The following is a 227,559-nucleotide window of genomic DNA, read 5'->3' on the forward strand; positions in this document are numbered from 1 at the left end:
CGGCCCCGCGGGGGGGGGGGGGGGGGGGGGGGGGGGGGGGGGGGGGGGGGGGGGGGGGCGGGGGGGGGGGGGGGGGGGGGGGCGGCCCCCCGCGGGGGGGCCCCCCCCCCCCACCGCGTCAACCCCCGGCGGGCGCCTCGACCGGATCGCGGAGTATCCGCTCGTGCGTGCCGCGCAGGAGGTCACCTGGTTCGACACCCAACTCGCGCACGAGATGATGCCGGGTGTCGTGGAACACCTTCAGCGCGTCCGCTCGCCTCTGTGACCCGATGAGTGAACGGGGGGCCCTGCCACAGTTCCAGAGCTTATTCCAGCAGCGCACTCGCGTTTACTGCGTCCGCATTCCGGGCGCTTTCGGTGAGGCGACGGAAGCGATAGAGGTCAACCTGCTCCTTATCGACCCTGATCGCATATCCCTGTGGGCTCGTTTCTATTTTCGCACCGGAAGCTGACGTCAGTAGGCGTCTCAGCGCGGATACGTATCCCTGTATGGCGTTGCGTGCGCTCCCCGTGGGGTATTCACCCCACACGATATGCATCATCCTTTCCATGGATACTATTCGGTTCTCCCCGAGTACCGCTGAATTTTACCTCAGTCGGCTGTCGCTGAGGCAGTCATGCTGCTGTCTCCGTGGATCTGCTAATGCTGCTGCACGGAGTTGCGGCAGGAAATCAGAACGAGAGGCTGTATGTAGCCATTTTGCGTGCAATCACCAGTTCAGGTTTATATGTGGCAGTAAAAATGGGGATGTCGCCATGCGGTAGTGCATTCAACAGTCGTTCAGTGGATTTTCAGTGTGAGCGCGAACAGCGGTCGACGGCCCCAGTGAGCCTCTTCGGCGCGGGCGTACCGTCCGCAGTGGCCGACGAGGAACTCGACCTGGCTTTCCCGGTGGGCACCTCGGGGAAAGGGCTGACCGAATCCCCGACGGTGGTGAACGGAGAGGCGGCCGCTTCTGCAGACGGCATCGCCGCGATCCTCTACGGCAACGCCGACGAGGGCAGCGGGCGCGGCAATCTGCTGTGCACTGGTTCCATTATCGCCGAACGCTGACGGCGAAGCACTGCTTCTCCTCCACGGGCATCGGCCAGGACGCCTCCAAGATCCAGGTCCGGGTCAAGAGCACGCAGTTCAATGACGGCGGCGGAGTCATTCAGGTCGATGACATCAAGCTGCGGGGCGAACACGACATTGCCCCGCTCCATCTGACGCGCGAGGCGAACGCGGAGCATGTCCGTCTGGCGAGCGCCAGCCCGGTCGAAGGCGGCACCAACTACATCTTCGGACGGGGCTCACAAAGCAAGATAGGCGGCGCGGCCTCGAAGAGCCTGAAGCCGGCGACGATCAAGGTGAGCGACATCAACAGCAGGGATGTCCTGGGCGTGGGCCGCGGCATCCTCAGCTCCAAGGGCAACGGCATGGCCTGCTCCGGTGACTCCGGAGGTCCCCAGTTCAAGCTGGTCGACGGCAAGCGGTACCAGGTGGGTGTGACCTCAGGCGTCTACTACAGCAACAGCGACAACGTCTGCGTCGGCCCGATGTTGGCCGCTACCGTCCCCACCAGTCTCGACTGGATCAGGGGCGTCGCCGGTCTCTGATTCCTCCCCGCCGGACTCTCGCCCCCGGTGCGCCTGTCCGCCGTTTGATACGGAGCGCGCCACCGGTCAGGATGCGCGTAAGTTGCGGAGTGAGTTCGGACGCGAGGGGAAGAGCGCAGGTGGCAGCAGTGAGGCAGGCCGTGGGCGAGGCCCGCAGGATCGTCGTCAAGGTCGGTTCCTCGTCGCTGACCACCGCGGCCGGGGGCCTGGACGCCGACCGGGTCGACGCGCTCGTCGACGTCCTGGCGAAGGTGCGCGGCGGCGGGGAGCGGGAGATCGTCCTCGTCTCCTCCGGCGCCATCGCCGCCGGACTCGCCCCGCTCGGGCTGCGCCGCCGCCCCCGGGACCTGGCCCGCCAGCAGGCCGCCGCCAGCGTCGGCCAGGGCCTGCTGGTCGCCCGCTACACCGCCTCCTTCGCCCGCTACGGCGTCCGCGTCGGCCAGATCCTCCTCACCTCCGACGACATGAGCCGCCGCGCCCACCACCGCAACGCCTCGCGCACCCTGGACGCACTGCTCGCGATGGGCGCCTTCCCGATCGTCAACGAGAACGACACCGTCGCCACCGACGAGATCCGCTTCGGCGACAACGACCGGCTCGCCGCCCTCGTCGCCCACCTCGTCCACGCCGACCTGCTGGTCCTCCTCTCCGACGTGGACGGCGTGTACGACGGCGACCCGGCCCGGCCCGGCACCTCCCGGATCGCCGAGGTCCGCCGGCCCGCCGACCTGGCCGGCGTCGAGATCGGCAGCGCCGGCAAGGCGGGCGTCGGCACCGGCGGCATGGCCACCAAGGTCGAGGCGGCCCGGATCGCCGCCGCCGCCGGCATCCCGGTGGTGCTGACCAGCGCGGTGCACGCCGCCGACGCGCTCAGCGGCCAGGACACCGGCACCTGGTTCCACCCCACCGGCAAGCGCTCCGCCGACCGCCTGCTCTGGCTCCAGCACGCCTCCACCCCGCAGGGCGCGCTCACCCTGGACGACGGGGCGGTACGGGCCGTGGTCGAGCGCCGCAAGTCCCTGCTGCCGGCCGGGATCGCCGCCGTCGAGGGCGAGTTCGGCGCGGGCGACCCGGTCGAACTGCGGGACGGCGAGGGGCGCGCGGTGGCCCGGGGCCTGGTCACCTTCGACGCCAAGGAGATCCCCCGGCTCATCGGCCGCTCCACCCGGGAACTGGCCCGCGAACTCGGACCCGCGTACGAACGCGAGGTCGTACACAGGGACGATCTGGTGATCCTGCACCCGTAATGGGCGGAATCGTCCCCGCACCGGTGGTGGACGTTCCGCAAAACCGCCCCGCGACGCGTTGTGGCCTGCTCAACTTTTCCCAGAGACCAGCCCCGGCCGATCAGCGGGGCCGTCAGCGTGCGAGAAGGAGGCCGTCGTGAGACGAGTGCGCCCGGGGGCGGCGGCGTCCCGCGGCGGTCCAGGCTCCCGCGGTGCTACCGGCTCCCGTGGCGGTACCGGCTCCCGCGCGCCCGAGGAACGCGCCCTGACCAGCGTCGCCGCCGGGGACCGCTACCGCGGCGAGGACCCCCGGGACACCCCCCGCCTGTGGCACGTCACCCTCAGCGTCTCCGGCGCCCGGACCCCGCTGCCCGAGGTGCGGCGCGCCCTTGAGCAGCTCGCCCACGACCACCCCTTCCTGCTGACCAGCAGATACGCCGACGACCACGCCGAGATCCGGTACTGGGAGGAGGCCCGCGACCTGCACGACGCCGCGGCGGTCGCCCTGCGCCTGTGGGGCGAGCACCGGCAGACCGCGGGCCTGCCGCCCTGGGAGATCGTCGGCCTGGAGGTCATCGACCGCGCCACCTACCACCAGCGCATCGCCGCCGGTTACGGCCCGGCCCCGGCGACCCCGGTCGGCGTCCACCCGTTCTGACCCGCCGGCCGGGGTGTCTCGGGGTGTGGAACACGCTCCGGACGCCGCCGCCCGGCGCACTACCCTTCCCCCATGACCACGCTCTCGCCGTACGACTCGATGACCCCGGTCACCCGCGCCGCCTACCGGGCCAAGGCCGCCGCCGCCGACCTCGCGCCGCTGCCGCGGGCCGCGAAGGACGACGCGCTGCTCGCCGTCGCCGACGCGCTGGAGGTCCGTACCAGCGAGATCGTCGAGGCCAACGCGGCGGACGTGGCCAGGGCCCGCGAGGCCGGGACCGCCGAGGCCATCATCGACCGGCTGACCCTCACCCCGGAGCGGGTGCGGACCATCGCCTGCGACGTACGGGACGTCGTGGCGCTGCCCGACCCGGTCGGCGAGGTGGTCCGCGGCAACACCCTCCCCAACGGCATCGACCTGCGCCAGGTCCGCGTCCCGCTCGGCGTGGTCGGCATCATCTACGAGGGCCGGCCCAACGTCACCGTGGACGCCGCCGCCCTCTGCCTGAAGTCCGGCAACGCGGTCCTGCTGCGCGGCTCCTCCTCCGCGTACGCCTCCAACACCGCCCTGGTCCGGGTGATCCGCGACGCGGTCGGCGGCGCCGGACTGCCCGCCGACGCCGTCCAGGCGGTCCCCGGCGAGAACCGCGACAGCGTCCGCGAGCTGATGCGCGCCCGCGGCCTGGTCGACGTCCTCATCCCGCGCGGCGGCGCCTCCCTGATCAACACGGTCGTCCAGGAGTCCACCGTCCCCGTCATCGAGACCGGCACCGGCAACTGCCACGTCTACGTCGACGCCGCCGCCGACCTCGACATGGCCGTCGACATCCTGGTCAACAGCAAGGCCCAGCGGGTCGGCGTCTGCAACGCCGCCGAGACCCTCCTGGTCCACCAGGACATCGCCGCCGACTTCCTGCCCCGCGCCCTCGACGCCCTCGCCGACGCCGGGGTCACCGTGCACGCCGACGAGCGGGTGATGGCGTACGCCAAGGACTCCAGGGCCGCTGTCGTCGAGGCCACCCCGGAGGACTGGGAGACCGAGTACCTCTCCTACGACATCGCCGCCGCCGTCGTCGACTCCCTCGACAGGGCCGTGGAGCACATCCGGCTGTGGACCTCCGGCCACACCGAGGCCATCGTCACCACCTCGCAGCAGGCCGCCCGCCGCTTCACCCAGTTGGTCGACTCCACCACCGTCGCCGTGAACGCCTCCACCCGGTTCACCGACGGCGGCCAGTTCGGCTTCGGCGCCGAGATCGGCATCTCCACCCAGAAGCTGCACGCCCGCGGCCCGATGGGCCTGCCGGAGCTGACCAGCACCAAGTACATCGTCACCGGCGACGGCCACGTACGGCGCTGATCCCCCCCGCGCACCTGTCTCACCCAGCGGATCAATTTCCGTACGGTCTGCCCAAAATGACCCCCCAGGTCTACTCTGGAGCCGTGCCGGAGGACGTGGGGGGCACGCCGTTCCCGGACGGCTGGGAGCCCGACGACGACCACGACCGCGGGGTGTCGGACGAAGAGTTCGCCTCCGTGGTCTTCGACGAGGAGTTCGTGCGGGCGGCCCCGGTGCACGAGCCGACCGCCGTCGAGCGCCTCCTGGCCGCCGCCGAGGCCAGGGCCGAAGCCTTCGAGGCCGAGGCCCGCCGCTCCCGCCCCCGCTACGACGACGGGTACGGCGGCTACGGCCGCGACCTGGGCCACGACGACCCCGACGAGGACGTCGACCTGCTCGACCGCCCCTACGGCGCCCCCGGCACCTACGGCAGACAGGCCCGCTGGCACCGCCCCGTCGCCTGGCTGCTCGCCCTCGTCATGGGCGTCGGCATGGTCGCGCTGGCCTTCGCCGCCGTCTACCGGGGCGCCTCCTCCGACGGCGACCGCGAGCAGGCCCCGCCGCCCGCCTCCACCCGACCCGAGCGGGGCGGCACCGAACCCGAGGGCGCGGCCAGCCCCTCCGCCTCCGCCGACCACTCCGCACCCCCCGTCCCGGTGATTCCGCGCACTCCCTGAACGGCTCCCGGGCGGCCGCTTCCCCGCCCGGTCCCGGCCCTGCCGGGAATCCGCCGGAAGTTGGCGCGTACCAGGGCGTTTATCCGGGCGTCCCGCGACCTACCCTTGAAGACATGGGAGGGCCTTCAGACCCGCCTGAGGGGACACCCGAGGGCGCCCCCGGAGGCGGTGAGGACGAGTACCGATCCGTCGTCTTCGACGAGTCGTTCGTCCGCGCTGCCCAGCTCCAGGAGTTCTCCGCCGACGAGCGCATCACCGAGCACGCGCCCGCCGTGCGCCGCCGCGCGCCCCTGCACCGGGGACTGTCCCGGCAGGCCCTGATCCTGGTCGTGCTGATCGCCCTCGCCTTCGGCACCGCGATCTACATGGGCGTCCGGCACCCGTACCAGAACCCGGCCGCCGGGCAGTCCGACGAACCGCTGCGGATGACCGTCGTCCCGCTGGCGCCGCAGGGCCGGGTGCCCGGCGCCGCCGACGCCGACGAGCTGTACGCGCACAGTCCCGCCGCCCAGTTCCGCGTGGGCGCCGAGGGGGTGCCGCTGCCGTCCGCGCGCAGCACCGCGCACTTCTCGGACGAGCAGGTCATGAACGCCCTGATCACCGCCAAGAACTACGTCGTCCGCTCCGCCCTGGACCCGGAGGTGCTGACCGGGGGAGCGGTCCGCTCGGTGCGGATACTCCTCGACCCCGACCAGCTCGACCAGTTCGACGAGAGCTTCGACCGGCCCGCCGCCGACGGACGGCACGCGGCCACCGGCTGGCTGGTGCGCTTCGACCCGGCCCGCACCGAACTGGCCGACGACCAGGTCCGCGCCCAGGGCTCGCTGCACGCCGTGGAGAGCGACGCCTCCACCCTGGAGGTCACCGCCGACCACACCTTCGTCTATCCGCTGCGGCCCGCCGGCGACGACCGGGCCGAGGTCTCCCTGTTCACCGTCCGGCGCGAGCTGCACTTCCGCTTCGACCGGGACGACCTGCGGCTGCACCAGGCCCGGCTCACCGTCTCCTACGTCCAGGCCGGGCCGCTGTCCTGCGCCGAGGACTCCGCGAGCCGGCTGCGCCCGCTGCTGGCCGGCCAGACCGCCAAGCGGGGCGGCCCGGCCGGCACCGACCCGTACACCACGGACGGCGCGACCGCCCTGTGCGGCTCGCTGGCGGAGCGGGCGCAGCCGAGGGTGTAGCCAGGGCAAGGGGTGCTCGGCCGGCCGCCGTGCGCCCGGAGGTCAGCCGCGCGGTGGCCGCGGCGCGTCCGGACCGCCGGTCCCGTCGCCCGGACCGCCGGTCCCGCCGCCCGGACCGCCGGTCCCGTCGCCGCCGTCCGCCCCGTCCGGCCCGGCCGAGCGGCCCTCGGAGCCGCCGGTGTCCTTCGGCGGCCTGGGCTGGGTGGCGGTGAAGCCGCCGAAGCCGCGCCGCACCCGGTCGCCGAGGTCCCCGGCCCCGCCGGCTATGTCGTTCACCAGCTTCATCAGCGGGTCCTTCGAACCGCGGACGTTGCTCGCGTAGCTGGAGGCCGACTCGCGGAAGGAGTCGCGGACCGAGGTGTCCTTGTCCTCCGCGCGCCGCGGGTAGTGCCCGTCCATGATCCGCTGGTAGTCCCGGGACGCCTGCCACTTCTTCAGCTCGGCGGCCCGGACGGTGGTGAAGGGGTGGGAGCGCGGCAGCACGTTGAGGATCTTCAGCACGGAGTCGCGCAGGTCGCCGCCGGCCTCGTACTCCTCGGCCTGCTCCAGGAAGGCGTCCACGTTCATCTCGTGCAGGTGGTTGCCGCCGGCGATCTTCATCAGGCCGCGCATGGAGGCCCGCAGGTCCTGGCCGACCAGCAGTCCCGCGCGGTCGGCGGACAGCTCCGACTTGCGGAACCACTCGCGCAGCGCGGTCACGATCGCCATGACCGCCAGGTTGCCCAGCGGAATCCAGGCGACCCGGACGGCGAGCGAGGTCAGGAAGAGCAGGACGGTCCGGTAGACCGCGTGACCGGACAGCGCGTGCCCGACCTCGTGCCCGATGACCGCCCGCATCTCCTCCTCGTCGAGCAGCTCCACCAGACCCGTGGTGACGACGATGATCGGCTCGTCCAGGCCGATGCACATCGCGTTGGGCTGCGGGTCCTGGTTGACGTACATCGGGGGGACCTTCTCCAGGTCCAGGATGTAGCAGGCGTCGCGCAGCATGTCGTTCAGATGGGCGAACTGCCGGTCCGAGACGCGCACCGAGTCGGACAGGAACAGCAGCCGCAGGCTCCGCTCCGGCAGCAGGCCGCTGAGGGCCTTGAACACCGTGTCGAAACCGCTCAGCTTGCGCAGGGCCACCAGGGCGCTGCGGTCGGCCGGATGCTCGTACGCACGCGAGGAGATCCCGGAGAAGCGCCTGCGCTGCCTGCCGGGCACCTGCTCGTGCCCGTTGTGCTCGTGCCCTTCGGACATGTCTTCCCCCATGTGCGTGTCGATGGCCCGCTGTGAACCCTGTGCGGGTCTTTGTCCGTCCTTGGCGCCCCCGAGGCACCGCCCAGCCTAGGCCGAGATACCGTGGACGGGCAGTACAGCGAAGGAGTCCACGACATGGCGCACGTCCCCCACCCCGCCTGGCTCGCCGAGGCCGCGACCGCCGCCGGGCAGCCGGGCTCGGGCAACCTGCTGCGGATCGTCCTGATCGTGATGGTGCTGGGCTCCGTGCTGACCGCGTGGTTCCTGCTGCGGGGCTACAAGCGGAAGGACGACTGAGGCCGGCGGAAGGTTCCCCGGGACGCCGGGGGCGTCCCCAACGGCGGAGTCGGCGTGATCACCCCAGGGGCGCCCGCATACCATGAGCCGACGTCTTTATCCCGCCCACACCTGATAGGTCCCTGCCGATGATGAGCATCCACAGCACCGCTGCCCAGTTGGTCACCCTCGCCGCCGAGGGCGAGGGGCACGGGGGCAACCATCAGAGCCTGAGCCCCTTCCTGACCGGCGGCGGCGCCCTCGTCATCCTGCTGCTCCTGCTGTGGGTCACCACGCGTTTCAACCGCGACCGCTGACCCGCGCCCGGCGCCCGCGCGGGCGCCGCAGGGGGGAACTGGCGGCCGAGGCTCGCACGCCGGGCCGGTAGGGTCTGCACGCATGGGAGAGCAGGACATGCCTACCGGCCCGGCGCACGACGCGGAAGACGGCACGGTGGGCGGCGCAGCACACCGCCCGGCCCCCGGCCGGGCCACCGGCCCCGGCAGCGGCCGGCGCCGCCTCGGCGTCATGGGCGGCACCTTCGACCCGATCCACCACGGGCACCTGGTGGCGGCCAGCGAGGTCGCCGCGCAGTTCCACCTCGACGAGGTGGTCTTCGTGCCCACCGGGCAGCCCTGGCAGAAGAGCGACCGCGAGGTCTCCGCGGCCGAGGACCGCTATCTGATGACGGTCGTGGCCACCGTCGAGAACCCGCAGTTCTCGGTCAGCCGCATCGACATCGACCGCGGCGGCCCCACCTACACCGTGGACACCCTGCGCGACCTGCGCGCCCTCAACCCGGACACGGACCTGTTCTTCATCACCGGCGCCGACGCGCTCGCCCAGATCCTCACCTGGCGCGACAGTGAGGAACTCTTCTCCCTGGCACACTTCATCGGAGTCACCCGGCCCGGCCACACGCTGACGGACGCGGGACTGCCCAAGGGCGGCGTCTCGCTCGTCGAGGTCCCCGCCCTCGCCATCTCCTCCACCGATTGCCGTGCGAGAGTCGCCAAGGGCGACCCCGTCTGGTATCTGGTGCCGGACGGAGTCGTGCGCTACATCGACAAGCGCCAGTTGTACCGCGGCGACTGAGCCGAGAGGGGCCCCCACCGGTGAACGACCAGTACGACGCGGGATACGGCAGCGGTCAGGACGGCCCGTACGGCGCGGGACAGGGCAGCGGCCATGACGGCCGGTACGACGCGGGGTACGGCAGCGGTCCCGACGGCCCGTACGAACTCGTCGGCTACGACGAGTACGGCCGGCCCGTCTACGGCCGGCCCCCGGCGCAGCCCGCCGTCCCGCAGCAGCCGTACGACCCGTACGCGCAGCAGCAGTACCGACAGCAGCAGCAACAGCACCAACAGGGCTACGGCTACGACCCGTACGCCCAGCAGCAGCCCTACGACCCCTACGGCACCCCGGACACGGGACAGCAGCCGCCGGTCCCCGCCCAGGACGCCTACGGCTACGACCCGTACGCCCAGGCGGCGCCCGAGCCGGCGGTCCACGACGACCCCTACGGCCGGGCGGGGGCCGCCGCGCAGCCCGCGGTGGCCGAGCAGACCGCCCGCATCCCGCAGCAGGCGGGTCCGCCCGAGGAACCGCGGGAAGCGGCCGAACCGGACTACCGCACCGAGCAGTTCGCCTTCGTCGAGGAGCCGGACGGCGACTCGGAGGACGTCATCGACTGGATGAAGTTCACCGAGAACCGCACCGAGCGCCGCGAGGAGGCCCGGCGCCGCGCACGGGCGCGTGCCGTCGCCCTCGGCGTCGTCCTCGCCCTGGTGGCGGTCGGCGGGATCGGCTACCTCTGGTACGCCGGAAAGCTCCCCGGCCTGTCCTCGTCCGACTCCGCGACGGGTGGTACGGCGGCGGCGGGCGCCCAGAAACGCGATGTGATCGCCGTCCACCTGCACGACACCGACGGCGGCGAGACCTCCACGGCCCTGCTGGTGGACAACACCACCACCGAGCGGGGCACCACCGTGCTGGTGCCCAACGCCCTCGCGCTGACCGGCGACGACGGCAGCGCCACCACGCTGGCCAAGTCGGTCGACGCCGGCCCGGACGCCACCCAGGCCGCGCTGGACTCCGCCCTCGGCACCGACATCGAGGGCACCTGGCGGCTGGACACGCCGTACCTGCAGAACCTCGTCGACCTGGTCGGCAACATCGACGTCGACACCGACGCCGACGTGCCCGACCCCGGCGCCAAGGGCAAGGACCCCGCCACCCTCGTCCACCGGGGCGAGGACCAGACCCTCAGCGGCAAGATGGCCGTCGCCTACGCCACCCACCAGGGCCCCGGCGAGGCGCAGGACGCCCAGCTCAAGCGGTTCGGTCAGGTCATGCAGGCGGTGCTGCGCAAGCTCTCCTCCGACCCGGGGGCCGCGACGACCACCGTCCAGACGCTGGGCATGATCCTGGACCCGCCGCTGACCGACAAGGACCTCGGCGCCTTCCTCGCCGGGCTCGCCGACCGCGCCAAGGGCGGCGACTACACGACGACCCTGCTGCCCGTCCAGGACGACGGCACGCTCAGCGCCGAGACCGCCGACAACGTCGTCAAGGACGTCCTGGGCGGCACCGCCAAGAGCCCCGACGAGGACGCGGCGGTCAGCGTCTCGGTGCGCAACGCCACCGGTGACAAGGGCGACACCGCCAAGGCCCGGGTCGTCCTGCTCAACGGCGGCTTCACCTTCCTGGAGGGCGGCACCGCCTCCGCCACCGAGGCCACCTCCGAGGTGCGCTACGCGGACGCCGCCGACAAGGAGCAGGCCACCGAGGTCGCCAAGACCCTCGGCCTGCCCGCCGGCGCGGTCGCCAAGGGCGAGGTGCCCGCCAACGCGCGGGTGTCGGTCGTCCTCGGCCAGGACTACCGGCCGTCCTCGTGACCGTGCGTGATCATCTGAGGCGAGGTCGGCGGTCATGAGACCCTGGTGTCAAGTGACCGCCGACCGAAAGCCACGTAGTGACCGCGACCGACCGCTCCCTTGAACTGATCACCACCGCAGCCCAGGCCGCTGCCGACAAGCTCGCGCACGACATCATCGCCTACGACGTCAGCGACGTGCTGTCGATCACGGACGCCTTCCTGCTGGCCTCCGCCCCCAACGACCGCCAGGTCAAGTCGATCGTCGACGAGATCGAGGAACGGCTCAGCAAGGAGCTGGGCGCCAAGCCGGTGCGCCGCGAGGGCGACCGGGAGGCCCGCTGGGTCCTCCTCGACTACGTCGACATCGTCGTACACGTCCAGCACAGCGAGGAGCGCGTCTTCTACGCCCTGGAGCGGCTGTGGAAGGACTGCCCCGAGCTGGACCTGCCGGCCGACGCCAAGGCCACCCGCGGCAAGGGCGAGGAGCACGCCCGCGCCCGCGCCGCCGAGGAGTCCGGGGAGCCGGGCGGGGAGTGGCGATGAGCGCGACCGGTGAGGTGACCTCCGGCCGGGCCGGCCGGGGCCGCCGCATCATCCTCTGGCGGCACGGCCAGACCGCCTGGAACGTGGAGCGCCGCTTCCAGGGCACCACGGACGTCGGGCTGACCGGGACCGGCGTGGCCCAGGCCCGCCGGGCGGCCCGGCTGCTGGCGGCCTGCGAGCCCGACGCGATCGTCGCCTCCGACCTCTCCCGGGCCGCGGACACCGCGGCCGAGCTGGCCGCCCTCACCGGCCTGGAGGTGGCCCTCGACGAGGGCCTGCGGGAGACCTACGCGGGCGTCTGGCAGGGCCTGACGCACGAGGAGATCATCGCCCGGTACGGCGCGGAGTACGCCGCCTGGAAGCGCGGCGAGTCCGTCCGCCGGGGCGGTGGCGAACTGGAGACCGAGGTCGCCGACCGCGCCGCCCCCGTGGTGCTCCGGCACGTGGAGAAGCTCCCCGAGGACGGCACGCTCGTCGTGGTCAGCCACGGCGGCACCATCCGCACCACCATCGGGCGCCTTCTCGGCCTGGAGTCCGGCCACTGGGAGAGCCTGGGCGGCCTGACCAACTGCTGCTGGTCCGTCCTCGGCCAGGGCGCCCGCGGCTGGCGCCTGCTGGAGCACAACGCCGGCACCCTGCCGGAGCCGGTGCTCGGCGACGACGACTGAGACACCTGCCGGGACCCGGATTTCACTTTCCGGCAGGTCGCAGGCTAAAGTTCTTCTTGTTCGCCCCGCCGAGCGGGAAGAACACCGGCCCAGGGGCTATAGCTCAGTTGGTAGAGCGCCTGCATGGCATGCAGGAGGTCAGGAGTTCAATTCTCCTTAGCTCCACTTGGTTCCACGGATGAATCCCGTCCCCTTAGGGGGGCGGGATTTTTTCGTCGGCCACCGATCGAGCGGCCACCGATCGAGCGGCCACCGATCGAGCGATCGCCGCCCCGGCGGCGTATACCTCCGCGGAGGTCCGCCGGAACGCCGTGTCCGGACTGGTACTGAGGCGTCGCTGACCGTGTCGGTCCGGTCGTGGCAGAATCAAATGGCCGGAAGGGGGCGCGGCCCGACGGGAGGGAGTGGCGATGCCTGCGAGCATCCGCGAGGAGGTCGACGGCCTCCGCCGAGCGTTGTCGACACGGAACACTGCCACCCGTCTCCACTGCCCTTCCTGCGGTTCCGCGCACGTCGCCCAGGTCCTCGGGGACAACGGCGGCATCTCGTACGTGTGCACCGCCTGCGGCCATGGCTGGAGCTGATGCATGGGCGCGCACAGGCGGAAGTGCGACTGGTGCGGGAGCGGCACCCCGATCGTCCGGGACATGGAACCGATCAACCCCGAGTACCAGTACTGGTGCGAGGAGTGCGCGCGGGCGCTGATCATAAAAGGCGACCCGATCGAGACGTACCGCGAACTCGAGGGCGAGCCGATCTACGGCCGGCTGCTGGAGGAGCACTGCACGCTCAAGAGGTTCTACTCCTTCGTCACCGCGTGATCCACGGAGCTGAACAAAAGGGCAAATCGGGCAGAGCGGAAACGATTTGGTGTTGGGCCCGGGGGACCGTGTAAAGTTGGCGTCGCCGCCGGGGAAACCGGCGGAAGCACCATAAGGGGCTATAGCTCAGTTGGTAGAGCGCCTGCATGGCATGCAGGAGGTCAGGAGTTCAATTCTCCTTAGCTCCACAAGAAGAAAGATCCCCCGGTCCGCAGGGACCGGGGGATCTTCTCGTTTCCACGGCGGGCTTCCGTCCGCCGCCGCGCCGCCGCCCGGGACGCCCCTCGGGGACCCGGCCCCCTCGGACAGCGGCAGCACGCCCCGTACTGGAGTTATCGGGCCGTTATCGCACGGCCTCGTACCGCCGTCCGGATTCCCGTGGCAGCGCGTCGCGGCCCGCCAGGCGGCTGCGGTACCCTGACGCCATGCGTGCCGTACGCCTTCTGCTTAGCGAGCCGCGCTGATCAGTACCGACCACCGGCGCTCCGGTAGGTCGGCATCGGCGCGGCGTCCCCTCCTGTGCGAGGGGATTTTTCATTTCCGTCCCGGACGGCCGTCCTGGACGAAAGTCGCAGCCGCAGGCGAAGACGATCGATGGAGCTTTGAGGATCATGAGCGAGACGAACCCCGCTGCCACCGCCGAGGTGGCCGCGCCGCACCGCTACACGGCCGCCCTGGCGGCCGAGGTCGAGGCACGCTGGCAGGACTTCTGGGACGCCGAGGGCACCTACGCGGCACCGAACCCGAGCGGTGACCTGGCGGGCGACCCGGAGACGGTCGCCAAGCCCAAGAAGTTCATCATGGACATGTTCCCGTACCCGTCCGGCGCGGGCCTGCACGTCGGCCACCCCCTGGGGTACATCGCGACCGACGTCTTCGCCCGCTTCCAGCGGATGACCGGCCACAACGTCCTGCACACCCTGGGCTTCGACGCCTTCGGCCTGCCCGCCGAGCAGTACGCCGTGCAGACCGGCACGCACCCGCGCGTGTCGACCGAGGCCAACATCAAGAACATGCAGAGCCAACTGCGCCGGCTGGGCCTGGGCCACGACAAGCGCCGGTCGTTCGCCACGATCGACCCGCACTACTACAAGTGGACCCAGTGGATCTTCCTGCAGATCTTCAACTCCTGGTACGACGACGAGGCGCGCAGGGCCCGCCCGATCGCCGAGCTGGTCGCCCAGTTCGAGGCCGGTGAGCGGGAGGTCCCCGGCGGCCGCGCCTGGAACGAGCTGACCGACGCCGAGCGCGCCGACGTCCTGGGCGAGTACCGCCTGGCCTACGCCTCCGACGCGCCCGTCAACTGGTGCCCCGGCCTGGGCACCGTGCTGGCCAACGAGGAGGTCACCGCCGACGGCCGCTCCGAGCGCGGCAACTTCCCGGTGTTCAAGGCCAAGCTGCGCCAGTGGAACATGCGGATCACCGCCTACGCGGACCGCCTGCTGGAGGACCTGGAGGAGCTGGACTGGCCCGAAGCCATCAAGCTGCAGCAGCGCAACTGGATCGGCCGCAGCGAGGGCGCCCGCGTCGACTTCCCCGTCGACGGCGACCACATCACGATCTTCACCACCCGCCAGGACACCCTGTTCGGCGCCACCTACATGGTGCTGGCCCCCGAACACCCCCTGGTGGAGAAGTTCACGCCGGCCGCCTGGCCCGAGGGCACCCGCGAGGCGTGGACCGGCGGGCACGCCACCCCCGCCGACGCCGTCGCCGCCTACCGCGCGCAGGCCGCCGCGAAGTCCGACGTCGAGCGGCAGGCCGAGGCCAAGGACAAGACCGGTGTCTTCACCGGCGTGTACGCGACCAACCCGGCCAACGGCGAGAAGATCCCGGTCTTCATCGCCGACTACGTCCTGATGGGCTACGGCACCGGCGCGATCATGGCCGTCCCCGCCCACGACACCCGGGACTTCGCCTTCGCCCGCGCCTTCGAGCTGCCGGTGCGCTGCGTCGTCGAGCCCACCGACGGCCGCGGCACCGACACCACCGCCTGGGACGACGCCTTCGTCTCGTACGACGCGAAGATCGTCAACTCCGCCGGCGCGGACGTCTCCCTGGACGGTCTGGGCGTCATCGAGGCCAAGGCGCGCATCACCGAGTGGCTGGCCGCCCGGGGCATCGGCGAGGGCACCGTCAACTTCCGGTTGCGGGACTGGCTGTTCAGCCGCCAGCGCTACTGGGGCGAGCCCTTCCCGATCGTCTACGACGAGGAGGGCATCGCCCACCCGCTGCCCGAGTCGATGCTGCCGCTGGAGCTGCCCGAGGTCGAGGACTACAGCCCCCGCACCTTCGACCCGGACGACGCCGACACCCAGCCCGAGACCCCGCTGTCGCGCAACGAGGACTGGGTCCACGTCACCCTGGACCTGGGCGACGGCCGCGGCCCGCGCCGGTTCCGCCGCGAGACCAACACCATGCCCAACTGGGCCGGTTCCTGCTGGTACGAACTGCGCTACCTGGACCCGCACAACTCCGAGAAGCTGGTCGACCCGGAGATCGAGCGGTACTGGATGGGCCCGCGCGAGGGCCAGCCGCACGGCGGCGTCGACCTGTACGTCGGCGGCGCCGAACACGCCGTGCTGCACCTGCTGTACGCCCGCTTCTGGTCCAAGGTGCTGTACGACCTGGGGCACATCTCCTCGGCCGAGCCGTTCCACAAGCTGTACAACCAGGGCATGATCCAGGCGTACGTCTACCGGGACGCGCGTGGGATCGCGGTGCCGGCCACCGAGGTGGAGGAGCGCGACGGCGCCTACTACTACCAGGGCGAGCAGGTCTCCAGGCTGCTGGGCAAGATGGGCAAGTCCCTGAAGAACGCGGTCACCCCGGACGAGATCTGCGCCGAGTACGGCGCCGACACGCTGCGCCTGTACGAGATGGCGATGGGCCCGCTGGACGTCTCCCGGCCGTGGGACACCCGCGCGGTGGTGGGCCAGTTCCGGCTGCTGCAGCGGCTGTGGCGCAACGTCGTGGACGAGAGCACCGGCGAGGTCACCGTCGTCGACGCCGAGCCGGACGAGGAGACGCTGCGGGCGCTGCACAAGGCGATCGACGGCGTGCGCGGCGACCTGGAGGGCATGCGGTTCAACACCGCCATCGCCAAGGTCACCGAGCTGAACAACCACCTGACCAAGACCGGCGGCCCGGTCTCCCGGACGGTCGCCGAGTCCCTGGTGCTGATGGTGGCGCCGCTGGCCCCGCACATCGCCGAGGAGCTGTGGCGCAAGCTGGGCCACCCCGACTCGGTCGTCCACCAGGACTTCCCGGTCGCCGACCCGGCCTACGTCGTGGACGACACCGTCACCTGTGTGGTGCAGGTCAAGGGCAAGGTCAAGGCCCGCCTGGAGGTCTCCCCGGCCATCTCCGCCGAGGAACTGGAGAAGGTCGCGCTGGCCGACGAGAAGGTCGTGGCCGCGCTGGACGGGGCCGGAATCCGCAAGGTCGTCGTGCGCGCGCCGAAGCTGGTGAACATCGTGCCTGCGTAGCCGCCCGCGTCTCGGGGTGGTCCCCTACGGGCAGGTTCGGGGTTCTGACGGAACTCCGGACCTGCCCGCTGCGTTTACGGTGGAAGAGTGGCGCGGTGGGCAGCGCGCCATGTCCGCAGGGCCCGAGGAGGAACACGTGGAAACAGCGCTCGCAGTCGTCGCCCTCCTCTTCGTGCTGATGGTCCTCCTCGGCGCCTACGCCACGGTGAAGGCCGTCGGCGCCGCCAAGCGGGGCGTGGACCGCGGCATCACCCAGGCCCGCCGCACGGTCGAGGAGCACACCCTGCGGGCCAAGTCCCTCGTCCAGGTCGGCCCGGCGGGCGAACTCGCCCAGCTCCGGCTGACCCTGCGCTCCTCGATGCGGGCCACCCAGGACGCGCTGCACGCGGGCGCGTCCGACGACGCGTCCCTCAAGGAGTCCCTCGCCCTCTTCGAGCGGCTCAGCGCCCACGGCCACGAACTCGACGGCGAGCTGCGGCGCCTGGAGTCCGAGCCCGACCGCGCCACGCTCGCCGAGCGCCTCCCCGGGCTGCGGGAGCGCACCGAGCGCATCACCCAGGCGGCGGACTCCCTGCGCTGGGCGGCCCGCGACCGGGCCCGCCGGTTCGCGGACGACGACCTGGACACCCTGAGCGCGCAGATCGACCTAGAGGCGGGCGCCCTGCGGCACTGGACCCGGACGGAGCCCTCCTCGACGCAGCCCCCGTGGCCCGAGGCCCCGGCCGCCGACGACCAGCCGGCCGCGCGGCCGGCCCCCGCCGAGGAGCCGGCGCCGCCCGCCCTCGACCGGTCCCGTCCGCGCCCGGTCCACCCCTGGCAGAAGAAGGCCCGGCCGGAGAGCACGACCTGAGCGCGCGGGTGACGCGCGGGTGACGTGCGCGTGCCCCACCGGTGGCCGGGGCCGGACTGCCGCGCGGCCACTACGGCAGGTAACCTCCAGCTCATGTCCCGCCATGTCGCGATCGTCACCGATTCAACGGCCTACCTGCCGGCCCGGACGATGGAGCGCCACGGCATCACCGCGGTACCGCTGACCGTCGTCCTCGGCGACCGGGCCCTGGAAGAGGGCACCGAGATCTCGACCCGTTCGCTGGCCCAGGCCCTGCAGAAGCGGCGCCCGGTCACCACCTCCCGGCCCAGCCCCGAGCTGTTCGCCCGGACCTACCGCGAGATCGCCGGGACCGGCGCCACCGGCATCGTCTCCCTCCACCTCTCCGCCGAACTCTCCGGCACGTACGACGCGGCGGTCCTCGCGGCCCGCGAGGCACCGGTCCCGGTACGGGTCGTGGACACCGGCATGATCGCGATGGCCCTCGGCTTCTGCGCGCTGTCCGCGGCCGAGGCGGCGGAGGGCGGCGGCACCGTGGACGAGGCCGTCACCGCGGCGGAGAAACGGGCCGCGGGCACCTCCGCCTACTTCTACGTCGACACCCTCGACTACCTGCGGCGCGGCGGCCGGATCGGGGCCGCGCAGGCGCTGCTCGGCTCCGCGCTCGCGGTGAAGCCCCTGCTGCAACTGGGCGGCGGCCGGATCGAACCCCTGGAGAAGGTGCGTACCGCCTCCAAGGCGATCGCCCGCCTGGAGGAGATCGTCGCCGACCGGGCGGGCGGCGCGCAGGTCGACATCGCCGTCCACCATCTCGCCGCCCCGGAACGGGCGTCGGCCCTCGCGGACCGGCTGCGCACCCGCCTGTCCGGGCTGGCCGACCTGCATGTGAGCGAGGTGGGGGCGGTGATCGGGGCGCACACGGGGCCCGGGTTGCTGGGGGTCGTGGTTTCGCCTCGGTGAGCTGAGGGCCGGCTCCGGCTTCCGCCAAGGCTGGTCGCTCGTACGGGTGATGGAGTTTTCCACAACCGGCTGGTGATCCCCGGAAATCGACCATGATCATCGCGATAGTGCCGAGGTGTCGGATTCTCGCCGCATGGCACTTCGATCACGTTCACGCATGTCGGCCGCGACCAGCGGTCCCGGCCGCGCCCCCGCTTCCGACGGCCGGGTCCGGCATCGCCGTGCACCCCGTGCGCGCGGCCCGGTACGGCACGGCCGGCACCCGTCGGCTCAGGAACTGCGGCGCCGGGCGGAGACGCTGTTCGCGCGGCACGACGAGCGCGCCGAACTGCCGGGGGAGTGGCAGGAGTCGGGAAAGGGACCGCCGGGGCGGGCGGAGCCCGTCGACGTGGGGGACGAGGGCCCCGGTGGCGGGGCGGCGGTCGCCGGGACGGGTGCCGAGGCGGCTGTCCATGCGACTGTCGGGGGCGGTTCCCGGCGGGAGCGGCTCCGGCTCGCGCTGCGGGAGCGGATGCCGGTGTGGTTGCAGACGCGGTGCGGTCTGGAGCGGCGCGGTGTGCTGGCGCTGACCGTCGTGCTGGTCGCCGCCGCCGGGCTCGCGGCGCAGCACTTCTGGACCGGCCGCACCGAGACCGTGCGCCCGCCCGAAGTGGTGGGGACGGCGGCCTATGGAGGAGAGGAGGGGGGAGGGAAGGCGGCGAGCACGAAGGCCGTGGGCCCAGGTGGGCCGGGGGCCACGGCCAGCCCCGGTGCTCCCGGTGCTCCCGGTGCTTCCGGCGCCTCCGGTGCTCCCGGTGGTGAGATCGTCGTCGATGTCAGCGGCAAGGTGCGGGAGCCGGGGGTCCACCGGTTGCCGGCCGGTTCACGGGTCGAGGACGCGTTGCGCGCGGCCGGTGGTGTCCGTCCGGGTACGAACACCGACTCGCTGAACCGGGCCCGGTTCCTCGTGGACGGCGAGCAGGTGAGCGTCGGCACGGCCGTCGCGGGTGCGGGTGCGGGTACGGGTGCCGGCGGAGGCGCCGGCCCGGCCGGTGGCGCGACGGGGGCGGCACCGGGGGCGGCGCCCGCGGCTCCCCTCTCCCTGAACACGGCGACCGTCGAACAGCTCGACACCCTGCCGGGAGTCGGCCCGGTGCTCGCCGGACACATCGTCAGCTACCGCACCGAGCACGGCGGCTTCCGCTCGGTGGACGAACTGCGCGAGGTCGACGGCATCGGTGAGCGGCGCTTCGCCGACCTGCGCGACCTGGTCCGGCCATGAGCCGCCCGCCCGCAGCGTCCCCGGCGCGGGAGCGGTCGGCCGTACACGCCGCCTCCGGGAAACGGCTCGGCGCCTCCCGCCCCCGGCAGGAGGGCCCGCCGGACCTGCGGCTGGTACCGCCGGCCCTGGCGGCCTGGGCGACGGCGGCCCTGCTGCTGGGCCGGTCGCCCGGCTGGGCGGTCGGCGCGGTGGCGGGCTGCGCGGCCGTGGGCGGTGTGCTCGGCACGGTGTGGTGGTGGAGGGGACGCGGGACGGGAGGTGCCGGAGCGGCGGTCCGGCGGGTGGGGGAGGGGCACCGGCCCGCGCTCGCCGCCCTGTTGCTGTGTGCCGCCGCGTCCGCCGCGTCGGCCGGGCTGCACGGCGCGGACCTGCACCGGGGGCCGGTGCCGGAGCTGGCGGGGCGGCACGCCACCGTCACCGCCGAGGTGGAGCTGACCTCCGACCCGCGGTTCACCCGCCCCCGGGTCCGCGGCGACCGAGCGGCCCCGCCCGCCGTACTGATCGACGCCGAGGTCCGGCGCGTGGAGCGGACGGACGGGACGGCGGTGGCGACCCGGACACCGGTGCTGATGATCGTCGACGCGGGCGCCCCGCCGCCGGGGCCGACGGCCGGCCGGACCCGTGCCTCGCCGTGGCTCGGCCTGCTGCCCGGCACCAGGCTGCGGATCACCGCGCGGTCGGCGCCCCCGGCGGTGGACGGCGACCGGATCGCGGCCGTGCTGCGGGTCCGGGGCGGTCGGGAACCGCAGGTCGTGGCCGGACCGTCGGGAGCGCAGCGCCTCGCGGGCCGGCTGCGCGCCGGGCTGCGGCAGGCCACCGACGGCCTGTCCACGGACGCCAGGGCGCTGCTGCCGGGGCTGGTCGTCGGGGACACGGCACGCGTCACCCCCGAACTGGACGAGGCGTTCAAGGAGACCGACCTCGCGCACACGCTGGCCGTGAGCGGGGCCAACTTCACGATCCTGCTGGCCCTGCTGCTGGGTCCGCCCGGACTGGCCCAGTACAGCGAGCGCCGGGGACTGGCCCCCCGGCTCGGCATCTCGCTGCGGACCACCGCGCTGCTCGGCGGTGCGCTCGCGCTCGGGTTCGTGATCGTGTGCCGGCCGGACCCGAGTGTGCTGCGGGCGGCGGCCTGCGGCTGCGTCGCGCTGCTCGCCCTGGCCACCGGGCGCCGCCGGTCCCTGCTCCCGGCGCTCGCGACGGCGGTGCTGCTGCTGGTGCTCCACGACCCCCGGCTCGCCCGGAGTTACGGCTTCCTGCTCTCCGTGCTGGCCACCGGGGCCCTGCTCACGCTGGCCCCGCGCTGGAGTGCCGCGCTGCGCGGGCGGGGGGTGCCGCCCCGGCTCGCCGAGGCGCTGGCCGCCGCTGCCGCCGCGCAGGCGCTGTGCGCGCCGGTCGTCGCCGTGCTGTCGGCGCGGGTGAGCCTGGTGGCGGTGCCGTGCAACCTGCTGGCGGAGTTCGCGATCGCGCCGGCCACGGTCCTCGGCTTCGGGGCGCTGGCGACCGCGCCGCTGGCGATGCCGGTGGCGAAGGCGCTGGCGTGGTGCGCGAGTTGGCCAGTGGAGTGGCTGGCCTCGGTGGCCCGGACGGGGGCGGGGCTGCCGGGCGCGGGGGTGGACTGGCCCGGAGGCTGGGCGGGGGCGGCGCTGCTGGCGTTGCTGACGGCGAGCGTGCTGTTCGCGGGCCGGCGGTTGCTGCGGCATCCGTGGTGGTGCGGGGTCTGCGCGGTGCTGCTGGCGCTGGCGGTGGTGCGGCCGGCGCCGCTGACCCGGGTGCTCACCGCCTGGCCGCCACCGGACTGGCGGCTCGCCATGTGCGACGTGGGGCAGGGCGACGCGATGGTCCTGGCGGCCGGTCCGGGCACGGGCGTGGTGGTGGACGCCGGACCCGACCCGGCGCTCGTCGACCGCTGCCTGCGCTCCCTCGGCGTCACCCGTGTCCCGCTCGTCGTGCTCACCCACTTCCACGCCGACCATGTGACCGGCCTGCCCGGGGTGCTGCGGGGACGCGCGGTGGGCGGGATCGAGACGACCGCCTTCGAGGAACCCCCGGACCAGGTGGCGTCGGTGCGCCGACAGGCGGCGGCGCACCGGGTCCCGGTACGGCACGCCGTCGCCGGGGAGCAGCGGCGGTCCGGGACGCTGTCCTGGCAGGTCCTCTGGCCGCCACCGGCCCCGGGACCCGGCGGCGACGCACCGGCCCCGGAGGGGCCCAACGACGCCAGCGTCACCCTGCTGGTCAGGACGGCCGGGTTGCGGCTGCTGCTCCTCGGCGACCTGGAACCACCGGCCCAGCGGGCGCTGGCCCGCTCACCGGCGGCCCCGGCGCTGAAGGAGGTGGACGTCCTGAAGGTGGCCCATCACGGCTCGGCGTACCAGGACCCCGGGCTGCTGCGGGCGGCGGCCCCACGGGTGGCGCTCGTCTCGGCCGGCGAGGACAACCCGTACGGCCATCCGGCGCCCGGCACGCTGGCGGCGCTGCGCGCCCGGGGTACGACGGTGCTGCGGACGGATCGGGACGGGGCCCTGGCGGTCGCGGGCACGGGGGAGAAGCTGCGGGTGACGAGCGAGTGAAAGCGCGGAGTACGCGACGGGGGACGTGAATTCGGTTCACAGGGTGTCATCCGGCCGGCCCGGGTCCACGGCCGGTTCAACTCCTTCGCGGGCGCGGTCCGGGTCGCCGAGGACATGGAACGCTCGGCGATGCACGTGGTGATCGACGCGGCCTCCGCTGACCTCGCGGCCGGTGCCGGACCGCCGGTGTCGGACAATGGCCGGCGTGAGTGATGTGAGACATGTCCTGGTGCTGCCCGACCGGGACGCGGCGGAAGAGGCGGCGGAGGCGCTCGGGGAGCGGTTCGGGACCGACGAGGAGCCGCGGCTGGTCCGGGACGCGCTGGCCGGCGAGGACGACGCCGAGGACGCCCAGTGGCTGGTCGTCCTGCGCGACGAGGGGGAACGGCTGGACCCGGCCGAGCTGGACGAGTTCGCGTCCCGCTGGGACGGCTGGCGCGAGGACCCCTGACCGGGCCCCGGGGCCTCGCCCCGGCCCCCGTTGTCAGTGGTGCGTGCGATGCTGTGTCGTGATGGCCAGGAAGACTGCGAATGACGACCCTCTCGCCCCGGTGACGCTCGCCGTGGGCCAGGAGGACCTCCTGCTCGACCGTGCCGTGCAGGAGGTGGTGGCCGCCGCGAAGGCCGCCGACGCCGACACGGACGTACGCGACCTCGCCCCGGACCAACTGCAGCCCGGCACCCTCGCCGAGCTGACCAGCCCCTCGCTCTTCGCCGAGCGCAAAGTCGTGGTCGTACGCAACGCGCAGGACCTGTCCGCCGACACCGTCAAGGACGTCAAGACCTACCTCGGCTCCCCGGCCGAGGAGATCACCCTCGTGCTGCTGCACGCGGGCGGCGCCAAGGGCAAGGGCCTGCTGGACGCCGCGCGCAAGGCGGGGGCGCGGGAGGTGGCGTGCCCGAAGATGACCAAGCCGGCCGACCGGCTGGCCTTCGTGCGCGCCGAGTTCCGGACCGCGGGGCGTTCGGCCACCCCCGAGGCGTGCCAGGCGCTGGTCGACGCGATCGGCAGCGATCTGCGGGAGCTGGCGTCGGCGGTGTCCCAGTTGATCGCGGACGTGGAGGGGACGATCGACGAGGCGATCGTCGGGCGTTACTACACGGGACGGGCCGAGGCGTCCAGCTTCACGGTCGCGGACCGGGCCGTCGAGGGCCGCGCCGCCGAGGCGCTGGAGGCGCTCAGGTGGTCCCTGTCGACGGGCGTGGCGCCGGTGCTGATCACCAGCGCCCTCGCACAGGGCGTGCGGGCGATCGGGAAGCTGTCCTCCGCCCGCGGCGGCCGGCCCGCCGACCTCGCGCGGGAGCTGGGCATGCCGCCCTGGAAGATCGACCGGGTGCGGCAGCAGATGCGCGGCTGGACACCGGACGGCGTCGCGGTGGCGCTGCGCGCGGTGGCCGAGGCGGACGCCGGGGTGAAGGGCGGCGGCGACGACCCCGAGTACGCCCTGGAGAAGGCCGTGGTCATCATCGCCCGAGCCGCCCGCTCCCGAGGCCGCGCCTAGCCGACACCCCCGGGCCCGCCCGTGCCCCGACGGCTCACGCCCGCCCTTGCCCGGACGACGCGTGCCCGCCCGTGCCCGGACGACCCATGCCCGCCCATGCCCGGGACTTGCCCGGTCGCGGGCCCGGACGACCCATGCCCGCCCGTGCCCCGACGGCTCACGCCCGCCCGTGCCCGCACGACTCACGCCCGCCCGTGCCCGGACGCCCCGTGCCCGGTCGCCCCACATTCGCCCACGCCCGGTCGACCCGCGCCCGGTCGACCCGCGCCCGGACGCCCCACGCCCGGTCGCCCCACGCCCGGTCGCGGCCCGCGTCCGACGCCGAGCCCGACCGCCCGAACGCGGCATGGCCGCCCGCACGCCCCCGCGCACCGCCGCGCACCGCCCCTTCCGTACGCTCCCGCAGACCGAAGACCCCGGCTCCCGTCCGGGGAAGGACGGGAGCCGGGGTCTTCAGGTCAAGCGGGTGCATCCGCGCCCGCGTGGCGAACGCAGGCCGCGCGCGGATGCCGGGGTGCCGGTCGGGAGCGGATGAGAGAGGGCCCGCTCGGGTCCTTCCGGCGGTCGGACCAGATAAGGGGTTCAGCCCTTGAGGGCGGTGACCTTCTGCGCCAGCGCCGACTTCTTGTTGGCGGCCTGGTTCTTGTGGATGACGCCCTTGGAGACGGCCTTGTCGAGCTGACGCGCGGCAGCGCGCTGGTACTCGGTGGCCTTCTCGACGTCACCCGCGGCAGCGGCCTCGCGGGCCTTGCGGATCGCGGTCTTCAGGGAGGACTTGACGGCCTTGTTGCGCAGCCGGGCCTTCTCGTTGGTCTTGATCCGCTTGATCTGGGACTTGATGTTCGCCACGAATGAGCCTTTTCAGGTTCTGGCACGGGGCCGCACGGGTCCCGCACCGGTGAATTTCCAGAGGATGTGCCTCGCGCTGAGAGGGCATGAGACACAGCCCCCCACACTACCAGCGGCCCGTCCGGGGCCCCAAACCGGCCCCCGGCCGCTCCCGCACCCCCCGGTGGTCCCCGCCCGTGGGACCATGGAGGCTGCGTAACGATCCGACCCGAGACCGCAGACACTGCGGACGCCTCAAGAATCAGGACCCTGCGTGCCCGCGATCCCTAGCCATGTGCCCGAGCCGAGCCGTACCGACCCGGCTCTGATCCGCAACTTCTGCATCATCGCGCACATCGACCACGGCAAGTCCACGCTCGCCGACCGGATGCTCCAGTTGACCGGTGTGGTCGAGCAGCGGCAGATGCGCGCCCAGTACCTCGACCGCATGGACATCGAGCGCGAGCGCGGCATCACGATCAAGTCCCAGGCGGTGCGGTTGCCGTGGGCCCCGACCCACGACAAGGGCAACACGCACATCCTCAACATGATCGACACCCCGGGGCACGTCGACTTCACGTACGAGGTGTCGCGGTCGCTCGCCGCCTGCGAGGGCACCATCCTCCTGGTCGACGCCGCCCAGGGCATCGAGGCGCAGACCCTCGCCAACCTCTACCTGGCGATGGAGAACGACCTCACGATCATCCCGGTGCTGAACAAGATCGACCTGCCGGCCGCGCAGCCCGAGAAGTTCGCCGAGGAGCTGGCCAACCTGGTCGGCTGCGACCCCGGCGACGTCCTGAAGGTCTCCGCGAAGACCGGTCTGGGCGTCGAGGCGCTGCTGGACAAGGTGGTCGCCGAGATCCCGGCCCCGGTCGGCGTCAAGGACGCCCCCGCCCGCGCGATGATCTTCGACTCGGTCTACGACTCCTACCGCGGTGTCGTGACGTACGTCCGGGTCATCGACGGCCAGCTCAACAGGCGTGAGCGCATCCGGATGATGTCCACCAACGCGACCCACGAGCTGCTGGAGATCGGCACCAACTCCCCGGAGATGCTGCCCGCCGACGGCCTCGGCGTCGGCGAGGTGGGCTATCTCATCACCGGTGTGAAGGACGTCCGCCAGTCCAAGGTCGGTGACACCGTCACCAGCATGCACAAGGGCGCCACCGAGGCCCTCGGCGGGTACAAGGACCCCAAGCCGATGGTCTTCTCCGGCCTGTATCCGCTGGACGGCTCCGACTACCCCGAGCTGCGCGAGGCGCTGGACAAGCTCCAGCTCAACGACGCGGCCCTGGTCTACGAGCCGGAGACGTCCGCCGCCCTCGGCTTCGGGTTCCGCGTCGGCTTCCTGGGCCTGCTGCACCTGGACGTGATCCGGGAGCGCCTGGAGCGCGAGTTCGGCCTCGACCTGATCGCCACCGCGCCCAACGTGGTCTACCGCGTGACCCTGGAGGACGGCGAGGAGATCACGGTCACCAACCCGAGCGAGTTCCCCGAGGGGAAGATCGCGGAGGTCCACGAGCCGGTCGTGCGGGCCACGATCCTGGCGCCCACCGAGTTCATCGGCGCGATCATGGAGCTGTGCCAGACCCGGCGCGGCACCCTGCTCGGCATGGACTACCTCTCCGAGGACCGGGTCGAGATCCGTTACACCCTCCCGCTCGCGGAGATCGTCTTCGACTTCTTCGACCAGCTCAAGTCCAAGACGCGGGGGTACGCGTCGCTGGACTACGAGCCCACCGGCGAGCAGAGCAGCAGCCTGGTCAAGGTCGACATCCTGCTGCACGGCGACAAGGTGGACGCCTTCTCGGCGATCACCCACAAGGACCAGGCGTACGCGTACGGCGTCCGGCTCGTCGCCAAGCTCAAGGAGCTGATCCCGCGGCAGAACTTCGAGGTGCCGGTCCAGGCCGCCATCGGCTCCCGGGTGATCGCCCGCGAGACCATCCGCGCCATCCGCAAGGACGTCCTCGCCAAGTGCTACGGCGGTGACATCTCCCGTAAGCGCAAGCTGCTGGAGAAGCAGAAGGAAGGCAAGAAGCGGATGAAGATGGTGGGTTCCGTGGAGGTTCCGCAGGAAGCCTTCATCGCCGTCCTCTCCAGCGACGACGGCGCGGCGTCCGGCAAGGCCAAGAAGTAGTCGGGCGAGAACACGAAGTAACCGTGGAAAACGGACACAAGGGGCCCGTCGTGCGAAAGTACGGCGGGCCGCCGTGCGTCCGGCGGGGTGCTTACTGGAGGAAGTGACAGGGCGCGGGCTCTTACGTACCGGCCGGTCGGGCCTTAATCTGATCCCTGCTCGATAGTTACTCGCGAGTTAAACAACGGCCCGCGAGGGAAACCAGCCGCACTGAGCCAGCCGCACCGTCGCGGGCCCGGAGGATGTCGTGAGCGACACACAGACACTGATCGAGAACCGCCCGCCGTCCGTGGCGGGCCTCTTCCTGGAGCGCGTGGCGGCCACGCCGGACGCCGTGGCCTACCGCTACCCCGTCCCCCCGGCCGCCGGTCGGGGGGCGGAGGAGTGGGCGTCGCTGACCTGGGCGCGGGCCGCCGAGCGGGTCTACGCCATCGCGGCCGGCCTGATCGAACTGGGTGTGGCACCGGAGCAGCGGGTGGCGCTGGCCTCCTCGACCCGCATCGAGTGGATTCTGGCCGACCTGGGCATCATGTGCGCGGGTGCCGCCACGACCACCGTCTATCCGCAGACCAACGCGGAGGAGTCGGCGTACATCCTCTCCGACTCCGAGAGCCGGGTGCTGATCGCGGAGAACGCCGAGCAGCTCGCCAAGGCCAGGGAGAAGCGGGCCGAGCTGCCCGACCTCACCCATGTGGTGGTCGTCGACCCGGCCGGCGCCGACACCGGCGAGGACTGGGTGCTGACCCTGGCCGAGCTGGAGAGCCGGGGCGCGGCCAGGCTGGAGAGGGAACCCGGGCTGATCAAGGAGCGGGTCGGGGCGCTCACCAGGGACCAGCTCGCCACCCTCATCTACACCTCCGGCACCACCGGCCGCCCCAAGGGTGTCCGGCTGCCGCACGACTGCTGGTCGTACATGGCACGGGCGATCGCCGCGACCGGGCTGGTGACCAGCGAGGACGTGCAGTACCTCTGGCTGCCGCTCGCGCATGTGTTCGGCAAGGTGCTCACCTCCGGGCAGATCGAGGTCGGCCATGTCACGGCCGTCGACGGCCGCGTCGACAAGATCATCGAAAATCTGCCGGTGGTGCGGCCGACGTACATGGCCGCCGTGCCCCGGATCTTCGAGAAGGTCTACAACGGGGTCGCCGCCAAGGCGAAGGCCGGCGGCGGGGCCAAGTACAAGATCTTCCAGTGGGCCGCCGAGGTGGCCCGCGAGTACGCCCGGGTCACCCAGGACAACTTCCGCCGCACCGGCACCGCCTCCGCCCCCTTCGGCCTGAGGTCCCGGCACGCCGTCGCCGACAAGCTCGTCTACGCCAAGATCCGCGAGGCCTTCGGCGGCAACCTGCGCGCCTGCATCTCCGGCTCGGCCGCCCTCGCGCCCGACATCGGCTACTTCTTCTCCGGCGCCGGCATCCACATCCTGGAGGGCTACGGCCTCACCGAGTCCTCCGCCGCCTCCTTCGTCAACCCGGGCGAGGCGTACCGCACCGGCACGGTCGGCAAGCCGCTGCCCGGCACCGAGGTCCGTATCGCCGACGACGGCGAGATCCTGCTGCGCGGCCCCGGCATCATGCAGGGCTACCACAAGCTGCCCGAGAAGACCGCCGAGGTGCTGGAGCCGGACGGCTGGTTCCACACCGGCGACATCGGCGAACTCTCCCCGGACGGCTATCTGCGGATCACCGACCGCAAGAAGGACCTGATCAAGACCTCCGGCGGCAAGTACATCGCCCCGGCCGAGGTGGAGGGGCAGTTCAAGGCGGTCTGCCCGTACGTCTCCAACATCCTGGTGCACGGCGCCGACCGGAACTTCTGCACCGCCCTGATCGCCCTGGACGAGGCCGCGCTCACCGACTGGGCCGAGGAGAACGGCCTGGGGGGCAGGCCGTACGCGGAGATCGTCGCCGCGCCGGCCACCGTCGAGATGGTGCAGGGCTACGTCGACCAGCTCAACCAGGGCCTCCAGCGCTGGCAGACCATCAAGAAGTTCCGCCTGCTGCCGCGCGACCTCGACATCGAGCACGGCGAGATCACGCCCAGCCTCAAGCTGAAGCGGCCGGTCGTGGAGCGGGAGTACAAGAACCTGATCGAGGAGATGTACGCGGGCGCCCGCGAGGCGTAGCGCACGACCCGGGGCCGGGACACCGGCCCCGGTGACGGCCGGCGTGCGGGACAATGGAGCCCATGCCCTCCGCACTCCCCGACGGCGAGCCCGTCCCCGCCGACGGCGCGCTGCCCGCGTCCGCGCTCACCGGGGCCGCCCACCGCCCCCTCGGCTTCTACCTGCACGTCCCGTACTGCGCCACCCGCTGCGGCTACTGCGACTTCAACACCTACACCGCGACCGAACTGCGCGGCACCGGCGGCGTCCTCGCCTCCCGCGACAACTACGCCGAGACGCTGACCGACGAGATCCGCCTGGCCCGCAAGGTGCTCGGCGACGACCCCCGCGAGGTCCGCACGGTCTTCGTCGGCGGCGGCACGCCCACCCTGCTGGCCGCCGACGACCTGGTACGGATGCTGGGCGCGATCCGCGACGAGTTCGGCCTCGCGGCCGACGCGGAGGTGACCACCGAGGCCAACCCGGAGTCCGTCGACCCCGGGTACCTCGCCACCCTCCGCGCGGGCGGCTTCAACCGCATCTCCTTCGGCATGCAGAGCGCCAGACAGCACGTGCTCAAGGTGCTCGACCGCACCCACACCCCGGGCCGCCCCGAGGCGTGCGTCGCCGAGGCCCGCGCGGCCGGGTTCGAGCACGTCAACCTGGACCTGATCTACGGCACCCCCGGCGAGTCCGACGACGACTGGCGGGCCTCCCTGGACGCCGCGCTCGGCGCCGGACCCGACCACGTCAGCGCGTACGCCCTGATCGTCGAGGAGGGCACCGGGCTGGCCCGCCGCATCCGCCGGGGCGAGATCCCGATGACCGACGACGACGTGCACGCCGACCGGTACCTGATCGCCGAGGAGACCCTCGCGGCGGCCGGATTCGACTGGTACGAGGTGTCCAACTGGGCCACCTCGGACGCGGCCCGCTGCCTGCACAACGAGCTGTACTGGCGCGGCGCCGACTGGTGGGGCGCGGGACCCGGCGCGCACTCCCACGTCGGCGGCGTGCGCTGGTGGAACGCCAAGCACCCCGGCGCGTACGCGGCGGCCCTGGCGGCGGGCCGCTCCCCGGGCGCCGGACGCGAGGTCCTCACCGACGAGGACCGCCGCGTCGAGCGCGTCCTGCTGGAGCTGCGGCTGCGCGAGGGCGTCCCGCTCTCCCTCCTGCACGAGGCCGGCCTCGCCGCCTCCCGCCGGGCGCTGGCGGACGGCCTGCTCCAGCGGGAGCCGTACGGGGACGGCCGGGCGGTGCTGACCCTGCGCGGGCGGCTGCTGGCCGACGCGGTGGTGCGGGACCTGGTGGACTGAGCGTCCGGCGGACGCGCGTCCGGCGGTGCTACGCCGGTGCCGTGACGAAGTCGATCAGTTCCTCGACCCGCCCCAGCAGCTCCGGCTCCAGGTCCTTGTACGACCGCACCCGTCCCAGGATGTGCTGCCAGGCGGCCCCCGTGTTCTCCGGCCAGCCCAGCGCGCGGCACACCCCGGTCTTCCAGTCCTGGCCGCGCGGCACCCGGGGCCAGGCGGCGATGCCCACCGACGACGGCTTCACCGCCTCCCAGACGTCGATGTACGGGTGGCCCACCACCAGGGCGTGTTCGCCGGTCACCGACTCGGCGATCCGCCACTCCTTGGAGCCCGGCACGAGGTGGTCCACCAGGACGCCCAGGCGGGCGTCCGGACCCGGCGCGAAATCGGCGACGATCGACGGCAGGTCGTCCACGCCCTCCAGGTACTCCACGACCACGCCCTCGATCCGCAGGTCGTCGCCCCAGACCCGCTCGACCAGCTCGGCGTCGTGCCGCCCCTCGACGTAGATCCGCCCGGCTCGGGCCACCCGCGCTCGGGCGCCGGGGACGGCGACCGAACCGGAGGCGGTACGGGTGGGGCGTACCGGACCGGCGGCGGGACGGGTCAGCGTCACCGCCCTGCCCTCCAGCAGGAACCCGCGCGGCTCCAGCGGGAACACCCGGCGCTTGCCGAAGCGGTCCTCCAGCGTCACCGTGCCCGCCTCGCAGCCGGCCACCGCGCCGCAGAACCCGGTGCCGGCCTCCTCGACCACCAGGCCGGGTTCGGCCGGAACCTCCGGTACCGGCTGCGGCTTCTTCCACGGCGGGGTCAGATCGGCGGAGTACTGGCGCATTCTCATGACGATACGAGGAGCCGGCGTGCGGCGATCACCGCGACACGCCGTAGCGCGCCGCCAGCGCGTCCCGCTGGGCCCGGACGAACGCCGCGTCCACCACCGCCCCGTGCCCCGGCACGTACACGGCGTCCTCGCCGCCCAGCTCCAGCAGCCTGTCCAGGGCCGCGGGCCAGTGCGCCGGCACCGCGTCCGGGCCGGCCTGCGGCTCCCCGGACTCCTCGACCAGGTCGCCGCAGAACACGACGTCCGGGGTGCCCGGCACCAGCACCACCAGGTCGTGCGGGGTGTGCGCGGGCCCCAGGCCGGCCAGCAGCGCCCGCCGGCCGCCGCCCAGGTCGAGGGCGAGCCGCCCGCGCACCTGGTGCCGGACCCGGACGAGCGCGTCCGCCGCCTCCCGTGCGCGGCGCCGGTCCAGGCCGTTGGCCACCGCGTCCGCGCGCAGCGTCTCCCGGCCCCCGTCCAGTGCCGCGTCCATACCGGCCGCGCCGTACACCGCCACGCCCGCGAACGCCGCGGCGCCGAAGACGTGGTCGAAGTGCGGATGGGTCAGCGCGAGATGCGTCACACCGTGCCCGGCGAGCCGCCCCGCCTCCGAGCGCAGCCCGGCCCCCTCGCCGAGGCTGGACCCGGCGTCGATCAGCAGCGCGGCGCCCGCGCCGACGACGAGCCCCGCCGTGCAGTCCCACACCGGCAGGCGGCGCCGCCCCACCCCGGCGGCCACCCGCTCCCATCCCAGCTCTTCCCAAGTCACCGTCATGGCGGCGACGCTAACCCTGCGCGCCCGCCGGGGACGGCAGCGCGCCCCCGGCCTTGCCGGGGGCGTACCCCACGGCCGTACACTGGCCGGGGAAGTCTGGCACTCGTATGTATGGAGTGCCAGGAGGTGCGAGGCGGACGACTGCTGGAGGTGTGCGCGATGCTCAGTGAACGCAGGCTTCAGGTGCTGCGCGCCATCGTCCAGGACTACGTCGGCACCGAGGAGCCGGTCGGCTCCAAGGCCCTCACCGAGCGGCACAACCTCGGCGTCTCCCCGGCCACCGTGCGCAACGACATGGCGGCCCTGGAGGAGGAGGGGTTCATCGCCCAGCCGCACACCAGCGCCGGGCGCATTCCCACCGACAAGGGCTACCGGCTCTTCGTGGACAAGCTCGCGGGCGTCAAGCCCATGACCCCGCCCGAGCGGCGCGCCATCCAGAACTTCCTGGAGGGCGCCGTCGACCTCGACGACGTGGTGGCCCGCACGGTGCGGCTGCTGGCGCAGCTCACCCGGCAGGTCGCCGTGGTGCAGTATCCGTCGCTGACCCGCTCGACCGTGCGGCACGTGGAGCTGCTCTCGCTCGCGCCGGCCCGGCTGATGCTCGTGCTGATCACGGACACCGGGCGGGTCGAGCAGCGGATGGTCGACTGCCCGGCGCCGTTCGGCGAGACACCGCTGGCGGACCTGCGGGCGCGGCTCAACAGCCGGGTCACGGGCCGCCGTTTCACGGATGTGCCGGGTCTGGTGGAGGATCTCCCCGAGGCGTTCGAGCCGGAGGAGCGGGGTACCGTCTCCACTGTCCTGTCGACCCTCCTGGAGACCCTGGTCGAGGAGAACGAGGAGCGGCTGATGATCGGCGGCACCGCCAATCTGACCCGCTTCGGGCACGACTTCCCCCTCACGATCCGGCCGGTGCTGGAGGCGCTGGAGGAGCAGGTGGTGCTCCTGAAGCTGCTCGGTGAGGCGCAGGACCCGGGCGTGACCGTCCGTATCGGTCATGAGAACGCCCACGAAGGACTCAACTCCACGTCCGTCGTGTCGGTGGGCTACGGTTCGGGCGGCGAGGCGGTTGCCAAGCTCGGCGTGGTCGGACCGACCCGCATGGACTACCCGGGAACGATGGGAGCGGTACGCGCAGTGGCACGGTACGTCGGACAGATCCTGGCGGAGTCGTAAGTGGCCACGGACTACTACGCCGTTCTCGGCGTGCGCCGCGACGCGTCGCAGGAAGAGATCAAGAAGGCGTTCAGGCGGCTCGCACGCGAGCTGCACCCGGACGTCAACCCCGATCCGAAGACCCAGGAGCGGTTCAAGGAGATCAACGCCGCTTACGAGGTGCTGTCGGACCCGCAGAAGAAGCAGGTCTACGACCTCGGCGGCGACCCGCTCTCGCAGTCCGGCGCCGGCGGCCCCGGCGGCTTCGGCGCGGGCGGCTTCGGGAACTTCTCGGACATCATGGACGCGTTCTTCGGCACGGCGTCGCAGCGCGGGCCGCGCTCGCGCACCCGGCGCGGCCAGGACGCGATGATCCGTATCGAGGTGGAGCTGGACGAGGCCGCGTTCGGCACGACCAAGGACATCCAGGTCGACACGGCCGTCGTCTGCAACACCTGCAACGGCGAGGGAGCGGCCCCCGGTACCTCCGCGCAGACCTGCGACATGTGCCGCGGCCGCGGTGAGGTCTCGCAGGTCACCCGGTCCTTCCTGGGCCAGGTCATGACCTCGCGGCCCTGCCCCCAGTGCCAGGGCTTCGGCACCGTGGTGCCGACGCCGTGCCCGGAGTGCGCCGGCGACGGCAGGGTGCGGTCCCGCCGCACGCTGACGGTGAAGATCCCGGCCGGTGTGGACAACGGCACGCGCATCCAGTTGGCGGGCGAGGGCGAGGTCGGCCCCGGCGGCGGTCCCGCCGGCGACCTGTACGTGGAGATCCACGAGCTGCCGCACAGCACCTTCCAGCGCCGCGGCGACGACCTGCACTGCACGGTCACCCTGCCGATGACGGCGGCGGCCCTCGGCACCAAGGTGCCGCTGGAGACCCTCGACGGCGTGGAGGAGGTCGACATCCGGCCGGGCACCCAGTCCGGCCAGTCGATCCCGCTGCACGGCCGGGGCGTCACCCACCTGCGCGGCGGCGGCCGGGGCGACCTGGTCGTCCACGTCGAGGTCCAGACCCCCGGCAAGCTCGACGCCGAGCAGGAACGCCTCCTGCGCGAACTGGCCCAGCTTCGAGGTGAGGAACGCCCGCAGGGCACCTTTCAACCGGGGCAGCAGGGACTCTTCTCCCGGCTGAAGGACGCCTTCAACGGGCGGTGAGGCCGGTGTCCGGGCGAGGACGGTCGGATTCGGACTTGTCATCGAGGACGTGACAACATGCGGTCATGTCCTCCGCGCTGACCGATCTCTTCCCGTACCCGATCGTGCAGGCACCCATGGCGGGCGGCGTCTCGGTGCCGTCGCTCGCCGCCGCTGTCTGCGAGGCGGGCGGGCTCGGGTTCCTGGCCGCCGGGCTGAAGACCGCCGACGGGATGTACCAGGAGATCAAGCAGTTGCGGAGCCTGACGGCCCGCCCCTTCGGCGTCAACCTGTTCCTGCCGCAGCCCGAGACCGCCGACCGGGCCGCCGTCGACGTCTACGCCCACCAGTTGGCCGGCGAGGCCGCCTGGTACGAGACGGAACTCGGCGACCCGGACAGCGGCCGGGACGACGGCTACGAGGCCAAGCTCGCCGTCCTCCTCGACAACCCCGTACCGGTGGTCTCCTTCCACTTCGGCGTCCCCGCCCGCGAGGTGGTCGACGCCCTGCACCGCGTCGGCACGTTCGCCTGGGTCACCGCCACCACCGCCGACGAGGCGCGGGCCGTCCAGGACTGCGGGGCCGACGCGGTGATCGCGCAGGGCGTGGAGGCCGGCGGCCACCAGGGCACCCACCGCGACTTCCCGGAGACCGACGGCACCGGCATCGGACTGCTCTCCCTGCTCGCCCAGGTGCGCGAGGCGGTGAGCCTGCCGGTCGTCGCCGCCGGCGGCCTGATGCGCGGCGGGCAGATCGCCGCGGTCCTCGCGGCCGGCGCGAGCGCGGCCCAGTTGGGCACGGCCTTCCTGGCCACCCCCGAGTCCGGCGCGCCCGATCCGCACAAGCGGGCGCTGACCGACCCGCTGTTCGTCCGCACCGAGCTGACCCGGGCCTTCTCCGGCCGCCCGGCCCGCGGCCTGGTCAACCGCTTCCTGCGCGAGCACGGCCCGTACGCCCCCGCCGCCTACCCGGAGGTCCACCACCTCACCGCGCCGCTGCGCAAGGCGGCGGCGAAGGCGGGCGACGCCCAGGGCCTGGCGCTGTGGGCCGGCCAGGGCCACCGGATGGCGCGCGAACTGCCCGCCGGGCGACTGGTGGAGGTCCTGGCGGGCGAACTCGCCACCGCCGGGACGGCGCTGTCGGCCTACACGACGGGAGGCACCGGCCGATGACCGCCCCGGTGTTCGTGGTCGACGCGCTCGACGTGCTCCCCGGCGGGACGTACGTCCTGACCGGTCCCGAGGGGCGGCACGCCGTCTCCGTGAAGCGGCTGCGGCCCGGCGAGGACGTCGTCCTCACCGACGGGCGCGGACGCTGGGCGGAGGGCGTCGTCCAGGCCGCCGAGGGCAAGGACCGCCTGGTCGTCATGGACCTGGAGTCCGTGTCCGAGGAACCGGCGCCGCAGCCCCGGATCACCGTCGTCCAGGCCCTGCCCAAGGGCGACCGCGGCGAACTCGCCGTGGAGACCATGACCGAGGTCGGCGTCGACGCCGTCGTGCCGTGGGCGGCGTCGAGGTGCATCACGCAGTGGAAGGGCGAGCGGGGACCGAAGGCCCTGGCGAAGTGGCGGGCGACGGCCCGGGAGGCCGGCAAGCAGTCCCGCCGGGTCCGCTTCCCCGAGGTCGCGGACGCGGCCACGACCAAGCGGGTTGCCTCACTTCTGGCCGAGGCCGACTTCGCCGCCGTACTGCACGAGAGCGGCGACACCCCGCTGGCCCGCGCCGAACTGCCCGCCACCGGCCACATCGTGCTCGTCGTCGGACCCGAAGGGGGCGTCTCCCCCGAGGAGTTGGCCCTGTTCGCCGAGGCGGGCGCCCGGCCCTACGTCCTCGGCCCCACCGTCCTGCGCACCTCCACCGCGGGCACCGCGGCGACGGCCCTGCTGCTGGGCCGCACCGGCCGCTGGGGCTGACGCCGCGCCGGTGGTGAAGGGTGGCCGTATGCGCCCTACCGCCGCGGTCGGGTCGGTGGCACGCTGCCTGCCATGGGGCTGTCGAGACGGGTACGACGGGGGCGGCGGGCCGTACTGGTGGCCGGGCTGGTGACGGCGGCCGTCGGCGGGGCCGCCGCCTGTGAGCCGGGCGGACTGAACACGGCGACGGTGGCGTTCACCACCGACCAGACGGTCACCCGCGAGCTGAACCGGCAGAAGGCGGACGTACGGTGGCTGACCTGCACCGCGTCCTACGACGGTGACGGCGCGAGCGCCTCGGCGGACGAGAAGACCGTCGCGGAGGTGAACTGCGAGGGGCAGACCGACGACGGCAAGGACATCACCGTCGACGGTGAGGTCACCCGGGTCGTGGAGGGCGCCTGCGTCCGCGGGCGGATCACCGCGAAGGTGGACGGCAAGGAGTGGTTTCGGGTCGAGGGCCTGGGCAACTGCGACGCCACCCCCACCCCCACCCCGCCCGTGCGCCACGATCCCACGGGCGACGGACCCCGGCCCACCGTCACCGTGACCGTCACCAGGACCGTCTACTGCCAGGAGCGCCCCGACTGCTGGCCCGAGGGCAAGTGATCCAAACCGCTGTCCGTCGCCGCCGTCCCTGCTTAGGGTGAGGGGGTGACACAGTCCGCAGCCCCTGCCTACCTCCGGTTTCCGCACCCGCACGGCGAGTTGGTCGCCTTCACCGCCGAGGACGACGTGTGGCTCGCGCCCCTCGACGGGGGGCGGGCCTGGCGGGTCAGCGCCGACGACACGCCGGTGACCCAGCCGCGCGTCTCGCCCGACGGCACCACCGTCGCCTGGACGTCCACCCGGGACGGCGCCCCCGAGGTGCACATCGCCCCGGTCGAGGGCGGACCCGCCACCCGCCTCACCTACTGGGGCAGCACCAAGACCCAGGTGCGCGGCTGGACCCCGGACGGCCGGGTGCTGGCGATCAGCAGCCACGGCCAGGCGAGCCTGCGCCGCACCTGGGCCCGTGCCGTCCCGCTGGACGGCGGCCCCGCCGAGACCCTGCCGTACGGGCCGGTCGGCGATGTCGCGTTCGGCCCGGCGACCGTGCTGCTGTCCGCGCCGATGGGCCGCGAGGCGGCGTGGTGGAAGCGCTACCGGGGCGGCACGGCGGGGAAGTTGTGGATCGACACGGCCGGCGACGGCGAGTTCGCCCGGCTGCACGCGGACCTCGACGGCAACATCGAGTACCCCCTGTGGGCCGGCGACCGCATCGCGTTCCTCTCCGACCACGAGGGCACCGGCGCGCTGTACTCCTCCCTCGCCGACGGCTCCGACCTGCGCCGGCACACCCCCCTCGGGGGCTTCTACGCCCGGCACGCGGCGACCGACGGCACCCGGGTCGTCTACTCCAGCGCCGGTGAGCTGTGGGTGCTGGACGACCTCGACGGGGCCGAGCCGCGCCGCCTGGAGGTCCGGCTCGGCGGGCCGCGCACCGACCTCCAGCCCTTCCCGGTGAACGCCGCCCGCTGGTTCGGCTCCGCCTCCCCCGACCACACCGGACGCGGCAGCGCCGTCGCCGTGCGCGGCGCCGTGCACTGGGTCACCCACCGCTCCGGCCCCGCCCGCGCCCTCGCCGCGCAGCCCGGCGTCCGGGCCCGGCTGCCGCGCACCTTCCGCGCCGGCGGCGAGGAGTGGGCGGTCTGGGTCACCGACGCCGAGGGCGAGGACGCCCTGGAGTTCGCGCCCGCCACCGGACTGCTGCCCGGCGCCACCCCGCGCCGCCTGGCCACCGGGAAGCTGGGCCGCGTCCTCGGCCTGGCCATGGCCCCCGACGGCAGCCGTGCCGCCGTCGCCGCCCACGACGGCCGGGTCCTGCTGGTCGAGCGGGAGACCGGCGAGGTCCGCGAGGTCGACCGCAGCGAGGACGGCGACGTCTCCGGGCTGGTCTTCTCGCCCGACTCGGCGTGGCTGGCCTGGTCGCACCCCGGCCCCCGCCCGCTGTCCCAGCTCAAGCTCGCCCACACCACCGACCTGTCGGTCACCGAGGCGACCCCGCTGCGCTTCCAGGACTACGCCCCCGCCTTCACCCTCGACGGCAAGCACCTGGCGTTCCTGTCCGCCCGCTCCTTCGACCCGGTCTACGACGAGCACGTCTTCGACCTGGCCTTCGTCGAGGGCGTCCGGCCCTACCTGATCACGCTGGCGGCGACCACGCCCTCGCCGTTCGGCCCGCAGCGGCACGGCCGGCCCTTCGAGACCGCCGACCGCGAGGAGACCCCCGACAGCGAGGGCGCCCCCGCCACCCGCGTCGACCTGGAGGGGCTCGCCGACCGGATCGTGCCGTTCCCCGTCGAGGCCGCCCGCTACACCCACCTCAGGGCCGCCAAGGACGGGGTGCTGTGGCTGCGGCACCCGGTCGCCGGCGTCCTCGGCGCCTCCCGGGCCACCCCGGACGACCCCGACCCCAAGACCGAGCTGGAGCGCTTCGACCTTGTCCAGCAGCGCGTCGAGCACCTCGCCGCCGACGCCGACCACTTCGCCGTCACCGGCGACGGCAGGCGGGTCCTGCTCTGGACCGACGGACGGCTCAAGGTCGTCCCCAGCGACCGGCGCGCCTCGGGCGACGAGGACAGCGACACCAACATCACCGTCGACCTGTCCCGGGTGCGCCGGACCGTCGACCCGGCGGCCGAGTGGCGGCAGATGTACGAGGAGACCGGCCGCGTCATGCGGGACCAGTTCTGGCGGCCGGACATGAGCGGCGTCGACTGGGACGGCGTACTGGACCGCTACCGCCCCGTCCTGGACCGCGTCGCCACCCACGACGACCTGGTGGACCTGCTCTGGGAGGTACAGGGCGAACTCGGCACCTCGCACGCCTACGTCGTCCCGCGCGGCGGCCACGGCGGCGCCGCCCGGCAGGGCCTGCTCGGCGCCGACCTGTCCCGGCACGAGGACGGCACCTGGCGCGTCGACCGGGTCCTGCCCTCGGAGACCTCCGACCCCGACGCCCGCTCCCCGCTCGCCGCGCCCGGCGTCGCCGTCCGCGCCGGGGACGCGATCGTCGCCGTCGGCGGTCAGCCCGTCGACCCGGTCACCGGGCCGGGCCCGCTGCTGGTCGGCACCGCCGGCAAGCCCGTCGAGCTGACCGTCCTGCCGGCCGGCGGCGGCGAGCCCCGGCACGCCGTCGTCGTCCCCGTCGCCGACGAGGAACCCCTGCGCTACCACGCCTGGGTCGCCGACCGGCGGGCCTACGTCCACGAGAGGTCCGGCGGCCGGCTCGGCTACCTCCACGTCCCCGACATGCAGGCCCCCGGCTGGGCGCAGATCCACCGCGACCTGCGGATCGAGGTGGCCCGCGAGGGCCTGGTCGTGGACGTGCGGGAGAACCGGGGCGGCCACACCTCCCAGTTGGTGGTGGAGAAGCTCGCCCGGCGGATCGTCGGCTGGGACCTGCCGCGCGGGATGCGGCCCACCAGCTATCCGCAGGACGCGCCGCGCGGCCCGGTGGTCGCCGTCGCCAACGAGTTCTCCGGCTCCGACGGCGACATCGTCAACGCCGCGATCAAGGCCCTCGGCCTCGGCCCCGTCGTCGGCACCCGCACCTGGGGCGGCGTGGTCGGCATCGACAGCCGCTACCGCCTGGTGGACGGCACCCTGGTCACCCAGCCCAAGTACGCCTTCTGGCTGGAGGGCTACGGCTGGGACGTGGAGAACCACGGAGTGGACCCGGACGTCGAGGTCCCCCACCGCCCCCAGGACCACGCGGCGGGCAGGGACCCCCAACTGGACGAGGCGATCCGCCTGGCCCTGGAAGCACTGGAAACGGCACCCGCGAAAACACCGCCCGCCCTGCCCTCCTGAGGGGCGCGGGGAACTGCGCGATCAACCACGACGCACCCGCACCCGCCGACGATACGATGCCCCCCACGCACCGCCCGCCGCTGAAAGGAGCGCAAGCCTATGGCAGGGGAACCGCAGGACGACTGCCTGTTCTGCAAGATCGTCGCCGGGCACATCCCGGCCACGGTCGTCCGCGAGACGGAGACCACCGTCGCCTTCCGCGACATCAACCCCCAGGCCCCCACCCACGTCCTGGTGATCCCCAAGGCGCACTACCGCGACGCCGCCGCGCTCGCCGCCGGTGCCCCGGAAGTCGCCGCCGACGTGCTCCGCGAGACCCGGGCCGTCGCCGAGGACGAGAAACTCGACAGCTACCGCATCGTCTTCAACACCGGCGCCGGCGCCGGCCAGACCGTCTGGCACACGCACGCCCACGTCATCGGCGGCCGCGGCCTGAACTGGCCCCCCGGCTGAGCCACCGTGTCCGTACGTGAACTGGTCGTCCTCGGCACCGCCAGCCAGGTCCCGACCCGGCACCGCAACCACAACGGCTATCTGCTGCGCTGGGACGGCGAGGGCATCCTGTTCGACCCCGGCGAGGGCACCCAGCGGCAGATGCTGCGCGCCGGGGTCGCCGCCCACGACCTGAACCGGATCTGCGTCACCCACTTCCACGGCGACCACAGCCTGGGCCTGGCCGGGGTGATCCAGCGGATCAACCTCGACCGGGTGCCGCACGAGATCACCGCGCACTACCCGCGCTCCGGCCGGCGCTTCTTCGAACGGCTGCGGTACGCCACCGCCTACCGGGAGACGGTCGCCCTCACCGAGGCCCCGGTCGACACCGACGGGGTGCTGGCCCGCACCCCCGCCTACACCCTGGACGCCCGCCGGCTCGACCACCCGGTGGAGTCCTACGGCTACCGCCTCACCGAGCCCGACGGCCGCCGGATGCTGCCCGAACGGCTGGCCGCGCACGGCATCGCGGGCCCGGACGTGGGCCGGCTCCAGCGGGCGGGCGAACTCGGCGGGGTCACCCTGGACGAGGTGAGCGAGGTGCGGCGCGGCCAGCGGTTCGCGTTCGTCATGGACACCCGGCTGTGCGACGGGGTGTACGCGCTCGCCGAGGGCTGCGACCTGCTGGTCATCGAGTCCACCTTCCTCGACGAGGACGAGGCGCTGGCCGTGGAGCACGGGCACCTCACGGCCGGCCAGGCGGCGCGGGTGGCCCGGGACGCCGGGGTGCGGCACCTGGTGCTCACCCACTTCAGCCAGCGCTACGCCGACCCGGAGGAGTTCGAGCGGCAGGCGCGGGCCGCCGGATACCAGGGGGAGCTGACCGTGGCCCACGATCTGCTCCGGGTACCGATTCCGAAACGTCGGTGAAACCGCCGTACCATTCTCTGATGCCCCTGCCCAAAGCTGAACTGCACCTGCACATCGAAGGCACCCTGGAGCCGGAGCTGGCCTTCGAGCTGGCCGCCCGCAACGGTGTCGTCCTTCCGTACGCCGACACCGACGCCCTGCGTGAGGCGTACCGCTTCGCCGATCTCCAGTCCTTCCTGGACCTGTACTACGCGCTGATGGACGTCCTGCGCACCGAGCGGGACTTCGAGGACCTGGCCAACGCCTACCTCGCCCGCGCCGCCGCGCAGGGCGTGCGGCACGCGGAGATCTTCTTCGACCCGCAGGCCCACCTGGCCCGGGGCGTCGGCATGGGCACGGTCGTCGAGGGGCTGTGGCGGGCACTGGGCAGCAGCGTGGACAACCACGGCGTCTCCACCCGGCTGATCCTGTGCTTCCTGCGCGACGAGTCCGCCGAGTCGGCCCTCGCCACGCTGGACGCGGCGACGCTGTACCTGGACCGGATCACGGGCGTCGGCCTGGACTCCGCCGAGGTCGGGCACCCGCCGGCCAAGTTCCGCGAGGTGTACGGCAAGGCCGCCGCGCTCGGGCTGCGCCGGGTCGCGCACGCCGGCGAGGAGGGCCCGCCGCAGTACATCACCGAGGCGCTGGACGTGCTCGGCGTCGAGCGGATCGACCACGGCCTGCGCTGCGCGGAGGACCCGGAACTGGTCGAGCGGCTGGTGCGCGAGCGGGTCCCGCTGACCCTGTGCCCGCTGTCCAACGTGCGACTGCGCACCGTGGACACCCTCGCCGACCACCCGCTGCCCGCCCTCCTGGACGCGGGCCTGCTCTGCACGGTCAACTCCGACGACCCCGCCTACTTCGGCGGTTACGCCGGTGACAACTTCGACGCCGTGCGCGACACCCTCGGCCTGTCCGAGGAGAAGCTGCGGGACCTGGCCCGCAACTCCTTCCTCGCCTCCTTCCTGGAGGACGACGAGGAACTGCGGGCCCGGTACCTCGCCGAGGTGGAGGCGTACGTCTTCCCGTAGCGCCCGCCGCTACGACGGTCCGGGCTGCCGGGGTCCCGCCGTGCCGTAGGCGCCCCGCACGGGCGCCGGGGCGTCCACCGGGAACTGGACGACCGGCTGCTCCGCGGCGCCCACCTCGGGGACCGCGCCGCTGGGCGTGCCGGTGTGCGCGGCGACCAGGGCGGCCGGGTGTCCGCCCCGGCGGCGCACCGCGCCCGGCAGCAGCGGCCGTCCGCCGGTGTGCAGGGCGACGGCGGTCAGCGGCACCGCGACCAGCAGGAGCCCGGCGCAGAGCACCGTGCCCATGCCCGCGAACCCGGCCTGGGCGCAGAGCACACTGCCGGTCAGCGGGCCCGCCGCCGTGCCCAGCGAGGACGCCGACCCGGCGAGCACCGCCCACCGGCCGCGCGGGTCCAGCGAGGCGGCCAGCCCGATCAGGTACGACAGGACCACCGGGTACACCGTGTTCCAGGCGATCTCCCCGGCGGTGAAGCCCGCGGGCCCGGTCGCGGACGCGGTCACCGCGATGCACCCGGCGATCAGCACCGTCCCGGCGCCGATCGGCACCGCCCGGCCCAGCCTGGACCCGAGCGCCCCGGCGGCCAGCACGCCGACCAGTCCGGCGCCGAGCGCCGCCGCGAGGACCACGCCGAGGGCGGCCTCGCCCAGGCGGGCCTGTTCCAGGCCGATCCGGCCGCTGACGCCCCACAGGGAGTTCTGCGCGAGCGACCAGCACACCATCGCGGCGGCCAGCACCAGCCCGGAGCGGCGGTGCGGGAGCGGCGCCCGGACGGGACCGGCGGTCGTGGCGCGGGCGGCGCCGGGCAGCTTCCCGGTGAGCGGCCACACGGCGAGCGCGGTCAGCGCGATCGCGGCCAGCGGCAGGCCGTGGCCGGGGCCGAGGTGCGGCACGGTCAGGTAGACCGCGCCGGCCAGCGCGGACACCGACAGCAGTCCGAGCGTGGACGCCCGGTGCGGGTCGTGCTCGGCGGCGATCCGGGTGGCGGCGACGGTGGTCGCCGTACCCGAGCCGAAGCCGCCCACCATCGCGCCGGCCAGGACGGCCGGAATCGAGGTGGTGAGGGCGGCGGCGCCGTAGCCGAGGACCGCCAGCGCGAGGCCGAGGCGGGCCAGGGCGCGGGCGCCGAGCCGTTCCACGCGGGAGGCGAGCAGGAAGCCGGCGGTGGCGGAGCTGAGCAGCAGGGCGCTGCCGACGGCTCCGGCCTGGGTGGCGGTCAGACCGAGGCCGGAACCGAGCCGGCCGACGGTGGTGGGGAGCAGGTACGGGGCGAGGTACCCGGCCGTGAAGAGGGCGACGAGGGGCCACGGGGTGGTGCGGGCGAACACGGGCGTTCCCAAGGCATGCGAAAGGAAGCGATCAGTAAGGGGAGGGGGCGCCGACCGTCGACGGACCGGAACGCGCGGGCAATTTGTATCAAGCGCGGGAACGCGCAAGCGAAACCACGAGATGTGATCTACGTCACACTGGTGTTTGCGGGCCCTGGAGGTCGGGTAGCGGAGGGGGCTACCGCCAGTCGACCGAGCCGCTCCCGGCCGGAACGGACGCCTCCGCCTTGGCCCGGATCTCCCGCATCACCGCGACGATCCGCCGCTCGTGCGCGGGCGTCAGCCGGGCCACCGGCACCGAGCAACTGATCGCGTCCTGCGCGGGCTTGTCGTACCGCAGCGCGAAACCGAAGCCGACGATGCCGAGGACGCCCTCCTCGCGGTCGACCGAGTAGCCGCGCCGCCGCACCCCGGCGAGGTCGGCCGCGAGGGACTCCCGGCCGGTGTGGGTGTGCGGGGTGAGCGCCGCGTAGGGGCCCTCGGGCAGCTCCTCCTCGGGCCGCTCGGCCAGCAGCGCCTTGCCGAGCGCGCCCGCGTGGGCCGGGAGCCGCCGGCCCACCCGGCTGATCGTGCGCAGGTACTCGTGCGACTCCCGGGTCGCCAGGTACGCCACGTCCCGGCCGTCCAGCCGCCCCAGGTGGATGGTCTCGCCCAGCGCCTCGGACGCCTCGTCCAGATGGGGCCGCACGATCCGCACCCGCGGGTCGGAGTCGAGGTAGCCGGTGCCGGTGAGCAGGGCGTGCAGGCCGATGCCGTAGAGCGAGCCGGTGACGTCGGTGCGCACCCAGCCCCGGGAGATCAGGGTCTGCAGCAGCGCGTACATCGAGCTGCGCGGCACCTCCAGCGCGTCCGCCAGCTCCTGGAGCCGGGCCGGGCGGTCCCCACGCGTGGCCAGCAGTTCCAGCAGTTCCACCGTGCGCGCCGCCGACTTGACCTCGCGGACGCCGCCTGTCTCCGACATGCGCCGATGGTAAGCCGAGGGGGCCGGGCCATTGACGGACGGTGTTCGCCTATCTAACCTCCATCTCCATACATGGATGACGTCTACATGGGGAGATGACCGGCGTGAGTCCCGATACCGGACCGGACCTGGCAGGAGCCGCGCTGTGAACCTCACCGTCACCGACGTCCGCCTGACGCCGATCCTGATCGCCGACCCGCCGCTGCTCAACACCCAGGGCGTGCACCAGCCGTACACGCCCCGGCTCATCGTGGAGGTCGTCACCGCCGACGGGGTCACCGGCGTCGGCGAGACCTACGGCGACACCAAGTACCTGGAACTGGCCCGGCCGATCGCCGCCCGGCTGCCCGGCCGCCAGGTGTCCGACCTGAACGGCCTGTTCACCCTCGCCGACCAGGTCGCCGTGGCCGCCTCCCGGGTCTCCGGCCAGGTCGACGTGGGCGGGCTGCGCGGCGTGCAGACCGCCGACAAGCTGCGCCTGTCCGTCGTCTCCGGCTTCGAGGTGGCCTGCCTCGACGCCCTCGGCAAGAGCCTCGGCCTGCCCGTGCACGCGCTGCTCGGCGGCAAGGTCCGCGACGCCGTCGAGTACAGCGCCTACCTGTTCTACAAGTGGGCCCGGCACCCCGAGGGCGTCCCGGGCGAACCCGACGACTGGGGCGAAGCCGTCGACCCGGCCGGCGTGGTCGAGCAGGCCCGCCGCTTCACCGAGCGGTACGGCTTCACCTCGTTCAAGCTCAAGGGTGGCGTCTTCCCGCCCGAGCAGGAGACCGCCGCGGTCCGGGCGCTGGCCGAGGCGTTCCCCGGCCGCCCGCTGCGCCTGGACCCCAACGGCGCCTGGTCGGTGCAGACCTCCCTGAGGGTCGCCGCCGAACTCGGCGACGTCCTGGAGTACCTGGAGGACCCCGCGCTCGGCACCCCCGCCATGGCCGAGGTCGCCGCGCGGACCGGAGTGCCGCTGGCCACCAACATGTGCGTGACCACGTTCGCCGAGATCGAGGAGGCGTTCACCCGGGGCGCCGTCCAGGTGGTGCTCAGCGACCATCACTACTGGGGCGGGCTGCGCAACACCCAGCACCTGGCCGCCGTCTGCCGCGCCTTCGGCGTCGGCGTGTCCATGCACTCCAACACCCACCTCGGCATCAGCCTCGCGGCCATGACCCACGTGGCGTCCACCGTCCCCGGCCTGCACCACGCCTGCGACTCCCACTACCCCTGGCAGTCGGAGGACGTCCTCACCGAGCGGCTCGTCTTCGACGGCGGCAAGGTCGCCGTCTCCGACGCCCCCGGCCTCGGCGTCCGCCTCGACCGCGACCGGCTCGCCTTCCTGCACCGCCGCTGGCTCGACGACGACGGCACCTACCGGGACCGCGACGACGCGGCGGCGATGCGCGCGGCCGACCCGTCCTGGACCACACCGGCGGTGCCCCGCTGGTGAACCACCGGGCCCCCGGAGATCCCGGCCGCGCCGGCGCACGGCGGCCGTGATCGCCCCCACCGGCCCCGGCGGCGGCCGGAACGCCGGCGGCGTGGTGCACACTGGCTGGAACCACACCGTGCCGGCTTTGCCAGGGAGCGCACCGTGACAGCGTCCACCGTGTCCGCCGCCGCCGAGGGAGCGCACCGCCACCCGCAGGCCGACCCCCTCGCCGCCCTGCGCGCCCCCGGCGACCCGCCCTGGGACGTCTACCTCACGGGCACCGTCTTCCTCGACATCGTCTTCACCGGCCTGGACTCCGCCCCGGTGCGCGGCACCGAGTCCTGGGCCCGCGGCATGGGGTCCAGCCCGGGGGGCGTCGCCAACATGGCCACCGCCCTGGCCCGCCTCGGCCTGCGCACCTCCCTGGCGGCGGCCTTCGGCGACGACCACTACGGCGACTACTGCCACGATGCCCTCGCCCAGGGCGAGGGCATCGACCTCAGCGCGTCCCGCACGGTGCCCAACTGGCACTCCCCGGTCACCGTCTCCATGGCCTACGAGGGCGAGCGCACCATGGTCTCCCACGGCCACGAGCCCACCCCCGAGGAGCAGCCGGTCCCCGACGACCCCCCACGCGCCCGTGCCGCCATCGCCTCCCTCACCCCCGGCACCCGCGCCCCCTGGGTCGCCCGCGCCGCCGCCCGCGGCACCCGGGTCTTCGCCGACGTCGGCTGGGACGACACCGGCGCCTGGGACCTGGCCGGGCTGCCCGACCTCGCGCACTGCGAGGCGTTCCTGCCCAACGCCGAGGAGGCGATGCGCTACACCGGCACCGACTGCCCGCGCGCCGCCGCCCGCGCCCTCACCGAGTACGTACCGCTCGCCGTGGTCACCCTCGGCGCCGACGGCGCCTACGCCGTGGACCGGCGCACCGGGGAGAGCGCCGAGGTCCCCGCCATCGCCGTCGAGGCCCTGGACCCCACCGGCGCCGGGGACGTCTTCGTCGCCGGGTTCGTCACCGGCACCCTGGCCGGCTGGCCGCTCGCCGACCGGCTCGCCTTCGCCGGACTGACCGCCGCCCTGTCCGTCCAGGAGTTCGGCGGGTCGCTGTCGGCGCCCGGCTGGTCGGAGGTGGCCGCCTGGTGGCGCGAGGTCCAGTCGGTCGAGGACCAGGACCCCGCCGCCCTGCGCCGGTACGCGTTCCTGAACGACCTGGTCCCCGACGAGGCCGTCCGGCCCTGGCCGCTGCGCCGGGCGGTCCCCACGATCGGCTTCCGCCGGTCCGCGTGAGCCCGGCGTACGCCCACGGGAAAAGTCCTACGGGGTTGTCGGTGCCCCGTCGTACCCTGGAAAACGCGAGGCCGCCCTCGGCGCGGCCGTGACGAGGAGGAACCGCAGGCCTTCAGCGCCGGCCCATGACTCACACACCGACAGCTCACACCCCCGCGCAGGGGCAGACGAAAGCCATGTTCACCGTCCCCGCCCAGCACCCCATGGTGACCGTCCTGGGGTCCGGCGACTCCCTGCTGCGCGTGATCGAGACGGCCTTCCCGGCGGCCGACATCCACGTCCGGGGCAATGAGATCAGCGCGACCGGCGACCCGGCGGAGGTCGCCCTCGTCCAGCGCGTGTTCGACGAGATGATGCTCGTGCTCCGCACCGGGCAGCCGATGACGGAGGACGCAGTGGAACGCTCGATCGCCATGCTCAAGGCGAGCGAGAACGGGGAGAGCGACGGCCAGGAGACCCCGGCCCAGGTGCTCACGCAGAACATCCTGTCCTCGCGCGGCCGCACCATCCGCCCCAAGACGCTCAACCAGAAGCGGTACGTCGACGCCATCGACCGGCACACCATCGTCTTCGGCATCGGCCCGGCCGGCACCGGCAAGACCTACCTGGCCATGGCCAAGGCCGTCCAGGCCCTGCAGTCCAAGCAGGTCAACCGCATCATCCTGACCCGCCCCGCGGTCGAGGCCGGCGAGCGCCTCGGCTTCCTGCCGGGCACCCTCTACGAGAAGATCGACCCCTATCTGCGCCCGCTCTACGACGCCCTGCACGACATGCTCGACCCGGACTCCATCCCCCGTCTGATGGCCGCCGGCACGATCGAGGTGGCGCCGCTGGCGTACATGCGCGGCCGGACGCTCAACGACGCCTTCATCATCCTGGACGAGGCGCAGAACACCAGCCCCGAGCAGATGAAGATGTTCCTCACCCGGCTCGGCTTCGACTCGAAGATCGTGATCACCGGTGACGTCACCCAGGTCGACCTGCCGGGCGGCACCAAGTCCGGGCTGCGGCAGGTGCAGGACATCCTGGACGGCGTGGACGACGTGCACTTCTCCCGGCTCTCCTCCCAGGACGTCGTACGGCACAAGCTGGTGGGCCGTATCGTCGACGCCTACGAGAAGTACGACAGCGAGCACGGAACCGAGAACGGCGGGCACAAGAACCACGGCAAGCCGTCCGGCGCCAAGCGACCCCAGGGGAAGTAGACCAGCACCACCATGTCGATCGACGTCAACAACGAGTCCGGAACCGAGGTCGACGAGCAGGCGATCCTCGACATCGCCCGCTACGCGCTCGCGCGGATGCGCATCCACCCGCTCTCCGAACTGTCGGTGATCGTCGTGGACGCCGACGCCATGGAGCAGCTCCACATCCAGTGGATGGACCTCCCGGGCCCCACCGATGTCATGTCCTTCCCGATGGACGAGCTGCGCCCGCCGGCCAAGGACGACGAGGAGCCGCCCCAGGGGCTGCTCGGCGACATCGTGCTCTGCCCCGAGGTGGCGGCCAAGCAGGGCGCCGAGGCCGAGACGAAGCACACCATGGACGAGGAGCTGCAACTGCTCACCGTCCACGGTGTGCTGCACCTGCTCGGCTACGACCACGAGGAGCCGGACGAGAAGGCCGAGATGTTCGGCCTGCAGGCGGCCATCGTGGACAACTGGCGTGCGGAGAGGGGCCTGACCGGCCCGTCCCCGGCCCCGACCGTCTCATGAGCCTGCCCCTCGTCGCCGGTGCCGTCGCCCTGGTCGTCGTCGCCTGGCTCGCCGCCTGCGCGGAGGCCGGCCTCGCCCGGGTCTCCAGCTTCCGCGCCGAGGAGGCCGTCCGCTCCGGGCGGCGCGGCAGCGCCAGACTCGCCAAGGTCGCCGCCGACCCGACGCGCTATCTCAACGTGGCGCTGCTGGTCCGCGTCGCCTGCGAGATGGCCGCCGCCGCCCTGGTCACGTACGCCTGCCTCAACGAGTTCAGCAGCACCACCGAGGCCCTGCTCATCGCCATCGCCGTGATGGTGCTGGTGTCCTACGTCGCCGTGGGGGTCTCCCCGCGCACCATCGGCCGCCAGCACCCGCTGAACACGGCGACGGCGGCGGCGTACGTGCTGGTGCCGCTGGCCCGGATCATGGGCCCGGTGCCGCCCCTGCTGATCCTCATCGGCAACGCGCTCACCCCCGGCAAGGGCTTCCGGCGCGGCCCCTTCGCCTCCGAGGCGGAGCTGCGCGCCCTGGTCGACCTCGCCGAGAAGGAGTCGCTGATCGAGGCCGAGGAGCGCCGCATGGTGCACTCGGTGTTCGAGCTGGGCGACACCCTGGTCCGCGAGGTCATGGTCCCGCGCACCGACCTCGTCGTCATCGAGCGGTACAAGACCATCCGGCAGGCCCTCACCCTCGCCCTGCGCTCCGGCTTCTCCCGCATACCGGTGACCGGCGACAGCGAGGACGACATCGTCGGCATCGTGTACCTCAAGGACCTGGCCCGCAAGACGCACATCAGCCGCGACGCCGAGTCCGAGCTGGTCTCCACGGCGATGCGGCCCGCGTTCTTCGTGCCGGACACCAAGAACGCCGGCGACCTGCTGCGCGAGATGCAGAAGGAACGCAACCACGTCGCCGTCGTCATCGACGAGTACGGCGGCACCGCCGGCATCGTCACCATCGAGGACATCCTGGAGGAGATCGTCGGCGAGATCACCGACGAGTACGACCGGGAACTCCCGCCGGTCCAGGACCTCGGCGAGGACCGCTACCGGGTCACCGCCCGCCTGGACATCGGCGACCTGGGCGAGCTGTACGGCCTGGAGGAGTTCGACGACGAGGACGTGGAGACCGTCGGCGGGCTGCTGGCCAAGGCGCTGGGCCGGGTGCCGATCGCGGGCGCCTCCTCCATGGTCGAGCTGCCCGACGGACGCGGACTGCGGCTGACCGCGGAGGCCGCCGCCGGCCGCCGCAACAAGATCGTGACCGTGCTGGCGGAGCCGGCCGGCAAGGAGGAGGCGGACCCCGAGTGAGCCCCGAGCGACTGCGCGCCCTGTGCCTGTCCTTCGACGCCGCCGTGGAGGATTTCCCGTTCGGCCCGGAGATCTCCGTCTTCAGGGTCCTGGGCAAGATGTTCGCCCTCACCTACCTGGACGCGCGCCCGCTCACCGTCAACCTCAAGTGCGACCCGGACGACGCGGTCCGGCTGCGCCGCGAGCACGAGGGCCTGATCATCCCCGGCTGGCACATGAACAAGCGGCACTGGAACACCGTGACGGTGGACGGCGGGCTCCCGGACCGCCTGGTCCGGGAGCTGGTCGAGGACTCCTACGACCTGGTCGTCGCCGGTCTACCGCGCGCCGACCGCCTCCGCCTCGACCGGCCCTGAGCCCGCCCGCCGGACCCGCAGCCCGAGCCCGACCAGCACGGCCGCCGCCAGCACGATCGCCGCGTCCAGCGCCAGCACCGTACGCACCCCCGAGGCGAGGTCCCCCGCGGTGGTGGCCAGCACGCCCAGCAGCGGGATGCCGACGGTGATGCCGACCTGCTGGGTGGAGGTGACCAGGCCGGTGGCCAGGCCCTGCTCCTCGTCCGGGACACCGGAGGTGACGGTCAGCCCGTAGGAGATGATCGCGCCCAGGTGGCACATGCTGGCCAGCGAGACCGCGGCCGTCGCCAGCCACACCGACCCGCCGCCCTCGCCGAGCCCCAGCAGCGCGGTGCCCAGCAGCCCCTGCCCGGCCAGCGAGCCGACCAGCGTCCGGCGGGCGCCGAACCGGCCGATGACCCGCGGCGCGTACGACCCGGCCAGCACCGACAGCACGCCCTGCACCCCGAAGACCAGGCCGGTCTCGAAGGCGGACAGCCCCAGCACCTCCTGGAGGTACAGGGTGAGCACGAAGACGACCGTCGACATCATCGAGAAGGTGACCAGCCCGCCCAGGTTGCCCCAGGCCACCGTGCGGCGGCGCAGCATCGGCAGCGACACCAGCGGCGTGACGGCCCGGGACTCCACGACCGCGAAGGCGGTGAGCAGCAGCACGCCCGCGACCAGGGCGACGAGGACGTCGGCCCGGCCGAAGCCCTGGTCGGCGGCGGTGGACAGGGCGTAGATCAGCGCCAGCAGACCGCCGGTGACGGTGACCGCGCCGGGCACGTCCAGGCGGGGCCGCTCCGGGGTGCGCGACTCCGGCAGCAGACCGGGCGCGAGCGGCAGCACGATCAGGGCGAACAGGGTCAGCAGGCCCATGGTGGAGCGCCAGCCCAGCAGGTCGGTCAGCACCCCGCCCGCCACCATGCCGACGGTGAAGCCCAGCGACAGCAGCGTCCCCGAGATGCCCAGGGCGCGGTCGCGGGCCGGGCCCTCCGGGAAGGTCGTGGTCAGCAGCGACATCCCGGTCGGCACGATGGCCGCCGCGCCGAGCCCTTGCAGGGCGCGTCCGGCGAGGAAGGACGCCGGGTCCCAGGCGAAGGTCGCCAGCAGCGAGGCCGCGCCGAACAGGGCGAGCCCGGCCAGGAACAGCCTGCGCCGGCCGTAGAGGTCGCCGGTGCGGCCGAACAGCAGCAGGAAGCCGCCGGAGGGCAGCGCGAACGCGGTGACCGCCCACTGGAGGGCGGACCGGCTCATGCCCAGGTCGGCGCCGAGCACCGGCAGCGCGACATTGAGCACGGAGAAGTCGAGCGCGACCATGAACTGGGCCGCGCAGAGCACGAACAGGATCAGCCGGTCGCGCGAAGTCAGCGCGGGAGCGGGCGGCTTCCGTACGGTGGTGGGAGTGGTGTCGATCGCCATGGCAACGAGCCTGAGGCCCGCGGAATAGCCTTGGGGAGCGGGCAGTTGTCCTGGTGGTGCCACCACCAGGCAGCCAGGACTTACAGGGGGAGCGGGTGCCGGAACTCAAGGAGGCCGTCGCGGGGCGGCGGGGTGAGCTGCGGGAATTCCTGATGAGCCGCCGGGCGCGGGTGACACCCGCCGAGGCGGGACTGCCGGAGGGCGGCGGCCGGCGCCGCACGCCGGGCCTGCGCCGCGAGGAGGTCGCCGTCCTCGCCGGGGTGGGCGCCTCCTGGTACCAGTGGCTGGAGCAGGGCCGGGACATCTCCGTCTCGCCGCAGGTCCTGGACGCCGTCGCCCGCGTGCTCAGGCTCAGCAACGCCGAGCGGCGCCATCTGTACGTCCTGGCCGGCCTCAACCCGCCCGCGCCCGAGGTGGAGCCCGCCAAGCGGCACATGTGCGACGGGCTGCGGCGGCTGATCGACACCTGGATGCCGTACCCGGCGCACATCATGGACGCGTACTACGACTGCGTGATGTACAACGACGCCGCGGCGATCGTGCTCGGGATGCGCCCCGGCACCACGCAGAACTGCATCGTGGACTTCTTCACCGACCCGCTGTACCGCTCCCGCGCCAAGAGCTGGGAGCGCAACGCCCGCACGGTCGTCGCCCAGTTCCGGGCCGCCTGCGCGGCCGCCCCCGGCGACGAGGGCTACCGGCAGGTGCTCCGGAAGCTGGAGCGGGAGGCGGGGGAGGAGTTCACCCGGCTGTGGGCCGAGCGGGACATCGAGGACGCCGGACAGATCCGCAAGGAACTGGACCACCCGCTGGTCGGGCTGCTGTGCGTGGAGTCGACCGCGCTGAAGGTGCCCGCCCGCCCGGACCTGACGATCGTGCTGCACACCCCGCTGGACGAGGCCAACACCGCCGCGAAGCTGGAGTGGCTGGCCTCCCCGGAGGGCCGGCGCGGGGCGATGTACCCCGTGGCCGGATAGCGCCCCGGCCGCTTTCGTATGCTCGACCCCATGACCGACAGCAGCGCGCTCGACCCCGAGGACCGCAAGATCGTCACCCTGGCCCGTTCCGCGCGGGCCCGCAACCAGGTGCCCGAGGGGGCCGCCGTCCGCGACGGGACCGGCCGGACGTACGTCGCCGGGACCGTCGCCCTGGACTCGCTGAAGCTCAGCGCGCTGCGGACGGCGGTGGCGATGGCGGTGGCCTCCGGCGCGACCTCGCTGGAGGCGGCGGCCGTGGTGACCGACGCCGGGACCGTCTCCGACGAGGACCGGGCGGCCGTACGGGACCTGGGCGGACCCGCGACGCCGGTGCTGGTGGCCGGCCCCGACGGCGAGGTCCGGGGGACCGTCACCGCGGGCTGACCCGGGCGCCCCGGACCGCCCGCGGACCCGGTCCGGTGGCGGGGACGGCGGGCGTGTGAGGAAGGCGGTACGGCGGTGCTCGCCGGATCAGGGACAATGGGCGCCATGAGCGTTCGCAGTCAGTCATCCGAGCCGTCGGAAACGTCCGAGGCCCCCCACCGGGCCGGCTTCGCCTGTTTCGTGGGCCGCCCCAACGCGGGCAAGTCCACCCTCACGAACGCTCTGGTCGGGCAGAAGGTGGCGATCACCTCCAACCGGCCCCAGACCACCCGGCACACCGTCCGGGGCATCGTGCACCGGCCGGACGCCCAGCTGATCTTGGTCGACACCCCCGGGCTGCACAAGCCGCGCACCCTGCTGGGCGAGCGGCTCAACGACGTGGTCCGCACCACCTGGGCGGAGGTCGACGTGATCGGCTTCTGCCTGCCCGCCAACGAGAAGCTCGGGCCCGGCGACCGGTTCATCGCCAAGGAACTGGCCGCGATCCGCAAGACCCCCAAGGTGGCCATCGTCACCAAGACCGACCTGGTCGACAGCAAGACCCTCGCCGAGCAGTTGATCGCCATCGACCAGCTCGGCACGGAACTGGGCATCGGCTGGGCCGAGATCGTCCCGGTGTCGGCGACGGCCGGGCAGCAGGTGGACCTCCTGGCCGACCTGCTGATCCCGCTGCTCCCGGAGAGCCCTCCCCTCTACCCGGAGGGCGACCTCACCGACGAGCCCGAGCAGGTCATGGTCGCCGAGCTGATCCGGGAGGCCGCGCTGGAGGGCGTACGCGACGAGCTGCCGCACTCCATCGCCGTGGTCGTGGAGGAGATGCTGCCCCGCGAGGACCGCCCCGCCGACAAGCCGCTGCTGGACATCCACGCCAACGTCTTCATCGAGCGCCCCAGCCAGAAGGGCATCATCATCGGCCCCAAGGGCAAGCGCCTGAAGGAGGTCGGCATCCGCTCCCGCAAGCAGATCGAGGCCCTGCTGGGCACGCCGGTCTTCCTCGACCTGCACGTGAAGGTCGCCAAGGACTGGCAGCGGGACCCGAAGCAGCTCAGGAAGCTCGGGTTCTGAGCGCGGCGGAGGTCAGCGGCGCCCGTCCGCCAGCAGCTTCCGGAACCAGTGGTACGACGCCTTCGGGGTCCGCTCCAGCGTCGTGAAGTCCACGTGGACCAGGCCGAAGCGGCGGGCGTACCCCTCGGCCCACTCGAAGTTGTCCAGCAGCGACCACACGAAGTAGCCGCGCACGTCCACCCCGGCCGCGAGGGCGTCGTGCGCGGCCCGGATGTGCGCGTCCAGGTAGGCGATCCGGTCCTGGTCGTCGAGGCCGGGGTACGAGCAGCCGTTCTCGGTGATCAGCACCGGCGGGAGCCGCTCGCCGTACCGGTCCCGCAGGCCGGTGAGCAGCTCGGTGAGGCCCTCGGGGACCACCGGCCAGCCGAAGTCCGTCACCGGCCGGTCCTCGATCTCCCGCACCGAGAAGGGCAGTTCGGCCGGGAGCGGCACCCCGCCGAACTCGCCCGGGGTGCCGCTCGGGGCGCCCACCTTCGCCGGCGCGTAGTAGTTGACGCCGTAGAAGTCCAGCGGCTCGGCGATCACCTTCAGATCGGCCCCGGCGTCGCCCGGCATCAGCTCGCCGATGCCGTCGGGGTAGCGGCCCAGCAGCAGCGGGTCGGCGAACATCCGGTTCAGCAGCACGTCGTAGAAGTCCGCCGCCTCCCGGTCGGCGGGCTCCTCGGAGGCCGGCCAAACCGGGGCGTGCGAGTCGGCGATGCCGATGTCCGGGGCGCCGGCCGCGCGCAGCGCCCGTACCGCCAGGCCGTGCGCGAGGAGTTGGTGGTGGGCCACCGGCAGCGCGTCGAACAGCAGGCGCTCGCCCGGCGCGTGCACGCCCAAGGCGTGGCCCAGCAGGGTGTGCTCCGCCGGTTCGTTCAGCGTGATCCAGGTGCGCACCCGGTCGCCGAGCCGGTCCGCGACCACCGCCACGTACCCGGCGAACCGCTCCGCGGTGTCCCGCTCCCGCCAGTCGAGGCCCAGCGGCAGGTCCCAGTGGAAGAGGGTCGGCACCGGACGCACCCCGGCCGCGCACAGCTCGTCCGTCAGCCGGTCGTAGAAGTCCAGGCCGCCGGGGGAGTTCACCCGGGGCCAGGAGACGGAGAAGCGGTAGGCGTCCACGCCCAGGCCGGCCAGCAGCGCCACGTCCTCGCGGTGGCGGTGGTAGTGGTCGCAGGCCACCGCCGCCGTCGAGCCGTCCCGCACCCGCCCCGGCAGCTCGGTGAACGCGTCCCACACCGACCGCTCGCGCAGCTTTGCCGCGCCCTCGATCTGGTGCGCCGAGGTCGACACGCCCCACAGGAAACCGGCCGGGAAACGGGGCATCGGATCCATCGCCATGCGCGGATCATCCGCACCGCCGGCCGCGCCCGTCAACCGTCAGGAACCCTCCTTCAGCACCCGTGCGACCAGCTCCCGCTGCTCCCCGGTCAGCCGGGGGTCGGCCGCGTACACGGTCCGGCCGTCCACGGTGATCCGGTAGCCGAACCCGTCCGGCACCCCGGCCGGCGGCGTGCTCCGGCCGTCGGCGACCGCCCGCCCGGCCAGGGCGTGCCACTCGGCCGCGTCCGAGCGGCCGGCGGTGTCCACCTCCGCGTGGCGCTCGATGCCCGCGAAGCCTCCTGTGCGCGTCACCTGAATCCGCATGGGACCGTGTCTAGTACGGAACTAGGCGGGGCGCACCCCGACCTGTTCCCACGCCTTGTCCACCGCGTCGAGTTCCGGGCCCGTGCCGTACCGCTCCCGGGCGGCGTCCAGGGTCAGCGCCGCGAAGTCGGCGAACCGGGCCTCCGGGTCCAGCGAGCCGCCGGTCAGCACGTCGTACCAGATCTGCCCGGCCCGCTCCCAGGCGTTGCCGCCGAGCGCGGTGGCGACCAGGTAGAACGCGTGGTTGGGGATGCCGGAGTTGATGTGGACGCCGCCGTTGTCCCGGCCGGTGCGGACGTAGTCGTCCATCGTCGCGGGCTGCGGGTCCTTGCCGAGGACGTCGTCGTCGTACGCCGTGCCCGGGGCCTTCATCGAGCGCAGGGCGACCCCGGTGACGCGCGGGGCGAGCAGGCCGGCGCCGATCAGCCAGTCGGCCTGCTCGGCGGTCTGGCCGAGCGTGTACTGCTTGATCAGCGCGCCGAAGACGTCCGACACCGACTCGTTGAGCGCCCCGGGCTGGCCGAAGTAGGTCAGGTTGGCCGTGTACTGGGTGACGCCGTGGACGAGTTCGTGGCCGATGACGTCCACCGGGATGGTGAAGTCGAGGAAGATCTCGCCGTCGCCGTCGCCGAACACCATCTGCTCGCCGTTCCAGAACGCGTTGTTGTACTCGCGGTCGTAGTGCACGGTGGCGTCCAGCGGCAGCCCGGAGCCGTCGATGGAGTCGCGCCCGTACGCCGTGAGCAGCAGCTCGAAGGTGGCGCCGAGGCCCGCGTAGGCGCGGTTGACGGTGGCGTCCTGGCCGGGGTCCTCGCCCTCGCCGCGCACCTGCGAGCCCGGCAGATCGGTGTCGTGCCGGGCGTCGTAGACCGTGCGCCGGGGCTGGGCGGGCTCGGCGGCGGCGGGGCGGGTGGCCGCCGGGGCGCCCAGCACGGTGGTCATCCGGCGCTGGGTGCGCTCGTAGGCGTCGCGCTGGAGGGTGCGGCGGGCGGGTCCGGCGAGCGCGGGGTCCTCGGCCTGCGCGAGCTTGTCGAGGACGTGCGGTGGGACGATGGTGCAGAAGACGGGCTCGAAGCCCCCGTTGGTCGTCATGACCGGCACCTTTGCACTGTGTGACGTACCTGTCACCACCCGCAACCATGATTGGTGAATTGCCCGGTGAGCGGCGCCTCACCGTCCCCTCGGCGTGGTATGTGGCACTCTTCGCCCGGCTTGTCCCCGGGGTCCCGCATACTGATACGGGACCGCGCGTCCGGCGCGGCTCGGCTAGGCTGCGGAGCACCATGCGTTTCGGGCTGCTTCTCCTTAGCTGCCGCGGCGAGGGCCTGTAGTCGAGGCCGACTCCCTCCCCGCGGAGCTCGGCGTTGCGCGTCGGCCGTCCGTCGGACCCCGCGGTCACCGCGGAACCCCAGAGGAGCCCACGCCACCATGGCCAACCGCCAGCAGCCCAGTTCCATGCCGATCAGCAAGTACCGCGGCTACGAGCAGGTCGGCATCCCCGACCGCACCTGGCCCGACCAGCGCGTCACCGCCGCCCCCCGCTGGCTCTCCACGGACCTGCGCGACGGCAACCAGGCCCTGATCGACCCGATGTCGCCCGCCCGCAAGCGCGCCATGTTCGACCTGCTGGTCAAGATGGGCTACAAGGAGATCGAGGTCGGCTTCCCGGCCTCCGGCCAGACCGACTTCGACTTCATCCGCTCCATCGTCGAGGAGCCGGGCGCCATCCCGGACGACGTCACCATCTCCGTACTGACCCAGGCCCGCGAGGACCTGATCGAGCGCACGGTGGAGTCCCTGAAGGGCGCCAGGCGGGCCACCGTGCACCTGTACAACGCCACCGCGCCGGTCTTCCGCCGCGTGGTCTTCCGCGGCTCGAAGGACGACATCAAGCAGATCGCCGTCGACGGCACCCGCCTGGTGATGGAGTACGCCGAGAAGCTGCTGGGCCCGGAGACCGAGTTCGGCTACCAGTACTCGCCGGAGATCTTCACCGACACCGAGCTGGACTTCGCCCTGGAGGTCTGCGAGGCGGTGATGGACGTCTACCAGCCGGGTCCGGGCCGCGAGATCATCCTCAACCTGCCCGCCACCGTGGAGCGTTCGACGCCCTCCACGCACGCGGACCGCTTCGAGTGGATGCACCGCAACCTCTCCCGCCGCGAGTACGTCTGCCTGTCCGTCCACCCGCACAACGACCGCGGTACGGCGGTGGCGGCGGCCGAGCTGGCGCTGATGGCCGGCGCCGACCGCGTCGAGGGCTGCCTGTTCGGCCAGGGCGAGCGCACCGGCAACGTCGACCTGGTCACCCTGGGCATGAACCTGTTCTCCCAGGGCGTCGACCCGCAGATCGACTTCTCCGACATCGACGAGATCCGCCGTACCTGGGAGTACTGCAACCAGATGGAGGTCCACCCGCGCCACCCGTACGTGGGCGACCTGGTCTACACGTCCTTCTCCGGCTCCCACCAGGACGCCATCAAGAAGGGCTTCGACGCCATGGAGGCCGACGCGGCCGCGAAGGGCGTCACCGTGGACGACCTGGAGTGGGCGGTCCCGTACCTGCCCATCGACCCCAAGGACGTCGGCCGGTCCTACGAGGCGGTCATCCGGGTCAACTCGCAGTCCGGCAAGGGCGGCATCGCCTACGTCCTGAAGAACGACCACAAGCTGGACCTGCCGCGCCGGATGCAGATCGAGTTCTCCAAGCTGATCCAGGCCAAGACCGACGCGGAGGGCGGCGAGATCACGCCGGGCGCGATCTGGTCGGTCTTCCGGGACGAGTACCTGCCCAACCCGGAGAACCCCTGGGGCCGCATCCAGGTCGCCAACGGCCAGACCACGACCGACCGGGACGGCGTGGACACCCTCACCGTCGAGGCCACCGTCGACGGCGTGGAGACCACCCTGGTCGGCACCGGCAACGGTCCGATCTCGGCCTTCTTCCACGCCCTGCAGGGCATCGGCATCGACGTGCGCCTGCTGGACTACCAGGAGCACACCATGAGCGAGGGCGCCTCCGCGCAGGCCGCCTCGTACATCGAGTGCGCCATCGACGGCAAGGTCCTGTGGGGCATCGGGATCGACGCGAACACCACCCGCGCCTCGCTGAAGGCGGTCGTCTCCGCCGTCAACCGCGCGGCCCGCTGACCCGCCCCGCTCCAGACCCGGGCCCCGCCCGCCGGACACCGGCGGGCGGGGCCCGTCGCATACCGGCCAGATCCCGGCGCAGGTCACGGAAAGGTCTCGCCCGGGGTACTGACGCCGCGTCGGTGATGTGGCTAACATCACGCCAGTGCGGCGATGATGCCGCGCGGTTACGGAGGTGCGACGTGCTGCCTGGACGGGGACGAGACGGCCGAGCTGCCCGGCTTCAGCGCATCCTGGGCACCCGTACCGCGTGGACGGCCGTCGGCGACGGCGAGTTCTTCTGCCCGGACTGCGGGGGCGACCGCAACTACCAGCGGCTCACCGGCCGCCGCCGCTTCACCGTGCTCGGCCTGCCCGTGCTGTCGCGCGGCGACTGCGGGCCCGCCGTGGAGTGCGCCGCCTGCCTGCGCCACTACGGCACCGACGTCCTGGACCACCCCACCACCACCCGCTTCGCCGCGATGCTCCGCGACGCCGTGCACACCGTCGCCCTGGCGGTCCTCGCCGCGAGCGGCACCTGCTCCCGGACGGCCCTGCGGACGGCGGCCGGCGCCGTGCGCGCGGCCGGTTACGACTGCGCCGAGGAGCAGCTCGACGCGCTGGTCCAGGCCCTGGCCGCGGACACCGGGCGGTTCTACGGGGAGCCCTGCGGGCCCGGCCTCGCGATAGAGCTGCACGAGGCCCTGGACCCGCTGGCCCCGCACCTCGCCGCCCCCGGACGGGAGTCGATCCTGCTCCAGGGCGCCCGGATCGCGCTGGCCGACGGCCCGTACACCCCCGCCGAGCGGGACGTGCTCGCCACCGTGGGCGCCGCCCTGACCCTCCCCGCCGAGGACGTCACCCGCCTGCTGGCGGCTGCCCGTACGCCGTCCTGAGCGCCCTCAGCGGCTCCCGGTGAGGTCCAGGCGCAGGACCCGGCGGTGCATGCCGGGCCCGAAGTAGTCCCGCCGCAGGCCGTCGCCCGGACCGTCGGGGCGGAAGCCCAGGGAGCGGTAGAGCAGGACGGCGGCGCTGTTGCCGGGCTCCACGGTCAGCCGGACCCGCTCGACGCCGCTGCGCCGCAGCCGGGCGAGGATCTCCGTCATCAGCTCCCGGCCCAGCCCGTGCCGCCGCCGGTCCGGGGCCACGCACAGGCCGAGGACCCAACTGTCCCGGTCCAGCGCCGAGGTCCCGGCCAGCACATAGCCGCGCAGCGTCCCCGTGCCGTCGTCCAGGACCAGGAAGTGACCGGCGTACATGTCGTAGAGCTGGCGGAACAGGAAGCCGGGGTAGGCGACCTCCTGGAAGACCTCGCGGTCCAGCCGCCGCAGTTCCGGCAGGTCGCTCTCCCGGGCGGTCCGCAGGACCAGGGACGCCTCGTCCGGGCCGGGGGCGGTGAGCCGCACCCGGCGTTCGAGGAAACGTTCCAGCGGTTCGGCGGTCATGCCACCCCCAGTCGGACACATACGGACGGACGTCAACTCGCCGCGGCGCGCATCACACCTTCCAGTCATTCGCCAGGTGCGGCGGCCGGGGTCGGCCAGTAGCCACAGTGGGCGCCCAACTCCCGCCGCACAAGGGGAAGTTCGGGTGTGCGTCGATGCGCCGGACGTGCCCCCCGCGGCGGGGGACTGGCGAGTTCCGCGCTGGCCGCGCGAGTTCCCGTGCTTTACGGTGCGGAAAAGCCGGGTGCCGGTTTTCGTCGGTCAATGTTCACCGTTCATGGTTCATGGGCACGGACACCGCGCGGGGTCCAGTCCCGGGACGACACAGGAAGCGGCAGGGTGATTATGGATCGCAACGCCGACGCACCTTGGTCGAAGTTCGATCCGGAGGCGTATGTCGACGACAATTACCGGACTCCGCTCGACGTCGATCTGCTGATCGTGCGGATGATGCGCGATCATTTCAGCCGCTGCCTGGAAGGAACCGGCCGGTACACGATCCGCGGTGTCGACGTGGGCGCCGGGGCGAATCTCTATCCGGCCCTGTCCATGCTCCCCTGGTGCGAGAAGGTCGTCCTCCTCGAATACGCGGAGCCGAACGTGGAGTACCTGGAGCGGCAGACCGCCCCCGGCGGGCTGGACGGGGTCTGGGACGCCTTCTGGGACGTACTCCGCCAGGCCCCCGCCTACCGGGACGTCGACCCGCGGACCCGGGCCGGCGAGGTGGTCCGGGTGGAGCGGCAGAACCTGTTCGACCTCGACGGGCACCGGCGCTGGGACCTCGGCACGATGTTCTTCGTCGCCGATTCGATGTCCGAGTGCCCCGAGGAGTTCCGGCGGGGCGTCCGGTGTTTCATGAACGCGCTCACGGACGGGGCCCCGTTCGCCGCCGCGTTCATGAAGGAATCGGTCGGATATCAGGTGGGGGAGGAGCGCTTTCCCGCATACCGGGTGAATGAGCACCGGGCCCGGGAAAGCCTCGCCCCGTACAGCGACGGGCTGGAGATCCACGATCTCAATCATCTGGTCCGGGAGGGTCACGACGGAATGCTGCTCGCCCTCGGGCGGCGCAATTCCACGATCGCCGCCCCCTGACCGGAGCGGCACACCAGGCTCAGCGATCTGTGCAAGGGGTGCGGGGATGCAGATCAAGCCACGGCAGCATCTGCTGGACATCTGGCGGGCGGTGGCCCGTCACTCGTTCGAAGACGGCAAGCTGATCTCGGGGGACGCCGGCGGACTGAGCAGCGTCGCCGACGCCGAGCGCCTGCTCTGCCTGCTCTACCCGGCCACCGAGGTGCCCGCCTTCCGCCTGGACCAGCCCGACACCACCGAACGGGACGTCCTGCGGGTCCTGGAACCGGTCGGCAACCGGCTGGAGATCCCGCTCAACCTGATCAACGCCATGTCCCATTTCATGCGGACCCACACCGACGCCGACGACAGCCCCACCTTCGCCGGCGGGCACTACTTCAAACCGGCCGACCCCACCGGCGAACTCACCCACCGGCAGGCCGATCTGGGCGTGGTGGACAGCTTCTCGATGTCGGTCACCCTCAGCCTCGCCACCCTCGGCTTCCTCAAGGTCTACGAGACCACCACCACCCGCCCCGAGGTGCACGCCGCGATCGAGGAACTGCGCGGGGCCACCAACCTCCGGCTGACCGCCGCGATGATCAGCCTGCTGCGCTCCTTCACGGTCAACGTCTTCGACGCCGAGTCCGAGCAGGGCCGGCGGCTGATCCGGGTGATCGGCCAGGACCGGCAGTCCGACCGGGCCGTCCTCCAGCAGTTCGCCCGCCGCTTCCGGCCGCTGCGCGCCACCGTCATCGAGAGCCTCACCCGCGGCATCCAGGTCGACGAGAGCATCCGGGACGAGAGCCAGTTGTTCGAGTGCGGCTGGGCCTGGGGCGTGGTCCACGACGCGCCGCGCGTCACCGACCTGGGGGGCCGGGTCCCCGGCCAGCCCGACGGCATCGCCGACCGGCTGCCCTACGTGTACTTCACCGTGGTCGCCCTGGACGGCATCCAGGACCTGTTCTCCAAACGCACCCTCACCCTCGGCCTGCTCGACGAGGACCAGCAGAAACTCGCCGAGGCGCTCCGGCTGCGCTGGGAGCTGAGCCAGGAGTACTGGTCGACCGTCGCCCGCTTCGGCGCCGAGCGCTGGCCCCTGGAGGACCTGCCCTGGCAGACCACCGGGCTGCAACTGGAGTCGGAGTACTTCTCCCTGACCGTCGCCGCCATCCTCGTCCACGACCTGGTGCGGCGGAACGCCACCGACGACGACCTCACCCGCACCGTCGCCATCATGGAACGCCTCGCCGACCGCGGCCGGATCACCAGCCGGATGACCGCGGGCGACCCGGTGATCCAGTTGCACCACCCCGGCGTCACCATGCCGCTCGCCGGCTCCGAGCGCTCCGGCGGCGTCCTGCAGTGGCGGATGGTCGACTACTCGGCCCAGATGCTCAAGCGGATCGTCCAGCTCGCCACCCTCTCCCAGAACATCAACTCCCAGGGCAAGCTGCTGCGGCTGGCCGAGCAGACCTTCGAGCACCTCTGGCACCGGCGGATCGAGGGCGGTGAGACCGCCGACCTCTGGGACGACCCCCGGGCCGTCTACCCCGACTCCCGGAACATCGGCAAACGCCTGTCCTGGAGCGTCACCGAACGGGTCACCGAATGCCTGGTCGCCGCCCGCAACCTCTACGAGCAGCAGCCCATCCCCAGCCCCGAACTGGCCCAGCTCGCCCGGGAGCTGCTCAGCGAGGCCAACCACCTCTTCGGCAAGGAGCAGTTGGAGGCGTCGGCCGGCGTCGACGGCAACCGGGGCCGGGCCATGCGCAGCATCGAGAACCGCCTCGACCGGGCCCGCGCCCTGGTCGACAGCCGGCCCGCCACCGCCTTCGCCCTGACCCTGCCGGTGCTCCAGGAACTCGACACCCTGGCCCAGGCCAGGGGCGCCGGCGTGAAGGAGGGCTGAGCCCGTGCTGGTCTTCGCCGCCTCCGACAAGGGAGGCACGGGACGCTCGGTGACCAGCGCCAACCTGGCCTACCAGCGCGCGCTCGGCGGTGACCACGTGGCCTACGTCGACTTCGACTTCGGCTCGCCCACCGCCGCCGCCGTCTTCGACGTCCCCGACGCCGTCCGCGGCACCCGGGAGCGGGGCCTGCACTCCTACCTGGAGGGCGAGGTCACCGAACCCGCCGTGATCGACGTCTGGCGCCGGACCGAGAACCCGGTGCTGCGGGCCTGGCCCAACCAGTCGGGCCGGCTGGTGCTCTTCCCCGGGGACGCCGGCGGCGGCGAGTTCGCCACCGACGAGGACGCCCTGGAGCGCTGCGTCGACCTGCTGCTGCGGCTGAACGCCGAGTTCGACCTCACCATGATCGACCTCAGCGCCGGCCGCAGCTACGCCGTCGACATGGTGCTGGCCGCCACCGCCCACCCCCGGATGCGGCACGTCCGCTTCCGCTGGCTGGTCTTCCACCGCTGGACCCGGCAGCACGTGATCGCCGCCTCCGGACTCGTCCACGACGAGCACGGCATCATCGACAGCGGCATCGCCCGCGGCCACGACGAGCACGCCCTGCGCGCCGCCGTCCGGTTCGTCCGGGCCGCCGTGCCCGACCCCGACTCCGCGGTCTGGTCCCGGGTCACGCCCGCCCAGGCGGCCTGGATGCAGTCCACCGACGAGGCACTGCGCCGGCTCGCCGCCGAGTACGCCATCGGCGACAGCGTCGTCCTCGGCGTCGTACCCCTGGAGCCCATCCTGCAGTGGCGGGAGCAGATGATCACCGAGGAGGACGTGCTCGCCACGCAGATCGCCAACAAGGAGACGCTGGAAGCGCTGGAGGAGATCGCCCGGAGACTGACCGACGACACCTACTGGGGGCGGCCATGACCGGAGCCGTGTTCCGCGAGACCGCCGCCGACCCGCGCACCCAGGCCGTCCCGCTGTCCCACCTCTCCCTGGAGATCGGCCACCTCTACCTGGAGGACTTCGAGGCCGGACCCGCCCAGCTCCGGCGGCACTTCGCCCAGGTCCGGCCCTGGGCCGAGGCCGCCCGTGCCACCGCCGCGGCCGGCCCCGGCACCCGGCGCCCCCGGATCAGCACCTGCTTCCTCGTCGACGACTACTTCACCCGCTTCTCCAGCCCCGCCGAACTGGTGCCGATGCTCCTGGACGAGGCCGACCGGGCCGGGCTCGTCATCGACTACCTGGCCCGCGAGTCGGGCTGCGCGGTCACCGGCGGGACACCCGTCGCCGAGGCGGTGGCCGGCCGGATCGTGGAGTCACCGCCGCCCGGCTCCTACGGCCTGCGCCCGCCCGCCGCCGAGACCGGCTGGCTGGCCAACGGCGAACGCAGCCCCGTGGCCCGCGCCCCGCAGGCGATGAAACGGGCCGCCGCCTGGCAGCCGCCGGCCGAGACCGCGGCCCGCCGCCACTCCGTCTTCCTCGACGCCGAACTGTGGAGCGAGCACCCCGACGGACGGCGCCTGTGGTCCTGCCCGTTCCTCGCCGCCGTCTGGCAGTTGGCCCGCCTCGGGCTGCTGCGCGACGCCGGCGAACCCGTCTTCGTCCCCGGGGAGCACACCGCCGACGGCTTCCCCGACGACTGGGACGACCTGCCCGCCCTGCTCCGGCTCAACCCCCGGGCCGACCCGTTCGCCGCCTACCGCACCTGCTCGGTGCTGCCCAGCCGCTTCCTGCCCGTCGAGCACGCCGTCCGGGTGATCCTCGACCAGACCGAGGTCGACCGGGACGCGCTCGGCCAGGTCGCCGAACGCTCCGCCCGGGAGGAAACGGCCGTCCCCGCCCCGGTCGCCGACCGGATCTCCTACGTGTTCTACGCGGGACCCTGACATGCCGCCCGCGCCGAGCGCACCCGCCGCCGCCCTGCTGTGCGGGGAGGTCCGCACCCGCCTGCTGCCCGCCCGGCAGGCCCTCGACATCCGGACCGCCGCCCAGTTCCTCGGCCTGCGCGCCGACGAACGTGTCCTGCTCTCCGAGCGCCCCAACCTCTACGCGCGCTCCCCCGACACCCTCACCGGCGTCGACTGCCCGCTGCCCACCGCGGGCGGCGCCCGGACCCGCGCCGTCGGCACCGTCGCCGCCCGCGCCGCCCTCACCGAGGGACGCGTCCTGCAAGCCTCCGCCCACGTCACCCTCGCCGCCGCCGGACCCGACCGGCGCCGCCCCTGGGGCGAGTACCTGGTCCGGCCCGGCGTGGCCGAACCGGTCGGGAAACTGGCCCCCGACGCGGTCGCCGACGGGGTGCTCGGCGGCGGGCGCCACGGCGACCTCGACCTCGGCGTGATCGCCGACGGGCTGCTCACCCGGCTGCTGCGGCACCCCCTGATCGACCAGTGCCCGCCCCTGCGGTCCCGGCCCACCCGACTGCGCTGGGCGGCCCTGCCCGCCGCCCCGGACGAGGAACCGTCCATCGAGTTCACCCTCGCCGAGGACCAGATGCGCACCGTCCGGCTGCGCGTGCCCGAGGGCACCCCGGCCGGCGACGTCGCCGGGCTCTGCGACGACCTCGCCCTGCACGACTGGCTGCTCAGCACCGTCGTCCGCCTCTTCGACGGCATCCGGCCGGACACCCCCGCCGCCCTCGCGGCGCTGCGCCCCGCCGTCGACCACCTGCTGCACCTGTGGATGCCCCGGGCCCGGGTGACGGGGACCCTGGCACCGCTCTGGGACGGGCTGGAGGACCGCCCCGGCTTCACCCGGCAGTGGTCGGCGCTGGTCCAGCGCATCCGCGACCAGCTCGCCCTGCACGCGATCCCCTCCCCGCACCGGGAGGCCGAGTTGACTCCCTGACCGCCCGCCGCGGCCCCGCGCACGTCCCCGGACCCTCGACCATCGAGCCCATCCCGACGGGGGGAGCGAGATGAGCACGGCACGAACGCCCCAGCCCCAGGAGACAGCCACCACCCACCCACCGGGTCCGCCGGCCGGACCCGCCCGGCGACTGTGGGCCCGCCGCGCCTGGGCCGGCCTGGTCGTCGGCGGCCTCGCCTGGAGCGTCGCCGCGCTGCTCGGCCCCGAGGACGGGCCGCTGCGCCAGTTCCTGACCGCGCTGCTCTGCGCCGCCGCCACGGTCCTCCTCCAGCAGGTCCTCGCCCTCGACCGGCGCCTGGAGGAACAGGCCCGGCGCACCGACCGGGCGCTGACCGAGACCGCCGACAGCGTGCGCGAGAGCCTCACCCGCTACGACGACGAGCTGCGCACCGGCCTCACCCGCTACACCGAGGACCTGCGGCACCTGGTCGAGGAGCGCATCGCCCGCGCCGACCGCGGCGAGGAGCACGCCCAGCTACCGGACCGGCCCGACGCCGACGGCGTACCCGACCTGGCACGCGGCTTCGCCGAGGTGCTCGCCCCCGGACCGGCGATCCTGCGGGCCTTCGTGCGCCGGGAGATGAAACGGGTCGTCGGGCACCTGACGGACCTGACCAACCTCACCGCCGAGTGCCCCGGCGAGAACCACGACTGGATGCTCACCCTCACCCGCGTCGCCGAGCACTCCCTCTGCGCCACCAGCACCTCCGTCGACCGCGAGTTCTGGAACAGCGAGCCCGCCAGCCGCTACCTCCAGGCCCAGCGGGAGGCGATCGAGGAACGCGGCATCCCGGTGCGCCGGCTGTTCGTGCTGCGGAGCGCCGCGGAACTCGACGACCGGCTGCTGCGGCTCTGCGACGAGCAGGAGTCGCTGGACATCGAGGTCCGCGTCGCCGTCCTGCCCGAACTCCCGCCGCACCTCCAGCGCGGCACCACCAACGACTTCATCGTCTACGACGAGGAGGTCACCTTCGAGATCGAGCAGGACCTCCGGGACGTCAACGTCCGCACCCGGCTCAACGCCCGCCAGAACCACGTCCAGGACCGGATGAAGCGGTTCCGGGAACTGTGGGAGGCCGGCATGGGCATCCGCGAGCTGGAGGTCCGCATCGACGACGAGGAGGACGGCACCTGGATGGTCGACCGGGGCTGAGCACTCGAAAACACTCAGGCATTCGAAGCGCGTGCTCGAACCCCCCGGGACGGTCCTCCCCTCGCCCTTTCGCGAACTCCCCCGCGCCGGACGGCCGTTGGCGCCCGCGATCACCGTCCGGGAGTACAGGCGAAACGTCACCTTAGGTAGGCGAACCGGGCGACCGAAGAACAAGAGGGGGAACGCCGAAGAACGAGGAAGAAACGGAGGACATGGTGAGGGAATCCGTCGGTTCGCACGTCGTGGACATGCGCAGCGGGAGGTTCGGCATCGTCATGGGCCACGAGGGGCCGTACCTCCAGTTGCGGCCCTACGGCGGCGGCCGCGAGTGGGACGCCGACCCGGGCGCCGTCCGCCGGGCCACCCCCGCCGAGCGGCTCGGCGCGGCGCGGGCGTACGCGAACGCCCGTGGCCGCGGTGAGGGGTCTTGAGCGTAGGGGACAATGGGTGCCATGAGTCTGTTCCGCGACGACGGCATCGTGCTGCGCACCCAGAAGCTGGGCGAGGCGGACCGGATCATCACCCTGCTCACCCGGGGCCACGGCCGGGTCCGCGCGGTGGCGCGCGGCGTGCGGCGCACCAAGTCCAAGTTCGGCGCGCGGCTGGAGCCCTTCTCCCACGTCGACGTGCAGTTCTTCGCCCGGGGCAGCGAGCTGGTCGGCCGCGGCCTGCCGCTGTGCACGCAGAGCGAGACCATCGCCCCCTACGGCGGCGGCATCGTCACCGACTACGCGCGCTACACCGCCGGGACGGCGATGCTGGAGACCGCCGAGCGGTTCACCGACCACGAGGGCGAGCCGGCCGTGCAGCAGTACCTGCTGCTGGTCGGCGCGCTGCGCACCCTCGCCCGCGGCGAGCACACCCCCGGCCTGGTCCTGGACGCGTTCCTGCTGCGCTCCCTCGCCGTCAACGGGTACGCGCCGACCTTCGGGGACTGCGCGAAGTGCGGGATGCCCGGACCGAACCGGTTCTTCTCGGTCGGATCGGGCGGTTCGGTCTGCGTCGACTGCCGGGTCCCCGGCAGCGTCGTACCCTCATCGCAGGCCCTGGAACTGCTCGGCGCGCTCCTTGCGGGAGACTGGGCCACGGCGGACGCCGCCGAGCCGCGGTACGTCCGCGAGGGCAGCGGGCTGGTCTCCGCCTATCTGCACTGGCATCTGGAGCGGGGACTGCGCTCCCTGCGGTACGTCGAGAAGTAGGAGAACACGAACATGGCCGTACGCGGGTTCCTGGGGCGCCAGCGCCGGGAGTACAGGACGCCCGAGCCGCATCCGTCCGGCGCACGGCCGCCCCGGCTCGGCGAGCTGGTCCCGGAGCACGTGGCGATCGTCATGGACGGCAACGGGCGCTGGGCCAAGCAGCGCGGGCTGCCGCGCACCGAGGGCCACAAGGTCGGCGCCGAGCGGGTCGTGGACGTCCTCCAGGGCGCGATCGAGATCGGTGTGGCGAACATCTCGCTGTACGCGTTCTCCACCGAGAACTGGAAGCGGTCACCGGACGAGGTGCGCTTCCTGATGAACTTCAACCGCGACTTCATCCGCAAGTCCCGCGACACCCTCGACGAGCTGGGCGTGCGGGTGCGCTGGGTGGGCCGGATGCCCCGGCTGTGGAAGTCGGTCGCCAAGGAACTCCAGATCGCCCAGGAGCAGACCAAGGACAACGACCGGCTCACCCTGTACTTCTGCATGAACTACGGCGGCCGGGCCGAGATCGCGGACGCGGCGCAGGCGATCGCCGAGGAGGTGCGGGCCGGGCGGCTCGACCCGTCGAAGGTGACCGAGAAGACGGTCGCGAAGTACCTGTACTACCCGGACATGCCGGACGTGGACCTGTTCCTGCGGCCGAGCGGGGAGCAGCGTACGTCCAACTACCTGCTGTGGCAGAGCGCGTACGCGGAGCTGGTCTTCCAGGACGTGCTGTGGCCGGACTTCGACCGGCGCGACCTGTGGCGGGCCTGCCTGGAGTTCGCCTCCCGCGACCGCCGCTTCGGCGGGGCGATCCCGAACGAGGTCCCGGCCGAGCGGTAGTTCGGCCGCGGGTGCGTCGTGGCTGGTCGCGCAGTTCCCCGCGCCCCTGGGACGCGCGCTTCGCGCGGCGTCCCCCGGGCAGAGCGCGGCGGGGCCGCAGCTTTCGGGGGCGCGGGGAACCGCGCGACCAGCCCCCGCCGGCCCGCGGCCGAAGACTCCTCAGCCCGCCGCGCACTCCGCGCACGTGCCGAAGATCTCCACCGTGTGCGCCACGTTCACGAACCCGTGCTCCGCGGCGATGGCCTCCGCCCACTTCTCCACGGCCGGGCCCTCGACCTCGACCGCCTTGCCGCAGGAGCGGCAGACCAGGTGATGGTGGTGGTCGCCGCTGGAGCAGCGGCGGTAGACCGACTCGCCCTCGTCGGTGCGCAGCACGTCGACCTCGCCGGCGTCGGCGAGGGACTGGAGGGTCCGGTACACCGTGGTGAGCCCGACCGAGTCGCCCTTGTGCTTGAGCATGTCGTGCAGTTCCTGCGCGCTGCGGAACTCCTCGACCTCTTCCAGGGCGGCCGCCACGGCAGCGCGCTGCCGGGTGGCACGGCCCTTCACGGACGGTCCAGCGGTGGTCACCGGTTGCCTCCTCAGGTCTGCCTTGCCCGGCTCATTGTGCCAGTCCGGGCCGTTCCCGGTCAGACGCCGGCCTCGTCGCCGGACGTCCGCCCGGCCGGAATCCTGCACTCCAGGGGGTCCGTCCCGGCCCGTGCCCCGGCGGCCGCCCGTGCGCGGCGCCGGGCCAGCGGGGTGGCCAGCGCGGTCAGCACGACGAACGCCCCGATGGTCAGCAGCACGATCGTCGCGCCGGGCGGCACGTCCTGGTAGTACGAGGTGACGGTGCCGCCGGTGGTCACGGCGACGCCGATGGCCACGGCGATCGCGAAGGTCGCGGCGAAGCTGCGGCTGAGCTGCTGGGCGGCGGCCACCGGGACCACCATCAGCGCGGACACCAGCAGCAGTCCGACGACCCGCATGGCGACGGTGACGGTGACGGCGGCGGTGACGGCGGTGAGCAGGTTCAGCGCGCGCACCGGCAGTCCGGTGACCCGCGCGAACTCCTCGTCCTGGCTGACCGCGAACAACTGGCGGCGCAGCCCCAGAGTGATCAGCACCACGAACGCGGCGAGCAGGCAGATCGCGGTCACGTCCGACTCGGACACCGTCGACAGCGATCCGAAGAGGTACGAGGTGAGGTTGGCGTTGGAGCCGCTCGGCGCGAGGTTGATGAACATCACGCCGCCGGCCATGCCGCCGTAGAAGAGCATGGCGAGGGCGATGTCGCCGCGGGTCCTGCCGTACCAGCGGATCAGCTCCATCAGGACGGCGCCGAGGACGGAGACGGCGGTGGCCATCCACACCGGGGACCAGGAGAGCAGGAAGCCGAGGCCGACGCCGGTCATCGCCACGTGGCCGATGCCGTCGCCCATCAGGGCCTGGCGGCGCTGTACGAGGTAGATGCCGACGGCCGGCGCGGTGATGCCGACCAGGACGGCGGCGAGCAGCGCCCGCTGCATGAAGGCGTAGTTCAGGAAGTCCATCAGCTCAGCAGTCCGGTGCGGATCGGCCCGGCCCCGGCCGGGGCGTGCGGGTGTACGTGGTCGTGGCCGGGATGGGGGCACCCCCTGCACGAACGCAGTTGAGTGCTTGGGGGAGCGTGCTGGCCGACCGCCTCCGGGGGCGGGCCGTCGTGCGCGACGCAGCCGTCGCGCAGCACCACCGCCCGGTCGATCAGCGGCTCCAGGGGGCCCAGTTCGTGCAGGACGAGCAGGACCGTGGTGCCCGCGGCGACCTGCTCGCGCAGGGTGCCGGCGAGGACTTCCTGGCTGGCCAGGTCGACGCCCGCCATCGGCTCGTCCATGATCAGCAGTTCGGGTGCGGCGGCGAGCGCGCGGGCGATCAGGACGCGCTGGTGCTGGCCGCCGGAGAGGGCGTCGACCGAGTCCTTGGCGCGGTCCGCCATGCCGACCAGGTCGAGGGCGGCGCGTACGGCGGCGCGGTCGGCCTTGCGGAAGAGGCCGAACCGGGTCCGGGAGAGCCGGCCCGAGGAGACGACCTCGGTCACCGTCGCGGGCACGCCGCCGGCGGCGGTGGTGCGCTGCGGCACGTATCCCACCCGCGACCAGTCGCGGAACCGGCGGCGCGGGCCGCCGAACAGCTCGACCTCCCCGGCGCTGACCGGGACCTGGCCGATGACGGTGCGCACGGCCGTCGACTTGCCGGAGCCGTTCGCGCCGAGCAGCGCGACGACCTCGCCGCGGCGCACGGTGAGGTCGATGCCGCGCAGGACGGGGCGTGAGCCCAGCTCGGCGCGGACGCCGCGCAGGGATATGACGGGCTCGTCGCTCACGAGGTCCTCCGTGGTGTTCATTCGGCGCCGAGGGCGGCTTCCAGCGCCTTGAGGTTGGCTTCCATGACGCCGAAGTAGTCGTCGCCCTCGGACTTGCCGGTGATGCCCTCCAGCGGGTCCAGGACGTCGGTCTTCAGGCCCGCGTCATCGGCGAGGGTCTTCGCGGTCCTGTCGGACACCAGTGTCTCGTAGAAGACGGTGGTGACGCCGTCGGCCTCGGCCTCGGTCTGGAGTTCCTTGATCCGGGCGGGGCTGGGCTCGCTCTCCGGGTCGAGGCCGTTGATGGCCTCCTGGGTGAGGCCGTAGCGCTCGGCGAGGTAGCCGAAGGCGGCGTGGTTGGTGAAGAAGACCTTGGTGGCGGTGTTCTCCAGGCCCTTCTGGTACGCGGTGTTCAGCTCGGCGAGCCTGCCGGTCAGCGCCTCGGCGTTCTCGCGGTAGTCGGCGGCGTGGTCGGGGTCGGCCTTCTCGAACGCCTTGGCGACGCCCTCGGCGACCTCGGCGTACTTCACCGGGTCCAGCCAGATGTGCGGGTCGCGGGCGTGTTCCTCCTCCTCGCCGCCGCCGTGGTCGTGGCCGTCGTCGCCGTGCTCCTCCAGGGTGGTCAGCGAGGCCGCGTCGATCTTCGTCCGCACGCCGGACTGGCCGACGGCCTCGTCGACGGCGGGCTGGAGGCTCTTGAGGTAGAGCACCGCGTCGGCCTCGCCCAGCTCGGCGGTCTGCTTGGTGCTCAGCTCCAGGTCGTGGGGTTCCTGGCCGGGTTCGGTGAGGGTGGTGACGTTCACATGGTCGCCACCGATCCGCTCGGCGAGGAACTGCATCGGGTAGAACGACGCGACGACGTCGAACTTGTCCGTATTGCCCGCCGCCGCATCGTCGCCGGAGCAGGCGGTCAGGGTCCCGAGGCCGAGCGCGGCGACCGCGGTGACGGCTATGCCGGATATCTGTCGTCGTCGTACGTTCATGACACTCATTTTCAACAAATCTGGAAACGGTTGTCAACAAGGGGCCGATTTGGTCGAGGGGCCTCACACGCCGGTAACCTGAGGCATTCGCTGGAAGCAATCTCGCTTCGTCGCCCGTCGTCGTAATGAAGAGAGCACCGTGGCCGCCGACAAGATCGACACCATCGTCAGCCTGAGCAAGCGCCGTGGCTTCGTATTCCCGTGCAGTGAGATCTACGGCGGCCAGCGCGCCGCCTGGGACTACGGTCCGCTGGGTGTCGAGCTCAAGGAGAACCTCAAGCGCCAGTGGTGGCGCTACATGGTGACGTCGCGCGAGGACGTGGTCGGTCTCGACTCGTCCGTCATCCTGGCCCCCGAGGTCTGGGTCGCCTCCGGTCACGTCGCCACCTTCACCGACCCGCTCACCGAGTGCACCTCCTGCCACAAGCGGTTCCGCGCGGACCACCTGGAGGAGGCGTACGAGGAGAAGAAGGGCCGCGCCCCGGAGAACGGCCTGGCCGACATCAACTGCCCCAACTGCGGCAACAAGGGCCAGTTCACCGAGCCCAAGCAGTTCTCCGGTCTGCTCTCCACCCACCTCGGCCCGACCCAGGACTCCGGTTCGGTGGCCTATCTGCGTCCCGAGACCGCCCAGGGCATCTTCACCAACTTCGCCCAGGTGCAGACCACTTCGCGCCGCAAGCCGCCGTTCGGCATCGCCCAGATGGGCAAGTCCTTCCGCAACGAGATCACGCCCGGCAACTTCATCTTCCGCACCCGCGAGTTCGAGCAGATGGAGATGGAGTTCTTCGTCAAGCCGGGCGAGGACGAGAAGTGGCAGGAGTACTGGATGGAGCAGCGCTGGAACTGGTACACCGGCCTGGGCCTGCGTGAAGAGAACATGCGGTGGTACGAGCACCCCAAGGAGAAGCTCTCCCACTACTCCAAGCGCACCGCCGACATCGAGTACCGCTTCCAGTTCGGCGGCAGCGAGTGGGGCGAGCTGGAGGGCGTCGCCAACCGCACCGACTACGACCTCAGCTCCCACTCCAAGGCGTCCGGCCAGGATCTGGCCTACTACGACCAGGAGGCCGGCGAGCGCTGGACGCCGTACGTCATCGAGCCCGCGGCCGGTGTGGGCCGCGCGATGCTGGCGTTCCTGCTGGACGCCTACGTCGAGGACGAGGCGCCCAACGCCAAGGGCAAGATGGAGAAGCGCACGGTGCTGCGCCTGGACCACCGCCTGGCCCCGGTGAAGGTCGCCGTCCTGCCGCTGTCCCGCAACCCGGAGCTGTCCCCGAAGGCCAAGGGCCTGGCGCAGTCGCTGCGGCAGAACTGGAACATCGAGTTCGACGACGCGGGCGCCATCGGCCGCCGCTACCGCCGCCAGGACGAGATCGGCACCCCGTACTGCGTCACCGTCGACTTCGACACCCTCGAGGACAACGCCGTGACGGTCCGCGAGCGTGACTCGATGAAGCAGGAGCGGGTGTCGCTGGACCAGATCGAGGGTTACCTCGCCTCCCGTCTGATCGGCGCGTAACACCGCGCTTCGCACCCGGCGGCCCCCGCCGCCCGGCCCTCCGTGGCCGGGCGGCGGGGGCCGCCGTGCGTGGCCGCTCAGGCGTCCGGCGTGGAGCGGAGGATGTCGCGGGCCTGTTCGGCGGCCCGGAGGGTGGTCTCGGAGACGAAGTCGACGTAGCGGGCGATGTTCTCCAGGCGGGTGGCGGCCGGGGTGCCGCGGCCGAGGACGTCGACGCCCTGCCGTGAGGTCTCCATGACCCGGGCGAGCGCCTTGGAACTGGCGATCGTCGCCTGGTACCAGACGTCGTCGTCCACGATGTACCGCTCGCGGCGGCGTTCGTCGCGTTCCCGGCGGACGAGCCCCTGGCCCGCCAGGAACGTGATCGCCTTGGAGATGGACGCCGGGCTCACCTGGAGGCGCCGGACCAGTTCGGACGCGGTGAGGCTGCCGGAGTCGGTGGTGTAGAGGCAGACCAGCACCCGGGCCATCATCTTGGGCAGGCCCGACTGCATGAAGACGGTGGTGAGCGTCTCCTCGTAGGCGCGTACGGCCTCGGGGTCGCGTCCGTGGGCCGGCGGGGGCGCCTGCCGCCCGGCCCGGGGCGCGGTCCGTCCGCGCCGCCGGGCGCGCTGCTCGGCGGCGCGGTGGGCGAGGTCGGCGCGGTAGCCGGTGGGGCCGCCGTTGCGCATGACCTCGCGGGTGACGGTGGAGGTGGGGCGGTCCAGGCGCCGGGCGATCTCCGCGTAGGCAAGGCCGTCGGCCAGTCCCAGCGCGATCCGCTGGCGTTCCTGCTGGGTGAGTCTGCCTCCCGGCATCGCGGTCTCCTTGCGTGAGCGTACTGCCGCGAGGGTAGCGTTCACCTCTGGCTCATTGCAATGAAGGGCGGGAGATTCGTTGCGTTCTGCTCTGCTCCGTTGCAACGAAATACCCGCTGTGGACTGGTAGTTCAGTGCGTGGGTGCAATGAAGTCGTTGCCGAGGTAGTGAAAGCAACGTAGCGTTTCCCTCATCGGAAACGACGAGTCCAAGGAGTGCACCATGCCGCAGTTCGACACCCCCGCCCCCGTCTCGGCCGTCCTCGACATCCCCGCCGGGCGGGTCCGGTTCATCGCCGCCGACCGGGCCGACACCACGGTCGAGGTGCTGCCCGCCGACCCCGCCAAGGGCCGCGACGTGAAGGCGGCGGAGCGGACCGAGGTCGGGTACGCCGACGGCGTGCTGCGCGTCGAGGTCCCCGAGGCGGGCAGCCGCGTCCTCGGCCCGTCCGGCGCCGTCGAGGTGACCGTCCAGTTGCCCGCCGGGTCCCGCGTCGAGGCCAAGGCCGCCGACGCCGAACTCCGGGGCGTGGGACGGCTCGGTGACGTCGCCTTCGAGGGCGCCCGGGGCTCGGTCAAGCTCGACGAGACCGTGAACGCCCGCCTCACCCTCCAGGCCGGCGACATCACGGTCGGCAGGCTGGGCGGCTCCGCCGAGATCGCCACCCAGCAGGGCGACCTGAAGGTCACCGAGGCCGTGCGCGGCACCGTCACGCTGCGCACCGAGTCCGGGAACATCACGATCGGCGCCGCCCACGGGGTCTCCGCCACCCTGGACGCCGGCACCGGACACGGCCGGATCGACAACGCGCTGAAGAACGCCGACGGCGCCGCCGCCCTCACCGTCCACGCCACCACCGCCGTGGGCGACATCACCGCCCGCAGCCTGTGAGGGACGCCCGCGCGGTGCGCGAGCGCATCAGCCCCGAGCAGGTCGGGCTGCCGCGCGGCCGGCGGCGCCGCACCCCCGGGCTGCGCCGCGAGGAGGTCGCCCAGCTCTCCGCCGTCGGCGTCACCTGGTACACCTGGCCCGAAAGGTACACCCCTTGGGATACGTGCCGGGTGGCGTGCGCCTGAGCAGCGAAGAGCCCCGCCGCACACCACGGGGGTGATGCACGACGGGGCCGTTGGCTACGCCCTCACCGCGTGAGCGGCATCCCAGTCAAGGGGCGGACTGGGGCGAAGAGCCTGCGCACGTCAGCGCAGACGGGACACGTCCTGTCCCTGCCCAAGGCTGATCCCAGTCGGGAGCGTCGCCGTTCCGGCTTGCTGAGCTGTCCGACTCGTCGTCGCTCAGCCTGCCGGAGTCCCAGGCGGGTGAAAGCCTCGCGGGAGAAGCCATCCATTCAACGCCGCCGCCTTCCGGCCAGACGAACGCCACAGTTCGCTTCTTCCGCTCGTTCGGGAGTTCCGCCGGGTCTTCCCAATCTTTGATCACATCGCGCAGGAGGCCGACCCGTCCGGAGCCGTCGGTCACCTTCTGACCCACATGGGTCTTCGTGATCATCCGAACGCCTCAGCGGGCAGCTCCGGGCCTTCGTCGCCGTCGTCCTGGTCGTCCTCGGTGCCGCCGACCCCCAGACGGTCACCACGGCTCTCAGCGACCCGCAAGGCGTCACCCAAGCACTCAACCAACTGCCGTGCCAGGTAACGCATTTCGGGCTCGGTGGCGCGAGGGTTCGACAGGAGTTCGTGCGCGTGGGAAAGCACCTTCGTCCCGATGCTGAGCTGCGCGGCTTCCATGTCATCCGCAAGACGGCTGAGCACGCCCCCGGCATCGTCACTCTGAAGTAGGCATTCCTTGCCGTCCTGCGTCTTCCACGGCAATACGCGAATCACGTTGCGCGTGCCGTTCTCCTGCTTGCCCACGTCTTTCCCTCCGCCCTCTCCGTGTTGCATTCAAGGTAGAGGAGGGTTTGACGGTGTCTCTGAATAATTCCTGTTGTCGCCTAAAGATCTTGCAAGAGAGACTGCACCCGCGTGGCTAGATAGTCGCGGGCATCATCTCCGTAGATCGCAAATCCCGCATACATGTCGAAGACTTCTCTATATTGAGCTACGTCGCGACCATCTTGAAAAACGATCCTACCCGTAAAGGTCTCGGCGGTCGCTAGACGGTCGTCATAGATCGTGAAGGTATTCAACGGTCCGCGCGGAATGGTGACCTCGCCCGGAATCACACCGATCTCGATGTTGGGAAGCCGGGACAGTGCTGCAAGTCGATCGAGTTGGACCGCCATCCCCGAAGCTGGAATAACGGGCCACCTAACCGCCTGTTCAGTAAGTAGAAAGGTGAATCTCTTTGAGCTGTCGTACAGGACGGCTTGGCGTTCGAGCTTACGGGAAACGGTCTTGGACTTGTCTCCTGGAGAATGGGTGAGGCTTGCCCTCACGTACTCAGGCGTAGCCAAAAGGCCGGTCAGTATGGACGGCAGAAAGTAGCGCATTTCCGTTGACTCGGATTCCAGCGCCGCTAGCTCTGCTTGCCGCTTCTCAAGGCCCCTGCGCCAAGAGGAACGCTTGTCCTGCCACTCAGTGTTGGCCATCCTGGCCAGGGCCATGACCTCACTGACTAGCTCCGGCGGAGCCTCCACGGCCCGCAATATGCGTTCGACGTCTACGAGAGAAGCCGTGGTCTTGCCCGTCTCGATCTTGCTGATTTTCGACTGACTCATTGCGCAACGCTTGGCGAGCCGGTCCCCAGTGAGACCGGCCCGCTTTCGCAAGTCGCGTAGAGTTTCAGCTAGATCGGCCTTCGACCGGCCCAACTGTTCTGGCTCAAGTGTCACCTGTGTTCTTTCACGTAATCAGCGAACGGGACTGCTGCGGCAAGAGCCGTGCGCTTCCAGGCGCGAAACTGTTCCGCATCGCCTTCGTGAATTTGACGACCGATCTGCGTTCCGTCCGTCCGAAAGTTCAGATGCACAATGGTGGACTCATCGAATATCCACCAATCTTGCCCGGTGACGGGAAGGCCGTAGTCGTCGTGCGTGACATCCAGGATTCGAATGTCTTCACCTGCCGCGATGTTGCCGGGAATTCCCCATGCGAACTGGTATCGCTGATAGTCCGTCAGCGGCTGGCGGACGACGCGCACGCGCCCGATCTTCTTGCCCGCCTCGCGATACTCCCTGACGCGCGTATGCCACTTCGCATTGTGGTCAGCGGGCTTCTCTTCGCCTCGCAAAAAACGAGCCACATTCTGAGTCTCGCGCGGCATGGTATAGGTCGGTTGAGCTTCGAAGCGCCATGCGTCGTATTGGAAGGCGTCGAATACCTTCCGCCACTCACCATCCGAGAGCACGCACAGCCTCCCTGAGAATGTGCTCAGGAATCTCTACGAGTCCTTCGCCGTCTGGCACCTTGAAGCCCCCGTAAGCATCTCCCTGGACCACGAACGTGCCGTGCTCTGTGGCGTACACGTTGGGGCAGTCGTCGTCATCACAGTTCGGTCCGTTGACCGTTCCCGTGAGACGGGTAAGACGCTCTCTGCCCGCCATCGTGGGCCCCCTTCCAGCCGGGCGCTTCCCGACCCCTGGGGACGACGCTAGGCAGGTCGCGGAGAGGTGTCTATGACGGAACGCGACTATTCGTGTCTTGGAATAAACGATCATCGATCCGCGTGTTGCCCCACCAACGACGGAAGCCCCCGACGACCACCCAGCGCGGGCAGCCATCGGGGGCGGGGCAGAAGTGGCGGGCAGATCATGCAGGCGAAGAGGTCCGTGGGCAGTGGGGCACGTCCCAGCTCCGCAGCGAAGAGACCTGCGAACGGCACCCACAGAGGATAGGTTGACGGGTCGGTCGCGTCGCCGAACCGGCAAGCCAGCGAAGCTAGTTCGGGGCTCACAGGGTGCTGAAGGGTCACGTAGTGTGCTCCGCGTCGTAGTCGTCCACCCGCGCCCTGCTGCTCGACCCCACCGAGCGCGCCCACCTCTTCCGGCTCGCGGGCGCCGTCGACCCGGCCCCGACGGCCGACTGCCCCGCCGTCACCCCGGCGCTGCGCACCCTGCTGGAGCAGATCGAGCCGTACCCCGCCTGCCTCCAGAACCACCATGGCCGGTCATCTCGCCGAGCCCGCCTGGAAGGCGCTGCTGAAGCGGCTCGACGACCAGTCGCCCGAGTTCCGCGAGGCATGGGAGCGGCACGAGGTGGTCGCCCACCGGGGCAAGCGCAAGGAGTTCCTCAACCGGCACGTCGGACGCCTGGTCTTCGACCACACCGACCTGTGGCTCGGCCCCGACCCCGGGCCCCGGATGGTGACGTACGTGCCGGCCGACGAGACCACCCGGGAGCGGGTCGCCAGACTGCACGCGATCGCCCGGGGGTGACCTCCCGAGGTGCGGAGACCCGGGGCATGACCGATGGTGAGGTTCCCACCTGACAACGGTCGTGGAGGACGGTCATGGCTGAGCAGAAGCCGGCGCGGACGCTCCCGCAGCCCCTGCACGCCGCCGCGTCGGCGCTGAGCAGGGTGCCGGGCGCCCGGACGGTCGGCGGCGTGGTCGGCGGCACGCTGGACCGGATCGGGGCGGTGTCCCCGCGCGGCCGGCGGCTGGCGGTCTACACGGGGGCGGGGGTGGCGGGCCTCGCGGGGATCGTGGAGTGGCCGGTGGCCCTCACGGGGGCGGCGGTGGCTTGGCTCACCCAGGCCAGGGGGGAGCCGGAGTCCGGGGCCGAGTCCGAGCCCGGGGGCGAGTCCGAGCCCGGGGCCGAGTCCCCGTCCGGGTCCGAGGGGGCCTCCAAGGCGGAGGTGGTACGTCCGGAGGGGGGTACGGCGGGTACGAGGAGCGCGGCGCGGGAAACCAGCGGCGGCAACGGCAACGGCAACGGCAACGGCACGGACACTGGCACCGGCAACGACACCGACCCCCGCGCCAGGACCGCCGGCTCCGCCCCCCGCAGGAGCACGCCCGCGAAGACGTCCCCCGCGAGGACGCCGAAGACGCCCCCCGCCGGGACGCCGAAGACGGCCTCTGCGAAGAAGACGTCTCCCGCCGGTACGACGGCGAAGTCCGCCCCCGCGAAGCCCACCGCCCGCACCTCCGCCGCGAAGCCCGCCCCCGCCCGGACCCCCGCCGCGAAGAAGACCGCTTCCCGGGCCACCCCGTCCAGGGCGACGGCCTCCCGGGCCATGCCCGCGAAGACCGCCGCCGCCCCGAAGGCCGGGGTCACCAAGGCCGGGGCCGCCAAGACCGGTGCCGTGAAGCCGACGGCGACGGCGGCCCGCAAGGCGGCGGCCAAGAAGACCCCCGCGCGGAAGACGCCGCCGCGCGGCGGCGAGGCGGGCTGAGGCCGGGCCATGGCGGTCGGACTCCTGACCCGGACCTCCGGCGGCGTCGCCGGTCTCGTCCTCGCCGGGCCCAGGCTGCTGGCGCGCGGTACCGCGCCCGCCGTCGGGGCGGCGGCCGGCGCCGCCGCGGGCACCGCGCGGGCCGGCGTACGGACCGCGGACTTCGCGGCGCGGGCGGCCAGGGTCGCCCGCGCCGCGCTGCCGGGCGGCACCGGCGACTGGCGGGCCGGTCCCCGCGCCCACCTCGCGCTGCGCCCGGCCGGGACGGCCGGGGCCGGCCGGGCGGTCGGCGTGGAGCGCGCGGCCCGCCGGGTCGCCGCCGCGCTCGCCGGACACCCCGACGTGGCGCTCGCCTACTGGGACGCCGGGCTCTCCCGGCTGGTGGTGGCCGCCACCGAGGAGGCGCTCACCGACCGCGTCGTGGACCGGGCGGCCGGACTCGCCGAGCGGCACGGACTGACCCGCGCGCCCGCCCCGGACGCCGGGGCCGAGGAACTGTCCCACCCCGGAGACCCGGCCTCGGTGCGGGTCGCCGCGCTCGCGCTGGGCGCCGACGTCCTGGGCGTCGCCGCCGGGCTGGCCGCCGCCGCGCTGCGCCTGCCGCCCACGCCCCGCCTGGTCACCGCCGTCGCCACGCTGCTCAGGGAGAACCCGGCCTTCCGGTCCTGGCTGCGCGGGCGCCTCGGCGGCGCCCGGATGGACGTGGCGCTGGCCGCCGTCAACGCGGCCGTGCACGGCGCCGGGCAGAGCCCGGCCTCGCTGGTCCTCGACGGGGTGCTGCGCGCCTGTCAGTTGGGGGAGGCGGTGGCCCGCGCGGCCACCTTCGAGGTCGTGCACGACCGGTTGTGCGCTCCGGCGCGCGGCAGTCTGCCCGCCGATGCCGCGCCCCGCCCGCCGCTGCGCACCTCCCCGGCCCAGGAGTACGCCGCGCACGCCTCCACCGGCAGCGTCGCGGGCGCGGTGGCGGCCCTGCTGGTCAAGCACGACGTGTCCGAGGCGGCCGAGGCGGTGCTCGCGGGCTCCCCGAAGGCCGCCCGGTACGGGCCCGCCGCCTTCCACGCCGTACTGAGCGGCGCGCTGTCCCGCGCCGGGGTGCTGGTACGGGACCCCGAGCGGCTGCGGCAGTTGGAGATGGCCGGCACGGTCGTGCTGCACCCCAGCGCGCTGCGCTCGCCCGGCGCGGGCGCCGACCCGTGGACCGAGGACGTGCTGGACGCGGCCCGCCGCGCCGGGCTGCGCGTGGTGATGGTCGAGGACCCGGCGCTGGCCGACTTCACCGGCCTCGCGGACCAGGTGATCGGCGGGGACCGCCCCCTGCGCGAGGTGGTCGGCGAACTACGCGCCGACGGCGGCGTGATCACCGTCGTACGGCCGTGCGCGGGGGACGGCGGTGAACTGCTGGCCGGGCTGCTCGGCGGCGACGTGGCGGTGGCGCTCGCCGACGGGGAGTGCCCGGTGGCGTGGGGCGCGGACGTGCTCGCCCCGCACGGCCTGGCCGATGTGTGGAAGCTGCTGCGGGCGGTGCCCGCGGCCCGCGGGGTCGGGCGCCGTTCGCAGGTGCTGGCCCGGTCGGGTGCCGCGCTGTCCGGGCTGCTGGTGGCCGTCGGGGAGGCCCGCGGGGGCACCCGGTCCCCCCTCGTGCCGGGGCTGCGGCACGCCCCGGTCGACGCGAGCGCGCTGGCCGCCCTGGTGTCGGGCGCGCGGGCCGCGCTCGGCGTCGCGGCGGCCCGCGCCCCGCGTCCCCGGCCCCGGGTGGCCTGGCACGGACTGGACCCGGACGGCGTACGGGCGAAGCTGGCGGAGCAGCGGGAGCCGGAGCCGTCGGCGGCCGAGCGGTTCACCGCCGGGGTCCGCGCGGCGGCGCGCAAGGCGTCCCGCACGCCCGCGCTCGCGCCGGTCGCGTGGACGTGGCAGTTGGCCGGGGCCGTACGCAACGAGCTGGACGATCCGCTCACCCCGGTCCTCGCCGTCGGGTCGGCCGCCGAGGCGATCCTCGGGTCGGTGATGGACGCCCTGCTGGTCGTCGGCGCCCTCGATCTGAACGCCCTGGTCGGCGGGTTGCAGCGGCTGCGGGCCGAGCGGGCGCTGGCCGGGCTGCTGGCCCAGCAGAAGCAGAAGGCCCGGGTCACCGAGGCCGGTGCGCCGCGGTCCCCGGACGCGGCCGGCCGGCCCCGGGTCGTGGACGCCTCCAGGCTGCGCCCCGGCGATGTCATCGCGCTGAACACCGACGACGTGGTGCCCGCCGACGCCCGGCTGCTCTGGGAGGACGGCCTGGAGGTCGACGAGTCCGCGCTGACCGGCGAGTCGCTGCCGGTGGACAAGGGCGTGGAGGCCACCCCCGGCGCCCCCGTGGCCGAACGGCACTGCATGGTCTTCGAGGGCACCACCGTGGTCGCCGGCCGGGCCCACGCCGTCGTGGTGGACACCGGGGAGCGCACCGAGGCGTCCCGCGCGGTGTCGCTGGCCGCGCGGACCCCGTCGGCCGCCGGTGTGCAGGCCCGCCTCAAGGAACTCACCGGCAAGGCCCTGCCGCTGACCCTGGCGGGCGGCGCCGCGGTGACCGGTCTGTCGCTGCTGCGCGGCACCCCGATCCGGCAGGCCGTCAGCGGCGGGGTGTCGGTGGCGGTGGCCGCCGTGCCGGAGGGGCTGCCGCTGGTGGCGACGGTCGCCCAGTTGGCGGCGGCCCGGCGGCTCGGCCGGCGCGGCGTCCTGGTCCGCACCCCGCGCACGCTGGAGGCGCTGGGCCGCATGGACACCATCTGCTTCGACAAGACCGGCACCCTCACCGAGAACCGGCTCCGCCTGGTCAAGGCCGCCGACGCCGACGGGCGGGTGCACCGCGCGGACGCGCCCGGGGCCGCCGAGGCGGTACGCGTCGCGGCCCGCGCCTGCCCCCGGCTCGACGGCGACGGCACCCGGCCCACCCACGCCACCGACGAGGCGGTCCTCGCCGCGGCCGGGGACGACCCGGAGTGGGCGCAGACGGAGGGGCTGCCGTTCGAGACCTCGCGCGGTTACGCCGCCGCCGTCGGCCGGGCCGGAAACGGCACCCCGGTCCTGGTGGTCAAGGGCGCCCCGGAGACCGTGCTGCCCGCCTGCCCCGGCCTGCCCGGCCGCGCCTCCGACACCGCCCACGACCTGGCCGGCGCCGGGCTGCGCGTCCTCGCCGTCGCCCACCGCCCGCTGACCGGCGGCGAGGACCCGGCCGAGCTGCTCGACCGCCCCCTGGACCGGCTCGGCCTGCGCTTCACCGGGCTGCTCGGCCTGTCCGACGTGGCCCGCGAGACCTCCCCGGCGCTGGTGCGGGGGCTGCGCGCGGCGGGCGTACGGCCGGTGGTGCTGACCGGCGACCATCCGCAGACCGCCCGCGCCATCGCCGCCGAGCTGGGCTGGCCCGAGGACGCCGCCGTGGTCACCGGCGACGAACTCGCCGCCGCCGACCGGCGGGGCCGCTCCCGGATGCTGCGCGACGCCGACGTGGTCGCCCGGGTGGCGCCGGAGCAGAAACTCCAGGTCGTGGAGTCGCTGCGGGACGCGGGCCGGGTCGTCGGCATGGTCGGCGACGGCGCCAACGACGCCGCCGCGATCCGCGCCGCCGACATCGGCGTCGGCATCAACGCCCGCGGCTCGGCCGCCGCCCGCAACGCCGCCGACCTCGTCGTCACCGGCGAGGACCTGCTGGTGCTGGTGGAGGCGGTGCGCGAGGGCCGCGCCCTGTGGCACAGCGTCGCCGACGCCATCGCCATCCTCATCGGCGGCAACGCCGGCGAGGTCGGCTTCGGCCTCCTGGGCACCGTCCTCGGCGGCTCGGCGCCGCTGTCGACCCGGCAGATGCTGCTGGTCAACCTGTTCACGGACCTGTTCCCGGCGATGGCCGTGGCGGTCACCCCGACCGGCGACGCCGAACAGGCGGAACGCGACGCGACCGCGCCGCTGGGCACGGCCGTCCTGGGCGAGCCCCTCATCCGGCAGATCCGGCACCGGGCCCTGACCACGGCGCTGGGCGCGACGGTGGCCTGGCTGTTCGGCCGGTTCACCCCCGGCACCCGGCGCCGGTCCACGACGATGGCGCTCTGCGCGGTGGTCGGCACCCAACTGGCCCAGACCCTCGCCGACCGGCGCGGCAGCCGCCTCGTCCAGGCCACCTCACTGGGCTCCGCCGCCGCGCTGGTCGCCCTCGTGCAGACCCCCGGCGCCAGCCGGCTCTTCGGCTGCACCCCGCTCGGCCCGCTGGCCTGGCTGGGCGTGGCCCTGGCGATCACGGCGGCACTCGCGGGCCAGCGGGCGCTGCCGAGGGTGGAGGAGGCGGTGGCGAAGGCATGGCCCAGGCCGGCGGAGCCCGCCGGCTGAGCAGGCGCCGGCTCGGGCCGGCGCGGTCCTCCGGGCGCCCCTCGTGCGCGTACCGCCTCGACACTCCGCGAGGGGGTGATCAGGCCCCCGCCCGCGCCCCCTCCGGCTCGGCCGTCTCAAGGCGCCCGGCCGCCCGCTGCGCCGTACCGCGGGCCCAGCGTCCCGTGGTCAGCGCGCCGAGGAGCAGCACCGCCAGCCCGCACGCGGCGAGAACCCACCAGCCGGGGCGGGCCGCCGGGACGAAGGTGTCCCGGTACGCGGACGCGCCGACCCCCGCGGCCAGGACCGCGCCGATCACCGCGACGCCGAGGGTCTGGCCCAACTGGCGGCTGGTGGAGGCGACGGCGGCGGCCACCCCGGCCTGGGCGCGGGGCATCCCGGAGACGGCGGTGTTGGTGATGGGCGCGTTGACGAAGCCGAAGCCGACGCCGAACAGGACGTACCCGAGGAACAGCGTGGCGTCGGAGGTCTCCGCCTCGAACGCGGCGAACAGCACCCCGCTGGCCGTCATCGCGGCGCCCGCGACCAGCAGCGGCAGCTTCGGCCCCCGACTGCCCACCAGCCGCCCGGACAGCGGCGCGCACAGGAAGGTCGGGACGGCCATCGGCAGCATCCACAGGCCCGCGTGCAGCGCGCTCAGCCCGCGCACGTTCTGCAGGTACAGCGTGGACAGGAACAGGAACCCGCCGAGCGACGCGAACGCGCAGACCGCGATGACGGTCGCCCCGCTGAACGGCGCCGACCGGAAGAACCGCAGATCGATGAGGGGTTCGGCGCGGCGCGGCTCATAGGCGAGCAGCCCCGCCAGCGCCCCGGCGGCGATCACCGCGTACGGCAGCACCGCCCCCGGGCCCGCGTCCGGCGCCTCGATGATCGCGTACGTCAGGCTGCCGAACAGGGCGATCACCAGCACCTGGCCCAGCGGATCGGGGCGCCGCGCCCTGGGCGCCCGGGACTCGGGCACGTACCGCAGGGTGAGCAGCAGCGCGGCCAGGCCCACCGGCAGGTTGACCCAGAAGATCGAGCGCCAGCCGACCGTCTCCACGAGCACGCCGCCGACCAGCGGCCCGGCGGCCATGGAGATGCCGACGACCGCGCCCCACACCCCGATCGCGCGGGCCCGCTCACGCGGGTCGGTGAAGGTGTTGGTGATGATCGACATGGCGACCGGGTTGAGCATCGAACCGCCCACCGCCTGCACCATCCGGAACACCACCAGCGAGGACAGGTCCGGCGCCAGCGAGCAGAGCACCGAGCCGGCGGTGAACAGCACCAGACCGGTCATGAAGACCCGTTTGCGGCCGATCCGGTCGGCCGTCGAGCCCGCCAGCATCAGCAGCGAGGCGAGGACGAGGGTGTAGGCGTCGATCGTCCACTGGAGACCGGAGGTGGTGGCGTCCAGGTCCCGCTGCATCGAGGGCAGGGCGACATTGAGGATCGTGTTGTCGATGCTCACGATCAGCAGGCTCATGCAGCAGATCGCGAGCACGAGCAGGCGTCGGCGACGGGGCGGCTCGGGCATGGCCTCCATCGTACGCCCACTTCAATAGTGCGGCTAACTAATGACCCCTACACACTGATCCGCGCGGGCGGGTGCCGGGCACCGCCCCGGGTGCGGGACAATGGAGCAATGCCCACGCCGTCCACGCCCCTGTCGATCGGTCCGCACACCGTTCAGCCGCCCGTCGTCCTCGCCCCCATGGCCGGGATCACCAACGCTCCCTTCCGCACCCTGTGCCGGGAGTTCAGCGGCGGCAAGGGCCTGTTCGTCAGCGAGATGATCACGACCCGGGCGCTGGTCGAGCGCAACGAGAAGACCATGCAGCTCATCCACTTCGACGCCACCGAGCGCCCCCGCTCGATCCAGTTGTACGGCGTCGACCCGGTGACCGTCGGCAAGGCCGTCCGCATGATCGTGGACGAGGACCTGGCCGACCACATCGACCTCAACTTCGGCTGCCCGGTCCCCAAGGTCACCCGCAAGGGCGGCGGCTCCGCCCTGCCCTACAAGCGGAACCTGCTCCGCGCCATCCTGCGCGAGGCCGTCACCGGCGCCGGCGACCTGCCGGTCACCATCAAGATGCGCAAGGGCATCGACGACGACCACCTCACCTACCTCGACGCCGGCCGCATCGCGGTCGAGGAGGGCGTGACGGCCGTCGCCCTGCACGGCCGCACCACCGCCCAGCACTACGGCGGCACCGCCGACTGGGACGCCATCGCCCGCCTCAAGGAGCACGTCCCGGAGATCCCGGTGCTCGGCAACGGCGACATCTGGTCGGCCGAGGACGCGCTGCGGATGGTCCGCGAGACCGGCTGCGACGGCGTGGTCGTGGGCCGCGGCTGCCTGGGCCGGCCGTGGCTGTTCGCGGACCTGGTCGCCGCCTTCGAGGGCCGTACGGAAGACCTCGCCCGGCCCGCCCTGCGCGAGGTCGCCGACGTGATGGTCCGGCACGCCACGCTGCTCGGCGAGTGGATCGGCGACGAGGCCCGCGGCGTGATCGACTTCCGCAAGCACGTCGCCTGGTACCTCAAGGGCTTCGCGGTCGGCTCCGAGATGCGCAGGCGCCTGGCCGTCACCTCCTCGCTGGCGCAACTGCGGGCCGGCCTGGACGAGCTGGACCTCGACCAGCCCTGGCCGGCCGGCGCCGACGGCCCCCGCGGCCGCACCTCCGGCAACAACCGCGTGGTGCTGCCCGACGGCTGGCTCAAGGACCCCTACGACTGCGCGGGCGTCGGCGAGGACGCGGAGCTGGACACCTCCGGCGGCTGACCCGGCACGGCCCCGTCGGCCCGGCCGGGGGCACGGCCCCGACGGACCGGCCGGGACCGCACGGCCCCGGCCAGGTCCGGCGGCGGCGACGCGGCGGACGCGGCCGGGCACGGCCGGCCGAGCCTCGCTCACGCACCTCCCACCGCGGTCAGCAGGGCGAGCGGCACCCCGGCGGACCGGGACTCCCGCACACACGCGTACGGATAGGGCACCGGCTCCGGATGCCCCTCCCGCCCGTACCCCGCGAGCACCTCCGGCAGCCGGTGCCCGGCCGCCGTCGCCGCGTCCACCAGCCCGTGCGCCACCGTCCGCGCCTCGTCGTGCAGCCCGTAGCGCGCGAGCCCCAGCGCGATCAGCGCGTTGTCGTGCGGCCACACCGACCCCCGGTGGTACGACAGCGGGTGGTACGCGGGCTGCCCGGCCGCCAGCGTCCGCACGCCCCACCCGGAGAAGAAGTCCGGTTCGAGCAGCCGCCGTCCGACCAGTTCGCCGTACTCCTTGTCCAGCAGCCCCGACCAGAGCAGGTGCCCGGCGTCGGAGGCCAGCGCGTCCACCCGCCGCCCGTCGCCGTCCAGGGCGAGGGCGGGGAAGGAGTGCTCCGGCATCCAGAAGTCCCGCTGGAAACGGTCGCGCAGATCACCGGCCGCCTGCTCCAGCAACTGCGCGTAGGTCTCGTCCGCCCACACCGTGCGGGCCAGCCAGGCCGTGCGGCGCAGCGCGTCGTACGCGTAGCCCTGGGCGCCGGCCGCCGTCACCGCGCCGCTGGGCCGGGTGCCGTCGGCGGAGCAGATCGCGCCGGGGGAGTCCTTCCAGTTCTGGTTGGCGAGGCCGCCCCGGTCGGCGCGGTAGACGAGGTAGCCGCGCGAGGTCAGCCCGCCGTGGTCCAGCATCCAGGTGACGGCCGCCCGCGCGGAGGCTTCCAGGCGCCGGGCGGTCGCCGTGTCGCCGGTGTGTTCGACGTACGCCCCGAGCAGCACCAGGTAGAGGGGGGTGGCGTCGACCGAGCCGTAGTACCGCCGGTAGGGGACCTGGCCGAAGTGGGCGAGTTCGCCGTGGCGCACCTCGTGCACGATCTTGCCGGGCTGGGCGACCGCCGCCGCGCCGGGCGCGGTGTGGGCGGGCGCCTGGGTGGCGGCGAGCGCGGCGAGGGTGTGGGCGGCCGGACGGGACCGGTAGGGCAGGACGAAGAGGGAGGTCAGCAGGGCGTCCCGGCCGAGCAGGGTGAGGAACCAGGGCGCTCCGCCGGCCGGGACGCGCAGGTCCTCGCCGTCGGGGCCGGTCGCCGGGATGTGCAGCGCGGCGAGGTCGGCCAGGCCCCGCGCGCAGGCGGCGGCCAGCTCCGGCCAGCCGGTGGGGAAGGTGATCCCCTCGGCGAAGGCGTCCTCCTCGGCGATGAGCCGGGCGCTGACGGCGGCGGGCGAGCGGGGCACCCGCACCGCCCGCTGCTGCCCGTGCGGCCGGGCCACCACCCGCAGTACGACCTGGGCCGTGCCGTGCGGTTCGAGGTCGAGGGCCCACACCAGGCGGCGGGCGCCGGTCCCGGTCTCCTCCACGGCGTCGGGCACCGGCTCGGCGGACACCGTCGTCACCGAGTGCCACTCGCCGCGCCGGTAGCCGAACTCCACGCCGTAGGGCAGCACCTGGCGGGTGCGCACGGCGCCGGGCTTGGCGTAGGTGCGGTGGTCGGCGCGCAGCTCGAACTGGTCGGCGAAGTCGGCGTCGGCGGTGACCGCGAGCCGGACCGTCACCGGCGCCGGCCGGTTGCCGGTGACCCGTAACGTCTCGATCAGCACCCCGTCGGTGACGGCCTGTTCACGGAAGACGGTGTACGCCGGCGGCTCGTCGCGGCCGCCGCGCGGCACCAGTACGCAGCGGGCGGTGTCGCCGCTCGCGACGGGGGTGAGGGTCTCCGGCACGGCGCCGTCGACGGTGAGCTGCCACCGGCTCAGATGCCGGGCGTCCCGCACGAACAGCCCGTCCGGGGGCCCGCCGCCGCGTACCCCGCTGATGTCCCCCCGGTCTCCCACGGCGGCGAACGTCTCGCCGCGTACGAGCAGATGATGCCGGTCCGTCATGCCCGGCCCCCTCCCTGGTCACCGCTGTCCGGCGGTAGAGGCTGTGCTGAGGCTGTGCGACAGGTGGTGCGACAGATGGTGCGACAGGTGGTGCGACAGGTGGTGCCTACGGGCCGCGAGCCGCCGGGGGTGGCCCGCCATACTGGTGAGCGGTTCCCGGGGACCTCCGGCGGGGCCGGTTCGGCGCGGCTGCCGTAGAGTTACGTCTATTTAACACGCATAACTCACTATGTAATGCAGGGTGGGGAAACACAAGGGGGTGCGCATGACGGAACAGACCGGCCGGACCGGCAGAATCACGCCAAGAGCCAACTCCCAGGCGAGCGCCGGTGAGTTGCTCGCCCTGGTGCGCAGCGGGCGCGCCACCACCCGAGGAGCGCTGCAACAGGCCACCGGCCTCTCCCGCGCCACCGTGGGCCAGCGCCTGGACCGCCTCTTCCGGGCGGGCTGGCTGCGCGAGGGCGCCGGCGGCCCCGTGGACTCCCCGCTGGGCGGACGCCCCTCCATCACCCTGGAGTTCGACGACGAGCACGCGGTGGTGCTCGCCGCCGACCTGGACACCCGGCACGCCCGCGCCGCCGTCCTCACCCTGACCGGCGAGATCCTCGCCGAGCACACCGGCACCCTGGTCGTCGAGGACGGCCCCGACGCCGTGCTCGGCGAACTGGGCCACTGGTTCGCCGGGTTGCTGGACCGGGCCGGCCGGGACGCCGGGGAGATCTGCGGCATCGGCCTGGCGGTGCCCGGCCCCGTCGACCGCGACACCGGCCGGGTCGTCCAGCCGCCGATCATGCCGGGCTGGGACGGCTACGACATCCGCTCCCGCCTCGGCCGCGCCGTCACCGAGCACACCGGCGCCGGCCCCGTACCGGTACTGGTCGACAACGACGCCAACCTCATGGCCTACGCCGAGCAGCGCGCCCACCACCCGGGCGTCTCGGCGTTCGTGCTGGTCAAGGTCTCCACGGGCATCGGCGCCGGGGTCGTCGTGGACGGCGCCATCTACCGGGGCGTGGACGGCGGCGCCGGGGACATCGGGCACATCCGCGTCCCCGAGGGCGCCCGCGCGCTGTGCCGGTGCGGTTCGTACGGCTGTCTGGCCGCGGTCGCCAGCGGCGGTGCCGTGGCCCGGCGGCTGACCGAGGCGGGCGTCCCCGCGGCCTCGGGCTCGGACGTGCGCCGCCTGCTCGCGGCCGGGCACCCGGAGGCGGCCGCGCTGGCCCGGGAGGCCGGGAAGCTGGTCGGGGACGTGCTGGCCACCGTCGTGACCCTGCTCAACCCCGGCGTGCTGATGATCGCCGGGGACCTGGCCGGCACCCCCTTCCTCACCGGCGTACGCGAACTGCTGTACCAGCGGGCGCTGCCGCGCTCCACCGCCCATCTGGTGATCGTCACCTCGCGGCTCGGGGAGCGGGCCGGGCTGGCCGGGGCGGGGGCGCTGGTGGTGGACCATCTGTACGCGCCGGAGCGGGTGGAGGAACGGCTGCTGGCGCTCGGTGTGTGAGACGCGGGGAGCCGCCGCGGCGTGATTCTCGCCACCCTTGATAGTCGAAGCGCTCAGATGAGCGAATCATGGGCGGCTGCACTTCTGAAAGGGGTGGCACGCAGTGCCACCCACTGATCGTTCATCGATCGAACTCAGAAGTGTCGGGAGTCGCTCATAAGAGCGCTCCCGGGTTGCGGTGTCATTGCCCGCGTTCAAGAAGTGAACACAGAACCGGCTCTGGGCTTGCCAAGCCTTGACTTTAGATCCGCTGGCGGACGGGTGGTTACAGGCGTATGACGCGCAAGTGGACGTACCCAGGTGCCTTCGATCTGGGTAGATTCCTCGCCGTCAGGGCAGCCACCGCGTCTTCGAGGAGTCGAGACCGTGTCGGAAAACAAAGATCCCCACGTAACGAAGTTCGTCTACGACTTCACCGAGGGCAACAAGGACCTCAAGGACCTCCTCGGCGGCAAGGGTGCCAACCTCGCCGAGATGACCAACCTGGGCCTTCCGGTTCCTCCCGGTTTCACCATCACCACCGAGGCGTGCAAGACCTACCTCGACAGCGGCGAGGAGCCGGCGGCACTGCGTGACGAGGTGAGTGCGCACCTCGACGCCCTCGAAGCGAAGATGGGCAAGAAGCTCGGCCAGGCCGACGACCCCCTGCTCGTCTCGGTCCGGTCCGGCGCCAAGTTCTCCATGCCCGGCATGATGGACACCGTCCTCAACATCGGTCTCTCCGACGCGTCGGTGCGGGGCCTGGCCGCGCAGGCCGGCGACGAGCGGTTCGCCTGGGACTCCTACCGCCGCCTCATCCAGATGTTCGGCAAGACCGTCCTCGGCGTCGACGGCGACCTCTTCGAGGAGGCCCTGGAGAAGGCGAAGGCGGCCAAGAAGGTCGCGGTCGACACCGAGCTGGCGGCCGACGATCTGAAGAAGCTGGTCAGCACCTTCAAGAAGATCGTCAAGAAGGAGGCCGGCCGGGACTTCCCGCAGGACCCGCGCGAGCAGATGGACCTCGCCATCAAGGCGGTGTTCGAGTCCTGGAACGGCGACCGCGCCAAGCTCTACCGCCGCCAGGAGCGCATCCCGCACGACCTCGGCACCGCCGTCAACGTCTGTTCGATGGTCTTCGGCAACCTCGGCCCCGACTCCGGCACCGGCGTCGCCTTCACCCGCGACCCCGCCTCCGGCCACCAGGGCGTCTACGGCGACTACCTGCAGAACGCCCAGGGCGAGGACGTCGTCGCGGGCATCCGCAACACCGTCCCCCTCGCGGAGCTGGAGCGGATCGACAAGCAGTCGTACGACCAGCTCATGCAGATCATGGAGACCCTGGAGAACCACTACAAGGATCTCTGCGACATCGAGTTCACCATCGAGCGCGGCCGGCTCTGGATGCTCCAGACCCGCGTCGGCAAGCGCACGGCGGGCGCCGCCTTCCGGATCGCCACCCAGCTCGTGGACCAGGGCCTGATCGACGAGGCCGAGGCGCTCACCCGGGTCAACGGCGCCCAGTTGGCCCAGCTCATGTTCCCGCGCTTCGACGACACCGCGAAGGTCGAGCAGGTCGGCCGGGGCATCGCCGCCTCGCCGGGCGCGGCGGTCGGCAAGGCGGTCTTCGACTCGTACACGGCCGTGAAGTGGTCCCGCTCCGGTGAGAAGGTCATCCTGATCCGCCGGGAGACCAACCCCGACGACCTCGACGGCATGATCGCGGCCGAGGGCATCCTCACCTCCCGCGGCGGCAAGACCTCCCACGCGGCCGTGGTCGCCCGCGGCATGGGCAAGACCTGTGTCTGCGGCGCGGAGGAACTGGAGGTCGACACCAAGCGCCGCCGGATGACCGTCCCCGGCGGGCATGTGGTCGAGGAGGGCGACGTCGTCTCCATCGACGGCTCCTCCGGCAAGGTCTACCTGGGCGAGGTCCCGGTCGTGCCGTCCCCGGTCGTGGAGTACTTCGAGGGCCGGATGCACGCGGGCGCCGAGGACGCCGACGAGCTGGTCGAGGCCGTGCACCGCATCATGGCCTTCGCCGACCGCAAGCGCCGGCTGCGGGTGCGGGCCAACGCCGACAACGCCGAGGACGCGCTGCGGGCCCGCCGCTTCGGCGCCCAGGGGATCGGCCTGTGCCGCACCGAGCACATGTTCCTCGGCGACCGCCGCGAACTGGTCGAACGCCTGATCCTGGCCGACACGGAGGCCGAGCGGGAGGAATCCCTGAAGGAACTCCTCCCGCTCCAGAAGCGGGACTTCGTCGAGCTGTTCGAGGCGATGGACGGCCTGCCGGTCACCATCCGCCTGCTGGACCCGCCGCTGCACGAGTTCCTCCCCGACATCACCGAACTGTCGGTCCGCGTGGCGCTCGCCGAGTCCCGCCAGGAGCCGCACGAGAACGAACTCCGCCTGCTCCAGGCCGTGCACCGCCTGCACGAGCAGAACCCGATGCTCGGCCTGCGCGGCGTCCGCCTCGGCCTGGTCATCCCCGGCCTGTTCACCATGCAGGTACGGGCCATCGCCGAGGCCGCGGCCGAGCGCAAGGCGGCCAAGGGCGACCCGCGCGCCGAGATCATGATCCCGCTGGTCGGCACGGTCCAGGAGCTGGAGATCGTCCGCGACGAGGCCGACAAGGTCATCGCCGAGGTCGAGGCGGCCGCGGGCGCCCGGCTCAAGCTCGCCATCGGCACGATGATCGAACTGCCGCGCGCCGCGCTGACCGCCGGCCAGATCGCGGAGTGCGCGGAGTTCTTCTCCTTCGGCACCAACGACCTGACCCAGACGGTGTGGGGCTTCAGCCGCGACGACGTGGAGGCGTCCTTCTTCACGGCGTACCTGGAGAAGGGCATCTTCGGGGTGTCGCCGTTCGAGACGATCGACAAGGACGGCGTCGGCTCCCTGGTCGCCGCCGCCGCGAAGGCCGGCCGCGAGACCCGCCCCGACCTCAAGCTCGGCGTCTGCGGCGAGCACGGCGGCGACCCGGAGTCCGTCCACTTCTTCCACGAGGTGGGCCTGGACTACGTCTCCTGCTCCCCGTTCCGCATCCCGGTCGCCCGACTGGAAGCCGGCCGCGCCGCGGTCCAGTCGGCGGGCAGCGACCACCGCTGACCCCGGGGCCGCCGCCTGTCACCCGACCACCCTCACCGATCGGCGGCGCCCCGGTCCACCAGGAGAGGGCGGCACCCGTGCGGGGGTGCCGCCCTCTCGGCGTCTCTCCGGCCCCTACGAGGCCAGCCGCTCCCCGGCCTCTACGAGGCCAGCCGCTCCCCGGCCCGGGGGCCGGCCTCCGCCGCCTCCGTCTCCTCGTCCGGTCGGCTGATCTCCGTCCAGACCGCGTCGAGGGAGAGGCCGAGGACGTCGGTGATCGCCGCGATGGTCGGGAAGGCGGGGGTGGCCACGCGGCCCGACTCGATCTTGCGGAGGGTCTCCGGGGAGACCTGTGCGGCGAGCGCGATCTCCAGCATCGAGCGCTCGCCCCTGGCCCGACGGAGCAGGGCGCCGAGGCGCTGACCACGGGCGACCTCTGCGGGCGTGAGCGGCAACCTGACCATGGGACCGATTCTAGTACCGGTATAGTATGGCCGGTATAGTTATTGGCCGCCTGGTCGCACGTGAAGGACGCCGCATGATCGAGATCCTGAATCCCACCCTGCTGGAGCGGGCCAGAGTCACCGGCGCCCTGGTCGCCGACATCCTGCACACCCTGAAGGGCCGCAGCGCGGTCGGCGTGAACCTGCTGGACATCGACCGCTGGGCCAAGGAGATGATCGCCGAGGCGGGCGCCGACTCCTGCTACGTCGACTACGCGCCGTCCTTCGGCCGCGGCCCCTTCGGCCACTACATCTGCACGGCCGTCAACGACGCCGTGCTGCACGGCCGTCCGCGCGACCACGTGCTCGCCGACGGCGACCTGCTCACCCTCGACCTCGCGGTCTCCAAGGGCGGGGTCGCCGCCGACGCCGCGATCAGCTTCATCGTGGGCCACACCCGCCCCCCGGAGAGCGTCGCGCTGATCGAGGCGACCGAGCGCGCGCTGGCCGCCGGGATCGCCGCCGCCCGGCCCGGCGCCCGCATCGGCGACCTCTCCCACGCCATCGGCACGGTCCTCGGCGAGGCCGGGTACCGGGTCAACACCGAGTTCGGCGGCCACGGCATCGGCTCCACGATGCACCAGGACCCGCACGTCCCCAACAGTGGGCGCCCCGGCCGGGGCTACCCCCTGCGTCCCGGCCTGCTGCTCGCCCTGGAGCCGTGGGTCATGGCCGACACCGCGCGGCTGGTCACCGACGCCGACGGCTGGACACTGCGCAGCGCGACCGGCTGCCGCACGGCGCACAGCGAACACACCATCGCCATCACGGAGGACGGAGCCGAGATCCTGACCCTGCCGACGGGAGCCCGGCTGTAGGGGTCACTCGCAGCCGACCCCGTCGCCGTCGCGGTCCAGGTGGCGCCCGTAGCCGGGGTCGCCCGCGTGCACCGGGGCGGCGCCCGCGGCGCGGGCGGCGTCGCAGTTGCGGTAGTAGGCGCCGCCGCCGAGGGGACGACCGTACGGCGCGATCGCACATTTATGGAGGCGGTGTGATGGTTCCGTGACGCATCCGTGTCGCTACGACCGGAACGGGCCCCGCACCTCGTACGTGATCCCGCCCGAGGAACTCCCGCTCGTCCCCCGCTGGCTGGAGAAGTACAGCCGGGTGCCGTCGGGGGAGAAGGCCGGGCCGGTGATCTCCGACGCCGACTGGCCCTCGACGCGCAGGAAGGGGGCGATCACGTCGTCCGGGGTGATCACGCAGATCTCCATGTTGCCGCCGTCCTCGGCGACGAACAGGTCGCCCGAGGCGGACCCGGTGACGTTGTCCACGCCGGTGAGCGGGGCCGTGCCCGAGGTCACCAGGGAGTCGTCGTAGGCGAGTTCGAGGGTCTGGGCGGCGGCGTTGTACTGCCACACCCGGTTGTCGCCCTTGGTGGTGAACCAGCAGGTGCCGTCGGCGTAATGGCAGCCCTCGCCGCCGTTGAACCGCTTGGCGCCCGGGACCTGGTTGCGGGTGGCCGTGGCGCCGGTCGGGTCGGGGACGCGGGACCAGGTCACCGGACCGCTGGTGGCCGTCCCCGCGACCAGCACCTCCAGGGTGCCGGAGGACAGGTCGCCCCAGGTCGCCGGCCGGAAACGGTAGAAGCAGCCGTCCGTCACGTCCTCCGTCAGGTAGATCACCCCGCGGACCGGGTCGGCCGCCGCCGCCTCGTGCTTGAAGCGGCCCATCGCGTCCCGGCGGACGGCCGCCTTCGCGCCCCACGGATCGGTCTCGTACACGTACCCCCGGTCGACCTCCTCGCAGGACAGCCAGGTGTTCCACGGGGTCTTCCCGCCCGCGCAGTTGGTGCGGGTGCCGGACAGGATGCGGTACGCCGACGTGATCGCGCCCGTCGCCGAGAACCGCACCGCGCTCGCGCCCCCGGAGGGGTTGATCTCCGAGTTCGACACATAGATCCAGCCCGTGCCGTCGGCGTAACAGGCCCCGCCGTCCGGGGCGCTGTGCCAGGTGTACGACGTGCCGGGCACCGTCTGGCCGGAACGGGCGACGACCCGGCTGGTGAAGCCGGACGGGAGCCTGATGCCGTTGGCGTCGGGCGAGCCCAGCGCGCCGTAGGGGCCGGCGCCGGGCCGGGCGGGCGCGGCGTGGGCGGCACCGCGCCACAGGGTGCCGCCCAGGGCGGCGGAGGTGCCGCCGAGGGCGACCGCGCGCAGGAGGGTACGACGTTCCACTCTCGCTCCAGAGGTGTTCGTGACCGCCCCGCCGCCGGACGGTGACGGGGTCGCGCGGTCACGGACCCTAGGGGAGCGGGGTGGACGGCCCGTGGACGTCTCCTTAAGCGCCCGCGTACACCTCCGCGGAGCCGGGGCGCCGTCCCCGCCCCGCGGGCGGCGCGTCCCGCCGGCCCCACCCGGGCGGGGCCGCCGTCCCGCCTCGCGGGCGGTGCGTCACGCCGCCTTCACCTCGTACGCCGTCACCCGGACCGACTCGTCGTCCAGGCACTCGCCCGTGGACAGGTCGAAGCGCTGCTTGAGCAGGGGCGAGGCGACGAACGGGCGGCCCCGGTGGGAGCCGGTCAGGCCGCGGGAGAGGACCGCCGCGCCGGTGAACGGGTCGCGGTTGTCGATGGCGTACAGCGCGCCCGTGCGGTCGCGGAAGAGGGCCGCCTGGCTGCCGTCGGGCAGCAGGGCCGCCACCCCGCGGCCGGGCAGGAGGGTGCTCAGCTCGCAGACCGGGAGCCAGTCGTCGGCCAGCCGGAGCCGGACCTTCAGGTCGGTCGTCTCGGGTGCCAGGGTCATCGCTGGGTGCTTCCTTCCAGGGGACGGCGGCCGATGGCCAGCAGCGGCAGATCGGGCTTCATCTGGTCGCGTTCGGGCACGAAGCTCACCAGCGGGTCCGGGGTGTCGGGGGCGTTGACGAAGGACACGAACCGGGCGAGCTTCTCGGGGTCGGTGATGGTCTCGGCCCACTCGTCGCGGTAGCCGGCGACATGAGCGGCCATCAGGGCCTCCAGCTCGTCGCAGATGCCGAGCGAGTCGTGCACCACCACGTCCCGTACGTGCTCCAGCCCGCCGGGGACGCGCTCCAGCCAGGTGGAGGTGCGCTCCAGGCGGTCGGCGGTACGGATGTAGAACATCAGGAACCGGTCGATCAGGCGGATCAGCTCCGCGTCGGACAGGTCCTGGGCCAGCAGGTCCGCGTGGCGCGGGGTGGCGCCGCCGTTGCCGCCGACGTAGAGGTTCCAGCCGCTCGCGGTGGCGATGACGCCGAAGTCCTTCGACTGGGCCTCGGCGCACTCGCGGGCGCAGCCGGACACCGCCGACTTCAGCTTGTGCGGGGACCTGAGCCCCCGGTAGCGCAGCTCCAGGTCGATCGCCATGCGCACCGAGTCCTGCACGCCGTAACGGCACCAGGTCTGCCCCACGCAGGACTTCACCGTCCGCAGGGACTTGCCGTACGCGTGCCCGGACTCGAAGCCGGCGTCAACCAGCCGGGCCCAGATCGACGGCAGTTGCTCCACCCGCGCGCCGAACATGTCGATGCGCTGACCGCCGGTGATCTTCGTGTAGAGCCCGAAGTCGCGGGCGATCTCGCCGATGACGATGAGTTTCTCCGGGGCGATCTCGCCGCCGGGGATGCGCGGGACGACCGAGTACGAGCCGTTCTTCTGGAGGTTGGCCAGGAAGTGGTCGTTGGTGTCCTGGAGCGCGGCCTGCTCGCCGTCCAGGACGTAACCGCTGGCGCCGATGGCCGGGGCGAGGGAGGCGATGATCGAACCGACCGTCGGCTTGCAGATCTCGCAGCCGTCGCCGCCCCGGGCCTCCTCGCGGCCGTACCGGTCGAGCAGGTCCTGGTACGAGGTGATGCGCAGCGCGAGGACGATCTCGTACAACTCCTCGCGGGTCCGGCCGAAGCAGCCGCACAGGCCCTTGTCGACCTCGACGCCGCTCGCCTCCAGTTCGGCGGTGACCAACTGGCCGAGCACCTTGACGCAGGAGCCGCAGCCGGTGCCGGCCTTGGTGCACTTCTTCACCTCGGGCACGGTGGTGCAGGAGTGCTCGGTCACCGCGCCGCGGATGGTGCCCTTGGACACGTTGTGGCAGGAGCAGACGATCGCGTCGTCGGGGAGGGCGGCGGGCCCCAACTGGGCGGGCGCCCCGGCGCCGGCCGGCAGCACGAGCGACTCGGGGGAGACCGGCGGGACCGACCCGGTGAACGCGCGCAGTGTGCCGTACGCCTCCGCGTCGCCGACCAGGATGCCGCCGAGCAGGGTGCCGTCGCGGCCGATGACCAGCTTCTTGTACAGGCCCGCGCGGGAGTCGGAGTAGACGACGTCCAGGCAGTCCTCGGTGGTGCCGTGCGCGTCGCCGAAGGACGCCACGTCCACGCCGAGCAGCTTCAGCTTGGTGGACAGGTCGGCGCCGGTGAACGACGCCTCGTCGGAGGCGATGGTGGCCGCCGCGGTCTGGGCCTGCTCGTATCCCGGCGCGACCAGGCCGTACACCCGGCCGTCGGCCGCCAGCGCGCACTCGCCGATGGCGAAGACGTGCGGGTCGGTGACCGTACGGCACTGCTCGTCGACCGCGATGCCGCCGCGCTCGCCGACCGCCAGCCCGCAGTCCCGGGCGAGCTGGTCGCGGGGGCGGACACCCGCGCTGAACACCACCAGGTCGGTGGCGAGTTCGGAACCGTCGGACAGCTTCATGCCGCTGACGGCGCCGTGTTCGTCGACCACGATCTCCTGGGTGCCGACGCCCGTGTGCACCGACAGGCCCATCTCCTCGATGGTGCGCAGCAGCGCCGCGCCGCCGCCCTCGTCCACCTGGACGGGCATCAGCCGGGGCGCGAACTCCACGATGTGCGAGGTGAGTCCGAGTCCCTTCAGCGCGCCCGCAGCCTCCAGGCCGAGCAGCCCGCCGCCCACCACCGCGCCGGTCGTCGCGGTCCTCGCGTACTCCTCGATGGCGAGCAGGTCCTCGATGGTGCGGTACACGAAGCAGCCGGTGGCGTCCTTGCCGGGGACCGGCGGGACGAACGGGTAGGACCCGGTGGCCAGCACGAGCGTGTCGTACGCGACGACCAGCCCGGACCGCGCGGTGACCGTCCGCGCCTCCCGGTCCACCGTCTCGGCCGGGTCGCCGACGTGCAGCTCGATGCCGTGCTCCGCGATGAACGCGAGGTCCGTCATCGACAGGTCCTCGGGGGTCTTCCCCGAGAAGTACGAGGTGAGCTGGACCCGGTCGTAGGCGGGGCGCGGCTCCTCGCACAGCACGACCACGCGGTGCGTGGCGGTCAGGCCGCGCTCGGCGAGCGCTTCGAGGAAGCGCTGGCCGACCATGCCGTGGCCGACGAGCACGATGGTCGGTTCGTCCGTGGACATCAGGAGCCTCCGTCATGGGTGAGCAAGTGGAGCAGCGGGCCGTCGTCGGGGAGCGGCTCTGCTCCCTCCCAGGCGCGGGCGAGCGCGCCGACGGTGCCGAGTTCGCCGACGAGGACCCCGCCGACCAGGCGGTCGTCGCGGACGACGACCTTGCGGTACGTGCCCCGGGTGGCGTCGGCGAGCTGCACGACGTCGTCCCCGGGGAGGGCCTCCGTCTCGCCGAACGCGGCGAGGTCGAAGGGGCTGTCCGGCCCGGTCAGGGTGAGCCGGGTCAGCGAGCGGGTGCCGGTGTAGCGGGCGCCCGGGTGTCCGGCGAGGGAGCGGGCGAGGGCATCGGCCTGCTCCAGCGCGGGGGCGGCGAGCCCGTACAGCGTGCCGGCGTGCTGCGCGCAGTCGCCGATCGCCCGGATGTACGGGTCGGAGGTGCGCAGTTCGTCGTCGACGACGACGCCCTTGTGCACGGCGAGCCCGGCGTCCCGCGCCAGCCCCACCCGGGGGCTGACCCCGCACGCCAGGACGACCAGGTCGGCGTCGAGGGCGTAGCCGTCGGCCAGCTCGACCGAGCGGACCGCGCCGCCGACGCAGCGCACGTCCCGTACCCGGCACTCGGTGTGCACCTCGACGCCCAGGTCGGTCAGGTGCCGGCGCACCAGCTTGGAGGCGGCCGGGTCGAGCTGACGCTCCATCAGCCGCTCCGACTGCTGGGCGAGGACGACCTGCGCGCCGCGCACCGCCAGCGCGCGGGCCGCGGAGACCCCGAGCAGCCCGCCGCCGATGACGACCGCGCGGGCCCCTGGCCGCACCGCCTCGGACAGGCCGAGGCAGTCGTCCATGGTGCGGAACGCGTGAACGCCCCGCGGCAGTTGCCGGTCCGGGGTGAACAGGCCGCGCAGGGGCGGCAGTACGGCGTTGGAGCCGGTCGCCAGCACCAGCGTCCCGTACCCGATCACCTGGCCGTCGGCGCAGGTGACGGTCCGCGCGTCCGGGTCGACGCCGGTGACCCGGCCGCGGACCAGCCCGGCGGGCGCGGGCAGCGCGATCACCTCGGGGCGGTACCGCCCGGCGAGCACCTCGGCGAGCAGCACCCGGTTGTACGGGCGGTGCTCCTCCTCGCCGATCAGCAGCGCGGGCGTGCCCAGCTCACCCAGCCTCCGGGCGAGTGCCACGCCCGCGAGACCGGCGCCGATCACCACCACACGCGTATTCGAGGTCATGCCACCGAGCGTGCGGTGCGGGTGTTACCCGACCGCATCACACCTGTTTCCCGGGGGGAACGCTGCGCTCAGCGGGGGTGGGGGGCGGGTGTGAGGGGGATCGCCGGTGGGGGAGGGGGCGGTGTGAGGGCGGCTCCGCGAGCGTGGGGGAGGGGGCGGTGTGAGGGCGGCTCCGCGAGCGTGGGGGAGGGGGGTCGACGTGGTCGCGACCTCGCCGCCTATCGTCATGATCATGCTCGACATCGCACCGACCACCCTCGCCCTGCTCTGCGTCGCGGCCCTCGCCGCCGGCTGGATCGACGCCGTGGTCGGCGGCGGCGGGCTCCTGCTGCTGCCGGCCCTCCTGCTCGGCCTGCCCGCCGGCACCCCGGCCGCGCACGCCCTCGGCACCAACAAGGCGGTCGCCATCGTCGGCACCACCGGCGCGGCCGTCACCTACGCCCGCAGGGCCCCGGTCGACGTCCGCACCGCCGTCCGCATCGGCCTGGCCGCGCTCGCCGGCTCCTCGGCGGGGGCGTTCCTCGCGGCGGGGATGAGCACGGAGGTCCTCAAGCCGGTCATCATGGTCGTCCTCCTCGCCGTCGGGGCCTTCGTCATCCTCCGCCCCGCCTTCGGCACGGCCCCCGCGCCGGGTCCGGTCACCCGCCGCCGCGTCCTCGCCGCCATCGGCCTGGCCGGCCTGGGCATCGGGTTCTACGACGGCCTGATCGGCCCCGGCACCGGCACCTTCCTCGTCCTCGCCCTCACGGCGGTCCTCCACCTCGACCTGGTGACCGCCTCCGCCACCGCCAAGATCGTCAACTGCTGCACCAACGCGGGCGCCCTCGCCATGTTCGCCTGGCAGGACGCGGTCCTGTGGCAACTCGCCGCCCTGATGGCCGTCTTCAACCTCGCGGGCGGCACCCTGGGCGCCCGTACCGCGCTGAAGCGGGGCAGCGGTTTCGTCCGGGTGGTGCTGCTGACGGTGGTGTTCGCGCTGGTGGTGAATCTGGCGTGGGAGCAGTGGGGGGCTTGAGGCAGGGCGCTGGAAACCTTCCGCAGCGCCGGCGCCACCGCGTCGATCAAGTACAGCTACCGCATCCGCACCGGCGGCCCGTCCTGGGTGCGCACGGAGAAACCGGAGAGCAGCGGCACCACCTACGGCAGCGAGTACCAGCTCTACGACGGACTCCTGCGTCCCCGCCAGATCCAGACCGAGGGTCCCGACGGCGGCCGGCTCATCGCCGACACCCTGTACGACGGCTCCGGTCGCGTGGTGAAGACGAACGACACCTACTACACCACCGGGGCCCCCGGCACGAGCCTGTTCGTCCCCGTCAACTCGGACGTCGACGCCCAGACGGTGACCGAGTACGACGGTGCCGGCCGTCCCACCGCCAGCATCTTCAAGGTCGGCGGCACGGAGGAGAACCGCACCACCTACTCCTACGGCGGCGACCGCGTCCACGTCGACCCGCCCGAGGGACAGACCCCGACCACCACCATCACCGACGTCCGCCACAACACGGTCACCACGACCTACGACGAACTCGGCCGGACCACCGGCACCTGGCAGGGCGACGCCGACACCGGCACCCGCCTGTCCGTGACCAAGTACGACACCGTCGCCAAGGGCGAACTGTACGGCGAGTACACCTACCGCAACGGCGCCGTCCACAGCTCCGTGCTACAGCCGGTACTGGACGAGATGTACCGGCCCACGCTGACGCGGTACACGGTGTCGAAGACGGCCGAACCGGAACTGGGCGGCACGTACGAGTGCGGTCAGACCATCGCCCAGCGCACCACCGACGGCGTCACCTACCTCGCCGGTGACCCGCCAGGGCACGGCCCAGCTCGCCATCGCCTCCGGCGACGGCTCCACCCGGCGCCGCCGCCTGGACTCCTTCGGCGTCGCCCGCGGGTCCACAACCTCACCGTCAGCGCGACCCATACGTACTATGTGTTGGCGGGGGCCACTCCGGTCCTGGTCCACAACTGCAACGGGGCGAAACTTGAGCCGACTTACAAGCCCGACTGGTCGCCGGAGCAGATTGCGGCGGCCGACGAAAAGGTCGCCGCTCTGAATGCCGCTCCGCAGCTCATTGTGACAAAGGTCCAGCGTTCGGGAAGCGCTGCTGATGTCTGGCGCGAGCTGGAAATCGGACGGTGCCCGGAACTGACATCGATCATAAGATCGACCTGCAACTCGGCGGGCCTGATGATGTCAACAATATGTGGCCACTTGATAGTTCGGTGAACTGACAGAAGCAAGGACTGCAACCAGGCGACTTGGTGTGCAGCATCTCGATCACAGTCAGAACATGTTAGGTGGGGCAGAGCCGTGCAGTTGCGTGACTTGGACGTCTCTCACGCTGTGGCGACCAGTGCTGGCCTGTTTGGCGTATGGCGCGCGAGCGCATTCGACCACGTCAACGAGCTGAATCAGTGGGAGAACGAGGTAGCGGAAGACTCTGCCCTTGAACGCCAGATCTCGTTTGGTGCCTTCGTGCCGATCAATATCGGAGGTAACGGGGCATTCCAGGTTGCCGTACGTGGCGTGGAGGCTCCGGGTAATCTGAGCCAACGAGAGCGGTCCTATCTTCTTGTCTCTTCCGATCCTTATCTCCTCGTCTCGGACGGGGTGCTGGAACTCGGCGGACTCGAATCCGTAGGAAATTACGCCGGCGGAGAGAAAGTGAAGATTCGGCTCGACAATGGTAGGTATGCCGCGATCGTCCACCTGGTGGATTGGCAAGCGGAGCCCGGTGGTCGTGGACTTGATGGAAATCCCTCGGCGGGGGCCCTTCCGGACTTCATTGTTGAGATCTTCGCCGAAGTCCCGGGAGGGCTGAAGTACCGCACTAAGGTCGAGACCTTCAACCGACCGTAGTCTGAAGAATGCATGGCGCCGCCGGGAACCGGTGTGACGGCAGAGGTGACGGCAACGCCAGGGGACGAAGGAGCCCCGACCGAGGTGTCCCGGTCGGGGCTCCAGTGCTGGCGGCTGTCGCGCTAACCAGCGGATGGGGCGCTACCGCCCCCGAGGGCGTCGTCCCTTGATCACTGCGAGATCGACGCCCTGCTCCAGGAGCAAGATGGCAGTCGAATGGCGTAGGGCCCTCCGAACCGGGGCTGGATTCGCGGCCTCAATGACTTCGCAGAAGTGATGCGAAGCCTCCTCAGGTGAGTCCTGGTGGGACTTCTGTATGGCCTCGGTGCGGGTACGGCGAGAGGGGGACGCGTATGGCGGTGTTCAGATCAGGTGCGCTGCGTGGGGTACGGGGTGTCCAGTTGGTCGTCTGCATCGTCGATCGCGTCGAGGTCCTCGTACGCCGGTGCGGGCAGGCGCTCGCCGCGGCTGATCGAGTTGCGATGCACGTTGGTCAGCACGTCGATCAACTCCGTTGCCAACGGGCGCGGTTCGCCCGCCGGCCACTGGCGCCCGTGGTGCGGGGCCTGGTGAGAAGTCAGCCTGTCGACCGGTGGCGGAACGGCAGTCGCGCCGAGGAGTGCAACTGGTGGTGTGCGTGATCCGCTATACCCCGACCCACTCCGCGTACTGCGTCAACGCGCCGTTACGCGCCCGCTCCCGCCGCCTCGGCGCCAACACCGTTTCCCGCTCGGTCGGGTGACAGCGGGTCTGCTGAGCCGCGATGCGCCGGGCTTGGTGAAGGCAGTCCAGTGTCTTGTCCGGGTGGTCCGCCCAGGCGTGCGCCCGGCCGAGGTCCATCCAGTGGTGCCCGGCCCGGGTACGGGTCCAGCCGCGCGGGATGCGCACGTTGATCGCCAGTTCGATCGCATGCCCGAAGTCATTGGCCTCCGAGGCGATCGCCACGGCATGCACTCCCACGTTGACCGGCCCCTCAGGTGACGTCGAAGTGGATCACCGCATCCGTCCGGTCACGCCGCAACTCATCGGCGTACGGCTGCCCCAGCAGGTCGGATGTACGGTCGTCCCTGCTGCCGGCGCGGCCACACCGCACTGGTCCGGGAAGCGGTCAGCGTACGGACGTCAAATGCCCGAACACCACCACGTTCCCCCGGTACCCCGTGTCGTGGGACCAGCCGCCGCCGCAGGTGATGACGCGGAGTTCGGGGCGGGGGGCCGTGCCGTAGACCTTGGCGTCGGGGAAGGCGCGGGCGTCGTAGACCTCGACGGCGTCGACGGTGAAGACGGCGAGGGAGCCGTCGCGGCGGTCGACCTCGATGGTGGCGCCGCGCTTGAGGGCGCCGAGGCGGTAGAAGACGGCGGGGCCCTCGGCGTTGTCCACGTGCCCGGCGACGATGGCGGTGCCGCGTTCGCCGGGGGTGGTGCCGGCCTCGTACCAGCCGGCGAGGTTCTTCTTCTCGGGCGGCGGTACGTCCAGGCTGCCCGTCGGGGTGAGGCCGAGGCCGGTCAGCGGGGCGTCCACGCCGAGGGCGGGGATGCGCACGCGGTCGGGCGGGGAGGGCGGGAGCGCGGGGGCCGCGGGGGCCGCGGGGGCCTGGCGGGCGTGGGCGGCGCGGGACTCGGCGGCCGAGGGCTGCGGCGGGCCCGACCCGGCGCCCCACAGCAGCCAGGCCCCCGAGCAGAGGGCGGCCGCGGTGACGGCCGCTATGGCGGTGTTGCCGACCCTGCGCATCGCGCGACCCCTCTCCATCCAAACCCTCGAAGCCCCCGGCCCCCTCCGGGCCGCGAGGGGGGTCGGACCCGGAGGGGGTGGGGAAGTGCGGTACCGGCAGGCGGGCAGCGGAGGGTGCCCGTCACATCCCGTCGCCTCTCGCCCGGCGATGCAGGAGCCAGGTACCGCCCGCGGCGGCGACGGCGAGAGCCGCCACGCCGGCCGCGGTCTGCACGGGATCGGGGCCCAGGGCGCCGCCGACCCCCGTCTTGACGCTGCCGCGGGGATACACCCGCTCGGCCGAGGTCAGCGTCACCACCAGGTCGCCGGTGACCCGCCGGTCGCCCTCGGCGCACCGGGCGACGATCTCGTACGTCCCCGGCTGCGCGCCCGGCGGCACCCGGAACTCCCCGGCCGCCCGGCCCTCGGGGCCGCTCGCCGTCAGCGTGAACGACCCCGCGCCGACCGCGCTGGCGTCGCCCGCCGCCGTACCGTCCTCGCCGCACGCGGCGGTGTCCGCGGCGGCCCGGCCGCCCGGCACGACCGCGGAGGGGTAGATCTGGAGGCCCCCGCTCCCGTCGTCCTCTCCGGCGTACGCCGGCGCCGCGGCGAGGAGGCCGGCGGTGGCCGCGGCGAGGGCGGTACCGGACAGCAGGCGGGCGGTACGTCGCATCGGTGCTCCTTCGAGCTTCTCGGTGACCCCTGCCCCTCCGAGGTAAGTGCCACCGGCCCCGGACCGCTTCCCGGCGACCCGTCGGAAATGCGGTGAACGGGTGTCAGGCGTCGCCCGCCGGGCCCGTACCCGACGCCGTTTCAGCAGGTCACCGGCGTACGACCGTCCCGTCACCGAGGAGCCTGCGAAGAGCGCCCGGCGCGGGTGTGAACGGGTGATCCGCCGCCCCGGACGACGACCGCTTGACCTCAAGCAAAGTTGAGGGTCGAGGCTGTGCGGCATGGATACCGACACCAGCACCAGCACCGGCACCAGCGCCAGCACGGGCACCGGCACCGGCACCGGCACCGGCACCGGCACCGACACCGACACCGCCCCGCTCTCCGTCGTCCTCGTCGTCGGCAGCAACCGCCACGGCCGCTTCGGCCCCGTCGTCGCCGACTGGCTGCTCGATCATCTGCGGGCCCATCCCGGCCTCGACCCCGAGGTCGTGGACGTGGCCGCCACCGACCTGCCCACCACCATGGCCCCCACCCCCGAGGCGCGGGCCGCGCTCGCGGACATCACCCCGAAACTGGCGGGCGCGGACGCGTTCGTCGTCCTCACGCCCGAGTACAACCACTCGTTCCCGGCGGGCCTGAAGAACCTCATCGACTGGCACTACCACGAGTGGCGGGCCAAGCCCGTCGCCCTGGTCGGCTACGGCGGCCTGGCCGGCGGCCTGCGCGCCGCCGAGCACCTCCGGCAGGTCTTCGCCGAACTGCACGCCGTCACCGTCCGCGACACCGTCTCCTTCCACAACGCGGGCGGGTCCTTCGACGACGCGGGCCGGCTCAAGGACCCCTCGGCGCCGGACGCGGCGGCGAAGACGATGCTGGACCAACTGGTGTGGTGGGGGCGGGCGCTGCGGGAGGCGAAGGAACGCCGCCCGTACGCCGCGTGAGCGTGCTTACGGGGTCACCGTCTCCAGCCGGACCGCGCACACCTTGAACTCCGGCATCCGCGAGGTCGGGTCGAGCGCCGGGTTGGTGAGGGTGTTGGCGCGGCCCTCGCCCGGCCAGTGGAAGGGCATGAACACGGTGTCCGGCCGGATGCCGGTGGTGATCCGGGCGGGGGCGACGGCCCGGCCCCGCCGGGACACGACGGCCACCGGGTCGCCCTCCGCCGCCCCCAGTCGCGCCGCGAGCCTCGGGTGCAGCTCGACGAACGGGCCGGGCGCGGCGGCGTTCAGCTCCGCCACCCGACGGGTCTGCGCCCCGGACTGGTACTGCGCCACCACCCGGCCCGTGGTCAGCAGCACCGGGTACTCGTCGTCGGGCTCCTCGGCGGCCGGGCGGTGCGAGACGGGGACGAAGCGGGCCCGGCCGTCCTCGGTGGCGAAACGGTCGAGGAAGAGCCGGGGGGTGCCGGGGTGCGCGTCCGTACGGTCGCCCCCGTCCCCCGGCGACGCGTCCGCCGTCGCACCCGGGGTCCCGCCCTCCGCCGGGCAGGGCCAGAACACGCCGTTCTCCTCCGCCAGTCGCCGGTAGGTGATGCCGGAGTAGTCCGCGAGGCCGCCCGCGCTGGCGCGGCGCAGTTCCTCGAAGACCTCCTCGGGGTCGGTGGGGAAACCCTTCTCCACGCCCAGCCTGGCGGCGAGTTCGTGCAGCACCTCCAGGTCGCTGCGGACACCGTCCGGCGGGGTGAGCGCCCGCCGGCGCAGCAGGACCCTGCCCTCCAGGCTGGTCGTGGTCCCCGTCTCCTCGGCCCACTGGGTCACCGGCAGCACGACGTCCGCGAGCGCCGCCGTCTCCGACAGCACCACGTCGCACACGGCGAGGAAGTCCAGCGACCTCAGCCGGGCCTCGACATGGGCGGCCCGGGGCGCCGACACCACCGGGTTGGAGCCCATCAGCAGCAGCGACCTGATGTCCGTGCCCAGCGCGTCGAGCAGTTCGTACGCGCTGCGCCCCGGGCCCGGCAGCGAGTCGGGGTCGACGCCCCACACCTCGGCGACGTGCCGCCGCGCCGCCGGGTCGGTGAGCTTGCGGTAGCCGGGCAACTGGTCGGCCTTCTGCCCGTGTTCGCGCCCGCCCTGTCCGTTGCCCTGCCCGGTCAGACAGCCGTACCCGGAGTACGGCCGCCCGGCCCGGCCGGTCGCCAGGCACAGGTTGATCCACGCGCCGACCGTGTCGGTGCCCTTGGACTGCTGCTCGGGCCCGCGTGCGGTGAGCACCATCGCGGCCTCGGGCTCGCAGAACATCCGCACCGTCTCCCGCAGCAGCGGCACGGGCACCCCGGTGATCCGCTCCACGTACTCCGGCCAGTGCGCCATGGCCGCGGCCCGCGCCTCCTCCCAGCCTGCCGTCCGCCCGGCCACGTACTCCTCGTCCACCCGGCCCTCGGCGACGACCAGGTGCAGCAGCCCGAGCGCCAGCGCCAGATCCGTGCCCGGCCGGGGCGCGAGGTGCAGGTCGGCCTGTTCGGCGGTCTTCGTGCGGCGCGGGTCGACGACGATGAGCGTGCCGCCGTTCTCCCGCAGCTCGCTGAAGAAGCGCAGCGACGGGGGCATGGTCTCGGCCAGGTTGGAGCCGACGAGGACGACACAGCCCGTCTTCGGGATGTCCTCCAGCGGGAACGGCAGCCCCCGGTCCAGCCCGAACGCCTTGGTGCCGGCCGCCGCCGCCGACGACATGCAGAACCGCCCGTTGTAGTCGATCTGCGAGGTGCCCAGCACCACCCGGGCGAACTTGCCCAGCGTGTACGCCTTCTCGTTGGTCAGCCCGCCCCCGCCGAACACGCCGACCGCGTCCGCGCCGTGCTCCGCCCGCACCCGCGTCAGGTTCGCCGCGATCCGGCCCAGTGCCTCGTCCCAGCCCGCCGGCACCAGCGTCCCGTCCCCGGCGCGCACCAGCGGCGAGGTCAGCCGTACCCGCGAGGACAGCACCTCGGGAGCCGTCCGCCCCTTGCCGCACAGCGCGCCCCGGTTCACGGGGAAGTCCGCGCGCTCGGTGACCTCGACGGTGCCGTCGGCGGCGGGCGTCAGATTCATCCCGCACTGCAGGGCGCAGTACGGGCAGTGCGTGGGCGTCGCGGAGTTCTGCATGGCCTCCACGGTGCGGCGGCCGTGTTACGCGGCCCGGCGGCTCCTTGTTACACGGGCGGCACGGTGCCCTCCCCGCCCCCCGGCCCCCGCCGTGAGGTACGACCGCCCCGCGCACCGCCCGGCCATCACCGCCCGCACCAGTGTCCGCCGCCCCACCCGGGTGCGCGGCACTCCCCACCGACGTCTCGTCACGGACCCTCAGACGCTTCGCACGCCCGTCCGGTTCGGGTACGTCCCTCACAGCCCCCGCCCCTCGCGCTGTGAAGCGACGGAAAACCTCCGTGACCCCCAGGCAACGGCGAGGCAACCTCCCCCCGTCACGCTCGTTCCATGACCGTGCCCCCGATGACCGGCCCCGACGGCGCCCCCGCACTGGTCGTCGTCGCCCACGGCAGCCGCGACCCCCGCGCGCTGCGCACCGTGAGCGCCCTCCTGGACCAGGTCCGCGCCCTGCGCCCCGGCCTGCCGGTGCGCCTCGGGCACATCGAGCTGAACGCTCCGCTGCTGCCCGGCACCCTGGCCGACCTCGGCGACTCGGCGGCCGTCCTGGTACCGCTGCTGCTCAGCCGCGGCTACCACGTCAAACGGGACATCCCCGAGACGGCGGCGGCGTTCCCGGCCCGGACCCGGGTCGCGGCCCCGCTCGGCCCCCACCCGCTCCTGGTGGACGCCCTGCACGGCCGGCTCGCCGAGGCGGGCTGGGAGCGCCGGCCCGGGGACGCGGTGGTGCTGGCCGCCGCGGGGTCCCGCGACCCGGACGCCGCGACCGACACCGCCCGCACCGCCCGGCTGCTCGCCGGACGCCTCGGCGTGCCGGTCGTCCCCGCCTACGCGACGACCACCGCGCCCACCGTCCCGGAGGCGGTCGCGGACCTCATCGCCCGGGGCCACCGCCGGATCGCCGTGGCCTCGTACTTCACCGCGCCGGGCCGCTTCGCGACGGAGACGGCGCAGGGCCCCTGGCTCACGTCGGCGCCGCTGGGCACGCACCCGGCGATGGCCGAGCTGATCCTGCATCGGTACGAGGAGGCTCTGGCCGGTCCGCAGGCCGCGGCGGCGCCGTGGCCGTTCGCGCAGTTCCCCGCGCCCCTGTGGGCCACGGGTCGACTGCAACGCGTCTGAAAGCGGCTCCGCCGCGCGGGCGCGACAAGCCGCGAAGCACCCGCACCCGGCACACGACAGAACCCACGTACTGTCGGTGCCATGGAAGGCACCGCACCCCACACCCCCTACGACCCCGCGTCAGTGGCCCGCTGGGTCCCCGAGCCCGACAAACGCCCCGGCCGCACCGCCTTCCAGCGGGACCGCGCCCGCGTCCTGCACTCCGCCGCCCTCCGACGCCTCGCCGGCAAGACGCAGGTCGTCACCCCCGGCCGTACCGACCAGACCTGGGACGCCAGCCCCCGTACCCGCCTCACGCACTCCCTGGAGTGCGCCCAGGTCGGCCGGGAACTCGGCGGAGCCCTCGGCTGCGACCCCGACCTGGTCGAGGCCGCCTGTCTCTCGCACGACCTGGGGCACCCCCCGTTCGGTCACAACGGCGAACAGGCGCTGAACGAGTTCGCCGCCGACTGCGGCGGCTTCGAGGGCAACGCGCAGTCGCTCCGGCTGCTCACCCGGATCGAGCCCAAGCGCTTCACCTCGGAACGCTCCGTCGGCCTCAACCTCACCCGCGCCGCCCTGGACGCCGCGACGAAGTACCCGTGGCCGAGGGGCGCGCACCCCACCGATCCGGCCTCGCCGAAGTTCGGCGCCTACGAGGACGACCGGCCGGTGTTCGACTGGGTCCGCGAGGGCGCCCCCGGCACCCGTACCTGCTTCGAGGCGCAGGTCATGGACTGGTCCGACGACGTGGCGTACTCCGTGCACGACGTCGAGGACGGCCTGCACGCCGGCCACGTCGACCCGGGGTGTCTGCTCGCCGAGCCCGAGCGGCGGGCGGTGTTCGAGGTCGCCGTCGGCCGGTACGTGCCCGCCGGTACCGACCCGGAGGAACTCGCCGCTGCCCTCGACCGGCTGCTCGCCCAGGACTGGTGGCCGCACGGCTACGACGGCACGGCGATCGCGCAGGCCCGGCTGAAGGACGCCACCAGCCAGCTCATCGGCCGGTTCTGCCTGGCCGCCGAGAGCGCCACCCGCGCCGCCCACGGAGGCGGCCGGCTCACCCGGTACACCGCCGAGCTGGTCGTCCCGCGCGCCACCCGCATGGAGTGCGCCGTCCTCAAGGCCGTCGCCGACCGGTACGTGATGCAGCGCGCCGAGCAGGAGCGGCTCCGCGCCGATCAGCAGGTCGTCGTCCTGGAGCTGGCGCAGGCGCTGACCCGCCGGGCGCCGTACGGTCTGGACCCGCAGTTCCGCGCCCTGTTCGACCGGGCGCCGGACGACCGGGCCCGCAAACGGGTGATCGTCGACCAGATCGCCTCCCTCACCGACGCCTCGGCCCGGTCGCTGCACGCGCGGCTGACCTGATCGGGCCACTCCCCCTTCCCGGGACCGGCTCGGTGCGGGACGCTCGCATGTGGCGGAACCCTGACGAGGAGGCAGACAAGTGGTCGACGCTGATCAGACATTCGTCATCGTCGGAGGAGGTCTGGCCGGCGCGAAGGCGGCCGAGACGCTCCGCGCGGAGGGCTTCACCGGCCGGGTGATCCTCATCTGTGACGAGCGCGACCACCCCTACGAACGGCCGCCGCTGTCCAAGGGCTTCCTGCTCGGCAAGGAGGCCCGCGACAGCGTCTTCGTGCACGAACCCGCCTGGTACGCGCGCCACGACGTCGAACTCCACCTCGGCCAGACCGTCGTCGCCGTCGACCGCACCGCGAAGACCGTCCACTACGGCGACGACGGCACCCGCGTCCGCTACGACAAACTCCTCCTCGCCACCGGCGCCGAGCCCCGCCGCCTCGACGTCCCCGGCACCGGCCTCGCCGGCGTCCACCACCTGCGCCGCCTCGCCCACGCCGAACGCCTCAAGGGCGTCCTGGCCGCCCTCGGCCGGGACAACGGCCACCTGCTGATCGCCGGCGCCGGCTGGATCGGCCTGGAGGTCGCCGCCGCGGCCCGCGAGTACGGCGCCGAGGTCACCGTGGTCGAGCCCGCCCCGACCCCGCTGCACGGCGTCCTCGGCCCCGAGCTGGGCGGTGTCTTCACCGAACTGCACCAGGCGCACGGCGTCCGCTTCCGCTTCGGCGTCACCCTCACCGAGATCGTCGGCCAGGACGGCGTCGTCCTCGCCGCCCGCACCGACGACGGCGAGGAGCACCCGGCGCACGCGGTGCTCGCCGCGATCGGCGCCGCGCCGCGGACCTCGCTCGCCGAGGCGGCCGGCCTGGAGATCGCCGACCGGGCGCACGGCGGCGGCATCGTCGTGGACGAGCGGCTGCGCACCTCCGACCCCGACATCCACGCCGCCGGTGACGCGGCCTCCTTCCGGCACGCCCTGTTCGGCACCCGGCTGCGGGTGGAGCACTGGGCCAACGCGCTGAACGGCGGCCCGGCGGCGGCCCGCGCGATGCTGGGCCGGGAGATCACCTACGACCGCGTGCCCTACTTCTTCTCCGACCAGTACGACCTGGGCATGGAGTACAGCGGGTGGGCGCCGCCGGGGTCGTACGACGAGGTGGTGATCCGGGGGGACGCGGCGAAGCGGCAGTTCATCGCGTTCTGGGTGAAGGAGGGCCGGGTGCTGGCCGGGATGAACGTGAACGTGTGGGACGTCACAGACTCCGTCCAGCGGCTGATCCGTTCCGGGGCCCGGGTGGACGTGGAGGCGCTGGCGTCCCCGCGGGTCAGGCTGGAGGATCTCGGGGGGTAGTCCGCCGAGACCCGGGTGCCGGTGCGGACCCGTAGAATTCACGCGTGGCTGGACGGATCAATGACGAGGACGTGAAGGCGGTTCGGGACGCGGTCCCGATCGACGCCGTGGTGTCCGAGTACCTCCAGTTGCGCAACGCGGGCGGCGGCAACCTGAAGGGGCTGTGCCCGTTCCACGACGAGAAGTCGCCCTCCTTCCAGGTCAGCCCGAGCAAGGGGCTGTTCCACTGCTTCGGCTGCCAGGAGGGCGGCGACACCATCACGTTCGTGATGAAGATCGACCACCTCACCTTCTCCGAGGCGGTCGAGCGGCTGGCCGCCCAGGCCGGCATCACCCTGCGCTACGAGGAGGGCGGGTACAACCCCTCCCACCAGCGCGGCGAGCGGACCCGCCTGGTCGAGGCCCACAAGATCGCCGCGGAGTGGTACGCGGAGCAGCTCGCCACCGGCCCCGAGGCCGACGCCGGCCGGCACTTCCTCGCCGAGCGCGGCTTCGACCAGGACGCCGCCCTCCACTTCGGCGTGGGCTACAGCCCGCAGGGCTGGGACCACCTCACCCGCTATCTGCGCGGCAAGGGCTTCTCCGACAAGGAGCTGCTGCTCTCCGGGCTCGCGCAGGAGGGCCGCCGCGGCCCGATCGACCGGTTCCGGGGCCGGCTGATGTGGCCCATCCGCGACATCGGCGGCGAGGTCGTCGGCTTCGGCGCCCGCAGGCTCTACGAGTCGGACAACGGCCCGAAGTACCTCAACACCCCCGAGACCCCGATCTACCGCAAGTCCCAGGTCCTCTACGGCATCGACCTGGCCAAGAAGGAGATCGCCAAGTCCTCCCGCGCGGTCGTCGTCGAGGGCTACACCGACGTCATGGCCTGCCACCTGGCCGGCGTGACCACCGCCATCGCCACCTGCGGCACGGCCTTCGGCACCGACCACATCAAGATCCTGCGCCGGCTGCTGATGGACAACGGCAGCGCCCGCGTGATCTTCACCTTCGACGGTGACGCCGCCGGGCAGAAGGCGGCCCTGCGCGCCTTCGAGGACGACCAGAAGTTCGCCGCCGAGACGTACATCGCCGTCGCCCCCGACGGCATGGACCCCTGCGACCTGCGGCTGGCCAAGGGCGACGAGGCCGTCGCCGACCTGGTCGAGCCGCGCACCCCGCTGTTCGAGTTCGCGCTGCGCCAGATCGTCGCCCGCTACGACCTGGACACCCCCGGGGGCCGCGCCGCCGCCCTGGACGAGGCCGCCCCGGTGGTCGCCCGGATCAAGAACAGCGGCGCCCAGCACGAGGTCGCCGTGCAACTCGCCGGGATGCTGGGCATCCTCGACACCCAGTTCGTCGTCAAGCGGGTCGCGCAGCTCGCCCGCTGGGCCCGCGAGCGCGGCGGCCGCGGCCCCGCCGCCCCCGACCAGCACCGGCGCGGCCCCCAGCAGTACGCCGCCGCCCCGCAGGCCCCGCGCGGCCCGGCCCTCAACCTGCGCAACCCCGTTTACGCCACCGAGCGCGAGCTGCTCAAGCTCGCCCTCCAGCGCCCCGAGCTGGTCTCCCCGGCCTTCGACGCGTACGGCGTCGACGAGTTCACCGCCCCGCCCTACGCCGCCGTACGCCAGGCCGTCATGGACGCGGGCGGCGCCGAGCACGGCGTCGCCGACCCGCAGGAGTACCTGGTCAGGGTCCGTGAGGCGGCCCCCGACGACACCGTCCGCGCGATGGTCACGGAGCTGGCCGTCGAGGCGATCATGCGCCGCGCGGTCGACGAGCTGTACGCGGGCGAGGTGCTGGTCCGGGTCCGGCGCCGCGCCGTCGAGCGGTACATCCGCGACATCACCGGCCGGCTCACCCGGCTGTCCACCCACGGCGACCCGGGTGAACTGGCCGCCGTGCAGAACGAGTTGTGGGTCCTCCAGCAGTACGACCAGGCGCTGCGCGAACACGGCGCCAGCGCGCTCTGACGGCAGCTCGCCGGTTTCGACTCCGCGTTTCGGTGCACCCGACAGGAAAGATGACCGCGCGGTCACGGTCCGGACGCAAAAAGTCACCGCACGCCCCTCGTGGCGGCTGTGTGTCGTACCCCACACTGGGTTCCGGTGCCTGAGTCCTCGGAGCGCGGCCGGCCCGTCCCCCCGGCGGGTCCTGAACCCCGCGGTTCCGGCCATCACGTACGGGACGGACAGCGGTGCGGCCGCAGACTCCGTCCCCGAAGTACCGCTGCCGCCCCCTCCGGCAGCGTCCATCCTGGAGGTCGCCCCCGTGCAGACCCAGACCCAGACCCTGACCCAGACCGATACCTGTACCGACGGCACGGACCCCGACGCGGAGACGGAACCGCTCGTCGCGGTCCCCCCGCAGAACCGTGCCGCGCGCCACCCGCAGGCCCGGCCGGAGGACCCGCCCGCGGAGATCCTCGACACCGTCGAGGCGGCCGAGCCCGCGGAGGCCGTCGAGGCCGTCGAGCCCGTCGAGGCGCCGGAGGCCGTCGGGCCGCCGCCCGCCCGCCCCGAGACCGGCGGGCCGTCCTCGGACCTGTTCCGCCAGTACCTGCGGGAGATCGGCCGCATCCCGCTGCTCACCGCCGCCGAGGAGGTCGAACTCGCCCGCCGGGTGGAGGCCGGCCTGTTCGCCGAGGAGAAGCTGAGCAGCACCCCCGACCTGGACAGCCGCCTCGCCCACGACCTGGACCGGCTGGTCGTCCTGGGCCGGATGGCCAAGCGCCGCCTCATCGAGGCCAACCTGCGCCTGGTCGTCTCCGTCGCCAAACGGTACGTGGGCCGCGGGCTGACCATGCTCGACCTGGTCCAGGAGGGCAACCTGGGCCTGATCCGGGCGGTGGAGAAGTTCGACTACGCCCGCGGCTACAAGTTCTCCACGTACGCCACCTGGTGGATTCGCCAGGCCATGTCCCGCGCGCTGGCCGACCAGGCCCGCACCATCCGGGTGCCCGTGCACGTCGTGGAGCTGATCAACCGGGTCGTCCGGGTGCAGCGCCGGATGCTCCAGGAACGCGGCTGCGAGCCGACCCCCGCGGAGGTCGCCGCCCACCTCGACCTGCTGCCCGAGCGGGTCAGCGAGGTACTGCGGCTCGCCCAGGAACCGGTGTCGCTGCACGCCCCGGTCGGCGAGGAGGACGACGTCGCCCTCGGTGACCTCATCGAGGACGGCGACGCCGCCAGCCCCGTGGAGTCGGCGGCCTTCCTGCTGCTGCGCGAGCACCTGGAGGCGGTGCTCTCCACCCTCGGCGAGCGCGAACGCAAGGTCGTCCAGTTGCGCTACGGCCTGGTCGACGGCCGCCCCCGCACCCTGGAGGAGATCGGCCGGATCTTCGGCGTGACCCGCGAGCGGATACGGCAGATCGAGTCCAAGACGCTGAACAAGCTCCGCGACCACGCCTTCGCGGACCAGCTCCGGGGCTATCTGGACTGACGCGGGGAACCGCCGGCGGACGGCGGCCCCCCGCGCCGGGGCCCTGGCCGACCTCGGCGGCTCCCCGAGCCGGTGCCTAGTCGACCTCGGCGACCGCCTGCGCGAACTGCGCCCGGTACAGCTTGGCGTACGCCCCGCCGGCCGCCAGCAGGCCGGTGTGGGTGCCCTGTTCGACGATGGAGCCGTTCTCCATGACCAGGATGGTGTCCGCGTCGCGGATGGTGGACAGCCGGTGCGCGATGACGAACGAGGTCCGCCCGTGCGCCAGCTTGGCCATCGCCTTCTGGATCAGCACCTCGGTCCGGGTGTCGACCGACGAGGTCGCCTCGTCCAGCACCAGGATCACCGGGTCGGACAGGAACGCCCGCGCGATGGTGATGAGCTGCTTCTCGCCCGCGCTGACCCCGCTGCCCTCGTCGTCGATCACGGTGTCGTAGCCGTCGGGCAGCGTCCGGACGAACCGGTCGGCGTGCGCGGCCCGCGCCGCCTCCTCGATCTCCCCGCGCGTCACCTCGCGGGCGGCGCCGTAGGCGATGTTCTCCGCGATGGTGCCGCCGAACAGCCAGGTGTCCTGGAGCACCATGCCGATCCCGGCCCGCAGGTCGTCCCGGGACATCCGCGCGATGTCCACGCCGTCGAGGGTGATCCGCCCGCCGGACACCTCGTAGAACCGCATGAGCAGGTTGACCAGCGTCGTCTTGCCCGCCCCCGTGGGACCGACGATGGCGACCGTGTGACCGGGCTCCACCGTCAGCGACAGGTCCTCGATCAGCGGCTTGTCGGGGTCGTAGCGGAACGACACGTGCTCCAGCGCCACCCGCCCGCGCAGTTCGGCCGGCTTCTCGCCGGCCGCCGGGTCGGCGCCCTGCTCCTCCGCGTCCAGCAGCTCGAAGATCCGCTCGGCGGAGGCGACGCCGGACTGCACCAGGTTCGCCATCGACGCGACCTGCGTCAGCGGCATCGAGAACTGCCGGGAGTACTGGATGAACGCCTGCACGTCCCCGATGGACAGCGCCCCCGAGGCGACCCGCAGACCGCCGACGACGGCGACGAGCACGTAGTTCAGGTTGGACACGAACATCATCAGCGGCTGCATGATCCCGCTGTTGAACTGCGCCTTGAACCCGGCCTCGTACAGCGCGTCGTTCTGCTCGGCGAACTGCGCCGCCGACTCCTCCTGCCGGCCGAACACCTTCACCAGGGCGTGCCCGGTGTACATCTCCTCGATGTGCGCGTTGAGCTTGCCCGTCGAGCGCCACTGCTGCACGAAGTGCGGCTGCGACCGCTTGCCGATCCGGGTGGCCACCATGAACGACAGCGGCACGGTCACCAGCGCGACCAGCGCCAGTATCCAGGAGACGTAGAACATCATCGCCAGCACGCCGATGATGGTCAGCAGCGAGTTGATGAGCTGGCCCATCGACTGCTGGAGGGTCTGCCCGATGTTGTCGATGTCGTTGGTCGCCCGCGAGAGCACCTCACCGCGCTGCCGCTTGTCGAAGTACGACAGCGGCAGCTTCGACAGCTTGGTCTGCACGTCCTCGCGCAACTGGAACATGGTCCGGTTGACCGCCCGGTTCACCAGCCGCGTCGCCACCGCCATCAGCAGCCCCGCGACGAAGAACGCCCCCAGCGCCAGCAGCAGTACGTGCCCGACCGCGGTGAAGTCGATGCCCTCGCCGGGCGTGAAGTCGGTGCCCCGCAGCATGTCGGCGACGTCCCCGTCACCGCGCTCCCGCATCGACTCCAGCACCTGGTCCTTGGTGGCGCCGGACGGCATCTCCCGCCCGATGATCCCGGCGAACACCAGGTCGGTGGCCCTGCCGAGGATCTTCGGCCCGACCACGTTGAGGCCGACGCTGAGCACCACGCACAGCAGCAGCAAGGCGATCGTCGCCCGCTCCGGCCGGAACTGTCCGACCAGCCGCTTGCCCGACCCCTTGAAGTCCATCGACCGCTGGTCGGGTCCGCCCCCGGCCATCATCCGCCCCGCCGGCCCGGCCATCAGGCAGCCTCCGCTTCCGTCAACTGGGAGAGCACGATCTCCCGGTAGGTGTCGTTGGACGCCATCAGCTCGTGGTGCCGGCCGGTGCCGACCACCCGGCCCTCGTCCAGCACGATGATCCGGTCCGCGTCCCGGATGGTCGCCACCCGCTGGGCGACGATGACCACGGTCGCCTCGGCCGTCTCCCGGCCGAGCGCGGCCCGCAGCGCCGCGTCGGTGGCGTAGTCCAGAGCGGAGAAGGAGTCGTCGAAGAGGTAGATCTCCGGGCGCTGCACCAGCGTCCGGGCGATCGCCAGGCGCTGCCGCTGACCGCCGGAGACGTTGGTGCCGCCCTGCGCGATCGGCGCGTCCAGCCCGCCCTCCAGGCGCTCGACGAACTCCTTGGCCTGCGCGACCTCCAGCGCGTGCCACAGCTCCGCGTCGCTCGCGTCCGGATTGCCGTACCGCAGATTGGTCGCCACCGTGCCCGCGAAGAGATACGGCTTCTGCGGCACCAGCCCCACGGTCCTGGCGAGCAGCGTCGGCTCCAGCGTCCGTACGTCGGTGCCGTCGACCAGCACCTCGCCCTCGGTGGCGTCGAAGAGCCGGGGGACCAGCCCCAGCAGCGTCGACTTGCCGCTGCCGGTCGAGCCGATGACGGCGGTCGTCTCGCCCGGCCGGGCCACCAGGCCGATGTCCCTCAGCACCGGCTCCTCGGCCCCGGGGTAGCGGAAGCCCGCGCCCCGGATCTCCAGATGCCCGTGCCGGCGCAGTTCGGTCACCGGCGCCACCGGCGGCACCACACTGCTCTCGGTGTCCAGGACCTCCTGGATGCGCTCGGCGCACACCTCGGCGCGCGGCACCATCATGAACATGAAGGTGGCCATCATCACGGACATCACGATCTGCATCAGATAGGCCAGGAACGCCGTCAGATCACCGATCTGCATCCCGCCGCTGTCGATGCGGTGCGCGCCGAACCACACCACGGCGATCGACGACAGGTTCACCACCGTCATGACCACCGGGAACATCAGCGCCAGCAGATTGCCGGTGCCGAGGGCCACGTCGGTCAGATCGGCGTTGGCCTTGCGGAACCGGCGCTGCTCGTACTCGTCGCGCACGAAGGCGCGGATGACCCGGTTGCCGGTGATCTGCTCCCGCAGCACCCGGTTCACCGTGTCCAGCCGGACCTGCATGGACCGGAACAGCGGCCGCAGTCTGCGCACGATCAGCGTCACGCAGATCGCCAGCACCGGCACCACCGCGACCAGCACCCCGGACAGCGGCACGTCCAGGCCCAGCGCCATCACGATGCCGCCGACGCACATGATGGGCGCCGACACCATCAGCGTGAACGTCATCAGGGCCAGCATCTGGACCTGCTGCACGTCATTGGTGGTCCGGGTGATCAGCGAGGGCGCGCCGAAGTGCCCGACCTCCCGGGCGGAGAAGGACTGCACCCGGTCGAAGACGGCCCCGCGCAGGTCCCGGCCGAGCGCGGAGGCGGTGCGGGCGCCGTAGTACACGGCCCCGATGTTGCAGACGACCTGGGCCAGCGAGATCCCGACCATCAGGGCGCCGTAGCCCAGGATGTAGCCGGTGTCTCCCTCGACGACGCCGTTGTCGATGATGTCGGCGTTCAGGGTGGGCAGGTAGAGGCTGGCGCAGGTCTGCAGGAACTGCAGCGCCACCAGCAGCGCGATGGGTTTCTTGTAGGGCCTGAGACAGGTCCGCAGCAGTCGTATGAGCACGCTCGGTCTCTCGGAGTCGGCGGTGGGGGCGGGTCGTTGCCCTTGGCCCCCATCGTCGGGCACTCCCCCCGCGTTACCTCAACCGATTAACCCGGCCGGGACGCCCTCGGACGCCCGTGGCCATGGACCGCGACGGCCCTACGAGCCGAACGCGCCGGGGTGCGTCTGCTCCCGGACCGACACGTACTGCTGCCGCACCGCCTGCCCCACCGCCAGTTCCTCGCCCGGCTCCAGCACCTGCGCCACCGCGCCCTGCCAGGCCGGGGGAGTGCGCGGGTCGAGGGTGCCCCGGGAGGCGCCCAGCGCCCAGGCCGCCTGCCGGGCCGCGCCGATCGCCCCGTAGTCCGCGGGCCCCGGCACGACGACCTGCGTCCCGAACAGCGAGGGCGCCGCCGCCTGCACCGCGGGCAGCTCCGCGGCCGGCCCCAGCAGGAAGATCCGCCGTACCGCCACACCCCGGCCGCGCAGCACGTCCAGGGCGTCCGCGAGCCCGCACAGCATCCCCTCGAACGCGGCCCGCGCCAGGTGCTCCGGGCGCATCGACTCCCGCCTGAGCCCGGCGAGCGTCCCCGCGGTGTGCGGCAGATACGGCGTCCGCTCGCCCTCCAGATACGGCAGCAGGACCAGCCCGTGCGCTCCGGGCGTCGACTTCATCGCCAGCTCGGACAGGCTCTCCAGATCCGGCAGCCCGAGCAGCTCGGCGGCCCCGCGCAGGGCCCGTACGGCGTTGAGGGTGGTGACGACCGGCAGGTGCATGCCGGTCGCGTCGGCCAGCGCGGTGATCGTCCCGGACCCGTCCGCGAGCGGTTCGGGGTGCACGGCCATCACCGAACCCGACGCCCCGAGGGAGACCACCGCGTCCCCGAGGCCGATGCCGAGCCCGAACGCGGCGGCCATCGTCTCGCCGGTCCCGGCGGAGATCAGCAGCCCCTCCGGCGTCGTACCGGCCGCGTCGGCCGGGCCGATCACCTCCGGCAGCACCGCCTGGTGTCCGAGGGCCAGTTCCACCAGGTCGGGACGGTAGCCGCCGGTCGCCGCCGACCAGTACCCGGTCCCCGAGGCGCCGCCCCGGTCGGTGGTCCGGCGCACCGGCCGGCCCAGCAACTGCCACACCAGCCAGTCGTGCGCCTGCATCAGTACGGCGGTCCGCGCGGCGGCCTCCGGTTCGGTCCGCGCCAGCCAGCGCAGCTTGGTCACCGGGTGCGCGGCCTGCGGGACCGCGCCGACGGCCTGCGCCCACGCCTCGCGCCCGCCGAGCGCGTCGATCAGATCGGCGGCGGCGACCTGCGCGCGCTTGTCGCCGCCCACCATCGCGGGCCGCACCGTGTTGCCCTGGGCGTCCAGCGGCACCACCGTGTTGGCCTGCGCGGAGACCCCGATGGCCTGCACGCCCTCCAGCAGCCCGCCGCCGGCCGCCTCGCCCAGCGACAGCAGCCACGCCTGCGGGTCGACGTCACTGGGGCGGCCGCCCGTCTCGGGGCTCTCCACCGGATGCGGCGCGTATCCCTGCCGGAGTACGGCGCCGGTGTCCGCGTCGCAGACGACGATACGAGTGAAATCGGGCGAACTGTCCAGCCCGGCGACTATCCCCATGGGCGAAATTCTGCCGTATCGCCGAGCCGGCCGGGGCGGCGGGCGGCCCGGTGGTGCCCGCCGCCCGCCCGGTGGCTACGGGGCGCCGGTGCCGCCCCAGTCGTCGCCGCCCCGTTCGCGCAGGGTCTTCACCCGCTGGGTCACCGACTCCGGCATGCGGTCGCCGACCTTGTCGCTGACCACGTGGTACGCCTTGTCGGCGATCTGCCGGCCCTGCTGCGCGGCCGACTCCGCGGTGTTGCGCACCGCGGGGTTCTGCGCGACCTGGCGGGCGGTCTTCTTCAACTGCTCGTAACGTTCGCGTCCGGACCGTGTGCCGAGCACGTAGCCCGCGGCGAGTCCGACGACGAACGTGAGCCGGTAACGCATGGCGGCCACCCTTCCCTTGCCTGAGTCCTCCGGTGCCGGGGAGTACCGATTGGCGGAGCACCCCCCTGCTTGCGCTAATGTATGTGTCGCAGCGAGCGCACGCCCCCTGGCGGATACCCAGGAAGGTACGTTCGATGCGATACGAGACCTTCCTCGGTAGCTCAATTGGCAGAGCAGCCGGCTGTTAACCGGCAGGTTACTGGTTCGAGTCCAGTCCGGGGAGCTCGGTCCTCCGTAGCTCAATTGGCAGAGCAGCCGGCTGTTAACCGGCAGGTTACTGGTTCGAGTCCAGTCGGGGGAGCACGCTGAACGAGGGCCCTTCGGGGTCCTTTTTCATGCCCCCGGTTCCGGGGCGTCGCGGGAAGCCGACCATCCGAGGCAGGAGATCGTATGAGCGGCTATGCTGCGGCAGACGGCGCGCACACATGTACGCGACACGCCGTTATGGGGCGGTAGCTCAGCCGGTTAGAGCAGCGGACTCATAATCCGTCGGCCGTGGGTTCGAGTCCCACCCGCCCCACCGGGCGTCCCCAGGCAGAATCGTTCTGACCTGGGGAAACCCGTCTTCTGGGGCGTTTCGCGCTGACGTCGTCCTCTCCGCGGGTTCTCCTGCTCGCGGCCGGCGTGCTCCAGGACGGGGCAGGCGATGATGCCCGCCGCGAGCGCGGCTCCGGCCACCCTCCAGAGACCGGACGTGCACCCGGGCCTCGGGCCAAGGCCCGAAGGCGGTTCGGCCCCGCCGTGATCCCGGCGGCTCGGTTCGACGGGCGCGGACCGCGGTCGTTTCCGCCCGGTGGCGTGCATACCATTGTGCGGATGGCATCCGGACCCGGCCTCCAGGCCGCCTGCCAGCAAAGATGCCGCCGGGTCGCCGGGTTCCGCGATGACGCGGAACCCTCGGTGCGGGGGAGCCGCAGAGAATCGGAGTGAGGCATGCAGAGGCGGGCGCTGCTGGGGCGCGAGTCGGAGCGTCGCGCGCTGGCTGCCCTGGTCGAGCAGGGGGCCGCCGGTTCGGGCGGTGCCATGGTGATCACCGGAGCGCCGGGGGTCGGCAAATCGGCGCTGGTCGCGGAGGCCGCGGCCGCGGCGGCGCGCGGCGGGACCCATGTGATCACTGCCGTGGGGGTCCAGTCGGAGGAGAACCTGCCCTGTGCCGGCCTGCACCAACTGGTTCATCAACTGCGGGACGGCATCGACGACTTGCCGGAGCGCCAGCGTACGGCGCTGCTCGCAGCCGTCGGGCTCGTCGACGAGGCCGTCCCGGATCTGTACCTGGTCGGCCTGGCCGCGTTGACTCTGCTGACGGACGCGGCAGCACAGGCGCCGCTGCTCGTGGTCGTCGAGGACGCCCACTGGATGGATCATGCCAGCCTCGATGTGCTCGGGTTCGTGGCGCGGCGGATCGAGTCCGACCCCCTCGTCCTGGTCGCGGTCACCCGGCGCCTCGACGACCGCCTCAGCAGCGCCGGCCTGCCGGTGCTGCACCTGGGTCCGCTGACGGACGAGGTGTCGGGTGAGGTACTGGACGCGGTCGCCCCCGGCCTGGGACAGCAGGTCAGGCGGAGGCTGCTGGAGGAGTCCGCCGGAAACCCGCTGGCGCTGACCGAGCTGCCGATCGCCTTGCAGTCGGTCGGCGGGGCGTACGCGCTCAACCCGGGTCCGTTGCCGCTCACCGCACGGCTGGAGAGGACCTTCACGGCGCGGGTCTCCCGCCTTCCGGCCGACACCCATACGGTTCTGCTCCTGTCGGCCCTCAACGGTGACGGAACGATGGACGAATGCCTCGCCGCGGCGACCCGGATGCTCGGAAAGGCGGTCGAAGTCACCGCTCTCGAGGCGGCGATCGACGCGGGTCTGGTAGAAGCGCGGGGGCTGGCCTTCAGGCACCCGCTCGTCCGCTCGGCCATGTACCACGCCGCCACCGCGGCGGAACGGCGGACCGCACACGCCGCTCTGGCCGCCGCGCTCCAGGGGCAGCCCGATCGGCAGGCATGGCACCGTGCCGCCGCCACCGCGGGTCCCGACGAACAAGTAGCGCGGGACCTGGACTCCACTGCCGGCAGAGCCCTGCGGCGAGGCGGTGTCGCCGCGGCCCTCGCCGCGCTGAGGCGGGCGACGGAGCTGACGAAGGACCCGTCCGCTCGGGCGGACCGGCTGCTCCGGGCGGCGGAGCTGGCGCTGGAGTCGGGCCAAGGAGAGGTCGCGGCACTTCTGCTGGCCCAGGCGCGCTCACTGGACCTTTCGGTCCGGGATCAAGGCCGCGCGGCCTGGGTCAGCATCGCTCTGGCCGAGGGGACGCGGGGTGAGGGCGCCGCGACCGCCGAACTGGCCGAGCTGGCGGTCGAGATCGCCGCCGGAGGCGAACCGGCACTGGGCCTGCGCATGCTGTGGGGAGCGGTCCTGCAGTGCTTCTGGGGAGAGCCGGGGCCGGCCGCCCGCGAGCGGGTCGCCGCCGCCGCCGACCGGATGCCCGTGGACGCCGACAACGCCGACCTGGTCGCCCTGCGGGCGTACTCGGCCCCGGTCGAGCGCGGGGGAACGGTCATGGAAGACCTGGCGGGGCAGATGGAGCGCTCCTCCGAGAACGCGGAGGGAGACCAGCTCCTGGGGGGCGCCGCCGTGACGGTGGGTGCTCCAGCCCTGGCGAGCCGGTTGACGACCAGGTCGCTGGACGCCCTGCGAGCGCAAGGCAGGCTGTCGATGCTGGCCCGCGCCCTCTGCGTGCAGGCGGGCAGCGCGGCACGGCTGGGTGACGTGCGCGCGGGTTTCCTCGCCGCGGAGGAGGCCGAGTCACTGGCCCGCGAGACCGGTCAGCCTCTCGTGCACGCGATGGTGAACGCCATCCGCGCGCAGTTGGCGGCCGTCGGCGGCGACCCGGCGTCGGAGGCGTGGGCGGCGGAAGCCGAGCGGGCGGCCCTTCCCAGTGGAGGGCGCCCGGTGCTGGCCATCGTGCAGATGGCCCGCGGGCAGGCGGCGCTCTGCCAGGGCCGCTACGGCGACGCGTACGGGCACCTGCACCGTGTCTTCGACCCGGCCGACTCCGCCTTCCACCCCTGGTTGCGCTTCTACGCGGTCGCGGAGCTGGTCGAGGCGGCTGTGCGCAGCGAATCCGCGGAGACGGCGCGCGACGTCCTGCAGGAGCTGACCCCGCTCGGGGAAACGACTTCTTCGCCCGCCCTGCTCTGCGGATTGCGGCTGGGCCGGGCCCTGCTGAGCCCGCAGGATGCCGCCGAGCCGCTCTACCGGGCGGCCCTCGATGCCGTCCCGGCGGACTGGCCGTTCGAGCGGGCGCGTGCGTGCCTCGCCCTTGGCGAGTGGCTGCGGCGGCGCCGGCGGCCCGCGGAGTCCCGCGCCTCCCTGCAGGCCGCGTGCGTGATCTTCGACGCCCTCGGCGCGTCGGCATGGGCGGAGCGGACACGGCAGGAGCTGCGCGCCGCGGGCGCGTCCTCCCCTCGCCAGTCTCCGGCCGCGGTGGACCACCTGACCTCCACCGAACTGCATGTCGCCCAGCTCGCCGCGCAGGGCCTGACGAACCGGGAGATCGGCGAGCGGTTGTACGTCTCGCCCAGGACGGTGAGCACCCACCTCCAGCGGATGTTCCCCAAACTGGGGGTGACGTCCCGGGGCGAGCTGGCCGCGGTGCTGGGCGGCACGATGACGTACGCCGAAGGCGCGGCATCATGACGTACGCCGAAGACGTAGTCCGACGGACGCGGTCCCCCCTGCTCGTTTCCTAGGTTCGTGCCATGCCCCGTTCGCACACGCAGGACGGGCGGGAAGGCACACCATGGGGACCATCACCGTCGGAGCCGAGGGCTCGACCAGCATCGAGCTCTACTACGAGGACCACGGGACGGGGCAGCCGGTCGTCCTGATCCACGGCTACCCACTGGACGGGCGGTCGTGGGAGAAACAGACCGATGCGCTGGTCAGGGCCGGCTACCGCGTCATCACCTACGACCGCCGTGGCTTCGGCCGGTCGAGCAGGACCGCGACGGGCTACGACTACGACACCTTCGCCGCCGACCTGGACACCGTTCTGACGCGGCTCGACCTGCGGGACGCGGTTCTCGTCGGGTTCTCGACGGGCTCCGGCGAGGTCGCCCGCTACCTCGGCGTCCACGGCTCGCAGCGGGTGGCGAAGGCGGCGTTCCTCGGTTCGCTCCAGCCGTTCCTGTTGCAGACGCCGGACAACCCCGCCGGTATGCCGCGGAGCGTCTTCGACGGCTTCGCGGAGCAGGCTGAGGCCGACCGGTACGCCTGGTACGAGAGCTTCTTCGTCGACTTCTTCAACACCGACGAGATGCTCGGGACGCGGCTCAGCGAAGCCGCGCTGCGGGCGAACTGGGCCACCGCTGCCGACTCGGCGCCCATGGCGGCGTACGCGTGTGTCCCGGCGTGGCTGACGGACTTCCGGGCCGACGTGGAGTGCGTCGATGTGCCGTCGCTGATCCTGCACGGGACCGCCGACCGCATCCTGCCGATCGACGCCACGGCCCGCGAGTTCCGCCGCCGCCTGCCCGGTGCGCGATACGTCGAGATCGACGGCGCTCCGCACGGACTGCTGCTCACCCACGCAGCCGAGGTCAATGCCGCTCTGATCGACTTCCTCGCCGCCTCATGAACGGGACCATGGAAACGGAGGCCACTGCCCTCGTTCCGGCTTCGTCGCAGATCCGGCACCGCGCGCCGGACGCTGACTGCGACGCCTTCATCAAGGACATCTACGACCAGTACGGCTCTCTGCTCGTCCGGTACGCCACGCGGCTGCTGGACGGCGACTGGCACAAGGGGGAGGACATTTTCCAGGAGACCGCGGCCCGCGCCTGGAAACACGCCCGATTCCTGGGCAGCCGCAACGAATGCCTCAGGCCCTGGTTGTTCACCGTGGTCAGAAATCTCGTCATCGACCACTACCGGGCACGCCAGGTCCGGCCGTTGGAGCTGTTGCCCGTGGAGGAGCTGGACACATCCAGCGACAGCACGGCGTCCACGATCAACTCCCATGTGGTGGTGCAGGCCCTGGGGGAGCTGAACGAGCAGCAGCGGACCGTCATCCGCCTCATGTACTTCCTGGAATGCAGCGTGAATCAGGCTGCCGAGCACCTCGGTATACCGCCCGGCACTGTCAAAAGCCGTGCATTCTATGCCGTGCGGGCGTTGCGCAAGGTGTTGGAGAAGCAGGGGATACTGGGGGTGTAGCCGCCCCGAGGCGCGTGCCCGCCGGATTCCTCCCACGGGCCCGGGTGAAGGTCGCGGGAAGCCCCGGTGGTTTCCACCGGAGCCGCCGCAGTTCGGGCCGCAGGACGGACATCGCCGCCGAGGACCCGCTGTCACCTCGTTCGCACCGGCGGCGCTACCAGATCCTGATCTTCGTGATCTTGTGGATGGGCTCGCCGGGGACATTGCCGAAACGCCATTTGTCCACGGTCGCGCTGGTCGCAGGCGCGCCCAACCTCGGCACGTACTCCAAGGTGACCTTGTTGTCTCCGGTCCAGATCCGGTCCACGCCGTAGATCGCCACGCTCTGCACACCCGCGTTGGCGAAGCAGAGGGAGCCGCCTGCGTTGTGCAGGGACAGGAGACCCAGTCCATTGCAGTCGGTGCGGTTGATGGCGGACGCCGACGAGGCGGGCAGCACGACGGCCAGGGCCCCGGCCGCCGCGACTACCGCGAGGCGTGTCATGAAGCGCTTCACTGGTGAGTTGTTCCTTCCATGATGGGCTGGTGCCGCCGAGGGCCGCAGCGCACGGCGGCATCGCAGGGACGCATGCACGTCCAATCAGCGCAACGTGGAGAAGTGCGCTCCCGTTCACCACGCCGGGTGTCGTCTTTCCGCGGCGTGAGGGCGACCGAGTCCTCTCATGACCTGCGTCGATGCGTGAACCGCGGTGACGTTCGGCCCGTTGAGCGAGTGAACGGTTGTCGTCCGGAGTGGAGAAGAACGTGGTTGTCGAGGGAACGAGCACTGCCCGGTTCGAACCGGTACGAGCGGCGCTGGAAGCGCACCTCGAAGCCGGCGAAGAGGTGGGGGCCTCGATCGCCGTCGATGTGGACGGGGTCATGGAAGTCGATCTGTGGGGCGGCCACGCGGACCGGGCGCGGACGGTGCCGTGGCAGCGGGACACCTTGGTGAGCATGTGGTCGACCACGAAGACCCTCACCAATCTCGCGGCCCTCGTCCTCGTCGACCGGGGCGCACTGGATCTGCACCGCCCCGTGGCGCACTACTGGCCCGAGTTCGCCGCCCAGGGGAAGGAACACATCGAGGTGCGGCACATCCTGTCCCACACCTCGGGACTTTCCGGCTGGGAGCAGCCCTTCACCATGGAGGACCTGTACGACTGGCCTACCGCGAGTGCCCGGCTGGCCGCGCAGGCCCCGTGGTGGGAGCCGGGTTCCGCTTCGGGCTACCACGTGCAGACACAAGGACAGATGGTGGGGGAGCTGGTCCGGCGGGTCAGTGGCCGGACGCTGACGGAGTTCGTCGACACCGAGATCGCCAAGCCGGCGCAAGCCGATGTCCAGATCGGTGCGCGTCAGGCCGACTGGCCGCGCATCGCCGATCTCCTGGCCCCCTCGCGGCTTTCCGGGATACCCGCCGGCCTCGATCCCGAAGGGATCTTCACCAGGACGTTGCTCGGAAGCCCCGCCCGCGACGAGCACGTGGACACACCGCAGTGGCGCTCCGCGGAACTCGGAGCCGTCAACGGCCACGGCAACGCGCGAGGTATGGCCCGTGCCCTCTCGGTCATCTCCCGGCGCGGCCAGGTGAACGGCCTCCGGCTGCTCTCCGCGGAGACAGTGGACAAGGTGTTCGACGTACAGGCCGACGGAGTCGACCTGTTCCTGGGCGTCCCCGTCCGCTGGGGCATCGGCTACGCACTCGCCGACCCGAGGACGATGCCGCACATGCCCACCGGCAACATCTGCTTCTGGGTCGGCCGGGGCGGTTCGATCGTCATGATGGACCTCGACCGGGGCGTCACGTTCGCGTACACGATGAACCGGGTGGGCGACGGGCTCCTCGGCTCGGAGCGCACCCACGACTACATCAAGCACGTCTACGCAGTCCTGGAATCCACCGTCTGAGCCAGGGGGCGGGGTGCGCGGGCGTCGTCCTGCTGGACGGGTGCACCCGCTCAAAGCCGCCGATCGCGGTGCCCCGCACAGCCCGTCCACTTTCCGCGGACGAGCAGCCCGTTGCCGGGTGAACCGGTCCGGCTGTCCGGTCGTCGTACGAGACGAAGGGCGCTTCGCTCCCCGGTGACCGGTCGAGAGCGACACCTCAGGGTCCACTCGCGCCGCAGACCCGCAGCCGCTCTCCGTACCGCTGCCGCCGACGGCCACCAGCAGTCCGATCCGTGCCGGTCACTCAGCACGCGCGGACGTACGCGAACTCAGTCACCGGTGAGGTGACTCGGGGCCCCGCTCCTCGGACGCACCGGTCCGCTCAGCCCGCACGGTCCATCGAGGACCGACAAACAACCAAGAGGAATTCCACTCATGCGCATCACCCGCCTGGCCCGTCCGAGCCGCAGATCCGCGCTGCTCGGTGTCACCGCGGCCGTAGGCCTGTCCGTCGGGGCCGTCACTCTGCCCACCGCGGCCGGCGCGGCACCCGACCACCCCGTACGCCCGACGATCGTGCTGGAGCACGGGGCGTTCGCCGACGCCGCGAGCTGGGACGGTGTCGTCGCCCGACTGCAGCGTGCGGGCTACCCGGTGGTGTCCGCCGCCAACCCGCTGCGCGGTCCGGCGACCGACGCCGCCTACCTGCGCAGCGTCCTCGGCCACATCGACGGGCCCGTGGTCCTGGTCGGTCACTCCTACGGCGGCACGGTCATCAGCCAGGCCGCCGCGGGCCTTGAGGACAAGGTGAAGGCGCTGGTCTACATCGCGGCGTTCCTGCCCGACACGGGTGAGAGCTCGATCGGCCTGACGAACAAGTTCCCCGGCAGCACCCTCGGCCAGGCCGTGGAGTCCGTCAACTACTCCCTGCCCGAGGGCGGTCAAGGCGCGGACGTGTACATCCAGCAGGAGAAGTTCCGCAGCCAGTTCGCCGCGGATGTGCCGAAGGACAAGGCCGGGCTCATGGCCGCGGGACAGCGCCCGATCGCCGCCGCCGCTCTGGAGGAGAAGTCCACCCGGGCCGCCTGGAAGACGATCCCCTCCTGGTCGCTGGTCACCACGGAGGACCGCAACATCCCCGTGGCCGCCCAGCGCTTCATGTCGGCCCGCGCCAAGGCCCGCACGACGACGATCGACGCGTCCCACGCCGTATCCGTGTCCCGCCCCGAAGCCGTCACCCGCGTCGTCGAGCAGGCCGCCCGCACGGTCCGATGACCGCCGGCCCCGCCCTGTCGCCCGACGCACCTCACCGCACCCGCACAACCGCTCCCGATCGCGCACCTCACCATCAGACGCATTCACACCGGAAAGCAGGGACCACCATGGCGTTCATCACCGTCGACCAGGAAAACTCCACCAGCATCGACCTGTACTACGAGGACCACGGCACGGGACAGCCGGTCGTGCTGATCCACGGCTACCCCCTCGACGGCCACTCCTGGGAGAAGCAGTCCGCCGCACTCCTGTCGGCCGGCTACCGGGTGATCACGTACGACCGGCGCGGTTTCGGCCGCTCCAGCCAGCCCACCACCGGCTACGACTACGACACCTTCGCCGCCGACCTGAACGTGGTCCTGGAGACCCTCGACCTCGACGACGTCGTTCTGGTGGGGTTCTCCATGGGCACCGGCGAGGTCGGCCGCTACCTGGGCACCTACGGCTCCGCCCGGATCGCCAAGGCCGCCTTCCTCGCCTCCCTCGAACCCTTCCTCCTGAAGACCGATGACAACCCCGGCGGCGTCGACGGCACCATCTTCGAGGACATCGAAGGCGCCGTCACCGCCGACCGCTACGCCTACTTCACCGAGTTCTACGAGAACTTCTACAACCTCGACGAGAACCTCGGCACCCGGATCAGCGAGGAGGCCGTCCGCAACAGTTGGAACGTCGCCGCCGGGGCCTCCTCGTACGCCTCCCTGGCCTGCGTGGCCACCTGGTCCACCGACTTCCGTGCCGACCTGCTCAAGATCGACGTACCGGCACTCATCCTGCACGGCACCGCCGACCGCATCCTGCCTATCGAGGCCACCGGCGAACTCTTCCACCAGGCACTCCCGCAGGCCGACTACGTCGTCGTCGACGGCGCCCCCCACGGCCTGCTGTGGACCCACGCCCAGGAGGTCACCGACGCCCTCCTCGCGTTCCTCGCCAAGTGACCGGCGGCCGGCACCCCGCCTGCCGCGTGTCGAACACCTGACCGATAGCCATCCGCCCCCCGGCAGACTCCCGGCTCCGGTGTGATCGCCGTGCCTGGGTCCGGTGCGGGGAGAGGGCCTCCGGTGCGGGCGTCAGTACGGCGCGGCGGAATCAGCACAGGAGGCGCCCGCTCACCCGGGGCCGTGGGTGCGCCCGGGGACTGCCCCGGTGCGGCGTCCGGGGGCGTCGGGACCCTTCGTCAGTCGTTCGTGGTGTCCTCGGTGGGCTCGTCGTCGCGGTCGCCCTCCGCCTGGGACGGGGTCGTCTGCCGCGGGGTCGGGGCCTCGCGCTCGTCGTCGCGGTCGCCCTCGGCCTGGGACGGTGTCTGCTCGGTCATCGTGCCGCCTTTCCTGGTGGTGCGGGGTGGTCCGCCCCCCGGGTACCCCGTCGCACCGCAGGCATCACGCCCGGCCGCGCCGGGCCAGGGCCGTCCGCAGGGCCGCGCGGACCCCGGGCGGCGGGGGCGGGCCGCCCAGGCCCGCGCTGGCGGTGAGCGCCTCGGCGACCGAACGGAGCTTGGTGTTGGACAACTGGGAGGTCTCCCGCAGGATGTGCCACGCCTCGTCCGGGGTGACGGCGTGCAGGGCCATGAGGACGCCCCGGGCCTGGTCGATCACCGGCCGGGAGGCGATGGCCTGCCGCAACTGCTCCACCTCCTCCTCCAGGACGTGCACCCGCTCCGAACGCGGGGCGGGCATCCGCGGCGGCGGCGTGTGCAGCGGGTCCTCGGGGTCCAGGCCGGCCAGCTCCAGGACCCGGCGCGGCTGGCGGTTCCAGTTCACCGCCGTCACCGGCACCGACTGCCGGTGGCCGTGGCCGCTGAGCAGGTCCAGGAAGTGCAGTCCCGCCGCGTCCATGAACTCCACCCGCGCCATGTCCAGGTCGATGCGCCCGATCCCGGCCGGCAGCCCGGCCAGCGTCTCGGCCAGGACGACCGTGCACCCGTGCACCAGCTCTCCGTGCGGGACGATCAGCGCACGCCCCGCCTCCAGATGACACTCGATGACCAGGGGGGTCGGCCTGCCCGTCAGACGAGCCGGTACCGCTGAGGTCATGTCACCGCCTTCTCGGTCCTCGTCGGTCCTGACGGACTCCACGACGTCGCTCTGCCCCCCGTGACCGCCGGACCGGGCCGCGGCACGCTCCGTCAGTGTCGACAATGCGCCTGCCCGCCGACCGGTCGAGTACACCCAGGTACTGTGAGTGCCCCGGACAACGCGGGGTAGGGACGACTCGTCCACGAGTATGGGAGTCGAGGGTGGGCACTCAGGGCCAGGTGTCGTCCGCGGGCGTCGACGCGGCGCCACGGCTGACGGTGACACCGCTGCCCGGACGCGGCGGCGTGCGGGCGGCCGGGGAGATCGGGCTGACGACGCACGAGACATGGCGGCAGGCCCTGGAAGAGGCGGTACATGAGGGTGAGGACGTGTTCGACCTGGAGTTGTCCGAGGTGACGTTCGTCGATGTCGCCGGAGTCGGCGCGCTCGCGGACGCCGCCCGGCGCCTCCCGGAGGGCCGGCGGCTCGTCCTGCACCGTCCGCCGCCTACCCTGCAGAGGGTGCTGGAGCTGTTCTGGCCCGATCTGACGGCGATCGAGGTGTCGATGTCATGAGTGCCGTGGCCGAACCGCCCCACGAGATCCTGGAGCCCGGCGAGACCGCCGAGCCCTTCGTCCACCCCGCGCTGTTCTACCGCGACGACGACGAGTACCTGTCCGGCACCGTCCCCTTCATCCACGAGGGCCTGACGGCCGGCGAACCCGTGGCCGTCGCGGTCCCCGGCGAGAAGCTGGCGCTGCTCCGCGACGCGCTCGGCACCGACGCCGACGCCGTGCGCCTGATGGACATGCGGGAGGCCGGACGCAACCCCGGCCGGATCATCCCCGGGGTGCTGCGCGCCTTCGCCGACGCCCAGCCCGCCGGGAAGCGGGTCCGGATCATCGGCGAGCCGATCTGGGCCGGCCGCAGCGCCGCCGAGTACCCGGCCTGCGCCCAGCACGAGGCGCTGATCAACGCCGCCTTCCAGGGCCGCGCGGTGACGATCCTGTGCCCGTACGACGCCGTACGCCTGGACGAGCGGGTCCTCGCCGACGCCCACGCCACCCACCCCGTCGTCATCCCGGCCGGCACCGCTGACCTGCGGGACAGCCCCGCCTACGACTGGACCGGCGTCGTCGACCGCTACAACGAGCCGCTGCCGCCCGCGCCGGACGGGCTGGTCCTCGCCTTCACGTCCGGTTCGCTCTCCCAGGCCCGGCACCTGGCCACCGGCGAGGGCGCCCGGCACGGCCTGACCGGCGTCAAGCTGGACGACCTGGCGCTGGCGACGGCCGAACTGGTCACCAACAGCGTCGTGCACGGCGGCGGCACCGGCGAGCTGCGGGTGTGGGCCGAGGACGGGTACGTGGTGTGCGAGGTGCGCGACGGCGGGCGGCTCGCCGACCCGCTGGCCGGACGCCGGCCCGCCGCCCGCGAACAGCGCGGCGGACGCGGCCTGCTGCTGGTCAACCTGGTCGCCGACCTGGTCCGGTTGCACACCGGCCCGGACGGCACGACGGTCCGGTGCTGGTTCGCCGTGTGAGCGGCGAGCGGCCCGCCGGGCGGGTCCGGCAGCTCCGGGGCCACGCAGCCGGTGACTCTCACCGGGCGGCTCCGGACCACGCAGCCGGTGACTCCCGCCCGACGGCCCGGCAGTCCCGGCGCGTCACAGCCGTGACTCCCACCGGACGGTGGTGCCCGTGCCGCCGTCGTCCCGGACGGTGAGCCGCACCGCGTCCCCGGTCGCGTCCACGCTCACCTCCACCCTGGTGACCTCCTCCCGCCGCCGCACCACCGCGGCCAGGGCCCGGCGCAGCGCGGTGAGCAGCGGCTCCAGCACCTCGTCGGAGACGACGCTGTCGACGGCCCCCGTGAACCGGGTGGCCGGCGCGAAGCCGAGCAGCGCGGCGGCCGTCGCCGTCTCCCGCAGCACCCTGCCGCGCGGACCGGCCGGCGGATCGGCCGGGGGCTGCTGGAGCGCGAAGATCGCCGTACGGACCTCCTGGACGGTGGAGCGCAGTTCCTCCACCGCCCGGCCGAGGAGGTCACGGACGTCGTCGGCGCCCGGCCGGCGCAGGGTCGACTCCAGGGTCATGCCGGTGGCGAACAGCCGCTGCACCACCAGGTCGTGCAGGTCGCGGGCGATGCGGTCGCGGTCCTCGTAGACCGCGAGGCGGGCCCGGCCCCGGCGGGCGTCGGCGAGGACCAGCGCGAGCGCGGCCTGCGAGGCGAACTGGGTGGCCAGCAGCCTCTCCACCGCGGTGTACGGGCGGTCGCCGCGGCGGCGGGGCAGCGCGAGGGTGCCGATCAGCCGGCCCTGCGCCTGGAGCGGCAGCATCATGCTGGGGCCGAACCGGTGCCGTACCCGGGTGGTCATGCGGGGGTCGGTCGCCGAGTCGGCGACGAACACCGGCTCGCCGCCCAGAAGCTGCTCCAGGACCGGGCTGCCCGGGGCGATGACGGCGCCCACGATGCCGTCCGGGTCGTCCGGCGCGGAGGCGGTGACGATCTCCATACCGCCCTCGGCGGTCGGCTGGAGGATCACGCCGGCCGAGGCGCCGGCCAGCAGCCGGGCCCGTTCGGCGACCGTCGTCAGGGCGTCGTCGGTGCGGCCGGTGAGCAGGGCGGTGGTGACGGCCGCCGCCCCTTTCAGCCAGCGGGCGCGCTGCCGGGCCGTCCCGTACAGCCGGGCGTTGCCGATCGCGAGGCCGGCCTGCGCGGCCAGCACCCGCAGCACCTGCTCGTCCTCGGCGGTGTACGGGCGGCCGTCGGACCGGTCGGCCAGGCACAGCTCGCCGACCTCCTCGTCCCCGGCCCGGACCGGCACCCGCAGCGGGTGCGCCGGGTGGGCGCCGGGGTCCGGCGCGCGGCCGGCGCGGATGCCGGTGAGGTCCTCGGGGGCGTCCGGGGGTGCCGCCAGGCAGGCGTGCGCGGCGCCGGTCAGCTCGGCGGCACCGGCCACGAGGCGTTCCAGGGTGGTGCGCGGATCGAGGCCGGCACCGACGTCGAGGACGGCTTCGAGGAGCCGGGTGAGGCGGGCGGCGGACTGCACCGGGCGGTCGGTTCAGTCGGCGGTGGGGTTCAGCACCAGCGGTTCGACCTTGCCCTCCAGCATGGTGCCCAGGCCCTGCACGGCGCAGATGTCGGGGCGTTCGGCGATGTGCACCGGCATCCCGGTGGCCTGGCGGAGCATCTGGTCGAAGCCCGGCAGCAGGGCGCTGCCGCCGACCATCATGATGCCCCGGTCGGCGAGGTCGGCGACCAGGTCCGGCGGGCAGTCCCGCAGCACCTTGCCGATGCCGTCGAGGACGGCCGTCAGCGGTGTCTGGATGGCGTTGCGCACGGCGGCGGTGTCGACCTGGACGCTGCGGGCCAGGCCGGTGGCCACGTCCCGGCCGTGGATCTCGGTGGAGGCGGGGCCCTGCGCGGTGAGCCCGTTGCCGGACAGGGCCAGTTGCAGGGGCCGTACGGACTGGCTGGGCAGGACCAGTTCGTGCTGGTGGCGCAGGTGCTGGACGATCGCGTGGTCGACCGCCTCGCCGCCCACCGGGATGCGGGCGGCGGTGACGATCGAGCCGAGGGAGAGCACGGCGACCTGGGTGGCGTGCGCCCCGCACACCATGATCATGGTCGCCTCGGGCTGCTCCACGGGCAGTCCGCAGCCGACGGCGGCGGCGATGAGGGTGTCGACGAGTTCCACCCGCCGGGCGCCGAGCCCGACCAGCGTCTCGATCGCCGCGCGCTGTGCCAGCGGGTCGGCGTCGTGCGGGGTGCAGACCGCCGCCCGCAGCCGGGGCTTGCGGCGCAGCGCGCGGCGGATCTTGTCGCCCAGGAGGTGCCGCAGCATCCGCTGGGCCATCTCGATGTCGACGATCGTGCCGCCGGAGACGGGCCGGACGACCCGGATGTAGTCGGGGGTGCGGCCGGTCATCCGCTCCGCGAACTCACCGACCGCGATCAGCGCGCCGGTGCGGGTGTTGACGGCGGCGGCGGACGGCTGGTCGACGACGAGGCCGGCGCCCTTGACGTACACCCGCGTCCGAGCCGCGCCCAGGTCGACGGCGAAGTGGCAGCGGCGCAACTGCTCCAGACTGGCGGTCATGGCAGATCCTCCCGAGAGCGCGGACCGTGGGACCGGCGGTCGGCCGGCCTCCCTCGCATCGTGCGGGCGGCGGCGGCCGGGCGCCCGCCGGAGGGGGCCGGGCGGGGTGCCGCCGAACGGGCGGTCCGCTTCCCGGGGCGCGGTCAGCGGTTCATGGCCGCGGTCAGCAGCGGCCGCAGATCCGGTACGAGGACGGCGCCCGGGTCGGCGGCTGCCAGCTCCCCGCGGCCGGGCTCGCCGCGCCGGCAGCCGATGAACGGCAGCCCGACGGCGCGGGCGGCGGCCTGCTCGGCGACGGAGGACCCGACCAGCACGCACTCGCCGGCGTCCGCGCCGAGCTGCTCCAGGGCCCGGTGCAGCACGTCCGGGTCGGGCATCAGCCGTCGCAGGTCGGCGGTGCGGCCGTGCACGCCGCCGGGCAGGCACTCCAGCAGCCCGCGGCGCCGCAGATACGTCTCCACCGGGGCCTCCGCCCGGTCGGTGACCACGGCGAGCGGCACCTGCCGGGTGTGCAGCGCCCGGATCAGCCGGTGGGCGAGCGGGGTGGGCCGCGCGGTGCGGGCGGCCCGCTCCTCGTGCCGGTCCAGGCGCAGCCGTACCGCGCCGGCCAGCCGGTGCCCGGCGAACGCGCGGACCAGGTCGAGCGTGGCGGCGTACCCCTCGCCGGGCACGGGGTCCACGCGGGGCAGCGGCGCGGCGCCGGTCAGCGCCTCCCCGGGGTCGCGGTCCTCGGCGAGCAGCCGCATGACGTCCAGCAGCACCTCGCGTTCCGTGCCCGGCCGGTACAGCCGTGCCAGCACGTCGTCGAAGCCGAGCAGCACACAGCGGGAGCGGGCGATCAGATCGGCCGCCGTCCGCTCCCCGGCGGACCGCGCGGGCTGCCCGGCCGGCTCCCCGGCGGGCTCGTCGTCCGGTTCGTCGAGCCCGGTGGCCGGGTCGTACGGCGTGCGGTGGTCGGGCGGCGGCTCGTAGGCCCGCCGCTCCACCTCCTCCACCGGCCCGGCGCGTTCCTCGCGCAGTTCCTGGCCGAGGACGTACAGGTCCGGGTCCCGGCCGCCGGACAGCTCGTACTCCTCGTACACGTCGAGGGCCTCCTCGATACGGCCCTGGCGGCGCAGCGCGATCAGGTACAGCCGGCGCAGGTCCTCCCGGGACGGATGGGCGCGCACCAGCCGGGCGAGGTCGGCGGCGGCCCGCTCGTGGGCGCCCAGCGACAGGTCGGTCTCCGCCCGCTTGCGGTACAGGGCGAGGCGGAGCTGGAGCAGGCGGCCCCGGGCGGTGCGGGCGGCCGAGCCGGGGACGCCGGGCAGCGGCTGGTCGCCGTGCCAGAGCGCCAGGGCCCGGGTGAGGTGCCCGCGGGCGGCCAGGTGGCCGCCGGCGCGGCTCGCCGCGTCCGCCCGGCGCACCAGGTCCTCGCAGTGCACGACGTCGACGTAGTCCGCGCTGGTGTGCAGGGCGAGGCCGTGGGAGAGCGTCGCCAGCGCCCCGGGGCCGAGCACCTCGCGCAGCCCGGCCGCCATCCGGTGCAGCTCGGTCCGGGCGCCGGGCGGTTCCTCGCCCGCGTGCCACAGGCCCCAGCGCAGTTCGTCGAGGGTGACCGTGCGGCCGTGGTTGAACAGCAGCATGGCGAGCATCGCGGCGGTCCGCGGGTCCAGGGCGGCCGGTCCGTCGGGTGTCTCGACCCGCAGCGGGCCCAGGACCCGGTACGTGCGCCGCCGGTACGCCTCGCGGGCCAGGGTCGCCAACTGGGGGTCGAGCAGCAGCTCCAGGCCCCGGGTCTGCGTCCAGTGGGAGCGGGAGCGCAGCAGGTCCAGGGCGTGCCCGTACGGGCCGCGCAGCGCGGGCGGGAGGTGGCGCAGGTGCCGGGAGTCGATGGGCGCGGCCGGGTGCGAGGTGCCCGAGGCCAGCCGGACCAGCGCCTCGCCCAGCGCCCGCAGGTCGTCGGAGCGGCCCGCCGGGCCCGAGGTCCGGCCGGGTTCGAAGAGGGTGAGCTTCACCGTGCCGTCCGGCAGCAGTATCACCCGGGCCATCTCCAGCGCGCCGTGGGTCAGGCCCGCCCCGTGGACGGCCGTGAGCGCGCGGGCCAACTGGGCGCCGACGGACACGGTCAGCGGCGGCGGCAGCCTGTGCCCGGCGGAGGCGGCCAGGGAGTGCAGGGTGATGCCGTCGACGTGTTCCATCACCACGTACGGCACGTCGTCCTCGATGCCGAAGTCGTGCACGGTGACGGTGCCCGGGTGGCCGAGGTCGCGCAGCAGCCCGGCGTCCCGCAGGAACGCCGCCCGCCCGGCGGGGTCGGCGAGGGTGCGGTGCAGCTTCAGGGCGACCGTGCGCCGGGCCCGCACGTCCTCGGCCAGCCAGAGCCGCCCGTTGGCGTCCAGGCGGCGGGCCGGCCGGTAGCGGGTGCCCAGCCCCGGCGGCACGGGGGAGGGGACGCGTTCCGTCACCGACAACTGCCGGGCGCTGCGCGGGCTGATCTCCGCGAACGGCCCGCCGGCCACCGCCGTCTCGCTGCCGTGCCGGGCGGGCACGAACGCCCGGAACTCCCCGGGCGTCCGCCCGGCCCGCTCGTCGATCAGCCCGCCGGTGCGGCGCAGCAGCTCGCTGGTGCGGTCCCGGGCGCTGCGGGGCAGGCCGCGCAGCAGCAGCTCCCGCACGCCGGGCCGGAAGGCGTACGAGCCGGGCGGCCCGGCGGCGCGGGCCAGCATGCCGCTGAGGATCACCTCGGCCAGGTGCGCCGGGCGCGGGTCGGGTTCCACGGCGGCCTGCACCAGCCGCATCACCGGCAGGTCGGGCCGGCCCAGCGCGAGATGCCCGGCCAGCCGGAACGCCTCCGGGGAGGCGGTGGCGCGGAACCGCAGCACCAGCTCCTCGGCGGACAGCGCGGTGAGGTCCGCACGGTCTGCGGTGTCCGGGGAGACCGGCCGGGAGTGCAGCAGGGCCGCCGCGCCCGGATACGGGGTGCCGCCGGGGTCGGCCACCAGGGACGCCCAGTTCGCCAGCCAGTCGGGGCCCGCCTCCAGCACCGGCAGCGGCACGGCACCGCCGTGGCCTGCCGCCGGGGTGCCGGTGTCGTACGGCGTGAAGACGAGGGCGGACGTCGGGGCGGCCGGGTGCGGGGCGGTGAACCTTCCGGGGGCGGCGGGCAGGGCGGTGTCCCGCCACAGGTGCTCGGGGAGCGGCTGGACCAGGGCCAGCGGCATCCGGTGCGCCCACCGGCGCAGGGTGCGGTACCAGCGGCCGCCGGCCGGGCCGGGCCGCCACTGGGCGCCCATGCAGTCGCTGACCAGCAGGGTGACGGTCCGCCCGTCGGCGGGGGCGTGGGCGGCCTCGCCGCGCACCGTGCCGTCGGGGTCCGCGCGGTGCGCGGTGACGGTGCGGAAGACGCCGGACTGGGCCAGCGCGGTGTGCAGTTCCCGGATCAGGGGCCGCCAGACCGGCATCGTCGGGCCGGTGTCGTGCACCAGGCGCAGGCGCAGCCAGCGTTCGCGGGCCGGGCGCAGCACCGGCAGCCACCAGCGGGGGTCCAGGCCGAGGCGGGCGATGCGGTCGGCGGTGGCGCGCTCGTCCAGTTCCCGGCCGACGGGGGAGTCGGCGTGGCGTTTGAGCGGGCGCAGGGCGCGCTGGAGGTCCAGCGGGTGCCGGAGCATCGGGGGCGCCGGGGCGAGGACGGAGGCGTGCGGGCGGGCGGCGGTGGTCTCGGTGGGGTCGGGGGCGGGCAGGTGCAGGGGGGAGCGGTCGGCGGGCCGGGGCGGCGCGGGCGGGGCCGGCGGCGGGGACGGGGCCGGCGGCGCGGGCGGGGCCGGGGCCGGGCCGGGGGGCCCGGCCGGGGGCCCGGAGGCCGGTTCCCCGGGGGCGCGGGGCGGCTCCGGCGCGGGCGGCCGGCCGGGGGGCGCGGGCTCCTGAGGGTCGGACGCCGGGGTCATGTGCCGGGCCAGCCACAGCAGTTCGGCCAGCTCCAGCGGGGTGGGGCGGGTGCCCGAGGCCGCCCGCGCGAGCACGTCGGCCAGGCGGGCGAGGGGCTCGGGGGAGCCGGGCCGGTCAGAAGGCATGGGGTTGCCGGGCCTGGCTCAGATACGGCATCAGCCGCTCCGCCAGTTCGTCGAGGGAGTCGGCGCTCAGCCCGGAGGCGCGGGCCAGGTAGATGGCGTTCAGGAGCTGGTCGGTGGCCAGCTCGCCGCTGCCGGCCCGGGACAGGAACCGGCCGATCAGGTGTTCGGCGTAGGCGTCGGGCTCGCCCAGGTGCGCGCGGACGATGTCGGTGAGGTGCCGGTCGTCGGGCTGCCGGAGGCGCAGGGTGACGCAGCGGCGCAGGAAGGCGGGCGGGAACTCGCGCTCCCCGTTGCTGGTCAGCACCACGAAGGGGAAGGCCCGGCAGCGGACCCGGCCGCGGGCGACCGGCACCCGGCGGTCGGAGCCGTCGATCATCACCTCGGCCCGGCCGTCCGGGGTGTCCCGGGACGCGCGGACCAGTTCGGGGATCTCGTACTGGCCCTCCTCCAGAACGTTCAGCAGGTCGTTGGGGAGGTCGAGGTCGCCCTTGTCGATCTCGTCGATGAGCAGGGCGCGGGGGCGGGCGTAGGGGAGGAGGGCGGTGCCGAGGGGGCCCAGGCGCAGATGGTTCTCGATGCCGTCGGACGCCTGCGCCGGGTTCCCCTGCCCGGTCGCCGCCTGCCGGGCCGCGTACAGCCGGGACAGCGGGTCGTACTGGTAGAGGCCGTCGTGCAGGGTGCTGCGGCTGGTGATGTTCCAGCGCAGGACCGGCCCGAGGCGCAGTTCCCGGGCGACCGCGTAGACCAGCGAGGACTTGCCGGTGCCGGGCGGGCCGGTGACCAGCAGCGGGCGGCGCAGGTACAGCGCCGCGTTGACCAACTGCACGGTCTGCTCGGTGGCCTGGTAGGTCGCGGCGCGGTGGGTGCGGTCGGGGGAGCCGGCCGAGGCGTCGTCGGCGTCGTCCGGCGGGTCCAGCACCGGGTGCCCGTCGAAGGCCCGCCAGGGCGGCGGCGGGGGCAGCTCGGCGATACCGTCGTGCGGCTGGGCCGCACCGGTGTAGACGGGCCACAGGGCCATGGGACTTCACTCCGGGACTCGGGGGCGTACGGCGGCGGCGGGGGCGGGGGCGGCGGCCCGGTCAGCCCACCGGTGAGTGGAGGGCGGCGGGCGGTTCGGGGAAGCAGCGGGGGTCGTCCCACAGGAGCTGCACCTGGTGGGCCCAGTGGCCGGCGGGGTCCTCGTCGGCGTCCGCCGTCTCCCGCAGCTCCCGCACCAGCGACGGCAGTTCGGCGGGCGGCACGCCGACCACGGACTCGGTGAAGCGGTCCAGGAACGCGGTCCCGGAGCAGGGCCCGCCGTGACCGTCCCCCGGGCAGCCGTCGCGCGGCCACACCAGCACCGGCACCGGCACGTTCAGCCCGACCTCGAAGTGCTCCCCGGCCGTCGGCGGCGGGGCGGCGAACCCGGCCAGTTCCACGTCCTCCCGCAGCTTCTTGCGCAGGCTCGGCGGACGCTCCCGGGTGCCGCAGTCCACCCGGTGCGGCGGCGCCCCGGGGCTGCCGTCCAGCTTGCGCCACTTCTTGCGCAACTGGTGGCGCAGCCGCCCGCTGCGGTGCCGGGACCGGTCGGTGACGACCAGCGGATAGGCGCAGCCCAGCGGCGTCGGGTCGTCGGCGCTGCACGGCCAGTGCGCCACCGGTTCGTTCAGCCACTCGCGCGGCAGTACGAAGGTGAGCAGTTCCTCGGCGCCGGGGTCGAGCTGGGTGAACGCCTCGTCGATGCGTTCCTGCACGTACGAGCGGACGGCCGTGCGCGGCAGCCGGCGGGCGCCGACCGGGCGGCGCAGGCCGTCCCGGTAGGCGGAGACCTCGACCGTGACCTGGTCGGCGCCGGCCCCGCTGTGCCCGATCTCCACCACGATGGGCGACCAGGCGGAGGGGGGCGGCGGCGGGTCGTGCAGCAGCGCCTGGAGCCGGTCGGCGAACCGGGCCACGGCCCCCGGGTCGGGCACCTCCCACTGCACGTACGCGGCGGCGGCCCACAGCGACGCGAAGGACCGCTCCGGGCGCGGGTCGAAGGGGTCCATGGCGGCGGCGTACAGCCGGTCGGGGTCGCAGGCGAGACGGGCGTCCTCGGCCTGCCGCACCAGCGCGTACAGGCGGCGCAGGGCGTCCGCGCGGTGGCCGGGCGTGGGCACCAGCTCGCCGAGTCCGGGCCAGTGCCGGGCCATCACCTCGACGGGCAGCATCCGGCCGACGCGGACGTCCCGGGCGCCCGCGACCGCGACGACCATGCCGACGACGGTGCCGTCGCCGAGGGTGACGGCCGCGCCGCTGAACCCGGCGGCGAGGGGCTGCCCGTGCGCGGTGAGCGCCTCCAACTGCACCCACTCGTCGGAGATCAGCGGTCCGGGCAGGGCCCGGTAGGAGGCGAGCATCCCCTCGTCGTAGCCGCGCGGGAAACCGTAGGCGACCAGCTCGGGCGCGGGGGTGCCGCGTTCGGCGCCGGGCGGGGCGAACACGGCCGGGGCGAGGGGGACATCGCGGTCCAGTTCGAGTACGGCCAGGTCGCCGCGGTCGGTGACGCCTTCCCGCCACTCGCCCCGGACGGCCACCGCCGCGGGCAGCGCGCCGAGGTCGCCGCGGCCCGGGAAGGTCACGGTGACCGGCTCGCTGCCGCTGTACCTGACGACGTGGGCGCAGGTCAGCAGCTTGCGCGCGGAGACGAGGAATCCGGCGCCGACCTCCTTGCCGCACGCGATCCTGGCATGCCACGCAGCACCGTTCATGGCCGTCCGGCGTCCTCCCCGTCGGTCGCCGACGGTGACCAGGTGAGTCTCACCACCAGATGCCCTTCCGCCGAACCCTTGGCGATGACCGCCCCGGCCTCCGCGCTCAGCCGCACCCCGAACTCCAGCTCCACGGCGTCCGGCCGCAGCACGCCGGACCGGAAGACCCGCAGCGCGGAGTCGGCCGCCGCGCGGACGCCCTCCAGGGCGTTCTCGAAGGTGCGGGCCGCCTGGGCCGGGCCGTCGCCGCGCGAGACCAGTCTGGCGCCGGTCTCCTCGTCGACGGCCTCGACCACCACCCGGGCGCCGTCCTCGGTCTCGAACTCCACCAGTCCGTCCACGAACCCGCCGCCCCCCGTGTTCCGCTCCCGTGCACCGGGACCTCTTCACGTAACCGGCCCCCATTGTGACGGACCGTGCTCGCCGGTGTCCCGGCCCGGTCCGCCGCCCGGCCGTGTCGCTGGCGGAAACACGCCAGGGCGGCAACCCGCCGCTTCCCGTCAACACCCCTGTGACACAAGGCCCCTGAGACTCTTCGCAGCACTCTACGAAGAGAGGCGTGGATGAGCAGCTCAACTCCCAGACGCTGGACGGCTCTGCTGTCGGCCGGCGTGGTGATCGCCCTGCTGCCGGCCGGACCGGCCCCCGCACAACAGGCGTCCCAGACCCCGGCCGGCACCCCGGCCGCCGCTCCGGCCGCCCGTACCGTCACCCTGGTCACCGGCGACCGGGTGACCGTCACCGACCTCGGCGGCGGGCGGCGGACCGTCGCCGTCGAGCGGCCCGGGGGCGCCACCGGTGCCGTCCGCACCCGGGCGGTGAATGGCCGGATCACTGTGGTCCCCGACGAGGCGCTGCCCTACCTCCGGGCCGGCCGGCTGGACCGGCGGCTGTTCGACGTGGACGGACTGCTGGCCCAGCGGCTCGCCGACGCCGACTCCGGTGAGCTGCCGCTCATCGTCACGTACGACGAGGGGGCGCCGGTCACCACGCCCCGGGGCGCCGAGCGGACCCGGACGCTGCCCAGCGTGCGCGGGGCGGCCGTCGAGGCGGACAAGGGGCGCGGCCTGTGGCGTGAGTTCACCCGGCCGGGCGGCATCGACGGGGTGTGGCTGGACGGGCGGGTGACCGCCGCGATGGCCGAGTCCAACGCCCAGATCGGCACCCCCGAGGCGTGGGACGCCGGGCTGACCGGCAAGGGCGTCACCGTCGCCGTCCTGGACAGCGGGGTCGACGCCGGCCACCCCGACCTGGCCGGGCGGATCGCGCGGTCCCGCAGCTTCATCGAGGGCGAGGAGGTCGCCGACCGCCACGGGCACGGCACGCACGTCACCTCCACGGTCGGCGGCAGCGGCGCCGCCTCCGGCGGCAGGGAGCGGGGCGTGGCGCCGGGCGCGACCCTCGCGGTCGGCAAGGTCCTCAGCGACCAGGGCTCGGGCAGCGAGTCGCAGATCATCGCCGGGATGGAGTGGGCCGCCCGGGAAGTGCGCGCCGACATCGTCTCGATGAGCCTGGGCTCCCCCGAACCGAGCGACGGCACCGACCCGATGGCCCGTGCGGTGGACGCCCTGTCCGCCGAGACCGGCGCCCTCTTCGTGATCGCCGCCGGGAACACCGGCTCGCCCTCCTCCATCGGCTCGCCGGGCGCCGCCGACGCGGCCCTGACCGTCGGCGCCGTCGACTCCGCCGACCGGGCCGCCTGGTTCACCAGCGCCGGACCCCGCCACGGCGACAACGCGCTCAAGCCCGACCTGTCCGCCCCCGGCGTCGGCATCCTCGCCGCCCGCTCCACCCTCACCGAGGGCAGCGGCGCGTACACCGCGATGGACGGTACGTCGATGGCGACGCCGCATGTCGCCGGGGTGGCCGCGCTGCTCGCCGAGGAGCACCCCGACTGGACCGGCGCCCGCCTGAAGGACGCGCTGATGTCCACGTCGAAGCAACTGGACGCCTCCGCCTACGAGCTGGGCGCGGGCCGGGTCAGCGTGCCCGGCGCGATCGGCGCGGAGCTGACCGCCACCGGCAGCGCGGACCTCGGCTTCCACGCCTGGCCCTACGACCAGGACCGGCCCGTCACCCGCACGGTCACCTACGTCAACTCCTCCGACGCGGACACCGAGGTGAAACTGTCCGTGGAGGGCGCCCCCGAGGGCGTCGTCACCCTCGCCGACACCACCCTCACCGTGCCCGCCCACGGCACCGCCGCCACCACCGTCACCGGCGACGCCGGACAGGCACCGGTGGGGCGGACCAGCGGGCGGATCGTGGCCGCCGGCGCCGACGGCACGACCCTCGCGCACACCGCGTTCGGACTGGTCAAGGAGGACGAGCGGTACACCCTCACGGTCCGCGTCAAGGACCGGGACGGCGGCGCCACGCCCGCCGACCTCCTCGTGCAGCGGCTCACCGGGGGCACCGACCCGGTCCCCGCGCACGTCGGCGACTCCGGCACCCTGGAACTGCGCCTGGCGCCGGGGACGTACAGCCTGACCTCGTTCCTCGACGTGCGCGGCGGCCACGGCGCCGACTCGCTCGGCCTCGGCTTCCTCGCCGCGCCCGAGGTGGTCCTGGACCGGGACCGCGAGGTCACCCTCGACGGCCGGAAGCTGCGCGAGATCGCCGCCGACGTGGACCGGCGCACCGAGACCCGCCAGCTCATCATGGAGTACGACCGCTCCGGCGGCGGCAGCGACCTGTTCGACGCCGTGCAGGTCCCGCTCACCTACGACAGCGTCTTCGCCGCCCCGACCGGCAAGGTCACCGAAGGCACCTTCGAGTACCGGACCGTGTGGAGACTGGGCAAGCCGGTGCTTGAGGTCGAGGGCGTCCGGGAGGCCGTCGCGCAGTCGGGCGGCACCCTGGCCGAGGGCCGTACGAGGCTGCCGCTGGCCGACGTCGGCACCGGGCCGTTCACCGGGGTGCGCGGCAAGGCGGTCCTCGCCCGGCTCACCGAGGGCACCGAACCGGCCGCCCTCGCCCGAGCCGCGCAGGACGCGGGCGCGAAGGCGCTGTTCGTCACCGACGACCGCCCCGGCAGGCTGCTGGCGTGGTGGGGCACCGACGACAACGCCGACCGGCCGCTGACCATCGCCACCCTCTCCGCCGCCGACGCGGCCCGGCTGCGCGCGGCCGGCCGGGTCGACATGACCGGCACCCGCGACACCCCGTACACCTACGACCTGTCCGAGGGGCACCCCGGCGCGGTCCCCGACCGGGACCTCACCTACCGGCCCGGCAAGCGCCACCTGGCGGTCCTCGACACGGCGTACCACGCGGACGGGGCGATGGCCGGCGGCGGGTTCCGGTACTCGCTGACCGACACCTTCACCCTCGGCCTCGGCTTCGCGGAGCGGATCGGCTTCCCCGCCGAGCGCACCGAGTACGTCTCCACCGGGCCGGGCCAACTGTGGCACGAGTCCGTCACCACCGCCGACAGCGCGCTGGAGCAGCGCGGCGGGCTGGTCCGCTACACCGGCGGCACCCGCTCCCGCCTGGACTGGTTCAAACCCGTCTGGCACCCCTGGCTGGGCACCGGGCTGGGCTGGGGACAGCAGCGGATGGGCGACCGGATGCGGTTCAACGCGCCCGGCTGGGGCGACTCGGGCCCGGACCACACCGGGTTCGGCGACGTGTACGGCGAGGACAGCGGGCTGCGCCAGAGCACGGCCGTCCACCTGGACGGCGAGCCGGTCGCCTCCTCGGCGGACTCCACCGCGTACGTGGACGGCGCGCCCGCCGGCGCGCACACCTACCGGCTGGTCACCGAGACCGCGCAGGACCCCGCCCGCTGGGCGCTCGGGTCCACGGCCCGCGCCGAGTGGACGTTCCGCTCGGCGGCCACCCCCGGCGACCGCTGGACGTATCTGCCGCTGATCAACCTCTCCTTCGACGTCGACACCGACCTCGCGGGCCGGGTGCGCGGCGGCCGGAAGCTGACGGTCGGGCTCGGCGCCCGGTACGTGGCGGGGGCGCCGGGCACCGGCACCCTCGGCGGCGGGAAGCTCGACGTCTCCTACGACGCCGGGAAGACCTGGAAGCCGGTGCGGCTGACCGGTGCGGGCGCGTCCTGGCGGGGCACGCTCGACGTGCCGCGCGGCGCGGACCACCTCTCGCTGCGGGCCTCGGCGCGGGACGACCGGGGCGGTTCGGTGACCCAGCGGATCATCCGGGCGGTGGCCGTGCGGTAGCGGACGGCGCCGCCTCCCCGGGGCGGGGAGGCGGCGCCGGGTTCCTCCGGCCTGCTCACCGGACGGTTCCGGGGAACACCTGGTCCCCCGTCCGGACCACGCCCAGCTCCGCCAGGTCCTGCGGGCGGAGCCGGAGCTGGTCCGCCGTCTCCTCGGCCCGGTCCGGCGGGCGCTTGAGGATCGCGGCGGCCGCCTCGGGCGCGATGACGGAGAAGTAACTGTCCGGCGTGGCCCAGGTGTTGCCGGGCGCCGCCAGGGCCAGCGCGCCGCCCGAGCCGCCCTCGCCGATCACCAGCGAGGTGACCGGCGTGCGGGCCGAGGCGACGGCGGCGAACACGTCGGCGATCGCGGCGCCCGCGCCCTGCCGTTCCGCCTCGGCGCCGTTGGCCGCGCCCGGGGTGTCGATCAGCGTCAGCACCGGGATGCCCAGCCGGTCCGCCAGCCCGATCAGCCGGGCGGCGGTGCGGTACCCGGCGGGCCGGGTGGCCGTCCCGGTCTGCGCGGCGTACGCCACCGTCCGCCCCGCGTGCGTGCCGAACCCGCACAGCATCCCCTCGGGATCGGTGCCGCCGCAGCGGTCGCCGCTGATCGAGGCGCGCTCGGTGAAGTAGGCGTCGAGGTAGGCGCGGGCGCGCGGACGCCGGGGGTCGCGGGCCCGCCGGACCGCCTCCCGGCCGCTGGCCGGCAGGTCCAGGGCGCCGAGCGGCTCCGGCACCGGCGCCGGGGTGTCCGACGGGTCGGTCAGCAGCTTCAGCCAGCGGCCCAGCGTCCGGCGCAGCTCGCCGGGCGGCACGACGGCGTCCGCCGACCCGGCCGCGACCTGCGCCTCGGCCGTGTACGCCGCCGGGTCGGCGTCCGGCGGCCGGACCCGGGACCCGGCGAAGCCGACCTGGGCGCCGGGCAGCGCGAGGACCACGTCGGCGCCCGCGCCGAGCGTCGCCCAGCCGCCGCCGGTGGTCGGGTCGCGCAGCACGGCGATCGCCGGCAGCCCGGCCGCCCGGGTGAGCGCCGACTGCCGGGCCACCCGCTGGAGCTGGGTCAGCGCGAGCATCCCCTCCTGCATCCGGCTGCCGCCGGTCGCGACCAGCGGCACCACCGGCAGGCGGTGGGCGCGGGCGTGCGCGTACGCCGCCTCCAGCCTGTCGCCGGTGGCCTGGCCGAGCGAGCCGCCGAGGAAGCCGAACTCGAAGGCGAGCAGCACGGCCGGGGTGCCCTCGACGCGGCCGGTGCCGCAGACCACGGACTCGGACTCGCCGGTGCGCTCGGCGGCGCGGGCCCGGGAGGCGTCGTAGCCCCGCCAGCCCAGCGGGCCGTCGGGCCCGTACTCCCGTGACGGGTGGGCGAGTTCGGTGAAGTCGTCGGTGAGCAGGGCGAGGAACCGGCGGGCGGCGAGCCGCTCAGCCATGGGTGAGCGCCCGCTTGAGGATCTTCCCCATGTCGTTGCGGGGCAGCGCCTCGACGTGCCGGACCACGCGGGGCCGCTTGTGCGGGGCGAGCCGGGCGGCGACATGACCGGCCAGCTCCTCCAGTCCGGGCGGGGCCTGCGGGTCGGCGGGCACGACCCAGGCGACGATCCGCTCCCCGAGGTCGGCGTCCGGCTCCCCGGTGACGGCGGCCTCCCGGACGCCCGGGTGCTCCAGCAGCGCGTTCTCGATCTCCCCGGCGCCGATCTTGTACCCGCCGCTCTTGATCAGGTCGGTGGCCTTGCGGCCGACGATCCGGACATAGCCGTCGGGGTCGCGGACCGCCATGTCGCCGGTGCGGAAGAAACCGTCCGGGGTGAAGGCGCCGGCGGTGGCGTCCGGGCGGTTGAGGTACTCGGTGAACAGGTTCGGGCCGCGCACCTGGATCTCGCCGACCGTCTCCCCGTCGTACGCGGTGATCTCCGTCCCGTCCTCCTCCACCAGGCGCAGTTCCACGCCCGGCAGCGGCACGCCGACCGTGCCCGCGCGGGCCTCGCCGTCGGCGCGGACACTGGTGTTCATCAGCGTCTCCGTCATGCCGTACCGCTCGATCACCCGGCGGCCGGTCGCGGCGGCGATCCGCTCGTGGTCGTGCACGGGCAGCGCGGCGGACCCGGAGACCAGCAGCCGGGCCCCGGCGAGCGCCTTCGCCAGCCCGGGGTCGGCGGGCAGGGCCTCGGCGACCCGGTGGTACATCGTGGGCACGCCGAACAGCATGGTGGCGCCGCCGGTCAGCTCCCGGGCCACGCCCTCGGTGGAGAACCGGCCGAGGTGCCGTACCGAGCCGCCGCGCCGCAGCGGGCCGAGGGTGCCCAGGACCAGGCCGTGCACGTGGAACAGCGGCAGCCCGTGCACCAGCACGTCGTCGCCGGTCCACCGCCAGGCGTCGGCGAGGGCGTCCAGCGTGGTGGCGACCGCCCGGCGGGGGATGACCGCGCCCTTGGGCGGGCCGGTGGTGCCGGAGGTGTAGACGATCAGCGCGGGGTCGCCGTCCTCGGCGGACCGCTCGGGGACCGGGCCCCGGGCGGTGACGTCGACGTCGGCGCGGGGCAGGCCGGACAGCGCGGCGGGGAGGTCCGCGTCCGGGGCGGCGAGCAGCAGCGCCGGGGCGCTGTCGGTGAGGATGTGCCCCAGTTCCTTCTCGCCGGACTTCGGGTTGAGCGGCACGGCGGGCACCCCGGCCAGCAGCGCGGCGACCACCGCGACGGCCGTCTCCAGGGTGGGCGTCGCCCAGACGGCCACCCGGGCGCCGCCGCCCGGCAGGGTCCCGGCCGTGGCGCCGGCCGCGGCGGCGAGTTCCGCGTAGGTCAGGGAGCGCTCGCCGAACCGGAGGGCGGGCCGGCCGTCCGGGGAGCCGGTCAGGGCCGGGAAGAGAGAGGACACGGGTGGTACTCCTTGGTTCTCGCGGGCTGCTGAGCGGACGGACCGCTCCCGTCCGGCGCCGCCGACGGCGGACCGGAACGGCCCGGCGGCTGAGCCACTCGGGGTGCGGATCGGCCCGTCGGCCAGCGTGGACCCGCCGGCCGCGCCCGTCAATGAACGCCACCGGCGCCTCCCGGGTGCCCTGGAGGCCCGGGAGGCGCCGGAGACGGTGACTCGCCGGACCGGCCGCCGGGCGCCGCACCGAGGACGACCGGCTCACTCACGCGGCGGTGACGGCGGCGGCCCGCCGGCGCAGTTCACGCGTTACATCGCCCGGCGGATCGCCGAGAGCCTTACGGAGTGCGGTGCGGTCACGTCCAGACGGTGGAGATCCACTGGAGGGGGCCGCAGTCGCTGTGATTCGTGGTGCCCTTGCAGACGGTGACGTAGACGTTGGTGTTCAAGGCGATTCCCCAGCTCGCGAACTGGTGGTGCACCGACGCCGTGCCCGTGCCGCACTGGCTGCCTGCCTTGGCGTACGCGAGCGGACTGAGGTCGTAGGCCACCGCGAACCACGTGGAGTAGCACTCGCTACCGGTGTTGGTCAGCCGGCCGTCGAAGACGACGTCCCACCGGTCCTCCTTCGTGTTGACCGCGTAGTCCCAGGTGCCCGCGGTGGAGGCCGTGCCGTACGAGGCCGACCACGGCTGGGCGGCGGCGGGCGCCGCGGTGGCCGTTCCCTGGGAGAACAGGAGCGCCAGGCAGGCGAGGAGCCCGGCGACGAGCGCGCCGGAGGTACGTAAGCGGAAACGCGGCATGATGGTGGGGTCTCCTTCCGGAACCGCCCCGGCGTACGGGTCTGGTCCCCGTGCCGCGCCGAGGCACGGCAAGCCTAGGAGCGCTCCCATCCGTTCCGCACGTGCCGCGTGGTGCACGGTTGGACACCCGTGGCGAGTGGCCGGGCGACGGGGGTTGTTACCCTGCGCGGCGATCAGACGTCCGTACGAACAGGGAGTCCACGTGCCGCGAATAGCCCTTGTCACCTGCCGGCCGGGGGAGCGGGTCGCCGAGGACCGGGATCTGCCGGTGCTGGTGCGGGCGTTGGGGGAGGCGGGGGCCGAGGCGAGCGCCGTGGCGTGGGACGACCCCGGGGTGGACTGGGCCGGGTTCGACCTGGCCTTGATCCGGTCGACCTGGGACTACAGTTGGCGGGTCGGGGAGTTCACGGCGTGGGCCGAGCGGTGCGGTAAGGCGACGCGGTTGCTCAATCCGGCCGGGGTCGTGCGGTGGAACGCGGACAAGCGGTACCTCGGCGACCTGGCGGAGGCCGGGGTCCCGGTCGTGCCGACCCGGTATGCGGCGCCCGGTGAGGTGGCCGACCTGCCCGAGGACCACGAGTACGTGATCAAGCCGGCGTCGGGGGCCGGGGCCCGGTTCGCCGCCCGGTACGCGCCCGGCGAGCGGGACCGGGCGCGGCGGCACGTGGAGCGGATGCACGCCGAGGGGTTCACGGCGATGGTGCAGCCGTACCTGCGTGCCGTCGATACCGCCGGGGAGCGGGCGGTGCAGTACTTCGGGGGACGACTGCTGCACGCCAGTCGCAAGGGGGCCGTGCTCGCCCCCGGGACGGCGTACGACGAGCGCAAGGTCGCGCATCCGGGGCTGGAGCCGTGGACGCCGACGCGTGCGGAACTCGCCGTCGCCGAGCGGGCGTTGGCGGCGGTGCCGGCGCGGGCGGGGGAGCTGCTCTACGCGCGGGTGGACCTCGTGGACGGGGAGGACGGGCGGCCCCGGGTGATGGAGCTGGAACTGGTCGAGCCGAACCTCTTCCTTTTCCTGCATCCCGGGTCGCTGCCCGAGGTGGTCGCGGCGGTGCTGGCGGCTAGCCGCTGACGGCGGTGCGTTGCAGCAGGCCCCAGGTGAACTCGGCGACCGCCTTGCGGGGGACGCCCTCGGGGTCCGGGGCCGTGAAGGCCAGGGCCCAGCGGGTGGGGGCCGAGCCCTGGAGCGGGCGGGCGGGGGCGAAGGCGCGGGCCGCCTCGTCGACCGTGCAGGACCACGGCGTGAGGTCGGCCAGGGTGCGCGGGGCGGCGGCCGGGGCGCCGGGGGCGCGGACCAGCCACTCGTTCCAGACGGCGCCGCCCGGTGCGAGCAGGACCTCGAAGCGCAGCTCCGGCCAGAGCGGCACGGGCCAGCGGCGGGCCTCGCACTCCAGGTCGCCGACGCGGCGCGGCACGACCGACTCCGGCTCGCCCAGGACCGAGCGGTAGCGGGCGGCGGCCGAGCGGGCGCGCGGCGAGCGGAGCATGGCCTGCCAGCGCTTGTTGGCCTCCCGCATCCCGGCCACCGAGGCGCCCAGGCGGCGGCGGGCGTCGTCCACCAGGTCCGCGTTGTGGTCGGCCATGCGGCGCAGCAGGACCAGTTGGAAGTCGAGGGGCGTGAAGGGGCCGGAGGCTGGCATGGGTCCCATCCTCGCGCACCGGGGCGCCGCCGGCGGCCTGGTGCCGGCCGGAACGGAAGTGCGGCGGGGGCGGCCCGCCCATTGCCCCGGTAAACACGCTATGGCTAGCCTGTGTTCGTCATACCGATCGCCTGTTGATATCTCGAACATCTCGACGCGCAGGCGCCTCAGACGCAGGAGAGGAGCGGGCCGGACATGGGACGCCTCGTACCAGCCGTGACCAGGGCTCTCGACATACTCGAACTGTTCCTGGACGGGGACGGCACACTGTCTGCCCCCGACATCGTCCGCAAGCTGCAACTGCCGCGCACCACCGTGCACGAGCTGGTCACCACGCTCGCCGCCCGCAAGTACATCGTCCCGGTCTCCGGCCAGCCCGGACGCTACCGCCTCGGTGTCCGCCCGTACCAGCTCGGCGCCCGCTACGCCGAGCACCTGGACCTCGCCGCCGAGGGGCAGCAGGTCGCCCGGAGCGTCGCCGAGACCTGTGACGAGACGGTGCACGTGGCGATCCTGGAGGACACCGACGTCATCTACATCGCCAAGGTCGACTCCACGCACGCGGTCCGCATGGTCTCGGCGGCCGGGCGCCGGCTGCCCGCCCACTGCACCTCGGTCGGCAAGATGCTGCTGGCCTCGCTGCCCGAGCGGGAACTGGCCGAGCGGCTGCCGGACAACGCCGAGCTGGTCGCGATGACCCCGAACAGCATCACCGAACCGGCCGCGCTGCGCGCCGCGCTCGCGGAGATCAGGGAGCGGGGCATCGCGGTGGAGCGCCGCGAGTCCAACCCGGACGTGAGCTGCGTGGCCGCCCCGGTCCGCGACCGCACCGGGCGGGTCGTCGCCGCGCTCTCCATCTCGGTGCCGATGATCCGCTGGAGCGAGGAGCGCCGCACCGAGCTGGCGGAACTGGCCGCCAAGGGCGCGGCCGACCTGTCCGAGCGCCTCGGCCACCGTAGCGTGGCATGACGGCCGGCCGGGGCGGCGTGGAAGACGACCGGGGCAGGCCAGACGACCATGACAGGAGAGGCGAGCGAGGCATGACGTACGACGTGGCGGTGCGGGCCGAGGCGGCCCTCGGTGAGGGGCCGACCTGGGACACCGGGGCCGGGCGGCTGATCTGGGTGGACATCCTGAACTGCCGGGTGCACACCTACGACCCGGCGACCGGGCGGCGCACGGTGCGTACCACCGGGCAGCACGTGGGGGCCGCCAAGCCCCGGACCGGCGGCGGGCTCGTCCTCAACCTGCGCGACGGCATCGGCCTGCTGGACGCGGACGGCACCCTGCGGATGGCGCACCGCGACCCCGTCCCCGGCCGCCGCGGCAACGACGCCGCCGTGGCACCGGACGGCAGCCTCTGGGCCGGGACCATGCGGTACGACGAGGCGCCGGGCGGCGGCACGCTCTCCCGGGTCACCGGCGACGGCACGGTGACCACCGTCCTGGCCGACGTGGCGGTCAGCAACGGCACCGGGTGGAGCCCCGACGGGCGGCTGATGTACTACGTCGACTCGCCGACCCGCCGCGTCGACGTCTTCGACCACCGGGACGGCCGGGTGACGGGCCGCCGGCCGCTGGCGGTGATCGAGGACGGCGCCGGGCTCCCCGACGGCCTCACCGTAGACGCCGACGGCTGCGTCTGGGTGGCCCTCTGGGACGGCGCGGCGATCCGCCGCTACACCCCGGACGGCAAGCTGGACCGGGTGATCGGCCTGCCGGTGCCGCGGGTGACGGCGTGCGCGTTCGGCGGCCCGGACCTGACCGACCTGTACGTCACCACCGCCCGCGTCGGCCTGGACGCCCCGCACCCGCTCGCCGGGTCGCTGCTGGTGGTCCCGGGAGCGGGCAAGGGCCTGCCGCAGCCCGCCTTCGCGGGCTGAGTTCAGCGCCCCACGCGGTCCAGGACGCGCAGCACCTCCCGTTCGGCGGCGGTCAGCGGCGGCCCCGCCAGCGGGGGCAGCGCGGGCCCGGCGAGGGTGGCGAGCAGGGTGTCGGGGCGCAGCAGCCGGGCCGGGCCGGTGCGCATGGCGGTGACCTCCCACAGGGCGGCGGCGGCGGGGTACGACCCGGTCGCCGCCCTGGTCAGCCGGCGGGTGTACGCGGCGACCAGGTGGTCGGCGGCGTTCGGGCTGCCGCCCCGCGTCCCCGGATACCGCACGTCCTGGCTGACGGCCGTCGCCCAGGCCGCCTCCACCGACCGGGCGACCGCCCGCTGCGCCCGCCGGGCCAGTCCGGGCGCCCCCGCCCCCAGCCGCCGTACCGTGCGGGCGAGGTCCAGGGCGCCGAGCGCGGCCACCGACATGCCCTGCCCGTAGGCGGGGTTGAAGGTGGCCAGCGCGTCGCCGAGGACCACGAACCCCTCGGGCCACTGGCGGGCCTTCTCCACGTACCGCCGGACGTTGGCGGTGCTGTGGCTGACGTGGACGTCGGTGAGCGGTTCCGCGCCGGAGATCAGCCGGCCCACGATCGGGTCGGGCAGGTCGAGCGTGTACTTCAGGAACCCCTCCGGGTCGGCGGGCGGCTCCGCGCCCCGGGTGCCGGCCAGGCTGACCATCCAGTGGCCGTCCTCGATCGGCAGCACCATGCCGCTGCGGCCGGGCCGCCCGGCGTACGGGTCGGCCTGCACCATGGTCAGCGGAAACCTTTCCGCGCCGACCGGTGTGCGGTACACGCGGGTGGCGTTGACCAGCCCCGAGTCCACGGTCCGCTCCCGGACGCCGGTGATGCCGAGGGCGCCCAGCCAGTGCGGCAGCCGCGAGCCGCGTCCGCTGGCGTCCACCACCAGGCCGGCGTCGAGCACCCCGTCGGCGAGCCGCACACCCGTCACCCGCCGCGCGCTCCCGGCGAGTCCCGCCGCGTCGGCCCTGCGGATCGTGACGCCGGGGACGGCGAGGACGGCCCGGCGCACCGCCCAGTCCAGCAGCGCCCGGCTGCACGTGACCATCCGGGGCCCGTCGTGCCGCCAGCGCCGGAACCAGCCCTCGGAGCTCAGCGCCACGATCCCCGAGCCGGGGGACATCTCCCGCGCCCCGGCCGCCAGCAGGTGCGCGCGCATGTCCACGCCCGGTATCAGGCCGTCCATGGCGGCCAGCCCGCCGGCCATCAGCAGATGGGCGTGCCGGCCCTGCGGCACGCCCCGGCGGTGCTCCGGACCGTCGGGCAGGTCGTCGCGCTCCAGCACGACCACCTCGTCGACGGCGGGGGACAGGGCCGCCGCGGCCAGCAGACCGGCCAGGCCGGCACCGATGACGACAGCTCTACGCGACATGGGTCTCCTCAGGTAACGGCCATCGCCGGAACCGGGTTCAGCCATGGTTCCAGCCGTGGGCGGCCCTCACCGTACCTTCACATATGGCGTCGGGGTCGGCCGACCGGGCCAGCGCCTGGGCGAGTTCGACCAGCCCGCCGGTGCCGGAGACCTCCGTGGCGTGCAGCCGGTAGCTGCTCGGGGTGTCCAGCGGTGCCTGGCAGGCGGCGGCCCGGCGGGCGGCGTCGGTGAGCATCACGGCCTCCGCGACGAGCCGGGCCTGGTGCGCGCCGCGGCCCGCGCGCAGCGCCGCCTCCCGGGCCCGTTCGCGCACCCGGTCGTCGAAGTAGGGGGCGAGGGCCAGCAGGGCGTCGTGGATGGACACCTCCCGCCAGCGCAGCTTCTCCAGCGGCAGGTGCCACCAGGACACGGGCGGTTTCGGCGCGGTCGACACGAACCGCAGCAGCGCCCACAGCGGTGCCAGTTTCCGGTAGTCGCCCAGGCCCCGCCAGTGCGCGAGGACGGCGGGCAGCAGCCGGGGCAGCACGAACCCGGCGGAGCAGATCAGCGCGCCCAGCGAGGCCATCGGCGGGGCCACGGACGTGGATAAGAAGTCCAGGTCGTGCCCCGCCCAGCGGGCGGCGACCGCCGTGTACTTGGCGGCCTGGAAGCCCACCAGGTCCAGCAGCCCGCCGGCCAGGATCAGCCGCAGCCCGGCCCGCAGCAGCCCGGTCACCTCGCGCGCCCACTTGACGCACATCACGCACATCACCAGCATGGCGGCGCTGTGCCCGGCCAGATAGAGCAGGATCATCTCCCGCAGGAACGGCGTGCCGGCGTAGTAGGTGTCGAGGTCGGTGAGCCGCTCGGTGTCCGCGTCGGCCAGCGCGAACAGCACGATCAGCGCGACCACCAGCAGCGTGTACGCGGCGATCGCCCGCAGCACCAGGCGCCGCACCCGCTTCCGGGGCCCGCCCCGCCAGTTGATCAGCAGCACGATCAGCGAGCAACTGTAGGCGGACAGCATCCCGTAGGTCAGCGGGGCGCCGAAGTTGGGGACGCCGGTGAGGTCGTTGACGGCGGCCAGCGTCAGCGGCGCGGAGCAGACGAAGACGAGGGAGCCGAGGACGATCGCCACGCAGGTGGAGACGGTCAGCGGGTCGCGGACGGCGGTGACCGGCCGGCGCAGCAGCACCACGCAGGACAGGCCGAACACCACGGCCGCCAGGTACACCACGAGACTCATCCCCGCCCCCTCCGCACACACGCCGCGCCCGTCATACGGACCCCGTGGGGGCCGCGGCCCCCCGCTCCCGTACGGCGGCGAGGTCCGCCGGCCCGGCCAGGACGTCGGCCACCCGCACCAACGCCGCCGGCCCCGGCACCCGGGGTCCCGGCCCCGGTACCCGCGATTCCGCCCGGTCCACCGGATTCACCGGCGCGGTGTCCTGGCGGACGGCGTCGGTGATGACGGCCGCCCAGGCGACGGCCTCGGCGTGCCGGGGGTCGCCGGTGTCGTGCAGCACGCTGCGGTGGACGCGGTCGTACAGGGCGGGATCGAGGCGGCCGGCGAGGTGGCTGAGGGCGTTGTGGATGCTGGTCTGGCGCCACATCAGCCGGGTCGCCGGGGAGGCGAGCCGGGGGCGGGGCAGCCGCAGGGCGCGGCGGGTGAGGACGTCGTCCAGGACCCGTTCCAGCGGAGCGAGCCGCAGATAGGTCCGCCGGGCCAGGTGCCACTGCCCGAGCCGGGGTCCGGCCAGCGGGATGAGCACGCCGGTGACCGTGACCAGGGCGCCCAGCCCGGCCGCGCCCGGGGAGACGCCGGTGACCAGCACCGACCAGTCCCGGCCCGTCCAGCGGGCGATCACGGCGGTGAGCCGGGCGACGCTGTACCCGGCGCTGCACAGGGTGCCCAGGCCCAGGACGGCCAGGCCGATCCGGAGCGGGCCGCGCACCTGCCGGGCCCAGCGCAGCGAGGTCACCGCGGTCACCGAGGCGGCGGTGAGGTGCCCGGCCAGGTAGAGCACGATCATCTCGCGCATGGCGGGCGTACCGGCGTAGTACATGTCGAAGTCGGTGCGGCGCTCCACCGGCGCCTCGCCCAGGGCGAACGCCGTGGCGATGCCGACCAGGACGCAGGCGTAGCCGAGAATCCAGCACCGGGCCACCCGGTGCACCGCCGGGCCGCCCCGCCAGTACACGATCAGCACCTGGGAGGCGGCGCTGTAGGCGGTGATGGAGGCGTACGTCAGCGGTGCCGCGAGGTTGGGGGTGCCGCCGAGCCGGTTGACGGCGCCGACCGTGGGCGGGGCGCCGAGGAAGAAGCAGAGCCCGGCCAGGCCCAGGACCGCGCAGATCGCCCGCAGATAGGGGTCCCGGCGGTGGCGGATCAGGTCGGGGGCCCGCACCGCCAGGCCGAGCCAGAGCAGGGCGCAGCTCGGATAGTTCACCAGGCCGTTCATCCGCGTCTCCCGCGGTAGTTGAGGGCGGCGCCGATGCGGTCGGCCAGGGCCTGGGCGTCACCGCCGGCGGGGCCGGTGTGCTCGTCGGCCTCCAGCCAGGTGCGCAGCCTGCGGCCCATCAGCATGCCGAAGCGGTCCGCCTCCTGCTCCTCGGCGAGGCTGAAGTCGGTGCGGGCCGCGGCCGGCCGGGGGGCGCCCGGGGCGGGCGGGCCGTCGGCGGCGCGGCGGCTCATGTGCCAGACCTCGTGGCACAGGATCACGATCTGGTGCCAGACGGCGGCCCGCCGGTCGACCACGATGACGTCGTGCTGCTCGCCCTCCAGCCACAGCCCGCTGGCGGTGTGCGGCGGGAAGGTCTCGCGGCGCACCACGATCTCCCGGCCCCGCCACGCGGTGACCGACGCGACCAGCGCCTCGAACAGCACCTCGGGGTCGGCGGGCACCGGCACCCGGATGGGGCCGACCAGCGCGTCGGCGAGGCGCCGCATCTGCCTGCTCCTGCGTACCAATTCCGCTTACCCCCTGCCGGACCCGAGCTCGCGCCCTCTCCCGTGCAATATGCCAAGACAGGTGGCCGCTCGGCCAGTTGGCCCGTGATCACTCGGTGATCCGGACGGCGTCCGGACGGAAGCCCGCGCGGCCGCGCACCGCCCGGAGGTCGTCCGGCCGGCGCAGGGCCCGGGAGACGGCGCCGATCTCCCGCAGCAGTTCGGTGGTGTCGGGCTCGGCCGAGCCGGTGCCGCTCCCGGTCCGGCCCGCCTCGACCGCGTCCAGCACGGCCACCGCGGCGGCCAGCGCCCGCGCCCGCTCCGGCGGGTGGCCGAGGCTGAGGGCGGCGGTGTGGGCGCGGCGGCGCAGGTCCTCGTCGAGGCCGCGGGCGAGCGGCAGCAGGGTGTCGCGGATGAACGTCTCGCGGCGGGTCAGCCGCATCTCGGGCCCGGCCCGCAGCACGAACCGCACGCGGTCGCCGCCGACCGAGCGCATCAGCGCGTACAGCGGCCGCAGTTCGCGGTGGGCGAGCCGCAGCCGCCGGCGTTCGCGCAGGTACTGCCCGGTGTGCGGCAGGATGAAGCCGACCGCGATCAGCACCGCGGAGCCGCAGGCCGCGGCCGGTGCCACATCGGTGTTGAGCCGGTCCAGGTCGTGCCCGGCCCAGCGGGCCCCGACCGCGGTGAGCTTGGCGGCGTCGAAGACCAGGTTCATCGCGTAGCCCGCGCCCAGGGACTTCAGTCCCCAGCGCAGCCAGGCGTCGAGGCCGTCGGTGCAGATCCAGTTGTGGATCAGCCGGGAGGTGATCAGCGCCGCCGTGGTGTGCGCCAGCAGGTAGAGCAGGATCATCTCGCGCAGGTACGGCGTGGTGGCGTAGTACGTGTCCAGGTCCCGCAGCCGTTCCACGGGCGCGTCGGCGAGGGCGAACAGCACCCACAGGGCGACGATCACCCCCGAGTAGGCCGAGACGACCCAGCGGGTGGCCCGGCGGGTGGCGGCCGACCGGTCGGACAGCCCGCCCCGCCAGGCGATGATCAGCAGCAGGCAGGAGGCGCAGAACGCGGTCAGCAGCGAGTACACCCAGGGCGCCGAGATGTTCGGCACGCCGGTGAGCCGGTTGACGCGGGCGATGGTCGAGGGCGCGACGAAGACGAACACCGCGCAGGCGAGGAGCAGCAGTCCGCCGACCGCGCGGAGCATCGGATCGGCGCGGAAGCGGATGATCGTGGGCAGTTTGATCGCCAGCGCGGCGGCCAGGACGGTGGCCGGGACCCACCAGAAGTCCGTGTAGAACTCGCTGAGGACCGCGATGTCCATCGCCTCCCCCTCCTCACCGCCGGTCGGCGGCGTTCCGAGGGTACGCGTCCGGCGATGTTCACGTCATCGTGTCCAACCCATTGACGCGCGGGCCGTACGACTTTACGGTCCCGTTCGAAGTTACGGGCGGCATCCGAAATACCGAACGCTGTCGTCCGGCTGACTCACGAACAGATGGGGCAGGGCATGGGACGACCTGGCCTGAATCGCAGGCAACTGCTCGCCGGGCTCGGCGGGCTGACGGTCGCCGGGAGCTTCGGCTTCGCGGCGCTCGGGACCGGGGCCGACGCGCTGGCCTCCGGGGCGGACACCCGGGTGCGCTACTGGAACCTCTTCAGCGGCGGCGACGGCTACAACATGATCGCGATGCTGGACGCCTTCCGCGCGGACCACCCCGGCATCGACGTGAAGGACTCCACCCTCCAGTGGGGCAGCCCCTTCTACACCAAGCTCGCCATGGCCGCGGCCGGCAACCGCGCGCCCGACCTCGGCGTCATGCACCTGGGCCGGGTCACCGGCTTCTCGCCCGGCCGCCTGCTCGACCCCTGGGACATGGACCTGCTCGCCGAGTACGGCGTCCGCGAGGCCGACTTCAACCCCGCCCTGTGGAAGCGCGCGGTCATCGGCGGCGAGCTGTACGCCCTCCCCCTCGACATCCACGTCCAGCTCTGCTTCTACCGCCGGGACGTGCTGAAGAAGGCCGGCCTGCTCGACGCCGACGGCCGGATGATCTCCCCGGCCTCCCCCGACGAGTGGTTCGCGATGCTCAAGCAGGCCAGGGCGGCCACCAAGAAGGGGCTCCAGACCATCGGCCTGTGGCACAACGACCAGAACTTCCAGTGGTGGTTCTTCGTCGCCTTCTACACCCAGCTCGGCGGCACCTGGTTCAACCCCGCCGATACCGAGGTCACCTTCGACACCGGCAAGGCCGAACAGGTCCTGGAGTTCCTCCGCCGGCACGTCGCCGACGGCTACGCCAACCCCGGATACGGCGGCGGCGCGGGCGCCGAACAGTTCGTCAACGGCTCCCCGTTCTGCTGGGAGGGCAACTGGTCGGTGCCGGTCTTCGACAGCGCGAAGGTCGACTACGGCGCCACCCCGCTGCCGCCCGTCTTCGGCAGGCCCGCCACCCACGCCGAGTCGCACTCCTTCGTCCTGCCCCACCAGGCGGGCCGGGGCGGCGCCGCCAACGAGGCCGCGCACCGCCTCGCCGCCTACGTCGTCACCCACGCCCGGCAGTGGGCGGCCGGCGGCCACATCCCCGCCTACACCCCCACCCTGTCCACGGCCGCCTACCGGGCGCTGGAGCCGCAGAGCGAGTACGTGACGGCGATGGACCACCAGGCCACCGAGCCCAAGGTGTGGTTCGCCGGCTCCACCGGCATCCTCGCCCAGCGGGTCGGCCCGATCGTCGTCTCCGCCACGACCGGCTCCGCCAGGCCCGAGGCCGCCGCCCGCCGGATGAAGTCCACCCTCACCAAGCTGCTGGCCACCAAGAACCCCATGGACGGCCGCACCGCCGCGCAGGGAGGTGCGGTCGCATGACGACGACCAGCGCCGAGACCGTTCTCCGTCCCGCGCGGGCGAGGACCGCCGCCGACGCGGCCACCGTCCGCCGCAAGCAGGGCTTCCAGCACGGCGGCTGGTTCGTCGCCCCGTTCCTCGCGCTGTTCGCGCTGTTCGTGATCTGGCCGCTGCTGCGCGGGCTCTACCTCAGTTTCACCGACGCCAACATCTCCGGCGACGGCGCGAGCTTCGTCGGCCTGGACAACTACCGCGAGGCCCTCCAGGACCCCCTGGTCTGGGACGCGCTCGGCCACAGCGCCTTCTTCACGCTGCTGGTCGTGCCCGCCATCACCGTCCTCGCCTTCCTCCTGGCGATGCTCGCCCACCACATCGAGCGCGGCAAGTGGCTCTGGCGGCTCTGCTTCTTCCTGCCGTTCCTGCTGCCGTCCACCGTCGCGGCCAACCTGTGGCAGTGGCTGTTCAACCCCGGCACCGGCATGGTCAACCACGTCCTCGGCCTCGACACCCCCTGGCTGACCGACAAGTCGTACGCCATGCTCGCCGTGGTCGTCTGCACCCTGTGGTGGACGGTCGGCTTCAGCTTCCTGCTCTACCTCGCCGCCCTCCAGGGCATCCCCGCCCACCTGTACGAGGCGGCCAGGCTGGACGGCGCCAACGCCTGGCACCGCATGGTCCACATCACCCTGCCGATGCTGCGCAACATCACCGGCCTCGTCGTCGCCCTGCAGATCCTCGCCTCGCTCCAGGTCTTCGACCAGGCCGTCGTCATGCAGGACTTCGGCACCGGCCCGGAGGAGTCGACCCGGACCTTCGTGCAGTACACCCTCGAACAGGGCTTCACCAGCTACCGCGTGGGCTACGCCTCCGCGATCTCCATCATCTTCTTCGTGCTGATCGCGGCCGTCGCCCTGGGGCGGATGTGGCTGCTGCGCAACCGTGAGGAGGGCGGCCGATGACCACCGCCGTACAGGTACGCAAGGGGTCCCGCAGGCCCTGGACGCCCGGCCAGATCGTCCTCACCCTGCTCGGCGCGGCCGTCTCCGCGGTGATCCTCTCCCCGCTGGTGTGGGCCCTGTCCACCTCCCTGAAGTCGGAGACCGAGGCGGTCGAGGTACCCCCGCACTGGCTGCCGGAGGACGTCACCGGCCAGGCGTGGTCGGCCATCTTCGAGACCGGCAACCTCACCAACTGGTTGGTGAACTCCCTCGTCGTCTCCGTCTGCGTCACCACCGTCGTCCTGCTGGTCTCCGCGCTCGCCGGATACGGCTTCGCCCGCACCGAGTTCCGCGGCAAGGGCTTCCTGATGGGCGTGGTGATGGCCGGGCTCATGGTCTCCCCGGCCGTGCTCGGCGTGCCCCTGTTCACCACCGTCCAGCAGATGGGCATGGTCGACACCTACTGGGGGATGATCCTGCCGCAGTGCGCGCCCGCCGCGATGGTCTACATCCTCTACAAGTTCTTCCAAGGGGTCCCGCGCGAACTGGAGGAGGCCGCGTTCATCGACGGCGCGGGCCGCTGGCGGGTCTTCTTCACCGTCATCCTGCCGCTGTCCCGGCCCTCCCTCGCCGCGGTCGGCATCTTCACCTTCATCGGCTCCTGGAACAACTTCCTGTGGCCGTACATGGTCACCAACAACCCCGACCTGATGACCATGCCCAACGGCATCGCGACCGTCATGAACTCCTACGGCATCCAATGGGCCCAGTTGATGGCCGGCGGCCTGATGGCCGGCCTCCCGCTGATCATCGTCTTCGTCTTCTTCCAGAGGCAGATCGTGGCGGGCGTGGCCCACACGGGTCTCGCCGGCCAGTGAGACGTGCCCCGAAGGGGCGCGGGCAACCACGACGCGCCCGCACCCGCCAACGCACCCGGACCCCCTCCTCGAAAGGCGCTCATGCGTACCGCCCGCTTCACCCTCGACCCGGCTTTCACCGTCGCCGAGGTGAACCCCCGCCTCTTCGGCAGCTTCGTCGAGCACCTCGGCCGCTGCGTCTACACCGGCATCTACGAGCCCGGCCACCCCACCGCCGACGAGGCGGGCCTGCGCCAGGACGTCCTCGACCTCGTCAGGGAACTCGGCGTCACCGCCGTCCGCTACCCCGGCGGCAACTTCGTCTCCGGCTACAGGTGGGAGGACTCCGTAGGCCCCGTCGGGCACCGCCCCCGCCGCCTCGACCTGGCCTGGCGCTCCACGGAGACCAACCGCTTCGGCCTCTCCGAGTACATCGCGTTCCTGCGCAAGGTCGGCCCCCAGGCCGAACCGATGATGGCCGTCAACCTCGGCACCCGGGGCGTCGCCGAGGCCCTGGAACTCCAGGAGTACGCCAACCACCCCGCCGGCACCGCCCTGTCCGACCTCCGCGTCGAACACGGCGACCAGGACCCCTTCGGCATCAAGCTGTGGTGCCTGGGCAACGAGCTGGACGGCCCCTGGCAGACCGGCCACAAGACCGCCGAGGAGTACGGCCGGATCGCCGCCGAGACCGCCCGCGCCATGCGCCAGATCGACCCCGGCGTCGAACTCGTCGCCTGCGGCTCCTCCAGCCAGGCCATGCCGACCTTCGCCGAGTGGGAGGCGACGGTCCTGAAGGAGACGTACGACCTCGTCGACTACATCTCCCTGCACGCCTACTACGAGCCGGTCGACGGCGACGTGGACTCCTTCCTCGCCTCGGCCGTGGACATGGAGTCGTTCATCGAGAACGTCGTCGCCACCTGCGACCACATCGGCGCCCGCCTGAAGTCCAAGAAGAAGATCAACCTCTCCTTCGACGAGTGGAACGTCTGGTACCTCTCCCGCTCCGAGGCCCAGGTCGCCGCCCTCGACTGGCCCGAGGCCCCCCGACTGCTGGAGGACAACTACAGCGTCACCGACGCCGTCGTCTTCGGCTCGCTGCTCATCGCGCTGCTCCGGCACGCCGACCGCGTCACCGTCGCCTGCCTCGCCCAGTTGGTCAACGTCATCGCCCCGATCATGACCGAACCCGGCGGCCCCGCCTGGCGGCAGACCACCTTCTTCCCCTTCGCCCAGGCGTCGAAGTACGGCCGCGGCCAGGTCCTCGACGTCCGCGTGGACTCACCCACGTACGAGACGGCGAAGTACGGCGAGGCCGATCTGCTGCACGCCACCGCCGTGCGCGCCCAGGACGGCACGGTCACCGTGTTCGCCGTCAACCGCTCCCGCACCGAGGCGCTGCCCCTCGACGTCGCCCTGAGCGGCCTGGACCTGAGCGAGGTCGTCGAGCACAGCGCCCTCGCGGACGCCGACCCCGACGCCCGCAACACCCTCGCCGAGCCCGAGCGGGTCGCCCCGCACCCGGTGGCGGGCACGGCCGTCCGGGACGGCAGGCTGTCCGCCGTCCTGGAGCCGCTGTCCTGGAACGTGATCCGCCTGGCCTGACGGCTCAGCGGCCGGGGGCGGCCACCGGTTCCACCGGCACCCCTCCGGCCGCGCTGCCCAGCACCGTCAGCCGCACCTCGCCCGGTCCGGCGGCCGTCGTGCCCTCCGCCAGCACCGCCAGCGCCAGGGTGTTGTCGCCCCGGGTGCGCAGGATGCCGCCGGGCAGCACGAAGGTGTGCTGGGCGCCGCCGTTGACGTACTGGCCGAGGTTCCAGCCGTTGAGGAAGATCTGCGTCCGGTACGCCCGGCCGGGGGCGTCCTCCAGGACGAGCCCGACGGCGGTGTCCACATTCTTGGGGACGGACAGCCGGAACCGGGTCCGGTACCAGGTGACGCCCTGCCGGCGGTCCGCCCGGGGCAGCTTCGCCGCCGCCCAGTCGCCGTCGTCGAGGCCCGGCAGGTGCCAGCCCTCCCGTTCGCCGTACAGCCCGCCGTTGTTGAGCGGCCCGCGCACGGGGTCGGGGGCGGCGGCGCCCCGCACCCGCCACCGGGCCTTCGCGGCGGCGCCCCCGAAGGTGACGGCGGTCAGTCCGCGCGCCGTCCACCCGTCGTCGTGCGGGCCCGGCCGCACCAGCACCGACAGCACCCCCTCGGACCGGCCCCGGAACCGCTCGCGCAGGGCCTGGGGCAGCTTCAGCACGGTCGTCGTCTCCCCGTCGGCCGTGCCCCGGCCGGCGCCCAGCGGCTCCCCGTCCAGCCAGGCCAGCACAAGCCCCTGCCCGCCGGTGCGGTGCGCCAGGCGCACCGACGTGAGCCCGGCGGCGTCCGTGAGGCGGGCCCGGTACCAGACATCGCCGTACGGGAAGCCGTAGTCGTCGGCGAAGAGGACGGGCTGCCCCTGCGGCACGGGCGTCGGACCCGACGACGTCCGCTTGTCGGCGGCCGTCCAGTCGCCGTCGTCGAAGTCCGGCGCCGACTCCGGGTTCTCGGTCCGCCGCCGCCAGTTCGTGAGCGCGGGGAGCGCCGGCGCGGGCGCGCCCGGCATCGGTGCCGTGCCCGGCGCCGGAGCCGCGACCGTCACGCTGCCGGCCCGGGTGAGCGTCACCCGGGGCGTGGTGCCGTTCCAGGTGAGGCCGGTCAGTCCGCGCGGCCCCCACACCTCCAGGCCGGTCGCGGCCCGGACGTCCCCGGTCAGCTTCGCGGTGGAGCCGTCCAGGGTGACCCCGCGCAGCAGCGCCGGGCCGTAGACGAGGACCTTCCCGGACGGCGTCTCGTACGGCCACAGCCGCAGCGAGGTCGCGTCGTCGGCGAACACCAGCACCAGCGGCCGGTCCGAGCCGCCCCCTTCCACCAGCACCCGGGTCAGGCCCCCGACGCCCAGCGGGGCGGTCACGTGCAGCCGGCCCTGGTCGTACGCCCAGGCCGCCTCGGCGTCCAGCCGCGTGGTCTCCGGCTGGCTCGGGCAGTCCAGCACCACCTGCGCCATCTCGCCGTACCGGCCCACGAACACGGCGATGTCCTGCCGGCCCGCCCCCAGGAACAGCATCGGCTGCACGGTGGCGTACCCCAGCTTCCGGTCCCCGCCCATCGACATGCCGGTGACCAGCAGCTTGGCGTCCCGGGCGGCCACCGGGACGGGCGTCTGGACGGCGGTGCCCGGCAGCTTCGTGGTCACGTCCTGGTCGGAGTCGTTGCGCAGCACGTACACCTGGGTGCCGGTGTCCGGGTTGGCCAGGTGCCGCACCGTCACCCGGCGGTCCCCGGCCCGCACCTCCGCCGCCGGTTCCAGCTTGGAGAGGTCGGGCACGTGCCGCAGCAACTGCCCGATCTGGTGCACCGGCGCCAGTCGCTCCGTCGCCTTGCGCCCGCCGTCGAACGCGGCACCCTCGTCGTACGCCGCGGGCACCGGCGGCGCGCCGAGCCACCCCCACGACACCCCGCCGAACGCCAGCGCCCCCTGGGGCGTCACCGAGCCGCCCGCGAGGTCCCCGAGCCGACGCCGCCGCTCCTCGGCGGCGTCCTCGGCCCGCCGCACCGCGGTGTCGCCGTGGACGAGGGGTACGTCGATCCCGTCGGCGCGCACCTGCCCGCGCGGCTCCCCCTCCGGCAGCCGGTACAGCAGCACCGTGCCCCCGCCCGCCGTGTAGAGGTGCCGCCCGGCTATCGCGTCCACCCGGCGCAGCCACTCCCGCTCGTGCCGGGGACGGTCGGCCGCGGCGATCCCCGCCAGCCAGCCCGGCAGGCCGCCCGCGTCCACGTCGGCGCCGATCCGCGGACCGGGCCGCAGCACCACGTACAGGCCCGCCCCGGCGGCCGTCCGCAGGAACAGGCCGAGGTCCCGGACGCCGGTGAAGTCGTAGCGGCCGGGGGCGGGGGAGTGCTGGTTCCAGGCGAGCGGGACCTCCACCGCGTTGTAGCCGTGCGCGCGCATCTTCTCCAGCACGTCCCGCCACAGCGAGGGGCTCGGCAGCCGGAAGGGCTGCAGCTCGCCGGACCACAGCACCAGCCGCCGCCCGTCCACCAGCAGCGAGTACCGGTCGAAGCCGACCTCGTGGCGGCGCCCGTCGGCGGCCGGCGGCGGGGGCGGCGGCCCGGTGGGCACGGTGCGGCCGGCCCCGGACGGAGCCACCGCGCCGCTGCTGCCGCCGCCGAGCACGAGGCCGAGGACGGTGGTGCCGGCGACGGCGCTGAAGGTACGTCTGGTCAGCTCCAAGGGGAGCGCCTCCTGTCGAGCGCCTCCTGTCGGGCGCGGGTTCATGCGCTGTTCACGTGCGGGGCCATTCTCTACAACCGTCCCCGTAATGGTCATATGAGCAGCTCAGCGGGGGCGCGCCGGGGCCGGTGCGGGCCGCCGGCGCCCCGTGCCGAACCTGTGGAACGTTCTCATCCCCGTCTCAGCCCGTCCTCAGATCGACGCCCTAGTGTCACCCGGACCCCATCCCTATCTCTCCGGTGGGGAAACCCGGAAACAATCCGGGAACCGGAAGCGGGACATCGACAGGACGGCGGTACTGCCATGCGCACGCTGATACTGCTCGCCCTCGCCGGCCTCGGCGCCCAGCTCGTCGACGGCAGCCTGGGCATGGCCTACGGCGTGACCTCCACCACCCTGCTCCTCGCCCTCGGCACCAACCCGGCCGCCGCCTCCGCGACCGTCCACCTCGCGGAGATCGGCACCACCCTCATGTCCGGCGTCTCGCACTGGCGCTTCGGCAACGTCGACTGGAAGGTCGTCCTGCGCATCGGCGTGCCCGGCGCGGTCGGCGCCTTCCTCGGCGCGACCGTCCTGGCCCGCCTGTCCACCGAGGTCGCCGCCCCGGTGATGTCCGTGATCCTGCTCGGCCTCGGCCTGTACGTCATGTCCCGCTTCACCCTGCGCGGCCTGCCCGAGGGCCGCCTCGGCAAGCCGCTGCGGAAACGGTTCCTGTCCCCGCTGGGCCTGGTCGCCGGGTTCCTCGACGCCACCGGCGGGGGCGGCTGGGGCCCGGTCGGCACCCCGGCCCTGCTGGCCAGCGGCCGGCTGGAGCCGCGCAAGGTGATCGGCTCCGTCGACACCAGCGAGTTCCTGGTGGCGATCGCCGCCAGCCTCGGCTTCCTGTTCTCCCTGGGCTCCCAGGGCCTGAAGTGGACCTGGGTCGGTGCCTTCCTCCTCGGCGGCCTGGTCGCCGCGCCCATCGCCGCCTGGCTGGTCCGCCTGGTCCCCCCGCGCGTCCTCGGCTCGGCGGTCGGCGGCGTCATCATCGTCACCAACGTCCGCACCCTGCTGCACAGCGACTGGGCCCGGCTGACCGGCGCGCCCGCGCTCTGCGTCTACATTCTCCTGTACGCCCTGTGGGCGGCGGCCCTGGCGTACTCGATCCGGGCGCATCTGCGGGAGCGGGCGGCCGAATCCGCACCGGCCGTTGCCGAACAACCGCTGGCGGCGGCGCGGCGATCTCCCTAGCGTGGTCCCCCTGAGCAACCGACCACAGGGGGGCACGTGTCCGAGGAGCACCACATCGAACTGGCCGACGCCGTACAGGCGGTACGGGATGAACTGATCACCGCGGCGTCCCGGGCGACCGGCCAGGACGTGACGTTCGAGGTCGGGGACATCCAGTTGGAGTTCGGTGTCGAACTCCGCAAGGAGATCAAGGGCGGCGTCAAGGTCAAGGCGTGGGTGGTCGAGGCGGGCGTCGACGGGGGCGGCAGCCGCACCAGCACCCACCGGGTCGCCGTCACGCTCAAGGCGATCGACTCCCGCACCGGCGGCCCCTGGCGGGTACGCAACCACGCCCGGGGCAGCGTGGCCGGCTTCGGCCAGGACAGCGACGCGTCGTGATCGGAGGCCGGGCCCTGGACCGCGTGGTCGCGGTCCTCGCCGACGGGCAGGGCAGCGGGGTGCTGCTGGACCCACGGCATGTACTGACCGCGTGGCACGTGGTCGGGAGCGGGGCGGTGGAGGCGATCCACCCCTCGGCCCGGAGTACGACTGCGTGCACGGTCATCTGGGAGAGCAAGGCCCACGACGTGGCCGTGCTGCGCGCCGACTCGCCCCTGGTGAGCGCCGAACGCGCGGCGCCGATGGGACGGCTGAGAGTCGGCAGGGTCGCCACGCCCGAGCCGCTGCCGCACTGCCAGATCGTCGGCTTCCCGGAGATCCAGCGCTACGGGGAAGAGGGCGAGGACCTGGAGTACGACCAGTACCGGGTCAGTGTGCTGCCGATGGCGGGACGCATGAGGAGGACCCTCGTCTGCGAGCTGGACCGCCCGCCCGCCGACGAGGCGGGCCGCCGGGACTCGCCCCTCCAGGGCCTGTCGGGGGCGCCCGTCTTCGCCGGAGCGGTCCTGCTCGGCATCGTCACCGAGGTCCCGCGCGACCGGCTGCACCTCAGGGTGGAGGCGACACCGTTCGAGGCGATGGCGAAGGCGTCGGCCGAGGAGGGGAAGGTCCGCTTCGACATCGATGTGGAGGACGTCACCGACGTCCACCCCCGGGACGAACGGTTCGAGGCCCGGTACGCCGAGGACCTCAGCTCGCAGTACCGCAAGACGGAGATCTTCGGCATCGACGAACTGGGCCGGGGCGAGGCCCGCTGGGACCTGGACACCGCCTACCTCAGCCTGGAGGCCGAACCCGCCCACGAGGACGACGTCCACCGCAGCGAACGGCTCAAACCGGCGGCCTCCTCGCACCGCATCGACACGCTCCTCGCCGACCGCCCCCGCGCGCTGCTGCGCGGTGAGGCGGGGGCGGGCAAGACGACCCTGGTGTGGTGGCTCGCGGCGCACGCGGCCAACGCCACCCTCAACGAGAACCTCGCCGAGCTGAACGGGCTGGTGCCCTTCGTGATCCCGCTGCGCGAAGTACACGCACGCGGCGGGAAGTTCCCGGCCGTGCCGGAGCTGCTGTCGGCCGGCCGGGTCCTGACCGACAGCGCACCGTCGGGCTGGGTCCGGCGCGTTCTGGAAGCCGGCCGGGGCCTGCTGCTGGTGGACGGCCTGGACGAGGTACCGGAGGACAGACGCGAGGAGGCCCGGCGCTGGCTGGCCGTCCTCCTGGACCGCTACCCCCGCACCCGCTGCCTGGCGACCGTGCGGCCCAACGCGGTCGACAAGGACTGGCTCGCCCCGGACGGCTTCACGGAACTGACCCTGCGGCCGATGAGCGACGAGGACATCCGGTCCTTCGTCCAGGCGTGGCACGCCGCCGCGCGCATCGAGTGCGACCTGCTGTTCACCGGGCGGCGCCAGGCCGACGAGCGGGACCAGCTCACCTCCCTGGAAGAGAGCCTGCTCCACCAGTTGGACGAGAACACCGCGCTGCGGGAACTCGCCCGCACCCCGCTGCTGTGCGCCGTGATCTGCGCCCTGCACCGCCGCCGCGGCGGCCTGCTGCCCACCACCCGCTGGTCGCTGTACCGGGCCGCCCTCGCCATGCTGCTCGGCGGCCGGGACGCCGCACGGGGCGTCCGCAACCCCGACGACCTCGCCCTCGACTCCGACGAGCAGCACGCGCTGCTGCAACGGCTGGCCATCTGGCTGGTCCGCACCGGCCAGCAGCAGATGACCCACGCCATCGCCGTCCAGCAACTGGAACTGGCCATGCGGGACATGCCGCAGATCAGCTCCCAGGCCGCTCCCGCACGGGTCCTGCGGTTCCTGCTGGAGCGCAGCGGCCTGCTCCGCGAGCGCACGGACGACGCGATCCAGTTCATCCACCGCACCTTCCAGGAGTTCCTCGCCGCGAAGGAGTTCCACGAGAGCGGCTACATCCTCGAACTGCTCGACCGGGCCGACAAGGAGGAGTGGCAGGACGTGATCGTCCTGGCCGTCGGCCACGCGACGCGCCGGGACGCCAACGAACTCATCGGCAAACTGGTCGATTTCGGGGAGGCGGCCGAGCACCGGGAGAAGCGCTGGCACCTGCTGATCCTGGCGGCCCGCTGCGCGACCAGCCTGCTGTCCCTGGACGCCGCGCTGAGCGATCGGGTCCGTGAGTCGGTCCGGGGGCTGATGCCGCCCCAGTCGTACGAGGAAGCCATGGAGATGGCGGGGCTGGGGGATTGGGCGGTGGACGTACTGCCGTCCGCCGAGGAGGTGGTGGATGCCGAGGCGACGGTTTTCGCGCTCACCCACATCCGCAGCCCTCGGGCGCGGCGAGCCATTAGGGCGTTTGTCTCGAACTCTGAAGGACACATCGTCAGGCTCATCGTGCGGGGCTGGGCCCTGCACCCTATCGGCGCGTACGCTCATGAGGTACTGGCCGGTATGCATGTGCCCTACCTGTCCTTGGAAGAACCGGACATGCTCCCTCATCTGCCGCTCTTCGGCTCCCTCCGGCATGTCTCCGTGGACACTTCCTTCTCGGCGGAGGAACTCGATACCTATTTGCCGACAGCGGGGCTGAAGAGGCTTGACTGCCGGAACTGCGCATCACTGAACAGTTTGGCCTTTCTGCGCAGCCGTACCGAGCTGGAGCACCTGGAACTGGGGGTCATAAGCTGTGGGCTCGACCTCTCCGTGCTGTCCGACTTGCCTCTGGCGTCCATAGCGCTGCACATGGGGGGAGTGCCGGTGGGCAACCTGAGTGTTCTTCCACAGTTCGAGGCCCTGCACACCCTTCGACTGAACGGGGTACCCGACGGTGGGTGGGGGGGCCTCGCGGCGCATCCCGGGGTACAGAACCTGTCGGTGTACTCGACTGACACGAGTTGGCTGTCGACTCTGCCCTACTGGATGGGGCTCGAATCGCTGGTCGTCGATAGCGGGACGCGAGACGTTCCGGAGATCCTGACCGCAGTGGGTGCCCGACCCCGGATCAGCGGACTGACCTTGAGAGTCCATAGTCTTTCGGCATTGACGGCTCCAGGGGCGCTCGCCCATGTACGTCGCCTGACACTGACACGCCTCATACGGCACAGCGACACTTCTCGTGTACGTGCACTCTTCCCAGAACTCAACGAGCTGACTTTCGATCTGCAGATCAGCTCTGACCGGGAGACGCCTCTGGACCTCACACCTTTTGCGGACCTGCCTGGCCTGCGCGTCATCGTCCGGGGGTTGGTCCAGATGGGCTTCGAAATCCGAGGCAAGGAGGCACTGGGCGACAGGTTCACCGATGACCTGATCTACATGGGACCGGCCAAACCCGCGGACGAGTGAGCGTCGCGACCCGCGGCCGGTGTCAATCGGGAGAAAAAGGACTATGTGATTCCCGTCGACGGCACCAGGCCCCGGCAGTAAGGTCCCGTCCTCAGGGTGGCGGAATACCGCCCCCGCGACGTCAAGGAGGACCCCATGCCCTGGGACATGACCAAGTGCAAGTGGGGAGTGCCGGCGGACTTCACCGACGACGACGCGCTGGCGGCGGTCAAGGCCGCGGACTTCACCAAGTCCGTGTACGTCAACACCTCGGCGAAGCAGCGCAAGACCAGGCAGGCGTACACGTACGTCACCGTGAAGGGGTACCGGATCTGCGTCGTCGGCCACCTCCACCAGGAGCCGGACGGCAGCAACCTCGACTCCGGGAACTGTTTCATTCCCGGCTGGGAAAAATGGCAGGTCAAGACGGAGAGCGATGTCGTCACCGTGATCGCCAACCTGCCCGACGGCGGCACGTGGCCGGACGACGAGCGGTACCCGCACCCGGCCGCCTGATCGCGGGCGCCGTGCGGATGGAACAATCATCGGCATGGCTGTCATTCATCAGACCTATGTCAAGCCGACCAAGCTGGAACTCCTCACCTCCTGGCTCCCCTCCCGGCCGTGGTACCGCGGCGGGGCGGGCGAGCCGGAACTGACCAAGGCCGGCGGTTTCCGGCTGGACGACCCGGAGGGCGAGGTCGGCATCGAGTTCATGATCGTCACCGATGCCTCCGACGCCACCTACTTCGTGCCGCTGACCTACCGGGGGGCCCCGCTCGACGGCGCGGACCACGCGCTGATCGGCACGACGGAACACGGCGTACTGGGGCAGCGCTGGGTCTACGACGGCTGCCACGACCCGGTCCTGGTCGCCCAGTTGCTCGCCCTGGTCGAGGGCCGCGCCGAGCCGCAGGCCCAGAGCATCACCGACACCCCCGACCGCGAGGTCACCCGCGCCCACCCGGGCACCGGCCCCCTCACCCCCACGTCCGCCGCCCCCGCCGACACCGAGGACACCACCGACCTCCCCCTGACGGACGCGACCCTGCGCATCCACCGGGTCCTGCGCCCCGGCTCCGCACAGGGCCCGACCGGCCACGTCTCCGGCGCCTGGGACGCCCCCGACGGCACCCGCGCCAAGGGCGTCTTCGTCAGCCACACACCCGCGTGAGGAAGTCGACCCAGGCACCGGGGGAGACGGTGAGCCGGGCGCCGTTCCTGTCCTTGGAGTCACGGACGTGGACGGCGTCAGGGCGGGTGGCTATCTCGACACAGTCCCCGTCACTGCTGCTGCTGTAGCTGGACTTGAGCCAGGTCAGTCGGTCGGTACTCATAGTTGTCCTCGCATCCGCCGCAACAGGCTCATGGAGTCCGGCACGGTAAGAGCCTGGGAACGCATACTGGCATATCGCTTCTGCAGTACGCTGACCACTTTTCGGTCCGCGATCAACTGGCCGCTCTTTTGTCCCTCGTTGTAGGCGTACCAGTGACTTTCAGGTGACTCCAGCAAGTGGATGGGCCCCTGTAACCCGGCATGCGTCCCCTGCATCAGGGGCATCACCTGGATCTCGATGTTGCGAAGTTCGGCGACCTCCAGGACGTGATTGATGAGTCCTTGTGTCACCTCGACCCCGCCCGTGCGCCGCAGGAACACGTGCTCTTCCAGGATGAAACTGAACGCTGTGTTCGGACGCTCCCGCAGTAGTTTCTGCCTCTCGGCCCGCGCGGTCCACCGTTCCTTGATCTGGGCGTCACTCAGCGGCGGAATCGCGGCCGCAGACAGAGCGTGTACGTACGCCTCAGTCTGCAAGAGTCCCGGAACCATCCGGCAGTCGTACGTGCACAGGGTGATGGCCGCCCCCTCCAACTGCGCCCACCGCCGGAACCAGGACGCCAGCCCCGGCTGCCGTACCAGGTGAGCCGCCGCCCGGCGTAACGCGCCCGTGTTGCCGAAGACCTCCTCCGCGCGGTCCACGAAGGCCGCGTCCGGCATCCGGCGGCCCAGTTCCACGGACGCCACCGTGTGCTTGGAGAAGTGGACCAGTTCCGCGAACTCCTCCCGGCTCAGCCCCGCGTGCTCCCGCAACCCCTGGACCATCGCACCGAACGTGCGCAGACTGTCCGACGACTCGTGGTTCACGTTCCGTCACCTCCCCCCGCCATGGTCACGGCTGGTGACGGGTACTGTCCAGCCCGTGACCGCGTACTCCCGCGCGGAGTACACGCCTCCCACCTGGTGAAGCCGCTCGTGACTCGGCCACATTGGGCGCATGACCGCACCACCCGCCCGGCAAGGGGCCGTCACCGTACGTGTGTTCACTCAGCGACTCAGCGCCACGCCGCGCGGCGCTCGGCTCGCCCGGCGTCTCGTGGGGAGCCGGCTCCAAGCCTGGGGAATCCCGTACGGCTCGGACGTCTCCGATCGGGCCGCCGTGATCGTCGGGGAGCTGGCCGCCAATGCCGTGACCCATGGGCGCGTCCCCGGCCGGGATTTCGAGCTGCGGCTCACCCTGGGGCCGGCGGGGCTCGGGATCGAGGTGACGGACACGCACAGCGGGCCGCCCCGCCCCGCCGTACGCGCCACGGGCCCCCTCGACGAGCACGGCCGAGGGCTGGCCCTCGTCGCCGCGCTGGCGGACCGCTGGGAGGTGGTGGACGGCAAACCACCCCGCAAGACCGTCCGCGCCGAGATCGCGCTGCCCGCGGAGTCCTGCGCGAACCATTGACGCGCAAGGGGTTCGATTCTACGTTCCCGTCCGAAGTAGCGATCGTTGTTCGAAGTGTCGAACAGAACAGGGTCGCCGTACGCCCTTCCCCCTCGCACGCGGAACAGGAGCGTCCCCCATGAGCCGCAAGAGAACCGCTCTCCTCGCCGTCCCCGCCGCCGCCGTGCTCGCCCTGCTGCCGAGCACGGCGAACGCCTACCCGAACCCCGGCCGGGTCACCGGGTCCGTCGTCACGCACGACCCGACGATGATCCGTACCTCGTCGGGGCAGTACCTGCTGTACGCCACCGGTGGCGGCATCGCCAGCAAGACCTCCTCCGACCGCATCGCGTTCGGCGCGGGCGCCGACGCGTTCTCCGCCCGGCCGGGCTGGTGGTCGGGTTACTCCTCCGTCCCGGAGGCGTGGGCGCCGGACATCTCGTACCAGGGCGGGAAGTACCTGATGTACTACTCCGTCTCGAAGTTCGGGTCGAACACGTCCGCCATCGGGCTCGCGGGCTCCACGACCGGGCAGCCGGGCACCTGGGCCGACTACGGGATCGTCTACACCTCCAACAGCGCCAGCGACTACAACGCCATCGACCCCAACCTCTTCGTCGACAGCGACGGCAAGTGGTGGCTGTCGTTCGGGAGCTGGTGGACGGGGATCAAGATGATCCAGATCAACCCGTCGACCGGGAAGCAGCTCTCCGGCAACACGACGCGGTACTCGCTCGCCTCCCGCCCGACCGGGACGAAAGCCGTCGAGGCCCCTTACGTCGTCAAGCGCAACGGCTACTACTACCTCTTCGCCTCGTACGACACCTGCTGCGCCGGCACCAGCTCCACGTACAAGGTCAAGGTCGGCCGCGCCACCAGCGTCACCGGGCCGTACTACGACAGGAACGGCGTCGCGATGACCAGCAACGGGGGCACGCCCGTGCTGGAGTCGCACGGCAACGTCATCGGCCCCGGAGGGCAGTCGATCATGAAGGACACCGACGGGGACCTGATCGTCTACCACTACTACGACGGCGCCGACAACGGCACGCCCAAGCTCGGCGTCAACCTCCTGAACTGGAGCAGCGGATGGCCCGTCGCCTACTGACCCTGCTGGCCGCGCTGCTGCTGGCCCTGTCGCTGGGGCAGTCCTCCGCGAGCGCCGCCTCGTTCGCCAACCCCGTCAAGTCCGTCAAGGGCGCCGACCCCTGGATCACCTACCACGACGGCAACTACTACCTGGTGACGACGAGCTGGACCGACGCCGTCACCATCCGCAAGTCGCCCACCCTGGGCGGCCTCGCCACCGCGCCCGGCGTGCAGGTGTGGCAGGGCGACGCCGCCTCCCGGTGCTGCAACATCTGGGCGCCCGAACTGCACTACCTCCAGGGCCGCTGGTACCTGTACTACGTCGCCGGGCAGAACGTCTCCGACTACAACCCCACCCAGCGCAGCCACGTCCTCCAGAGCGCCGGCTCGGACCCCATGGGGCCGTACACCTACCGGGGGCAGCTCAACTCCAACTGGATGCTGGACCCGACGGTCGCCGCCATCGGCGGGCAGCTCTACCTCTTCGGCAGCGCGAGCGGGGGCGGCACGCAGAACCTCGTCGCCGCGCGCATGTCCAACCCGTACACGGTCAGCTCGTCCTTCTCGACCGTCTCCACGCCGACGTACGCCTGGGAGCGGGTGGGCGGCACGGTGAACGAGGGGCCGGAGGTACTCCAGCGGGGCGGGCGGACGTTCCTGGTCTACTCGGCCAGCGGCTGCTGGACCCCCGACTACAAGCTGGGGCAACTGGAACTGACCGGGAGCGACCCGGCGTCCGCGTCCTCCTGGACGAAGAAGTCCACGCCGGTCTTCCAGCGCAGCGACGGCAACGGGGTGTACGGGCCGGGGCACAACGGGTTCTTCACCTCGCCGGACGGCACCGAGAGCTGGATCGTCTACCACGCCAACGACTCGGCCTCGGAGGGCTGCGACAACGGGCGTACGACCCGGGCGCAGAAGTTCACCTGGAACGCCGACGGCACGCCGAACCTCGGCACGCCGGTCCGGCTCGGGGCGAGTGCGGCGGGGCCGTCGGGCGAGCCGTCCGCCGCCTTGACGACGTACACCGTCAGCAATCGCAACAGCGGCAAGTGCCTCGACGTCGTTGGGGGTTCGGCGGCGGACGGGGCGAACGTGGCGCAGTACACCTGCAACGGGGGCGCCAACCAGCGGTGGCGACTGGAGGACCTCGGGGACGACACCCACCGGCTGGTGAACGTGGCCACCGGCAAGGTGCTCGACACCGCCGACTGCTCCGCCGCCGACGGCGCCGACCTGCGCCAGTGGTCGTGGCTGGACAACACCTGCCAGCGGTTCCGGTTCCTGGCCACCGACGGCGGTCACGTCCGGATCGTCAACCAGGCCACGGGCAAGGTCGCCGACGTCGCGAACTGCTCCACCGCCGACTCGGCCGACGTACGGCAGTGGTCGTGGCTGAACAACGCCTGCCAGCAGTGGCGGCTGACCCCCGGCTGACCCCGGCTGACCCCGGGTGACCCACCCGAGGGCACCGGCACACGCTCGGGTGGCCCGCGCGACGAGCGCGGGCCACCCAGGAGTACGGACGCTCAGGCGCCGGTGGTCAGGAGTCGAACGAGTGGATCGTCGTCGTCCGGTAGACCTCGCCGGGGCGCAGCACCGTCGACGGGAACGACGGCTGGTTCGGCGAGTCCGGGAAGTGCTGGGTCTCCAGGCAGAGCGCGTCGCCCTGCCGGTAGAGCCGGCCGCCGGTGCCGGTGAGGGTGCCGTCGAGGAAGTTGCCCGAGTAGAACTGCAGGCCGGGCTGGTCGGTGGCGATGGTCAGGCGCCGCCCGGAGGACGGGTCGCGCAGGGTGGCGATCTGCTCGGGGCGGGCGGTGATGCCCTTGTCCAGCACCCAGTTGTGGTCGAAGCCCTTGGCGGTGACGAGCTGCGGGTGGGCGGCCCGGATGTCCCGGCCGATCGGCTTGGCCCGGCGGAAGTCGAACGGGGTGCCGCCGACCCTCGCCAGCTCGCCGGTGGGTATCAGGCCCGCGTCGGTGGGCGTGAACCGGGAGGCGGCGATCGACAGCTCGTGGTCCTCGATGGTGCCGCTGCCCTCGCCGGCCAGGTTCCAGTAGACGTGGCTGGTGAGGTTGACGACGGTGGCCTTGTCGGTGGTCGCCTCGTAGTCGATCCGCCAGTCGCCGGAGCGGGTCAGGGTGTACGTCACCTTCGACTTCAGGGTGCCGGGGTAGCCCATCTCGCCGTCGACGCTGGTGTAGTGCAGCACCAGGCCGACGTCGGAGCCCTTGGTGAACGGCTCCACGTCCCACACCCGGTAGTCGAAGCCCAGGGCGCCGCCGTGCAGCGAGTTCTCGCCGTCGTTGACGGAGAGCTGGTACGTCGTGCCGTCCAGGGTGAAGCGGCCCTTGGCGATGCGGTTGCCGTACCGGCCGATCAGCGCGCCGAAGTGCGGGCTGCGGGCCACGTAGTCGTCGAGGTTGTCGAAGCCCAGGGAGACGTTCGCGTACCGGCCGCGCCGGTCGGGGATCTCCAGGGACTGCACGACACCGCCGTACGACAGCACGCTCATCCGCGTGCCGCCGTTCTCCAGCGACCAGCGGTGGACCTTCGTACCGTCGGCGAGCCTGCCGAAGAGTTCCTTCACCGGCTTCCTGCCTCCCGTGGCGTGCGCCGTGCCACCGGCCGTGGTGGCGGCGACCCCCGCCGCCGCGGCGGAGGCGATGACCGTGCGTCTGCTCAGTTCCATGTGCGGCTCTCCTGAAAGGAATCGGGCCCCCGTCTCGGGGAGACGGGGGCCCGGGACGACCTACGAACCGACCTTGCGCTTGTTCCACACGTCGAAGCCGACCGCCGCCAGCAGGACCAGGCCCTTGATGACCTGCTGCCAGTCGGTGCCGATGCCGACGAGGTTCATACCGTTGTTCAGCACGCCCAGGACCAGGCCGCCGATGATGGCGCCGAGGACCGTGCCGACGCCGCCGCTCATCGACGCGCCGCCGATGAACGAGGCGGCGATGGCCTCCAGCTCGAAGTTGAGGCCCGCCTTGGGCGAGGCCGCGTTGAAGCGGGCGGCGAAGACCAGACCCGCCAGGGCCGCGAGCATGCCCATGTTCACGAAGACCAGGAAGGTGACCTTCTTGTCCTTCACACCCGACAGCTTGGCCGCCGGAAGGTTGCCGCCGATGGCGTAGATGTGACGGCCGATGATCGCGTTGCGCATGACATAGCCGAAGCCGACCAGCAGCACGCCCAGGACCAGCAGGACGATCGGGGCGCCCTTGTAGGAGGCGAGCAGCAGCGTGACCACGAGCACCGCGGCGATCAGCGCGACCAGCTTCAGCGCGAACAGCTTGGCCGGCAGGACGTCGAGGGCGAACTCCTGCTGCCGCTTGCGGTCCCGCAGCTCCTGGAAGACGACGAACGCGATCAGCGCGAGGCCCAGCAGCAGGGTGAGGTTGTGGTAGTTGGTGTTCGGGCCGACCTCCGGGAGGAAGCCGTTGGCGACCTTCTGCAGGCCCTCCGGGAACGGGCCGAGGGTCTGGCCCTCCAGGAAGATCTCCGTCAGACCGCGGAAGATCAGCATGCCCGCGAGGGTCACGATGAACGACGGTATGCCGCCGTACGCGATGAAGAAGCCCTGGACCGCGCCGGCCACCGCGCCCATCACCAGGCAGAGGATCAGCGCGACGGGCCAGGGAAGATCGTGTTTGACCATGAACACGGCGGCCATCGACCCGATGAACGCGGTCAGCGAGCCCACCGACAGGTCGATATGGCCCGCGATGATCACCAGCATCATGCCGATCGCGAGGATCAGGATGTAGCTGTTCTGCAGCACCAGGTTGGAGACGTTGCGCGGCAGCAGCAGGTCGCCGCCGGTCCACACGGCGAACAGCACCACGATCAGGCCGAGTGCGAACAGCATGCCGTACTGCCGCATGTTGCGGCGCATGCCGTCGATCATCAACTGGAGCAGGCCGTCGCCGCCGGCCGGCCCGCCCTTCCCGGCCGGCGCGGGGGCCGGCGTCTTGGCGGTCACATCCGTGCTCATCGGGTTACCTCTTTGTCCTTCGTCATCTGACGCATCAGCGCTTCCTGCGAGGCCTCGGCCCGCGAGAACTCACCGGTCAGCCGCCCCGCGGCCATGGTGTAGATGCGGTCGCACATGCCGAGCAGCTCCGGCAGCTCGGAGGAGATGAAGACGACCGCCTTGCCCTGGGCGGCCAGTTGGTCGATGACCGTGTAGATCTCGTACTTCGCGCCGACGTCGATGCCGCGCGTCGGCTCGTCCAGGATCAGCACGTCCGGACCCGCGAAGATCCACTTGCTGAGGACGACCTTCTGCTGGTTGCCGCCGGACAGCTTGCCCACCGGCTCGAAGACGGTCGGCGCCTTGATGTTCATGGACTTGCGGAAGCCCTCGGCGACCTGCCGTTCCCCGTGCTCGTCCACCACCCCGCGCTTGGCGACCTTGCCCAGGGCGCTGAGCGAGATGTTGCGGTTGATGGTGTCGATCAGGTTCAGCCCGTAGTGCTTGCGGTCCTCGGTGACATAGGCGATGCCCTGCCGGACCGCCTCGGGCACGGACTTGGTACGGATCTCCCGGCCGTCCTTGAGGACCGTGCCGGCCGCGTACCGGCCGTAGCTGCGGCCGAAGACGCTCATCGCCAGTTCCGTGCGCCCGGCGCCCATCAGGCCCGCGATGCCGACGATCTCCCCGCGGCGCACGCTCAGCGACACGTCGTCGACGACCTTGCGCTGCTGGTCGATCGGGTGGTGCACGGTCCAGTTGCGGATCTCCAGGGCGGGCGCCTGGCCGGCCTCCGGCCGGTGCGGGCTGCGCTCGGGGAAGCGGTGCTCCAGGTCGCGGCCGACCATGCCGCTGATGATCCGGTCCTCGGTGGTCTCCGGGGCCTTCACGTCCAGCGTCTCGATGGTCCGCCCGTCCCGCAGGATGGTCACCGAGTCGGCGACCCGGCGGATCTCGTTCAGCTTGTGCGAGATGATGATCGAGGTGATGCCCTGTTCCTTCAACTGGAGGATCAGGTCGAGGAGTTTGCCGCTGTCCTCGTCGTTCAGCGCCGCCGTCGGCTCGTCCAGGATGAGCAGCTTCACCTTCTTCGACAGCGCCTTGGCGATCTCGACGAGCTGCTGCTTGCCGACGCCGATGTCCGCCACCCGGGTCTCGGGGTGGTCTTCCAGACCGACCCGGCGCAGCAGCTCGGTGGCGTGCCTGAGGGTGTCGTTCCAGTCGATGAAGCCCCGGGTGGCGTGCTCGTTGCCGAGGAAGATGTTCTCCGCCAGCGACAGGTACGGCACCAGCGCCAGCTCCTGGTGGATGATCACGATGCCGAGCTGCTCGCTGGCCCGGATGTCCTTGAAGGCGCAGGGGCGGCCCTCGAAGAGGATCTCGCCCTCGTAGGTGCCGTGCGGATGGACGCCGGAGAGGACCTTCATCAGCGTCGACTTGCCGGCGCCGTTCTCCCCGCAGATGGCGTGGACCTCGCCCTGGCGGACGGTCAGCGTGACGTCCGACAGTGCCTTGACACCGGGAAAGGTCTTGACGATCGAGCGCATTTCCAGGACGGGTCCCGCCATGGTCGTGCCTTCCAATCTCTGGGTGCCGGCGGTTACTTGAGGTCGCTCGCCTTGATGTAGCCGGAGTCGACCAGGACCTTCTGGTAGTTGTCCTTGTCGACGGCGACCGGCTCAAGCAGGTACGCCGGGACGACCTTGGCGCCGTTGTCGTACGTCTTGGTGTCGTTGACCTCGGGCTTCTTGTCGTTGAGGAGCCCGTCGACCATGTCCGCGGACACCTTCGCCAGCTTGCGCAGGTCCTTGAAGACGGTCATCGACTGCTCCTCGGCGATGATCGACTTCACCGAGGCCAGTTCGGCGTCCTGGCCGGTGACGACCGGCAGCGGCTTGCTCTTGGAGCCGTAGTCGTCCGACTTCAGGGCGGAGAGGATGCCGATGGAGATGCCGTCGTACGGGGAGAGGACCGCGTCGACCCGCTCGCTCTTGTACGCCGAGGTCAGGATGTCGTCCATGCGCTTCTGCGCGGTGCCGCCGTCCCAGCGCAGGGTGGTGACCTGGTTGAGGGCGGTCTGCCCGGAGCGGACGACGAGCTGCTTCTTGTCGATGTAGGGCTTGAGGACCTTCATCGCGCCGTTGAAGAAGTAGCGGGTGTTGTTGTCGTCGTTGGAGCCGGCGAACAGCTCGATGTTGAACGGGCCCTTCTCGCTGCCGTCCTTCAGGCCCAGCTTCTCCAGGATGTAGGTGCCCTGGAGCTCGCCGACCTTCTCGTTGTCGAAGGAGGCGTAGTAGTCGACGTTCGGGGTGCCGAGGATCAGGCGGTCGTAGGAGATCACCGGGATGTCGGCGTCCTTGGCCTGCTGCACCACGTTGTTCATCGACTTGTTGTCGATGGCCGCGATGATCAGGGCCTTGACGCCCTGGGTGATCAGGTTCTCGATCTGGGAGACCTGCTGGTCGGGGTCGTCCTCCCCGTAGACCAGCGTGGTCTTGTAGCCCTTGGACTCCAGCTCCCGCTTGACGTTGTTGCCGTCGGCGATCCAGCGCTCGGAGGACTTGGTCGGCATCGCGATGCCGATGGTGGCCCCCTTGCTGTCCCCCTTGCCCTCCTCGCTGCCGCCCTCGCTGTTCTGGCCGCAGGCGGTCAGGGTCAGGGCGAGGGAGGCGGCCGAGGCGATGGCGGCGAGTGCGGCTCTGCGGTTGCGCATGATCATCATCCTTGATGTGTGCGAGGAGATACCGAGACGAGGTGTGTGGGATTGTGCGCGGTCGTGTCGTGTTTTGAGAAGAGAGTTTCCGGAACGTTATGACGAAATCTCGAACCGGTTGAGCGGACCCGGCAGTCGCGACCCCACCGGAGCCATCTCCCCGTCCGCCCCGTGCCGGGCCAGCAGATCGAGCGCGAGCCGCCCGCGCCGCACCCGCTCCTTGGCGGTGGCCAGCGTCAGTTCCCGCAGGTGGTGGCCGTAGGGGTAGATCCCCGGGGACTTGGACAGCCCGAACTTCAGATACAGCGGGGCGCCCCGCCGGATGAGTTCGGCCACCTCGTACATCCGCACATAGCCGCCGAGGTCGTCCGGTGCCTCGATGTACATGTCCATCGGCGCGGCCGAAACCCGGCGGATCTCGGTCAGGTGATCCAGCGTCAGATCGCTCGGCACGTTGACCGAGTCGGCGCCCAGTCGCTCGTACACCGCGAAGGAGGCCGGGTTCACCGGCCCCACGAGCGCGGAGAGCTTCAGCGTGGTGTCGGCCGGGACGATCCCGGCCGCCCGCGCCCGGTGCAGCGTCCACAGCACGCCCTCGTCGGCGACCAGCAGGCACTTCACACCCAGTTCGGTGGCGCGCACGGCGTCCTCGACGCAGCCGGCCACCGCGTCGTACCCGCGGGCCCGCAGGCCCGCGCCGCCGGAGTCGGTACGGACCGAGGCACCGATGTCCCAGGTGCCGCGCGGCCCGGTGAACAGGCACAGCTCGATGTCCCGTTCGGCGGTCGCCTCGACCATCTCGGTGATCTCGGCGTCGGTCAGCATCCACACGCCGCTGCCCTGGCTGATCCGGTGGATCGGCACATCCAGCCGCGAGGACTCCTTCAGGACCACCGCCAGCGCCTCGGGCCCCTCACAGGAAGGGATCTCGGTGCGCCAGCGGCCGCCGCCGGGGAAGGAGTGCGGCGAGGCGTCGGCGGGGTCGAGGGCGGGCGCGCCCAGGCCGAGGGCGGTGAGGGCCTGCTCACCGGGCCGGCGGGGCGCCGTGGCGGAAGCGTCGGTCACAAGCTGTCCTTCGTGTTCGAGATGCCGGTTCGAAATACCGGACACAGTTCGTGGCTGGTGGCGTACGGCGCTGGGTGTACGCCGGTACGGGGACCGTCAGGTCGCCCCCGTACCGGCGTACGGTCAGGGGCGGAGCAGCACCTTGCCGACCTTCGGATCACCGGACCCCACCAGCTCGATGGCCCGGGAGAACTCGGAGAGCGGCAGCTCGTGCGTCACCAGCGGCAGCGGGTCGAGCAGCCCGGCGGCGAACACCCGCACGGCGTGCGCCCAGGCGTCCGGCGCCGCCCCGAAGACGGTGTGCACCTCCAGTTGCCGTACCACCAGGTCGGTCGGGTCGAGTCCGTCGGCGCCCGGCGCGGGGATGCCGGTCAGCACCAGCCTCCCGCCGCGCCTGAGCAGCGCGGCGGCGGTCCGGGCGGCGTCGGCGGACCCGGCCGTCTCGACGACCACGTCGAAGCCGCCGGGCAGCGGCCGGTCCTTGGTCCGGAAGTCGGTGGCGCCGAACTGCCGCGACAGCGCCTCCCGGTCGTCCCGGGTGCCGACCACCAGCAGTTCGCCCGGCGAGGCGGCCCGCAGGAACTGCACGGCGAACATGCCGAGCGTCCCGGTGCCGACCACCGCGACCCGCTCACCGGGCCGGGCGTTCGCCTTCAGCGCGGCGGCGGCGATGCACGCGGCCGGCTCCAGCAGGGCGGCGGCGGCGAGGTCGGCGTCGTCGGGCAGGACGTGCAGCAGCCGGGCGGGCAGGGTCAGCGTCGGCGCCATCGCGCCGGGCTGGGTGAAGCCCGTCTCCTCGTACCCGGCGGAGCACAGCGTCGTCTCGCCCGCGTGGCAGCGGTCGCACACCTGGCAGTTGCGGAACCCCTCGCCGACCACCTTCCGGCCGACCAGCGACCCGGGCACCCCGGGGCCGACCACCGAGACCGTCCCGGACCACTCGTGGCCGGGCGTCAGCGGGTAACGGACGTACCCCTCGGGCCGGTTGCCCTGGTACACCTCGCGGTCGCTGCCGCAGATGCCGGCGGCGTGCACCCGCACCAGCGCCTCCCCGGGACCGGGCTCGCGCGGCTCGTGCGGGACCAGGCTGTGCGCGCCCGGCGCCTCGACGACGACCTCGGCGCTCATGCCTTCGTCGCCTTGGGCTTGCGCTGCTCCCAGCCCTCGGCCCACAGGTCGAACCGGGCCTGCTGCTGCGGGAACTCGGCCGCCGCGTCGGTGTCCAGCTCCACGCCGAGCCCCGGCGCGTCGGACAGATGGAAGCACCCGTCCTCCGGATTCACCTGCGGCGCGCCCTTGACGACCTTCTTGATCTCCGCGTCCGCGAAGTCGTTGAAGTGCTCAAGGATCTTGAAGTTCGGCGAGGTGAAGCCGACCTGGAGCGAGGCGGCGGTCAGCACCGAACCGCCCACGTTGTGCGGGGCGACCAGGGTGTAGTGGGTCTCGGCGGTCGCGGCCAGCTTCCGGGTCTCCCAGATGCCGCCGATGTGACCGACGTCCGGCTGGATGATGTCCACCGACTGGTCCTCGAACAGCTCCCGGAACTCGATCCGGTCATGGATGCGCTCACCGGTCGCCACCGGCAGGTCCACCTTCTCGGCGACCTTCTTCAGCGCCCTGAGGTTCTCCGGCGGCACCGGCTCCTCCAGCCAGGCCGGCTTGAACGGCGCCAGCTCGTTGGCCAGCCGCACGGCGGTGGCGGGGGAGAAGCGGCCGTGCATCTCCAGCATCAGCTCGGCGTCCGGCCCGATGGCGTCCCGCACCGCCTCGATCAGCGACACGGCGTACAGGGTCTGCTGGTGGTCCAGCTCGAAGTGCCCGGTGCCGAACGGGTCGATCTTCAGCGCCCGGTACCCGCGCTCCATCACCCCCCGCGCGGCCTTGTGGTACGCCTCGGGCGTCCGCTCGGTGGTGTACCACCCGTTGGCGTAAGCCTTGACCTTGTCGGTGACCTTGCCGCCGAGCAACTGCCACACCGGGACGCCCAGGGCCTTGCCCTTGATGTCCCAGCAGGCCATCTCGACCACGGCGATGCCGGACATGACGATCTCGCCCGCGCGGCCGTAGTCCCCGTACTTCATCCGCTTCACGAGGTCCTCGACAGCGAACGGGTCGGAGCCGAGAATGTGGTTGACCTCGGCCTCCTTCAAGTAGCCGAGGAGGGCGTCGGTGTGGCCCAGCATCCGGGTCTCGCCGACTCCCGTGAGCCCTTCGTCGGTGTGCACCTGGACATAGGTCAGGTTGCGCCACGGCGTTCCGACCACGTGCGTGCTGATTCCGGTGATGCGCACGGCTGTTGTCCTCCGCTGTGTTCGATATTTCGGCACTCGTTCGAAATGCTGGCGAGACAGTAAGGAGGGCGCGGCGGGGGTGTCAATGGGTCGGACGCACAAGGCTTTCGGGGCTTTCGAAAGTTCTCGCCCCGACCGGGGCCTCCGCGCAACTTCCACAGCCGGCTTTGCGGGCGCCGCCGGCGCGGCGGAAGCCTCGTCCGAGCCTCCGGAAGACGCTTCCGGTACGGAGATCGGCCACCGCGACCGCAAGGCCGCGGCCCACCGCAGACGCCGCCGCACCCTGCTGATCCGGCGGGCTTCGTCCTGGCCGCCGCCGGCCTCGGCATCGCCGAACCTTTCACCGGACCCTACGCAGCGACAGCCTCGACGATCAGAGTGCCGATGTGATCCGGCTTCGGGGCCTCAAGGACCGAGGCCACAGCCTTGTCGAAGCCCGCCGCGAGCAGGAGACCTCGCCACGTAGCGGGGGTGTGGCTGTAGCGGTAGGTGTACGTCGCTGGACCCGCGAAGCCGCCTTTGTACATGCCCTGGGGGCCGTACGCTCCGGGGATGGCCGGTGGCTGCGAGAAGACGAACCGGCCCCCGGGGTTCAGGCGTCCGCGGACCAGCGGGAAGAGCTTGCGCGGGTCGCTGAACCATGCGGCGCCGAAGACCGAGAATACGGCGTCATAGGTGCGCGTATCCCTCGCCAGGAAGCCCAGCACTTCGGCACACACGAAGTCGACGCCGAGCGGCTTCCACCGATCCGACGCGTGCGCGACCATGACCGGCGACATGTCCACCCCCCGGGCCTCGACCCCCTGCCGGGCGAGGAACGCGAGCGCGCGGCCGGTACCGCACCCGATCTCCAGGACGCTCGCCGGTTCGCCGAGGAGTTCCGGGCCCGGACCGTGTTCCTTGTACTGGGTCCACCGGAACGCCGGCTCCGCGTCGGCAACGTCCTTCCACACCGACTCAGCGTAGGCGTCCCATACAGCGCGCTCGTTGTCGAAGTCGTGCTCTGCGGCCAACGGGCCTCCTTCGGGGTGACGTTGAACGGCGGGTGCCCCGCCCCTCGGGGGACAGGCGGGGCACCCTGTCGGGTGGTCAGTGACTGTCGGGCACCTTGTCGTCGCACGGACCGCAGTCCGCCGCGTCGACTTCCCACAGTTCGGCGTCGACCGCGAAGCCATGCTGTTCGATGATCGCGGCAGTACGCATGACCGTTCCGTCGCGCCGCCGCTCGACGAGCGGCGCATGGTGCTTGTACTGCCCGCCGTTGTACGCCTCGCAGAACGCGAAGTACACGGGCGTGTCGAGAATGATCTGGTGGACGCCGAGATCCACCGTGTAGCCCGGCCCGATGTCGACTCCGGGGTTTTCCATAGCCGTGATCAGGTAGGCCACAGCTTGGCCGAGGATGCGTTCCGCGAGACTGCGAACCGCCACGGAGTCACGGAGGAGGAGGCGGACCTCCCGCTCCCACAGGTCGACGCCCTGTGACCCGGGAGCGTCGAAGATGTTGTGCAGCCGCTCCTTCACGAGCGGCTCCACCGCGTTCAGTAGCTCCCTGGGGTCGCGCGTCCGCACGCCCCTGGGGGTCTCCACCATGATGGTCATGTGCTCTTGCCCCTTCCTTGTGGTGGGGGTTCAGAGGTTGCCGGTAGCGGCAAGGGCAGCACCCAGAAGCACAGGCCCCATACGGCGATCGCCGTTCTGCAACCGCCGCTACGCGGAGCCGGCTGTTCGACCTCGGCTGGCATGGACTCCCCTTCTCGCTGACGTTGTCGCTCTACGCAACCAAGCCGTCGCCCGCAGCGGTACCGTTGGCAGGGCGCGAGTACTTCAATGACTTCATCACCGGCGTTACGGGGAGTGGTCCGAGTGCCGAACCGAGAGCCGAACGAGGGACTGGCCAGGCTTCTCGACGAAGCCAACTGGACGTATCGGCAACTGGCTTCGGCCGTCAACCGGGTAGGTACCGAGCGGGGCCTTCTCCTCAACTACGGCGAGCCGTCAGTGAGCAACTGGCTCAATGGGCACATGCCTCGGAAGCAGGTTTGTCCGGTCATCGTCGAAGCTTTCGCCCGACGTATCGGTCGACCGGTCACGCACGAAGAAGCGGGTCTCGGAGCGTCAGCCGTCGTGTCCGGATCGGACGTTGTCCCCGAGGCGGCGCTGAACACCATTGAGGGTCTGGTCGACACCGGAAGGGCAGACATGGACCCATCGCGCCGAGCGGTCCTCTCGACCGCGCTCTATTCCGCCGCTCTCGTGGTGCCTCGCTTCGGCGAAGCCGACGAGACTCTTGACCGGCTCGAACATCAAGCAGCGGGGCGAACGGTCAGGATCGGCCCCGGTGACGTCGCCGTGGTGCGGAGCATGACCGAAAAGGTCGCGGACATCCTCGACGAACTCGGAGGGGCGCACGCACGCCCGATGGCCGCCGCGTTCATCGTCAACTCGGTAGCCTCCTACCTGCGGGCAGACGGAAGCGAAGCCGTCAAGAACGACATGCGCGCCGCCGCGAGCGATCTCGTGTACCTCACGGGGTGGATGGCCATGTACGAGAAGGCGCACGGTCTCGGGCAGCGCTACTACCGGCAGGCCCTCGGGCTGGCCAAAGCGGGCAGCGACGAAGTCACCTACTGCCGGACGCTGCGGGGCATGGCGTTGCAAGCCGCCAACTTGAAGCACGCGAACAAAGCTCTCCAGCTCGCCGACTCGGCGGCAGAAGCGGCACCGAAGGCGGGTCCCCGACTGCGAGCCTTCCTCCGAGGGCAGCAGGCTCATGGCGCCGCCCTGGTCGGCGACCGCCGGCTTGCCTTCGAGCGGCTGCGCGAGACCGAGGCCGCGCTGTCCAAGGCGGACAACCGGCGAGACGCGATCGGCGGGTACGACCGAGCGGCCTTCGAGTTCCACCGGTCCAGCGTGCTCTACGCCCTCGGCGACGTGACCGGATCGATCGAAGCCATGCGGGCCTCGAACCGGGCCCGCCCCGCTGTCGAGAAGCAGGGCAACGCGCACGCGAACGGCCTGCTCGCCCAGCGACAGCTCGAAGCCGGGCACCTCGAAGCCGCATGCGGAACATGGCACAACTTCCTGGACGACTACGCCACGCTCAGCTCGGCCCGAGCAGACGAACACTTCGGCATCATGCGCCGACGCATTCGCCGCCACCTGAGCAACCCGAAGGCGCGCGAGCTGGACGAGCGTGCACGCGAGCTGGCCCGCCAGAAGGCCGCCGCGTAACGGGCGGGCGGGCGCCGCGGTCACGGTCCTTTCCGCGAGCAGCTCGGGTCGTGCACAGCGACGGGGACGGACCCGGCGTCAGTCCTCCGCCGGGCCCGTGGAGAGCATGCGGCGGAGCATGTCGCGGAAGAGGGTGCGTTCCGTTTCCGACAGGCCCGCCAGGGGTTCGCGGGCGAAGTGCAGGGACTCGCGGAGGCCGCGGGCGACGCGGCGGCCCTCGTCCGTGGCCGCCGCGACCTTGACGCGGCGGTCGCCGGGGTCGGCCCGGCGCTCCACCAGGCCCCGGGACTCCAGCCGGTCCACGATCCCGGTGACGTTGGACGGCTCGCACTTCAGCCGCCGGGCCAGCTTCCGCATCGGCAGCGGTTCGAGGGAGAGCAGGCTCAGCAGCCGGGCCTGCGCGCCGGTCAGGGAGCGCTCGGCCGCCGCCGCCTCGTAGTCCGCGTAGAAGCGGGCCACGACCTCGCCGATCAGCTCGACGACCTCAAGGGTCAGTGCGTCCGGTCGGCGGGTTCTCGGGGGCGTGGCCATGAATTCAGGGTACCCGGTGTTTGACAACCTGAAATGTTGAGGAGCATCGTTGTTTCAGGTAGTGAAGTAATCCCCCCACCCCCTGTCGAGGAGAGGCGCCCCCATGACCGAATCCCCCGCCCGCCCCGCCGTCAACCGCGCATGGCACCTGCTGAGCCGTCCGGTCGGCTGGCCGAAGCCCGAGGACTTCGCCCTGGTCGAGGAGGAGGTCCCCGCGCTCGGTGAGGGCCAGGTGCTGGTGCGCAACCGCTACCTCTCCGTCGACCCGTACATGCGCGGCCGGATGAGCGCCGCCAAGTCCTACGTCGCCCCCTTCGAGCTGGGCAAGGCCATGCAGGGCGGCGCCGTCGGCGAGGTCGTGGAGTCGCGCGCCGAGGGCATCGCCGCCGGCGACCACGTGCTGCACTTCTTCGGCTGGCGCGAGTACGCCGCCGTCGACGGCCGGCACGCGGTCAAGGTCGACCCCGAGGCCGCGCCCCTGTCGACGTACCTCGGCGTGCTGGGCATGACCGGCCTGACCGCCTACGCCGGTCTGCTGCGCACCGCCTCCTTCAAGGAGGGCGACGCGGTCTTCGTCTCCGGCGCCGCGGGCGCGGTCGGCAGCCAGGTCGGGCAGATCGCCAAGCTCAAGGGCGCCTCCCGGGTCATCGGCTCGGCCGGCTCCGACGAGAAGGTCCGGCTGCTCCTGGACGAGTACGGCTTCGACGCGGCCTTCAACTACAAGAAGGGCCCGGTGCACGAGCAGTTGCGCGCCGCCGCCCCCGAGGGCATCGACGTCTACTTCGACAACGTCGGCGGCGACCACCTGGAGGCCGCCATCGGCTCCCTCAACCGGGACGGCCGGATCGCGGTCTGCGGCATGATCTCCGTCTACAACAACACCGAGCCCGCCCCCGGCCCGCGGAACCTCGCCCGGCTCATCCAGACCCGCGGCCGCATCGAGGGCTTCCTCGTCGGCGACCACTACGACCTCCAGCCGCAGTTCGTCCAGGAGGTCGGCCCCTGGGTCCGGGACGGCGAGCTGAAGTACCGCGAGACGGTCGTCGAGGGCATCGAGAACAACCTGGAGGCGTTCCTCGGCGTCCTGCGCGGCGACAACACCGGGAAGATGATCGTCAAGCTCTGAGACCTTCCTTCCGTTTCCGACATGCGGTAACTTCTTTCCATATTCATTCCGTCGGTGATCGTGGGCGCGAGTCCCGGCGGACCGAGGAGGAAGACACCGCATGCCGATTCAGCAGTCCGACGTCCAGTACACCGCCGTCGCCACCGCGGAGAACGGCCGCGACGGACGCGTGGCCACCGACGACGGCAGGCTCGACGTGGTCGTGAACCCGCCGAAGGAGATGGGCGGCAGCGGCGCCGGCACCAACCCGGAGCAACTGTTCGCCGCCGGGTACAGCGCCTGCTTCCAGGGCGCGCTCGGCGTCGTCGCCCGCGAGCGGGGCGTCGACGTGACCGGCTCCACCGTCACCGCCAAGGTCGGCATCGGCAAGAACGACGAGGGCTTCGGCCTCATCGTCGAGATCTCCGCCGACATCCCGTCCGTGGACGCCGCCACCGCCCGCTCGCTGGTCGAGCAGGCCCACCAGGTCTGCCCGTACTCCAAGGCGACCCGCGGCAACATCACGGTCACGCTTGCCTGAACCGTTCCCCGGGCCCCCGGTACCGGCCGGTAGAGTGCCGCCATGCGTGATCTTGGGGCGGGATTCGGCCATCTGCTGAAGGGCCAGCGCTGGGTGGCCCGGCACGGCAGGAGCTACGGCTTCGGACTGCTGCCGGGCCTGATCACCCTGGTGCTGTACGCGGCCGCGCTCACCGCGCTCGCGCTGTGGGGCGAGGGCCTCGTCGCCTGGGCGACCCCGTTCGCCGACGACTGGTCCAGCCCCTGGCCCGGCCTGTTCCGCGGCTTCCTGACCGCCGTCCTCTTCGCCCTCGCCCTGCTGCTGGCCGTCCTCACCTTCACCGCGGTGACCCTGCTCGTCGGCCAGCCCTTCTACGAGAGCCTCTCCGAGCGGGTCGACCGCGACGTCTCCCCGGACGGCACCGCCCCCGAGTCCGGCCTGCCGCTCTGGCGGGACCTGTGGGTCTCGGGCCGCGACTCCCTGCGCATCCTGGTCCGCGCCGCGCTCTGGGGCGTGCTCCTCTTCGCCCTCGGCTTCATCCCGGTCGTCGGGCAGACGGTCGTCCCGGTGATCGGGTTCTTCGTCACCGGCTTCTTCCTCACCGAGGAACTGGCCTCCGTCGCCCTCCAGCGCCGCGGCGTCCAGCTCCGTGAGCGGCTGGCCCTGCTGCGCTCCCGCAAGCTGCTGGTCTGGGGCTTCGGCACCCCGCTCGGCCTGGCCTTCCTGGTGCCGTTCGTCGCCGTCTTCCTGATGCCGGGGGCCGTCGCCGGCGCCACCCTGCTGGCCCGCGAACTGCTGGGCGAGGAGACCCGCGACGGCGAGGAGACCCGCGACGGCGAGGAGACCCGCGACGGCGAGGAAACCGGCGACGGCGAGACGAACGGCCCGGAGGCGGACGGAACCCACCGTATGTGAAGGGTTCGTACGGAATTCGGGCGCGGAGCCCGCTGGCGGGCCGCCGGTGCGACCCGCCGATTACCGTCGGAACAGCCCCGGTCCGGGCCCTGACATCCGGACCGGGGCTCGTCGTTCACCGGACGGGAGCGAGACGCCCGCCGGCGGCGCACCCGGGCCGGGGCCCGGCGCTCACCTCGTACCGAAGCCGTACACCGTCCGGGAGCGGAACACCTCGCCCGGCCGCAGCACCGTGCTCGGGAAGTCCGGCCGGTTCGGCGAGTCGGGGAAGTGCTGGGTCTCCAGCGCGATCCCGGCACCCGGCCCGAACGGCTCGCCCAGGTGGTCGGCCGTGTAGAGCTGGAGCCCCGGCTCCGTGGTAGCCACCGTCAGCACCCGTCCGGACGCCGGGTCGTACAGCTCGGCCACCTCCATCGGCGCCTCGGTGACCCCCTTGTCCAGCGCGAAGTTGTGGTCGTAACCGGACCCCACCTTGCGCGGCTCCCGGAAGTCGAAGCGGGTGCCCGTCACGTCCGCCGGCGCGCCCGCCGGGATCAGGTCCGCGTCGACCGGTGTCAGCCGGGAGGCGGCCAGCCGCAGTTCATGACCGCCGGTGCCGCCCGAGCCGGCCCCGCCCAGGTCGAAGTAGCTGTGATTGGTCAGGTTCAGCACGGTCGGCGCGTCGGTGACCGCCTCGTACGCGATGCGCAGCGCCCCCGAGGCGTCCAGCGTGTACGTCGCCGACACCTCCAGCGTGCCCGGGAAGCCCTCCTCGCCGTGCGGGCTGACCCGGCTGAGCCGCACGCCGTGCTCCACCGGGGTGACGTCCCACACCCGCTTGTCGAAGCCGCGCTCCCCGCCGTGCAGCGAGTTCGGCCCGTTGTTGCGCGCCAGCGCGTACGTCCGCCCGTCCAGCTCGAACCGCCCGCCCCCGATCCGGTTGGCGTACCGGCCGACCAGCGCCCCGAAGTACGGCTCCGGGTGCGCCAGATAGCCGTCCAGGCCGGCGCACCCCAGCACCACGTCGGCGCTCCGCCCCTCCCGGTCCGGCACCTCGGCCGACTGCACGATCCCGCCGTACGACAGCACCCGCACCCGCACCCGCACGCCCGCCCGCTCCAGGGTCCAGCGGTGCACGGGGGTGCCGTCGGGAAGTGTGCCGAAGAGTTCGTTCATGTGCGGAACTCTAGGACACCTGACCGGTCAGGCCCGTTCCGCGGTGACGGCGCGGTAGGCGATCCGGGCCAGCTTCGCCTGGCCGGACACGCTCGGGTGGAACCAGTCCCAGTGGCTCAACTCCTCCGTACCGAACCGGTAGTCGTACACCGCGCCGCCGTCCGTACGGCACCTCAGGTCCTGGGCGCACACCTCGCGCAGCACCTCGTTGTAGTCCTCCACGCGCTTGCCGACCGTCTCCCGGCGCGTGGTGTCCGCCGCGTCCAGGGAGTCGGCGTCGCTCAGCATCGACGGGCAGATGCCCAGCTTCCACACCTGCTTGCCCAGCGGATTGGTCCGCCCCTCGGACCACAGCCGCTTCAGGTCCGGGATGCTCGCCACGTACACCTGCGCCTTGGGCGCCTTCCTGCGCAGCGCGCGCATCGCGGACTCGAAGCCGGTGCGGAAGCCGGCCACCGAGGTCATCGCCGACACCGAGGACCGGCAGGCGTCGTTGGCGCCGACCAGCACCGTGACCAGCTCCGGCCGGTGGGCCGCCGCCCGGGTCATCTGCCCGGCCAGGTCCGCCATCCGGGCCCCGGTCACCGCGTGGTTCCAGCTCCGCCCCGCCGCCCGGTCCCTGCCCAGCAGCCGTACCGCGAGACTGTCCACCTCCGCCCGGTCACCGGTCGCCCAGGAGACCTCCGGGCAGTCCGACAGCACCATGCACGCGTCGAAGCCCCGGGTGATGGAGTCGCCCACCGCCGCCACCGACCGGGGGCTGGTGTCCCACACCGGCGTCGGTCTCGCGCTCGACGGCCCCGGCCCGGAGTCACCGCCCACGGCGTCACAGCCGGTCACCCCCAGCACGCCGGCGGCCAGGGCGGCGAGGCACGCCCGCGAACGCCGCCGACGGTCCCGCGTCCCCTGCCCCATCCCGGCCCACTCCTCGTCTCGGCACCCCCGTCATGATGCTCAACCCATGACACCGCGCGAGGGTTCCCGGGGCCCCCGGGGGAACGGCACACACCCGTACAAGCGTCCTGGTGGGTGAATGCCGGGAGTTTCCGCGTACCGGGACCGACGGTACGTCACACTCCTCCCCCCGCCGCACGGTAGCCTCGCCATCAACGTGGCCCGCCGGGCCGCTGCCGTAGCACTCGATCCGAGATGTCCCGCTCAGCCCGGAGGTTCCGGTGACGACACGTGGAGTTCTGTACGTGCACTCCGCTCCGCGCGCACTCTGCCCGCACGTCGAGTGGGCGGTCGCCGGGGTGCTCGGCGACCGCGTCAGCCTGGACTGGATCAGGCAGCCCGCCGCGCCCGGCACCTGGCGCTCGGAGTTCTCCTGGCAGGGCCGCGCCGGCACCGCCTCCGCCCTCGCCTCCGCGCTGCGCAACTGGCATCTGCTGCGCTTCGAGGTCACCGCCGAGCCCAGCGCCACCGCCGAGGGCGAGCGCTACAGTTGCACCCCCGACCTGGGCATCTTCCACGCCGTCACCGGCATCCACGGCGACATCCTCATCCCCGAGGACCGGCTGCGCGCCGCCCTGCTGCGCTCCCAGCGCGAGGAGACCGACCTGGAGGCCGAGATCGCCCGGCTCCTCGGCAAGCCCTGGGACGACGAACTGGAGCCCTTCAGGTACGCCGGTGAGGGCGCCCCGGTCCGCTGGCTGCACCAGGTGGTGTGAGCCTTCCGCCACCTTCCCCCGGCCTGCCCCGGGCCTTCCCCGGGCCTGCCCCGGCCTTTTCCGCCGTACGTGAAGAAGGGCCCCCACCGACCGGTGGGGGCCCTTCTTCACATGCCGTCAGGACGTCGGTCAGACCGACCGGAACGCCAGCACCACGTTGTGCCCGCCGAACCCGAACGAGTCGTTCAGGGCCGCGATCCGCCCGTCGACCGGCAGCTTGCGCGCCTCGCCCCGGACGATGTCCGCGTGGGCCTCGGCCTCCGGGTCCAGGTTCTCGATGTTGATGGTCGGCGGGGCCAGCCGGTGGTACAGCGCGAGCACGGTCGCGACCGTCTCCACCCCGCCGGCGCCGCCGAGCAGATGCCCGGTCATGGACTTCGTACCGGAGACCGCCATGTGGTCGGCGTGGTCGCCGAACACCTTGCGCAGCGCCTTCAGCTCCGCGATGTCACCGGCCGGCGTCGACGTGGCGTGCGCGTTGACGTGCACGATCTCCGCCGGGTCCAGGTCGTTGCGGTCCAGCAGGTTCTGCAGGGCGTGCGAGATGCCGCGGCCCTCCGGCTCCGGCTGCACGATGTCGTGGGCGTCGGCGGAGATGCCCTGTCCGACCGCCTCCGCGTAGACGCGGGCGCCGCGGGCCGCGGCGTGCTCGGCGGACTCCAGGACGATGACACCGGCGCCCTCGCCGAGGACGAAGCCGTCCCGGGCGGTGTCGAAGGGGCGCGAGGCACCCTGCGGGTCGTCGTTGTTCTTGGACATCGCCATCATGTTGCCGAACGCGGCGATGGGCAGCGGGTGGATCGCCGCCTCCGTGCCGCCCGCGACCACGACGTCGGCGCGGCCGGTGCGGATCATCTCGATGGCGTAACCGATGGCCTCGGCACCCGAAGCGCAGGCGGAGACCGGGGTGTGCACGCCCGCCCGCGCGCCCACGGCCAGCCCCACGTTGGCCGACGGGCTGTTGGGCATCAGCATGGGCACGGTGTGCGGGGAGACGCGGCGGACGCCCTTCTCCTTCAGCACGTCGTACTGGCCCAGCAGGGTGGTCACCCCGCCGATGCCGGAGGCGATGACCGCGCCCAGCTTGTCCGGGTCGACGTCCGCGCCCTCGCCGGCCTTCGCCTCGAAGCCGGCGTCCTTCCACGCCTCCTGGGCGGCGACCAGCGCGAACTGCGCCGAGCGGTCCAGGCGGCGGGCCTGCGGCCGCGGAATGACCTCGGTCGGTTCCACGGCGACGGGCGCGGCGATGCGGACCGCCTGCTCGGCGGCCCACTCCTGCTCCAGGGGCTTGGCTCCGGAACGTCCGGCGACCAGGCCCTCCCAGGTAGAGGCTGCGTCGCCACCCAGCGGTGTGGTTGCGCCGATACCGGTGACGACCACGGTGCGATTGGTCGGGCTCACGGGAATTCTTTCTCCAACGGTTACGAGGAGGACCATCCCCGCTGGCACGGGGAACGGCGCCACCGCCGGGTGGCGGGGCAATCAGCCCAGGACGCTGATCGGGGTGGATCAGGCCTGGTGCTTGAGGATGTACTCGGTCGCGTCACCGACCGTCTTGAGGTTCTTGACGTCCTCGTCGGGGATCTTCACGTCGAAGCGCTCCTCGGCGGCGACGACGACCTCGACCATGGACAGCGAGTCGACGTCGAGGTCGTCCGTGAAGGACTTGTCGAGCTGGACGTCCTCGGCGGGAATCCCGGCGATCTCGTTCACGATCTCGGCGAGACCGGCGACGATCTCTTCCTGGGTGGCGGCCATGATGGCGCTCCTTCGTTGTGTTCCAGAGGGTATGGCGGTGTGTCCGCTCCGGACCGCATGATCCGGCACGGAGTGCCTAGGGGAGGGTAACGACCGTCGCGGCGTACACGAGACCCGCCCCGAAGCCGATGACGAGTGCGGTGTCGCCGCTCTTCGCCTCGCCGGTCGCCAGGAGCCGCTCCATCGCGAGCGGGATCGAGGCGGCCGAGGTGTTGCCGGTGGTGCGGATGTCACGGGCGACCGTGACGTGCTCCGGCAGCTTCAGCGTCTTCACCATCGAGTCGATGATCCGCACGTTGGCCTGGTGCGGGATGAAGACGTCCAGCTCGTCCGGGGTGATTCCGGCCGCGTCCAGCGCCTGCTGGGCGACCTTCGCCATCTCGAACACGGCCCAGCGGAACACCGCCTGGCCCTCCTGCGTGATCGCAGGAAACTTCGTGTGGCCCTCGGCCGCGTACGTCTGCCAGGACACCGTCTGCTTGATCGTGTCGGCCTTGTCGCCCTCGGAGCCCCACACGGTCGGGCCGATCGCGGGCTCCTGGGACGGGCCGACGACGACCGCGCCCGCGCCGTCCCCGAAGAGGAACGCGGTGGCCCGGTCCTCCAGGTCGGTCAGGTCCGAGAGCCGCTCCACGCCGATCACGAGCACGTACTGCGCCGAGCCCTCGACGATCATGCCCTTGGCCAGCGTCAGACCGTAGCCGAAGCCCGCGCAGCCCGCCGAGATGTCGAACGCGGCGGCCTTGTCCGTGCCCAGCTTGTCGGCGATCTCGGTGGCGATGGCCGGGGTCTGGGCGAAGTGCGACACGGTCGAGACGACCACGGCGCCGATCTGCGCCGCGTCGATCCCGGCGTCCGCGAGCGCCTTGCCGGACGCCTCGATGGACATCGCGGCGACGGTCTCCTCCGGCGAGGCCCAGTGCCGGGTCTCGATGCCGGAGCGGGAGCGGATCCACTCGTCCGAGGAGTCGATCTTCTCCAGGATCACCTCGTTGGGCACGACCCGGGTCGGACGGTAACCGCCGACCCCGAGGATGCGCGCGTACGGGGCGCCCTTGCTCGGCTTGATCTTCGACATGCTGTCGGGCTCCTTCTCAGACACCGTGCTCGGCGACCAGGTCGCGAGCGGCGTCGAGGTCGGCGGGGGACTTGAGGGCCAGCGTCTTCACGCCGGGCAGCGCGCGCTTGGCCAGCCCGGTCAGCGTGCCGCCGGGGCACACCTCGATCAGGGCCGTGACGCCCAGACGCTTGAACGTCTCCATGCACAGGTCCCAGCGGACCGGGTTCGCGACCTGGCCGACCAGCCGGTCGAGTACCTCGGCGCCGGAGCCGACAACCTGTCCGTCCTTGTTGGAGACGTACGTCACGTCCGGGTCGGCGGGCGACAGTTCCTTGGCGGCGCGGGCCAGCGTCTCCACGGCGGGCGCCATGTGGGACGTGTGGAAGGCGCCGGCGACCTTGAGCGGGACGATCTTGCGGACGCCCTCGGGCTTGTCCTCGGCCAGCGCGGCGAGCTGCTCCAACGTGCCGGCGGCGACGATCTGCCCGGCGCCGTTGACGTTGGCCGGGGTCAGGCCGAGCCGCTCCAGGTGCGCGACGCTCACCTCGGGGTCGCCGCCGAGCAGCGCCGACATGCCGGTCTCGGTCACCGCCGCGGCCTCGGCCATGGCCAGGCCCCGCTTGCGCACCAGGGTCAGCGCGGCGGTGTCGTCGAGGACGCCCGCGAAGGCGGCGGCGGTGATCTCGCCGACGCTGTGGCCCGCGACGGCACCCGGCGCGACGGCACCCAGTGCCGAGGCGGACAGCAGGCCCGCGGCGACGAGCAGCGGCTGGGCGACGGCCGTGTCACGGATCGCGTCGGCGTCGGCCTCGGTGCCGTAGTGGGCGAGGTCGAGGCCGATGGCGTCCGACCACGCGGCGACGCGGTCCGCGGCACCGGGCAGTTGCAGCCAGTCAGTCAGGAAGCCGGGCGTCTGGGCGCCCTGGCCGGGAGCGACGAGTACGAGCACTCTCACACTCTCTCTTGGTTACGGGCGCGGCCGCCCGTGGGGACAGGGACGAAGAACGGGAGGGGGTTTTGTAGACCTTCTACAAAAGGCTAGGTCTGCTGATCTCCATCGGCCAGACGCCCCAGGATGAGCGCGATGCGCAGGGTGAACGCCGACCGCACATCGGAGGGCGACCATCCGGTGACGTCAGTCACACGTCGGAGCCGGTAGCGCACGGTGTTGGGGTGGACGAAGAGCATCCGGGCGGCCCCTTCGAGACTGCTCGCCTGTTCCAGATAGACGCTGAGCGTCTCCAGGAGCGCTGCCCCGGCCTCCTCCAACGGTCTGTAGATCTCCTCCACCAACTGCTGCCGGGCGGAGGGGTCACCCGCCATCGCGCGCTCCGGAAGGAGATCGTCCGCCAGCACCGGGCGCGGGGCGTCCTGCCACGCCGTGCACGCCTTCAGCCCGGCGGCGGCGGCCTGCGCGGACCGGGTCGCGGCCCGCAGGTCCGGCACCACCGGCCCGGCGACCACCGGCCCCTGGGCGAACGGCCCGATCAGCGACTTGGCGACGGCGAGCGGATTGTCGCTGCCGCCCGCGATGACCACCAGCCGGCTGCCCAGCACACCCGTGAGGACCTGCAGCTTGGCGTACCGGGCCGCGCGCCGGATGGCCTCCACGGTCAGCTCGGAGTCCCCGTCCGGGGCGGTGCCGAGCACCACGCAGACGTGCTCGGGCGAGTTCCAGCCGAGCGCGGCGGCGCGCGACACGGCGCCCTCGTCGGCCTCGCCGCTGAGCACCGCGTTCACCACCAGCGACTCCAGCCGCGCGTCCCAGGCACCGCGTGCCTCGGCGGCCTGCGCGTACACCTGGGCGGTGGCGAAGGCGATCTCCCGCGCGTACACGAGCAGCGCCTCGCGCAGCACCGACTCGTCGCCGGGGGCCGCGACCTCGTCGATCGCGGACTCCATGACCTCGATGGTGGTCCGCACCATCTCCACGGTCTGGCGCAGCGTGATCGCCCGGGTCAGCTCGCGCGGCGCCGTGCCGAAGACGTCCGTGGAGATCGCCTGCGGGGCGTCCGGCTGCCGGAACCACTCGGTGAACGCGGCGATGCCCGCCTGGGCGACCAGCCCGATCCAGGAACGGTTCTCCGGGGGCATCGCCCGGTACCAGGGCAGCGTCTCGTCCATCCGCGCGATCGCCTGCGCGGCGAGCGACCCCGACGACTTCTCCAGCCGCTTCAACGTCGCGGTATGCGCGTGTGCGTCACGAGCGGGGGGCTGGGCATTGCTGGTTTCGGGTTCGGGCACGGCACCAAGGGTGCCTCATCGGGCCGGAGAGACGTTCCCCCGGGTCTACGGTGGACCGCGTGATGGACGTACGCCGCGCCGGGGAGCGCTATCCAGGAGGCGACCGGGAGGCCGGGATCGAGTCGTGGCACGCCTTCTCGTTCGGCCCGCACTACGACCCGGACAACCTGCGGTTCGGGGCGCTGATCGCCTGCAACGAGGAGCGGTTGGCGCCCGGGGCCGGGTTCGACGAGCACCCGCACAGCCACACCGAGATCGTCACCTGGGTGGCCGAGGGCGAGCTGACCCACCGGGACAGCGCCGGGCACGAGACGGTGGTCCGCGCCGGGGACGTGCAGCGGCTCAGCGCGGCCGGCGGGGTGCGGCACGTGGAGCGCAACGCCGGGGACGCCCCGCTGACCTTCGTGCAGATGTGGCTGGCCCCGCGCGAGCCGGGCGGCGACCCGGCCTACGAGATCGTCCGCGGCATCGCCGACTCCACCCCGTACGCCGTCCCCGAGGCCGGCGCGATGCTGCACGTACGCCGGCTGGCGGCGGGGGAGCGGACGGCGGTGCCGGACGCCGCGTACGTGTACCTGCACGTCGTCCGCGGTGCCGTCGGCCTGGACGGCACCGTCCTGGGCCCCGGCGACGCGGCGCGGCTGACCGGCACCGAGGGCGTGGCGGCGGCCGGCGCGGACGACGGCACCGAGGTGCTGCTGTGGGAGATGGCCGGCGCTAACGGGCCTCGGCCAGCACCGCCTCAGTGAAGGGCGGCCACGCCTCGACGGCCCAGGGGCCGAACGCCCGGTCGGTCAGGGCCACGCAGGCGAGCCCCGCGTCGGGGTCGATCCACAGGAACGTACCCGACTGCCCGAAGTGCCCGAAGGTGCGCGGGGAGGACGAAGTGCCCGTCCAGTGCGGGGACTTGCCGTCGCGGATCTCGAAGCCGAGCCCCCAGTCGTTGGGGTTCTGGTGCCCGTACCCCGGCAGCACGCCCTTCGTCCCCGGGTACTGCACGGTCATCGCCCCGGCGACCGTGCGCGGGTCGAGCAGGCGCGGCGCCTGCACCTCGGCGGCGAACCGCAGCAGGTCCTCGACGGTGGAGACGCCGTCCTTGGCGGGGGAGCCGTCGAGGGCCGTGGACGTCATGCCGAGCGGCTCGAGGACCGCCTGCCGCGCGTACTCGGCGAAGGGCATCCCGGCCGCCTTCGCGATGTGGTCGCCGAGCTGCTCGAACCCGGCGTTGGAGTACAGCCGCCGCTCCCCGGGCGGGGCCGTCACCCGGTGCTCGTCGAAGGCCAGCCCGGAGGTGTGGGCGAGCAGGTGCCGGACCGTCGAGCCGGGCGGACCGGCGGGCTCGTCCAGCTCGACGGCGCCCTCCTCGTACGCGACGAGGGCCGCGTAGGCGGCGAGCGGCTTGGTGACCGAGGCCAACGGGAACCGCCGGCCGACGGGGCCGTGGGTGCCGAGGACGGTGCCGTCCGCCCGTACGGCACCCGCCGCGGCGGTGGGGACCGGCCAGTTCTCGATCGACGCGAGGCTGTTCAAGGACATGCCCGCGAGCCTAAGCGGCCTAGAGGTACAGCCGCATCGAGGGGTCGGTGTCGCGGGTGAAGCCGAGGGAGGCGTAGAGCGGCTCGGCCTCCGCGCTGGCGGTGAGCATGACGTGTCCGGCGCCCCGCTCGCGGAACCAGCCGAGCAGCTCCGCCACGCACGCCCGCGCGTACCCGCGGCGCCGGGCGCCGGGGTCGGTGGCGACGCTGAACACGTATCCGACCAGGCCGTGCGGATTGCCGGACCGCCCGATCCGGTACTCCAGGGTCCCCACGGCCAGCGCGGCCAGCGTCCCCGGCCGCTCGGGCCGGTCGACGACGAACGCGGCGAAGTCGCCGTCCGGCTCGGCCAGCCGGGCGCGCAGGCCCGGCAGCGACTCGGCGTGCCAGTCGGCGGACGTGGGCGCGGGGGCCATCGCGTCGAGCATCACCTGACGCAGACGCAGTACTTCCCCCACGTCCTCGGGCAGAGCGCGGCGTACTTCGATCATGCGGCGCACGCTAGTATCCGGCTCCGCCGCCTGTCGTCCGGATTTCTTGCCCGTTCCGCTTGCTTGGAGCGCACTCCAAGGTCCTAGCGTAAGGGTCATGACGGTGATGGAGACCACGGCCACCCGGACAGCGGACACCTGTGCCGGGCCGCCGCAGGGCGACCGGCGCCCCGACGGGCAGGACATGTACACGATCAGCGAGGTCGTCGCCCTGACCGGCCTCTCCGCGCACACCCTGCGCTGGTACGAGCGGATCGGGCTGATGCCGCACATCGACCGCTCGCACACCGGGCAGCGCCGCTACCGCAACCGCGACCTGGACTGGCTCGCCCTGGTCGGCAAGCTCCGGCTCACCGGCATGCCGGTCGCCGACATGGTCCGGTACGCGGAGCTGGTGCGGGCGGGCGACCATACCTACGCCGAGCGGTTCGAGCTGCTGAAGGCGACCCGCGAGGACGTCCAGGCCCGGATCGCCGAACTCCAGGGCACGCTCGCCGTGCTCGACCGGAAGATCGATTTCTATGCGGACGCCGGGCGGGCCCTGGCGTCGGAGAGGTCCCGATGACGCACGGCACGATCCCCACGACGGCACTGGGCGCGAACGGCCCCGAGGTGGGCGTCCAGGGCCTGGGCTGCATGGGCATGAGCTTCGCCTACGGCCCCACGGACACCGACGCCTCCCGGGCGACCCTGGAACGGGCGCTGGAACTGGGCGTCACCCTCTACGACACGGCGGACGCCTACGGCGCCGGCGAGAACGAGCGCTTCCTGGCCCCCTTCTTCGAGGCCCACCGCGACGAGGTCGTCATCGCGACCAAGTTCGCCCTGTCCATCCCGCCGGACGACCCGACCCGGCGGATCATCCGCAACGACCCGCCGTACATCCGCCAGGCCGTCGAGGCCAGCCTCCGGCGCCTGGGCGTCGACGTCATCGACCTCTACTACATGCACCGCCGCGATGTGCGGGTGCCGATCGAGGAGACCGTCGGCACCATGGCCGACCTGGTCCGCGAGGGCAAGATCAAGCACCTCGGGCTCAGCGAGGTCACCGCCGAGGAACTCCGCGCGGCGCACCAGGTCCACCCCATCGCCGCCGTGCAGTCGGAGTGGTCGCTGTTCAGCCGGGACATCGAGGCCCGCGTGGTGCCGGCCGCCCGGGAGCTGGGCGTCGCCCTGGTCCCGTACTCGCCGCTCGGCCGGGGCTTCCTCACCGGTTCCTTCGCCGACGCGGAGCAGGACCTCACCCCCGACGACTTCCGCCGTCAGCAGCCCCGCTTCACCGGCGACAACGCCGCCCGGAACGCGGCCCTGCTGGCCTCCATCCGGGACATCGCCACCGCCCACGACGCCACCTCGGCCCAGATCGCGCTGGCCTGGGTCCACCTCCAGTCCGAGGTGCACAACCTCCAGGTGGTCCCCATCCCCGGCACCCGCAAGCCCACCCGGGTGGAGGAGAACACGGCGGCGACGGCCATCACCCTGACGGGCGACGAACTGGCGACCCTGAACGCGATCGCCGCGAAGGTGGCGGGCGACCGCTACGCGGACATGGCGTTCACCTCCGCGGGCCGGGAGGAGTGAGCGCGCCCGGCCGGCCGCGACGCACCCGTGGCTAAAGCTCCGCCAGCAACTCCGCCTTCTTGACGGAGAACTCCTCGTCGGTCACGAGTCCCGCCCGATGCAGCTCCCCGAGATGCCGGATGCGCTCGGCGATGTCCGCCGGGTCGCGCCGCACCACGGCGACCGGCACGGCGGCGCCCCCGGCGGCCCGCACCGCGGAAAGGACCGCCGCCGCGAAGGGCAGGGACTCGTGCACCGCCCCGTACCCCAGCCCGAACACCACGCAGGCCGGGTCCTGGTCCACCGGCACCCCCGCCGCCACCTCCTCGCGCCGCTGGAGCCGCAGGTACCCCTCCGTCACCTCCGGCGAGCGCCACTCCACCCCGCTGAGGCCGGCGACCGGGAACGTCTGGTCGCCGGCCTTCCACTTCGCCGACGACGCCCCCGTCCAGAACCAGCGGAACGACACCGACGTCCCGTCGAAGGACGCCTTCGCGTCGTACGCCTTGAACTGCAACGGCGGCTCCGGCGCCGCCACCAGGTGCCGTCCGGCGGGACCGGCCCCCGCGTCGGGCAGCCGTCCGCGCAGCTCGTCGGCGCAGTGCTCGGCGAGCGTCCCGCACTCGGCGGGCAGCACCAGCCGGTACGGGTCGCAGGACTCCTTGAGCTGTCCGGCCGCCGCCTCCGTCAACGGGTCGGCGCCGGGGCGCGGTTCGAGCCGCAGGACCACGGTGCCGCGCCGGCCGGGCGTCAGCGTCACCCCGGCGATCGCCTCGACGGGTATCCGGCGTTCCCCCAGCACCTGGAAGAGCCTCGGCGTGCGCAGCCCCCGTTCGTAGCGGATGAGCACGGAGTCCGAGCCGAACTCCCAGGCGGCATGCGATCCGGCCAGTACGTCACCCATGCGGCTCATCGTATGCGGCACGAGCCTTCGCGTCCCTCCCCGCGCGCACCGAGGTTTCCGCTCCCTCTACGCGCGTCCGGCCTCCGCCGTCGCGGACAAACCCGCCCGGCAGCCATCGTCTCGACGGGCGCAGTCCACCGAACGGTATGCGCCGACCCCGATCTCCGCGAAGTTCGCGAGGCTCTCCGTGCCCGGTACGAAGTAGCCGCTGTGCCCCTCGGCACCGCCCGCCGACAGCACCCGCGCGCCGAACGCGGCGGACACCGGATCGGCACCGTGCCCGAGCCCGCCCCACTCCAGGTGCGGTACGTCCTGAATCCAGTCGTCGGCGTCCCGCATCGCCCACACCCGGGCCGGGGTGCGCAGCTCGGCGGCCTTCTCGGCGCGCATCCCGGGGCTGCCGGCCACCGCTATGTCGACGACCCGGCCGGGCAGCCTCCGGGCGGCCAGTCCGCAGACCACCGAGCCGTAGGAGTGGCAGAACAGCGAGACGGGCGAGCCGCCGGGCAGCGCCCGCACCAGCGCGGTCAGCCGGATGGCGCCGGCCGCCGCGAGGGTCGCCGTCGCGGCGTCCACGCCGAGCCCGCTGGGCGCGGTGTAGTCGGCCCAGGCGATCACGGCCGTACGCGTCGAAGGGCTCGCCGCCCGCTCGGCGCGGTACAGGGCGCGGGCCATGCCGACGGGCGCCGAGTGGACCCGCTCGGAGCGCTGGAAGGTGAGCAGATCGGTGTCGGAGCCGGGGACGACGACGGAGACCCGCTCGGCGCGCCCGAGGTCGCCGAAGACCTCGGCGACCCGGCCGGAGCCGGCCGGGTCGAAGGCGAGGATGTGGCGGCGGTGGTCCAGCAGCGAGGTGTAGCGGTGCGTCCGCCGCCGCGCCTCGTGCTGGCCGGCGGGGGAGAGGCGGCTGTCGTGCGTCCGCCGCCGCTCCGCCGCGCGGGCGGCGCGCAGCGCGGCCCGGTTGGCCCGGTAGCGCAGGGCGACGGGCGCGCCGCCGAGGTTGCCGACCGTCAGCGGGTAGCGGCGGGCGAGGCGGGTCCGCTGCCCCTCGGTCAGGGAGGCGAAGAAGCGGGCGAGCTTCGCGGGCCCGGAGCCGAGGTCCGGCAGGTCCCGGCCGCCGATCCGGCCGCGCTCCCAGGCGGCGGCCGACGCCTGGAGCGCCGTGCGCTCCCGCTGGCCGCGCAGCGCGGTCCAGCCGGTGGTCGCCAGCATCACGAACACCACGGTCAGCGCGAGGGACATGCGCCAGACGTTCAGTTGCGGGGAGGTGTCGAAAGAAGTCACTGGGAGGACACACTAGGAGAACGGGACGGTCTCGCGTGAACCAAGTGACGCGGATCACGTTTGGATCACGCGGTACGGGGATCGACACGCCCCGGGTGGGTCAGTTCCGTCCGCCAGTTCCCGCTCAGCGCGGGCTCCACCTGATCGAGGTGGGCGGCCGTCACCTCGCGCAGCGCGGCCAGGCTGGCGTCGTCGCGCACCGACCAGATCCGCTCGGTGACCCGTACCACCGCGCCGAACACGGCGACCACCACCCGGGGCCGCGGATCGCTGTCCACGTCGAGGCCCTCGCGCTCGGCGATGATCCGCGCGATCCGCTCCTCCAGTTCGGTCGCGCGCCGCAGATGGGCGGCGAGCAGCGCCGGGGTCGACTCGATCACCTGGTAGAAGCGCAGGTGCAGATCGAGCGGGACCACCCGTTCGACGGCCTCTCCTATCCCGTCCCAGCTCTCCGCCAGGGCCCGGCGCAGCGCGTCCAGCGGCGCCTCCTCGGGCGGCCGCTCGCGCACCGCCTCGACGAACCGGGACTCCGCGAGCCGCCCCACGAAGAAGGCGGCCTCCTCCTTGCTGGCGAAGTAGCGGAAGAACGTGCGCTGCGAGACGTCGACGGCGGCGGCGATGTCGTCGACGGTGGTCCGCTCGTAGCCCCGCTCGGTGAAGAGTTCCAGGGCGGCGCGCAACAGGGCGTCCCTGGTGCGCCGCTTCTTGCGTTCGCGCAGGCCGGGCGGGGGCGCCGCCGTGGCCGCCACCGGTGTTTCCGCTGAGGTCACCAAGGGTCTCCTCCCACTGTTTCCCCAGTTCAGGATAGGTGGGGGTGACGTGTCAGTTACCGACTTGTGAATTGGTTTGTCAATTGTCAGTGGCTGTCACTAGCCTCGAAAACATGACTAGTCAGACCACCATCGACACGACCGGACCGGGGGACGGGGCACCGTCCGGTCCGTCGGACCCGAAGCCGGCCACGGGGCTTCGCGGCCACCCCTGGGTCACCCTCATAACCGTCGCGGTCGGGGTGATGATGGTGGCCCTCGACGGCACCATCGTGGCCATCGCCAACCCGGCCATCGGCAAGGACCTGGGCGCCAGTTGGTCCGAGCTGCAGTGGATCACCAACGCGTACTTCCTCGCCCTCGCGGTCTCCCTGATCACCGCGGGCAAGCTCGGGGACCGCTTCGGCCACCGGCAGACCTTCCTGATCGGCGTGGCGGGCTTCGCCGCCTCCTCGGGGGCCATCGGGCTGTCGGACAGCATCGGGATGGTCATCGTCTTCCGGGTCTTCCAGGGCCTGTTCGGCGCGCTGCTGATGCCGGCCGCGCTCGGCCTGCTGCGGGCCACCTTCCCGGCCGAGAAGCTCAACATGGCCATCGGTATCTGGGGCATGGTCATCGGCGCCTCCACCGCGGGCGGCCCGATCCTCGGCGGCGTGCTCGTGGAGCACGTCAACTGGCAGTCGGTGTTCTTCATCAACGTGCCGGTCGGTGTCCTCGCCCTGATCCTCGGCGTCCTGATCCTGCTCGACCACCGCGCGCAGAACGCGCCGCGCTCCTTCGACATCGTCGGCATCGTGCTGCTCTCGGCGTCGATGTTCTGTCTGGTCTGGGCGCTCATCAAGGCCCCGGAGTGGGGCTGGGGCGACGGCAAGACCTGGCTGTTCATCGTGGTGTCCCTGGTGGGCTTCGCCCTGTTCTCCGTCTGGGAGACCCGGGTGAAGGAGCCGCTGATCCCGCTGGCCATGTTCCGTTCGGTGCCGCTGTCGGCCGGTGTCGTGCTGATGGTCCTGATGGCCATCGCCTTCATGGGCGGCCTGTTCTTCGTCACCTTCTACCTGCAGAACGTGCACGGCATGAGCCCGGTCGACGCCGGTCTGCACCTGCTGCCGCTCACCGCCATGATGATCGTCGGCTCCCCGGCGGCCGGCGCGATGATCACCAAGGTCGGCCCGCGCGTCCCGCTGGCGGGCGGCATGGCCCTCACCGCTATCGCCATGTACGGCATGTCCACGCTTGAGACGGACACCGGCAGCCTGCCGATGTCGATCTGGTTCGCCCTGCTCGGCCTCGGCCTCGCGCCGGTCATGGTCGGCGCCACCGAGGTCATCGTCGGCAACGCCCCGCTGGAGCTGTCCGGTGTGGCCGGCGGTCTCCAGCAGGCGGCCATGCAGATCGGCGGCAGCCTCGGTACGGCCGTGCTGGGCGCGGTGATGGCCTCCAAGGTCGACAACGACCTCGCGGGCAACTGGGCGGACGCGGGACTGCCGCCGCTGAACCCGGCGCAGCTCGACCTCACGGCGCAGGCCGTGCAGCAGGGCGTCGCCCCGGTGCCCGAGGGCACGCCGGCGCCGATCGCCGCGAAGATCGCGGACGTCGCCCACGACACGTTCATCTCCGGCATGAGCCTGGCCTCGCTGGTCGCCTCCGGGGTCGCCGTGCTCGCGGTGGCGGTCGCCTTCCTCACCAAGCGCGGTGAGAACGCGGAGGCGGGCGCGGGCGTCGGCCACATCTGACGGGCCGTCGGGCCGTCCGGGCCGTTCCGGGGCGCGCGCCCGGCGGGATTGTTCACCCGATCGGGGGTACTCGCTCATCGAACCCGAACCGACCCTCAACCAGACGAGGGGTCCAGGGAGTTGATGATGGCGAGCTTCGGACAGGGCACGCGCGGGAACCCCCGTTCACATGGCCGGACGTGGTCACGGAGCGGGCCGGACGGCGCGACGCTCGGAATCGTCGGAGTCATCTGCGCGGTCGCCGGATTCTTCGTGCTGGGGATCATCCTCGGCCCGGCGGCGATCGTCTGCGGCTGGCTGGCCATGGGCCGCACCTGGTCGGGCCCCCGCCCGGTACCGGCCGTCGTGGCCGTCGTACTGGGCGCGATCGACACGCTCCTGGCCATCGTGATGCTGGCCGGAGCGGCGACCTGGGGCAGCGGAGTCGTCTGACCCGGGCCGACCGAGCGACGGACCCCCGCGGAACACTTCCGCCGGGGGTCCACCCATGTCCGCCCCGACAATCCCGAGGGGCGGCGGGCTGAAGACCGCGCGGGGCGACGGGGCCGGGAACCCCGGAGGGCGGCGGAGCCGGAGCCCCGCCGCCCTCCGTCGTCCCGGGCGAGCGCTACGCGTCCCCGCCGGCGGCCCCCGGGTCCGCCGCCGTCACGTCCAGCACCCGGTACCGGTCCACCGCCTGCTTCAGCACCGAGCGGTCCACCTTGCCCTCCCGGGCCAGCTCCGTCAGCACCGCCACCACCACCGACTCCGCGTCGATGTGGAAGAACCGCCGCGCCGCGCCCCGGGTGTCCGCGAACCCGAACCCGTCCGCGCCCAGCGACTGGTACGTCCCCGGCACCCACCGGGCGATCTGGTCCGGCACCGCCCGCATCCAGTCGGACACCGCCACGAACGGCCCCTTCGCCCCCGCCAGCTTCCGCGTCACGTAGGGCACCCGCTGCTCCTCCTCCGGATGCAGCAGGTTGTACTCCTCGCAGGCCACCGCCTCGCGCCGCAGCTCGTTCCAGGAGGTCGCCGACCACACGTCGGCCCGCACGTCCCAGTCCTCGGCGAGGACGCGCTGCGCCTCCACCGCCCACGGCAGCGCCACCCCGGACGCCAGGATCTGCGCCGGGACCGACCCGGCCGTCCCCTCGCTGAAGCGGTGGACGCCCTTGAGGATGCCCTCCACGTCCACGTTCTCCGGCTCGGCGGGGTGCCGGATCGGCTCGTTGTAGACGGTGAGGTAATAGAACACGTCCTCGCTGTCCGGGCCGTACATCCGCCGCAGCCCGTCCTTCACGATGTGCGCGATCTCGAACCCGAACGCCGGGTCGTAGGCCACGCACGCCGGGTTGGTCGAGGCGAGCAACTGCGAGTGCCCGTCCGCGTGCTGCAACCCCTCACCGGTCAGCGTCGTACGCCCCGCGGTCGCCCCCAGGACGAATCCCCGCGCCAACTGGTCGGCCATCTGCCAGAACTGGTCGCCGGTGCGCTGGAAACCGAACATCGAGTAGAAGACGTAGACCGGGATCATCGGTTCGCCGTGCGTGGCGTAGGCCGAGCCCGCCGCGATCAGCGAGGCCGTGCAGCCCGCCTCCGAGATCCCGTCGTGCAGCATCTGCCCGGTCGGCGCCTCCTTGTAGGCGAGCAGCAGATCCCGGTCCACGGACTCGTACTGCTGGCCGAGCGGGTTGTAGATCTTCGCGCTCGGGAAGAACGAGTCCATGCCGAACGTCCGGTACTCGTCCGGCGCGATCAGCACGAACCGCCTGCCGATCTCCTTGTCCCGCATGAGGTCCTTGAGCAGCCGGACGAAGGCCATGGTCGTCGCGATGGACTGCTGGCCGGAGCCCCGCTTCACGGACGCGTACGCCTTGTCGTCGGGCAGCGGCAGCGGCTTCGCCCGCACCACCCGGGTCGGCACGTACCCGCCGAGCGCCCGCCGGCGGTCGTGCATGTACTGCATCTCCTCGGTCTCCCGGCCGGGGTGGTAGTACGGCGGCGGGCCGGACTCCAGCTCCTGGTCGGAGATCGGCAGGTGCAGCCGGTCGCGGAACCGCTTGAGGTCGTCGACCGTCAGCTTCTTCATCTGGTGGGTGGCGTTGCGGCCCTCGAAGTTCGGGCCCAGCGTCCAGCCCTTGATCGTCTTGGCGAGGATCACCGTCGGCTGGCCCTTGTGCTCCAGGGCCGCCTTGTACGCCGCGTAGATCTTGCGGTGGTCGTGCCCGCCGCGCCCCAGGTGCAGGATCTGGTCGTCGGTCATGTTCTCGACCATCGCGCGCAGCCGGTGGTCGTCGCCGAAGAAGTGCTCGCGGATGTACGCCCCGGACTCGGTGGCGTACGTCTGGAACTGGCCGTCCGGCGTGGTGTTCATCTTGTTGACCAGCACACCGTCGCGGTCCTGGGCGAGCAGCGGGTCCCAGGTGCGGTCCCACACCAGCTTGATCACGTTCCAGCCGGCGCCCCGGAAGACCGACTCCAGCTCCTGGATGATCTTCCCGTTGCCGCGCACCGGGCCGTCCAGCCGCTGGAGGTTGCAGTTGACCACGAAGGTCAGGTTGTCCAGGCCCTCCCGGGCGGCGATGGACAACTGGCCGAGCGACTCCGGCTCGTCCATCTCGCCGTCGCCGAGGAACGCCCACACGTGCGACCGGGAGGTGTCCGCGATCCCGCGGGCGTGCAGGTAGCGGTTCATCCGCGCCTGGTAGATCGCGCCGATCGGGCCCAGCCCCATCGACACCGTCGGGAACTCCCAGAAGTCCGGCATCGAGCGCGGGTGCGGGTACGAGGACAGCGCGTAGGGCGCCTTGGACTTCTCCTGCCGGAAGCCGTCCAGGTGCCGCTCGCCGAACCGGTCCAGCAGGTACGCGCGGGCGTAGATGCCCGGTGAGGCGTGCCCCTGGAAGAAGACCTGGTCGCCGCCGTCGCCGTCGTCCTTGCCGCGGAAGAAGTGGTTGAAGCCGACGTCGTAGAGGGAGGCGGAGGAGGCGAAGGTGGCGATGTGGCCGCCGACGCCGATCCCCGGGCGCTGGGCCCGGGAGACCATCACCGCGGCGTTCCAGCGGGTGGCGTTGAGGATCTTCCGTTCGATCTCCTCGTTGCCGGGGAAGAACGGCTCGTTCTTGGTGGCGATGGTGTTGACGTAGTCCGTGCTGCGCATCTCGGGCACGGCCACGCGCTTCTCACGGGCCCGCTCGATCAGCCGCAGCATCAGGTAGCGGGCCCGCTCCCGGCCGCGCTGGTCGACGGCGGCGTCGAGGGAGTCGAGCCACTCCTGGGTTTCCTCGGGGTCGAAGTCAGGAACCTGACTCGGAAGGCCGCCAATGATGATCGGGTTGCGATCGGATGCGGAAGCCACGCTGTTCCTTCGCTGTCAGAGGGCCATGGATGCACCGTTCCCCATCGTGTACCTCACGGGGGCGGACGTCATCTCTACCCCGGAGTAACCGGTTGCCCGCACGGAGTCCGGTGCGCGTTCACGCGGATCTCGTACCCCTGCGTGGTTCCCAAGTACGCAAACGGGGCAGAAAGGTGTGGTGTATGTCACCTTCGTCTTGTGCGGCATGCCTGAAGTTGCGGCGACACGGCCCGGATCGTCACCGTTTCGGCGGTCCCGGAGGCCGGGTACTTGCGCGATCCGCCCCGCCCGTGTGGACTACGGCCAATGCTTCGCGCACGCGCGTGGCTGAGACTTTCACCATCACATGATCAGGAGGCAACCCGTGAGCGCGACCGCGGACCACGCGGAGGAGCGGACGAACCCTGCCGCCAGGCTGGGGTTCCAGCCCGGGCAGGTGGTCCAGGAGATCGGCTACGACGACGACGTCGACCAGGAGCTCCGCGAGGCCATTGAAGGCGTCATCGAGGGCGACCTGGTGGACGAGGACTACGAGGACGTGGCCGATGCCGTCGTGCTGTGGTTCCGTGACGACGACGGCGACCTGACGGATGCGCTGGTGGATGCCACCACGTACATCGAGGAAGGCGGGGCGATCCTGCTCCTCACGCCGAAGACCGGCCGTTCCGGTTACGTCGAGCCCAGCGACATCTCGGAAGCCGCGACGACGGCGGGGCTGACGGCCTCCAAGAGCGTCAGCGTCGGCAAGGACTGGAGCGGCAGCAGGCTGGCGACGCCCAAGGCCGCCAAGTCCAAGCGGTAACCCGCACGCCCCCGGGGCGGTCCGAAGCGGACACCGGACGGGCCGACCGCCGTCGGCCCGTCCACCGGCCTGTCCGCACCCCTGCGTAGGGTGGTCGTACCGAACACCCCCCTCCGAAGGGACGGACACGACGATGGCGATCCAGGTCGGCGACAAGGCCCCCGGTTTCGAACTCAAGGACAACCACGGCGCGACCGTGAGGCTGTCCGACTTCCGCGGCCGGAAGAACGTCGTGCTGATCTTCTACCCGTTCGCCTTCACCGGCGTCTGCACCGGTGAGCTGTGCGAGGTCCGCGACAACCTGCCGCAGTTCGCCGACCGCGACACCCAGGTGCTCGCGGTCTCCAACGACTCGATCCACACCCTGCGGGTCTTCGCCGAGCAGGAGGGCCTGGAGTACCCGCTGCTCTCCGACTTCTGGCCGCACGGCGAGGTCTCGCGGGCCTACGGCGTCTTCGACGAGGGCAAGGGCTGCGCGGTGCGCGGCACCTTCGTCATCGACCGCGAGGGCGTCGTCCGCTGGACCGTCGTCAACGCTCTGCCCGACGCCCGGGACCTCGGCGCGTACGTGAAGGCGCTCGACACCCTGTGATTCTTCGGCCGCTGGGCCTGCGAGGGGCGGGAACCCGTCACTAGGATCGAGTCGTTGATCCGACATCCAAGCACTACGGGGCTTCCCGCCCCCGACACCAATGGAGGACTCGTGGGAGTCAGCCTCAGCAAGGGCGGCAACGTATCGCTGACCAAGGAGGCCCCCGGCCTGACCGCGGTCATCGTCGGTCTGGGGTGGGACGTGCGGACCACGACCGGCACCGACTTCGACCTGGACGCCAGCGCGCTGCTGCTGAACAGCGGCGGCAAGGTGGCCAGCGACGCGCACTTCGTCTTCTTCAACAACCTCAAGAGCCCCGACGGCTCCGTCGAGCACACCGGCGACAACCTCACCGGTGAGGGCGAGGGCGACGACGAGCAGATCAAGGTCGACCTCGCGGCCGTCCCCGCCGACGTGGAGAAGATCGTCTTCCCGGTCTCCATCTACGACGCGGAGAACCGCCAGCAGTCCTTCGGCCAGGTCCGCAACGCCTTCATCCGGGTCGTCAACCAGGCCGGCGGCGCCGAGATCGCCCGCTACGACCTGAGCGAGGACGCCTCCACCGAGACCGCCATGGTCTTCGGCGAGCTGTACCGGCACGGCGCCGAGTGGAAGTTCCGCGCCATCGGCCAGGGCTACGCCTCCGGCCTGCGCGGCATCGCGCAGGACTTCGGCGTCAACGTCTGAGCCTCCACCGCGAAGACGGCGGTTTCCCCGTCCGGCGCCGCACGGTCCGCGTGCGGCGCCGGACGCGCACCACCCGCAGGCAGGGCAGTACCACCACCCGGGGAGGACCAGCAACATGGGCGTCACACTCGCCAAGGGAGGCAACGTCTCCCTGTCCAAAGCCGCGCTGAACCTCACGCAGGTGATGGTCGGGCTCGGCTGGGACGCGCGCTCCACCACCGGAGCCCCCTTCGACCTCGACGCCAGCGCGCTGGTGTGCGCCGGCGGCCGGGTGCTCGGTGACGAATGGTTCGTCTTCTACAACCAGCTCACCAGCCCCGACGGCTCCGTCGAGCACACCGGCGACAACCTCACCGGCGAGGGCGACGGTGACGACGAGTCGCTGATCATCGACCTGGCCAAGGTCCCGGACCGCTGCGACAAGATCGTCTTCCCGGTCTCCATCCACCTGGCCGACGAGCGCGGGCAGACCTTCGGCCAGGTCAGCAACGCCTTCATCCGGGTCGTCAACCAGGCCGACGGCCAGGAACTCGCCCGCTACGACCTCAGTGAAGACGCCTCCACCGAGACCGCGATGATCTTCGGCGAGCTCTACCGCTACCAGGGCGAGTGGAAGTTCCGGGCGGTGGGACAGGGGTACGCGTCCGGACTGCGGGGCATCGCCCTAGACTTCGGAGTCAACGTTTCGTAAAGCCGAGCCCGGCGCGGGGAATCCCGTACACATACGGATTGGGTAGCCAGTGCTTCTGAAAACCTTCGGCTGGTCGTTCGCGGTCACCGCGCTCGGCCTGGTCGCGGCGGTCTTCTACGGGGGGTGGACCGCCTTCGGCATCGTGGCGATCCTCTCCGTCCTGGAAATCTCGCTGTCGTTCGACAACGCGGTGGTCAACGCCGGCATCCTGAAGAAGATGAATGCCTTCTGGCAGAAGATCTTCCTCACCGTCGGCATTCTGATCGCCGTCTTCGGCATGCGGCTGGTCTTCCCGGTCGTCATCGTCGCCATCAGCGCCCAGCTCGGACCGATCGAGGCCGTCGACCTCGCGCTCACCGACAAGGACCGCTACCAGGAGCTGGTCACCGACGCCCACCCGGCGATCGCCGCCTTCGGTGGCATGTTCCTGCTGATGATCTTCCTCGACTTCATCTTCGAGGACCGGGACATCAAGTGGCTGGGCTGGCTGGAGCGCCCGCTGTCCCGGCTCGGCAAGGTCGACATGCTCTCGGCCTGCATCGCCCTGATCGTGCTCGTCATCGCCGCGATGACCGTCGCCACCCACGCCCACCAGCACGGCGGCGCGCATGTCGACAAGGCCGAGACGGTGCTGCTCGCGGGCATCGCCGGCCTGATCACGTACATGATCGTCGGTGGTCTCTCCGGGCACTTCGAGGCGAAACTCGAAGAGGAGGAGGAACGCGAGCACGAGCAGGAGGAGACCGCCGCCCGCACGGGCAAGCCCAAGTCGGCGGTCAAGCTGGCGGGCAAGGCCGCGTTCTTCATGTTCCTCTACCTGGAGGTCCTGGACGCGTCCTTCTCCTTCGACGGCGTGATCGGCGCCTTCGCCATCACCAACGACATCGTGCTGATGGCGCTCGGCCTGGGCATCGGCGCCATGTACGTCCGGTCCCTGACCGTCTACCTGGTCCGCCAGGGCACCCTCGACGACTACGTCTACCTGGAGCACGGCGCCCACTACGCGATCGGTGCCCTCGCGGTGATCCTCCTGGTCACCATCCAGTACGAGATCAACGAGATCGTCACCGGCCTGATCGGCGTCGTCCTGATCGGCGCCTCCTTCTGGTCCTCCGTCCGCCGCAACCGGCGCATCGCGGAGGCCGAGGGCAAGGGCGACAGCTCGAAGGCGGAGATCTCCTCCGGGGTGTGAGGGGCTCCTCCCCCGGCCCTGTGCGCCCCCGGTGCCTCCGCACCGGAGTGTGAACGGGGCCGGGGTGCGGGAACGCTCTGAAGCGGGGCGGCCGTCGAGGACCACTCCTCGGCGCCGCCCCGCGGTGTGCCGATGACATGCGACGTGGTGGGACGTGGGGGCGGGAATGGGCTTCTTGGACGGACTGTGGCGCGGTCGCGGCACCGACTTCGACTCGGGCAGCGCGGCGAGCAACTCGATCGAGCTGACCAAACGGCACAGCCAGGTGTCGCTGACCAGACAGGGCGCGGCCACCGGCCACCTGAGAATCAACCTGGCCTGGCGGATGCGGACCTCCGACATCATGGGCGGCCAGCGCGAGAGCCTGCTGCGCCACCCCTTCAAGGCGCTCAAGCCCCCGGAGGTCCTCGGCCACAGCCAGAGCATGGTCAACGTCGACCTCGACCTGGGCTGCCTCTACGAACTCCAGGACGGCACCCGGGGCGTCGTCCAGCCGCTCGGCGGCTTCTTCGGCGAGATCAACGACGCGCCGTACGTCAAGCTCAGCGGCGACGACCGGTTCGGCTCGGCCTCCGGTGAGACGATCTACGTCAACCTCGACCACCGGGACGCCATCAAACGGCTGCTGGTCTTCGCGTACATCTACGACCAGACGCCCGCCTTCGACCGCACCCACGCCATCGTCACGCTCTACCCGAGCAACGGCCCACGGATCGAGATACATCTCGACGAACGCCATCCGCAGGCCCGCTCCTGCGCGGTGGTGATGATCGAGAACGTCAAGGGCGAGATCCTCGTCCGCCGCGAGGTGAAGTTCGTGTACGGCTTCCAGGGCGAGCTGGACCGGCTCTACGGCTGGGGCCTGCAGTGGGGCCGCGGCTACAAGGCCAAGGCCGAGCGCTGAGCCCGGCCCCGCGGCGGCCCCGCCGGCCCCGCTAGCGCCGCAGGAACTGCGGTCCCTGCGGCGGCATCCGGAAGTCCGGGTCGGGGACCACGGGCGGCGCCGGCGGCGCGGAGCCGTACCCCGCCGCCGCGGGTGCCTGCGGATAGCCGTACGCGGGCTGCTGGGGGTGCGGGTAGCCGTAGGCGGGCCCGGTCGCCGGGGCCGGGTGCGGATAGCCGTACGCCGGCCGCTCGGGCGCCCCGGCCGGCCGCTCGGGCGGCAGCGGCTGGGCGGGCGTGGTCGGCGCCGAGGCGCTGTGCGCGGGCGCGGTCCGCGTGGCCGGCGCCGCCTGGGTCGCGGGCACCGGGCGCGGCGCCTCGGGGAACTCCGGGGCGGCGGCCCCCGCCTCCTCCGGTGCCCCCTCCGACTCGTCCACCGAGATGCCGAAGTCGGTGGCCAGCCCCCGCAGCCCGTTCGAGTAGCCCTCGCCCAGCGCCCGGAACTTCCAGCTCTCCCCGCGCCGGTACAGCTCCCCGCAGATCAGCGCGGTCTCCTGGCCGGTCTCCGGCTTGACGTCGAAGTACGCCAGCGGCTCGGCGTCGGCGCCCGCGGCGTCGTACAGCAGGATGCGCAGCGCGGGGACCCGGTCGAAGCTGACGCCGTCCGCCGAGGCGACCAGCAGGACGCGGCCGATGGCGGGCTCGACGCCGGCCAGGTCTGTCTGGATGGTGTCGGTCAGGCCCTCGGCGACCCGCTTGGTGCCGAGCCGCCAGACCTTCCCGGAGGGGTGCCGGGGCTGGTTGTAGAAGACGAAGTCCTCGTCCGAGCGCACCCGGTCGTCCGGGCCGAGCAGCAACGCGGAGGCGTCCACCATCGGGACGTTCTGGCCGGGCGCCCAGCGCAGCACGGCACGGACCGTGGTGGTCTCGACCGGGATGTTCGACCCCTTCAGCATCGCGTGCGTCATGCCGTCATCCTGCCTGCTCGGTCCTGGTCACGACAATGCGGGGGCGGGTACCGGAAGGGTGTCGGCGGGGGTTTCGGCGGGGGCCGCCGCGCGGGCCCGACACAGCCGGGTCACCTGGAATTCACACCCGGCGGGAACCCAGGACATGGGTCTCTACGTACTATTACCGGCCACCTTCGGACGGTTCACAGGTTGCCCAGACATCCCAGGGGAGCACTTATGCATCATTTCGGTCACATCGCCCCTGAGGTGCGGAAGCGTCTGTTCCACCGGGAACCGGCGGAGTTCACCGCCGACTCCCCGGCCCCGCTGCTCGCGGCGGCGCTCGGCGCCACGCTCTACAGCCCGGCCACCCGGCCCCGGCTCGCCGACGACATCGTCAAGCAGGCCGCCCGCGGCGTCGTCTCCATGGTGCTCTGCCTGGAGGACTCCATCGACGACGCCGACGTACCGGCCGGCGAGGACAACGTCGTGCGCCAGCTCACCGACCTCGCCGCCCGCCCCGGCACGGGCGTCCCGCTGCTGTTCGTGCGGGTCCGCACCCCCGAGCAGATACCCGACCTGGTGCGGCGCCTGGGGCCGGCCGCCGCCCTGCTCTCCGGGTTCGTGCTGCCCAAGTTCACCGCCGAGCGCGGCGTCCCCTTCCTGGAGGCCCTCGCCGCCGCGGAGGCCGCTGCCGGCCGCCGGCTGTTCGCGATGCCGGTCCTGGAGTCCCCCGAGCTGCTCTACCGGGAGACCCGGGTGCAGACCCTGGAGGGCATCTTCCGCGCCGTCGACAAGTACCGCGACCGCGTCCTCGCCCTCCGGCTCGGCGTGACCGATTTCTGCTCCTCCTACGGCCTGCGCCGCGGCCCCGACATGACGGCCTACGACGTCCAGGTCGTCGCCTCCGTCATCGCCGACGTGGTGAACATGCTGGGCCGGGCGGACGGCACCGGGTTCACGGTGACCGGGCCGGTGTGGGAGTACTTCCGCGTCCAGGAGCGCATGTTCAAACCGCAACTGCGCCAGAGCCCGTTCCTGGAGGGCCGGGCCGCCGACCTGCGCGCCAGGCTGATCGAGCACGCCATGGACGGACTGCTGCGGGAGATCTCCCTGGACCAGGCCAACGGCCTGCTCGGCAAGACCTGCATCCACCCCTCCCACGTCCTGCCGGTGCACGCCCTGTCCGTGGTCAGCCACGAGGAGTACAGCGACGCCCAGGACATCCTGCGGCCCGAGCGCGGCGGCGGGGGCGTCCTCAGGTCGGCGTACACGAACAAGATGAACGAGGTGAAGCCGCACCGCGCCTGGGCCGAGCGGACGCTGCTGCGCGCCGAGGCGTTCGGCGTGGCGGGCGAGGACATCGGCTTCGTCGAACTGCTCGCCGCGGGCCTGGCCGACTGACCCGCCCGGCCGCGCCGACGACCCGGCAGGGGATCATGGACCACGCAGGTGACCACGGGAGGCAGGAACACATGGACGAACAGCCGCCGGCGGGCGAGCGGACCGGCGACTGGACCGGCAGATGGGTCGCCGAACGGCTCGGCGTCCGTCTCGAGGGCGACCCCGCCCTGACCGACCTGCTCGGGCTCGCCCTGCGCCGCAACCCCAAGCGGGCCCACCTGCTCGTCTCGCACGTGCTCGGCAAGCACGTCCCGCAGTCCCCGTCCGTCGTCCACGGCCACGGCGTCGCCCTCGGCCGGCGCGTCCGCGACCTGCTCGGCGCCGATGCCGCCGGCGCCGTCGTCCTCGGCTACGCGGAGACCGCCACCGGCCTCGGCCACTCGGTCGCCGACGGCCTGGGCGACGCGCCCTGTCTGCACTCCACCCGCCGCCCGGTCCCCGGCGTCGCCCGCGCGGGCGGCTTCGAGGAGTCCCACTCCCACGCCACCAGCCACCTGCTGCTCCCCGAGGACCCCGCGCTGCTGGCCGGCCCCGGGCCGCTCGTCCTGGTCGACGACGAGTTCTCCACCGGCAACACGGTCCTCAACACCGTCCGCGCCCTGCACGCCCGCTACCCCCGCGACCGGTACGTCGTCGTCGCCCTGGTCGACATGCGCTCCCCGGCCGACGCCGGGCGCCTCACCGGCCTCGCCCGTGAGATCGGCGCGACGGTCGACCTCGTCGCGGCGGCCTCGGGGACGGTGAGGCTGCCGGAGGGGGTGCTGGAGCGAGGGCAGGAGCTGGTGGCGCGGTACGAGGCGGCCGAGGGCGCGTCGTCGGGTGCGGGCCGTGGTGGGCCGCACCCCACCCGAGTGGACCTGTGCTGGCCCCGCGACCTGCCGGACGGCGCCCGGCACGGGTTCACGCCCGCGCACCGGGCCCGACTGGAGGCCGCCCTCCCGGGGATGGCCGCCCAACTGGCCGAGGCGCTGCCCGCCGACGCGCGCCGCGTCCTCGTGCTCGGCTTCGAGGAGCTGATGTACGCCCCGCTGCGGCTCGCCCGCGAACTGGAGCGGACCGTCGCCGCCGAGGTGCGCTACTCCACCACCACCCGCTCACCCGTCCTCGCCGTCGACGACCCCGGCTACGCGATACGCACCCGCCTGGTCTTCCCCGCCCACGACGACCCGGCCGACGGCCCCGGCGAGCGCTATGCCTACAACGTGGCGGGCGCCGGCTTCGACGCCGTCGTCGCCGTCGTCGACTCGGTGGCCGACACCCCCGCGCTGCACGCCCCCGGCGGCCTGCTCGCCCGGCTCGCCGAGCACACCCCGCACGTGCTGCTCGCGGTCGTCCCCTCGTACGTCCCCGGCGCCCGTCCCGAAAGGCCCGCCATGCTGCCCGAGCCCCTCCGCGGCCCCGCCTTCTCCTCGTACGCCCCCGACGAGGTCGGCTGGCTGCTCCAGGACCTCTCGGACGTGACGCTGGAGGCGCCGACCGAGGAGCGCGAGGAGGCGATCCAGTCCGGCGGCGCCCACTACGCCGAGTCGCTGCCGGTGGAGTACCAGCCCAGCGAGGAGTACCGGGAGCTGTTCCACGCGGCGCTCGGGGAATCGACGGCCCGGCTGGCCCGAGCCGTCGGCGCGGTCACCGACCTCGTCCTCACCGAGCGCTCGCCCCGCCCCGTGCTGGTCTCCCTGGCCCGCGCCGGCACCCCGGTCGGCGTCCTGATGCGCCGCTGGGCCCGCTTCCGGCACGGCCTGGACCTCCCGCACTACGCGGTGTCGATCGTCCGGGGCCGCGGCATCGACGCCAACGCGCTGCGCTGGCTGGCCACCCACCACGACCCCGCCGACGTCGTCTTCGTCGACGGCTGGACCGGCAAGGGCGCCATCACCCGCGAACTGGCCGCCGCGCTCGACGCGTTCGCGGCCACCGACGGCGTCACCGGCTTCGACCCGGAGATCGCCGTCCTCGCCGACCCCGGCTCGTGCGTGCGCACCTACGGCACCCGCGACGACTTCCTCATCCCCTCCGCCTGCCTCAACTCCACCGTCTCGGGCCTGATATCCCGTACGGTGCTGCGGGCCGACCTGGTCGGCCCGCACGACTTCCACGGCGCGAAGTTCTACCGCGAACTCGCCGGCGCCGACCTGTCGAACGCCTTCCTCGACGCCGTCGCCGCCCGCTTCCCCGAGGTCACCGAGGCCGTCGACGCCCAGGCCAAGGAACTGCTCGCCGCCGACCGCACCCCCACCTGGGAGGGCTGGCGGGCGGTGGAGCGGATCAGCGAGGAGTACGGCATCCACGACGTCAACCTCGTCAAGCCCGGCGTCGGCGAGACCACCCGCGTCATGCTGCGCCGGGTGCCGTGGAAGGTGCTGGCCCGCACCGGCGCCGGCGCCGACCTGGACCACGTCCGGCTGCTCGCCGCCCAGCGCGGGGTGCCCGTCGAGGAGGTCGACGGCCTGCCGTACACCTGCGTCGGCCTGATCCACCCCCGGTACACCCGCGGCGCGACCGGCGCCGACGGCCGGGCGGTGACCCGCTGATGCCGGTGCTCGTCGCCAGCGACCTCGACCGCACGCTGATCTACTCCGCCGCCGCGCTCGCCCTGAGAGGCCCCGACGCCGAGGCGCCCCGCCTGCTGTGCGTCGAGGTCTACGAGGGCAGGCCGCTGTCCTTCATGACGGAGACCGCGGCCGGGCTGCTCAGCTCGCTCGCCGGCGCGGCGGTGTTCGTACCGGTCACCACCCGCACCCGCGAGCAGTACCGGCGGATCAGCCTGCCGGGCCCGCCGCCCGCGTACGCCATCTGCGCCAACGGCGGCCACCTCCTCGTCGACGGCGCCACCGACCCCGACTGGCACGCCGGCGTCACCGCCCGCCTCACCGACGAGTGCGCCCCCCTGGACGAGGTGCGCGAGCACCTGCTGCGCGCCGCCGACCCGGTCTGGGTCCGCAAGCACCGCAGCGCCGAGGACCTCTTCGCCTACCTCGTCGTCGAACGCGAGCTGCTCCCCGACACCTGGGTCGAGGACCTCGCGGGCTGGGCCGGGGAGCGCAACTGGACGGTCTCCCTCCAGGGCCGCAAGATCTACGCCGTCCCCGGGCCGCTCACCAAGAGCGCGGCCGTCCGCGAGGTCGCCCGCCGCACCGGCGCCGGGCCGGTCCTCGCCGCCGGGGACTCCCTCCTCGACGCCGACCTGCTGCTCGCCGCCGACCGGGGCTGGCGCCCCGGCCACGGGGAGCTGGCCGACTCCGGCTGGAGCGCACCGGCGGTCACCGCGCTGCCCGAGCGGGGGGTGCTGGCCGGGGAGCGGATCGCGGGCGAGTTCCTGGCCGCGGCTACCTGACCGGCCGCTCCTCGTCGGCGCCGTCCCGGCGGCGCCGCCCGCCGCCCGGCCGCAGCAGCCGTACGGCGACGAAGGCCAGCACCGCGAGCAGGGCGCCGGCGAGGACGACCTTGGAGTACGCGGAGACGATGTCGGTGACCTTCGTCCAGTTGTCGCCGAGGGCGTACCCGGCGAGCACGAACAGGGTGTTCCAGATCGCGCTGCCCAGCGTGGTCAGGGCCAGGAAGACCGGCATCCGCATCCGCTCGACGCCGGCCGGCACGGAGATCAGGCTGCGGAAGACGGGGATCATCCGGCCGAAGAACACCGCCTTGGTGCCGTGCCGCAGGAACCACGCCTCCGTCTTCTCGATGTCCGAGACCTTCACCAGCGGCAGCTTTCCGGCGATGGCCACGGTGCGGTCCCGGCCGAGCAGCGCGCCCACTCCGTACAGGGCGAGCGCGCCGATCACCGAGCCCGCCGTCGTCCAGATCAGGACGGCGAGGAGATCCATCCGCCCGGAGGCCGCCGCGAACCCGGCGAACGGCAGGATCACCTCGCTGGGCAGCGGCGGGAACAGGTTCTCCAGCGCGATGGCGATCCCGGCCCCGGGCGCGCCCAGCGCGTCCATGAGGTCATTGATCCACTGCGGTCCGGTCGCCGCTCCGGTCGTCATACGGCCACGCTAGGGACCCGACCCTGAAGGGTTCCTGAAGCGCGAGGCCCGGGGGTCAGCCGCAGCAGCCCCCGCCGCAGCAGCCGCCGCCCCCGCCGGGCCCGGACGCCGGGGCCGGGGCGGCGGACGAACCGCCGACCGCGACGGTCGACAGCAGCTTCACCGTGTCGCCGTGGCCCGCCGGGCAGACGGCGGGAGCGGCGGACTCGGCCATGGGACGGCTCAGTTCGAAGGTGTCGCCGCAACTGCGGCAGCGGTACTCGTAACGAGGCATGAGCCCAGATTAGCCCGGAGGCCGGACCCACCGGGGGGACTCAGTGCCCGGCCCCGCGTTCCTCCCGTATCCGCCCCACCACACCGGCCACCGTCCGCCGTACCGCGTCCGTCTCGGTCAGGAAGTGCCAGTAGTCGGGGTGCCGGCCCTCCAGGGAGCCGATCGCCCGCTCCAGCCTGGCCACCGCCTCGTCCAGCGGGCGGGCGTCGCGGGGATCGGGGGTGTGGCGGCCGGCCATGGCCAGGCGCTGCGCGTCCCGGATCGCGAACCGGGTGCGGTCGATCTCCGCCCGCGGGTCCTTCTGCACCGCGTTGAGCTGCCGCAGCCGGTCGCCGGCGGCGGACACCGCCTCGTCGGTCTCGTTCAGCAGCGCCCGGACCGTGGACAGCAGGGCGGTCGCGTCCGGCCAGCGCTGCTCGTCCCGGGCGGTCCGCGCCTCGGCCAGCTTCCGCTCCGCCTGCCGTACGGTCTCGGCGGCCTGGTCGGGGACGTGCTGGAGGTCCTGCCAGCAGGCGGCCGTGAAGCGCCGCCGCAGCTCGCTGAGGACCGGCTCGACCTGTTCGGTGCGGGTGGTCAGGGCCTCGGCGCGGGTGCGCAGCGTCACCAGCCGCCGGCCGATCTCGGCGGCCCGCTCCGGCAGTTGCCCCGCCTCGGCGCGGACCGCCTCGGCCTGGCGGGTGACCCGCTCGGCCCGCTCCAGCGTCTCCGGCACGCCGTGCCGTCCGGCGCCCTGGTTGAGCCTGGTCAGCTCCGGGGCGAGGGCGGCGAGCCGGGCGGCCAGGTCGTCCGCCCGCAGCCCCGCCGCCCGTACGGCGTCCAGGGCGTCGGACGCGGCCTGGAGGGACTGCCGGGCGCGCTCGACGGCGGGGGCGAGGCGGGCCAGCCGGGTCTCGGCCTTGCCGAGCAGCGGGCCGAGGCCCTCGGCGAAGCGGTCCAGCTCCCGCTCGACCTGCTCCAGTTCGTCGCGGGCCGCGGTCAGCTCGGTGCGGGCGCGGGCGGCGGCCGACGCCTCCAGGTCGTCGCGGTCCAGGTCGTGGGCGTCGACGGCGCCGATGTAGCGCAGGCTGGCCTCGTCGATGCGCCGGCCGAGCGCCTCGAAGCCGTCGACCGCGCGGCGGGCGGCGGGGGAGTCGTCGACGGCCGTGATCGTCTCGATGGAGATCCGCAGGTCCCGCTGGGCGGTGTCCAGTTCGTAGAACGCGGCCGCGGCGGCGTCCTTCGCGGCCTGCGCCTCCGCCCGCTGGCTCTCGGCCCGCCCGCCGAACCAGCGCCGGGTGCCGCCCCCGGCGAACGCGCCGAGCAGCAGGGGCGCGGCGAGCAGCGGCAGCGCGGTCAGCGCGAGGAGGTCACGCGATGGTGTCGCCGCCACATCCCTCTCCCGTGTCGTCCGCCCTGCCCGGGTCCATTCTCCCACCCGTAAAGGACGAACACACGGGCCGGTCAGTTCGCCGTGCGGACCGTGATTTTGCCGTCCTCGGTACGGGCGTCCACCACATGGGAGCTGGAGTCGCTTCGGGGCACGGACACATGCACCGAGCCGTCGTCGCTCCGCGTCGTCACCTTGTACGTGGCCCGGGGCACCTCGACGGTCACCGAACCGTCCTCGCTCCGCGCGTCCACCCGGCCGGGCACGGCACCGAACCGCAGCCTCACCGAGCCGTCCACGGTGCGGGCGGTCACCCGGCGCGCGTCGACGTCCGCGCGGACCGAGCCGTCGTCGCTGCGCAGGTCCAGCGGGCCGGTGGAGTCGCCGACCCGCACCGACCCGTCGGTGGTGCGCACGCTCAGCGGGTCCCGGAACCCGCGCGCCCGTACGCCGCCGTCGACGCTGCCGACCTCGACGGCGACGCCCCGGGGCACCTCGATGCGGTGCCTGGCCGAGCAGTCGGAGACGAAGCCCGAGCAGTGCATCCGCAGCACCAGCCGGTCGCCGTCCATCTTCCACGTGACCTTCGGGTCGTCCCCGATCGCGACCGACCCGTCGAACCACCGGGTGACCTCGATGCGGCCCGAGGCGTGCCCCTCGGCGGCGACGATCTCCAGCGCGCTGTCGTCGGAGTCGACGGTGAGGGTGCGGCCCGGCAGCGAGAAGCTCCGCGTCTCGGGCTCCTTGTCGTCGTCGGCGGAGGAACAGGCGGCCAGGCCCGCGACGGCGAGCACGGCGGCGCCGGCGGCGACGAGCGCCCGAGCGGGAACGGTACGGGCCATGACGGTCTCCCTGGATACGGTCGGTATGGGGCTCTTCGACCGTACGGAGCGGGGGCCCGCCGGGATATCGGGGCCGCTACCGGATCGCCGGTGGGGTTATCCCCCCGGACGGGTTTGCGAGCCGACGGCCCCGGCAGGGTAGGCTGTCGACTCGTCCCGGGTGCGTAGCTCAGGGGTAGAGCGCCTGCCTTACAAGCAGGATGTCGGCGGTTCGAAACCGTCCGCGCCCACCATCGGTCCAGGGGCCCTCCGCTGTTCGGCGGAGGGCCCCTGTGCTGCTGTCAGGGGCCGGTGGCGGAGCGCGCCGCGTGGCCGGTGGGCGTGCCGCCCGCTCCGCGGGTGCGGGGCCGGCTCACGTCCCGTCCCCGGGCGGGGTCTCGTGGGCGTGCTTGAGGCGGGAGCGGGCGGCCACCTGGTCGGGGCCGGTGAACTGCGACCAGTAGCGGTGCGTGGTGACGAAGACGGCCAGTTCGCGTTCGCGGCGGCGGAGCTTCTCGACCTCGGCCTGTTCGTCGTCCGACCAGCCGGGGGTGGCGGGGCGCTCGACCTTGCGCCAGCCGGTGTCGTCGCTGAATCCGTCCGCCGGTGCCACGCACCAGGGGAGCCGCTTCAGCAGGGCCGACAGCTCGGCCCGGACCTGATGCAGTTCCTCCTGACCGGCGAGGAGGTCACTCGGAAAATCATAGGTCGTAGCCACGGCACAATGATACTCCTGTTCGAATTCGAAACTGTGGACGACACCGCCTGGCGTGAGGGCATGGACAGCATCGGCACGGACGTACGGGGGCGGGAGCGTCGGGTCGACTTCGCGTACCCGAAGGGGCATCCGATCCGGTCGAACGACTGGCGGGCGGATCTGGCCATCGGCTGACGCGGGCCGGGGCGCGGGGCGAGACTGGAGGCATGTGCCGCAGTATCAAGACGCTCCGCCCGCCCGCGCTGGCCGCGGA

At 72.7% G+C, this 227,559-nt stretch carries 201 protein-coding genes, 6 tRNA genes and 4 pseudogenes (1 of these 211 cut by a window edge); 123 read left to right on the forward strand and 88 right to left on the reverse strand.

What is annotated here, in order from left to right; translation table 11 throughout:
* Positions 1-118: 118 nt before the first annotated feature.
* Positions 119-322, reverse strand: a complete 204-nt coding sequence (locus tag ACFY32_RS01000; RefSeq protein ID WP_390673099.1) for a BTAD domain-containing putative transcriptional regulator — start codon at positions 320-322, stop codon at positions 119-121.
* A 309-nt stretch (positions 323-631) separates the two neighbouring features.
* On the opposite strand from ACFY32_RS01000, the gene ACFY32_RS01005 reads away from it, so the two are divergent.
* From ACFY32_RS01005 to ACFY32_RS01035, 7 genes are all read left to right on the forward strand, one after another.
* Positions 632-1,054, forward strand: coding sequence for a hypothetical protein (locus tag ACFY32_RS01005; protein ID WP_390673100.1), 423 nt, complete (start codon positions 632-634; stop codon positions 1,052-1,054).
* Positions 1,024-1,599: a trypsin-like serine protease gene (locus ACFY32_RS01010; protein ID WP_390673101.1), complete on the forward strand. Its 576-nt coding sequence runs from the start codon at positions 1,024-1,026 to the stop codon at positions 1,597-1,599. The genes ACFY32_RS01005 and ACFY32_RS01010 overlap by 31 nt, the downstream gene beginning before the upstream one ends.
* A gap of 140 nt (positions 1,600-1,739) precedes the next feature.
* Positions 1,740-2,846 carry a glutamate 5-kinase gene (proB, locus tag ACFY32_RS01015; protein WP_359191939.1) on the forward strand — a complete coding sequence of 369 codons (1,107 nt, stop codon included), beginning with the start codon at positions 1,740-1,742 and terminating at the stop codon, positions 2,844-2,846.
* 136 nt (positions 2,847-2,982) lie between these two features.
* A complete protein-coding gene (locus ACFY32_RS01020) occupies positions 2,983-3,483 on the forward strand; it encodes a hypothetical protein (RefSeq protein ID WP_390673102.1) in 501 nt (166 codons plus the stop codon).
* 72 nt (positions 3,484-3,555) lie between these two features.
* On the forward strand, positions 3,556-4,842 hold the full coding sequence (locus tag ACFY32_RS01025; protein ID WP_359191749.1) for a glutamate-5-semialdehyde dehydrogenase: 1,287 nt from the start codon (positions 3,556-3,558) through the stop codon (positions 4,840-4,842).
* 56 nt (positions 4,843-4,898) lie between these two features.
* On the forward strand, positions 4,899-5,498 hold the full coding sequence (locus ACFY32_RS01030; protein ID WP_359191746.1) for a hypothetical protein: 600 nt from the start codon (positions 4,899-4,901) through the stop codon (positions 5,496-5,498).
* Positions 5,499-5,611: 113 nt separating this feature from the next.
* Positions 5,612-6,679 carry a hypothetical protein gene (locus ACFY32_RS01035; RefSeq protein WP_390673103.1) on the forward strand — a complete coding sequence of 356 codons (1,068 nt, stop codon included), beginning with the start codon at positions 5,612-5,614 and terminating at the stop codon, positions 6,677-6,679.
* 42 nt (positions 6,680-6,721) lie between these two features.
* On the opposite strand, the gene ACFY32_RS01040 is transcribed toward ACFY32_RS01035, so the two are convergent.
* Complete coding sequence (locus ACFY32_RS01040; protein ID WP_359191741.1) at positions 6,722-7,921, reverse strand: M48 family metallopeptidase; 1,200 nt, start codon at positions 7,919-7,921, stop codon at positions 6,722-6,724.
* 135 nt (positions 7,922-8,056) lie between these two features.
* Between ACFY32_RS01040 and ACFY32_RS01045 the strand changes: the two genes are divergently transcribed.
* From ACFY32_RS01045 to holA, 16 genes are all read left to right on the forward strand, one after another.
* Complete coding sequence (locus tag ACFY32_RS01045; RefSeq protein ID WP_359191738.1) at positions 8,057-8,218, forward strand: hypothetical protein; 162 nt, start codon at positions 8,057-8,059, stop codon at positions 8,216-8,218.
* A gap of 131 nt (positions 8,219-8,349) precedes the next feature.
* The gene (locus ACFY32_RS01050) at positions 8,350-8,514 is read left to right on the forward strand and encodes a hypothetical protein (protein WP_359191735.1); all 165 of its coding nucleotides are present in this window, start codon (positions 8,350-8,352) and stop codon (positions 8,512-8,514) included.
* 82 nt (positions 8,515-8,596) lie between these two features.
* Positions 8,597-9,292 carry a nicotinate-nucleotide adenylyltransferase gene (gene nadD / locus ACFY32_RS01055; RefSeq protein WP_359191733.1) on the forward strand — a complete coding sequence of 232 codons (696 nt, stop codon included), beginning with the start codon at positions 8,597-8,599 and terminating at the stop codon, positions 9,290-9,292.
* 20 nt (positions 9,293-9,312) lie between these two features.
* Complete coding sequence (locus ACFY32_RS01060) at positions 9,313-11,097, forward strand: LCP family protein (RefSeq protein WP_390673104.1); 1,785 nt, start codon at positions 9,313-9,315, stop codon at positions 11,095-11,097.
* Between the two features lie 77 nt (positions 11,098-11,174).
* Entirely contained in the window at positions 11,175-11,621 is a 447-nt protein-coding gene (gene rsfS / locus ACFY32_RS01065) for a ribosome silencing factor (RefSeq protein ID WP_359191727.1), read from the forward strand.
* Positions 11,618-12,289, forward strand: coding sequence for a histidine phosphatase family protein (locus ACFY32_RS01070; protein WP_390673105.1), 672 nt, complete (start codon positions 11,618-11,620; stop codon positions 12,287-12,289). The genes rsfS and ACFY32_RS01070 overlap by 4 nt, the downstream gene beginning before the upstream one ends.
* Positions 12,290-12,381: 92 nt before the next feature.
* Positions 12,382-12,454 (forward strand) — tRNA-Ala (locus tag ACFY32_RS01075).
* 422 nt (positions 12,455-12,876) lie between these two features.
* Positions 12,877-13,110, forward strand: coding sequence for a hypothetical protein (locus tag ACFY32_RS01080; RefSeq protein WP_004931461.1), 234 nt, complete (start codon positions 12,877-12,879; stop codon positions 13,108-13,110).
* 115 nt (positions 13,111-13,225) lie between these two features.
* A tRNA-Ala gene (locus ACFY32_RS01085) sits at positions 13,226-13,298 on the forward strand.
* Between the two features lie 423 nt (positions 13,299-13,721).
* Positions 13,722-16,598 carry a leucine--tRNA ligase gene (leuS, locus tag ACFY32_RS01090; RefSeq protein ID WP_359191721.1) on the forward strand — a complete coding sequence of 959 codons (2,877 nt, stop codon included), beginning with the start codon at positions 13,722-13,724 and terminating at the stop codon, positions 16,596-16,598.
* A gap of 109 nt (positions 16,599-16,707) precedes the next feature.
* On the forward strand, positions 16,708-17,448 hold the full coding sequence (locus ACFY32_RS01095; RefSeq protein WP_390673106.1) for a hypothetical protein: 741 nt from the start codon (positions 16,708-16,710) through the stop codon (positions 17,446-17,448).
* A 93-nt stretch (positions 17,449-17,541) separates the two neighbouring features.
* A complete protein-coding gene (locus ACFY32_RS01100) occupies positions 17,542-18,387 on the forward strand; it encodes a DegV family protein (protein WP_359191715.1) in 846 nt (281 codons plus the stop codon).
* A 133-nt stretch (positions 18,388-18,520) separates the two neighbouring features.
* A complete protein-coding gene (locus tag ACFY32_RS01105) occupies positions 18,521-19,648 on the forward strand; it encodes a helix-hairpin-helix domain-containing protein (RefSeq protein WP_390673107.1) in 1,128 nt (375 codons plus the stop codon).
* Positions 19,645-22,221, forward strand: a complete 2,577-nt coding sequence (locus ACFY32_RS01110; RefSeq protein WP_390673108.1) for a ComEC/Rec2 family competence protein — start codon at positions 19,645-19,647, stop codon at positions 22,219-22,221. The genes ACFY32_RS01105 and ACFY32_RS01110 overlap by 4 nt, the downstream gene beginning before the upstream one ends.
* A gap of 196 nt (positions 22,222-22,417) precedes the next feature.
* On the forward strand, positions 22,418-22,672 hold the full coding sequence (locus ACFY32_RS01115) for a hypothetical protein (RefSeq protein WP_359191706.1): 255 nt from the start codon (positions 22,418-22,420) through the stop codon (positions 22,670-22,672).
* Between the two features lie 61 nt (positions 22,673-22,733).
* Positions 22,734-23,723, forward strand: coding sequence for a DNA polymerase III subunit delta (gene holA, locus ACFY32_RS01120; protein ID WP_359191703.1), 990 nt, complete (start codon positions 22,734-22,736; stop codon positions 23,721-23,723).
* A gap of 582 nt (positions 23,724-24,305) precedes the next feature.
* On the opposite strand, the gene rpsT is transcribed toward holA, so the two are convergent.
* Positions 24,306-24,572, reverse strand: a complete 267-nt coding sequence (gene rpsT, locus ACFY32_RS01125) for a 30S ribosomal protein S20 (protein WP_359191700.1) — start codon at positions 24,570-24,572, stop codon at positions 24,306-24,308.
* 253 nt (positions 24,573-24,825) lie between these two features.
* Between rpsT and lepA the strand changes: the two genes are divergently transcribed.
* The 3 genes from lepA to hemW all read left to right on the forward strand — a co-directional run bounded on the left by lepA (position 24,826) and on the right by hemW (position 30,114).
* Positions 24,826-26,694 carry a translation elongation factor 4 gene (lepA, locus tag ACFY32_RS01130; protein ID WP_390673109.1) on the forward strand — a complete coding sequence of 623 codons (1,869 nt, stop codon included), beginning with the start codon at positions 24,826-24,828 and terminating at the stop codon, positions 26,692-26,694.
* Positions 26,695-26,941: 247 nt separating this feature from the next.
* A complete protein-coding gene (locus tag ACFY32_RS01135) occupies positions 26,942-28,819 on the forward strand; it encodes an AMP-dependent synthetase/ligase (RefSeq protein ID WP_390673110.1) in 1,878 nt (625 codons plus the stop codon).
* 62 nt (positions 28,820-28,881) lie between these two features.
* Complete coding sequence (gene hemW, locus ACFY32_RS01140) at positions 28,882-30,114, forward strand: radical SAM family heme chaperone HemW (RefSeq protein WP_359191691.1); 1,233 nt, start codon at positions 28,882-28,884, stop codon at positions 30,112-30,114.
* Positions 30,115-30,142: 28 nt separating this feature from the next.
* Here the strand turns inward: hemW and ACFY32_RS01145 are convergent, their stop codons facing one another.
* Both ACFY32_RS01145 and ACFY32_RS01150 read right to left on the reverse strand, forming a co-directional pair.
* Positions 30,143-30,946 (reverse strand): DUF3097 domain-containing protein, encoded by an 804-nt coding sequence (locus ACFY32_RS01145; protein WP_390673111.1) that lies wholly within the window; start codon positions 30,944-30,946, stop codon positions 30,143-30,145.
* Between the two features lie 34 nt (positions 30,947-30,980).
* Positions 30,981-31,706, reverse strand: a complete 726-nt coding sequence (locus ACFY32_RS01150; protein WP_359191685.1) for an MBL fold metallo-hydrolase — start codon at positions 31,704-31,706, stop codon at positions 30,981-30,983.
* A 159-nt stretch (positions 31,707-31,865) separates the two neighbouring features.
* Between ACFY32_RS01150 and hrcA the strand changes: the two genes are divergently transcribed.
* The 9 genes from hrcA (at position 31,866) to ACFY32_RS01195 (ending at position 42,143) form a co-directional block, all read left to right on the forward strand.
* A complete protein-coding gene (hrcA, locus tag ACFY32_RS01155) occupies positions 31,866-32,882 on the forward strand; it encodes a heat-inducible transcriptional repressor HrcA (protein ID WP_359191932.1) in 1,017 nt (338 codons plus the stop codon).
* A complete protein-coding gene (gene dnaJ / locus ACFY32_RS01160) occupies positions 32,883-34,019 on the forward strand; it encodes a molecular chaperone DnaJ (protein ID WP_359191682.1) in 1,137 nt (378 codons plus the stop codon). It begins immediately after the preceding gene.
* A 65-nt stretch (positions 34,020-34,084) separates the two neighbouring features.
* Positions 34,085-35,170, forward strand: coding sequence for a nitronate monooxygenase (locus ACFY32_RS01165; RefSeq protein ID WP_359191679.1), 1,086 nt, complete (start codon positions 34,085-34,087; stop codon positions 35,168-35,170).
* The gene (locus ACFY32_RS01170) at positions 35,167-35,910 is read left to right on the forward strand and encodes a 16S rRNA (uracil(1498)-N(3))-methyltransferase (RefSeq protein ID WP_359191676.1); all 744 of its coding nucleotides are present in this window, start codon (positions 35,167-35,169) and stop codon (positions 35,908-35,910) included. The genes ACFY32_RS01165 and ACFY32_RS01170 overlap by 4 nt, the downstream gene beginning before the upstream one ends.
* A gap of 72 nt (positions 35,911-35,982) precedes the next feature.
* Positions 35,983-36,519: a hypothetical protein gene (locus ACFY32_RS01175; RefSeq protein ID WP_359191673.1), complete on the forward strand. Its 537-nt coding sequence runs from the start codon at positions 35,983-35,985 to the stop codon at positions 36,517-36,519.
* Positions 36,520-36,564: 45 nt separating this feature from the next.
* Positions 36,565-39,765, forward strand: coding sequence for a S41 family peptidase (locus ACFY32_RS01180; RefSeq protein WP_390673112.1), 3,201 nt, complete (start codon positions 36,565-36,567; stop codon positions 39,763-39,765).
* Between the two features lie 99 nt (positions 39,766-39,864).
* Complete coding sequence (locus tag ACFY32_RS01185; protein WP_390673113.1) at positions 39,865-40,218, forward strand: histidine triad nucleotide-binding protein; 354 nt, start codon at positions 39,865-39,867, stop codon at positions 40,216-40,218.
* Positions 40,219-40,224: 6 nt separating this feature from the next.
* A complete protein-coding gene (locus ACFY32_RS01190; RefSeq protein WP_359191665.1) occupies positions 40,225-41,130 on the forward strand; it encodes a ribonuclease Z in 906 nt (301 codons plus the stop codon).
* Between the two features lie 20 nt (positions 41,131-41,150).
* Positions 41,151-42,143: an adenosine deaminase gene (locus ACFY32_RS01195; protein WP_390673114.1), complete on the forward strand. Its 993-nt coding sequence runs from the start codon at positions 41,151-41,153 to the stop codon at positions 42,141-42,143.
* A 9-nt stretch (positions 42,144-42,152) separates the two neighbouring features.
* Here ACFY32_RS01195 and ACFY32_RS01200 read toward each other — a convergent pair whose 3' ends face one another.
* Positions 42,153-43,469, reverse strand: a complete 1,317-nt coding sequence (locus ACFY32_RS01200; RefSeq protein WP_359191660.1) for an MFS transporter — start codon at positions 43,467-43,469, stop codon at positions 42,153-42,155.
* Positions 43,470-43,647: 178 nt separating this feature from the next.
* On the reverse strand, positions 43,648-44,430 hold the full coding sequence (locus ACFY32_RS01205; RefSeq protein WP_359191657.1) for an IclR family transcriptional regulator: 783 nt from the start codon (positions 44,428-44,430) through the stop codon (positions 43,648-43,650).
* A gap of 145 nt (positions 44,431-44,575) precedes the next feature.
* On the opposite strand from ACFY32_RS01205, the gene ACFY32_RS01210 reads away from it, so the two are divergent.
* The 6 genes from ACFY32_RS01210 to ACFY32_RS01235 all read left to right on the forward strand — a co-directional run bounded on the left by ACFY32_RS01210 (position 44,576) and on the right by ACFY32_RS01235 (position 50,497).
* Positions 44,576-45,865 carry a glucarate dehydratase family protein gene (locus ACFY32_RS01210; protein ID WP_359191654.1) on the forward strand — a complete coding sequence of 430 codons (1,290 nt, stop codon included), beginning with the start codon at positions 44,576-44,578 and terminating at the stop codon, positions 45,863-45,865.
* Positions 45,866-46,009: 144 nt separating this feature from the next.
* A complete protein-coding gene (locus ACFY32_RS01215) occupies positions 46,010-47,137 on the forward strand; it encodes a PfkB family carbohydrate kinase (RefSeq protein WP_359191651.1) in 1,128 nt (375 codons plus the stop codon).
* A 125-nt stretch (positions 47,138-47,262) separates the two neighbouring features.
* Positions 47,263-48,342 (forward strand): PhoH family protein, encoded by a 1,080-nt coding sequence (locus ACFY32_RS01220; RefSeq protein ID WP_359191648.1) that lies wholly within the window; start codon positions 47,263-47,265, stop codon positions 48,340-48,342.
* A 12-nt stretch (positions 48,343-48,354) separates the two neighbouring features.
* Positions 48,355-48,852, forward strand: coding sequence for an rRNA maturation RNase YbeY (gene ybeY / locus ACFY32_RS01225; RefSeq protein ID WP_359191645.1), 498 nt, complete (start codon positions 48,355-48,357; stop codon positions 48,850-48,852).
* Entirely contained in the window at positions 48,849-50,141 is a 1,293-nt protein-coding gene (locus ACFY32_RS01230) for a hemolysin family protein (RefSeq protein WP_359191642.1), read from the forward strand. Before ybeY ends, ACFY32_RS01230 begins: the two co-directional genes overlap by 4 nt.
* On the forward strand, positions 50,138-50,497 hold the full coding sequence (locus ACFY32_RS01235; RefSeq protein WP_359191639.1) for an MmcQ/YjbR family DNA-binding protein: 360 nt from the start codon (positions 50,138-50,140) through the stop codon (positions 50,495-50,497). The genes ACFY32_RS01230 and ACFY32_RS01235 overlap by 4 nt, the downstream gene beginning before the upstream one ends.
* Here ACFY32_RS01235 and ACFY32_RS01240 read toward each other — a convergent pair.
* Positions 50,459-51,901, reverse strand: a complete 1,443-nt coding sequence (locus ACFY32_RS01240; RefSeq protein ID WP_390673115.1) for an MFS transporter — start codon at positions 51,899-51,901, stop codon at positions 50,459-50,461. The genes ACFY32_RS01235 and ACFY32_RS01240 overlap by 39 nt on opposite strands.
* A 152-nt stretch (positions 51,902-52,053) precedes the next feature.
* Between ACFY32_RS01240 and ACFY32_RS01245 the strand changes: the two genes are divergently transcribed.
* The 3 genes from ACFY32_RS01245 to era all read left to right on the forward strand — a co-directional run bounded on the left by ACFY32_RS01245 (position 52,054) and on the right by era (position 54,327).
* A complete protein-coding gene (locus tag ACFY32_RS01245) occupies positions 52,054-52,878 on the forward strand; it encodes a helix-turn-helix transcriptional regulator (RefSeq protein ID WP_359191929.1) in 825 nt (274 codons plus the stop codon).
* A gap of 30 nt (positions 52,879-52,908) precedes the next feature.
* Complete coding sequence (locus tag ACFY32_RS01250) at positions 52,909-53,262, forward strand: cytidine deaminase (RefSeq protein WP_390673116.1); 354 nt, start codon at positions 52,909-52,911, stop codon at positions 53,260-53,262.
* A 105-nt stretch (positions 53,263-53,367) separates the two neighbouring features.
* On the forward strand, positions 53,368-54,327 hold the full coding sequence (gene era / locus ACFY32_RS01255) for a GTPase Era (RefSeq protein WP_359191630.1): 960 nt from the start codon (positions 53,368-53,370) through the stop codon (positions 54,325-54,327).
* A 12-nt stretch (positions 54,328-54,339) separates the two neighbouring features.
* On the opposite strand, the gene ACFY32_RS01260 is transcribed toward era, so the two are convergent.
* The 3 genes from ACFY32_RS01260 to ACFY32_RS01270 are packed head-to-tail and all read right to left on the reverse strand — an operon-like array spanning position 54,340 to position 57,045.
* On the reverse strand, positions 54,340-55,647 hold the full coding sequence (locus ACFY32_RS01260; RefSeq protein WP_359191627.1) for a GH1 family beta-glucosidase: 1,308 nt from the start codon (positions 55,645-55,647) through the stop codon (positions 54,340-54,342).
* Between the two features lie 39 nt (positions 55,648-55,686).
* A complete protein-coding gene (locus ACFY32_RS01265) occupies positions 55,687-55,953 on the reverse strand; it encodes a protealysin inhibitor emfourin (RefSeq protein ID WP_390673117.1) in 267 nt (88 codons plus the stop codon).
* A gap of 21 nt (positions 55,954-55,974) precedes the next feature.
* Positions 55,975-57,045 (reverse strand): M4 family metallopeptidase, encoded by a 1,071-nt coding sequence (locus ACFY32_RS01270; protein ID WP_390673118.1) that lies wholly within the window; start codon positions 57,043-57,045, stop codon positions 55,975-55,977.
* 336 nt (positions 57,046-57,381) lie between these two features.
* Between ACFY32_RS01270 and leuA the strand changes: the two genes are divergently transcribed.
* Positions 57,382-59,103, forward strand: a complete 1,722-nt coding sequence (leuA, locus tag ACFY32_RS01275; protein ID WP_359191618.1) for a 2-isopropylmalate synthase — start codon at positions 57,382-57,384, stop codon at positions 59,101-59,103.
* A gap of 182 nt (positions 59,104-59,285) precedes the next feature.
* Positions 59,286-59,978, forward strand: coding sequence for a TerB family tellurite resistance protein (locus ACFY32_RS01280; protein WP_359191615.1), 693 nt, complete (start codon positions 59,286-59,288; stop codon positions 59,976-59,978).
* A 6-nt stretch (positions 59,979-59,984) separates the two neighbouring features.
* On the opposite strand, the gene ACFY32_RS01285 is transcribed toward ACFY32_RS01280, so the two are convergent.
* Positions 59,985-60,527 carry a GNAT family N-acetyltransferase gene (locus ACFY32_RS01285; protein WP_359191612.1) on the reverse strand — a complete coding sequence of 181 codons (543 nt, stop codon included), beginning with the start codon at positions 60,525-60,527 and terminating at the stop codon, positions 59,985-59,987.
* A 345-nt stretch (positions 60,528-60,872) separates the two neighbouring features.
* Between ACFY32_RS01285 and ACFY32_RS01290 the strand changes: the two genes are divergently transcribed.
* The 9 genes from ACFY32_RS01290 to ACFY32_RS01330 all read left to right on the forward strand — a co-directional run bounded on the left by ACFY32_RS01290 (position 60,873) and on the right by ACFY32_RS01330 (position 69,559).
* Positions 60,873-61,622, forward strand: coding sequence for an SCO2525 family SAM-dependent methyltransferase (locus ACFY32_RS01290; RefSeq protein ID WP_359191609.1), 750 nt, complete (start codon positions 60,873-60,875; stop codon positions 61,620-61,622).
* 46 nt (positions 61,623-61,668) lie between these two features.
* Positions 61,669-63,513: an SCO2524 family protein gene (locus ACFY32_RS01295; RefSeq protein WP_359191606.1), complete on the forward strand. Its 1,845-nt coding sequence runs from the start codon at positions 61,669-61,671 to the stop codon at positions 63,511-63,513.
* Between the two features lie 4 nt (positions 63,514-63,517).
* Positions 63,518-64,435, forward strand: coding sequence for an SCO2523 family variant P-loop protein (locus ACFY32_RS01300; protein WP_359191603.1), 918 nt, complete (start codon positions 63,518-63,520; stop codon positions 64,433-64,435).
* Positions 64,432-65,397 carry an SCO2522 family protein gene (locus ACFY32_RS01305; RefSeq protein ID WP_390673119.1) on the forward strand — a complete coding sequence of 322 codons (966 nt, stop codon included), beginning with the start codon at positions 64,432-64,434 and terminating at the stop codon, positions 65,395-65,397. Before ACFY32_RS01300 ends, ACFY32_RS01305 begins: the two co-directional genes overlap by 4 nt.
* Position 65,398: 1 nt before the next feature.
* Positions 65,399-66,358 carry an SCO2521 family protein gene (locus tag ACFY32_RS01310; RefSeq protein ID WP_390673120.1) on the forward strand — a complete coding sequence of 320 codons (960 nt, stop codon included), beginning with the start codon at positions 65,399-65,401 and terminating at the stop codon, positions 66,356-66,358.
* 70 nt (positions 66,359-66,428) lie between these two features.
* Positions 66,429-67,532: a hypothetical protein gene (locus ACFY32_RS01315; RefSeq protein ID WP_390673121.1), complete on the forward strand. Its 1,104-nt coding sequence runs from the start codon at positions 66,429-66,431 to the stop codon at positions 67,530-67,532.
* A 212-nt stretch (positions 67,533-67,744) separates the two neighbouring features.
* Complete coding sequence (locus ACFY32_RS01320) at positions 67,745-67,963, forward strand: hypothetical protein (RefSeq protein WP_390673122.1); 219 nt, start codon at positions 67,745-67,747, stop codon at positions 67,961-67,963.
* 21 nt (positions 67,964-67,984) lie between these two features.
* Entirely contained in the window at positions 67,985-68,731 is a 747-nt protein-coding gene (gene recO / locus ACFY32_RS01325; RefSeq protein ID WP_359191592.1) for a DNA repair protein RecO, read from the forward strand.
* A gap of 12 nt (positions 68,732-68,743) precedes the next feature.
* Entirely contained in the window at positions 68,744-69,559 is an 816-nt protein-coding gene (locus ACFY32_RS01330; RefSeq protein WP_359191589.1) for an isoprenyl transferase, read from the forward strand.
* Between the two features lie 159 nt (positions 69,560-69,718).
* Here ACFY32_RS01330 and ACFY32_RS01335 read toward each other — a convergent pair whose 3' ends face one another.
* The 4 genes from ACFY32_RS01335 to ACFY32_RS01350 are packed head-to-tail and all read right to left on the reverse strand — an operon-like array spanning position 69,719 to position 72,862.
* Entirely contained in the window at positions 69,719-70,129 is a 411-nt protein-coding gene (locus tag ACFY32_RS01335) for a Fur family transcriptional regulator (RefSeq protein ID WP_390673123.1), read from the reverse strand.
* 59 nt (positions 70,130-70,188) lie between these two features.
* Positions 70,189-71,091, reverse strand: a complete 903-nt coding sequence (locus ACFY32_RS01340; protein ID WP_359191583.1) for a metal ABC transporter permease — start codon at positions 71,089-71,091, stop codon at positions 70,189-70,191.
* Positions 71,091-71,900, reverse strand: a complete 810-nt coding sequence (locus ACFY32_RS01345; protein ID WP_390673124.1) for a metal ABC transporter ATP-binding protein — start codon at positions 71,898-71,900, stop codon at positions 71,091-71,093. Before ACFY32_RS01345 ends, ACFY32_RS01340 begins: the two co-directional genes overlap by 1 nt.
* A gap of 17 nt (positions 71,901-71,917) precedes the next feature.
* Entirely contained in the window at positions 71,918-72,862 is a 945-nt protein-coding gene (locus ACFY32_RS01350; RefSeq protein WP_390673125.1) for a metal ABC transporter solute-binding protein, Zn/Mn family, read from the reverse strand.
* A 139-nt stretch (positions 72,863-73,001) separates the two neighbouring features.
* Here ACFY32_RS01350 and ACFY32_RS01355 point away from each other — a divergent pair, with 139 nt between their 5' ends.
* Positions 73,002-74,384, forward strand: coding sequence for a glycine--tRNA ligase (locus ACFY32_RS01355; RefSeq protein ID WP_359191574.1), 1,383 nt, complete (start codon positions 73,002-73,004; stop codon positions 74,382-74,384).
* Between the two features lie 77 nt (positions 74,385-74,461).
* On the opposite strand, the gene ACFY32_RS01360 is transcribed toward ACFY32_RS01355, so the two are convergent.
* Entirely contained in the window at positions 74,462-75,181 is a 720-nt protein-coding gene (locus tag ACFY32_RS01360) for a helix-turn-helix domain-containing protein (RefSeq protein WP_359191571.1), read from the reverse strand.
* Between the two features lie 222 nt (positions 75,182-75,403).
* Between ACFY32_RS01360 and ACFY32_RS01365 the strand changes: the two genes are divergently transcribed.
* Both ACFY32_RS01365 and ACFY32_RS01370 read left to right on the forward strand, forming a co-directional pair.
* On the forward strand, positions 75,404-76,072 hold the full coding sequence (locus tag ACFY32_RS01365; RefSeq protein WP_390673126.1) for a DUF4097 family beta strand repeat-containing protein: 669 nt from the start codon (positions 75,404-75,406) through the stop codon (positions 76,070-76,072).
* Positions 76,073-76,080: 8 nt separating this feature from the next.
* Positions 76,081-76,218 (forward strand): annotated as a pseudogene (locus tag ACFY32_RS01370) (XRE family transcriptional regulator); the annotation flags it as partial.
* 465 nt (positions 76,219-76,683) lie between these two features.
* Here ACFY32_RS01370 and ACFY32_RS01375 read toward each other — a convergent pair.
* From ACFY32_RS01375 to ACFY32_RS01390, 4 genes are all read right to left on the reverse strand, one after another.
* Positions 76,684-77,049 (reverse strand): hypothetical protein, encoded by a 366-nt coding sequence (locus ACFY32_RS01375; RefSeq protein WP_390673127.1) that lies wholly within the window; start codon positions 77,047-77,049, stop codon positions 76,684-76,686.
* Positions 77,050-77,129: 80 nt separating this feature from the next.
* Positions 77,130-77,969: a helix-turn-helix domain-containing protein gene (locus ACFY32_RS01380; protein ID WP_390673128.1), complete on the reverse strand. Its 840-nt coding sequence runs from the start codon at positions 77,967-77,969 to the stop codon at positions 77,130-77,132.
* Entirely contained in the window at positions 77,966-78,484 is a 519-nt protein-coding gene (locus ACFY32_RS01385; protein ID WP_390673129.1) for a DUF6879 family protein, read from the reverse strand. Before ACFY32_RS01385 ends, ACFY32_RS01380 begins: the two co-directional genes overlap by 4 nt.
* Positions 78,468-78,680: a hypothetical protein gene (locus ACFY32_RS01390; RefSeq protein ID WP_282687199.1), complete on the reverse strand. Its 213-nt coding sequence runs from the start codon at positions 78,678-78,680 to the stop codon at positions 78,468-78,470. Before ACFY32_RS01390 ends, ACFY32_RS01385 begins: the two co-directional genes overlap by 17 nt.
* Positions 78,681-79,078: 398 nt before the next feature.
* Between ACFY32_RS01390 and ACFY32_RS01395 the strand changes: the two are divergent.
* From ACFY32_RS01395 to ACFY32_RS01405, 3 genes and pseudogenes are all read left to right on the forward strand, one after another.
* Positions 79,079-79,511, forward strand: a pseudogene (locus tag ACFY32_RS01395) (XRE family transcriptional regulator); the annotation flags it as partial.
* Positions 79,512-79,585: 74 nt separating this feature from the next.
* Positions 79,586-80,473, forward strand: a complete 888-nt coding sequence (locus ACFY32_RS01400) for a hypothetical protein (protein ID WP_390673130.1) — start codon at positions 79,586-79,588, stop codon at positions 80,471-80,473.
* Between the two features lie 9 nt (positions 80,474-80,482).
* Complete coding sequence (locus ACFY32_RS01405) at positions 80,483-84,823, forward strand: HAD-IC family P-type ATPase (RefSeq protein ID WP_390673131.1); 4,341 nt, start codon at positions 80,483-80,485, stop codon at positions 84,821-84,823.
* A gap of 79 nt (positions 84,824-84,902) precedes the next feature.
* Here ACFY32_RS01405 and ACFY32_RS01410 read toward each other — a convergent pair whose 3' ends face one another.
* Positions 84,903-86,345 carry an MFS transporter gene (locus tag ACFY32_RS01410; RefSeq protein WP_390673132.1) on the reverse strand — a complete coding sequence of 481 codons (1,443 nt, stop codon included), beginning with the start codon at positions 86,343-86,345 and terminating at the stop codon, positions 84,903-84,905.
* 108 nt (positions 86,346-86,453) lie between these two features.
* Here ACFY32_RS01410 and dusB point away from each other — a divergent pair, with 108 nt between their 5' ends.
* Entirely contained in the window at positions 86,454-87,596 is a 1,143-nt protein-coding gene (dusB, locus tag ACFY32_RS01415; RefSeq protein ID WP_359191554.1) for a tRNA dihydrouridine synthase DusB, read from the forward strand.
* A 128-nt stretch (positions 87,597-87,724) separates the two neighbouring features.
* Here dusB and ACFY32_RS01420 read toward each other — a convergent pair whose 3' ends face one another.
* Complete coding sequence (locus tag ACFY32_RS01420; RefSeq protein WP_359191551.1) at positions 87,725-89,671, reverse strand: glycogen debranching N-terminal domain-containing protein; 1,947 nt, start codon at positions 89,669-89,671, stop codon at positions 87,725-87,727.
* 265 nt (positions 89,672-89,936) lie between these two features.
* Here ACFY32_RS01420 and ACFY32_RS01425 point away from each other — a divergent pair, with 265 nt between their 5' ends.
* Positions 89,937-91,175 (forward strand): ROK family protein, encoded by a 1,239-nt coding sequence (locus ACFY32_RS01425; protein ID WP_359191548.1) that lies wholly within the window; start codon positions 89,937-89,939, stop codon positions 91,173-91,175.
* 366 nt (positions 91,176-91,541) lie between these two features.
* Positions 91,542-94,262 (forward strand): pyruvate, phosphate dikinase, encoded by a 2,721-nt coding sequence (ppdK, locus tag ACFY32_RS01430; RefSeq protein ID WP_359191546.1) that lies wholly within the window; start codon positions 91,542-91,544, stop codon positions 94,260-94,262.
* A 140-nt stretch (positions 94,263-94,402) separates the two neighbouring features.
* Here ppdK and ACFY32_RS01435 read toward each other — a convergent pair whose 3' ends face one another.
* On the reverse strand, positions 94,403-94,705 hold the full coding sequence (locus ACFY32_RS01435; protein ID WP_359191543.1) for a helix-turn-helix transcriptional regulator: 303 nt from the start codon (positions 94,703-94,705) through the stop codon (positions 94,403-94,405).
* Between the two features lie 74 nt (positions 94,706-94,779).
* Between ACFY32_RS01435 and map the strand changes: the two genes are divergently transcribed.
* Complete coding sequence (gene map / locus ACFY32_RS01440) at positions 94,780-95,562, forward strand: type I methionyl aminopeptidase (protein WP_390673133.1); 783 nt, start codon at positions 94,780-94,782, stop codon at positions 95,560-95,562.
* 3 nt (positions 95,563-95,565) lie between these two features.
* On the opposite strand, the pseudogene ACFY32_RS01445 reads toward map, so the two are convergent.
* The 5 genes and pseudogenes from ACFY32_RS01445 to ACFY32_RS01465 all read right to left on the reverse strand — a co-directional run.
* Positions 95,566-95,691 (reverse strand): annotated as a pseudogene (locus ACFY32_RS01445) (excalibur calcium-binding domain-containing protein); the annotation flags it as partial.
* Positions 95,692-95,763: 72 nt separating this feature from the next.
* Complete coding sequence (locus ACFY32_RS01450; RefSeq protein ID WP_359191536.1) at positions 95,764-96,921, reverse strand: alkaline phosphatase PhoX; 1,158 nt, start codon at positions 96,919-96,921, stop codon at positions 95,764-95,766.
* Positions 96,922-97,137: 216 nt separating this feature from the next.
* Complete coding sequence (nirD, locus tag ACFY32_RS01455; RefSeq protein ID WP_359191533.1) at positions 97,138-97,488, reverse strand: nitrite reductase small subunit NirD; 351 nt, start codon at positions 97,486-97,488, stop codon at positions 97,138-97,140.
* Positions 97,485-100,070, reverse strand: coding sequence for a nitrite reductase large subunit NirB (nirB, locus tag ACFY32_RS01460; protein WP_359191531.1), 2,586 nt, complete (start codon positions 100,068-100,070; stop codon positions 97,485-97,487). Before nirB ends, nirD begins: the two co-directional genes overlap by 4 nt.
* Positions 100,070-101,284, reverse strand: a complete 1,215-nt coding sequence (locus ACFY32_RS01465; RefSeq protein WP_359191525.1) for an FAD-dependent oxidoreductase — start codon at positions 101,282-101,284, stop codon at positions 100,070-100,072. The genes nirB and ACFY32_RS01465 overlap by 1 nt, the downstream gene beginning before the upstream one ends.
* 232 nt (positions 101,285-101,516) lie before the next feature.
* Here ACFY32_RS01465 and ACFY32_RS01470 point away from each other — a divergent pair, with 232 nt between their 5' ends.
* The 3 genes from ACFY32_RS01470 to ACFY32_RS01480 all read left to right on the forward strand — a co-directional run bounded on the left by ACFY32_RS01470 (position 101,517) and on the right by ACFY32_RS01480 (position 104,156).
* Positions 101,517-102,299: a TSUP family transporter gene (locus ACFY32_RS01470; protein ID WP_359191522.1), complete on the forward strand. Its 783-nt coding sequence runs from the start codon at positions 101,517-101,519 to the stop codon at positions 102,297-102,299.
* A gap of 87 nt (positions 102,300-102,386) precedes the next feature.
* Positions 102,387-103,523, forward strand: a complete 1,137-nt coding sequence (locus ACFY32_RS01475; protein WP_359191519.1) for a hypothetical protein — start codon at positions 102,387-102,389, stop codon at positions 103,521-103,523.
* 84 nt (positions 103,524-103,607) lie between these two features.
* Positions 103,608-104,156 carry a hypothetical protein gene (locus ACFY32_RS01480; protein ID WP_390673134.1) on the forward strand — a complete coding sequence of 183 codons (549 nt, stop codon included), beginning with the start codon at positions 103,608-103,610 and terminating at the stop codon, positions 104,154-104,156.
* Between the two features lie 368 nt (positions 104,157-104,524).
* Here the strand turns inward: ACFY32_RS01480 and ACFY32_RS01485 are convergent, their stop codons facing one another.
* From ACFY32_RS01485 to ACFY32_RS01500, 4 genes are all read right to left on the reverse strand, one after another.
* The gene (locus ACFY32_RS01485; RefSeq protein ID WP_390673135.1) at positions 104,525-104,656 is read right to left on the reverse strand and encodes a hypothetical protein; all 132 of its coding nucleotides are present in this window, start codon (positions 104,654-104,656) and stop codon (positions 104,525-104,527) included.
* A 145-nt stretch (positions 104,657-104,801) separates the two neighbouring features.
* Positions 104,802-105,101: a hypothetical protein gene (locus ACFY32_RS01490; protein ID WP_359191511.1), complete on the reverse strand. Its 300-nt coding sequence runs from the start codon at positions 105,099-105,101 to the stop codon at positions 104,802-104,804.
* A 163-nt stretch (positions 105,102-105,264) separates the two neighbouring features.
* On the reverse strand, positions 105,265-105,888 hold the full coding sequence (locus ACFY32_RS01495; protein WP_390673136.1) for a class F sortase: 624 nt from the start codon (positions 105,886-105,888) through the stop codon (positions 105,265-105,267).
* A gap of 121 nt (positions 105,889-106,009) precedes the next feature.
* Complete coding sequence (locus ACFY32_RS01500) at positions 106,010-106,540, reverse strand: hypothetical protein (RefSeq protein ID WP_390673137.1); 531 nt, start codon at positions 106,538-106,540, stop codon at positions 106,010-106,012.
* Positions 106,541-106,820: 280 nt separating this feature from the next.
* On the opposite strand from ACFY32_RS01500, the gene ACFY32_RS01505 reads away from it, so the two are divergent.
* Positions 106,821-107,483: an NADPH-dependent FMN reductase gene (locus tag ACFY32_RS01505; RefSeq protein ID WP_390673138.1), complete on the forward strand. Its 663-nt coding sequence runs from the start codon at positions 106,821-106,823 to the stop codon at positions 107,481-107,483.
* 6 nt (positions 107,484-107,489) lie between these two features.
* Here the strand turns inward: ACFY32_RS01505 and ACFY32_RS01510 are convergent, their stop codons facing one another.
* On the reverse strand, positions 107,490-109,625 hold the full coding sequence (locus tag ACFY32_RS01510) for a molybdopterin oxidoreductase family protein (protein ID WP_359191499.1): 2,136 nt from the start codon (positions 109,623-109,625) through the stop codon (positions 107,490-107,492).
* 330 nt (positions 109,626-109,955) lie between these two features.
* Between ACFY32_RS01510 and ACFY32_RS01515 the strand changes: the two genes are divergently transcribed.
* From ACFY32_RS01515 to ACFY32_RS01535, 5 genes and pseudogenes are all read left to right on the forward strand, one after another.
* On the forward strand, positions 109,956-110,747 hold the full coding sequence (locus tag ACFY32_RS01515; RefSeq protein WP_390673139.1) for a sirohydrochlorin chelatase: 792 nt from the start codon (positions 109,956-109,958) through the stop codon (positions 110,745-110,747).
* A gap of 81 nt (positions 110,748-110,828) precedes the next feature.
* Complete coding sequence (locus ACFY32_RS01520) at positions 110,829-112,094, forward strand: deoxyguanosinetriphosphate triphosphohydrolase (protein WP_390673140.1); 1,266 nt, start codon at positions 110,829-110,831, stop codon at positions 112,092-112,094.
* Between the two features lie 79 nt (positions 112,095-112,173).
* Positions 112,174-113,439 (forward strand): FAD-dependent oxidoreductase, encoded by a 1,266-nt coding sequence (locus ACFY32_RS01525; protein ID WP_359191490.1) that lies wholly within the window; start codon positions 112,174-112,176, stop codon positions 113,437-113,439.
* Between the two features lie 44 nt (positions 113,440-113,483).
* Positions 113,484-115,391 carry a DNA primase gene (dnaG, locus tag ACFY32_RS01530; protein ID WP_390673141.1) on the forward strand — a complete coding sequence of 636 codons (1,908 nt, stop codon included), beginning with the start codon at positions 113,484-113,486 and terminating at the stop codon, positions 115,389-115,391.
* A gap of 135 nt (positions 115,392-115,526) precedes the next feature.
* Positions 115,527-116,859: pseudogene (locus ACFY32_RS01535) on the forward strand (RNA polymerase sigma factor).
* Between the two features lie 76 nt (positions 116,860-116,935).
* Here ACFY32_RS01535 and ACFY32_RS01540 read toward each other — a convergent pair.
* The 4 genes from ACFY32_RS01540 to ACFY32_RS01555 all read right to left on the reverse strand — a co-directional run bounded on the left by ACFY32_RS01540 (position 116,936) and on the right by ACFY32_RS01555 (position 122,559).
* Positions 116,936-118,864 carry an ABC transporter ATP-binding protein gene (locus ACFY32_RS01540; protein WP_359191484.1) on the reverse strand — a complete coding sequence of 643 codons (1,929 nt, stop codon included), beginning with the start codon at positions 118,862-118,864 and terminating at the stop codon, positions 116,936-116,938.
* The gene (locus tag ACFY32_RS01545; RefSeq protein ID WP_390673142.1) at positions 118,864-120,597 is read right to left on the reverse strand and encodes an ABC transporter ATP-binding protein; all 1,734 of its coding nucleotides are present in this window, start codon (positions 120,595-120,597) and stop codon (positions 118,864-118,866) included. The genes ACFY32_RS01540 and ACFY32_RS01545 overlap by 1 nt, the downstream gene beginning before the upstream one ends.
* 138 nt (positions 120,598-120,735) lie before the next feature.
* Positions 120,736-122,190 carry an FGGY family carbohydrate kinase gene (locus ACFY32_RS01550; protein WP_359191479.1) on the reverse strand — a complete coding sequence of 485 codons (1,455 nt, stop codon included), beginning with the start codon at positions 122,188-122,190 and terminating at the stop codon, positions 120,736-120,738.
* A 75-nt stretch (positions 122,191-122,265) separates the two neighbouring features.
* Positions 122,266-122,559, reverse strand: coding sequence for a YtxH domain-containing protein (locus ACFY32_RS01555; RefSeq protein WP_359191476.1), 294 nt, complete (start codon positions 122,557-122,559; stop codon positions 122,266-122,268).
* Between the two features lie 150 nt (positions 122,560-122,709).
* Here ACFY32_RS01555 and ACFY32_RS01560 point away from each other — a divergent pair.
* From ACFY32_RS01560 to ACFY32_RS01585, 6 genes are all read left to right on the forward strand, one after another.
* Positions 122,710-122,782: transfer RNA gene (locus tag ACFY32_RS01560), tRNA-Asn, on the forward strand.
* 5 nt (positions 122,783-122,787) lie between these two features.
* Positions 122,788-122,860 (forward strand) — tRNA-Asn (locus tag ACFY32_RS01565).
* Positions 122,861-123,005: 145 nt separating this feature from the next.
* Positions 123,006-123,079, forward strand: a tRNA-Ile gene (locus ACFY32_RS01570).
* Between the two features lie 413 nt (positions 123,080-123,492).
* The gene (locus tag ACFY32_RS01575) at positions 123,493-126,243 is read left to right on the forward strand and encodes an ATP-binding protein (protein ID WP_390673143.1); all 2,751 of its coding nucleotides are present in this window, start codon (positions 123,493-123,495) and stop codon (positions 126,241-126,243) included.
* Between the two features lie 103 nt (positions 126,244-126,346).
* Positions 126,347-127,183, forward strand: a complete 837-nt coding sequence (locus ACFY32_RS01580; protein WP_390673144.1) for an alpha/beta fold hydrolase — start codon at positions 126,347-126,349, stop codon at positions 127,181-127,183.
* A gap of 8 nt (positions 127,184-127,191) precedes the next feature.
* On the forward strand, positions 127,192-127,761 hold the full coding sequence (locus ACFY32_RS01585) for a sigma-70 family RNA polymerase sigma factor (protein ID WP_390673145.1): 570 nt from the start codon (positions 127,192-127,194) through the stop codon (positions 127,759-127,761).
* Between the two features lie 154 nt (positions 127,762-127,915).
* Here ACFY32_RS01585 and ACFY32_RS01590 read toward each other — a convergent pair whose 3' ends face one another.
* Complete coding sequence (locus tag ACFY32_RS01590) at positions 127,916-128,257, reverse strand: beta/gamma crystallin domain-containing protein (protein WP_390673146.1); 342 nt, start codon at positions 128,255-128,257, stop codon at positions 127,916-127,918.
* A gap of 248 nt (positions 128,258-128,505) precedes the next feature.
* On the opposite strand from ACFY32_RS01590, the gene ACFY32_RS01595 reads away from it, so the two are divergent.
* From ACFY32_RS01595 to ACFY32_RS01605, 3 genes are all read left to right on the forward strand, one after another.
* Complete coding sequence (locus ACFY32_RS01595) at positions 128,506-129,651, forward strand: serine hydrolase domain-containing protein (protein ID WP_390673147.1); 1,146 nt, start codon at positions 128,506-128,508, stop codon at positions 129,649-129,651.
* A gap of 414 nt (positions 129,652-130,065) precedes the next feature.
* Complete coding sequence (locus tag ACFY32_RS01600) at positions 130,066-130,905, forward strand: alpha/beta hydrolase (protein WP_359191457.1); 840 nt, start codon at positions 130,066-130,068, stop codon at positions 130,903-130,905.
* Positions 130,906-131,012: 107 nt separating this feature from the next.
* Positions 131,013-131,846, forward strand: coding sequence for an alpha/beta hydrolase (locus tag ACFY32_RS01605; protein ID WP_359191454.1), 834 nt, complete (start codon positions 131,013-131,015; stop codon positions 131,844-131,846).
* Between the two features lie 239 nt (positions 131,847-132,085).
* On the opposite strand, the gene ACFY32_RS01610 is transcribed toward ACFY32_RS01605, so the two are convergent.
* Both ACFY32_RS01610 and ACFY32_RS01615 read right to left on the reverse strand, forming a co-directional pair.
* The gene (locus ACFY32_RS01610) at positions 132,086-132,223 is read right to left on the reverse strand and encodes a hypothetical protein (RefSeq protein ID WP_359191451.1); all 138 of its coding nucleotides are present in this window, start codon (positions 132,221-132,223) and stop codon (positions 132,086-132,088) included.
* A 64-nt stretch (positions 132,224-132,287) separates the two neighbouring features.
* Positions 132,288-132,941 (reverse strand): ANTAR domain-containing protein, encoded by a 654-nt coding sequence (locus ACFY32_RS01615; RefSeq protein ID WP_359191448.1) that lies wholly within the window; start codon positions 132,939-132,941, stop codon positions 132,288-132,290.
* Positions 132,942-133,144: 203 nt separating this feature from the next.
* On the opposite strand from ACFY32_RS01615, the gene ACFY32_RS01620 reads away from it, so the two are divergent.
* Together ACFY32_RS01620 and ACFY32_RS01625 are read left to right on the forward strand one after the other, a co-directional pair.
* Positions 133,145-133,498, forward strand: coding sequence for an STAS domain-containing protein (locus ACFY32_RS01620; protein ID WP_359191444.1), 354 nt, complete (start codon positions 133,145-133,147; stop codon positions 133,496-133,498).
* Complete coding sequence (locus ACFY32_RS01625; RefSeq protein ID WP_359191441.1) at positions 133,495-134,466, forward strand: anti-sigma factor RsbA family regulatory protein; 972 nt, start codon at positions 133,495-133,497, stop codon at positions 134,464-134,466. The genes ACFY32_RS01620 and ACFY32_RS01625 overlap by 4 nt, the downstream gene beginning before the upstream one ends.
* 123 nt (positions 134,467-134,589) lie before the next feature.
* Here the strand turns inward: ACFY32_RS01625 and ACFY32_RS01630 are convergent, their stop codons facing one another.
* The 6 genes from ACFY32_RS01630 to ACFY32_RS01655 all read right to left on the reverse strand — a co-directional run bounded on the left by ACFY32_RS01630 (position 134,590) and on the right by ACFY32_RS01655 (position 144,147).
* Complete coding sequence (locus ACFY32_RS01630; RefSeq protein ID WP_390673148.1) at positions 134,590-135,975, reverse strand: GAF domain-containing protein; 1,386 nt, start codon at positions 135,973-135,975, stop codon at positions 134,590-134,592.
* A gap of 12 nt (positions 135,976-135,987) precedes the next feature.
* Positions 135,988-137,025 (reverse strand): rod shape-determining protein, encoded by a 1,038-nt coding sequence (locus tag ACFY32_RS01635; protein ID WP_359191435.1) that lies wholly within the window; start codon positions 137,023-137,025, stop codon positions 135,988-135,990.
* A gap of 143 nt (positions 137,026-137,168) precedes the next feature.
* Positions 137,169-141,077, reverse strand: a complete 3,909-nt coding sequence (locus ACFY32_RS01640) for an SAV_2336 N-terminal domain-related protein (protein ID WP_390673149.1) — start codon at positions 141,075-141,077, stop codon at positions 137,169-137,171.
* Positions 141,067-142,095 carry an AAA family ATPase gene (locus ACFY32_RS01645; protein WP_390673150.1) on the reverse strand — a complete coding sequence of 343 codons (1,029 nt, stop codon included), beginning with the start codon at positions 142,093-142,095 and terminating at the stop codon, positions 141,067-141,069. The genes ACFY32_RS01640 and ACFY32_RS01645 overlap by 11 nt, the downstream gene beginning before the upstream one ends.
* A 61-nt stretch (positions 142,096-142,156) precedes the next feature.
* Entirely contained in the window at positions 142,157-143,806 is a 1,650-nt protein-coding gene (locus ACFY32_RS01650) for a trypsin-like peptidase domain-containing protein (RefSeq protein ID WP_390673151.1), read from the reverse strand.
* Positions 143,803-144,147 carry a CU044_2847 family protein gene (locus ACFY32_RS01655; protein WP_390673152.1) on the reverse strand — a complete coding sequence of 115 codons (345 nt, stop codon included), beginning with the start codon at positions 144,145-144,147 and terminating at the stop codon, positions 143,803-143,805. Before ACFY32_RS01655 ends, ACFY32_RS01650 begins: the two co-directional genes overlap by 4 nt.
* A gap of 222 nt (positions 144,148-144,369) precedes the next feature.
* Here ACFY32_RS01655 and ACFY32_RS01660 point away from each other — a divergent pair, with 222 nt between their 5' ends.
* Entirely contained in the window at positions 144,370-147,993 is a 3,624-nt protein-coding gene (locus ACFY32_RS01660) for a S8 family serine peptidase (RefSeq protein WP_390673153.1), read from the forward strand.
* 55 nt (positions 147,994-148,048) lie between these two features.
* Here ACFY32_RS01660 and ACFY32_RS01665 read toward each other — a convergent pair whose 3' ends face one another.
* The 3 genes from ACFY32_RS01665 to ACFY32_RS01675 form a co-directional block, all read right to left on the reverse strand.
* The gene (locus ACFY32_RS01665) at positions 148,049-149,398 is read right to left on the reverse strand and encodes a carboxyl transferase domain-containing protein (protein WP_359191419.1); all 1,350 of its coding nucleotides are present in this window, start codon (positions 149,396-149,398) and stop codon (positions 148,049-148,051) included.
* Positions 149,391-150,839 (reverse strand): acyl-CoA synthetase, encoded by a 1,449-nt coding sequence (locus ACFY32_RS01670; RefSeq protein WP_359191417.1) that lies wholly within the window; start codon positions 150,837-150,839, stop codon positions 149,391-149,393. The genes ACFY32_RS01665 and ACFY32_RS01670 overlap by 8 nt, the downstream gene beginning before the upstream one ends.
* Positions 150,840-151,189: 350 nt before the next feature.
* Positions 151,190-151,636 carry a hypothetical protein gene (locus ACFY32_RS01675; protein WP_390673154.1) on the reverse strand — a complete coding sequence of 149 codons (447 nt, stop codon included), beginning with the start codon at positions 151,634-151,636 and terminating at the stop codon, positions 151,190-151,192.
* 202 nt (positions 151,637-151,838) lie between these two features.
* Between ACFY32_RS01675 and ACFY32_RS01680 the strand changes: the two genes are divergently transcribed.
* A complete protein-coding gene (locus tag ACFY32_RS01680; RefSeq protein ID WP_359191411.1) occupies positions 151,839-152,711 on the forward strand; it encodes a hypothetical protein in 873 nt (290 codons plus the stop codon).
* Here the strand turns inward: ACFY32_RS01680 and ACFY32_RS01685 are convergent.
* Entirely contained in the window at positions 152,701-153,288 is a 588-nt protein-coding gene (locus ACFY32_RS01685) for a hypothetical protein (protein ID WP_359191408.1), read from the reverse strand. The genes ACFY32_RS01680 and ACFY32_RS01685 overlap by 11 nt on opposite strands.
* Positions 153,289-153,474: 186 nt before the next feature.
* Between ACFY32_RS01685 and ACFY32_RS01690 the strand changes: the two genes are divergently transcribed.
* Entirely contained in the window at positions 153,475-154,248 is a 774-nt protein-coding gene (locus ACFY32_RS01690; RefSeq protein WP_359191405.1) for an IclR family transcriptional regulator, read from the forward strand.
* 71 nt (positions 154,249-154,319) lie between these two features.
* Positions 154,320-155,162, forward strand: a complete 843-nt coding sequence (locus ACFY32_RS01695) for an SMP-30/gluconolactonase/LRE family protein (RefSeq protein ID WP_359191402.1) — start codon at positions 154,320-154,322, stop codon at positions 155,160-155,162.
* 2 nt (positions 155,163-155,164) lie between these two features.
* Here ACFY32_RS01695 and ACFY32_RS01700 read toward each other — a convergent pair whose 3' ends face one another.
* From ACFY32_RS01700 to ACFY32_RS01720, 5 genes are all read right to left on the reverse strand, one after another.
* Complete coding sequence (locus ACFY32_RS01700) at positions 155,165-156,550, reverse strand: NAD(P)/FAD-dependent oxidoreductase (RefSeq protein WP_390673155.1); 1,386 nt, start codon at positions 156,548-156,550, stop codon at positions 155,165-155,167.
* A 37-nt stretch (positions 156,551-156,587) separates the two neighbouring features.
* The gene (locus ACFY32_RS01705; protein ID WP_390673156.1) at positions 156,588-157,775 is read right to left on the reverse strand and encodes an MAB_1171c family putative transporter; all 1,188 of its coding nucleotides are present in this window, start codon (positions 157,773-157,775) and stop codon (positions 156,588-156,590) included.
* A gap of 31 nt (positions 157,776-157,806) precedes the next feature.
* Positions 157,807-158,991: an MAB_1171c family putative transporter gene (locus ACFY32_RS01710; RefSeq protein ID WP_359191393.1), complete on the reverse strand. Its 1,185-nt coding sequence runs from the start codon at positions 158,989-158,991 to the stop codon at positions 157,807-157,809.
* On the reverse strand, positions 158,988-159,479 hold the full coding sequence (locus ACFY32_RS01715; protein ID WP_359191390.1) for a toxin: 492 nt from the start codon (positions 159,477-159,479) through the stop codon (positions 158,988-158,990). Before ACFY32_RS01715 ends, ACFY32_RS01710 begins: the two co-directional genes overlap by 4 nt.
* Positions 159,480-159,588: 109 nt before the next feature.
* Positions 159,589-160,797 carry a DUF6545 domain-containing protein gene (locus tag ACFY32_RS01720; RefSeq protein WP_359191388.1) on the reverse strand — a complete coding sequence of 403 codons (1,209 nt, stop codon included), beginning with the start codon at positions 160,795-160,797 and terminating at the stop codon, positions 159,589-159,591.
* 186 nt (positions 160,798-160,983) lie between these two features.
* On the opposite strand from ACFY32_RS01720, the gene ACFY32_RS01725 reads away from it, so the two are divergent.
* The 4 genes from ACFY32_RS01725 to ACFY32_RS01740 all read left to right on the forward strand — a co-directional run bounded on the left by ACFY32_RS01725 (position 160,984) and on the right by ACFY32_RS01740 (position 165,724).
* Positions 160,984-162,342 (forward strand): extracellular solute-binding protein, encoded by a 1,359-nt coding sequence (locus ACFY32_RS01725; RefSeq protein WP_390673157.1) that lies wholly within the window; start codon positions 160,984-160,986, stop codon positions 162,340-162,342.
* Complete coding sequence (locus ACFY32_RS01730; protein ID WP_359191383.1) at positions 162,339-163,280, forward strand: sugar ABC transporter permease; 942 nt, start codon at positions 162,339-162,341, stop codon at positions 163,278-163,280. The genes ACFY32_RS01725 and ACFY32_RS01730 overlap by 4 nt, the downstream gene beginning before the upstream one ends.
* Positions 163,277-164,137, forward strand: coding sequence for a carbohydrate ABC transporter permease (locus ACFY32_RS01735; protein WP_359191380.1), 861 nt, complete (start codon positions 163,277-163,279; stop codon positions 164,135-164,137). Before ACFY32_RS01730 ends, ACFY32_RS01735 begins: the two co-directional genes overlap by 4 nt.
* Positions 164,138-164,218: 81 nt before the next feature.
* A complete protein-coding gene (locus tag ACFY32_RS01740; protein ID WP_390673158.1) occupies positions 164,219-165,724 on the forward strand; it encodes an alpha-N-arabinofuranosidase in 1,506 nt (501 codons plus the stop codon).
* A gap of 4 nt (positions 165,725-165,728) precedes the next feature.
* Here ACFY32_RS01740 and ACFY32_RS01745 read toward each other — a convergent pair whose 3' ends face one another.
* Positions 165,729-168,377: a beta-galactosidase gene (locus tag ACFY32_RS01745; RefSeq protein ID WP_390673159.1), complete on the reverse strand. Its 2,649-nt coding sequence runs from the start codon at positions 168,375-168,377 to the stop codon at positions 165,729-165,731.
* A 303-nt stretch (positions 168,378-168,680) separates the two neighbouring features.
* Here ACFY32_RS01745 and ACFY32_RS01750 point away from each other — a divergent pair, with 303 nt between their 5' ends.
* The 5 genes from ACFY32_RS01750 to ACFY32_RS01770 all read left to right on the forward strand — a co-directional run bounded on the left by ACFY32_RS01750 (position 168,681) and on the right by ACFY32_RS01770 (position 174,461).
* On the forward strand, positions 168,681-169,607 hold the full coding sequence (locus ACFY32_RS01750; RefSeq protein ID WP_359191371.1) for a sulfite exporter TauE/SafE family protein: 927 nt from the start codon (positions 168,681-168,683) through the stop codon (positions 169,605-169,607).
* A gap of 36 nt (positions 169,608-169,643) precedes the next feature.
* On the forward strand, positions 169,644-169,985 hold the full coding sequence (locus tag ACFY32_RS01755) for a trypco2 family protein (RefSeq protein ID WP_359191368.1): 342 nt from the start codon (positions 169,644-169,646) through the stop codon (positions 169,983-169,985).
* Positions 169,982-173,308, forward strand: a complete 3,327-nt coding sequence (locus ACFY32_RS01760; protein ID WP_390673160.1) for an NACHT domain-containing protein — start codon at positions 169,982-169,984, stop codon at positions 173,306-173,308. The genes ACFY32_RS01755 and ACFY32_RS01760 overlap by 4 nt, the downstream gene beginning before the upstream one ends.
* A gap of 135 nt (positions 173,309-173,443) precedes the next feature.
* Entirely contained in the window at positions 173,444-173,803 is a 360-nt protein-coding gene (locus ACFY32_RS01765; RefSeq protein ID WP_390673161.1) for a hypothetical protein, read from the forward strand.
* 34 nt (positions 173,804-173,837) lie between these two features.
* Positions 173,838-174,461, forward strand: coding sequence for a 1,4-alpha-glucan branching protein (locus tag ACFY32_RS01770; protein WP_390673162.1), 624 nt, complete (start codon positions 173,838-173,840; stop codon positions 174,459-174,461).
* Here ACFY32_RS01770 and ACFY32_RS01775 read toward each other — a convergent pair.
* Together ACFY32_RS01775 and ACFY32_RS01780 are read right to left on the reverse strand one after the other, a co-directional pair.
* Positions 174,442-174,624 carry a DUF397 domain-containing protein gene (locus ACFY32_RS01775; protein WP_359191356.1) on the reverse strand — a complete coding sequence of 61 codons (183 nt, stop codon included), beginning with the start codon at positions 174,622-174,624 and terminating at the stop codon, positions 174,442-174,444. The genes ACFY32_RS01770 and ACFY32_RS01775 overlap by 20 nt on opposite strands.
* Positions 174,621-175,388: a helix-turn-helix transcriptional regulator gene (locus tag ACFY32_RS01780; protein WP_359191923.1), complete on the reverse strand. Its 768-nt coding sequence runs from the start codon at positions 175,386-175,388 to the stop codon at positions 174,621-174,623. Before ACFY32_RS01780 ends, ACFY32_RS01775 begins: the two co-directional genes overlap by 4 nt.
* A gap of 172 nt (positions 175,389-175,560) precedes the next feature.
* Here ACFY32_RS01780 and ACFY32_RS01785 point away from each other — a divergent pair, with 172 nt between their 5' ends.
* The 3 genes from ACFY32_RS01785 to ACFY32_RS01795 all read left to right on the forward strand — a co-directional run bounded on the left by ACFY32_RS01785 (position 175,561) and on the right by ACFY32_RS01795 (position 178,521).
* Positions 175,561-176,016 (forward strand): ATP-binding protein, encoded by a 456-nt coding sequence (locus ACFY32_RS01785; protein WP_359191353.1) that lies wholly within the window; start codon positions 175,561-175,563, stop codon positions 176,014-176,016.
* A 118-nt stretch (positions 176,017-176,134) separates the two neighbouring features.
* A complete protein-coding gene (locus ACFY32_RS01790; protein ID WP_359191350.1) occupies positions 176,135-177,103 on the forward strand; it encodes an arabinan endo-1,5-alpha-L-arabinosidase in 969 nt (322 codons plus the stop codon).
* Positions 177,085-178,521, forward strand: a complete 1,437-nt coding sequence (locus ACFY32_RS01795; RefSeq protein WP_390673163.1) for a family 43 glycosylhydrolase — start codon at positions 177,085-177,087, stop codon at positions 178,519-178,521. Before ACFY32_RS01790 ends, ACFY32_RS01795 begins: the two co-directional genes overlap by 19 nt.
* 106 nt (positions 178,522-178,627) lie before the next feature.
* Here the strand turns inward: ACFY32_RS01795 and ACFY32_RS01800 are convergent, their stop codons facing one another.
* The 9 genes from ACFY32_RS01800 to ACFY32_RS01840 form a co-directional block, all read right to left on the reverse strand.
* Entirely contained in the window at positions 178,628-179,776 is a 1,149-nt protein-coding gene (locus ACFY32_RS01800) for an aldose epimerase family protein (RefSeq protein ID WP_359191344.1), read from the reverse strand.
* A 60-nt stretch (positions 179,777-179,836) separates the two neighbouring features.
* Complete coding sequence (gene mmsB, locus ACFY32_RS01805; protein ID WP_359191341.1) at positions 179,837-181,081, reverse strand: multiple monosaccharide ABC transporter permease; 1,245 nt, start codon at positions 181,079-181,081, stop codon at positions 179,837-179,839.
* On the reverse strand, positions 181,078-182,628 hold the full coding sequence (gene mmsA, locus ACFY32_RS01810) for a multiple monosaccharide ABC transporter ATP-binding protein (protein ID WP_390673164.1): 1,551 nt from the start codon (positions 182,626-182,628) through the stop codon (positions 181,078-181,080). The genes mmsB and mmsA overlap by 4 nt, the downstream gene beginning before the upstream one ends.
* A gap of 32 nt (positions 182,629-182,660) precedes the next feature.
* On the reverse strand, positions 182,661-183,773 hold the full coding sequence (gene chvE, locus ACFY32_RS01815; RefSeq protein WP_359191334.1) for a multiple monosaccharide ABC transporter substrate-binding protein: 1,113 nt from the start codon (positions 183,771-183,773) through the stop codon (positions 182,661-182,663).
* A gap of 96 nt (positions 183,774-183,869) precedes the next feature.
* A complete protein-coding gene (locus ACFY32_RS01820) occupies positions 183,870-184,838 on the reverse strand; it encodes a hypothetical protein (RefSeq protein ID WP_359191331.1) in 969 nt (322 codons plus the stop codon).
* Between the two features lie 123 nt (positions 184,839-184,961).
* Positions 184,962-185,966: a zinc-binding dehydrogenase gene (locus ACFY32_RS01825; protein ID WP_359191328.1), complete on the reverse strand. Its 1,005-nt coding sequence runs from the start codon at positions 185,964-185,966 to the stop codon at positions 184,962-184,964.
* The gene (locus tag ACFY32_RS01830; protein WP_390673165.1) at positions 185,963-187,129 is read right to left on the reverse strand and encodes a mandelate racemase/muconate lactonizing enzyme family protein; all 1,167 of its coding nucleotides are present in this window, start codon (positions 187,127-187,129) and stop codon (positions 185,963-185,965) included. The genes ACFY32_RS01825 and ACFY32_RS01830 overlap by 4 nt, the downstream gene beginning before the upstream one ends.
* 350 nt (positions 187,130-187,479) lie before the next feature.
* Positions 187,480-188,142 (reverse strand): class I SAM-dependent methyltransferase, encoded by a 663-nt coding sequence (locus ACFY32_RS01835; protein ID WP_390673166.1) that lies wholly within the window; start codon positions 188,140-188,142, stop codon positions 187,480-187,482.
* 76 nt (positions 188,143-188,218) lie between these two features.
* Complete coding sequence (locus ACFY32_RS01840; protein WP_390673167.1) at positions 188,219-188,731, reverse strand: hypothetical protein; 513 nt, start codon at positions 188,729-188,731, stop codon at positions 188,219-188,221.
* Between the two features lie 264 nt (positions 188,732-188,995).
* Between ACFY32_RS01840 and ACFY32_RS01845 the strand changes: the two genes are divergently transcribed.
* Positions 188,996-190,363 carry a hypothetical protein gene (locus ACFY32_RS01845; RefSeq protein ID WP_390673168.1) on the forward strand — a complete coding sequence of 456 codons (1,368 nt, stop codon included), beginning with the start codon at positions 188,996-188,998 and terminating at the stop codon, positions 190,361-190,363.
* Positions 190,364-190,441: 78 nt separating this feature from the next.
* On the opposite strand, the gene ACFY32_RS01850 is transcribed toward ACFY32_RS01845, so the two are convergent.
* A complete protein-coding gene (locus tag ACFY32_RS01850; protein WP_359191310.1) occupies positions 190,442-190,894 on the reverse strand; it encodes a MarR family transcriptional regulator in 453 nt (150 codons plus the stop codon).
* A 103-nt stretch (positions 190,895-190,997) separates the two neighbouring features.
* Here ACFY32_RS01850 and ACFY32_RS01855 point away from each other — a divergent pair, with 103 nt between their 5' ends.
* From ACFY32_RS01855 to ACFY32_RS01865, 3 genes are all read left to right on the forward strand, one after another.
* On the forward strand, positions 190,998-192,020 hold the full coding sequence (locus ACFY32_RS01855; RefSeq protein ID WP_390673169.1) for an NADP-dependent oxidoreductase: 1,023 nt from the start codon (positions 190,998-191,000) through the stop codon (positions 192,018-192,020).
* A 100-nt stretch (positions 192,021-192,120) separates the two neighbouring features.
* Positions 192,121-192,540 (forward strand): organic hydroperoxide resistance protein, encoded by a 420-nt coding sequence (locus ACFY32_RS01860; RefSeq protein ID WP_390673170.1) that lies wholly within the window; start codon positions 192,121-192,123, stop codon positions 192,538-192,540.
* A 42-nt stretch (positions 192,541-192,582) separates the two neighbouring features.
* On the forward strand, positions 192,583-193,434 hold the full coding sequence (locus ACFY32_RS01865; RefSeq protein ID WP_359191301.1) for an EI24 domain-containing protein: 852 nt from the start codon (positions 192,583-192,585) through the stop codon (positions 193,432-193,434).
* A gap of 171 nt (positions 193,435-193,605) precedes the next feature.
* On the opposite strand, the gene ACFY32_RS01870 is transcribed toward ACFY32_RS01865, so the two are convergent.
* Both ACFY32_RS01870 and ACFY32_RS01875 read right to left on the reverse strand, forming a co-directional pair.
* Positions 193,606-194,589: an aldose epimerase family protein gene (locus ACFY32_RS01870; RefSeq protein WP_390673171.1), complete on the reverse strand. Its 984-nt coding sequence runs from the start codon at positions 194,587-194,589 to the stop codon at positions 193,606-193,608.
* A gap of 27 nt (positions 194,590-194,616) precedes the next feature.
* Positions 194,617-195,504 carry an SGNH/GDSL hydrolase family protein gene (locus tag ACFY32_RS01875; RefSeq protein ID WP_390673172.1) on the reverse strand — a complete coding sequence of 296 codons (888 nt, stop codon included), beginning with the start codon at positions 195,502-195,504 and terminating at the stop codon, positions 194,617-194,619.
* Between the two features lie 260 nt (positions 195,505-195,764).
* Here ACFY32_RS01875 and ACFY32_RS01880 point away from each other — a divergent pair, with 260 nt between their 5' ends.
* Positions 195,765-196,259 carry a DUF3145 domain-containing protein gene (locus ACFY32_RS01880; RefSeq protein WP_359191292.1) on the forward strand — a complete coding sequence of 165 codons (495 nt, stop codon included), beginning with the start codon at positions 195,765-195,767 and terminating at the stop codon, positions 196,257-196,259.
* A 129-nt stretch (positions 196,260-196,388) separates the two neighbouring features.
* Here the strand turns inward: ACFY32_RS01880 and fabF are convergent, their stop codons facing one another.
* The 5 genes from fabF to fasR form a co-directional block, all read right to left on the reverse strand.
* On the reverse strand, positions 196,389-197,660 hold the full coding sequence (gene fabF / locus ACFY32_RS01885; protein WP_359191289.1) for a beta-ketoacyl-ACP synthase II: 1,272 nt from the start codon (positions 197,658-197,660) through the stop codon (positions 196,389-196,391).
* 108 nt (positions 197,661-197,768) lie between these two features.
* Positions 197,769-198,017 carry an acyl carrier protein gene (locus tag ACFY32_RS01890; protein ID WP_359191286.1) on the reverse strand — a complete coding sequence of 83 codons (249 nt, stop codon included), beginning with the start codon at positions 198,015-198,017 and terminating at the stop codon, positions 197,769-197,771.
* 76 nt (positions 198,018-198,093) lie between these two features.
* Positions 198,094-199,095: a ketoacyl-ACP synthase III gene (locus tag ACFY32_RS01895; RefSeq protein ID WP_359191282.1), complete on the reverse strand. Its 1,002-nt coding sequence runs from the start codon at positions 199,093-199,095 to the stop codon at positions 198,094-198,096.
* 16 nt (positions 199,096-199,111) lie between these two features.
* On the reverse strand, positions 199,112-200,026 hold the full coding sequence (locus ACFY32_RS01900; protein WP_390673173.1) for an ACP S-malonyltransferase: 915 nt from the start codon (positions 200,024-200,026) through the stop codon (positions 199,112-199,114).
* An 89-nt stretch (positions 200,027-200,115) separates the two neighbouring features.
* Positions 200,116-201,321, reverse strand: coding sequence for a fatty acid biosynthesis transcriptional regulator FasR (fasR, locus tag ACFY32_RS01905; RefSeq protein WP_359191276.1), 1,206 nt, complete (start codon positions 201,319-201,321; stop codon positions 200,116-200,118).
* A gap of 62 nt (positions 201,322-201,383) precedes the next feature.
* On the opposite strand from fasR, the gene ACFY32_RS01910 reads away from it, so the two are divergent.
* Entirely contained in the window at positions 201,384-202,070 is a 687-nt protein-coding gene (locus ACFY32_RS01910) for a pirin family protein (RefSeq protein ID WP_390673232.1), read from the forward strand.
* Here ACFY32_RS01910 and ACFY32_RS01915 read toward each other — a convergent pair.
* Complete coding sequence (locus ACFY32_RS01915; protein ID WP_359191273.1) at positions 202,039-202,857, reverse strand: serine hydrolase domain-containing protein; 819 nt, start codon at positions 202,855-202,857, stop codon at positions 202,039-202,041. The two genes, ACFY32_RS01910 and ACFY32_RS01915, sit on opposite strands and share 32 nt — an antisense overlap.
* Positions 202,858-202,876: 19 nt before the next feature.
* Positions 202,877-203,347 carry a GNAT family N-acetyltransferase gene (locus tag ACFY32_RS01920; RefSeq protein WP_359191270.1) on the reverse strand — a complete coding sequence of 157 codons (471 nt, stop codon included), beginning with the start codon at positions 203,345-203,347 and terminating at the stop codon, positions 202,877-202,879.
* Positions 203,348-203,444: 97 nt separating this feature from the next.
* On the opposite strand from ACFY32_RS01920, the gene ACFY32_RS01925 reads away from it, so the two are divergent.
* Both ACFY32_RS01925 and ACFY32_RS01930 read left to right on the forward strand, forming a co-directional pair.
* Positions 203,445-203,912, forward strand: coding sequence for a MerR family transcriptional regulator (locus tag ACFY32_RS01925; RefSeq protein ID WP_359191267.1), 468 nt, complete (start codon positions 203,445-203,447; stop codon positions 203,910-203,912).
* Positions 203,909-204,928, forward strand: a complete 1,020-nt coding sequence (locus ACFY32_RS01930) for an aldo/keto reductase (RefSeq protein ID WP_359191264.1) — start codon at positions 203,909-203,911, stop codon at positions 204,926-204,928. The genes ACFY32_RS01925 and ACFY32_RS01930 overlap by 4 nt, the downstream gene beginning before the upstream one ends.
* Before the next feature lie 31 nt (positions 204,929-204,959).
* On the opposite strand, the gene ACFY32_RS01935 is transcribed toward ACFY32_RS01930, so the two are convergent.
* The 3 genes from ACFY32_RS01935 to ACFY32_RS01945 form a co-directional block, all read right to left on the reverse strand.
* On the reverse strand, positions 204,960-205,811 hold the full coding sequence (locus ACFY32_RS01935) for a DUF4429 domain-containing protein (RefSeq protein ID WP_359191261.1): 852 nt from the start codon (positions 205,809-205,811) through the stop codon (positions 204,960-204,962).
* 66 nt (positions 205,812-205,877) lie between these two features.
* Entirely contained in the window at positions 205,878-207,095 is a 1,218-nt protein-coding gene (locus ACFY32_RS01940) for an alpha/beta hydrolase (protein ID WP_390673174.1), read from the reverse strand.
* Between the two features lie 65 nt (positions 207,096-207,160).
* Positions 207,161-207,865 (reverse strand): TetR family transcriptional regulator, encoded by a 705-nt coding sequence (locus ACFY32_RS01945; protein ID WP_359191255.1) that lies wholly within the window; start codon positions 207,863-207,865, stop codon positions 207,161-207,163.
* A 113-nt stretch (positions 207,866-207,978) separates the two neighbouring features.
* On the opposite strand from ACFY32_RS01945, the gene ACFY32_RS01950 reads away from it, so the two are divergent.
* A complete protein-coding gene (locus tag ACFY32_RS01950; RefSeq protein ID WP_390673175.1) occupies positions 207,979-209,598 on the forward strand; it encodes an MFS transporter in 1,620 nt (539 codons plus the stop codon).
* A 123-nt stretch (positions 209,599-209,721) separates the two neighbouring features.
* The gene (locus tag ACFY32_RS01955) at positions 209,722-210,030 is read left to right on the forward strand and encodes a small hydrophobic protein (RefSeq protein WP_359191249.1); all 309 of its coding nucleotides are present in this window, start codon (positions 209,722-209,724) and stop codon (positions 210,028-210,030) included.
* Positions 210,031-210,205: 175 nt separating this feature from the next.
* Here ACFY32_RS01955 and aceE read toward each other — a convergent pair whose 3' ends face one another.
* Positions 210,206-212,938 (reverse strand): pyruvate dehydrogenase (acetyl-transferring), homodimeric type, encoded by a 2,733-nt coding sequence (aceE, locus tag ACFY32_RS01960; RefSeq protein ID WP_390673176.1) that lies wholly within the window; start codon positions 212,936-212,938, stop codon positions 210,206-210,208.
* Between the two features lie 364 nt (positions 212,939-213,302).
* On the opposite strand from aceE, the gene ACFY32_RS01965 reads away from it, so the two are divergent.
* The 6 genes from ACFY32_RS01965 (at position 213,303) to ACFY32_RS01990 (ending at position 217,806) form a co-directional block, all read left to right on the forward strand.
* Positions 213,303-213,740 (forward strand): DUF3052 domain-containing protein, encoded by a 438-nt coding sequence (locus ACFY32_RS01965; protein ID WP_190202117.1) that lies wholly within the window; start codon positions 213,303-213,305, stop codon positions 213,738-213,740.
* A gap of 133 nt (positions 213,741-213,873) precedes the next feature.
* On the forward strand, positions 213,874-214,332 hold the full coding sequence (locus ACFY32_RS01970; RefSeq protein WP_359191242.1) for a peroxiredoxin: 459 nt from the start codon (positions 213,874-213,876) through the stop codon (positions 214,330-214,332).
* Positions 214,333-214,443: 111 nt separating this feature from the next.
* Positions 214,444-215,019, forward strand: coding sequence for a calcium homeostasis/redox stress adaptation protein (locus ACFY32_RS01975; protein ID WP_359191239.1), 576 nt, complete (start codon positions 214,444-214,446; stop codon positions 215,017-215,019).
* A gap of 115 nt (positions 215,020-215,134) precedes the next feature.
* Complete coding sequence (locus ACFY32_RS01980; protein WP_390673177.1) at positions 215,135-215,710, forward strand: TerD family protein; 576 nt, start codon at positions 215,135-215,137, stop codon at positions 215,708-215,710.
* A 49-nt stretch (positions 215,711-215,759) separates the two neighbouring features.
* Positions 215,760-216,902 (forward strand): DUF475 domain-containing protein, encoded by a 1,143-nt coding sequence (locus ACFY32_RS01985; protein ID WP_390673178.1) that lies wholly within the window; start codon positions 215,760-215,762, stop codon positions 216,900-216,902.
* Positions 216,903-217,068: 166 nt separating this feature from the next.
* Positions 217,069-217,806: a Tellurium resistance gene (locus ACFY32_RS01990; RefSeq protein WP_359191230.1), complete on the forward strand. Its 738-nt coding sequence runs from the start codon at positions 217,069-217,071 to the stop codon at positions 217,804-217,806.
* Positions 217,807-217,837: 31 nt separating this feature from the next.
* Here ACFY32_RS01990 and ACFY32_RS01995 read toward each other — a convergent pair whose 3' ends face one another.
* Positions 217,838-218,752, reverse strand: a complete 915-nt coding sequence (locus tag ACFY32_RS01995) for a TerD family protein (RefSeq protein ID WP_390673179.1) — start codon at positions 218,750-218,752, stop codon at positions 217,838-217,840.
* A gap of 219 nt (positions 218,753-218,971) precedes the next feature.
* On the opposite strand from ACFY32_RS01995, the gene ACFY32_RS02000 reads away from it, so the two are divergent.
* The 3 genes from ACFY32_RS02000 (at position 218,972) to ACFY32_RS02010 (ending at position 223,472) form a co-directional block, all read left to right on the forward strand.
* Positions 218,972-220,138: an HpcH/HpaI aldolase/citrate lyase family protein gene (locus ACFY32_RS02000; RefSeq protein WP_359191224.1), complete on the forward strand. Its 1,167-nt coding sequence runs from the start codon at positions 218,972-218,974 to the stop codon at positions 220,136-220,138.
* A 71-nt stretch (positions 220,139-220,209) separates the two neighbouring features.
* Positions 220,210-222,669, forward strand: a complete 2,460-nt coding sequence (locus tag ACFY32_RS02005) for a phosphoribosyltransferase (protein WP_390673180.1) — start codon at positions 220,210-220,212, stop codon at positions 222,667-222,669.
* Entirely contained in the window at positions 222,669-223,472 is an 804-nt protein-coding gene (locus tag ACFY32_RS02010; protein WP_390673181.1) for an HAD family hydrolase, read from the forward strand. Before ACFY32_RS02005 ends, ACFY32_RS02010 begins: the two co-directional genes overlap by 1 nt.
* On the opposite strand, the gene ACFY32_RS02015 is transcribed toward ACFY32_RS02010, so the two are convergent.
* The 4 genes from ACFY32_RS02015 to ACFY32_RS02030 all read right to left on the reverse strand — a co-directional run bounded on the left by ACFY32_RS02015 (position 223,465) and on the right by ACFY32_RS02030 (position 226,609).
* Positions 223,465-224,127 (reverse strand): DedA family protein, encoded by a 663-nt coding sequence (locus ACFY32_RS02015; protein ID WP_390673182.1) that lies wholly within the window; start codon positions 224,125-224,127, stop codon positions 223,465-223,467. The genes ACFY32_RS02010 and ACFY32_RS02015 overlap by 8 nt on opposite strands.
* A gap of 55 nt (positions 224,128-224,182) precedes the next feature.
* Complete coding sequence (locus tag ACFY32_RS02020) at positions 224,183-224,401, reverse strand: zinc ribbon domain-containing protein (protein WP_359191215.1); 219 nt, start codon at positions 224,399-224,401, stop codon at positions 224,183-224,185.
* A gap of 40 nt (positions 224,402-224,441) precedes the next feature.
* Complete coding sequence (locus ACFY32_RS02025) at positions 224,442-225,770, reverse strand: hypothetical protein (protein WP_390673183.1); 1,329 nt, start codon at positions 225,768-225,770, stop codon at positions 224,442-224,444.
* Between the two features lie 71 nt (positions 225,771-225,841).
* Positions 225,842-226,609, reverse strand: a complete 768-nt coding sequence (locus tag ACFY32_RS02030; RefSeq protein WP_359191209.1) for a DUF4097 family beta strand repeat-containing protein — start codon at positions 226,607-226,609, stop codon at positions 225,842-225,844.
* 158 nt (positions 226,610-226,767) lie between these two features.
* Between ACFY32_RS02030 and ACFY32_RS02035 the strand changes: the two genes are divergently transcribed.
* Positions 226,768-226,842, forward strand: a tRNA-Val gene (locus ACFY32_RS02035).
* A gap of 119 nt (positions 226,843-226,961) precedes the next feature.
* Here the strand turns inward: ACFY32_RS02035 and ACFY32_RS02040 are convergent.
* On the reverse strand, positions 226,962-227,306 hold the full coding sequence (locus tag ACFY32_RS02040) for a hypothetical protein (RefSeq protein WP_359191206.1): 345 nt from the start codon (positions 227,304-227,306) through the stop codon (positions 226,962-226,964).
* 33 nt (positions 227,307-227,339) lie between these two features.
* Here ACFY32_RS02040 and ACFY32_RS02045 point away from each other — a divergent pair, with 33 nt between their 5' ends.
* Together ACFY32_RS02045 and ACFY32_RS02050 are read left to right on the forward strand one after the other, a co-directional pair.
* Complete coding sequence (locus tag ACFY32_RS02045; protein ID WP_359191203.1) at positions 227,340-227,480, forward strand: hypothetical protein; 141 nt, start codon at positions 227,340-227,342, stop codon at positions 227,478-227,480.
* Between the two features lie 32 nt (positions 227,481-227,512).
* Positions 227,513-227,559 carry the start of a DUF2277 domain-containing protein gene (locus tag ACFY32_RS02050; RefSeq protein WP_390673184.1) on the forward strand. 190 nt of this gene lie beyond the right edge of the window, so the window shows 47 of its 237 coding nt (coding positions 1-47); its start codon is at positions 227,513-227,515; its stop codon lies off the right edge, out of view.

It is taken from the genome of Streptomyces sp. NPDC000134, assembly GCF_042899225.1.
Lineage (GTDB): Bacteria > Actinomycetota > Actinomycetes > Streptomycetales > Streptomycetaceae > Streptomyces.

Excerpts from the sequence above, each read along its gene's own strand:
- ACFY32_RS01105 (WP_390673107.1), top strand. The coding sequence starts at position 18,521 with ATGGCACTTCGATCACGTTCACGCATGTCGGCCGCGACCAGCGGTCCC.
- ACFY32_RS01315 (WP_390673121.1), top strand. The coding sequence starts at position 66,429 with ATGAGCACGGCACGAACGCCCCAGCCCCAGGAGACAGCCACCACCCAC.
- ACFY32_RS01685 (WP_359191408.1), bottom strand. The coding sequence starts at position 153,288 with ATGGGACCCATGCCAGCCTCCGGCCCCTTCACGCCCCTCGACTTCCAA.
- ACFY32_RS01145 (WP_390673111.1), bottom strand. The coding sequence starts at position 30,946 with ATGCGCCAGTACTCCGCCGATCTGACCCCGCCGTGGAAGAAGCCGCAG.
- ACFY32_RS01290 (WP_359191609.1), top strand. The coding sequence starts at position 60,873 with ATGGATCGCAACGCCGACGCACCTTGGTCGAAGTTCGATCCGGAGGCG.
- ACFY32_RS01515 (WP_390673139.1), top strand. The coding sequence starts at position 109,956 with ATGACCGTGCCCCCGATGACCGGCCCCGACGGCGCCCCCGCACTGGTC.
- recO (WP_359191592.1), top strand. The coding sequence starts at position 67,985 with ATGAGTCTGTTCCGCGACGACGGCATCGTGCTGCGCACCCAGAAGCTG.
- ACFY32_RS01740 (WP_390673158.1), top strand. The coding sequence starts at position 164,219 with ATGCGTACCGCCCGCTTCACCCTCGACCCGGCTTTCACCGTCGCCGAG.
- ACFY32_RS01730 (WP_359191383.1), top strand. The coding sequence starts at position 162,339 with ATGACGACGACCAGCGCCGAGACCGTTCTCCGTCCCGCGCGGGCGAGG.
- ACFY32_RS01870 (WP_390673171.1), bottom strand. The coding sequence starts at position 194,589 with ATGAACGAACTCTTCGGCACACTTCCCGACGGCACCCCCGTGCACCGC.
- ybeY (WP_359191645.1), top strand. The coding sequence starts at position 48,355 with ATGTCGATCGACGTCAACAACGAGTCCGGAACCGAGGTCGACGAGCAG.
- ACFY32_RS01185 (WP_390673113.1), top strand. The coding sequence starts at position 39,865 with ATGGCAGGGGAACCGCAGGACGACTGCCTGTTCTGCAAGATCGTCGCC.
- nirD (WP_359191533.1), bottom strand. The coding sequence starts at position 97,488 with ATGACCCTGGCACCCGAGACGACCGACCTGAAGGTCCGGCTCCGGCTG.
- ACFY32_RS01925 (WP_359191267.1), top strand. The coding sequence starts at position 203,445 with ATGACGGTGATGGAGACCACGGCCACCCGGACAGCGGACACCTGTGCC.
- ACFY32_RS01600 (WP_359191457.1), top strand. The coding sequence starts at position 130,066 with ATGCGCATCACCCGCCTGGCCCGTCCGAGCCGCAGATCCGCGCTGCTC.
- ACFY32_RS01875 (WP_390673172.1), bottom strand. The coding sequence starts at position 195,504 with ATGGGGCAGGGGACGCGGGACCGTCGGCGGCGTTCGCGGGCGTGCCTC.
- ACFY32_RS01635 (WP_359191435.1), bottom strand. The coding sequence starts at position 137,025 with ATGACCGCCAGTCTGGAGCAGTTGCGCCGCTGCCACTTCGCCGTCGAC.
- ACFY32_RS02000 (WP_359191224.1), top strand. The coding sequence starts at position 218,972 with ATGCATCATTTCGGTCACATCGCCCCTGAGGTGCGGAAGCGTCTGTTC.
- ACFY32_RS01865 (WP_359191301.1), top strand. The coding sequence starts at position 192,583 with ATGCGTGATCTTGGGGCGGGATTCGGCCATCTGCTGAAGGGCCAGCGC.
- ACFY32_RS01025 (WP_359191749.1), top strand. The coding sequence starts at position 3,556 with ATGACCACGCTCTCGCCGTACGACTCGATGACCCCGGTCACCCGCGCC.
- ACFY32_RS01100 (WP_359191715.1), top strand. The coding sequence starts at position 17,542 with ATGTCCCGCCATGTCGCGATCGTCACCGATTCAACGGCCTACCTGCCG.
- nadD (WP_359191733.1), top strand. The coding sequence starts at position 8,597 with ATGGGAGAGCAGGACATGCCTACCGGCCCGGCGCACGACGCGGAAGAC.
- ACFY32_RS01245 (WP_359191929.1), top strand. The coding sequence starts at position 52,054 with ATGAGCCGCCGGGCGCGGGTGACACCCGCCGAGGCGGGACTGCCGGAG.
- ACFY32_RS01050 (WP_359191735.1), top strand. The coding sequence starts at position 8,350 with ATGAGCATCCACAGCACCGCTGCCCAGTTGGTCACCCTCGCCGCCGAG.
- ACFY32_RS01195 (WP_390673114.1), top strand. The coding sequence starts at position 41,151 with ATGCCCCTGCCCAAAGCTGAACTGCACCTGCACATCGAAGGCACCCTG.
- ACFY32_RS01205 (WP_359191657.1), bottom strand. The coding sequence starts at position 44,430 with ATGTCGGAGACAGGCGGCGTCCGCGAGGTCAAGTCGGCGGCGCGCACG.
- ACFY32_RS01890 (WP_359191286.1), bottom strand. The coding sequence starts at position 198,017 with ATGGCCGCCACCCAGGAAGAGATCGTCGCCGGTCTCGCCGAGATCGTG.
- holA (WP_359191703.1), top strand. The coding sequence starts at position 22,734 with ATGGCCAGGAAGACTGCGAATGACGACCCTCTCGCCCCGGTGACGCTC.
- ACFY32_RS01855 (WP_390673169.1), top strand. The coding sequence starts at position 190,998 with ATGACCGAATCCCCCGCCCGCCCCGCCGTCAACCGCGCATGGCACCTG.
- ACFY32_RS01265 (WP_390673117.1), bottom strand. The coding sequence starts at position 55,953 with ATGCGGATTCAGGTGACGCGCACAGGAGGCTTCGCGGGCATCGAGCGC.
- ACFY32_RS01575 (WP_390673143.1), top strand. The coding sequence starts at position 123,493 with ATGCAGAGGCGGGCGCTGCTGGGGCGCGAGTCGGAGCGTCGCGCGCTG.
- nirB (WP_359191531.1), bottom strand. The coding sequence starts at position 100,070 with ATGTCCACGGACGAACCGACCATCGTGCTCGTCGGCCACGGCATGGTC.
- ACFY32_RS02015 (WP_390673182.1), bottom strand. The coding sequence starts at position 224,127 with ATGACGACCGGAGCGGCGACCGGACCGCAGTGGATCAATGACCTCATG.
- ACFY32_RS01645 (WP_390673150.1), bottom strand. The coding sequence starts at position 142,095 with ATGGCCCTGTGGCCCGTCTACACCGGTGCGGCCCAGCCGCACGACGGT.
- ACFY32_RS01910 (WP_390673232.1), top strand. The coding sequence starts at position 201,384 with ATGGACGTACGCCGCGCCGGGGAGCGCTATCCAGGAGGCGACCGGGAG.
- ACFY32_RS01165 (WP_359191679.1), top strand. The coding sequence starts at position 34,085 with ATGTCCTCCGCGCTGACCGATCTCTTCCCGTACCCGATCGTGCAGGCA.
- ACFY32_RS01030 (WP_359191746.1), top strand. The coding sequence starts at position 4,899 with ATGACCCCCCAGGTCTACTCTGGAGCCGTGCCGGAGGACGTGGGGGGC.
- ACFY32_RS01295 (WP_359191606.1), top strand. The coding sequence starts at position 61,669 with ATGCAGATCAAGCCACGGCAGCATCTGCTGGACATCTGGCGGGCGGTG.
- ACFY32_RS01915 (WP_359191273.1), bottom strand. The coding sequence starts at position 202,857 with ATGTCCTTGAACAGCCTCGCGTCGATCGAGAACTGGCCGGTCCCCACC.
- ACFY32_RS01795 (WP_390673163.1), top strand. The coding sequence starts at position 177,085 with ATGGCCCGTCGCCTACTGACCCTGCTGGCCGCGCTGCTGCTGGCCCTG.
- ACFY32_RS02010 (WP_390673181.1), top strand. The coding sequence starts at position 222,669 with ATGCCGGTGCTCGTCGCCAGCGACCTCGACCGCACGCTGATCTACTCC.
- ACFY32_RS01550 (WP_359191479.1), bottom strand. The coding sequence starts at position 122,190 with ATGGGGATAGTCGCCGGGCTGGACAGTTCGCCCGATTTCACTCGTATC.
- hrcA (WP_359191932.1), top strand. The coding sequence starts at position 31,866 with ATGCTCAGTGAACGCAGGCTTCAGGTGCTGCGCGCCATCGTCCAGGAC.
- ACFY32_RS02030 (WP_359191209.1), bottom strand. The coding sequence starts at position 226,609 with ATGGCCCGTACCGTTCCCGCTCGGGCGCTCGTCGCCGCCGGCGCCGCC.
- ACFY32_RS01690 (WP_359191405.1), top strand. The coding sequence starts at position 153,475 with ATGGGACGCCTCGTACCAGCCGTGACCAGGGCTCTCGACATACTCGAA.
- ACFY32_RS01420 (WP_359191551.1), bottom strand. The coding sequence starts at position 89,671 with ATGACGGACCGGCATCATCTGCTCGTACGCGGCGAGACGTTCGCCGCC.
- ACFY32_RS01495 (WP_390673136.1), bottom strand. The coding sequence starts at position 105,888 with ATGCGCAGGGTCGGCAACACCGCCATAGCGGCCGTCACCGCGGCCGCC.
- ACFY32_RS01365 (WP_390673126.1), top strand. The coding sequence starts at position 75,404 with ATGCCGCAGTTCGACACCCCCGCCCCCGTCTCGGCCGTCCTCGACATC.
- ACFY32_RS01510 (WP_359191499.1), bottom strand. The coding sequence starts at position 109,625 with ATGCAGAACTCCGCGACGCCCACGCACTGCCCGTACTGCGCCCTGCAG.
- ACFY32_RS01775 (WP_359191356.1), bottom strand. The coding sequence starts at position 174,624 with ATGAGTACCGACCGACTGACCTGGCTCAAGTCCAGCTACAGCAGCAGC.
- ACFY32_RS02005 (WP_390673180.1), top strand. The coding sequence starts at position 220,210 with ATGGACGAACAGCCGCCGGCGGGCGAGCGGACCGGCGACTGGACCGGC.
- ACFY32_RS01640 (WP_390673149.1), bottom strand. The coding sequence starts at position 141,077 with ATGCCTTCTGACCGGCCCGGCTCCCCCGAGCCCCTCGCCCGCCTGGCC.
- ACFY32_RS01400 (WP_390673130.1), top strand. The coding sequence starts at position 79,586 with ATGGCTGAGCAGAAGCCGGCGCGGACGCTCCCGCAGCCCCTGCACGCC.
- mmsA (WP_390673164.1), bottom strand. The coding sequence starts at position 182,628 with ATGGCGGGACCCGTCCTGGAAATGCGCTCGATCGTCAAGACCTTTCCC.
- ACFY32_RS01175 (WP_359191673.1), top strand. The coding sequence starts at position 35,983 with ATGGGGCTGTCGAGACGGGTACGACGGGGGCGGCGGGCCGTACTGGTG.
- chvE (WP_359191334.1), bottom strand. The coding sequence starts at position 183,773 with ATGCGCAACCGCAGAGCCGCACTCGCCGCCATCGCCTCGGCCGCCTCC.
- ACFY32_RS01340 (WP_359191583.1), bottom strand. The coding sequence starts at position 71,091 with ATGGACTTCCTGAACTACGCCTTCATGCAGCGGGCGCTGCTCGCCGCC.
- ACFY32_RS01825 (WP_359191328.1), bottom strand. The coding sequence starts at position 185,966 with ATGAGCGCCGAGGTCGTCGTCGAGGCGCCGGGCGCGCACAGCCTGGTC.
- ACFY32_RS01360 (WP_359191571.1), bottom strand. The coding sequence starts at position 75,181 with ATGCCGGGAGGCAGACTCACCCAGCAGGAACGCCAGCGGATCGCGCTG.
- ACFY32_RS01850 (WP_359191310.1), bottom strand. The coding sequence starts at position 190,894 with ATGGCCACGCCCCCGAGAACCCGCCGACCGGACGCACTGACCCTTGAG.
- ACFY32_RS01540 (WP_359191484.1), bottom strand. The coding sequence starts at position 118,864 with ATGGCCGGGCCGGCGGGGCGGATGATGGCCGGGGGCGGACCCGACCAG.
- ACFY32_RS01710 (WP_359191393.1), bottom strand. The coding sequence starts at position 158,991 with ATGAACGGCCTGGTGAACTATCCGAGCTGCGCCCTGCTCTGGCTCGGC.
- ACFY32_RS01980 (WP_390673177.1), top strand. The coding sequence starts at position 215,135 with ATGGGCGTCACACTCGCCAAGGGAGGCAACGTCTCCCTGTCCAAAGCC.
- ACFY32_RS01665 (WP_359191419.1), bottom strand. The coding sequence starts at position 149,398 with ATGGCTGAGCGGCTCGCCGCCCGCCGGTTCCTCGCCCTGCTCACCGAC.
- ACFY32_RS01725 (WP_390673157.1), top strand. The coding sequence starts at position 160,984 with ATGGGACGACCTGGCCTGAATCGCAGGCAACTGCTCGCCGGGCTCGGC.
- ACFY32_RS01040 (WP_359191741.1), bottom strand. The coding sequence starts at position 7,921 with ATGTCCGAAGGGCACGAGCACAACGGGCACGAGCAGGTGCCCGGCAGG.
- ACFY32_RS01310 (WP_390673120.1), top strand. The coding sequence starts at position 65,399 with ATGCCGCCCGCGCCGAGCGCACCCGCCGCCGCCCTGCTGTGCGGGGAG.
- ACFY32_RS01470 (WP_359191522.1), top strand. The coding sequence starts at position 101,517 with ATGCTCGACATCGCACCGACCACCCTCGCCCTGCTCTGCGTCGCGGCC.
- ACFY32_RS01555 (WP_359191476.1), bottom strand. The coding sequence starts at position 122,559 with ATGCGTTACCGGCTCACGTTCGTCGTCGGACTCGCCGCGGGCTACGTG.
- ACFY32_RS01970 (WP_359191242.1), top strand. The coding sequence starts at position 213,874 with ATGGCGATCCAGGTCGGCGACAAGGCCCCCGGTTTCGAACTCAAGGAC.
- ACFY32_RS01700 (WP_390673155.1), bottom strand. The coding sequence starts at position 156,550 with ATGTCGCGTAGAGCTGTCGTCATCGGTGCCGGCCTGGCCGGTCTGCTG.
- ACFY32_RS01170 (WP_359191676.1), top strand. The coding sequence starts at position 35,167 with ATGACCGCCCCGGTGTTCGTGGTCGACGCGCTCGACGTGCTCCCCGGC.
- ACFY32_RS01580 (WP_390673144.1), top strand. The coding sequence starts at position 126,347 with ATGGGGACCATCACCGTCGGAGCCGAGGGCTCGACCAGCATCGAGCTC.
- ACFY32_RS01715 (WP_359191390.1), bottom strand. The coding sequence starts at position 159,479 with ATGCGGCGCCTCGCCGACGCGCTGGTCGGCCCCATCCGGGTGCCGGTG.
- ACFY32_RS01305 (WP_390673119.1), top strand. The coding sequence starts at position 64,432 with ATGACCGGAGCCGTGTTCCGCGAGACCGCCGCCGACCCGCGCACCCAG.
- ACFY32_RS01080 (WP_004931461.1), top strand. The coding sequence starts at position 12,877 with ATGGGCGCGCACAGGCGGAAGTGCGACTGGTGCGGGAGCGGCACCCCG.
- ACFY32_RS01660 (WP_390673153.1), top strand. The coding sequence starts at position 144,370 with ATGAGCAGCTCAACTCCCAGACGCTGGACGGCTCTGCTGTCGGCCGGC.
- ACFY32_RS01610 (WP_359191451.1), bottom strand. The coding sequence starts at position 132,223 with ATGACCGAGCAGACACCGTCCCAGGCCGAGGGCGACCGCGACGACGAG.
- ACFY32_RS01735 (WP_359191380.1), top strand. The coding sequence starts at position 163,277 with ATGACCACCGCCGTACAGGTACGCAAGGGGTCCCGCAGGCCCTGGACG.
- ACFY32_RS01070 (WP_390673105.1), top strand. The coding sequence starts at position 11,618 with ATGAGCGCGACCGGTGAGGTGACCTCCGGCCGGGCCGGCCGGGGCCGC.
- ACFY32_RS01110 (WP_390673108.1), top strand. The coding sequence starts at position 19,645 with ATGAGCCGCCCGCCCGCAGCGTCCCCGGCGCGGGAGCGGTCGGCCGTA.
- hemW (WP_359191691.1), top strand. The coding sequence starts at position 28,882 with ATGCCCTCCGCACTCCCCGACGGCGAGCCCGTCCCCGCCGACGGCGCG.
- ACFY32_RS01260 (WP_359191627.1), bottom strand. The coding sequence starts at position 55,647 with ATGGCGATGGATCCGATGCCCCGTTTCCCGGCCGGTTTCCTGTGGGGC.
- ACFY32_RS01285 (WP_359191612.1), bottom strand. The coding sequence starts at position 60,527 with ATGACCGCCGAACCGCTGGAACGTTTCCTCGAACGCCGGGTGCGGCTC.
- ACFY32_RS01605 (WP_359191454.1), top strand. The coding sequence starts at position 131,013 with ATGGCGTTCATCACCGTCGACCAGGAAAACTCCACCAGCATCGACCTG.
- mmsB (WP_359191341.1), bottom strand. The coding sequence starts at position 181,081 with ATGAGCACGGATGTGACCGCCAAGACGCCGGCCCCCGCGCCGGCCGGG.
- leuA (WP_359191618.1), top strand. The coding sequence starts at position 57,382 with ATGGCCAACCGCCAGCAGCCCAGTTCCATGCCGATCAGCAAGTACCGC.
- ACFY32_RS01350 (WP_390673125.1), bottom strand. The coding sequence starts at position 72,862 with ATGAACGTACGACGACGACAGATATCCGGCATAGCCGTCACCGCGGTC.
- ACFY32_RS01955 (WP_359191249.1), top strand. The coding sequence starts at position 209,722 with ATGATGGCGAGCTTCGGACAGGGCACGCGCGGGAACCCCCGTTCACAT.
- ACFY32_RS01220 (WP_359191648.1), top strand. The coding sequence starts at position 47,263 with ATGACTCACACACCGACAGCTCACACCCCCGCGCAGGGGCAGACGAAA.
- ACFY32_RS01705 (WP_390673156.1), bottom strand. The coding sequence starts at position 157,775 with ATGAGTCTCGTGGTGTACCTGGCGGCCGTGGTGTTCGGCCTGTCCTGC.
- ACFY32_RS01320 (WP_390673122.1), top strand. The coding sequence starts at position 67,745 with ATGGTGAGGGAATCCGTCGGTTCGCACGTCGTGGACATGCGCAGCGGG.
- ACFY32_RS01720 (WP_359191388.1), bottom strand. The coding sequence starts at position 160,797 with ATGGACATCGCGGTCCTCAGCGAGTTCTACACGGACTTCTGGTGGGTC.
- ACFY32_RS01995 (WP_390673179.1), bottom strand. The coding sequence starts at position 218,752 with ATGACGCACGCGATGCTGAAGGGGTCGAACATCCCGGTCGAGACCACC.
- ACFY32_RS01240 (WP_390673115.1), bottom strand. The coding sequence starts at position 51,901 with ATGGCGATCGACACCACTCCCACCACCGTACGGAAGCCGCCCGCTCCC.
- dusB (WP_359191554.1), top strand. The coding sequence starts at position 86,454 with ATGCCCACGCCGTCCACGCCCCTGTCGATCGGTCCGCACACCGTTCAG.
- ACFY32_RS01695 (WP_359191402.1), top strand. The coding sequence starts at position 154,320 with ATGACGTACGACGTGGCGGTGCGGGCCGAGGCGGCCCTCGGTGAGGGG.
- ACFY32_RS01650 (WP_390673151.1), bottom strand. The coding sequence starts at position 143,806 with ATGAACGGTGCTGCGTGGCATGCCAGGATCGCGTGCGGCAAGGAGGTC.
- ACFY32_RS01425 (WP_359191548.1), top strand. The coding sequence starts at position 89,937 with ATGACGGAACAGACCGGCCGGACCGGCAGAATCACGCCAAGAGCCAAC.
- ACFY32_RS01230 (WP_359191642.1), top strand. The coding sequence starts at position 48,849 with ATGAGCCTGCCCCTCGTCGCCGGTGCCGTCGCCCTGGTCGTCGTCGCC.
- ACFY32_RS01770 (WP_390673162.1), top strand. The coding sequence starts at position 173,838 with ATGGCTGTCATTCATCAGACCTATGTCAAGCCGACCAAGCTGGAACTC.
- ACFY32_RS01405 (WP_390673131.1), top strand. The coding sequence starts at position 80,483 with ATGGCGGTCGGACTCCTGACCCGGACCTCCGGCGGCGTCGCCGGTCTC.
- ACFY32_RS01505 (WP_390673138.1), top strand. The coding sequence starts at position 106,821 with ATGGATACCGACACCAGCACCAGCACCGGCACCAGCGCCAGCACGGGC.
- ACFY32_RS01150 (WP_359191685.1), bottom strand. The coding sequence starts at position 31,706 with ATGACGGTGACTTGGGAAGAGCTGGGATGGGAGCGGGTGGCCGCCGGG.
- ACFY32_RS01625 (WP_359191441.1), top strand. The coding sequence starts at position 133,495 with ATGAGTGCCGTGGCCGAACCGCCCCACGAGATCCTGGAGCCCGGCGAG.
- ACFY32_RS01465 (WP_359191525.1), bottom strand. The coding sequence starts at position 101,284 with ATGACCTCGAATACGCGTGTGGTGGTGATCGGCGCCGGTCTCGCGGGC.
- ACFY32_RS01520 (WP_390673140.1), top strand. The coding sequence starts at position 110,829 with ATGGAAGGCACCGCACCCCACACCCCCTACGACCCCGCGTCAGTGGCC.
- ACFY32_RS02020 (WP_359191215.1), bottom strand. The coding sequence starts at position 224,401 with ATGCCTCGTTACGAGTACCGCTGCCGCAGTTGCGGCGACACCTTCGAA.
- ACFY32_RS01585 (WP_390673145.1), top strand. The coding sequence starts at position 127,192 with ATGGAAACGGAGGCCACTGCCCTCGTTCCGGCTTCGTCGCAGATCCGG.
- ACFY32_RS01615 (WP_359191448.1), bottom strand. The coding sequence starts at position 132,941 with ATGACCTCAGCGGTACCGGCTCGTCTGACGGGCAGGCCGACCCCCCTG.
- era (WP_359191630.1), top strand. The coding sequence starts at position 53,368 with ATGAGCGTTCGCAGTCAGTCATCCGAGCCGTCGGAAACGTCCGAGGCC.
- ACFY32_RS01250 (WP_390673116.1), top strand. The coding sequence starts at position 52,909 with ATGACCGACAGCAGCGCGCTCGACCCCGAGGACCGCAAGATCGTCACC.
- ACFY32_RS01800 (WP_359191344.1), bottom strand. The coding sequence starts at position 179,776 with ATGGAACTGAGCAGACGCACGGTCATCGCCTCCGCCGCGGCGGCGGGG.
- ACFY32_RS01270 (WP_390673118.1), bottom strand. The coding sequence starts at position 57,045 with ATGACGACCAACGGGGGCTTCGAGCCCGTCTTCTGCACCATCGTCCCA.
- ACFY32_RS01435 (WP_359191543.1), bottom strand. The coding sequence starts at position 94,705 with ATGGTCAGGTTGCCGCTCACGCCCGCAGAGGTCGCCCGTGGTCAGCGC.
- ACFY32_RS01785 (WP_359191353.1), top strand. The coding sequence starts at position 175,561 with ATGACCGCACCACCCGCCCGGCAAGGGGCCGTCACCGTACGTGTGTTC.
- ACFY32_RS01750 (WP_359191371.1), top strand. The coding sequence starts at position 168,681 with ATGCGCACGCTGATACTGCTCGCCCTCGCCGGCCTCGGCGCCCAGCTC.
- ACFY32_RS01765 (WP_390673161.1), top strand. The coding sequence starts at position 173,444 with ATGCCCTGGGACATGACCAAGTGCAAGTGGGGAGTGCCGGCGGACTTC.
- ACFY32_RS01790 (WP_359191350.1), top strand. The coding sequence starts at position 176,135 with ATGAGCCGCAAGAGAACCGCTCTCCTCGCCGTCCCCGCCGCCGCCGTG.
- ACFY32_RS01390 (WP_282687199.1), bottom strand. The coding sequence starts at position 78,680 with ATGGCGGGCAGAGAGCGTCTTACCCGTCTCACGGGAACGGTCAACGGA.
- ACFY32_RS01675 (WP_390673154.1), bottom strand. The coding sequence starts at position 151,636 with ATGCCGCGTTTCCGCTTACGTACCTCCGGCGCGCTCGTCGCCGGGCTC.
- ACFY32_RS01935 (WP_359191261.1), bottom strand. The coding sequence starts at position 205,811 with ATGGGTGACGTACTGGCCGGATCGCATGCCGCCTGGGAGTTCGGCTCG.
- ACFY32_RS01035 (WP_390673103.1), top strand. The coding sequence starts at position 5,612 with ATGGGAGGGCCTTCAGACCCGCCTGAGGGGACACCCGAGGGCGCCCCC.
- ACFY32_RS01840 (WP_390673167.1), bottom strand. The coding sequence starts at position 188,731 with ATGACCATCATGGTGGAGACCCCCAGGGGCGTGCGGACGCGCGACCCC.
- map (WP_390673133.1), top strand. The coding sequence starts at position 94,780 with ATGATCGAGATCCTGAATCCCACCCTGCTGGAGCGGGCCAGAGTCACC.
- ACFY32_RS01950 (WP_390673175.1), top strand. The coding sequence starts at position 207,979 with ATGACTAGTCAGACCACCATCGACACGACCGGACCGGGGGACGGGGCA.
- ACFY32_RS01920 (WP_359191270.1), bottom strand. The coding sequence starts at position 203,347 with ATGATCGAAGTACGCCGCGCTCTGCCCGAGGACGTGGGGGAAGTACTG.
- ACFY32_RS01045 (WP_359191738.1), top strand. The coding sequence starts at position 8,057 with ATGGCGCACGTCCCCCACCCCGCCTGGCTCGCCGAGGCCGCGACCGCC.
- ACFY32_RS01990 (WP_359191230.1), top strand. The coding sequence starts at position 217,069 with ATGGGCTTCTTGGACGGACTGTGGCGCGGTCGCGGCACCGACTTCGAC.
- ACFY32_RS01115 (WP_359191706.1), top strand. The coding sequence starts at position 22,418 with ATGGCCGGCGTGAGTGATGTGAGACATGTCCTGGTGCTGCCCGACCGG.
- ACFY32_RS01780 (WP_359191923.1), bottom strand. The coding sequence starts at position 175,388 with ATGGTCCAGGGGTTGCGGGAGCACGCGGGGCTGAGCCGGGAGGAGTTC.
- leuS (WP_359191721.1), top strand. The coding sequence starts at position 13,722 with ATGAGCGAGACGAACCCCGCTGCCACCGCCGAGGTGGCCGCGCCGCAC.
- ACFY32_RS01330 (WP_359191589.1), top strand. The coding sequence starts at position 68,744 with ATGGCCGTACGCGGGTTCCTGGGGCGCCAGCGCCGGGAGTACAGGACG.
- ACFY32_RS01860 (WP_390673170.1), top strand. The coding sequence starts at position 192,121 with ATGCCGATTCAGCAGTCCGACGTCCAGTACACCGCCGTCGCCACCGCG.
- ACFY32_RS01895 (WP_359191282.1), bottom strand. The coding sequence starts at position 199,095 with ATGTCGAAGATCAAGCCGAGCAAGGGCGCCCCGTACGCGCGCATCCTC.
- ACFY32_RS01095 (WP_390673106.1), top strand. The coding sequence starts at position 16,708 with ATGTCCGCAGGGCCCGAGGAGGAACACGTGGAAACAGCGCTCGCAGTC.
- ACFY32_RS01500 (WP_390673137.1), bottom strand. The coding sequence starts at position 106,540 with ATGCGACGTACCGCCCGCCTGCTGTCCGGTACCGCCCTCGCCGCGGCC.
- ACFY32_RS01410 (WP_390673132.1), bottom strand. The coding sequence starts at position 86,345 with ATGCCCGAGCCGCCCCGTCGCCGACGCCTGCTCGTGCTCGCGATCTGC.
- ACFY32_RS01930 (WP_359191264.1), top strand. The coding sequence starts at position 203,909 with ATGACGCACGGCACGATCCCCACGACGGCACTGGGCGCGAACGGCCCC.